Raw genomic sequence first — 226,630 nt, forward strand, 5'->3', positions numbered from 1 at the left:
GTGTCAGTGGAACTTTGGCAGCAGTGCGTGGAACTCCTGCGCGATGAGCTGCCTGCCCAGCAATTCAACACCTGGATCCGCCCGTTGCAGGTTGAAGCCGATGGAGACGAGCTGCGCGTCTATGCGCCTAACCGGTTCGTGCTTGATTGGGTCAACGAAAAGTACATGGGCCGACTCCTCGAGTTGCTCGGCGAACGTGGCAATGGCCTGGCGCCAGCCCTTTCCTTATTAATAGGCAGCAAGCGTAGCCCGGCTCCCCGGAAGGCGCCGCCTCCGCCTCCGCCGGTCATGGCACCGCCTCCACCCCCTGCTCCGGCGCCCTCGCAGATGCGCGTCGAGACCGTGGAAGAAACCCGCGACAATCTCGACCCGCTGGCGTCGGTGGTGCCTGCGCCGGCGATTCGTACCGAGCGCGCCGTTCAGGTCGAAGGTGCGCTGAAGCACACCAGTTATCTGAACCGTACCTTCACGTTCGAGAATTTCGTCGAGGGCAAGTCCAACCAGCTGGCCCGTGCTGCGGCATGGCAGGTGGCAGACAACCCCAAGCACGGGTACAACCCGCTGTTCCTCTATGGCGGCGTTGGTCTTGGCAAGACGCACTTGATGCACGCTGTGGGTAACCATCTGCTGAAGAAGAATCCGAATGCCAAGGTCGTGTACCTGCATTCCGAGCGTTTCGTCGCGGACATGGTCAAGGCTCTGCAGCTGAACGCTATCAATGAGTTCAAACGGTTCTACCGTTCGGTGGACGCGCTTCTCATCGACGACATTCAGTTCTTCGCCCGCAAGGAGCGTTCGCAGGAGGAGTTTTTCCATACCTTCAACGCCCTTCTGGAGGGTGGTCAGCAGGTGATCCTCACCAGTGATCGCTACCCGAAGGAAATCGAAGGCCTGGAAGAACGTCTTAAATCCCGCTTTGGATGGGGCCTGACCGTTGCGGTCGAGCCACCGGAGCTGGAAACCCGCGTCGCGATCCTGATGAAAAAGGCCGAACAGGCCAGAGTCGATCTGCCTCACGATGCGGCCTTCTTCATTGCCCAGCGAATCCGTTCGAACGTGCGTGAGCTCGAAGGTGCACTGAAGCGCGTGATCGCCCATGCCCACTTCATGGGGCGGGAGATCACGATCGAGCTGATCCGTGAGTCGCTCAAGGACCTGCTGGCCTTGCAGGACAAGCTGGTCAGCATCGACAACATCCAGCGCACTGTAGTCGAGTACTACAAGATCAAGATGTCCGACATGCTTTCCAAGCGTCGTTCGCGCTCGGTTGCCCGCCCGCGTCAGGTCGCCATGGCGTTGTCCAAGGAGCTGACCAACCACAGCCTGCCGGAAATCGGCGACGCGTTCGGTGGACGAGACCACACCACGGTGCTCCATGCCTGTCGTAAGATTGCGCAATTAAGGGAATCCGACGCGGACATCCGCGAGGATTACAAGAATCTGCTGCGTACACTGACCACCTGACCGCAGCCCAAGAGGCAAGGGACTAGACCATGCATTTTACAATTCAACGCGAAGCCCTGTTGAAACCCCTGCAACTGGTCGCCGGCGTCGTCGAGCGCCGCCAGACCTTGCCGGTCCTCTCCAACGTGCTGCTGGTAGTCGAAGGCCAACAGCTATCGTTGACCGGTACTGACCTCGAGGTCGAGCTGGTTGGGCGCGTCGCCCTGGAAGAACCGGCTGAGCCAGGTGAGATCACCGTACCGGCGCGCAAGCTGATGGATATCTGCAAAAGCCTGCCGAGCGATGCGCTGATCGACATCCGCGTTGACGAGCAAAAGCTGCTCATCAAGGCTGGCCGTAGCCGTTTCACGCTCTCCACTCTGCCGGCCAATGACTTCCCGACAGTGGAAGAAGGTCCCGGTTCGCTTAACTTCAGCCTGGTGCAGAGCAAGCTGCGTCGACTGATCGAGCGCACCAGCTTCGCCATGGCCCAGCAGGACGTTCGTTACTACCTCAATGGCATGCTGCTGGAAGTGAATGCCGGCATCCTGCGCGCTGTCGCCACTGACGGTCACCGCCTGGCAATGTGCGCCATGGAAGCCGGGATCGACGGCGTCGATCGCCATCAGGTCATCGTGCCGCGCAAAGGCATCCTGGAGCTGGCGCGCCTGCTTACTGAACAGGACGGCGAAGTTCGTATCGTTCTCGGCCAGCACCACATCCGTGCGACCACGGGCGAGTTCACCTTCACCTCCAAGCTGGTGGATGGCAAGTTCCCGGATTACGAGCGCGTGCTGCCCAGAGGCGGCGACAAGCTGGTTGTTGGCGACCGTCAGGCTTTGCGCGAAGCGTTCAGCCGCACTGCCATTCTCTCCAACGAGAAGTATCGCGGCATCCGTCTGACCCTGGCGTCCGGCCTGCTGAAGATTCAGGCCAACAACCCGGAGCAGGAAGAGGCGGAAGAGGAAGTGGCCGTGGACTACAACGGCAGCAACCTGGAGATCGGTTTCAATGTGAGCTACCTGCTGGATGTTCTGGGCGTCATGTCCACCGAACAGGTACGTCTGATTCTCTCAGACGCGAACAGTAGCGCCTTGGTCCAGGAAGCGGACAACGACGATTCCTCCTATGTCGTAATGCCGATGCGCCTGTAACGACTCAATGTCCCTCAGCCGTATCTCGGTCACCGGTGTGCGCAACCTGCAGCCGGTGACCCTCTCCCCCTCCCCCCGCATCAATATCCTCTACGGCGCCAATGGCAGCGGAAAGACCAGCCTGCTGGAAGCCATTCATCTGCTTGGTCTCGCTCGATCTTTTCGCAGCACGCGATTGCAGCCGGTCATTCAGTACGAGCAACCCGCCTGCACGGTGTTTGGCCAGGTCAGTCTTGCGGAAGGGAATCAGAGCAATCTCGGCATATCGCGAGATCGCCAGGGGGAATTTCAGATTCGTATCGATGGGCAGAATGCAAAGAGCGCTGCCCAGTTGGCCGAGACACTGCCGCTTCAACTGATCAACCCGGACAGCTTTCGGCTGCTGGAGGGGGCGCCGAAGATTCGCCGGCAGTTCCTGGATTGGGGAGTGTTCCACGTGGAACCTCGCTTCCTGCCAGCCTGGCAACGGCTCCAGAAGGCCCTGCGGCAGCGGAACTCGTGGCTCCGGCATGGTACACTGGACCCCGCGTCGCAGGCGGCCTGGGACCGCGAGTTATGCCTTGCAAGCGACGAAATAGATCAGTATCGACGGTCCTATATCCAGGCGTTGAAACCAGTATTTGAGCGGACGCTGGCTGATCTTGTTGAGCTCGATAGCCTCACACTGAGTTACTACCGAGGGTGGGATAAGGATCGCGAGTTGTCCGAAGTGTTGACCACTTCCCTCCTCCGCGACCAACAGATCGGGCACACCCAGGCCGGACCACAACGTGCGGATCTGCGGTTGCGTTCAGGTGCACATAATTCGGCCGACATACTTTCGCGCGGCCAACAAAAGCTGGTGGTTTGTGCACTGAGAATCGCGCAAGGCCACTTGGTAAGGCACGCGAAGCGTGGCCAGTGCATCTACCTAGTTGACGACTTACCGTCAGAGTTGGACGAACAGCATCGGCAGGCACTATGCCGATTGCTGGAAGATTTGGATTGCCAGGTGTTCATCACCTGCGTTGACCATGAATTTCTGAGGGACGGCTGGCGCAAGGATACGCCGGTCGCCATGTTCCACGTGGAACATGGCTGTATCAGCCCCACGATCATCGGGAGTGAAGCATGAGCGAGAACAACACGTACGACTCTTCCAGCATCAAAGTGCTGAAGGGACTGGATGCCGTACGCAAACGCCCCGGTATGTACATCGGCGACACCGATGATGGGACCGGTCTGCACCACATGGTATTCGAGGTCGTCGACAACTCTATCGACGAAGCGCTTGCCGGCTTCTGCTCGGAAATCAGCATCACTATCCATACCGACGAATCCATTACTGTCCGTGACAATGGTCGTGGCATTCCGGTGGATATCCATAAGGAAGAAGGGGTTTCTGCCGCCGAGGTCATCATGACCGTACTGCACGCCGGCGGTAAATTCGACGACAACACCTACAAGGTATCTGGCGGCCTCCACGGCGTAGGTGTCTCCGTGGTGAACGCCCTTTCCGAAGAGCTGCGCCTGACCATCCGCCGTGCCGGCCAGGTATGGGAGCAGATCTACCGCCATGGCGTCCCGCAGTTCGCGCTGCGCCCGGTCGGTGAGACCGAAGGCACCGGTACCGAGGTTCACTTCAAGGCTTCTGCAGAAACCTTCACCAATATTCACTTCAGCTGGGACATCCTGGCCAAGCGTCTGCGCGAACTGTCTTTCCTGAACTCGGGCGTGGGCATTGTTCTGCGCGACGAGCGCAGCGGTAAGGAAGAGTTGTTCAAGTACGAAGGCGGCCTCAAGGCCTTCGTCGAGTACCTGAACACCAACAAAACCATCGTCAACGAAGTGTTCCACTTCAATGTGCAGCGCGAAGAAGACGGCGTGGGTGTGGAAGTCGCCCTGCAGTGGAACGACAGCTTCAACGAGAACATCCTCTGCTTCACCAACAACATTCCCCAGCGCGACGGTGGTGCCCACCTGGCGGGCTTCCGCTCCGCCCTTACCCGTCACCTGAACAACTACATCGAGCAGGAAGGTCTGGCGAAGAAGTACAAGATCGCCACGACCGGTGATGACGCTCGTGAAGGTCTGACGGCCATCATCTCGGTGAAGGTTCCGGACCCCAAGTTCAGTTCGCAGACCAAGGACAAACTGGTGTCCTCCGAGGTGAAGACCGCGGTAGAACAGGAAATGGGCAAGTACTTCGCCGACTTCCTGCTCGAGAACCCCAACGAAGCCAAGGCAGTCGTCGGCAAGATGATCGACGCTGCCCGCGCCCGTGAAGCGGCTCGTAAGGCCCGTGAGATGACCCGCCGTAAAGGCGCCCTGGACATCGCCGGCCTTCCGGGCAAACTGGCGGACTGCCAGGAAAAGGACCCTGCCTTTTCCGAACTCTACATTGTGGAGGGTGACTCTGCGGGTGGTTCGGCCAAACAGGGGCGTAACCGCAAGACCCAGGCGATCCTGCCGCTCAAGGGCAAGATCCTCAACGTGGAGAAAGCCCGTTTCGACAAGATGTTGTCCTCCCAGGAAGTCGGCACTTTGATCACCGCGCTGGGCTGCGGTATCGGCCGCGAGGAATACAACATCGAGAAACTGCGTTACCACAACATCATTATCATGACCGACGCCGACGTCGACGGTTCGCACATTCGTACCCTGCTGCTGACCTTCTTCTTCCGGCAGATGCCTGAGCTGATCGAGCGTGGCTACGTCTACATCGCCCAGCCGCCCCTGTACAAGGTGAAGAAGGGCAAGCAGGAGCAGTACATCAAGGACGACGAGGCCATGGACGAATACATGACCCAGTCGGCCCTGGAAGATGCCAGTCTGCATGTTAACGAGAATGCTCCGGGTCTCTCCGGTGAAGCCCTCGAGCGTTTGGTGAACGTCTACCGCAATGTGATGCGGACCCTGAAGCGCCTGTCGCGCCTCTACCCGCAGGACCTGACCGAGCACATGATCTACCTGCCTCGCGTCAGCGTAGAGCAGCTGTCTGACCAGGCTGCCATGCAGTCCTGGCTTGAAGGCTTCCAGACTCGCCTGAAAGCTGCCGAGAAGTCCGGTCTGACCTACACCGCAAGCCTGCGCGAAGACCGCGAGCGCCACCTTTGGCTGCCGGAGGTGGAACAGACTGCCCACGGACTGTCCCACTACATCACCTTCAACCGCGACTTCTTTGCGAGCAATGACTACCGCCAGGTGACCGAACTGGGCGATCAGCTCAACAACCTGCTGGAGGACGGTGCCTACGTTCAACGTGGTGAGCGCAAGAAACCGGTGGCCAGCTTCAAGGAATCCCTGGCCTGGCTGATGACCGAAAGCACCAAGCGTCATACCATCCAGCGCTATAAGGGGCTGGGTGAGATGAACCCCGAGCAGCTGTGGGAAACCACCATGGACCCGAGCGTCCGTCGCATGCTCAAGGTCACCATCGAAGACGCTATCGCTGCGGACCAGATCTTCAACACCCTGATGGGGGATGCTGTGGAACCGCGTCGAGACTTCATCGAAAGCAATGCCTTGGCGGTTTCCAACCTCGACGTCTGACGGCGTCGAATGGAGCCCCAACAAAACCCCCGGCCTGTGCCGGGGGTTTTGTTTTTTGAGGTGGGAGGTTCTCGAGCGGAAACGGGGCTATACCCGATGGGCAGCGGCTCTTCCTGGAGTTGCCAGAATGCACGGAGCGCTGTTGAAAAACGCGAGAAAAGGGTAAGCGTACGCCGAACTCACCTTGCGTGATTCAGGCAGGTATCCACTGATGCGGCAGCAGTTGATCGATCTCACTTGCCCGCTGCGTCGGCAGTCGTGTCAGCACATCCTTGAGATAGGCATACGGATCATGTCCGTTCATGCGGGCCGACTGGATCAGGCTCATGATCGCCGCCGCTCGTTTTCCGCTGCGTAGCGATCCGGCAAACAACCAGTTCGAGCGGCCTAGCGCCCATGGCCGAATCTGGTTCTCGACCGGATTATTGTCGATGGGCACAGCACCATCCTCGACATAGCGAGTCAGTGCCAGCCAGCGTTTGAGGCTGTAATCCAAGGCTTTCGCCGTTGCTGATCCGTTGGGCACCCGATCACGCTGGGCCAGCATCCAGTCATGCAGCGCGTCGAGGATCGGCGAAGCTTTTTCCTGCCGTATTCGCCCGCGTTCTTCATCGCTCATGTCCCGTGCTTGCCGTTCGATTTCGTACAAGCCGCCAATCGCGTGCAGTGCCTGTTCGGCCAGTTGGCTTTTGTTCGCCGCGTGAAGATCGAAGAACTTGCGGCGGGCGTGGGCCATGCAGCCGATTTCGGTGATGCCTTGCTCGAAACCGGCCTTGTAGCCAGCGAAGTCGTCGCAGACCAGCTTGCCATTCCACTGGCCGAGGAAGTTGCGCGCATGCTCGCCGGCACGACTGGGGCTGAAGTCGTAGACCACGGCTTTCAGATCGGCGAAGGGCGTGGTGCTGTAGGCCCAGACGTAAGCCCGATGGGTTTTCTTCTCGCCCGGCGCGAGCATTTGCACCGGGGTTTCGTCAGCATGGATCACGCGTTGGCCCAGCACGGCTTCGCGCAGTGCATCGACCAGCGGCTGGAGCTGCACGCCGGTTTGCCCGACCCACTGCGCCAGCGTCGAACGAGCGATAGCCAGGCCGGCACGGCCGAAGATCTTTTCCTGCCGGTACAGCGGCAGGTGGTCGGCGAATTTGGCCACCATCACGTGAGCCAGGAGGCCGGCGGTGGGGATGCCCTTGTCGATCACCTGGGCCGGCACTGGTGCCTGGATCAGTGTTTCGCACTGGCGACAGGCCCATTTCCCACGTACGTGCTGTTCGACGGTGAACACGCCCGGCGTGTAATCCAGCTTTTCGCTGACGTCTTCACCGATGCGTTGCAGCTGGCAGCCGCAGGCGCACTGGGTGGTGTCCGGTTCGTGATGGATCACGGTGCGCGGGAATTGCGCTGGCAGCGGTGTGCGCTTGGGCTGTTGGCGTGGTTCGGCTGGGGCAACCGTAGGATTGACGGCTTTCAGCTCGGCTTCGATGGCCATGATGTCGGTGTCGAGCAGGTCTTCCAGCAGGCTGCCCTGGTCAGGGCTCAGTTGCTCGCTGCGCTTGGCGAACTTGTGCCGCTTGAGGATGGCGATTTCGTGGGTGAGGTTCTCGATAACCGTTTGGTCGCGGTGGATCTTCTTACCCATCATGTCGACCTGCGTGAGCAGCTGCGCGGCCAGTGCGCGCAGCTGTTCAGGTGTCAGTTGGTCGAGATTGGGCGAGGCAGTCATGCCGCTGATTGTGCCAGAGCAGGCGGTCAGCGGAGATAAACCGATGGGCTAATGGCAGGTGCTACAGCACTGTGATCGCGCCGGCTGCACCGACCCGCTGCCAGGGTAGACCCAGTACCAAAGCCTGAAGTTGCTCGGTGCCGAGTTCGACTTCCGAGCCGTGCCGGATGCCCGGCCAGTGAAACTTGCCCTGGTTCAAGCGCCGCGTAGCCAGCCAGATACCCACGCCGTCATGCACCAGGACTTTCATGCGGTTGGCGCGGCGGTTGGCGAAGAGATAGGCGCAGTGCGGCTTCGCCGCACCGAACACGGCCACCACACGCGCCAACGCGGTGTCGGTACCGGCGCGCATGTCCATCGGCTCGGTGGCGAGCCAGATGGTATCGATGCGGATCACGGGGTGAGCCCACGCACAAAGCAGGCGCAGCCTTCAGGATCGGAGGCTGGCCATTTCACTGTGACCGCTTGCTCGCCAAGGGACAACTCAATGATTGCGAACGCCTCAGTTGTTCGTTTAGGCATGGCCCTCAATGGAACGAACGCCGGCAACGCCGCTGGTGGCTGATCTCGGTAAAGCGGCAGCCACTTGCGAATGACGTTGGCGTTGATGCCGTGGCTGATGGCAACGCTGGAGACGGTCGCACCGGGTTGCAGGCACTCCTGAACAACCTGGGCCTTGAACGGTTTGGGGTAAGAGCTTCGTTGGCGCATGGAAATCCCGGCGATAAGGGCTATCGCGTCCGCTTAAAAATACGCGGACACCATCGCCCTTAATGCTGGAGTTCGGAAGGTGACTTGGCTGGACGCTTACAGAAAAGGGAAATAGATGCGGATCATCCTGAGTCGCAAGGGGTTTGATTCCTCTGCAGGTGGTTGCCCGAGTCCGATACTGCCGGACGGACGGCTGTGCTCTCTGCCGATCCCAGACGAGCATTCCTCTATCCGATACAGTGAAATCGACTACGAAGGCATCAACCTTGGTGAGCTGGTTGGGCATCTGACCGGTGATACTGCATGGCAACGAAAAGGTGCCCACCTGGACCCAGACCTTCGCGTCGACGCCTTGACTCGCGCACCCGGCTGGAAGCCATTGCTGGGACAGAGTGGCAGCGCACAGGGGCATTTACGAAATGAAGGTGTTTCAGTCGGCGACCTGTTTCTCTTCTTCGGCTCGTTTCGCGTTGTCGAGCATATTCACGATGCCTGGCGATTCCGGCCTGGCGAGCTGCCGCGTCACATTATCTGGGGCTGGATGCAGGTGGCAGAGATACACAAAGTCGACGAGATACCCGCTTCCGCCATGCCCTGGGCACGCTATCACCCTCACTTCGCCTATGAGCGGGACGCAAGCAACACCTTGTATGTAGCGACGGAAAATCTCCAGCTGGACGGCTTTGCAGAGGATTGCCCTGGTGCCGGCATCTTTCGCTATCTGCATGAGTACCTGGTGCTGACTGCACCTGATTCAACGTTGCAGACGCGATGGCAACTGCCGGCATGCCTTGCACCGCGAGAGGGTAGACCGGGGCTGAGTTTCCATCGAAATCCCCGGCGTTGGTCGAGCATGGGGGAACTCTGTTGGTTGAACAGCGCTTATCGAGGACAGGAATTCGTGTTCGATATGGCGTGCGATAGCGCACCGCTCGCGTGGCTGAGGTCCCTTCTGATGGCGCGCTGAGATCGTCGCGTATGGGAAGATTTTAATCGGTTAGAGAACAGAAACAGGGGGTAACACTATGGCTAGGAACTTGTGGGAGGAGTGTTACCCCCGGCGGGGACTTCGTATGCCCTGACGGGTCGTAAGGGAACATTTCAGCGCAGAAAGAGCGCGTACCTAAAAGTAAAATCTATATAAGTTATTGATTTATAATGATTTATAAAAAGCTGGCACGAGACATGCTCTATGTATGGGACAACAACAATAAAAAGCTTCAAAAAGAAAGTTTTCGACTCTGACAAAACAACAACAACAGCCCAGAGAAGAAGCAAACCGATTTTTTTGGACAGGGTGTGTCGTTCCATACCCGGTGACCCGAGCAACAGAACAATAAAACTACCTTGAGGTAGCGGCGCTCTGGTTGGTTCAGCAATGACGATGACATGATCAGCGTCCAAAAAAATCCGTTTGCCCTCGGTCCATGTTGGGACCAGCCAATTCTGGCTCATAGTAGCCAGTAGCGAAGAACAACAACGAATATTGAATAAAAACAACAACAAAAAAATGAAAAAACATTTGAGGGGAGCTTCGGCTCCCCTCAGTGCTTTCCGGCTTTTGCAAAATCCCTTTCTTTCCCCCGTTTCCAAAATCGCTCAGGAATCGCGCTTTAGCGCGTTTCTGCCTCAGCTCGGGCATCGCCGTGCCAGGCCGTGAAGCATAGTCTGGAAGCCCTAGCCGAGGCCCTGGAGGCCATAGAGGAGCAGCAGGATGGATGAGGTCGAGCGTGATGACCCGAGCATCACCGATGAACAGATCAGTGCCTACATGATGAGGCAGCTGCGCTCAGGCAGGGTCAAGCCGGGTGTGCTGGTCGTGTTGACCGAGAAGAACTTCCCGGGCGCCGCACGCGAGCGGATCATCCGCTGCTTCAACGCCCTGGATTCCAAGTATTTGAAGGGGTGACGCAGAGCCTTGGCGAGGAATCGTTATGCACTTTCTCGCTAAGCTTTATTGTGAAACACAAAGCCTTGTAAATCAGTGGCTTGAGCCGTGAATCTGGCGAATCGCCAATATTCTGTTCACAGCTTATCCACAAATCAGGCGGCGTGTTCGGCGGTAGCCGCTGTTTGCGGGCCTTCGATCTCGCGTTGGGTTGCTTCCACCCAGGCAAAAGCCCTCTCGTTCAGCTCGGCGATAGCCCTCGGACCCTCCCCTTCCGCGTGCATCACGGGGCCGATGACGACCTGGATGGTGCCCGGATGCTTGGCCCAACCTTCCTTCGGCCAGAAATGCCCGGCATTGAGAGCCACCGGCAGGACCGGCAGCCCCGCATTGACCGCCAGCGCCGCGCCTCCGCGTGAGAACTTGCCCATTTGCCCGAGCGGCACGCGGGTGCCCTCCGGGAAGATCAGCACCCAGGCGCCCTGCTTCAGGCGTTCATCACCCTGCGCGGCCAGCTGTTTGAGGGCCGCTTTGGGGTTGCTGCGGTCAATGGCGATGGGCTTCATCAGGGCCATCGCCCAGCCGAAGAAGGGCACTCGCAGGAGTTCCCGCTTGACCACCTGACTGAGGGGCTCGAAGGCGCCCGAAAGGTAGAAGGTTTCCCAGGTGCTCTGGTGCTTGGCCAGAATCACGCAGGGGCGCTCGGGCACATTCTCCAGCCCTTTCACCTCATAGCGGATGCCGACCACGACCTTCGCCAGCCAGACCGCGAAACGGCACCAGCGCCAGACGATGAAGCGATAGCGCATGCGGAACGGCATGAAGGGCGCGAAAAAGAGGCTAAGCGTGCCCCAGATGAAGGCGCTCAACGACAGCAACAGGTAGAAGAGGAAGGTTCTGATGGCCTGCACTGTCGTCATGGGAGTTCTTGACCTTACTGAAGGAGATGCGTGGCGACTGAGGCCAGATCGTCGAATACCAGGGTTCCCGCTGGCAAGGATTTGGCCAGCGTTCGTTCGCCTTTGCCGGTCTTCACCAGAACGGGCTGACAATCGACGGCCTGCGCGGCTTCCAGGTCACCACTGCTGTCGCCGACGAACCAGATTCCAGCAAGGTCCACGCCATAGTGCTCGGCGATGCGCTTGAGCATGCCGGGGCGTGGCTTGCGGCAGTCGCAGCCTTCGTCAGGGCCGTGGGGGCAGAATTCGATGATGCCGAGTTCCCCGCCCTGCTCCGCTACCAGCTCGCGCAGGCGAACATGCATGGAGTCGAGGGTGGCGAGGTCGTAATAGCCGCGGGCGATGCCCGACTGGTTGGTGGCCACGGCAACGGTCCAGCCGGCTTTGCTCAGGCAGGCGATGGCGGCGATGGCACTGGGAATGGGGATCCATTCCTCGAGGGATTTGATGTACGCGTCGGAGTCTTCGTTGATGACACCGTCGCGGTCGAGAATCAGTAGTTTCATGAACAACGCCTGAAACGCCGAGCCAGACCCGAAGCGCTCTGCCAGGGGCCCGGCTCGCGTTATCACTTAGCCCAGTACCGAGATGTCCGCCACGCCCAGGAACAGGCCGCGCAGCTTGGCCAGCAGTGCATAGCGGTTGCTGCGTACGGCGGCGTCTTCGGCGTTGACCAGTACGGTCTCGAAGAAGCTGTCCACCGGTTCGCGCAGACTCGCCAGGCGTTCCAGGGTTTCGCGGTAGCTGCCGGCGTTCGCCAGGGCCTGTTCGGCGTCGGCCACGGCCTTGGCCAGGGCCTGTTCGGCGGCTTCTTGGAGCAGGGCGCTGTCGACGCTGCCCGGAACGCTGCCTTCAGCCTTGCTCAGCAGGTTGGATACGCGCTTGTTGGCAGCTGCCAGGGCTGCGGCTTCTGGCAGTTTGCGGAAGGCCTGAACGGCCTGCACGCGCTGGTCGAAGTCCAGTGCGGAGGACGGTTGCAGGGCGCGCACGGAAAGGTACACGGCAACGTCCACACCTTCGTCCTCGTATCGCGCACGCAGGCGGTCAAAGACGAACTCCAGCACCTGCTCGGCGAGACCGTCGGCCTTTACCCTGGCGCCATAGAGGTCGATCGCGAAGGCGATAGCAGTGGCCAGATCGAGGTTCAGTTGCTTCTCGATCAGGATGCGCAGCACGCCCAGGGCCTGGCGGCGCAGGGCGAAGGGGTCCTTGCTGCCGGTGGGGAGCATGCCGATGCCGAAGATACCCACCAGGGTGTCCAGCTTGTCGGCCACGGCCACGGCGGCACCGGTGAGGGTCTGCGGCAGTTCGGCGCCGGCGCCACGCGGCATGTACTGCTCGTTCAGCGCCTTAGCGACGTCTTCCGGCTCGCCATCGTTGATGGCGTAGTAGTAGCCGGCGATGCCCTGCATCTCGGGGAATTCACCGACCATCTCGGTGGCCAGGTCGCACTTGGCGAGGATGCCGGCGCGAGCGGCACGGACCGTATCGGCGCCGATCTGCTCGGCCACGAAACCAGCGAGGCGGGACACGCGCTCGGCTTTATCAAAGACGGTACCGAGCTGGGCCTGGAACACCACGTTCTTCAGACGCTCGTTGAAGCCTTCCAGCTTCTGCTTTTTGTCCTGCTTGAAGAAGAACTCGGCGTCGGTGAGGCGTGGACGAACCACCTTCTCGTTACCGGAGATGATCTGCGCCGGGTCCTTGCTGACCACGTTGGCCACGGTGATGAAGCGCGGCAACAGCTTGCCGTTGGCATCCAGCAGGCAGAAGTACTTCTGGTTGTCCTGCATGGTGGAGATCAGGGCTTCCTGGGGTACGGCGAGGAAGCGCTCCTCGAAGGAGCACACCAGCGGCACCGGCCACTCGACTAGCGCGGTCACTTCGTCCAGCAGATCGGCGGGCACTACGGCAGTGCCGTTCTGTTCGGCGGCCAGTTCGGCCACGCGCTTGGCGATGATCTCGCGGCGTTCGGAGAAGTCGGCTAGCACGTGGGCGCTGCGCAGGTCTTCCAGGTAAGTGGAAGGCTTGCTGATGCGGATGTTGTCCGGGTTGTGGAAACGGTGGCCACGGGACTCACGACCGGCTTTCTGGGTGAGGATCTCGCAATCCACCACGTCGTCGCCGAACAGCATGACCAGCCATTGGGTCGGACGGACGAACTCTTCGCGGCGAGCAGCCCAGCGCATGCGCTTCGGGATCGGCAGGGCAGCCAGGGACGCTTCGACGATGCCAGGCAGCAGGCCAGCGGCGGGTTGGCCGGGAATGGACTGGCTGAACTTCAGCTTCGGACCACTCTTGTCGATCAGCTCCAGGTCGACACCGCACTTGCGGGCGAAGCCCAGTGCAGCCTGGGTAGGCTTGCCTTCGGCATCGAAGGCGGCCTGGATCGGCGGGCCGTCGAGATTGACGCTGCGGTCGGGTTGCTGGGTGGCCAACTGCTCCACCAGCACGGCCAGGCGGCGCGGGGCGGCGAACACCTGGGCCTTGGCGTAGCCCAGGCCGGCAGCCTTGAGGCCTTGCTCGATGCCGCCGAGGAAGGCGTCACCGAGAGATTTCAGGGCTTTGGGAGGCAGCTCTTCGGTGCCCAGCTCTACCAGAAAATCTTGTGCACTCATTCTTGAGCCTCCAGCTTGGCCAGTACTTCGTCACGCAGTTCGGGAGTGGCCATGGGGAAGCCGAGGCGCGCGCGCGCCTGCAGGTAGCTTTGTGCCACGGCGCGGGCCAGGGTGCGCACGCGCAGGATGTAGCGCTGGCGCTCGGTCACCGAGATGGCGCGGCGGGCATCCAGCAGGTTGAAGGTGTGGGAAGCCTTGAGGACCATCTCGTAGGTCGGCAGCGGCAGCTGCAGCTCGATCAAGCGATTGGCTTCGCTCTCGTAGAAGTCGAACAGCTCGAACAGCTTCTCGACGTTGGCGTGCTCGAAGTTGTAGGTCGACTGCTCCACCTCGTTCTGGTGGAACACGTCGCCGTAGGTGACCTTGCCGAAGGGGCCGTCGGCCCAGACCAGGTCGTACACCGAATCGACGCCCTGGATGTACATGGCCAGGCGCTCCAGGCCATAGGTGATCTCACCGGTCACCGGGTAGCACTCGATGCCACCGACCTGCTGGAAGTAGGTGAACTGGGTGACTTCCATGCCGTTCAGCCAGATTTCCCAGCCCAGGCCCCAGGCGCCGAGGGTTGGCGATTCCCAGTTGTCCTCGACGAAGCGGATGTCATGCACCAGCGGGTCGATGCCAATGGCTTTCAGCGAGCCGAGGTACAGCTCCTGGAAGTTCTCCGGGTTAGGCTTGAGGACCACCTGGAACTGGTAGTAGTGCTGCAGCCGGTTGGGGTTTTCGCCGTAGCGGCCGTCGGTCGGACGGCGGGACGGCTGCACGTAGGCGGCGTTCCAGGTCTCCGGGCCGATGGCGCGGAGGAAGGTGGCGGTGTGGAAAGTACCGGCGCCCACTTCCATGTCGTAGGGCTGGAGCACCACGCAGCCCTGCTCGGCCCAGTACTGCTGCAGGGCGAGGATCAGGTCTTGGAAGGTGCGCACGGCGGGCGTAGTCTGGCTCACGAATTTCACCTGTGCTGGGTCTTCAACGGAAAATGCCGGAGTATACCCGATCCGACCTCGCCGCAACCGCATGGAAAGCCTTATGCCACGCTGCTTCTGGTGCAATGACGACCCCCTCTACATCGCCTACCACGACACCGAATGGGGTGTTCCGCTGAAGGACCCGGCGGCGCTCTTCGAACTGCTCCTGCTGGAAGGTTTCCAGGCCGGCCTGTCGTGGATCACCGTGCTGAAGAAGCGCGAGCGTTACCGTGAGGTGCTGTTTGGCTTCGACCCCAAGCGCCTGGCGGTGATGAGTGATGAGGAAATCGAGAAGCTGATGCAGGACCCCGGCATCATCCGCAACTTCCTCAAACTCAAGGCCGCACGGCAGAACGCGCAGGCCTGGCTGCGCCTGGGCGACCCGGTGGCGCTGCTCTGGTCGTTCGTCGACGGTGAGCCGAAGGTCAATCACTTCAGCGAGCGCGGCCAGGTGCCTGCGGTCACCCCCGAGGCCGAGGCCATGAGCAAGGCATTGAAGAAAGCCGGCTTCACCTTTGTCGGCCCGACCATTTGCTACGCCTTCATGCAGGCCGCCGGCATGGTCATGGATCACACAGTTGATTGTGACCGTTACCGTGAACTGACCGCTTGAGGCGGCATCGTTCACACGGCGAGGTTAGAATGCGCGCTTTTCGATCTACTGGAGATGCCTGTGGATAAGCTGAAAGGCGCGTTGGTCGTCGGTTTCCTGCGCCTCTTTGCCCTGCTCCCCTGGCGCGCCGTGCAAGCGGTCGGCGCAGCCATCGGCTGGCTAATGTGGAAGCTGCCCAACCGCTCCCGCGATGTGGTGCGGATCAACCTGTCCAAGTGCTTCCCCGAATGGTCGCCGGCGGAACTGGAGCAGCGCGTGGGTCAGAGCCTGATGGACATCGGCAGGACTTTCACCGAAAGCGCCTGTGCCTGGATCTGGCCGGCGGAGAAATCCATCGGCCTGGTGCGCGAGGTGGAGGGTCTGGACGTGCTGCACGAGGCCCTGGCCAGCGGCAAGGGCGTGGTGGGGATCACCAGCCACCTGGGCAACTGGGAAGTGCTCAACCACTTCTACTGCGCGCAGTGCAAACCCATCATCTTCTACCGTCCGCCGAAGCTGAAAGCGGTGGATGAACTGCTGCAAAAGCAGCGCGTGCAACTGGGCAACCGCGTGGCGCCCTCCACCAAGGAAGGCATCCTCAGCGTCATCAAGGAGGTGCGCAAGGGTGGCGCCGTGGGCATTCCGGCGGACCCGGAACCGAGCCTTTCGGCTGGCGTCTTCGTGCCCTTCCTCGGCACCCAGGCGCTGACCAGCAAATTCGTTCCGGGCATGCTCGCCGGCGGCAAGGCACGTGGCGTGTTCCTGCATGCCCTGCGCCTGCCTGATGGGGCGGGCTTCAAGGTGATCCTGGAAGCCGCCCCCGAAGGCATGTACAGCGAGAATGTCGAAGAAGGCGTGGCTGCCATGAGCCAGGTGGTGGAAAAGTACGTGCGGGCCTACCCGACCCAGTACATGTGGAGCATGAAGCGCTTCAAGAAACGCCCCGAAGGCGAGAAGAAGTGGTACTGACGGGAGAAGGGCTTCTGGGCTTGTGCCAAACGGCAATACACCGTATTAACGACGGCAGAAAATCGGCTCAGGATGATGCGATCCCATGGCGAACCAGCGGCAATTTCCCCGAACTCCGATGAAGTGCAGGATCAAGATCAGTCACCCGAGTTTTGGTGAGCTGATTGCCCAGACCCGTGATCTGTCCGATGGCGGCGTCTACATCCGTCACCCCGAACTGGTCGCCCTGCCCGTCGGCAGTACCATCCGCGGCCAGGTGCAGGATTTGCCGATCGAGGCACCGATCCTGCAGATGGAAGTGATGCGGGTCGATGCCGAGGGCGCCGGTTTCCGTTTCCTCGACGGCGACTAGTCGACCGCAACGGTCAACCGCGCAGCCACTGTTCGTCAGGTGAGCTGGCGGTGCTCCACTTCAGCCCGTCAAGCGTCACGAGCGCTTGTCGAGGCGCTTGAGAAACACCGCCATCTCCTTCTCCGCCTGCTTGTCGCCGTGGGCGCGAGCGGCCTCCAGGCCCTGCGTCCAGGCCTCACGAGCGGCGGTGAAGTCGCCCTGGGCTTCCAGCGCCTTGCCCAGCAGCTTCCAGGCGGCGGAGTACTTCGGGTCCTGCTCTACGCAGCGGCGCAGGTGCTCAGCGGCCTTGGCCGCGTCACCCTGGTCGAGGTAGCCCTTGCCCAGGCCGAAGCGCAGCAGGGCGTTGTCCACGCCCTTGGCCAGCATCTTTTCCAGTCCTTCGAGCACGGCGGTGTGTCCCCTTTAGAAGAAGGTCAGGCCGACCTGGAATAGGCGCTCGGCATCACGGATGTACTTCTTGTCCACGAGGAACAGGATTACGTGGTCGCCCGATTCGATCACGGTGTCGTCGTGGGCGATCAGCACTTCCTCGTCGCGGATGATGGCGCCGATGGTGGTGCCTGGCGGCAGGGCGATGTCTTCGATCATCTTGCCGACCACCTTGCTCGACTTGGCGTCGCCGTGGGCGATGGCTTCGATGGCCTCCGCCGCACCCCGGCGCAGGGAGTGCACGCTGACGATGTCGCCGCGGCGCACGTGGGTCAGCAGGGTGCCGATGGTGGCGAGCTGCGGGCTGATGGCGATGTCGATGTCGCCGCCCTGCACCAGGTCCACGTAGGCGGGGTTGTTGATGATGGTCATCACCTTGCGCGCGCCCAGGCGCTTGGCCAGTAGCGAGGACATGATGTTGGCTTCGTCGTCGTTGGTCAGGGCGAGGAAGATGTCGGCATCGTTGATGTTTTCTTCCACCAGCAGGTCGCGGTCGGAGGCGCTGCCCTGGAGCACGATGGTGCTGTCCAGGACTTCCGAGAGGTGGCGGCAGCGCGCCGCGTTCATCTCGATGATCTTCACCTGGTAGCGGCTCTCGATGGCCTCGGCCAGACGCTCGCCGATGTGGCCGCCACCGGCGATCACCACACGTTTGTAGCTGTCTTCAAGGCGGCGCAACTCGCTCATCACCGCGCGGATGTGGGCCTTGGCGGCGATGAAGAAGACCTCGTCGTCCGCTTCTATCACGGTGTCGCCCTTGGGCAGGATCGGCCGGTTGCGGCGGAAGATGGCGGCCACGCGGGTGTCGACGTTGGGCATGTGCTCGCGGATCTGGCGCAGCTCCTGGCCTACCAGCGGGCCGCCGTAGTAGGCCTTGACCCCCACCAGCTGGGCCTTGCCTTCGGCGAAGTCGATCACCTGCAGCGCGCCGGGGTATTCGATCAGGCGCTTGATGTAGTTGGTGACCACCTGCTCCGGGCTGATCAGCACGTCCACCGGGATGGCTTCGTTGTCGAAGAGGCCGGCGCGGGTCAGGTAGGCTGCCTCACGTACGCGGGCGATCTTGGTGGGTGTGTGGAAGAGGGTGTAGGCCACCTGGCAGGCGACCATGTTCACTTCATCACTGTTGGTCACCGCCACCAGCATGTCGGCGTCATCGGCCCCGGCTTGGCGCAGCACGGTGGGGAAGGAGCCGCGTCCCTGCACGGTGCGGATGTCGAGCCGGTCGCCGAGGTCGCGCAGGCGGTCACCGTCGGTGTCGACCACGGTGATGTCGTTGGCTTCCCCTGAGAGGTGTTCCGCCAGGGTGCCGCCAACTTGGCCGGCGCCGAGAATGATGATCTTCACTGCAGGCTCCATTAGCCTCGAGGCGAGGCGGCAATCTTGATCAGCTTGGCATAGTAGAAACCGTCATGGCCGTTTTCCTGCGCCAGCAGTTGACGGCCGTGGGGTTGTTTCAGTCCGAAGGGGCCGGGGATGTCCAGCTCGCGGGCACCTGGGGTGCGGGCAAGGAAGGCGGCGATGTTGTCGCTGTTTTCCTGTGGCAGGGTGGAGCATGTGGCGTAGAGCAGCACGCCGCCTACCTCCAGGGTTGGCCAGAGGGTGTCCAGCAGTTCGCCCTGGAGCTGGGCCAGTGCGGCAATGTCTTCCGCCTGGCGGGTCAGCTTGATGTCCGGGTGGCGGCGGATCACGCCGGTGGCCGAACAGGGGGCGTCGAGGAGGATGCGCTGGAACGGTTTGCCGTCCCACCAACTGGCGGTATCCCGGCCGTCGGCGGCGATCAGGTGTGCCTGCAGGCCAAGTCGCGCGAGGTTCTCGCGTACGCGCACCAGGCGGCTTTCTTCCAGATCGACAGCCACCACTTCAGACAGGCCCGGCTCGGCCTCCAGTACATGGCAGGTCTTGCCGCCAGGGGCGCAGCAGGCATCCAGCAGCCGTTGGCCAGGGGCCAGCTCCAGCAGGTCGGCGGCCAGTTGTGCGGCTTCGTCCTGCACGCTGACGCGGCCCTCGGCGAAGCCCGGCAGGGTCTTCACGTCGCAGGCTTCGACAAGGCGGATGCCATCGTGGCTGAAGGTGCAGGGCTCGGCGGCGATGCCGGCCTGCTGCAGTTCGGCCAGATAAGCTTCGCGGCTGCCATGTCGGCGATTGACCCGCAGGATCAACGGCGGGTGAGCATTGTTCGCCGCGCAGACTGCTTCCCAGTGTTCCGGCCAGGCGGCTTTCAGCGCCTTCTGCAGCCAGCGTGGGTGGGCGGTGCGGGCGGCCGGGTCGCGCTCGAGTTCGGCGAAGATCGTTTCACCCTGGCGCTGAGCATTGCGCAGCACGGCATTGAGCAGTCCCTTGGCCCAGGGTTTCTTCAGTTTGTCCGAGCAGCCAACGGTTTCGCCAATGGCGGCATGGGCGGGAATGCGGGTGTAGAAGAGCTGGTAGAGGCCGACCAGCAGCAGGGCTTCCACATCCTTGTCGGCGGCCTTGAACGGCTTCTGCAGCAGGCGTTCGGCCAAGGCGCTGAGGCGCGGTTGCCAGCGGGCGGCGCCGAAGGCCAGGTCCTGGGCCAGGGCGCGATCGCGAGGGTCGACCTTGTCCAGCTGGGGCGGCAGGCTGCCGCCCAGGGAAGCCTTGCCGGAAAGTACTGTGGCCAGGGCGCGGGCGGCGGCGAGACGCGGGTTCATGCGCCGAGCACCTTACCCACGGCGAACTGCTCGCGGCGGCTGTTATAGAGGTCGGCGAAGTTCAGCGGCTTGCCGCCAGGCAGTTGCAGGCGGGTCAGACGCAGAGCGCCCTCGCCACAGGCTACGGTCAGGCCATCCTTGCTTGCGGCGAGGATCTCTCCGGGTTGCTGGCCCTTGCCTTCGCCGAGAGCGGCAGCCAGCACCTTCAACGGCGCGCTGTCGAGGCTGGTGTGGCAGATCGGCCAGGGGTTGAAGGCGCGCACCAAGCGCTCCAGCTCCACCGCCGGGTGGCTCCAGTCGAGGCGCGCCTCGTCCTTGTTCAGCTTGTGCGCGTAATTGGCCAGCGCATCGTCCTGGACTTCACCTCGCAGGGTCCCGGCGGCCAGGCCTTCGATGGCTTCCAGAACCGCCTCAGGGCCGAGCTGGGCGAGGCGGTCGTGCAGGCTGCCGCCGGTGTCGGAGGCCGAGATCGGCGTGGTGACCTTGAGCAGCATCGGGCCGGTGTCGAGGCCGGCTTCCATCTGCATCACGGTCACGCCGCTTTCCGCATCGCCCGCCTCTACCGCACGCTGGATCGGCGCAGCGCCGCGCCAGCGTGGCAGCAGCGAGGCGTGGCTGTTGATGCAGCCCAGGCGCGGCGTGTCGAGCACCGCCTGGGGCAGGATCAGACCGTAGGCCACCACCACCATCAGGTCGGCACCGAGGGCCTTGAGTTCAGCCTGGGCGGCCGGGTCGCGCAGGGTCGGCGGTTGCAGCACCGGGATGCCGTGTGCCACGGCGAGCTGCTTGACCGGGCTGGGCATCAGCTTCTGTCCGCGCCCGGCCGGGCGGTCCGGCTGGGTGTAGACGGCGATGACCTGGTGGCGGGAATCGAGCAGGGCTTTGAGGTGCTCCGCGGCGAACTCCGGGGTGCCGGCGAAGACGAGGCGCAGTGCTTGGCTCATTCAGGGCTCACTAAAAAGAAAAGGCTTGCCGGGGCAAGCCTTTGGGATCGGAGGAATCAAGCGTGGAGGCGGTGCTGTTTTTCCAGCTTCTTCTTGATGCGATCGCGTTTGAGGGACGACAGGTAGTCGACGAAGAGCTTGCCGTTCAAGTGGTCGCACTCGTGCTGGATGCACACGGCGAGCAGCCCTTCGGCGATCAGCTCGTAGGGTTGGCCGTCGCGGTCGAGGGCCTTGATCCTGACCCGCTGCGGGCGGTCGACGTTCTCATAGAAACCGGGTACCGAAAGGCAGCCTTCTTGATATTGGTCCATCTGGTCGGTCAGCGACTCGAACTCGGGGTTGATGAAAACCCTTGGTTCGGACTTGTCTTCCGACAGGTCCATCACGACCACGCGCTTGTGTACGTTCACCTGCGTGGCGGCCAGGCCGATACCCGGTGCGGCGTACATGGTTTCGAACATGTCATCGATCAGCGTGCGGATGGAGTCGTCCACCACGTCCACCGGTTTGGCAATGGTGCGCAACCGCGGATCGGGGAATTCGAGAATGTTCAGAATCGCCATATGCGTTTGTGATGCACTTGTGGAATAAGTTAAAAAACCGCTGCTAAGATGGTGAGCAGCATCGAAAAAACGGCTGAAGAGCCCGGTTGGGGCGGCTCTCGGGGCGTTGCAAGTGAATGAACATAATAAAGGGATTCACCGCATGAGGAAATCACTACTCGCCCTGCTGCTGCTGGCCGCCAGTGGCCTGACCCAGGCTGCGGTGGAACTCAGGGAAGGGCATCCGGAACGCTATACGGTGGTCAAGGGCGACACGCTCTGGGACATCTCTGGCAAATTCCTGCGCCAGCCCTGGAAGTGGCCGGAAATCTGGCACGCCAACCCGCAGATCGAAAACCCGCACCTTATCTATCCCGGCGACCTGCTCAGCCTGGTCTACGTCGATGGCCAGCCGCGCCTGATGCTGAACCGCGGTGCATCCCGCGGCACCATCAAGCTCTCGCCCCAGGTGCGTAGCACGCCGATGGCCGAAGCCATCCCGACCATTCCGCTGGAAGCCATCAACGCCTTCCTGCTGACCAACCGCATCATCGACGATCCCAAGGACTTCCAAGGCGCGCCTTATATCGTCGCCGGCAATGCCGAGCGTGTGGTCAGTGGCGCTGGCGACCGCGTCTACGCCCGTGGCGCGTTCAACCACGAGCAGCCTGTCTATGGCATCTTCCGCCAGGGCAAGACCTACCTCGACCCGGAAACCAAGGAATTCCTCGGCATCAATGCCGACGATATCGGCGGCGGCGAAATGGTCGCTGACGAGGGCGACATCGGTACCCTGCAGCTGACCCGTTCCACCCAGGAAGTGCGCCTGGGCGATCGCCTGTTCCCCACCGAGGAACGTGCCATCAACTCCACCTTCATGCCCAGCGCGCCGACCAACGATGTCAGCGGAGTGATCCTCGACGTGCCGCGCGGCGTGACCCAGATCGGCCAGTTCGATGTGGTCACCATCAACAAGGGCAAGCGGGACGGCCTGGTAGAAGGCAACGTGCTGGCGGTCTACAAGACCGGCGAAACCGTGCGTGACCGTGTCACCGACGAGTTCATCAAGATCCCGGACGAACGCGCCGGCCTGCTGATGGTGTTCCGCACCTACGACAAGCTCAGTTACGGCCTGATCCTCGCCGCCACCCGCCAGCTGGCGGTGCTGGACAAGGTACATAACCCGTAACACCTCCAAGCCCCCGTCCTGCGGGGGCTTGTTGTATTGATGGCGGTCCGGCCGCATCTGCGGCGCGATCAAGGACCGATCGAGATGCCATCAATATCCCCCGCCGAGCTGGAAGCTCGCCTGCGCCTGCACCACCTCCCCGAACTTGGCCCCGCCCGTTTTCGCCGCCTGATCGAAGCCTTTGGCTCTGCCTCTGCCGCCCTCAGTGCGCCGGCATCAGCGTGGCGTTCGCTGGGGCTGCCGGAGGCCTCCGCCGACCCGCGCCGCAGTCCGGAAATCCGTGACGCCGCCGGCCATGCCCTGGCCTGGCTGGAGCACCCCGGCCACCAGTTGCTGTGTTGGGACGACCCGGCCTACCCCGCGCTGCTTACCGAACTGGTCAATGCTCCGCCGCTGCTTTACGTCGCGGGTGACGCCACCTTGCTGGAGCGTCCGCAACTGGCGATGGTCGGCAGCCGCCGCGCCTCGGCTGCCGGCCTGGACACCGCCCGGGCCTTTGCCCGCAGCCTCGCCGGAGGCGGTTTCGTGATTACCAGTGGACTCGCCCTGGGCATCGATGGGGCTGCCCATTTGGGTGCCCTGGAAGCGGCTGGCCAGACGGTCGCGGTGCTCGGCACCGGTCTCGAGCGTCTCTATCCCAACCGTCACCGTGGGCTGGCTGCTCGCATAGTCGAAGAAGGCGGCGTCCTGGTGTCCGAGCTGCCCCTGGGCTGCCCGCCGCGGCCGGCCAACTTCCCTCAGCGCAACCGCATCATCAGCGGCCTCTCCCTGGGGGTGCTGGTGGTGGAAGCCAGCCCCTCCAGCGGCTCCCTGATCACCGCTCGCCTTGCGGCCGAACAGGGTCGCGAGGTCTATGCCATTCCCGGCTCGATCCACCATCCGGGTGCACGCGGATGCCATCAGCTGATCCGCGAAGGCGCCAGCCTGGTCGAGAAGGTGGAAGACATACTCGAAGCCTTGCGCGGCTGGCAGGCCATCGCGCCAGCGTGCCCTGCCGACCCGCCTGCGCTGGCCGCCCATCCCTTGCTCGACCTGCTGCGCGCTGCGCCCTACAGCAGCGAAGGCCTGGCCGCTGCCAGTGGCTGGGAGCTGCCGCGCCTGCTGGCCGAACTCACCGACCTGGAGCTGCAAGGGCGCGTCGCCCGCGAGGCCGGCTGCTGGGTGCATCGCCAAGGGTGAGCCCTGTACACTTTGCCGATCCAGTTATGCGGGAGTGGGTGATGGTCAGCAATTGGCGGGTGCAGCAAGTGGCGCGGGTCGTGCGTGAAGGCGGTGTGATCGCCTATCCCACCGAGGCGGTCTGGGGACTGGGCTGCGATCCCTGGAACGAAGATGCGGTGTACCGCCTGCTGGCGCTCAAGGAGCGCCCCGTGGAGAAAGGGCTGATCCTGGTGGCGGACAACATCCGCCAGTTCGACTTCCTCCTCGAAGGCCTGCCGGACGTCTGGATCGACCGGCTCGCCAGCAGCTGGCCGGGACCCAATACCTGGCTGGTGCCGCACCAGAACCTGCTCCCGGAGTGGATCACCGGCCAGCACGACAGCGTTGCCCTGCGTGTCAGTGACCACCCGCTGGTGCGCGATCTTTGCGCCCTCACCGGTCCTTTGGTCTCCACCTCCGCCAACCCATCCGGTCGCCCTGCCGCCTATTCGCGCCTGCGCGTGCAGCAGTACTTCGGCGACACGCTGGACGCGGTGCTGGGTGGCGCCCTGGGTGGACGCCGCAATCCCAGCATCATCCGCGACCTGGCCAGCGGCCGCGTACTCAGGGGATAAGCACGGTCGAGCCGGTAGTCTGGCGACTGGCCAGGGCGGTATGCGCTTTGGCGGCGTCGGCCAGGGCGAAGCGCTGGCTCACCTCCACCTTGATGCGCCCATCGGCGATCAGCCCGAACAGCTCGTCGGCCATCGCCTGCAGGCGATCCGGCGTGCTGGCGTAACCGAACAGCGTCGGCCGGGTAACGAAGAGCGAGCCCTTCTGCGCCAGGATGCCCAGGTTCACACCGGTCACCGGGCCCGAGGCATTGCCGAAGCTCACCATCAGGCCGCGCGGTGCCACGCAGTCCAGCGAGATTTCCCAGGTGTCTTTGCCCACTGAGTCATAGACCACCGGGCACTTGGCGCCGTGGGTGAGCTCCAGCACCCTTTGCACCACGTTCTCTTGGCTGTAGTCGATGGTCGCCCAGGCACCGTTGGCCTTCGCCAGCGCGGCTTTTTCCGCCGAGCTGACGGTACCGATCATATTCACGCCCAGGGCTCGCGCCCACTGGCAGGCGATCTGGCCAACCCCGCCGGCGGCGGCATGGAAGAGGATGGTCTCGCCGCCTTGGAGCGGAAAGGTCTGGCGCAGCAGGTATTGCACCGTCAGGCCCTTGAGCATCACCGCCGCAGCCTGCTCGAAGCTGATGCCATCAGGCAGGCGTACCAGCTTGTCCGCCGGCAGCACATGCAGTTCGCTGTAGGCGCCCAGCGGGCCGGTGGCGTAGGCCACGCGGTCGCCCACCTTGAAATGGGTCACCGCGCTGCCTATCGCTTCCACCTCGCCCGCGCCCTCGGTACCCAGGCTGGTCGGGAAGTTCGGGGCCGGATAGAGGCCGCTGCGGTAATAGGTATCGATGAAATTCAGGCCGATGGCGCGGTTGCGCACCCGTACTTCCTGCGGCCCCGGTTCTGCCGGCTGGTACTCCGCATATTCGAGGACCTCCGGTCCGCCGTAGGCGGAGAACTGGATACGTTTGGCCATGCTTGCAACCTCCTGGTCGGAAAAGCCCCCATCCAACGCCTCGCCTTGATTCCCGTCAAGCCACCAGTGGCCATTGGCGGTGGTATGCTTGCCTGCTCATTTTTCCGCCACCCTACCCGCTTCCAAGGTTGACGACGTGACTGACCGTACCGAGGCCGTGAAGGCCTACCTGCTCGATCTGCAAGACCGCATCTGCACCGCCCTGGCGGCTGAGGACGGCAAGACCGGCTTCTACGAGGATGCCTGGACGCGCCCCGCCGGTGGTGGTGGCCGCACCCGGGTGATCGAGAACGGCGGACTGATCGAGAAGGGCGGTGTGAACTTCTCCCACGTGTTCGGCGCCAACCTGCCGCCGTCGGCCAGCGCCCACCGCCCAGAACTGGCCGGGCGCGGCTTCCAGGCCCTTGGCGTGTCCCTGGTGATCCACCCGGAAAACCCCCACGTACCCACCTCCCACGCCAACGTGCGTTTCTTCTGCGCCGAGAAGGAAGGCGAGGAGCCGGTCTGGTGGTTCGGCGGCGGTTTCGACCTGACGCCCTACTACGCCAATGAGGAAGACTGCGTGTACTGGCACAAGGTGGCCCGCGACGCCTGCGCGCCCTTCGGCGCCGACGTCTACCCGCGCTACAAGGAGTGGTGCGACCGCTACTTCCACCTCAAGCATCGCAACGAGCCGCGCGGCATTGGCGGTCTGTTCTTCGACGACCTGAACCAGTGGGACTTCGACACCAGCTTCGCCTTCATGCGCGCCATCGGTGATGCCTACCTGGAGGCGTACCTGCCGATCCTGAAGAAGCGCAAGAACACCCCCTTTACCGAACAACAGCGTGAGTTCCAGGCCTTCCGCCGGGGCCGCTATGTGGAGTTCAACCTGGTGTTCGACCGCGGCACTCTGTTCGGCCTGCAGTCCGGTGGCCGTACCGAATCCATCCTCATGTCCCTGCCACCGCACGTGCGCTGGGGCTATGACTGGAAGCCGGAACCGGGCAGCGAAGAAGCGCGCCTGACCGAGTACTTTCTCAAGGACCGCGACTGGCTCGGGGAGGCAGGGCTGTGACCGACCGCTACTGCGTCTTCGGCAACCCCATCGGCCACAGCAAGTCGCCGCTGATCCACCGTCTGTTCGCCGAGCAGACCGGCGAGCAATTGACCTACGAAGCCGTGCTGGCGCCGCTGGACGACTTCACGGGCTGCGCCCGGCAGTTCTTCGAAACCGGCAAGGGCGGCAACGTCACTGTGCCCTTCAAGGAGCAGGCCTATCAGCTGGCCGGCAGCCTCAGCGCTCGAGCCCAGCGCGCGGGTGCGGTGAACACCCTGAAGAAGCTCGATGACGGCAGCCTGCTCGGCGACAACACCGACGGCGCCGGCCTGGTGCGCGACCTCACCCGCAACGCCGGCCTGATTCTCGCCGGCAAACGCATCCTGTTGCTGGGCGCCGGTGGCGCTGCGCGTGGCGTGATCGAACCGCTGCTGGCTTCGAGGCCGGCAGGCCTGGTGATTGCCAACCGCACCGTGGAGAAGGCTGAGGTGCTGGCCCAACTCTTCGCCGATCTCGGCCCGGTGTCTGCCAGTGGCTTCGACTGGCTGGAGGAGCCGGTTGACCTGATCATCAACGGTACGTCGGCGAGCCTCGCCGGTGACCTGCCGCCCATCTCGCCGAGCCTGATCCAGCCGGGTCACACCGTCTGCTACGACATGATGTACGGCAAGGAAATGACCGCCTTCAACCGCTGGGCCACCGAGCACGGTGCTGCTCGCACGCTCGATGGTCTGGGCATGCTGGTGGAGCAGGCCGCCGAAGCCTTCCTGCTCTGGCGCGGCGTGCTGCCGGACAGCGCGCCGGTGCTGGCCGAGCTGCGCCGCCAGCTGGCGCAAGGCTGACTGCAGGAGCGAAGGTTGGGCTGAGCCTTTGTAGGATGGGTGGAGCCTGCGATACCCATCAGGTTCTGCGCAGCAGCATGGGTATCGCTCCGCTCCACCCATCCTACAGGGCTGAACTTTCCCCTCCCACAGTAAACCCACGAGCCTGCTAGCCCTCGATCACCAGACCGCTGCTTTCGGTTTCCAGCTTTCGCAGCTCCCGCTCCACCTGCGGGCGGGCGCGGCGCAGCACCAGGCTGCGCCCTTCCCCGCCCAGGCGCCGCGCTTCCTCGTGAAGCATGCTCACCCCGGCGTAATCGATGAAGTTCACATGATGCGCATCCAGCACCAGGCGCCCGGCGCGGCTGCGCTGGATCAGCCGCTGCAGGTACGGGCAGGCGCCGAAGAAGATCGAACCCTCGATGCGCAGTACCTCGGCATCCCCCTCCTGCGCCTGCAGCACCCGTGGCTGCGAGGTGCGCTTGAGGTAGAAGAACAGCGACGCCAGCACGCCGGCGTAGATGGCGGTCTGCAGCTCCAGCAACAGGGTCGCGGCGCAAGTCAGCGCCATCACGGCGAATTCCGCGCGGCTGACGCGCCAGAGCTGGCGAATTCTACGAGCGTCGACCAGGCCCCAACAGATCAGCAGGATGCTCGCCGCCATCGCCGGCAACGGGATATGCGCGATCAACCGAGCGCCCAGCAGGGCGAACAGCGCCACCCAAAGCGCCGAGAACACTCCCGCTAGCGGCGAACGGGCGCCTGCCTGCAGGTTCAGCCCCGAGCGGGTGAAGGAACCGGCGGACAGGTAACCCGAGAACCAGGCGCCGATCAGGTTGGAGAGGCCCTGCCCGCGCGTCTCCTGGTTAGCGTCCAGCACCTGACCGGACTGACTGGCCAGGACGCGGGCGATGGACAGACTGGTGGCCAGCCCGAGCAGGCCGCAGGCGACCGCTGAGGGCAGCAGGCGCAGCATGTCCTCGGCGTCGAAGCGGATCGCGGCCAGCGGCGGCAGGCTACCGCTGAAGGGGTGCACCAGTTCTACGCTGGCGAAAGTAGCCGGCAGCCCCAGCACCAGCAGGCTGCCGCCGATGATGCCGATTAGCAGCGCCGGCAGGCGCGGCCACAGGCTGCGTACCAGGGCTGACAAGCCCAGTGTGAAGGTCGCTACCAGCAATGACGGCCAGTGCACCTCGCGCACATGCCCGGCCAGTTCGAGGGCGCTCTGCCAGGCTGTCGCGCGTCCTTCCAGACCGGTCAGCCCCAGCAGGTTGGGCACCTGGCCGAGGGCGATCACCAGGGCTGCGCCGAGGGTAAAACCGAGTATCACCGACTGGGACACGAAGTTCGCCAGGGAGCCGAAGCGCAGCGCCCCGACCAGCCATTGGAATGCCCCTGCGAGGAAGGTCAGCAGCAGCACCAGGCCGATGTAGTCCTGGCTGCCCGGCAAGGCCAGCGGGCTGACGCTGGCGAAGAGCACCACCGAAATGGCGGCGGTCGGTCCGCAGATCAGATGCCGGGAAGAACCCCACAGACAGGCGATGATCACCGGCACCACCGCTGCATAGAGCCCGTACTCCGCCGGCAGCCCGGCGATCAGCGCATAGGCGATGGACTGCGGCAGGGCCAGGATGGCGCCGGTCAGACCCACCAGCGCGTCGCGGCCCAGGCCGCGTGGGCGGACGGCTGGGAGCCAGGCGAGGAAGGGGAACACATCAGGCAGTTTCATCTCGGTGGCGAGGCTCTTGTAGGGGCGAATTCATTCGCCAAGGGCAGCGCAGCTGCCCCGGTCGGTCTCGAATGGCAGACCTACGGCCTGCTTGGCGAATGAATTCGCCCCTACAGGCCAGATCAACCCTCCCCCGGTTCAGAGCTTCGCCTTCACCGCTGCCAGGCCATCGCTGCCGTCGCGGGTGGTGACCCCCTGGAGCCAGCCGTCGATCACCGCCGGGTTGGCCTTGAGCCAGGTCTTGATGGCGGCGTCGTTGTTGGCGTTGCTGTTGAGCACCTGGTCCATGATGGCGTTCTCCATCTCCTGGGTGAACTGCAGGTTGGCCAGTAGCTTGCCCACGTTCGGACACTGCGCGGCGTAGCCCTTGCGCGCCAGGGTGTTCACGCTGCCGCTTTCACCGAAGTACTTCTCGCCGCCTTTGAGATAGACCATGTCGTACTGCACGTTCATCGGGTGCGGGGTCCAGCCGAGGAAGACCACGAACTGCTCGCGCTTCACCGCACGGCCTACCTGTACCAGCATCGCCTGCTCGCTGGACTCCACCAGCTTCCAGTCGCCCAGGCCGAACTCGTCGGACTTGATCATCTGCTGGATGGAGACGTTGGCCGGCGAGCCTGCGGCGATGCCGTAGAGCTTGTGCTCGAACTTGTCGGCGAACTTGTCCAGGTCGGCGAAGGTTTTCACCCCCGCGTCGTAGGCATAGCGCGGCACCGCCAGGGTGTATTCGGTGCCGCTGAGGTTCTGCGCCACCTTGTCGACGCTGCCGGCCGCGACGAACTTGTCGTAGTTGCTCTGCTGGGCCGGCATCCAGTTGCCGAGGAATGCATCGATCTGCCCCTTGTGCAGGCCGGCGAAGATGATGGGCACCGCCAGGGTCGGGGTTTCGGTCCGGTAGCCCAGCCCGTCCAGGAGGAAGCGGGCCACCCCATTGGTCACGGCGATATCGCTCCAGCCCGGATCGCCCAGCTTCACGGTGGCGCAACTGGCGTCCTCAGCCTGGGCGTTGAACGCCAAGCCGGTCAGCAGCACGCTACCGGCAAGCACTGCATTGATCGTCTTCATGCCTTGGTTCCTCGCAAGAGTGGGTCAGGGTTTGGGGAAGCGCGCGCGGCGTTCCAGGTCGTCCAGGTCAATGTGATTGCGCATGTACTGCTGGCTGGCGTCGACGAAGGGCTGGTGATCCCAACTTTTCAGCTTGCCATGGGTGAGGGCGGCTGCAACGAAGCGGCGGCGGCGCTGGCTGGCCAGGGCGGCTTCGGTGATCGCCGGGATATCCCAGCGAGCGCGGGCTTCGTCGATCAAGGCCGCAAGCAGGGTCTGGTGGTCCTTTGAAGTGGCAAGGTTTTCCAGTTCCTGCGGGTCGTTGGCCAGATCGAAGAGCAGGATGGGGTCTTGCTCCGAGTAGATGAACTTGTACGGACCACGGCGGATCATCATCAGCGGGCAGGTGGTGCCTTCGGCCATGTATTCGCCCAGCACCTCATCGTGCCCGCCCTGGCCCTGGAGGTGCGACACCAGCGAGCGGCCATCCAGCGGCAGGCTGTTGTCCAGTTCACCGCCGGCCAGCTCCACCAGGGTGGGCAGCAGGTCGACGGTTGAGACCGACTGGCTCACCCGGCGCGGCTGGAAGCGGCCAGGGGCGTGGACCAGCAGCGGCACGCGGGCGGCCATCTCGAACCAGTGCATCTTGTACCAGAGGCCGCGCTCTCCCAGCATGTCGCCGTGGTCGCCTGAGAATATGACGATTGTGTCGTCGGCCAGGCCGCAGTCGGCGAGTGTCTTCAGCAGCACGCCGATCTGGTCGTCGACATAGCTGCAGGCGCCGAAGTAGGCGCGGCGTGCGTCGCGGATCTTCGCCTCCGGCAGCGGCTTGCCCCAGAGGTCGATGACCTTGAGCAGGCGCTGGCTGTGGGGGTCCTGTTCGGCAACTTCGAAGTGAACGCGTGGCAGCGGGATCTCAGTGTCCTCGTAGCGATCCCAGTACTCCGCAGGAATGGTGTAGGGATCGTGTGGGTGGGTCAGCGACACCGTCAGGCAGAAGGGCTGCTGGGCGTGTTCGCGCACATGGTCGTAGAGGTACTGGCGCGCCTTGAACACCACTTCCTCGTCGAAATCCAGCTGGTTGGTGCGCACGCAGGGACCGGCCTGCAGCACCGAGGACATGTTGTGGTACCAGCTTGGGCGAGCGTCCGGCTCGTCCCAGTTCACCGCCCAGCCATAGTCCGCCGGGTAGATGTCGCTGGTCAGGCGCTCCTCGTAACCATGCAGCTGGTCCGGGCCACAGAAGTGCATCTTGCCCGATAGCGCCGTGCGGTAGCCCAGGCGCCGCAGGTAATGCGCGTAGGTGGGCACGTCTGCGGGGAAGTCGGCGGCGTTGTCGTAGGCGCCGATCTTCGACGGCAGCTGGCCGCTCACCAGGGTGAAGCGCGAGGGCGCGCAGAGTGGGCTGTTGCAGTAGGCCGAATCGAACACCACGCCTTCGCTGGCGAGACGCGACAGGTTCGGTAACTTGATCGGCGAAGACGCGTAGAAGGGCAATATTGGCGCGGCCATCTGGTCGGCCATGATGAAGAGGATGTTGGGGCGTTTCATCGTTCGCTTATCCATATCGTCGAATTATGCGAAAGTGCTGGCAACGATCATTGCGTCAGCAGATGTCCCGGTAAACCGCACGGCGGAACATGACTCGGATAAGCATTCGTTATGGCAGAACTACAGACTGAGCTGTCCCTGGACCTGCTGCGGGTATTCGAGTCCGCCGCTCGCCACTTGAGCTTCACCGCCGCCGCGGTGGAACTGGGCACGACCCAGCCCGCCGTGAGCCAGCAGATCCAGCGCCTGGAAAAGCAATTGGCGACGCGCCTGTTCGACCGCGTCTATCGGGGTATCGAACTGACCGACAGTGGCCGCCTGTTGTTTCTCCATGTGCAGGAAGGCCTGCAGGCGATCGGCGCGGGCCTCGAGGCTATCGGCTCGCGGTCGCAGCACGAGGTGCTGCAGGTGGCTACTGACTTCGCCTTCGCCGCCTATTGGCTGATGCCGCGCCTGCACCGCTTCCATGAAGCGAACCCGGAGATCGATGTCAGCATCGTCACCAGCGACCGCACCATGAACATGCTGCGCTCGGAGGTGGATATCGCGATTGCCTTCGGCGATGGCCGCTTCAAGCACGGCGAGGCCCTGCTGCTGTTTCGCGAGGAAGTCTTCCCCATCTGCAGTCCGCGATTGCTGGCTGGCCGTGAATGGCCGTTACCGGTCACCGCCCTGGCGGACCTGCCGCTGCTGCACCTAAAGCCTGAAGTGCGTACCCGCTGGTTCGACTGGAGCGCACTGTTCCGCGAACTGGGGATCGTCCAGCCGCCGACATCGGGGATGCTGCGCTTCGACAATTACACCCTGCTGATACAGGCGGCCATCGCCGGGCAGGGCGTGGCCATCGGCTGGCGCTACCTGGTGGACGACCTGATCGAGCAGGGCTTGCTGGCACCGCTGCTGGACACTCGCGTCAGTTCGGACTTCGGTTATTACCTGGTACAGCCGGAACGCAAACGCCGCGCGCGGCTGATGAAGTGTTTCGTCGACTGGCTGCAACAAGAGTTGGGTGACGAATCTCGCCAGGCCCAGCTCATCAAGCATCGGGAAGGAATCGCCATATGACCCAGACGCCCACCCCCCGGATCAAGGGCTTCCATGCCCACGTCTACTTCGACGCCGACAGCATCGACCAGGCCCGAGCGCTCTGCGAGGAGGCGGCACGCTGCTTTCCGCTGAAGATGGGTCGCGTCCATGAAAGGCCCGTTGGCCCACACCCGGACTGGAGCTGCCAACTGGCCTTCAAGCCCGAACTGTTCGGAGAACTCATCCCCTGGCTGGCGCTGCACCGCGACGGCCTCACCGTGCTGATTCACCCCATCACCGGCAGTGACCTGCGCGACCACCGCGATTACCCCATGTGGATGGGTACGATGCGACCGCTGGATTTGAGCGATCTGGAAGACGGCGAGATCGAATACGAGTTCTGAAGCGTCGATAAATCGACTGTGGGTTCGAATGAATTCGAACCCACAGGACGTAGGATGGGTAGAGCGGAGCGAAACCCATGCTGGAATGCCACGGAGTTCGATGGGTTTCGCAGGCTCTACCCATCCTACCGGAGGGAAATCGGTCATGAAAAAAGCCGCTGCACCCCTCTGGGAGCAGCGGCTGTTTCATTGCCGGCTGGACGTCAGGCGCGAGCGCCGCGCACGCCTGCGGCGAGGGTCTTGCAGAGGCTGAGGACGCCGTCCACGGCTTGTTCCGGGGTTTCGGCCTTGGCGATCTGGTCCACCAGGGCGGAACCCACCACCACGCCATCGGCCAGCCGGGCGATGTTGGCGGCGTGTTCAGCGGTACGGATACCGAAACCGATGGCCACCGGCAGGTCGGTGTGGCGGCGCAGGCGGGCGACCGCTTCCTGTACGTGCTCCAGGGTGGCGGAGCCTGCGCCGGTCACGCCGGCTACGGAGACGTAGTAGACGAAGCCGGAGCTGCCATCCAGCACGGTTGGCAGGCGTGCGTCGTCGGTGGTCGGGGTGGTCAGGCGGATGAAGTCGATGCCCGCGGCCTGGGCCGGGTGGCAGAGGTCTTCGTTATGTTCCGGCGGCAGGTCGACCACGATCAGGCCATCCACGCCGGCTTCCTTGGCGTCGCTGATGAAGCGGTCCACGCCGTAGTAGTGGATGGGGTTGAAGTAACCCATCAGCACCAGCGGGGTGGTCTGGTTGCCGGCGCGAAATTCGCGAACCATCTGCAGGGTTTTGGCCAGGTTCTGCCTGGCGCCCAGAGCGCGGATGTTGGCGAGCTGGATGGAGGGACCGTCGGCCATCGGGTCGGTGAAGGGCATGCCCAGTTCGATGACGTCGGCACCGGCGTCCGGCAGGCCCTTGAGGATGGCCAGGGAGGCGTCATAGCCCGGGTCGCCGGCGGTCACGAAAGTCACCAGGGCGGCGCGGTTCTGTTCTTTCAGTTCGACGAAGCGAGTTTGCAGGCGGTTCATGCTTTCTGCTCCTGTTGCATGTGGTGCATTACGGTCTGCATGTCCTTGTCGCCACGGCCGGAGAGGTTGACCACCATGATGTGATTCTTCGGCAGCGAGGGGGCGCGCTTGAACACTTCAGCCAGGGCGTGGGAGCTTTCCAGGGCCGGGATGATGCCTTCCAGGCGGCAGCAGGTGTGGAAGGCTGCCAGGGCTTCGTCATCGGTGATCGAGGTGTACTCGACGCGGCCGATGTCGTGCAGCCAGGCGTGTTCCGGGCCGATGCCGGGGTAGTCCAGGCCGGCGGAAATCGAGTGGGCGTCGATGATCTGGCCGTCCTCGTCCTGCAGCAGGAAGGTACGGTTGCCGTGCAGCACACCCGGTACGCCGCCGTTCAGGCTGGCCGCGTGCTTGCCGGTCTCGATGCCGTGGCCGGCGGCTTCGACGCCGACGATCGCCACGCTCTGGTCATCGAGGAAGGGGTGGAACAGGCCCATGGCATTGGAGCCGCCGCCGATGCAGGCGACCAGGCTGTCGGGCAGGCGGCCTTCCTTCTCGGCCAGTTGCTCACGGGTTTCCTTGCCGATCACGGCCTGGAAGTCGCGGACCATGGCCGGGTAGGGGTGCGGACCGGCGACGGTGCCGATCAGGTAGAAGGTGCTGTCGACGTTGGTCACCCAGTCACGCAGGGCTTCGTTCATCGCGTCCTTCAGGGTGCCGGTGCCGGCGGTGACCGGGATCACTTCGGCGCCCAGCAGTTTCATGCGGAAGACGTTGGCCTGCTGGCGGTCGATGTCGGTGGTGCCCATGTAGATCACGCACTGCAGGCCGAAGCGTGCGGCCACGGTGGCGGTGGCCACGCCGTGCATGCCGGCGCCGGTCTCGGCGATGATGCGCTGCTTGCCCATGCGCTTGGCCAGGAGGATCTGGCCGATGCAGTTGTTGATCTTGTGCGCGCCGGTGTGGTTCAGCTCTTCGCGCTTGAGGTAGATCTTCGCGCCGCCGCAGTGCTCGGTCAGGCGCTCGGCGAAATAGAGCGGGCTCGGGCGACCCACGTAGTCGCGCTGGAAGTAGGCCAGCTCTTTCTGGAATTCCGGATCATCCTTGGCCTTTTCGTATTCGCGGGCCAGGTCGTGGATCAGCGGCATCAGGGTTTCGGCGACATACTGGCCGCCGAAGGCGCCGAACAGGCCCTTGGCGTCCGGACCGTTGCGCAATGAAGTCATGGTGTGCTCCTGCTCTTGCTCCCCTCTCCCTCCGGGAGAGGGGCCGGGGGTGAGGGAGAAGTGGGTGATGTCGGCCATTCTACCGCTGGCCGGGCAGCGGAAAAGTGATTAGATTGCGTTAATCTGTCAGCAAAACTCACATGTCGCCATGAGCCGAGATCTGCCCCCGCTGAACGCCCTGCGCGCCTTCGAAGCGGCCGCCCGCTTGCAGAGCATCAGTCGCGCAGCCGAAGAACTGCATGTTACCCACGGTGCAGTGAGCCGCCAGGTGCGGATGCTTGAAGAGGAACTGGGTATTGCCCTGTTCAGCAAGGATGGCCGTGGCGTAAAACTCACGGATGCCGGCCAGCGCCTGCGTGACGCGACCGGCGACGCCTTCGAGCGCCTGCGCGGAGTTTGTGCCGACCTGCAGAAACGCAGTGAAGACGCACCTTTTGTCCTCGGCTGCCCGGGCAGCCTGTTGGCGCGATGGTTCATCCCACGCCTGGACCGGCTCAATCGCGCGCTCCCCGAGTTGCGGCTGCAATTGTCGGCCAGCGAAGGCGAGCTGGACCCGCGCCGTCCCGGTGTCGACGCCACCCTCTGCTTCGCCGAGCCACCCTGGCCGGCGGATATGCGGGTGTTCGAGTTGGCAGGTGAGTCCATCGGCCCGGTGCTGAGCCCCCGTTACGCCAGGCACGATGCGCTCGCCAGCACCACGCCGGGGGCATTGCTGGACGAAACGCTGCTGCACACGGTTTCGCGACCCCAGGCCTGGCCGCAGTGGGCCACGGCCCAGGGATTGGATGTCGGTCGGCTGCGGCTTGGCCAGGGCTTCGAGCACCTCTACTACCTGCTGGAAGCGGCCGTGGCCGGGCTCGGCGTGGCGATCGCGCCACAGCAACTGGTCGCCGACGAACTCGCTTCCGGTCGCCTGGTGGCGCCCTGGGGTTTCGTCGAAACGCCGGCACGGCTGGCGCTCTGGGTGCCGTCGCGCCAGTGGGATCGCCGTGCCGAGCGCCTGGCGCAGTGGCTGCGCGAGGAACTGGCAGGCCGATAGCGGCATTCTTGGCTAGCCTTGCTGGGGAGCCCACTCGCGCCTGCCACAGGAGATGCGCCATGTCTGATCACCACACCTACAAGAAGATCGAGATCATCGGTTCCTCCCGCACCAGCATTGATGAGGCAATCAACAACGCCCTCATCGAGGCGTCGAGGACGATTCGCAACATGGAATGGTTCGAGGTCGTGGAGACCCGTGGACATATCGAGAACGGCCGGGTCGGTCACTACCAGGTCACCCTGAAGCTCGGCTTCCGGATCAGCGACAGCTGACACTTTCGCCGGCTTCCACCCGCGAGAGCGAGGCGACGCACGCCCCGCTCGACGGAATTCGGTTAGGCTCTGACCGTCCGCCCCTGGCCTTTGGAACCCGGCGGGAGCGGATGGCTCGTGCGAGCCCATCATCCATCACGAGGGAGCGTTACCCATGAAGAAACTGCTGTTGGGCCTTGGCCTGTTCGCCCTGACCGGCTCGGCCTTCGCCGCCGTGAAACCCTGCGAGGAGCTCAAAGGCGAGATCGACGCCAAGCTCAAGGCCAAAGGCGTTGCCTCCTACAGCCTGGAAATCGTCGACAAGGGCAGCGCCGCCGGCAAGCAGGTGGTCGGTACCTGCGACGGGGGCAGCAAGGAGATCGTCTACCAGCGCAATTGATCGCGCTGCACCTTCGGGCCGGCGCCCCTGCCGGCCCAATCCTTACCTTCTGGTGCCCTGGTTACCGAAAAGTGCCTTCTAGCGGCCTTCGGCGCCAATCCCTAGAGTAAGACCTACTGATTCACTCGGATTAGGTTTCGTACCTGTCCCCTGCCAAGGTCTTGCCCATGTCTGCCCTTTCCACGCTCCCCCTTTCCGTCCTCGATCTGGCGCCGATCCGCGACCATGGCGGTGCGACCCAGGCCCTGCACAATTCCCTGGCGCTGGCCCGTCACGTCGAACGGCTGGGCTTTTCGCGCTTCTGGGTGGCCGAGCACCACAACATGGACGGCATCGCCAGTTCGGCCACCGCCGTCCTGCTCGGCTACCTCGCTGGCGGCACCGCCAACATTCGCCTGGGCTCGGGCGGCATAATGCTGCCCAACCACGCGCCGCTGGTGATCGCCGAGCAGTTCGGCACCCTGGCCAGCCTCTATCCGGGTCGCATCGAACTGGGGCTGGGGCGCGCGCCGGGTGCCGATCACCTCACTGCCCGTGCCCTGCGCCGTGACCGAATGGGCAGCGCCGACGATTTCCCGCAGGACGTCGAAGAGCTGGAAATGCTCCTCGGCCCGCGCCAGCCGGACCAGAAGGTGATTGCCATGCCGGGGGTGGACACCAACGTGCCCATCTGGCTGCTCGGGTCCAGCCTGTTCAGCGCCCAGCTCGCCGGCCAGAAAGGTCTGCCCTATGCCTTTGCTTCGCACTTCGCCCCGCGCTACATGCACGAGGCGATTCGCGTCTACCGCAACCATTTCCGCCCCTCGGCGGTGCTCGACAAACCCTACGTGATGCTCGGCGTGCCGCTGGTGGCCGCGCCTACCGACGAAGAGGCGGAATTCCTGGCCACCACCGTTTACCAGCGAGTGCTTGCGCTGATGCGTGGCGAAAGCCTGGTGCTGCGGCCGCCGGTGGAAAGCATGGCGGGCCGTTGGCTGCCCCATGAGAAGGAGGCGGTGGGGAGTTTCCTGGCGATGGCCATGGTCGGCGGACCGGAGAAGATCCGTGCGCGCCTGCAGGTGCTACTGGATCAGACCGACGCCGATGAACTGATCTTCACCTGCGACCTTTACCAGCATGAACATCGGCTGCGGGCGTTCGACATCCTGGCAAGCCTGCGGGATTGAGGTAAGTGGGCGATGCCGCTCTAAAACGCGGCATCGCCAAGGTGGATCGCACTTCTGCCTAGAAGGGACCGCAGCGTGGGAATATCTCGTGGCGCGCCAGCACATTGCGGTGTTCGTCGTACAGCCAGGCCATTGGCTGGTTGGCGGCGTTGCGGGCTTCCACCCGGTAGCGTTTACCGGCTTCGAACCTGTCGTAGTGCAGCTCCATGTAGCAGGTGATGCGAGAGGGTTCGGCATTCATGCCGAATCCGCCACCGGCGCCACCCACCTCGAATTGATAGCGCAACTCCAGCTCGTGCTTGCCGGGCATCACCTGGTAGTAGCGGCCGTCATCCCAGCGCTTGTCGTCCAGGCGGTTGGCCATGAGTGTATCGCTGGGCTCGGGGGCGATGTCGATCCAGGCCAACCGTGGATCGGGATCGGGTAATTTGCTGGCGCAGGCGGTGAGGCTGGCCAGCAGCATCAGGGCCAACGGCGTGCGCATGGTGGTGCTCCTCGGCAGACAAGTGCATCCAGCATACGCCGTAGTCGGAGTTTTCAGACATCACCGCAGCGGCTTTCCCGTGCCTTGGCTACCTCACGATCGCGCTCGTCGTACAGCCGCGCCCAGGGGCGGAAGCCAATGCCGCCGGCTTCCAGCCGGTAGCGCTCGCCAGCGGCGAAGTCCCCGTAAGCCAGTTTCAGCAGGCAGGTGCGACGGTAGCTGGACGTACCCTGGCCAATGTCCTGTCCATTCACCTCGAACTCCAGTCGTACCTCCAGCTCATGTCGGCCCGGGGGAACCTGGAGGTAGCGCAAGTTCGTCTGCGCCTTGTCGTCCACGCGGCTGGCGTGAAGGGCCTGACCATCCTGCTGCCTGAAGTCGATCCAGGCCTGGTTGGGATCAGGGCTGGGCATCAGCAGGGCGCAGCCACCGAGGGTCAGCAACGACAGGGAAAGCAGCAGAAGGCGCATGGAAGGCTCCGACAGGTCGATGGCAGCGGGTGGTTCCAATGCGCTAGTGTCGCGGCATGCCGACCACCCTTCTTATCGAACTGCTTGACCGCATCCGCCGCCCTTGGGTTCCCCTGCTGGGCGGCTTGCTGCTGAGCGGTTGTTCCAGCCTGGACTACTACGGACAGTTGGCCCGCGGGCAGTTTGACCTGCTGCGCGCCCGCCAGCCGGTCCAAGCCCTGATCGACGACGCGAACCAGCCGCAGCAACTGCGCCAGCGCCTGGCACTGAGCCAGCAGGCGCGGGCATTCGCCAGTGCCAGGCTTGGGCTGCCGGACAACGGCAGCTACCGGGTCTACGCCGATATCCAGCGGCCTTACGTGGTCTGGAACCTGTTCGCCACGGCGGAGTTTTCGCTGCAACCGCAGAACCATTGCTTTCCCATTGCCGGCTGCGTTGCCTACCGCGGCTACTACCAGCTGGGTCGGGCGCGGGGCGCGGCGGCATTGCTCAAGCAGCAGGGGCTGGATACCTGGGTGGGCGGCGTCGAGGCCTATTCTACGCTGGGCTGGTTCGATGATCCGCTGCTCAACACCATGTTGCGCTGGGACGACGACCGCCTTGCCGCGCTGATCTTCCATGAGCTGGCCCACCAGCAGCTGTACGTGCCGGGTGACACCGCGTTCAATGAATCCTTCGCCAGTTTCGTCGAGCGCGAAGGCTTGAACCAATGGCGTGCCGACCGGGGCCTGTCGACCCGGGGCGATAAGGCGTCCGAACGCCGCGACGCCCTCACCCTCCTGGTGCTGGATACCCGCGAACGGCTGGAGCGGCTCTATGCCAGCGGCTTGCCACCCGAGCGGATGCGCCAGGCCAAAGCTGAAACGTTCGAGGGCATGCGCCAGGACTACCGCGCGCTGCGTGATCGCGAGTGGGGTGGTTTCAGCCGTTATGACGCCTGGGTTGAAGGCCCCATGAACAACGCCAAGCTGCTGCCCTTTGGCCTCTACGATCAATGGGTACCGGCCTTCGCTGCGCTGTTCCGCGAGGCGGGTGGGGACTGGACGACGTTCTACCGGCGTGCGGGTGCGCTGGGTGAGCTGACGTTGGACGAACGCACGCGGGCACTGGAAAGCCTGATGGCGAACCGCTAGAACTTGCCTGGCTGGTCATCAGTCAAACGGGCAGGACACCAAGGAAATGGAGCAGGCGATGAATAGAGTTGCTGTAGTCCTGATGCTGAGCGTACTTGCGGGCACTGCCATGGCGGCACCCAAGCCCTGCGAGGAGTTGAAGCAGGAAATCGAAGTGAAGATCCAGGCCGCCGGGGTGACCAGCTACACCCTGGAGATAGTCCCCAACGCCGAAGTGAAGGACCAGAACATGGTGGTCGGGACTTGCGAAAACGGCACCAAGAAGATCATCTACCAGCGCAATGGGGATTGATCGCCCGGACGGCGTTCCTTTGTAGAAGCGAATTCATTCGCGAAAGGCGGCGCAGTGGCCCCTCCTGGGAACTCGGCTGGGCAGGTCTTCGACCTGCATCGCGATTGAAATCGCTCCCACAAACGAGACTCAGGCTCACCCAAACGCCCGGCTCAACTCGTCGAGGCTGGCGAAGTAGTAGGCCGGCGCCTCGCCCATCAATTCTTCCCTGCTGCCAAAACCGTAACCCACCCCCGCCCCGTGCAGGCCATTGCGGTTGGCGCCGATCAGGTCGTGCTTGCGGTCGCCGATCATCAGCGTCTCGGCGCGGTCCAGGCCTTCTTCCTGCAGCAGGTGGGCGATCAGCTCCACCTTATTGGTACGGGTGCCGTCGAGCTCGCTGCCGTAGATGTGCTTGAAGTGGCGGTCGAAGCCGAAATGCCGGGCGATCTCACGGGCGAACACCGTCGGCTTGCTGGTGGCGATGAACAGGGTGCGGCCCTGTTCGCGCAGGCGTCCAAGCAGCGTTTCGATACCGTCGAACAGATGGTTCTCATAGAGCCCGGTGACCTTGAAGCGGTCGCGGTAGTGGTTCACCGCCTCCCAGGCGCGTTCCTCGGAGAGGCTGTAGGTCTGCATGAAGCACTGCAGCAGCGGCGGGCCGATGAAATGCTCCAGCTTCGCCAGGTCCGGTTCGTGGATGTCGAGCTTGGCGAGCGCGTACTGCACCGAGCGGGTGATGCCCTCGCGCGGGTCGGTGAGGGTGCCGTCGAGGTCGAAGAGGAGGTTCTGGTAGTGCATCGAGTCAGATCCCGAAGCCTTCGGCGATATGCAGGTCCTTCAGCTTCACGTAGTTCGCCGCGCTGTAGGTGAAGAAGGCCTTTTCCTTCTCGGTCAGCGGCCGGGCCTGCTTCACCGGGCTGCCGACGTAGAGGTAACCGCTCTCCAGGCGCTTGCCGGGTGGCACCAGGCTGCCGGCGCCGAGCACCACGTCGTTCTCGATCACCGCGCCGTCCATGACGATGCTGCCCATGCCGATCAGCACCCGGCTACCCACGCTGCAGCCGTGCAGCAACGCCTTGTGGCCGATGGTCACGTCGTCGCCGATTTCCAGCGGGTAACCGTCCGGGTTGAAGGGGCCGGCGTGGGTGATGTGCAGCACGCTGCCGTCCTGCACGCTGGTACGCGCGCCGATGCGGATGCGGTGCATGTCGCCACGGATGGTCACCAGCGGCCAGACCGAGCTGTCGTCGCCCAGGCGTACGTCGCCGATGACCACGGCGGACGCGTCGACGAAGGCCCGCTCGCCAAGCTGCGGGGTGGTGCCCTGGTAGGTTCTGATCGGGTTCATAGTGATTCCTGAGGCTGCGTCAGGCGGCGATTGTAATTAAGATGGCCGTCATCCGGGCTGTGTCTTGTCTCCTCGTGCAGCCCGCGCCCCTTTCCGATACAGGTGAATGCCGTGACGCTGAGCAATCCTCTCCTGCAAGACTTCGACCTGCCGCCCTACTCCACCATTCGTCCGGAACATGTCGAACCGGCCGTCGACCAGATTCTCGAAGGCAACCGCGCTGCCATTGCCGAGCTGCTGGCTCGCCAGGACGGCACCCCGACCTGGCAGGGCCTGGTACTGGCACTGGATGAACTGGGCGATCGCCTGGGCCGCGCCTGGAGCCCGGTGAGCCACCTGAACGCCGTGTGCAACAACGCCGAACTGCGCAACGCCTACGAGGCCTGCCTGCCCAAGCTGTCCGAGTACTGGACCGAGATGGGCCAGAACCGCGCCCTGTTCCAGGCGTACGAGGCCCTGTCCGCCAGCCCCGAGGCCGCTGGTTACGACGTGGCGCAGAAGACCATTCTCGACCACGCGCTGCGCGACTTCCGCCTGTCCGGTATCGACCTTCCGGCTGATGAGCAGCAGCGCTATGGCGAAATCCAGATGAAGCTGTCCGAGCTGGGCAGCCGCTTCTCCAACCAACTGCTGGATGCCACCCAGGCCTGGACCAAGGAAATCCACGACGAAGCCGCGCTCGCCGGGCTCACCGACTCGGCCAAGGCGCAGATGAAGCAGGCCGCCGAGGCCAAGGGCCAGGACGGCTGGCTGATCACCCTGGAGTTCCCCAGCTACTACGCGGTGATGACTTACGCCGACGACCGCGCCCTGCGTGAAGAGGTCTACACGGCCTACAGCACCCGCGCGTCCGACCAGGGGCCCAACGCTGGGCAGAATGACAACGGTCCGGTGATGTCCGAGATCCTCGGCCTGCGCCAGGAACTGGCCCGGCTTCTGGGCTTCGCCCATTTCTCAGACCTGAGCCTCGCCACCAAGATGGCCGAGTCCACGCCGCAGGTGCTCGGCTTCCTCCGTGACCTGGCCCAGCGCAGCAAGCCCTTTGCCGCCAAGGACCTGGAAGAACTCAAGGCCTTCGCCGCCGAGCGCGGCGTGGCCGACCTGCAGAGCTGGGACGTGGGCTACTTCAGCGAGAAGCTGCGTGAGCAGCGCTACAGCATTTCCCAGGAAACCCTGCGCGCCTACTTCCCCATCGACAAGGTGCTGTCCGGCCTCTTTGCCATCGTGCAGAAGCTCTACGGCATCGAGATCAAGGAGCTGTCCGGCTTCGACACCTGGCACCCGGACGTGCGCCTGTTCGAGATCAGCGAGAACGGCCAGCACGTCGGCCGCTTCTTCTTCGACCTCTACGCCCGCGCCAACAAACGCGGCGGCGCCTGGATGGACGGCGCCCGTGACAAACGCCGCAATATCGGTGGCGATATGATCGCGCCGGTCGCCAACCTGGTCTGCAATTTCACCCCGGCGGTGGGTGACAAGCCGGCCCTGCTGACCCACGACGAAGTCACCACCCTCTTCCACGAGTTCGGCCATGGCCTGCACCACCTGCTGACCCGCGTCGAGCATGTCGGCGCGTCCGGTATCAACGGCGTGGCCTGGGACGCCGTGGAGCTGCCCAGCCAGTTCATGGAGAACTGGTGCTGGGAGCCGGAAGGCCTGGCGCTGATCTCCGGCCATTACCAGTCCGGCGAGCCGCTGCCCCAGGACTTGCTGGACAAGATGCTGGCCGCGAAGAACTTCCAGTCCGGCCTGATGATGGTCCGCCAGCTGGAGTTCTCCCTGTTCGACTTCGAGCTCCACGCCACCCACGGCGACGGCCGCAGCGTGCTCGATGTGCTGGAAGCGATCCGTTCCGAAGTGGCCGTGATGCGTCCGCCAGCGTTCAACCGCTTCGCCAACAGCTTCGCGCACATCTTTGCCGGCGGTTACGCGGCCGGTTATTACAGCTACAAGTGGGCGGAAGTCCTGTCCGCCGACGCCTTCTCCCGCTTCGAGGAAGAAGGTGTGCTCAACCCGGCCACCGGCCGCGCCTTCCGTGATGCGATCCTGGCCCGTGGCGGCTCCCAGGAGCCGATGGTGCTGTTCGTCGATTTCCGCGGCCGCGAGCCCTCCATCGACGCCCTGCTGCGTCACAGCGGCCTGTCGGAGCACGCAGCATGACGGCGACACCGAAACGCTTCATCGCCGGTGCCGTGTGCCCGGCGTGCAGCGAAATGGACAAGATCCAGATGTGGGACGAGGACGGCGTGCCGCACCGCCAGTGCGTGGCCTGCGGCTACGCCGACACCCTCAACGCCCAGGGCCAGTCGGTGCCCAGGGAGCTCGGCACGCGGGTCAACCAGGCCAAGCCCAAGGCGGCCGATCCCAAGGTGCAGGGGGTGCAGTTTTTCCCCAATCCGAAGCTGAAGAAACCCAACGAATGACGTGAAGCCAAGGAGCGCTCATTTGGCATCTGGTCTGTGGCGATGTGGCGGCGGGTGGCGTCCGCCTCGCCTGAGTCTCCACGTTGCACGCTTAGGTTGGTGCTGAGCGCAGCGAAGCCCAACGTTCACGGACTCGGCATCGCGCGTTGGGCCTCGCGGAACTCGGCCCAACCTACACAAGCACTCCGTTTGATCCGCCACCCGACAGAAACTGGCCAGGCGTAGGAAAAAGCTGCGTATACTGTATGAGTATCCAGTTAATGCGGAGCTCATCCCATGTCTGCGCCCCTTCCGCCCCGTGGCCGCGGAGCCGCCAGCAACCCGTTCAACCGTTTCGCACCCACCACCTCGGTGGCGCTGGATGACGGCTGGTTCCAGGAAGTCCCGCCCAGCCGTGCCACCGATGTGCGGTTGGAAACCGCCAAGAGCATCATCACCCGCAACCAGTCGCCGGACCTGCCCTTCGACCGCTCGGTGAACCCCTATCGTGGCTGCGAACACGGTTGCATCTACTGCTACGCGCGGCCCAGCCATGCCTACTGGGACCTGTCGCCCGGCCTGGATTTCGAGACGCGGCTGATCGCCAAGACCAATGCCGTGGCCTTGCTGGAGCAGCAGTTGTCGAAGCCCGGTTACCAGTGCGCACCGATCAACCTCGGTTCCAATACCGACCCCTATCAGCCCATCGAGCGTGAACACCGCCTCACTCGGCAAACCCTCGAAGTGCTGCTGCGCTATCGCCACCCAGTGACCATCGTCACCAAGGGCTCGCTGGTGCTGCGTGACCTCGACTTGCTCACCGAACTGGCGGAGCAGAACCTGGTGGCGGTGATGATCAGCCTCACTACCCTCGACGACGAGTTGAAGCGCACCCTCGAGCCCCGCGCCGCGGCCCCTTCGGCACGCTTGCGGGCCATCCGCGTATTGAGCGGAAACCGCATTCCTGTGGGGGTGCTCTGTTCACCGATGATCCCGATGATCAACGACATGGAGCTGGAGAGCCTGCTGGAAGCGGCGCGCGACGCCGGGGCGCGGCAGGCGAACTACATGCTGCTGCGTCTGCCCCGCGAAGTGGGGCCGCTGTTCGAGGAGTGGCTCCAGATGCACTACCCGCAGCGCGCCGCCCATGTGATGAGCATCATCCGTCAGTGCCGCGGCGGGGAAGTCTACGACAGCCGTTTCGGCCACCGTTTCAAGGGCGAGGGTCCTTTCGCCGAGCTGCTGGCCCAGCGTTTCGCCGTGGCCCTTCGCAGGCTGGGGCTCAACCGCAGGCGCGGTTACGAGCTGGACTGTTCACGCTTCTGTCCGCCCGGCGGACAAATGGCGTTACTTTAAGGTGTGACTCGGAGGCCTGTAACGACTGTCCTGTAGGAATCCACATGCCGGCAATCAGTGGATAATGGGCGGCATAAAAGACAATTCCTACGATGATCGAGGTTGGCAGCATGAGCAACGAGCACGACAAGCAGCGTGGTGAAAGTGCGGAAGAGGCCCTGCGGAACATAGTCGAGGGCTTCCAGCGGTTCCGCGACGAGGTGTTCCCGCAACAGGAAGAACTGTTCAAGAAGCTCGCCCATGAGCAGAAACCCCGCGCCATGTTCATCACCTGTGCCGATTCGCGGATCGTTCCCGAACTGATCACCCAGAGCTCCCCAGGCGACCTGTTCGTGACCCGTAACGTCGGCAATGTGGTGCCACCCTATGGACAGATGAACGGCGGTGTCTCCACCGCAATCGAGTTCGCGGTAATGGCTCTCGGCGTACACCACATCATCATCTGCGGCCACTCCGACTGCGGCGCCATGAAGGCGGTGATGGACCCGCAGACCCTGGAGCGCATGCCCACCGTCAAGGCCTGGCTGCGCCACGCCGAGGTGGCCAAGGTGGTGGTGCAGGAGAACTGCGGCTGCGCCAGTCACGAGTCCCTGGAAGTGCTAACCGAAGAGAACGTGGTAGCCCAGCTCGACCACCTGCGCACCCACCCCTCGGTGGCGGCGCGCCTGGCCAGCGGCCAGTTGTTCATCCATGGCTGGGTCTATGACATCGAGACCTCGGTAATCAAGGCCTACGACGCCGAACAGGGCCGCTTCCGCGTGATCGGCGACGGTCCGCTGCCGATGGCCACGCCACGGCCGCGCTACCTGTCGGAGTGATGAAAAAGGGGCTGCTGATGCAGCCCCTTTTCATTTGAATCTGGGAAACCACGCCTCGGGGGCGTGGTCGTGAGTCACTGCAATAGCAGGATGAAACCGATCCAGTAGGGTGCGCCGCGCGCACCGGGTGTTTGTCGAGGCTCCAGAGCTACCCCGGGAATCGGTGCACATGGCGCACCCTACAGCTGGGCCCGGTGAACTCAAGTCAGAATGGATCGTTACTTCGCAGCGCTCGCTCAGCTCGCCGCGCGCTCGTCCGGGTTGAGCTCCAGGCCGACGCCCAGTTGCTCGGACAGGCACGGCCAGCGTTTCCAGGCCTCTTCCACCTTGGGGTCGTGCAGTTGCTGGCGATAGGCCTGGGCTGAGGGCAGGCTGAATACCTCTTCGTCGAGCAGGCCGTCGACGGCGTGATGCACGGCTTCATCCAGCTGGTTGGCGAAGGGTTCGCCGATCAACTGGTGGGCGATCAGGTTGGCTACCGTGGTATCCAGCGGAATCAGCGGCTGGCCGAAATGCACGATGTAGCGGTCATTGACTTCCTCCACCAGGCGGTGGGCCAGATAGGCTTCGTCCAGCAGGCCTTCCAGGCCCTCGTGGCCGGCCATCAGCGCCGGCGGCTGCAGGAAGAACTGCTCGGCCACCTCCAGCACCGGCTTGATACGCGGTTCGATGCCGGCTTCGCGGGCGACATTGGCGGCGGCATCCAGCACGTCCGGCACTTGTTCGACATACGCGGCGATGAAGCGGGCGAGCACATGCTGGGCATCTTCTGCGGGCAGGCGAATCGCGGGGTGCAGGTTGGCGACCTGGGCTTCCAGTATCCCGGTCAGTTGGGTGGAGGCGGCTTCGTTCTGGAGGGCGCGCTGGATAACGTCGCGCAGTGCGGCGGTGTTCATGACTGCTCCTGAAAAGGACATGGCGGTGTGGGGGATTGCGAGGTGAAGAAGAGACCTTAGCTCGCCCTGAGAATCTGCTAAGACCGGATTGTCATAACCGCTTCACAGTTATTCGGGCACGCTATAAAAGCACTTTGCCACCTACTTCAAGTCCACACCAGCCGTGGCCTTTAGGACAGGGCTTGCGCGCTTTCAGCCATTTCTTCGGTTGCGTTGCGCGCCGGAAGTCCCTGTCTATACTCCGACTCGAAAGGCATTACCTGATGGAACCCGACTGTGCACCTGCGTGCCGAGGTCGGCGGTCTGAGTTTGGTAGTCCGGACAGCCGCCCCCAAGCCGTTGGCCCAGCCGGCGGGATAACAAGAACGAGAAGGGGAACCCGCAATGATGCGACATCCACGAGTCTGGATGGGACTCCTGCTGCTGTCTGTTCTCAGCCAGGCGGAGGCTGCCTGGACAGTCAACATGGCGCCCGGGGCCACCGAGGTCAGCCGCACCGTTTTCGATCTGCACATGACCATCTTCTGGATCTGCGTCGTCATCGGCGTACTGGTCTTTGGTGCCATGTTCTGGTCGATGATCATCCACCGCCGCTCCACCGGCCAGCAGCCGGCGCATTTCCACGAAAGCACCACAGTGGAAATTCTCTGGACCGTCGTGCCCTTCGTCATCCTCGTGCTGATGGCGGTGCCGGCGACCAAGACGCTGATCGACATCTACGACACCTCCGAATCCGGACTGGATGTGCAGGTCACCGGCTACCAGTGGAAATGGCACTACAAGTACCTGGGCCAGGACGTTGAGTTCTTCAGCAACCTGGCCACGCCTGCCGAGCAGATCCACAACAAGGCGCCGAAGGATGAGCACTACCTGCTCGAAGTCGACCAGCCGCTGGTGGTGCCGGTGGGCACCAAGGTGCGCTTCCTGATCACTGCCGCCGACGTGATCCACTCCTGGTGGGTGCCGGCGCTGGCGGTGAAGAAGGACGCCATTCCCGGCTTCGTCAACGAATCCTGGAGCCGCATCGAGAAGCCCGGTATCTACCGGGGCCAGTGCACCGAGCTGTGCGGCAAGGACCACGGCTTCATGCCCATCGTGGTCGAGGCCAAGTCCCAGGAGGACTTCGCCAAGTGGCTGGCCGCGCGCAAGGAAGAAACCGCCAAGCTCAAGGAGCTGACCGACAAGGAATGGACGCGCGAGGAGCTGATAGCGCGCGGCGACAAGGTCTACCACACCACCTGCGCCGCCTGTCACCAGCCTGAAGGCCAGGGTATGCCGCCCATGTTCCCGGCACTCAAGGGCTCGAAGATCGCCACCGGTCCGAAGGCGTCCCACCTCGACATCGTCTTCCATGGCAAGCCTGGCACCTCGATGGCGGCCTTCGGCAAGCAACTGTCCGAGGTCGATATCGCCGCGGTCATCACCTACGAGCGCAACGCCTGGGGCAATAACACCGGCGACATGGTGACGCCGAAGGAAGTGCTGGCGCTGAAACAGGCACAAAGCCAATGAAGAAGATACCGGCCTATATGGAGACTGACATGAGTGCAGTGATCGACCACGATCATGCCGGGCATGATCACCACCACGGTCCGGCCAAGGGCCTGATGCGCTGGGTGCTGACCACCAACCACAAGGACATCGGCACGATGTACCTGTGGTTCAGCTTCGCCGCGTTCCTGCTGGGCGGTTCGATGGCCATGGTGATCCGCGCCGAGCTGTTCCAGCCGGGCCTGCAGATCGTGCAGCCGGAGTTCTTCAACCAGATGACCACCATGCATGGCCTGATCATGGTCTTCGGCGCGGTGATGCCGGCGTTCGTCGGCCTTGCCAACTGGATGATCCCGCTGATGATCGGCGCGCCGGACATGGCGCTGCCGCGGATGAACAACTTCAGCTTCTGGCTGCTGCCAGCCGCCTTCGGCCTGCTGGTCAGCACCTTGTTCACCGCCAGCGGAGGGCCCAACTTCGGCTGGACCTTCTATGCGCCGCTGTCCACCACCTATGCACCGGAGAGCGTCACCTTCTTCATCTTCGCCATCCACCTGATGGGCATCAGTTCGATCATGGGCGCGATCAACGTGATCTCCACCATCCTCAACCTGCGTGCCCCGGGCATGACCCTGATGAAGATGCCGCTGTTCGTCTGGACCTGGCTGATCACCGCCTTCCTGCTGATCGCGGTGATGCCGGTGCTGGCCGGCTGCGTGACCATGATGCTGATGGACATTCACTTCGGCACCAGCTTCTTCAGTGCCGCCGGCGGTGGCGACCCGGTGCTGTTCCAGCATGTGTTCTGGTTCTTCGGCCACCCCGAGGTGTACATCATGATCCTGCCCGCCTTCGGTGCGGTCAGCTCGATCATCCCGGCCTTCTCGCGCAAGCCGCTGTTCGGCTACACCTCGATGGTCTACGCCACTGCATCCATCGCCTTCCTGTCCTTCATCGTCTGGGCGCACCACATGTTCACCGTGGGCATCCCGCTGACCGGTGAGCTGTTCTTCATGTTCGCCACCATGCTGATCGCCGTCCCTACCGGGGTGAAGGTGTTCAACTGGGTGAGCACCATGTGGGAAGGCTCGCTGACGTTCGAGACGCCGATGCTGTTCGCCGTGGCCTTCGTCATCCTCTTCACCATCGGCGGTTTCTCCGGGCTGATGCTGGCCATCGCCCCGGCGGACTTCCAGTACCACGACACCTACTTCGTGGTGGCGCACTTCCACTACGTACTGGTGCCTGGCGCCATCTTCGGCATCTTCGCCTCGGCCTACTACTGGCTGCCGAAGTGGACCGGCTACATGTACGACGAGACCCTTGGCAAACTGCACTTCTGGCTGAGCTTCGTCGGCATGAACATGGCTTTCTTCCCCATGCACTTCGTGGGGCTGGCGGGCATGCCACGGCGGATTCCGGACTACAACCTGCAGTTCGCCGACTTCAACATGATCTCGTCCATCGGTGCCTTCAGCTTCGGCGCCACGCAGTTCCTCTTCCTGTTCATCGTCATCAAGTGCATCCGCGGCGGCAAGAAAGCCCCGGCCAAGCCCTGGGACGGCGCCGAGGGCCTGGAGTGGACCGTGCCTTCGCCGGCGCCCTACCACACCTTCTCCACACCGCCGGACGTGAAGTGAAATGAGCGGAGAAATGAGCACTCGCCGTCTGATCTTGCGCCTGCTGGTGTTGGTGGTGGCGATGTTCGGCTTCGGTTTTGCCCTGGTGCCGATCTACGACGTGATGTGCCAGGCCTTCGGTATCAACGGCAAGACCACCGGGTCGGCCTACGAAGGCGCCCAGACCGAAGACCAGCAGCGCCAGGTGCGGGTGCAGTTCCTCGCCACCAACGCGGCAGGTATGAGCTGGGAGTTCCGCCCCAAGGCGGACGACCTGGTGGTGCACCCGGGGGCCAGCAACGAGATGCTGTTCGTTGCCTACAACCCCACCGACAAACCGATGACGGCGCAAGCCATTCCCAGCGTGGCGCCGTCCAAGGCGGCGGCCTTCTTCCACAAGACCGAATGCTTCTGCTTCACCCAACAGGTCCTGCAGCCCGGCCAGCGCATCGAAATGCCGGTGCGCTTCATCGTCGACCGTGACCTGCCGGCCGACGTGCATCACCTGACACTCGCTTACACGCTGTTCGATATCACCGCCCGCAAGCCACCCGTTGCCAGGAATGGCGGCTGACGGGCCGATAAGGAGAACAACAACAATGGCAAGTCACGAGCAGTATTACGTCCCCGCCCAGAGCAAGTGGCCGATCATCGCCACCCTCGGCCTGCTGACCACGGTCTATGGCGTGGGCACCTGGTTCAATGACCTCAAGGCGGCTCGTCCCGAGTCCAACGGGCCGATCATCTTCTTCGTCGGCGGCCTGATACTGGCCTACATGCTGTTCGGCTGGTTTGGCAACGTGATCCGCGAAAGCCGCGGCGGCCTCTACAGCCCGCAGATGGACCGCTCCTTCCGCTGGGGCATGAGCTGGTTCATCTTCTCCGAGGTGATGTTCTTCGCGGCCTTCTTCGGCGCCCTCTTCTATGTGCGCCACTTCGCCGGCCCCTGGCTCGGCGGCGAGGGTGACAAGGGCGTCGCCAACATGCTCTGGCCTGGCTTCGAGTACACCTGGCCGCTGCTGAACAACCCAGACTCCAAGCTGTTCCCGCCGCCCAAGGCGATCATCGATCCCTGGCACCTGCCCCTGATCAACACCATCCTGCTGGTGACGTCCAGCTTCACCGTGACCTTCGCCCACCATGCCCTGCGCAAGAACAAGCGCGGCCCGCTCAAGGCGTGGCTGGCGCTGACCATCCTGCTGGGTGCGACCTTCCTGGGTTTCCAGGCCGAGGAGTACATCCACGCCTATAAGGAACTCGGGCTGACGCTCGGCTCGGGCATCTACGGCGCCACCTTCTTCATGCTCACCGGCTTTCACGGGGCCCACGTGACCCTGGGGGCGCTGATCCTGACGGTGATGCTGGTGCGCATCCTGCGTGGCCACTTCGACAGCGAGCATCACTTCGGCTTCGAGGCGGCGGCTTGGTACTGGCACTTCGTGGACGTGGTCTGGATTGGCCTGTTCACCTTCGTCTACGTGCTGTGAGGGTGGTGGCCGAAACAGGCTCTGGAAGCGGGGGCTTCCGGGTTACCAAGTGACATGAGAAACGAATTGGCCGCTGTAGAACCCCCAGGCGATGAGCGCCAGGGTCAGGGCGGCCAGGATCACACGAACCGTTAGCGCATTGACCACGCGGGAGCTGCGACCTTCGTCCTTGACCAGGAAGAAAAGGCCGCTGAACAGGCTGACCACCGTGGCAAGCAACATGAGGACGATCGCGGCCTTGAGCATGCGTGACTCCGGGGGAAGGGGGATGTTGTGCAGTATAGCCAGCCCTGTTCAGCCTCACGGCCGGCGCCCATGAGCGCCTTCCGGCCCGGCCTGGCGCCCACTCTGGTGGTGCTCGCGCTATTGCCGGTGCTCATCGGCCTGGGCTTCTGGCAGCTGTCCCGTGCGGATGAAAAACGCCAGCTGCTGGCTGCCGCCGAGGCGCGCCGCATCTCCGCCCCGATCGCTATCGATAATCTTCTCGCCAGCGCCGACCCCGCCTACCTGCGCGTTCGCCTGCACGGCCATTTCGACGCCGCGCACAGCCTGCTGCTGGACAGTCGCATCCGTGACGGCAAGGCCGGAGTCGAGTTGCTGCAACCCTTCCAGAACAGTTCCAGCGGCCAGTGGCTGCTGGTCAATCGCGGCTGGCTGCCCTGGCCGGATCGCCGTGTGGCGCCCGCCTTCAACACCCCGGATGGCGAGCAGACGATCGTTGCCTGGGCCTATGTGCCGCCGGGTGCGGCCTTCGAACTCAAACACCTGGAAACGAGCGGCTGGCCGCAACTGATCAACCAGGTGGATGCCGCCGCCCTCTGGCAGCACCTGGGGCGCGATGGACTGCCGCTGGAGCTGCGCCTGGAGGAGGGCCCGGCGGCCTACCGCACCGACTGGCCGGTGGTCGCCATGGGACCGGAGAAACACCTCGGCTACGCCGTGCAGTGGTTCGCCCTGGCGGCAGCCCTGCTCGGCCTGTTCATTTATTTCGGATTGCACAAAGGACGGGAGAACAACCATGAACCCAGCACTCGCCATGCCTGAGAACGCGCCGCCGCGCCGCCGCGGACGCATCCAGCTGCTGCTGATCCTGATGGTGGTGATCGGCCCGATGATGCTCGCCACGGCCATGTACAAATTCAGCTTCTGGGTGCCGGAAGGGCGCAGCTACCACGGTGCCTTGCTGGGCAACGGACAAACCAGCGTCGACCTCGGCGTTCTGGGCGCAGCCCCGCAGGAAACCTGGCAATTGCTGGTCACCGCGCCGTCCGGCTGCAACGCCGATTGCCAGGAACTGGTCTACGTGGCACGGCAGATCCACACCGGCCTTGGCCGCGATGCTTCCCGCGCCAGCCACGCACTGGCCGTTACTGAGGTGCCGGCGGACTACGCCGACAAGCTCAAGCAGGAGTACCCGCAGCTCAAACGCTACGATCTGGATGCGGCTGCCTATGGCAAAGCCACCGAGAATCTCGGCGGGGCGCAGCTGTGGATCGTCGACCCCCACGGCAACCTCGTCCTGCGCTACGACGGCAGCACCCGTGGCAAGCAGATCCTCAATGATCTGCGTCATCTGCTGAAGCTTTCCAATATCGGTTGAACGACCCCTTTCTCCGGAAAGGTGAGGAGCGGCTGCTGTGGACACGTACAAGAACCGGCCTGGATTTCGCCTCGCGCTGTTCGCCACGCTGCTGGCGGTGGTGGTGGTGCTGCTGGGCGCCTATACCCGCCTTACCCATGCCGGCCTCGGTTGCCCGGACTGGCCCGGCTGCTACGGCTTCATCAGCGTGCCGCAGTCCGACGCCCAGCTGGCCCATGCCGAAGCCAATTTCCCCCATGCACCCGTGGAAGCCGAGAAAGGCTGGAACGAGATGGTCCACCGCTACTTCGCCGGGTCCCTCGGCCTGGTGATACTCGGCCTGGCCATCCATGCCGTGCGCCTGCGCGGACGTGACGGCCAACCGCTGAAGCTGCCGCTGCTGCTGGTGGGCGTCGTCATCGCCCAGGCGGCATTCGGCATGTGGACGGTGACCCTGCAGCTCTGGCCGCAGGTGGTCACCGCGCACCTGTTGGGAGGATTCACTACCCTGTCTCTGCTACTGCTGCTTTGCTTGCGCCTGTCCAATGCCTTCCCTGCCCTGGAGCTGCCCGCTCGGCTGCGACGCTGGGCCGCGCTGGGGCTGGCGCTGGTCATCGGGCAGATCGCTCTCGGCGGCTGGGTCAGCTCCAACTACGCCGCGGTGGCTTGCGTCGACCTGCCCACCTGCCACGGGCAGTGGTGGCCGGCGATGGACTTCGCCAACGGCTTCCATCTGACCCAGCACATCGGCCCCAACTACCTGGGTGGCCAGCTCGACAGCGATGCCCGCACCGCCATCCACATGACCCATCGCCTCGGCGCCCTGGCCGTAACCCTGGTGCTGCTGACCCTCGCCTGGCAGTTGCGCTCCGCCGGCCTGCCGCGTCTTGCCGGGTTGCTGCTGGCGGCCCTGTGCCTGCAAGTGGGGCTGGGCATCAGCAACGTGATCTTCCACCTGCCACTGCCGGTGGCGGTGGCCCACAACGGTGGCGGCGCCCTGCTGCTGCTGGTGCTGGTCACCACCAATTACCGGGTGCGCGCTTCAGCCCTTTCTGTAGAAGCGAGCTCTGCTCGCGAACGTGGGATTACCGGGGATTCGCGAGCAGAGCTCGCTCCTACGGCGATCGCTTCGCACAGCAAATAAGGAGTACACGCCATGGCCACTCTGCTCAGCCAAGGACACAGCCAGGTCCGCGCCAGCTGGCGCGATTACCTGGAGCTGACCAAACCCAAGGTAGTGGTGCTGATGCTCATCACTTCCCTGGTCGGCATGTTCCTCGCCACTCGCGCCGGGGTGCCCTGGACAGTACTGCTGTTCGGCAACCTCGGCATCGGCCTGTGTGCCGGTGCGGCGGCGGCGGTCAACCATGTGGTGGACCGGCGCATCGACTCGATCATGGCGCGCACCCTGAAGCGGCCAGTGGTCAACGGCCGTGTCTCGCCGGTGGCGGCGCTGGGCTTCGCCTTCGTCCTGGCGGTGCTCGGCCAAGCCCTGCTGCTGGCCTTCACCAACGAGCTGACCGCCTGGCTGACCCTGGCCTCGCTGGTGGGCTACGCGGTGCTCTACACGGGCTTTCTCAAGCGCGCCACGCCGCAGAACATCGTCATCGGCGGCCTGGCCGGCGCCGCGCCGCCGCTGCTGGGCTGGGTTGCCGTAACCGGGCATCTCTCTGCCGAGCCGTTGCTGCTGGTGCTGATCATCTTCGCCTGGACCCCGCCGCATTTCTGGGCCCTGGCCATCTACCGTAAGGAGGAGTACGCCAAGGCCGACATCCCCATGCTGCCGGTGACCCACGGCGAGCACTACACCAAGGTACACATCCTGCTCTACACCCTGGTGATGTTCGCCGTCAGCCTGCTGCCCTACGCTATCCACATGAGCGGCGTGCTCTACCTGGCCTGCGCCGTGGCGCTGGGCGCGCGCTTCCTGCAGTGGGCCTGGGTGCTGTACCGTGGCAGCAAACCGCACGCGGCGATCAAGACCTTCAAGTACTCTATCGCCTACCTCTTCTTGCTGTTCATCGCCCTGCTGGTGGACCACTACCTGTTGCTGAACCTATGACCAGAATCCAGAAAACCGTATTCGTTCTCGTCGCCGCCGTCGCCGTGGTGCTCGGCCTTACCGTGCACCGCGTGCTGATCAGCCAGGGGCAGGCCGACCCGACCAAACTGCTCGACGCAGGCATCGTGCTGCTGCCGCAGAGCCGTACCCTGCCGGCATTGGAAATGATCGACCAGAACGGCGAGAGGGTGGCGGTGGACCAGCTCAAGGACAAGTGGAGCCTGGTGTTCTTTGGCTACACCTTCTGCCCGGACATCTGTCCCACCACCCTGGCGCAGATGCGTGAGCTGAAAGGGCTGTTGCCGCAGCAGGCACAGGACAACCTGCGTTTCGTGTTCGTCAGCGTCGACCCGAACCGCGACACCCCGCAGCAGATCAAGCAGTATCTGGGCTACTTCGACCCGAGCTTCGTCGGTATCACCGGCGACCTGCCGACCCTGCAGAAGCTGGCCAACGCGGTGAGCATTCCGTTCATCCCGGCCGACACCAGCAAGGAAAACTACACCGTGGACCACAGCGGCAACCTGGTGGTCCTCGGCCCGGACGGCACCCAGCGTGGCTTCATCCGTTCGCCGCTGAACAACCAGAAACTCAAGGAACAATTGCCGGGGCTGGTGACGCCGAAGGGCTGATCCTGCGGAGGCCGTGCGTAGGGTGCGCTGCGCGCACCGAGACCCTGGCACGAGGCTCAAGGTGCGCACGGCGCACCCTATGACCGCCCACAAAAAAGCCCGCTCGATTGAGCGGGCTTTTTCATTGCATGGGAAGCGATCAGAACGCCGGAACCACGGCGCCCTTGTACTTCTCCTCGATGAATTTCTTCACTTCGGGGCTATTCAGGGCCTTGGCCAGTTTCTGCATGTCGGCGCTGGCCTTGTTGTCCTCGCGGGACACCAGGATGTTCACGTAGGGCGAGTCGGAACCCTCGATCACCAGGGCGTCCTTGGTGGGGTTCAGCTTGGCTTCCAGCGCGTAGTTGGTGTTGATCAGCGCCAGGTCCACCTGGTTCAGCACGCGCGGCAGGGTGGCGGCTTCCAGTTCGCGGACCTTGATGCCCTTCGGATTTTCGACGATGTCCTTCGGGGTGGCGGTGATGCTGGTGTTGTCCTTCAGCTTGATCACACCGGCCTTGTCCAGCAGCAGCAGGGCGCGGCCGCCGTTGGTGGCGTCGTTGGGGATGACCACCTGGGCGCCCTCGGGCAGCTCGGCCAGGGACTTCACCTTGCTGGAGTAGGCGCCGAAGGGCTCGACGTGCACGCCGACCACGGATACCAGCTTCACCTTGGTCTGACGGGCCTTGTTGAACTCGTCCAGGTAGGGCTGGTGCTGGAAGAAGTTAGCGTCGAGGCGGCCTTCGACAACCTGCACGTTGGGCTGCACGTAGTCGGTGAAGACTTTCACCTGCAGGTCCACACCTTCTTTGGCCAGTTGCGGCTTGATGAACTCGAGGATCTCCGCGTGGGGCACCGGGGTGGCGGCGACTTTCAGGGTGTCGGCCTGGGCGGAGAGGGCGGTCAGGGCGGCGAAGGCCACCAGCAGTTTTTTCATGAGCGGCTCCTTGAGGGAAGTCATCGGGCCGGCGCAACGGGTGCCGGCACCAGGTCATTTACGGGAAAAATGCACCACCAGCTTGTCGCCGACGGTTTGCAGGATTTGTACGAGCACCAGCAGCAGGAGCACGGTGACCACCATCACGTCGGTCTGGAAGCGCTGGTAGCCGAAGCGTATGGCCAGGTCGCCGAGGCCGCCCGCACCCACCACACCGGCCATGGCGGTGTAGGACACCAGCGTGATGGCGGTGACGGTGATGGCGGCGAAGATGCCCGGCCGCGCTTCCGGCAGCAGGGCGTTCCAGATGATCTGGCGGGTCGTTGCGCCCATGGCCTGGGTGGCTTCGAGGATGCCGCGATCCACTTCACGCAGGGCGGTTTCCACCAGGCGCGCGAAGAAGGGCGTGGCACCGATCACCAGCGGCGGGATGGCGCCGGCGACGCCCAGGGAGGTGCCGGTGATGAACACGGTGAAGGGGATCATCACGATCAACAGGATGATGAAGGGCAGCGAACGCAGGACGTTCACCAGCAGCGAAAGCAGGCTGTAGACGGCTTTCTGTTCGAACAGCTGGCGCGGGCCGGTGAGGAACAGCAGTACGCCCAGCGGCAGGCCCAGCAGCACGGTGAACAACAGCGAGCCACCCAGCATCAGGAAGGTGTCGAGGGTGGCGAGCCAGATTTCGTACCAGTCGATATTGGCGAGCAGGGCGTCCATCAGCGCAGGATCTCCAGGTGCACGTCCGCCTCGCGGAAGCAGGCAAGCGCGGCGTCCACGTCGCCGCCGGTCAGGGCCAGGGTCAGCTGGCCGTAGGGGGTGTCCTTGATGCGGTCGATGCGCCCGGCAAGGATGCTGTAGTCCACGCCGGTCTGGCGCGCGACGGTGCCCAGCAGCGGGGCGTAGGTCGCCTCGCCACGGAAGGTCAGGCGCAGGATGCGGCCGGCAACGTGGGCGAAGTCATCGCGCTGCTCGCCTTCATCCACCTGTTCGTCTTCGAGCACGAAGCGTTGCGTGGTGGAATGTTGCGGGTGCAGGAAGACATCGGCCACCGGGCCCTGCTCGACTATCACGCCGCCGTCCATCACAGCCACCCGGTCGCAGACCCGGCGGATCACGTCCATTTCGTGGGTGATGAGGACGATGGTGAGCTTCAGCTCGCGGTTGATCTCGGCCAGCAGTTGCAGCACCGAGGCCGTGGTTTGCGGGTCGAGTGCGCTGGTGGCCTCATCGCAGAGCAGGATCTTCGGCTGGGTAGCCAGGGCGCGGGCGATGCCGACGCGCTGTTTCTGGCCGCCGGAAAGCTGCGCGGGGTACTTGCGGGCGTGATCCTGGAGGCCGACGCGGGTCAGCAGTTCGGCGACGCGGCGGTCGATCTCGGCGCGGGACAGCTCGCCGGCCAGTTTCAGCGGCAAGCCGACGTTCTCGGCAACGGTCTTCGAGGCCAGCAGGTTGAAGTGCTGGAAGATCATCCCGACGCGCTGGCGGAAGCGGCGCAGGCCTTCGCTGTCGAGGGCGGTAACGTCTTCGCCTTCGATGACGATGCGACCGCCGGAGGGCTCTTCAAGGCGGTTGATCAGGCGCAGCAGGGTGCTCTTGCCGGCGCCCGAGTGGCCGATCAGGCCAAACACTTCGCCGCCCTGGATGGCGAGGTCGGTCGGCTGCAGGGCCGGGATTTCGCGGCCTTCGACGCGGTACGCCTTGTGGACGTTATGGAATTCGATCACTGCGGAAACCTTGTGGGTTCGTCGTTAGCCGGATCGGCTAAAAACCGGCAAGTTTACCCGCTGGCGCATAGGCGCAGAAAATCTTTCTGGACCTATGGCTATATCAGCGAGGAATAAGCGACAGACGGACTCCGTCCAGTCTAGACGTCGCCAGCCGGTGGCGTTCAGTGACGCGGGCTGAGTACCAGGCGCGGTATCTGGTCAGGCTTGAGGGCCTGGCTGTACTGCGCCTTGAAGTCGGGATCGAGCTTCTTCACCCGCGCCGACAGCAGGGCGGCGACCCAGGGGTAGTCCTTGGCCTCGCGCACCTGGATCTGCACGGCGCAGTCGTGGGCGACGATGTCGGCGGCCACGCTGTCCAGCAGGCGGCGCAGGTTCTCGTTGTCATCGCGGTCGAGCATGGGCATTTCCACCAGTGGCGTCAGGGCGCGCAGTGGTTTGCTGGCGGCGACGACAGGTTTCTCGCCCTGGGGGGCATTGGGGAGGGTGGCTTGCGCCTTGATGGCGGCAGCCTGGCGCTCGGCGGCCTTGCGCAGTTGGCGGGCCTGTTCCAGGCGCGCGGCGTTCTCCCTGGCGGCTGCCGCTTCGGCTGCGCGGCGGGCTTCGCGGGCTTCTGCAGCTTCGCGGGCCTTGTCGATGGCGCCGTCCAGGCCGGTGGTCAGGGCCGGGGCCTGGGGCATCAGGCTACGGGCGTGGCTGAGCGCCTTGGTGGCGTTGTCCAGGTCACCTTTCTGCAGGGCGTCCTGGCCGCGTTTCATCCAGGCATCGGCCAGTTGGCGCTGGTACTGCTCCAGGCGGGTGTCGCCGGCGGCCTTTTCTTCCAGGCTCTTGAGTTGGGCCTCGGCTTCAATGAGCTTGCTTTCGGCAAGGTTCTGGTCGAGCTGGCGGAAGCCGCTGACCAGGCCATCCGTTGGCACCTCGGCCACTTGCTGGGCGGTCTGGCAGGCAGCCAACAGCAGGGAAAAGGCGATAACAGGCAGGCAACGAGTAGCGAACAGCTTCATTCCAGCAGGTCTCTGATTGCTCAAAAAACGCGCGATTCTACACTGCAGCGTGGTTCAGGACAAAAAATAGGGGTAAATCGGCCGCAAGGATGGCATTTCTAGAGGCATCCTCAGGGCCTTCAGACCGTTCTTCGTACCGGTCGGGTTCGCAGTTGCTGCAAGATGGCCCGCTAACCAACAAGAACCCAGGCGAGGAACGCCATGTACCCAGTCCATCAGGATTTCGACTACGTGATTGTCGGCGCCGGGCCGGCCGGCTGCCTGTTGGCCAATCGGCTCTCGGCCGAGCGCGGCGTGCGCGTGTTGCTGCTGGAGGCCGGCGGACGCGATAGCTATCCCTGGATCCACGTTCCCGTCGGCTATCTCTACTGCATCGGCAACCCGCGCACCGACTGGTGCTACCGCACCGAGGCGGAGCCGGGTCTGCATGGCCGAAGCCTGGGCTATCCGCGCGGCCGGGTACTGGGCGGCAGCTCGTCGATCAACGGGATGATCTACATGCGTGGCCAGGCAGCGGACTATGACCGCTGGGCCGAGCTGGGCAATCCGGGCTGGAGCTGGAAGGAGGTGCTGCCGCTGTTCCTGCGCAGCGAAAGCCATTTCGGCGGGGCCAGCGAATTCCACAGCGATGCCGGCGAATGGCGGGTGGAGCGCCAACGCCTGTCCTGGGAAATCCTCGACGCCTTCCGCCAGGCCGCTGGGGAATGCGGCATCGCCCCGGTGGAGGATTTCAACACCGGCGACAACCAGGGCTGCGGCTATTTCCAGGTCAACCAGCGCAGCGGCGTGCGCTGGAACGCTTCCAAGGCGTTCCTCCGCCCGGTGCTGCAACGGCCGAACCTGACGGTACGCACGGGCGTTGAGGTGCAGCGTCTGCTGCTGGAACAGGGCCGCGCCGTCGGTGTGGCAGGCCGCTGGGCGGGCCTGCTACAGGAGTTTCGCGCCCGCAGGGAGGTGATTCTCTGCGCCGGCGCAGTGGGCTCGCCCATGCTGCTGCAACGTTCCGGCATCGGCCCGCGTCCGCTGCTGGAGCGCCTTGGCATTGGCGTGCGCCACGAGCTGGCCGGAGTGGGCGGCAACCTGCAGGACCACTTGCAGTTGCGGCTGATCTTCAAGGTGGCCGGCGTGCCGACGCTGAACCAGCTGGCGGGTAGCCTGTGGGGCAAGCTGGGCATGGGGCTGCGTTATCTCGCCAGTCGCAGCGGTCCGCTGGCCATGGCGCCGAGTCAGTTGGGCGCCTTCGTGCGTTCCGGCCCTGAGCAGACCAGGGCGAACCTCGAATACCACGTGCAGCCGTTGTCACTGGAGCGCTTCGGTGAGCCGCTGCACCCCTTCCCGGCCTTCACCGCGTCGGTGTGCAACCTGCGTCCGCAAAGCCGGGGACGGGTGGATATCCGTTCCATCGACGCCAAGGCGGCGCCGCTCATCCAGCCCAACTACCTGAGCGATGTCGAGGACTTGCGCGTGGCCGCCGACGCCATTCGCCTGACCCGGCGCATCGCAGCGGCGCCGGCCCTGGCGCGCTACCGGCCGAAGGAGTACCTGCCGGGGTCTGCGCTGCAGACAGATGAGGAGTTGCAGCAGGCGGCCGGCCATATCGGCACCACCATTTTCCACCCGGTGGGGACCTGCCGGATGGGCCAGGGCCGGGAGGCGGTGGTGGACGCCGAACTGAAGGTGCACGGGGTGCCCGGGCTGCGGATCGCTGATGCCTCGGTGATGCCGGAGATCGTGTCCGGCAACACGTGCTCACCGACCCTGATGATCGCGGAGAAGGCCGCGACCCTGGTCCTGGCCGACCTCAGGCGCGGCGCGGCAGGGCAAAGCTGAAGAGGAACAGGCTGGCGGCGGAGACGACGATGGACGGGCCCGCCGGGGTGTCCTTGAACCAGGACAGCGTGAGGCCGGCGCAGACCGCCATCAGGCCCAGCAGGCTGGCCCCCAGGGCCATCTGCTCCGGGCTGCGTGCGTGGCGCTGGGCGGCGGCGGCCGGAATGATCAGCAGCGACGTGATCAGCAGTACGCCGACGATCTTCATGGCGACGGCGATGACGATGGCGATCAACAGCATCAGGGCGAGGCGGATGGCCGCTACCGGCAGGCCTTCCACCCGCGCCAACTCCTCATGCACGGTGATCGCCAGCAGCGGGCGCCACATGGGGATCAGCACCAGCAGCACCAGCGCACTGCCGCCGAGAATCCAGGCGAGGTCCGTGCGGCTTACCGCCAGCAGGTCGCCGAACAGGTAGGCCATCAGGTCGATGCGCACTTCACTCATGAAGCTCAGTACCACCAGGCCCAGGGACAGGGTGCTGTGGGCGAGGATACCCAGCAGGGTGTCCGAGGCCAGCGGCTGGCGTTGCTGCAGGGTGACCAGCAGCACGGCCAGCAGCACGCAGCCGACGGTCACGGCCAGGGTCGGGCTGACATCCAGCATCAGGCCGAGGGCCACGCCAAGCAGCGCGGCGTGGGACAGGGTGTCGCCGAAATAGGCCATGCGCCGCCAGACTACGAAGGAGCCGAGAGGGCCGGCCACCAAGGCCAGGGCGAGGCCAGCGAGCAATGCGTTGAGCAGGAAGTCAGCCATGGTTGCAGTCGGGGCCGTGCTTGTGGACGGGAGTGAAACGGGTGCCGCTGGGGAAGGGCGTCTTCACCACCTCGCCATGCAGGTCGTGAGCGTGGTCGTGATGGTGGTGGTAAACGGCGAGGCTCTTGGCGTCCTGGCCGAACAGCTCGATGAAGGCCGGATCAAAACTGACCTGTTCCGGATGGCCGGAGCAGCAGACATGGCGGTTCAGGCACACCACTTGGTCGGTGGCGCTCATCACTAGATGCAGGTCGTGGGAGACCATCAGCACGCCACAGCCGTGGCGGTCTCGCAGTCGGGTGATCAGGCGGTAGAGTTCGGCCTGGCCGGCGACGTCGACGCCCTGCACCGGCTCGTCCAGCACCAGCAACTCAGGCTCGCGCAGCAGGGCGCGGGCCAGCAGCACGCGTTGCAGCTCGCCGCCGGAGATGTTCTGCAGCGGGCTGTCGATCACGTGGGTGGCACCCACTTCGTCCAGCGCGGCGAGGGCTGTCGTGCGATCTACTCGCGGCACCAGGCGCAGGAAGCGCAACACGGTGAGCGGCAGGGTGGCGTCGACCTGGAGCTTCTGCGGCATGTAGCCGATGTGCAGGCGCGGCTTGCGCCAGACGTCACCGCTGTCGGGCTTGAGCAGGCCGAGCACGCTGCGCACCAGGGTGGTCTTGCCGGCGCCGTTGGGGCCGATGAGGGTGACGATTTCCCCTGCCCTCACCGTGAGATGCACATCCTGCAGCACCGGCTGGCCGGCGAAGTCGACCCCGACCCGCTCCAGGCGAATCAGTGTATCGCTCATGCGGCCACCTGGCAGTTGGCGCAGAGGCCGACGATCTCCACGGTCTGGCCTTCGACAGCGAAGCCGACCGATTTCGCGCTCTCGACGATGGCCTGGCTGATGCTCGACTGCTCCAGCTCGATGGCGGTCTGGCAGTTGCGGCAAATGAGGAACTGGCCCTGGTGCGCTTCGCCCGGGTGGTTGCAGCCGACGAAGGCGTTGAGCGAGGCGATGCGGTGTACCAGGCCGTTTTCCAGAAGGAAATCCAGGGCGCGGTAGACGGTAGGAGGCGCGGCGCGGCGGCCGTCTTCCTCGGTCAGCACGCCGAGGATGTCGTAGGCGCCCAGCGGCTTGTGGCTCTGCCAGACCAACTCCAGCACGCGTTTGCGCAGGGCGGTCAGGCGCAGGCCTTCGCGGCTGCAGATGGCATCGGCCTCGGCCAGGGCGTTGGAGACGCAATGGGAGTGGTCGTGGGGGCGACAGGCCAGGGGGGCTTTTGCGCTGATCGGCTTGAGCATGGCGGCGACGTTTAGAGAAAGAGACGTTATTCTATAACTCTTTTCCTGCCGAGTCTGTGCCGTGTTCCGTCTATTCGTCTCCCTGTTTCTCAGTGCCTGCGCCCTGTCAGCCCAGGCCGACGTGCGCCTGCTGACCAGCATCAAGCCGCTGCAACTGATCGCCGCCGCCGTGCAGGATGGTGCCGGCCAACCCGACGTGCTGCTGCCCCCGGGCGCTTCGCCGCACCAGTACGCGCTGCGACCTTCCGACGTTCGGCGCGTGCGCGAGGCGGACCTGTTCTATTGGATCGGACCGGACCTGGAGGGTTTCCTGCCCCGCGTGCTGCAAGGCCGCGACAAGCCCAGCATCGCCGTGCAGGATGTGCCCGGCCTGACGCTGCGCCATTTCGAAGCGCTGCACGATGAGCATGAAGACGAGCACGACGAACACGAGCACGATCATGACCACCGCCCCGGCTCCTTCGACGCCCACCTCTGGCTGCTGCCGGCCAACGCTCGGGTGATTGCCGCGCGCATGGCCGCCGACCTCGCCACGGCCGACCCGGCCAATGCGGCGCGCTACCAGGCCAACCTGAAAGCTTTCGAGGGCCGCCTCGACCAACTCGACGCCCGTCTCAAGGCGCGTATGGCCAAGGTTGCCGGCAAGCCCTTCTTCGTCTTCCACGAAGCCTTCGACTACTTCGAGGCGGCTTACGGCCTGCGCCATGCCGGTGTGTTCAGCGTCGCCAGCGAAGTGCAGCCTGGCGCCCGCCATGTTGCCGCCATGCGTGAACGGCTGCAGAAGGCGGGTCCGAGTTGTGTGTTCAGTGAACCGCCGGTGCGCCCGCGCCTGGCCGAGACCCTGACCGCTGGCCTCTCGGTGCGTCTGGCCGAGCTGGACGCCCTGGGCGTGGACGCCCCCGTCGCCGCCAATGGCTACGAGACCTTGCTGCAGAACCTCGGCGACGGGCTGGCCGGCTGCCTGGAAGCGCTCTGACCTCGACTGTAGGGTGCGCTGCGCGCACCAACTCGCTATGCACGCCTGGGCTTCGCCCGGTGCGCATGGCGCACCCTACCGGGCGATCCCGCACGGACTGCTAATGTGAAAGAGGGGCCGCGGGCCGCATTGATGTGAGTCAGCGGCCGGCATTCGTGGCCAGACAAGTCTGGACTCTTCATCGAAGGAGGGCAGCGGATGGCCAGGACGGGGACACCCAGGCAGGCTCAGGGTAATCACGGCATCGCCTTGCAGGCGGCGTCGGAAGACATCTGGGACAGCAAGTACCGCCTAAAGCACAAAGACGGTACGCCGATTGACCTGACTCCGGATGCCACCTGGCAGCGCGTGGCTCGTGCCCTGTCCGAGGTGGAGGTCGATTCCGCCGCCCGTGAGCACTGGTACGAGCGCTTCCTCTGGGCCCTGCGCAACGGCGCCATCCCGGCCGGGCGGATTATCTCCAACGCCGGCGCCCAGGATTTCAAGCCCGCCACCTCGACCATCAATTGCACCGTCTCCGGCACCATCCGCGACTCCATGGACGACATCCTCGGCAAGGTCCATGAAGCCGGGCTCACCCTCAAGGCCGGCTGCGGCATCGGCTATGAATTCAGCACCCTGCGCCCGCACGGTGCCTACGTCTCCGGGGCCGGCGCGCAGACCAGCGGGCCGCTGTCCTTCATGGATATCTACGACAAGATGTGCTTCACCGTGAGCTCCGCCGGCGGTCGCCGTGGCGCGCAGATGGGCACCTTCGACGTCTGCCACCCGGACGTGCGCGAGTTCATCCGCGCCAAGCGCGAGGACGGCCGCTTGCGCCAGTTCAACCTCAGCCTGCTGGTCAGCGATGCCTTCATGCACGCGGTGGAGAACGACACCGAATGGCCGTTGCTCTACCCCGTGCACCCCAAGGAGCGGGATGAGCTGGACTTCGGTGACGCGAGCCAGGTGATCTGGCGCGACTGGCCGGTGCATGACGGCTACATCACCCGCGAGGATGGCCTGGTGGCCTGCAAGGTCTATGGCCGTGTCCAGGCCCGGCACCTGTGGGACATGATTATGGTGTCCACCTACGACTTCGCCGAGCCTGGCTTCATCCTCATCGACCGGGTCAACGAGCTGAACAACAACTGGTGGTGCGAGGCCATCCGCGCGACCAACCCCTGCGGCGAGCAGCCACTTCCACCCTATGGCTCGTGCCTGCTGGGCTCGATCAATCTCACGGCCTTCGTCGAGGAGCCCTTCACCAGCGAAGCGCACTTCGACTGGGAACGCTTTCGCGCTGTGGTGCGGGTATTCACCCGGATGCTCGACAACGTGGTGGAGATCAACGGCCTGCCGCTTCCGCGCCAGCGCGAGGAAATCCTCGGCAAGCGCCGTCACGGCATGGGCTTCCTGGGGCTTGGCTCAGCCCTTGCGTTGCTGGGGCTGCGTTATGGCAGCACCGAGGCCTGCGTATTTACCGAAGAAGTGGCGCGGGAGATGGCCCTGGCCGGCTGGCAGGTGGCGCTGGAACTGGCACGGGAGAAAGGCCCGGCCCCTGTCCTGATGCAGGACTACGAGGTGACCGCGGCCATGCTGCGCAAGCGCCCGGAGATGGTCGACGACGGCTACAAGGTTGGCGATCGGGTACCGGGCCGGGTCCTTCACGCCCGCTATTCCCGCTATATGCAGCGCATTGCCGAGCACGCGCCAGAGCTGGTGGTCGAACTGGCGGAGGTGGGGGCGCGCTTTACCCACCATAGCTCCATCGCGCCGACGGGCACCATCAGCCTGAGCCTGGCGAACAACGCATCCAATGGGATCGAACCGAGCTATGCCCACCAGTACTCGCGCAACCTGATCCGGCCCGGCCGCAAGACCAAGGAGAAGGTCGAGGTGTGCAGCTATGAACTGCTGGCCTATCGCGCGCTGGTCAACAGCCAGGCGCGGCCGTATGCCGAACAGGCGATGCAGCGCCTGCCGGACTACTTCGTCAGCGCCGACGACATCAGTCCGGCCGAGCATGTGGACATGCAGGCGGCGGCCCAGCGTTGGGTCGATTCGTCCATCTCCAAGACCGCCAACGTGCCCACCGACTTTCCCTTCGAGGACTTCAAGGACATCTATCTGCGCGCCTGGCACCAGGGGTTGAAGGGCTGCACCACCTTCCGCTTCAACCCGGCTGCCTTCCAAGGGGTGCTGGTGAAGGACTCGGACCTGGAAAAGACCGTCTACCGCTTCGAGCTGGAGGACGGCACCCTGGTGGAGCTGCGCGGGAACGAAGAGGTGGAGTACGACGGTGAGGTGCACACCGCCGCCAACCTCTTCGATGCCCTGAAAGAAGGCTACTACGGTAAGTACTGAACGATCGGAGGCCGTCATGACCATCAGGATCGAGAAGAAGATCAAGGGCTTCAGCCTGGTCGACCTGGACCAGGAAAAGGCCCGCAAGGCCGCCGAGGAAGCCGCCTCGGTGGTGCAGATGGACGAGACCCTGCAGCGCCCGGAGACCCTGGTCGGCGCCACCTACAAGATCAAGTCGCCTCTGTTCGAGCACGCGCTCTACGTGACCATCAACGACATCGTGCTCAACCCCGGCACCGCCTTCGAGCAGCGCCGGCCCTTCGAGATCTTCATCAACTCCAAGGGCATGGAGCACTTCCAGTGGATCGTCGCGCTCACCCGCATCATGTCGGCGGTGTTCCGCAAGGGCGGTGACTGCACCTTCCTGGTGGAAGAGCTGAAGGCGGTGTTCGACCCGCGCGGTGGCTATCTGAAACGCGGCGGGGTCTACATGCCGTCGCTGGTGGCCGAGATCGGTGCCGTGCTGGAGCGCCACCTGGTGGCCATCGGCCTGATGGAAGGCCAGAAGCTGGACGAGGAGCACAAGCTCTACCTGGCCGAAAAACGTGCCGCCTACGAAGCCAGCCTGGGCACGTCGACCGCTGAGCCCGGTGAAGGCTTCCCGCCCGGGGCGCAGCTCTGCGGCAAATGCAGCACTCAGGCGGTGGTGCAGATGGATGGCTGCGCAACCTGCCTCAACTGCGGTCACTCGAAATGTGGGTGAGCCGGATCGGGCTGCATATGGATCTGACCGGTGACAGGGATTGTCCGTAGGGTGCGCCGTGCGCACCGGGAACACCGCCAAGAGTATCGGTGCGCGCGGCGCACCCTACCCAGAAGCCTGGTTCAGAGGGCGAACGGCAGCGGCAGCTCGACCTTCTGCCGCTGCGCCAGCCGCAGTTGGAACACGCCTGGATCATGGATCAGCACGTCTTGCCCGGCGAAGGCATTGGCGGCGATCAGACGCGAGAGCCAGAAACGCACGCAGGCGATGCGCAGGGCGGTTGGCCAGAGTTCGGCCTCGGCGGCGGTGAAGGGGCGCAGCGCGGCATAGGCACCCAGAAGGGCGCGGGCGAGCGAGCTATCAAGGCGGCCTTTGGCATCCGAGCACCAGTCGTTCAGGCAGATGGCCAGGTCGTAGAGCATGGGACCGGCGCAGGCGTTGTAGAAGTCGATTACCCCGGACAAGTGGGTACCGTCGAACAGCGCGTTGTCCTTGAACAGGTCGGCGTGCAGGTTGGCGCGCGGCAGGGCGATGAAGCGCTCCTTCACCGCGCTGATCTCCTTCAGCGCATCGCGCAGCAGCGGCAGGGCCGTTTCATCCAGTTGCAGGGCCAGCGCCGGGCCTTCGTTGAGCATCCAGTCCAGGCCGCGATCGCTCTTGCGCTCCAGTACCCGCTCGCGCGTTGCCAGGTGCAGGCGTGCCAACAGAGCGCCGACTTCCACGCAGTGATGGGCATTGGGCTGGTGCACATGCTTGCCCGGCAGGCGCGGTTGCAGCAGCGCCGGCTTGCCGGCCAGTTCGCGCAGGGCTTCGCCAGTCTCAGTGCGCAGTGCGAACGGCACGGGTAGGTCGGCGTCGTGGAGGACGTCGAGCAGCTCGATGAAGAACGGCAAGTCGTGGCTCGGGCCGCGTTCCACCAGGGTCAGTACGTATTCACCCTGTTCCAGGCTGACAAAGAAGTTGCTGTTCTCGGAGCCTTCGGCAATGCCCTGGAAATCCTTCAGCCGGCCCAACCCGTAGGGGGCGAGGAAAGCTTCCAGTTCCGGACGTTCGAGCGGAGTGAATACGGACATTGGACTACCTTGTAACGGGGTTGCGTGTGGCGCTACCAGCTGAAGATTTCCCACGCGGGGATGAGCATGTCGGGGTTGTCCGAGCGGACATAGTTGCTTTCGCCATCGGCGCGGACCAGGAAGTACGGCTTGCCGTTCTTCGGCGTCACCTTGATGGCGTAGAGGAATCCGTTGACGCGGTATTCCTGGATGGTCTTGTCGCCTTCCTGGCGGATGGTGACGTCCGGTTCGGCGGACGGCTCATCAGCGGCGAACGTGGCGACTGGGGCGATGGCCAGCAGGCTGGCCAGCAAAAGGCGGTTCAGTGCGCGCATGGTAACCTTGTCCCTTCTCGTCAATGATCGGTCCATTCTACTTCGGGTCCGGTGAATAAAGGTTGAATTCACGCATGAGCCAAGCCCCTCTCGTCCTGGTGGACGGATCTTCCTACCTGTACCGCGCCTTCCATGCCCTGCCACCGCTGACGACGTCCGCCGGCTTGCCCACGGGTGCGGTCAAAGGCGTGCTGAACATGCTCAAGAGCCTGCGCCGGCAATACCCGGACAGCCCTTTCGCGGTGGTCTTCGACGCCAAGGGCGGTACCTTCCGCGATGAGATGTTCGCCGAGTACAAGGCCAATCGCCCCTCGATGCCGGACGAGCTGCGGGTGCAGGTGGAGCCGCTGCACGCCAGTGTGCGTGCCCTCGGCCTGCCGCTGCTCTGCGTGGAAGGTGTGGAGGCCGACGATGTGATCGGCACCCTGGCCCGGCAAAGCGCCGCGGGCGGGCGTCCGGTGGTGATTTCCACCGGCGACAAGGACATGGCGCAACTGGTCGACGGGCACATTACGCTGGTCAACACCATGACCGGTAGCACGCTGGACGTCGATGGCGTGAAGGAGAAATTCGGTGTCGGTCCTGAACTCATCATCGATTACCTGGCGCTGATGGGCGACAAGGTCGACAACATTCCAGGCGTGCCCGGCGTCGGCGAGAAGACGGCTCTCGGCCTGCTCACCGGTGTTGGCGGCGGCCTCGATGTGCTCTACAGCAGCCTGGAGAAAGTCCCCGAACTGCCGATCCGCGGCGCCAAGGGCCTGCCGGCCAAGCTCGAAGAGCACAAGGACATGGCCTATCTGTCCTACAAGCTGGCCACCATCAAGTGCGACGTCGAACTGAACGTCGAGATCGATTCCCTGCACCCCGGCGAGCCGGACCGCGAGGCTCTGGCCGAGCTGTACCGCACCCTGGAATTCAAGACTTGGCTGGACGACCTTCAGCGCCAGGCAGCCAAGTCCAGCGGCGAACAGCTGGCGCTGGAGGAAGCACCGGCCGCCGAGGCCGAGAAACGCTACGAGATCGTACTGGAACAGGCCAGGTTCGATGCCTGGCTGAAGAAGCTCGAGGCCGCCCCGCTGTTCGCCTTCGACACCGAGACCACCAGCATCGATGCCCAGCAGGCGCAGGTGGTGGGTGTGTCCTTTGCGGCCGAGGCCGGCGAAGCGGCCTATGTTCCGCTCGCCCATAGCTATATGGGCGTGCCGGCGCAGCTCGACCGTGATGCCGTGCTCAAGGCGCTCAAGCCGCTGCTGGAGGACCCGAAGAAGCTCAAGGTCGGCCAGCACGCCAAGTACGACATGAACGTCCTGGCCAATGCCACCACGCCCATTGCCGTGCAGGGCATCGCCTTCGACACCATGCTCGAGTCCTATGTATTGGACTCCACGGCGACCCGCCACGACATGGACAGCCTGGCCCTCAAGTACCTGGGCCACAGCACCATCCGTTTCGAAGACATCGCCGGCAAGGGCGCCAAGCAGCTGACCTTCGACCAGATCGCCCTCGAACAGGCCGGCCCCTATGCGGCCGAGGATGCCGACGTCACCCTGCGTCTGCACCAGACTCTCTGGCAGAAGCTGGAAGCTATCCCGTCCCTGGTCAAGGTGCTGAAGGAGATCGAGATGCCGCTGGTACCGGTGCTGGCGCGCATCGAGCGCAACGGCGCCTATGTCGACGCGAAGCTGCTGGGCCAGCAGAGCCTTGAGCTGGGCACGAAGATGGTGGAACTGGAGCGGCAGGCCTTTGAGCTGGCCGGGCAGGAGTTCAACCTCGGGTCGCCCAAGCAGCTCGGTGCCATCCTCTATGAAAAGCTCGGCCTGCCGGTGCTGGCCAAGACGGCTACCGGCCAGCCTTCCACTGCGGAAAACGTTCTGGCCGACCTCGCCGAGCAGGACTACGAACTGCCCAAGGTGATCATGCAGTACCGCTCCCTGAGCAAGCTCAAGAGCACCTACACCGACCGCCTGCCGGAGCAGATCAACCCGCGCACCGGGCGCATCCATACCTCCTACCACCAGGCAGTGGCGGCCACCGGGCGTCTATCGTCCACCGACCCGAACCTGCAGAACATCCCGATCCGCACCGCCGAGGGCCGGCGCATTCGCCAGGCTTTCGTCGCGCCCAAGGGTTACAAGCTGCTGGCGGCGGACTATTCGCAGATCGAGCTGCGCATCATGGCTCACCTGGCCAAGGACGAAGGCCTGCTGGACGCCTTCCGCCACGATCGCGACGTGCACCGCGCCACCGCCTCCGAGGTTTTCGGCGTGCCGCTGGACGAGGTCAGCAACAACCAGCGCCGTAGCGCCAAGGCGATCAACTTCGGACTGATCTATGGCATGAGCGCCTTCGGCCTGGCCAAGCAGATCGGTGTCGAGCGCAAGGAGGCCCAGGCCTACATCGACCGCTACTTCGCCCGTTATCCCGGCGTGCTCGCCTATATGGAACGCACCCGCGAGCAGGCCGCGCAGCAGGGCTTCGTCGAAACGCTGTTTGGCCGCCGCCTGTACCTGCCGGAAATCCATTCTAAGAACCAGGCCATGCGCAAGGGAGCCGAGCGCACCGCGATCAACGCGCCAATGCAGGGCACCGCGGCGGACATCATGAAACGCGCCATGGTGGCGGTGGATGACTGGTTGCAGGAAAGTGGGCCGGACGCCCGTGTCATCCTCCAGGTGCACGACGAACTGGTGCTGGAAGTGCGCGAGGACCTGCTGGAGCAGGTCAGCGAACAGATTCGCCCGCTCATGAGTGGCGCCGCCGAGCTGGACGTGCCGCTGGTGGTGGAAGTGGGCGTGGGCGATAACTGGGATGAGGCGCACTGAGTGCACTTTTGAGGTGGCATCTGTTTCATGGCTGAAACAGATGCTTAGTCCCTGATCGAATAAACAAATTTGTTCTGATAGCAAACTGTTTTGATAATCAGTCTGAACTTTCTACAAGGCGGGGGAGTCACACAACTGAATGGCTGGTGAAGCCTTTCGATGCTCCTTTTGCTGTGTTTAGTGTTGGCAGATATCTGAACCCCGCCCTAGCGGTTCAGACTTAAACCCCGAACTTCCCCCTCCCCATACGAAGTCCGGGGTTTTTTTTGCCTGGAATTCAGGCCTCGGCTTCGCCTTCTTCCAGGTCCAGCTGCAGCCAGTGCGCGAGTACCGCGTGCGCTTCTTCGATGCCCTGGCGCTTGGGGGCGGAGAACAGCTGGATGCTCACGCCGTCGCCCCAACCCTTACGAATCTCCTGACGCACCTTGAGCAATGCGTTCTTCGCGGCGCCGAATGCCAGCTTGTCGGCTTTGGTCAGCAGGATGTGCATCGGCATGTTGCCGGCGCTGGACCAGTCCAGCATCAGACGGTCGAAGTCGGTCAGCGGATGGCGGATGTCCATCAGCAGGATCAGGCCGGCCAGGCTCTCGCGGCTGCTGAGATAGGCCTCCAGGTGATGCTGCCAGTGCTGCTTGAGCGGGATCGGCACCTTGGCGTAGCCATAGCCGGGCAGGTCCACCAGGCGGCGTTCTTCGTCCAGGGAGAAGAAGTTCAGCAGCTGCGTACGACCCGGCGTCTTGGAGGTACGCGCCAGGCTGGCGTGGGTCAGGGTGTTGAGCGCGCTCGACTTGCCTGCGTTGGAACGCCCGGCAAAAGCCACTTCCAGGCCGGCATCCGGCGGGCACTGGTCGACCTTGGCGGCACTGATGAGGAAGCGGGCCTGTTGGCACAGGCCGAGGATCGGGTTCTTGATTGACATGCGGTGTCCAAGGGTGCGACTCGGTGTCGCAGGGGGCGGTTTCGTTTCCGTTTAAGCAGCGCCAGTATATAATGCCGCAGATTTAGTGTGCGCTTTATCCCCCAGGGTCTAGTGTTCACGGCTGAGACCGACGCACAGAAGAATGCGTGGCGATGCCCACCGATGAGGTTGATCATGAACAAAATACTGCTCGTCGCGAGCCTTGCGGCGATGTCCTTCGTTGCGCAAGCAGCCCAGGATCCGGAAGCGGTTTTCAACCGGGCTTGCGGCGCCTGTCACACGGGTCAGCTGCCGATGGCGCCGAAAAAAGGCGACAAAGCCGCCTGGGAACCGCGCCTGGCCAAGGGCATGGACACTCTGGTGCAGAGCGTCACCAATGGTTTGAACGCCATGCCGCCGAAAGGTCTGTGCATGGATTGCAGTGCCGAGGACTACAAGGCCGTCATCCAGTGGATGAGCCAATAAAAGTAGCCCGGTGCATAACACCTTTACCCTTTAGCCGTAGTTGGATTAGCTGATGAACAAAGTAATCGTGAGTCTGCTGTTGACCCTGGGCATCACCGGCATGGCCCACGCCGCTGGCGACGCCAAGGCTGGACAGGCCAAAGCCGCTGTTTGCGGTGCCTGCCATGGCCCGGATGGCAACAGTGCCGCCCCGAACTTCCCGAAACTGGCTGGCCAGGGCGAGCGTTACCTGCTCAAGCAGATGAAGGACATCAAGGCCGGTAACCGTACCGTGCTGGAAATGACCGGCCTGCTGAACAACCTCAGCGATCAGGACCTGGCCGACATCGCCGCCTACTTCTCCAGCCAGAAAGGCAGCGTTGGCGCCGCCGACCCGAAAGTGGTCGCCCGTGGCGAGGCGCTGTTCCGTGGTGGCAAGCTGGATCAGGGCATGCCTGCCTGCACCGGCTGCCATGCCCCCGACGGTTCCGGCAACGCCGCTGCCGGTTTCCCGCACCTGGGTGGCCAGCATGCCCAGTACGTGGCCAAGCAGCTGACCGATTTCCGCGAAGGCAACCGCACCAACGATGGCGACAGCATGATCATGCGCGGCATCGCGGCCAAGCTGAGCAACAAGGACATCGAAGCAGTATCCAGCTACATCCAGGGCCTACACTAAGGGTCGATGTCTGGAACTGGAACAAGGGTGGCTCAGGCCACCCTTTTTCGTTCCCGGGCCCGTTACAATGGCCGGAACCCGCCGCATTGCCGCTGGTCGAATCCTCGCCCTCGCGGCCCTATTACCCGTCAAGGAGTGAAGCATGCGTAACCTGATCCTTTCCGCCATTCTTGCTGGTGCCAGCCTGCTGGGCATGAGCGCCGTCCAGGCTGAAGACATCCAAGCCGGCAAGCAGTACGTCGAGTTGAGCAGCCCTGTTCCGGTGTCCGTTCCCGGCAAGATTGAGGTGGTGGAGTTGTTCTGGTACGGCTGCCCGCACTGCTACCAGTTCGAACCGACCCTCAATCCCTGGGCCGAGAAACTGCCGGCAGACGTCAACTTCGTTCGCATTCCCGCCATGTTCGGCGGCCTGTGGAACGTCCACGGCCAGCTGTTCATCACCCTCGAGAGCATGAAGGTCGAGCACCAGGTGCATAAGGCTGTGTTCGATGCGATCAACAAGGAAGGCAAGAAGCTGGCTACCCCCGAAGAAATGGCCGAATTCCTCGCCGGCCAGGGCGTAGACAAGGACGCCTTCCTCAAGGCCTACAACTCCTTCGCCGTGAAGGGCCAGATGGAAAAGGCCAAGAAGCTCGCCATGGCCTACCAGATCACCGGCGTTCCGACCCTGGTGGTCAATGGCAAGTACCGCTTCGACATCAGCTCCTCGGGTGGCCCGGAGCAGACCCTCAAGGTCGCCGAGCACCTGATCGAGAAGGAGCGCGCCGCGAAATAAGCGGCGCATTCGCCCGATGCTTAAACGCTGGGTGGGTGAACGGGAGGCGAGCCCTTGCGATGCACGGGTGAACCCCCATTCCGAGAAGGGCGGGCTGCCCGCCGACGGTCGCCTGCGCCTGCTCAGCTTCAACATCCAGGTCGGCATCAGTACCGAGCGTTACCACCACTACCTGACCCGTGGCTGGCAGCACCTGCTGCCGCATACGGGCCGCGCCGGAAACCTCCAGCGTATCGGCGACCTGCTCGGCGACTACGACCTGGTCGCCCTGCAGGAGGCTGACGGCGGCAGCCTTCGCTCCGGCTACATCAACCAGGTCGAGCACCTCGCCCAGCTCGGCGACTTCCCCTACTGGTACCAGCAGCTCAACCGCAACCTCGGGCGCATCGCCCAGCACAGCAATGGCCTGCTCAGCCGACTGCAGCCCAGCCTTCTGGAAGACCATCCCCTGCCCGGCCCGCCTGGTCGCGGCGCGATCCTGATGCGCTTTGGCAAGGGCAATGACGCCCTGGCCGTGGTGATGATGCACCTGTCCCTCGGCGCCCGTACCCGCACCCGTCAGCTGGCCTATATCCGGGAGCGAGTGAGTGGTTTCCGCCACCTGGTGCTGATGGGCGACATGAACACCCATGCCAACGACCTGCTGCAGCACTCGCCGCTGCGCGACCTCGGCCTCGTTGCGCCCCAGGTCGAGGCGACTTTCCCCAGCTGGCGGCCACAGCGCTGCCTCGACCACATCCTGCTCAGCTCCAGTCTGACCCTGGAGCGTGTTGCCGTGCTCAGCCAGCCCATTTCCGATCACCTGCCAGTGGCTGTGGACATCCGCCTGCCGGATGCCTTGCAGGCCAACCTGCCCCTGGCCATCAGCGAACCCAAGCGCGGAATCCCTGCATGAGCGACGACGCCCAGCGTTGGAAAGCCAAGTACCTGGAAAGCCTTGAACAGCAGGAGACGCTGGAAAAGCGCTGGGATGCCCGCCTCGACCTGTTGCGTCGCGGCCTGGTGCGCAGCTCGCTGGCCGCCGAAGGTTCCGACAAGGCGGTGGACCAGTGCATGCAAGAGCTGCGCGAGATCATCCGCGGCGAACAGATGGATGCCGGCCTCTCCGCCCTGATCCCGCGGCTGGAAAGGGCCGTGCTGGACTCCGAGCAGCGTCGCCAGCAGCGGCTGGAACAGAACGTCAATGCCTTGACCGGCATCGCTGGCCGCCTGCTTGACCTCGACCTGCCACGGGACGTGCGCAAGGGCCTCAAGCGCTTTGCCAAACAGATCGACGAGCGCGCTCGCCAGCCACGCGATATGCCGGCGATGCTGGCCGAGTTGGGCGTTCTCCAGGGCCAGGCCCTGCAGGCCCTGTCCGAGGCCGACGACTTGGTGGCCCGGCCGGGCCTGCTGCAGCGTTTGTTCGGCAGCGGCCGGGATGACGCGTTGGACGACACGCCTGCAGCGTTCACGTCAGCCGAACCGGTCAAGGAATCGCCTGCCGCGATCGAACCGCCTGCGCGTGAAGCCGAACGGCTGGTGCCCGCAGACGCCCTGCCGGCTGCAGCACCCGAACCGGTACCCGCCGCGATCGAAACCGGGCCGTTAGAGCCGGCAGTTCCAAGCGCTACGCCTGCCGCCCGGTCGCGCAGCAATATCCTCGACAGCCTGCCCCTGGCGGCCTCCATCATTACTGGAGAGGGCAATCCTGAGTACGCCCTGCCGGACCCGCCGGAGCCGGGTTACAGCGCTATTGCGCCCCATGTGGCCGACAGCCTGCGCGGGCTACTCGACGAGCTGGACCTGCCCGCGCACCACCAGCCCCAGGCGCAATCGCTGCGTAAGCGGCTGGAAGGCGGGCTCAACTGGTATGAACTGGTACCCGTGCTGGACGACCTTGGTGTCCTGGTGCTGGCGGTGACTGACAGCGACCACCGCGAATTTGCCGGTTACCTGAAGCAGCTCAATCAGCGCCTGGCGTTGTTCCTCGAATATCTCAGCTCGGCCCAGGAAGGCTATGCCGAGTCACTGGACACTGTCCGAGTCCTGGACGACCAACTGCGCGAGCACGTCAGCGGCTTGCAGGCCAGCGTGCAGGACGCGACCGACCTCGCCCATCTGAAGCAGAGCCTGGAGCAACGCCTCGACGGCCTGCTCAACACCATGAACCGCTACCAGCAGCAACGCGCAACCCGCGAGCAGGAGGTGGGCGAGCGCCTGCGAGTGCTGATGACGCGAGTGGCGACCATGGAGGAAGAGGCCAAGGGCTTCCAGGACAACCTCGAAGCCCAGCGGCAGAAGGCCCTGCAGGACCCGCTGACCGGCCTGCCCAACCGCGCGGCCTGGAACGAGCGCCTGGAAATCGAACTGGCCCGGCAGCAACGCTATGGCGGTGACCTGCTGCTCGCGGTGATCGACATCGACCACTTCAAGCGCATCAACGACGGTTTCGGCCACCTGGCCGGAGACAAGGTGTTGAAGATAATCGCCGGCGAGCTCGGCAAGCGCCTGCGCAAGACCGACTTCATCGCGCGCTTTGGTGGCGAGGAGTTCGTTCTGCTGCTGCCCTCGACGCCCCTGGACGGCGGTCAGCAACTCATGGAGAACCTGCGCTCGGCCATCGAGGCCTGCCCGTTCCACTTCAAGGGTGAGCGTGTCTCCGTCACCCTGTCCGCCGGCCTCACCGGGATGGTCGCCGGGGAACCCAGTGATGCCGCCTTCCAACGTGCCGATCAGGCGCTCTACCGGGCCAAGCACGAGGGCCGCAATCGGGTCGAGCTGGCGGCGGCGCGGGCGTCGGCCGGCCGCAGTGAACCCGACGCACACGGCTTGCCGCAGCCCGGCTGAACCCGTCGGGGCCGTCAGGCGGCGCTGGAGATATAGGGCTTCCAGTTATCCGGAATGTGTTCCAGGCGCGGATAGTCCAGCCCGGCGAATTGCAGTTCGCTGAGCATGAATGGCGTGTGCCGCTGTTCCACCGGCAAGGCGCGCAGCTCGGGGAGCCAAAGGCTCACGTAGGCGGCCTCCGGGTCGTACTGGCGGGCCTGGCGCAGGGCATTGAAGGCCCGCGCGCGGCGCGGATCGCTGGCGACACCGGCAAGGTAGGCCCAATTACCCCAGTTGCTCGCCGGGTCGTAGTCGAGCAGGTGTTCCTCGAACCAGGCGGCGCCGTAGCGCCAGTCCTGTTGCAGGTCATTGACCAGGTAGCTGGCCACTACCTGCCGGCCGCGGCTGGACATCCAGCCGGTCATCACCAGCTCACGCATGTTGGCATCCACCAGGGGCATCCCCGTGCGCCCGTTGCACCAGTGCAGGTAGCGCTCGTCGTGGTTGCGCGGTGCTTGCGCCGTGGCTTTCAGCCCGTCCGAGCGGAACAGCGCGCTGCCATAGCGAAGCAGAGTCCAGCGGAAGAACTCGCGCCAGAGCAGTTCCAGCCATAGTTGCTGGGTGGAATCGCTGCGGCCGCGCTGCGCTTCCAGCCGATGCAGCTCGGCGGCCACCCGGCGTGGTGACAGGCTGCCATTGGCCAGCCAGGGCGACAGCTTTGACGAATACTCGCTGCCGATCATGCCGTTGCGGGTTTCCTGGTACTGGCGCACGCCCTGGGTGTCCCACAAGTAGTCGCGCAGCCGCGCAAGTGCCGCGGGCTCGCCACCGGCGAAGGGAAAGGCGGTGGCCGGCACGCCCAGTGGCTCGCCCAGGCCCAGCCGGGACAGCGTAGGCAAGGGTTCCATCAGGCTCGCCGCTCCACTGGGCAGGGGTGGCAGGGTCTGGGGGACGGGACGTGGCTGGAACACGTGGAGGCGCTCTTCCATCAGGTCACGGAAATGGTTGAACACCGAGGGCAGCTCGTGCAGCGGCCGGGGCAGTTCATCCTCTCGCAGCAGGTTGTTGCCCGGCAGCTCGGTCAGCGGGACGCCCAGCGCACGGCGAACGCCGCGCATCTCGGCGCGCTCGTAGGGGGCCATCTCATCAAGGGTCAGGACCTCATCCAGGTCCAGGTGGTTCACCAGCGTCGGAATCACCTGTTCGGCATGGCCCTGTACCACCAGCAGCCGCGAGCCATGCTGACGCAAGCCCGCATCCAGGGCTGCGAGGCTCTCCAGCAGAAAACGCGCGCGGTGCACGCCCAGCCGACGTGGGCCGAGTGAAGACGAGCGCAGCAGCGCGGGGTCGAAGACATACAGGGGCAGCAGTCGATCGGCCTGGAGGGTTGCCTGCAGCGCCGGGTGGTCGTCGAGTCTGAGATCCTGCTTCAACCAGAGCAGCGCGCGGCGCATAGCGGTCTTCCTCGGTCGGGGTGGTCCCTAACCTACAACATTACATGCAGCTGACATTTCCACCTCGCCGTTCATCCCGGCCGGTAGGCCCCATGTCCGATCGCCCTGCTGGCCACGCGCTATAATCCGCGCCTTTCTTCGCCCGGGCGGCTGCCTGGGGGAAGATTTCGCAACAGGTTCGGCGCCCGACGCCGGGTCCTGCGCGCAGACGCCAGCGCAGCCGGCCATTACACTTCTGCCCATTGGTTGAGGGGAGCTCCCATGGAAATCCTAGGCACTGCCGTCCTGATCTTTCTGGTCACCGACCCCTTCGGCAACATTGCCATCTTCATCGCGGCCCTCAAGGGCGTCGCTCCCGAACGGCGTCTCAAGGTAGCCCTGCGCGAGTTGCTGTTCGCACTCGGCCTGCTGCTGCTGTTCCTTACCTTCGGCGACAAGATCCTCAGCGGGCTTGGACTGTCCCGCGAGTCCATCGCCATTGCCGGCGGCATCATTCTGTTCATCATCGCCCTGCGACTGATCTTCCCGCGTCCGGAAGGCGTGCTCGGTGACCTGCCCGGTGGCGAACCCATGCTGGTGCCGCTGGCCACGCCAGCGGTGGCCGGCCCCTCGGCCCTGGCAGTGCTGATGACCCTGCGCAACACCCACGAGGGTGCGCTGTGGGAACTCTATGTCGCAGTTCTGCTTGCCTGGGCCTGCACCGCCCTGATTCTGCTGCAGGCGGCCTTCCTGCAGCGCTTCCTCGGCGACCGTGGCCTGATGGCCGTGGAGCGGCTGACCGGCATGCTGCTGATCATGCTCAGTGTCGACATGTTGCTCGATAACCTGCAAAGCATCCTTCACCTGAACCCATGAAGACCCTTGCCCTCAGCCTCGCCCTGCTCCTGCTCGGGGGTTGCGCCGGCGGCCTGCGCATCGACGACAGCCACCGTTCGGTCAGCCAGAGCAGCCGCGTACAGTACGTGGTGCTGCACTACACCTCCACCAACATGGAAAGCTCCCTGCGCCTGCTGACCCGTGATGGCGTCAGCAGCCATTACCTGATAGGCGATCACCCGGCGAAGGTCTATCGCCTGGTGGACGAGAACCGCCGCGCCTGGCATGCCGGGGTGAGCGAATGGCAGGGCCGTACCTGGTTGAACGCCAGCACCCTGGGCATCGAGCTGGTCAATGACGGCTACCGGGAGACACCCGCCGGGCGGGTTTACCAGCCGTTCAGCGACGAGCAGATTGAGGCCCTGGTCCTGCTGCTCAAGGACATCGTCCAGCGCCACAACCTGCCGCTGGGCAGCATCATCGGCCATGGCGATATCGCGCCCCAGCGCAAGGTCGACCCGGGCCCGCTGTTCCCCTGGAAGCGCCTCGCCGACGCCGGCCTTGTGCCCTGGCCGGACGCCGGCGCGGTGGCCCGTGAGCAGGCGCGCTTCGCCGTGGCCCTGCCCACCGTCGGCTGGTTCCAGCAGCAGCTCAGCCGCCAGGGCTACACCACGCCGCAGACGGGTGTGCTGGACAAGGAAACCCGCAACGTCATCGCCGCCTTCCAGATGAAATACCGCCAGCGCCTCTATGACGGCCAGCCCGACGCCGAGACCGCCGCCCTGCTGCTGGTGTTGAACGGGATGCCGCACTAGGGGCGAGCCGCTGTCTTACCCGTTGCGCGGACTTCTTTTCTGTGGGGGCGAATTCATTCGCCCCCACAAGGAAGCACAGGGTCGCTCCTACACCGGCAACGTCATATAGAACTGCGCACCCTGCCCTGGCCGCGAATAGAGGCCGATACGCCCGCCGTGCAGTTGCACGATCTCCTTGCACAACGCCAGGCCCAGGCCGGCGCCGCCCTTGCGGTGGCCCACCTGTACGAAAGGCTCGAAGATCCTCGCCTGCTGGCTGTAGGGCACGCCTTCGCCTTCGTCGACAACGCTGAGCAATACACGTTCACCGTGGCGCCGGGCCTGCAGGCGGATATGCCCGCCGTTCGGGCTGTGGCGGATGGCGTTGCCCACCAGGTTGTCCAGCACCCGCTCGATCTGCAGGCGGTCCAGCTTCACCCGTGGCAGCGGTGGGTGCAGTTCCAGCTCGATCTCGATGCCGTGCTCGCTGGCGTGGGCGGTATAGCGTTGGCGCAGCGTGGCCAGCAGCTCCTCCAGGTCGCAGGGTTCGCGCTCCAGTGCCTGCACACCGCTCTGGTAGCGGGAGAAGTCCAGCAGGTCGTTGATGAGCCGCACCAGCCGCTGCATTTCCTCGTCCACGGTCTTCAGCAGGTCGCCTTCCCGGCTCTTGGGGTCGAAGTGCAGGCGCTCGTTGAGCAGCCCGAAGGCCATCTGCATGCCGGTCACCGGCGTCCTCAGCTCGTGGGAGGCGCGCAGCACGAATTCATTGCGCACCCGTTCGAATGCGCGCTCTTCAGTGACATCCCGCAGCACCATCACACCGCCTACCAATCGGCCGCCTTCCAGGCTCACCGGAACCAGCCGCCAGGCCAACAGGCGCTGCTCGCCATCGGCTTCTATCACCAGGTCCTCGGGTTCTTCTTCCAGGGTTTCGCCGCGCAACGCCCGCTGGGCCAGCTCGTCCAGCTCCGGGCGTACCAGCGCCCGCGACAGCGATTGGCCGCCTGGCTGTTCCTCCCAGGACAACTGCCGCTGGGCCACCGGGTTGGCGTGCTGAATGCGGCCCTGGCGATCGAGGATCAGGAGGCCGTCGTCGATGCTGTCCAGTACCGCTTTCAAGCGCTGCTGCTCGGCCAGCAGCTGCTCGATATTGGTTTCCTTGAGTAGCCGCAGGGCCTCGGCCATCCGGCCAAAGCGGCGGATCAGCGCGGCTATCTCGTTCACCGGCGACAGCGGCAGGGTGACCTGGAAATCCCCTTTGCTCACCTGGTCGGCCGCCTTGGCCAGGGCATCGATGGGCTCGCCGAAGCGCCGGGCGATGCCCTGGGCGGTGACGAAACCGATCAGCAGCACCGCCACGCCCAGCAGTCCCAGCAGGCTGGCGATCAGCAGGGCACGGTCGCGCGCGGCGCCTTCGGCGTCTCCCACCACGGTCAGCGAGTGGCGCTGCAACGCGACCATGCTGGTGCGCAGGGTATCCAGGGCGTGGGCGAAGTCGTTGTCGTCGAGCAGACCCCAGCGCAGGCTGGCGGGGTGGCGCACCACGTCGAGATACACCTTGTAGGACGCGGCGATCTGCAGGAAATACTCGCGGGTCTCGGCGTCTGTCGTCGAATCCAGGCCCTCTTCCAGGGCCGTGAGGAATTTCTGCTGTGAGGCCTGCAAGGCCGGCGCGTCGAGTTCCTTGCCCATCAGGTTGACCATCTGGTCGCCCAGGTGCTGGCGCATCTGCAGGCTGATGTCGATGGTGGCGAAGGCACGGTTGATCAGGCGTTCCTGGGAGCCGGCCATCTGCATCACGCTGATAAGCCCCAGCAACAGGCCCACCAGGGCGACGGTGATCAGCGCAGAGATGCTCAGGAACAGTCGCGTACGCAGGCGCATGGCGGCCGACTGTTCAGAGGCCGTAGAGCTTGCGTTTGCGGTACAGGGTCGACGCATCGATGCCGAGGGTGCGGGCGGCCTGGTCCAGGGTCTCGCTGCCGGCCAGCACGCCGGCGATGTGCGCGCGCTCCAGGTCTTCCAGGCTCAGTGGGCCGCCCACCCGCGGTGCATTGGCGGCCGGCGTGTCGCCCAGCCCGAGGTGGCTGACATCCACCCGCTCCTGATTGCAGATGATGCTCGCCCGCTCGACCACGTTACGCAGTTCGCGCACGTTACCTGGCCAGCGGTAGCCCAGCATGGCCTCCGTTGCCTCTTCGCTGAAGGCCCTCGCCGGGCGCCCATAGTCGCTGACGAAGCGCGCCAGGAAACGATCAGCGAGGTCGAGGATATCCTCGTGGCGCTCGCGCAGCGGTGGCAGGCTCAGGGCGATCACATTGATGCGGTAAAGCAGGTCCTCGCGGAAGCGGCCATCGCGGACCATCTCGTCCAGGTCGAGGTTGGTGGCGGCGAGGATGCGCACGTCGGCGCGGCGGGTCACCGGGTCGCCCACCCGTTCGTACTCCTTGTCCTGGATGAAACGCAGTAGCTTGGGCTGCAGGCTCAGGGGGAAGTCGCCGATCTCGTCGAGGAACAGGGTGCCGCCATCGGCCTGGCTCACGCGGCCTAGGGTGCTTTCGCTGGCACCGGTGAAGGCGCCGCGGTTGTGTCCGAACAGCTCGCTTTCCATCAGCTCGGCGGACAGCGAGGGGCAGTTGATGGTGACGACGGATTTTTTCGCGCGCTTGCTCCAGCCGTGGATGGCGCGGGCCAACTCGCCCTTGCCGGTTCCGGATTCGCCAAGAATGAGGATATTGGCGTCGGTGCCGGCTACCTGCCGGGCGGTTTCCAGCACCGCCATCATGGCCGGACTCTGGGAGTCCAGGCCGTCGCCGCCGCGACGCACCTGGCCTTCGAGGGCTTCCAGGCGCGCGGTGAGCTGACGTACCTCCAGTTGCTTGGCCGCCGCCATGCGCAGTTGATCGGGGCTGCAGGGCTTGACCAGGTAATCGGTGGCACCGGCCTGCATGGCATCAACCGCGGTATCCACCGCCGAATGCGCGGTGACGATCACTACGCGCATCCAGGGTGCCTGCACCCGCATCTGCGCCAGTACTTCGAGGCCGTTGTCTTCGCCCAGACGCAGGTCGAGGAAGCACAGGTCGAACACTTGCCGCTGCAGGATCGCCTCGGCCTGCGCCGCGCTGCCCGCCGTGGCCACACTGTAGCCTTCGTCCTCCAGGCAGTAGCGGAATGTCCGCAGGATGGCGGCTTCGTCGTCCACCAGCAGTATTCGTCCCTGGTTCTCGGTTGCCTGTTCCATGCTCTCACTCCATTTCCGAGTCATAGAAAGTTAGTCCAAGAAAAATCGTGCAAGTTGCACTCGCTTTTCCTACGCGCCTTGCAGCTTGCAAGTGTAGGAGACTCGAAGTGGAAGTCTAAGATTTTGATTTTTTCAGATATTTATTCGAATCCAGGGTGGCACAGGCCTTGCGACACTCCACCTACCCGAGCGCCAAAGGGTCTTTCCACCTCTTGTGACCCTTGCGCAACCCAGGGGCGCTCCGCCTGGAACAGGGAGGTTCCGGTTTTTTTCAAACGCGCAAAACCTGCTGGCCCGGCACCGTCGGCCGTGCCGGTGGTCCAGGTGAGGCCGTGCCACCGGCCGGTTCGCGGACCTGTCAAAAGCAGAAGGAGAAACGCCATGTTGAGCTGGGCACTTACTTTCCTGGTCATTGCCATAGTTGCCGCCGTGCTGGGTTTTGGCGGTATCGCCGGGACTGCTGCGGGCATCGCGAAGATCCTCTTCGTCATCTTCCTGGTGCTGTTCGTGGTGTCTTTCATCATGGGACGCCGAGCGCCCTGAGGGTGAGCGGCGGTGGACCGAAGGGCCGGGTTGTTCCGCGTCGGTAGCAGAAACATTTCCGGGGCAACAACCTTTGCTCGCAAGGGCGAATAAGAAGCCCGACCTGGTCAAGGCTTTTTGCTTTTATCTCCCCTCTCCCCTTGGGACAGAACGATTGCCCCCCCGCTAGAATTCGCCTCACTGATTTCTGGGGGACTGCAAATGCTCAACGGCCTGTGGCTGAGCTTCTTCCTGGTGGCGGCGGTGGCCGCGCTTGGGCGCTGGATCGGGGGGGACCCGGGGGTCTGGGCGGCGATGGTGGAAAGCCTGTTCGCCATGGCCAAGCTCTCGGTGGATGTGATGGTCCTGCTGTTCGGGACCCTGACCTTGTGGCTGGGTTTCCTGCGCATCGCCGAGAAGGCCGGCCTGGTGGATATCCTCGCGCGCCTGCTCGGCCCGCTGTTTGCCCGTTTGATGCCGGAGGTTCCGCGTGGTCATCCGGCGCTCGGCCTGGTTACCCTGAGCTTCACCGCCAACGGTCTGGGCCTGGACAACGCCGCCACGCCCATCGGACTCAAGGCGATGAAGGCGCTGCAGGAGCTGAATCCCAGCAATACCTCGGCGAGCAACGCCCAGGTGCTGTTCATGGTCATGAACGCGTCTTCCTTCGTGCTGCTGCCGGTGACCATTTTCATGTACCGCGCCCAGGCGGGGGCCAGCGATCCGGCTCTGGTGTTCCTGCCGATCCTCCTGGCCAATGCGATCTCCACCATGACGGCGCTGCTGTCGGTGGCCTTCATGCAGCGCATCAGGCTGACGGACCCGGTGCTGCTCGCCTGGTTCGGCGGCGCCGCGCTGCTGCTCGGCGGCTTCATGGCAGTGCTGGCCGGTCTTTCGGCGACCGCGCTGACGGCGCTGTCCTCCCTGCTCGGCAACCTCACCCTGTTCGCGCTGATCCTCTGCTTCCTGGTGATGGGGGCGCTGAAGAAGGTGCCGATCTACGAGGCCTTCGTGGAAGGCGCCAAGGAAGGCTTCGAGGTGGCGAAGAACCTCCTGCCCTATCTGGTCGCCATGCTTTGCGCCGTGGGCGTACTGCGGGCCTCAGGCGCGCTGGATCAGCTGCTCGACGTCATCCGCTGGGTGGTCGAAGGCCTGGGGCTGGACAGCCGCTTCGTCGAAGCACTGCCCACCGGCCTGGTGAAACCTTTCTCCGGCAGTGCCGCACGCGCCATGTTGCTCGAGACGATCCAGAGCCAGGGCGTCGACAGCTTCCCCGCGCTAGTGGCCGCCACCATGCAGGGCAGCACCGAAACCACCTTCTACGTGCTGGCCGTGTACTTCGGCTCGGTGGGTATCCAGCGCGCGCGCCATGCCGTGGGCTGCGCCCTGCTGGCGGACCTGGCCGGCGTGTTCGCGTCCATCGGCGTCTGCTACTGGTTCTTCGGCTGATCCGTGGGAGCGAATGAGTTCACCCCCGCAGCGCTCAATGGGGCTTGGGTGGCAGCTCGGACGGGGTGACGCGGAAGCGCAGGGTGCCGATCATCTGCCCGGCCTCGGTCAGTACCTGCACCTGCCAGCGTCCGGCCGGGTTGCCGGGGAAGTTCTGCTTGTGGGTCCAGGCGCGGTAGCCGGCTTCGCGGCCGCCGTGGATATCCAGGGCAATGCGGTCCACTTCGCGGCCGTTGAAGCGCCACACGTGGTAGATGCGTTCGTTCAGTCCGCGCGGGGCGTTGATCGCGGTAAAGGCATAGAGCCCCTTGCTGCGCAGCTCGGCGGCACTGACTTCTTCCACGCCATTGCCCGGCGTGCGCTGGTGGTTGTCGAAGTCGGGTGTTACCGCCACTTCGGTGAGCCAGAGCGTCGCTGGCGGCACCCAGACCCGCGTGACCCAGCCCAGCCCGCCGAGGGCCAGGGTCAGTACCCCCAAACCCAGGACGCGCCACCAGCGCTGTCCACGGAAGACTCCGAGCAGGCTGACGAAGGACAGCGCCACGGCGATGCCCAGCGCCCAGCGGTAGCTCTGCGCGGTGGTTTGCTGGAGGATCAGTGGCAGCGACGCCAGCAGCACAGCGAACAGCGTCAGCGTGTGATAGGCGAGGAACAGCCAGCGGCGTGGCGCCAGGTGACGGTTGTAAACCGGGTCGGTGATCGAGCAGAGCGCCGCCACCCCCAGCAGCCCGGTGAACAAGGCCTGGCCGCTGTTCCAGCTGGTGGTGATGGCGAAGAACGGCAGCACGAAGAACAGGCTTTCCTGGTGGATCAACTGGGTCAGGAAACGCATCAAGGGCGGCGGCAGTTCGATACCGAAGAGTCGCTCTGCGCTGCGCCGGAAGAGGTTTTCCAGCATGAGCCAGAGCCAGCTCACCAGCAGCAGGATGGCGATCACCTTGGCCACCCGCGCGCCCCGCTCCACCAGGAAGAAGCTGGCCATACCCGAGCAGAAGCCGTAAAGCGCGATCAGCCGTGGATGGCGCCGTAGCAGCTCGATCAGCTTGAGGATCCAGGGTTTGAAAAAGGACAGCGGCATCGGTTGCGACAGCGATGAAGGCGAAGGCGCGCAGGATACTGCCGGTCAAAGGTCCTGAGAAGGCAAACGGTGGTCAGCCTGACGGCCTGCTGCTCAGCCCAGCATCGCCGGACTCTGCCCAAGCGGCCTGTGCGCTGTGAAGAGCGTGACTCAGCGGTGTGAGCCGATCTCCGGCTCGAAATAGCGCTGCGGCTCTTGCGGCGCGCGGTCATCCTCCACGGCCTCGGGCGCATCCGGGTTGTCGAGGATGGCGTAGGCGATGGCGCAGAACAGCGAGTTGAGGCGCTTCATGTCGCTGATCAGGCCCAGGTGCAGGGCGCTGGTCTCGATGCTCTGCACCACCTGCTGGTGCAGCCGGGAGACGTGCGTATGCGCGTAGCGCCGTTCGAGGATGCGGAAGCGCTGCTTGGCCCGACGCAGGCGCTTGGCGTTCTCCTGGTCGCCATTGAGGAATACCGAGAGTGACAGGCGCAGGTTTTCCACCAGTTGGTCGTAGAGGCTGACGATTTCCGCCAGCCCTTCCTCGGAGAAGGCACGACCCTGGGCTTTGTTCTTGCTCTGCACGTCGTCGAGCATGCGCTCGATGATGTCGCCGGCCTGCTCCAGGTTGATGGTCAGCTCGATGATTTCGGCCCAGCGCCGACTGTCACGTTCACCCAGGTCTTCGCGGGGCATGCGCGCCAGGTAGAGCTTGATGGCGGTGTAGAGGGCGTCGATGTCGTCGTCCAGGCGATGGATATCCTTGCCCAGCAGCGGGTCGCCGCCACGTAGCAGATGCAGCAGGTTGTTCAGCATCTGCTCGACGATGTCACCCATGCGCAGGGTTTCACGCACGGCGTTGGCCAGGGCCAGGCTAGGGGTATCCAGGGCAGCGGGGTCGAGGTGGCGCGGCTTGGCCACGTCGTCCGGTTGCGGGCGGTCCGGCAGCAGCCAGTCGCAGAATCGCGCCATGGGCACCGTCAGCGGCAGGCAGAGGGTGCAGCGCACGCTGTTGTAGAGCAGGTGAAAGGCAATCACCAGTTCGGCGTTGGAGATCGGCCAGCCGTCGATCCAGTTCGCCAGCGGGCCTACCAGCGGCAGGACAAGGATGCAGCCGGCCAGCTTGAACAACAGACTGCCCAAGGCCACCCGACGCCCGGCGGCACTCTGCAGGCTACTGCTAAGCAGGGCGAGGATACCGCTGCCGAGGTTGGCGCCGATCACCAGGCAGAGCGCTACCTTGAGAGAAATCACCTTGGATGCGGCCAGCGTTGCGGTGAGCAGCACCGCCGCCAGGCTGGAGTAGGAAATCATCGCGAACAGGGCACCGGTCAGGGCGTCCAGCAGCACGTCGCCAGTCAACGACGAGAACAGCACCTTCACCCCCTTGGCGGTGGTGATGGGTTCGGCGGCGGCGATGATCAGTTGCAGGGCGAGGATGATCAGCCCGAGACCGATGCCGACGCGCCCGAGCTGGCCCAGGCGCGTCTGTTTGCGGGAGAGGAAGAAGATCACCCCGAAAAAGATCAGCAGCGGCGACAGCCACGACAGGTCCAGGGTCAGCACCCGCGCCATCAGCGCCGTGCCGACATCCGCGCCGAGCATGATGGCCAGCGCCGGGGCCAGGAGCATGAGACCCTGGGCGACGAACGAACTGACCAGCAAGGCGGTGGCGTTGCTGCTCTGCACCAGCGCGGTGACGCCGATGCCGGCGGCGAACGCCAGGGGCGGACGGCGTACGCTGCGACTGAGCAGGCGGCGCAGGTTGGCGCCGTACACGCGGAGAATGCCCGTTCGCACGATGTGCGTGCCCCAGATGAGCAACGCGACGGCCGAGAGGAGATTGAGCAGCGTCAGCATGGTAGCCCTCCTGGCATTTCTTGGAGGCCGCTGTATCCGTGCGCGGGGAACAGCGGCGCAGTCAGGCGAGGTGTAACGTGAATGTCATCTTTGGACCTTCATGTTCCTGGCTGATTTCAGCTCATCGCCTGATTTTTATGGCACCTGCTGACAAGTAAAGACCGTCGGCGAAGTTTTTGCTCATTACCGATCAATGGCTTGGCGCTGGAAGCTGAGGTGGTTTCCGCAAGCTGGTCCGGGGGCGACTGCCGGCCGGCTCGGCTGCTAACCTGTGCCGACCTTTCGCAAGCGGCGCTCCCATGCTCAACCTCTACCACGCCAATGACCTGGAAAGCCTCGGCGAGCTGGCCTGCATGCTGCTCGCGCAACCCCAACAGGACCCGCTGGCGCCCGCCCGGGTCGTGGTGCCGAGCCAGGGCATGGGGCGTTGGCTGACCCTGCAGCTGGCGCGCAAGCAAGGAATCGCCATGCAACTGGATATCCAACTGCCGGCGCGCTTCGTCTGGGACATTACCCGCCTCGTGCTCGGCGAGCTGCCGCCGCAGTCCGCGTTCAATCCGGTCACCCTCGGCTGGCGTCTCTACGACTGGCTCTGCGAGCCCGACAACCTCGTTCGCGCGCCGCGCCTGGCGCAGTACATGGCGGGTGGCGACGAGCGTCGCCGGCTGACCCTGGCCACGCGCATCGCCGACGTCTTCGACCAATACCTGCTTTACCGTGATGACTGGCTGGCTGCCTGGGAGCGTGGCGAGCTGCTCGATCTCGGCACTGACGAGGAATGGCAGGCGCTGCTCTGGCGCGAACTGACTGCCGATGGCCACCCGCACCGCGCCCGCTTGCTGGACGACCTGCTGACCGGGCTGCACGGCGCAGCCCCCATCGGCGGATTGCCCGAGCGCCTGGTGGTGTTCGGCGTCAGCAGCCTGCCGCCACACCACATGCGCGTGCTGGAAGGCCTGGCGCGCCATTGCGAGGTGATTCTCTTCGCCCTCAACCCGTGCCGCGATGCCTGGGGCGATATCCGTGATATCCGCGAGCTGGCCAGGTTGCCGGAGCCCGCTATCGATGACTGGTATCTCGACGTCGGTCATCCGCTGCTGGCCAGCCTCGGCAAGCAGGGGCGCGATTTCTTCGACGCCCTCTTCACCCTCGGCGGCCAGGAAATCGGCGTGTATGCCGAGGATGAGGACCTGCACGACAGCAGCCTGCTGCGTGCCGTGCAGAACGACATCCTGCGCCTGCGCACCCGCCGTCCCGAGGAGCGCATGGCCCTGCGTGACGAGGACCGCTCCCTGGAAGTGCACCTCTGCCACTCACCCCTGCGCGAAGTCGAGGTGCTGCACGACCAGTTGCTGGCGCGCTTCAAGGCCGACCCCGGCCTGACGCCTGACCAGGTGGTGGTGCTGACCCCCGACATCGAACGTTACGCGCCCTATATCGAAGCCGTGTTCGCCCCCCGCGAGGGCGTGCCGCGCATCCCCTTCAGCCTGGCCGACCGCAGCCTGCGCGCCGAACTGCCGCTGGTGGAAGCCTTCCTGGCGCTGCTGGAGTTGCCGCAGAGCCGCTTCGCCGCCGAGGAACTGCTGGCCTGGCTGGAACAACCAGCGCTGGCCGCCCGTGCCGGCATCGAGAACGACGACTTGCCCCTACTGCGCGACTGGCTGCGCAATGCCGGCGTGCGCTGGGGCCGCGATGGCGCCCATCGTGCACGCCTGGGCCTGCCGGAGGAAGGCGCCTTCAGTTGGCGCCAGGGGCTCGACCGCCTGTTGTTGGGCTTCGCCGCGCCGCCGCAACTGGCCGGCGACGCCCCGCCGCTGCTCGGCGACAGTTGGCCGCTGGACGCCCTGGAAGGCGCGCGCGCGCAACTGCTTGGCCGCCTCGCCGGGTTCGTCCAGCGCCTCGGTGCCCTGGCCGACGACATGGCGCGGCCACGCCCACTGGCCGAGTGGGCGGAAACCCTGCAAGGGCTCATCGACCAACTGTTCGACGAACGCGAGGCCGGCGACACCCTGCTGCTGCTGTCCCAGGTCTGTGGCGCCTTGCGTGAACAGGCCGAGGCTGCCGGCATCACGCGCCCGCTGGAACTGGCGCTGGTGCGTCAGCACCTGGTGGCGGCGCTTGACCAGGGCAGCGGCGCCTCGGGCTTCCTCACCGGTGCCGTGACCTTCTGCACCATGGTGCCCATGCGCAGCCTGCCATTCCGCCAGGTCTGCCTGCTCGGCCTGGACGATGGCGCCTTCCCGCGCCGCACGCCGGCTGCCGGCTTCGACCTGATCGCGCGCAAACCCCGACGCGGTGACCGCGCGCGCCGCCTGGACGACCGCTACCTGCTGCTCGAAACGCTGCAATCGGCGCGCGATGGCCTTTACCTCAGCTTCGTCGGCCGCGACCCACGGGATAACGCCCACCTGCCGCCCTCCGTGCTGGTCAGCGAACTGCTGGAAACCATCGACCTCACCGCTACCGCTGGCGAGCACAAGGCCAGCGAGCGGGTCCTGGTGGCCCATCCGCTGCAGCCCTTCGCGTCGACCAACTTCTCCGGCGGCCAACTGGCCGGCTTCGCTGCGCCCTGGTTCCGCGCGGCCCGGCGTTTGGCGGAAACACCGCAAGCGGCCGCCGCGCCGTTTGCGTTGCCGCTGCCTGAACCCGATGCCGACTGGCTGACCCTGGAACCGTCCCAGTTGATCCAGTGCTTCCGCCATCCGGCGCGCTTCCTCCTCGAACAGCGCCTGGGCCTGCGCCTGGCGAAAGCCGAGGAAGCCCTGGCCAGCGATGAGCCTTTCAGCCTCGAAGGCCCTGCCTTGCGCGGCTTGCGCCAGTTGGCGCTGGATGCCGTGGAACGTGGCTGGTCCGAGGAGGACGAACGGCGTATCGCCCGTGCCGCCGGCTGGCTGCCGGTCGGTGAGGTAGGTCACGCGCTCTGGGGCCAGTTGCGCGGCCCGGTGCACGCCTTCGCCCCGCGCCTGCTCGAAGCCCGGCCCGAGGCGGTGCCGCAGCCGCTGCTGGTGGATATCGAACTGGCCGGTGTACGCATCCACGGCTGGCTGGATGGCGTCACCCCGGAAGGCCTGTTCGGCTGGCGTCTTTACCGCCTCGGCGAATGGGAGCTGGCGCCCTTCTGGCTGCGGCATCTGCTGCTCAATCTGTCCGCCACGCCCGGCATCGCCCGCGACAGCCGCCTGCTCTCCCCGGACGGCGACTGGCAGGCCGGCCCCCTGGCCAACGCCCGCGAACTGCTGGAGCCCTGGCTGCAGGCCTATCGCAAAGCCCTGCTCAGCCCCCTGCCCCTGCTGACCAAGGCCAGCTACGGCTTCGCCCAGGCCTTTCGCAAACCCGGCCGCAAGGAACCGATCGACGCGGCCCGTTCCAAGGCCCGGGTGGCCTGGGAAGGCATCGACTTCGGCCCGGTCGGCGAATCCCAGGACCCCTGGTACGCCCTTGCCTTCCGCGACCGCGAGCCCCTGGACGAGCGCTTCGAGCAACTGGCCGAAACCCTGCTGGGCCCGGCGCTGGATGCGCTGGCGGGAGATGATGATGAGGAGTGACGCCGTGCGCTCTTGTGGGGACGAATCCTTCTGTAGGGGCGAATTCATTCGCCAAGCAGGCCGCAGGTCTGCTCCTCGAAACCCGGCAGTGGCGTTGACTTCCCTCACGCCAACCCTCTCCCACTTTGTCCGATGCAGTCCGGAACTCCCTGTGGGAGCGAATTCATTCGCGAAGCAGGCCGAAGGCCTGCCCGGCCAAGAGCTGACTGACAAGGAGCGCCCATGAGCCTCGACCTGCTCAAGGACCCTTTCACCGGCCGCAGCCTGATCGAGGCCAGCGCCGGCACCGGCAAGACCTGGACCCTTACCGCCCTTTATGCGCGCCTGCTGCTGGAGCGCCAGCTCGGCGTCGGGCAGATCCTGGTGGTGACCTACACCACGGCGGCTACCGCCGAACTCCGTGAACGTATCCGCGCGCGACTGGCGGCGCTGCTGGCCATGTACGAAGGCGCGCCTGCTCCGGACCCGGTGCTGGCCGGGCTCTATGCGCAGTATCCGGGTGAAAACGCCCACCGCCGGCTGCTGCTGGCGGTGCACGGTTTCGACGAGGCGGCCATCTTCACCATCCACGGTTTCTGCCAACGCGCCCTGCAGGATGCCGCCTTCGAGGCCGGAGGCGACTTCGACAGCGAACTGGCCACCGACGACCGCGAAGTGCTCGATGCCCTGCTCGCCGATCTTTGGCGGCGCGAACTGGCCGAAGCCGAACCGGCTTGGGCGCGCTTTCTGGCGCAGAAGCGCATCACCCCCGCTTCGCTGCGCCAGCGCCTGCGTTCGCACCTGGGCAAGCCTTATCTGCGCGTCGAGCCGCGTGAGCTGAAGGCCGGCGATCTGTCCGCTGCCAGCGAGGCCTGGACCCACGCCCAGGGTTTCTGGCAACGCCAGGGAGCCGAGTGCGTGGCCCAGCTTACCCAGCTCGACGGCCTCAACAAGCGCAGCTATGACGCCGCCAAATTCGCGCTGTGGCAGACCGAACTGGATGCCTATTTCGCCGACCCGGCCGCCCTCTTCGCTCCGCCAACGGGCCTGGAAAAGCTCGGCGCCGAGGCGCTGGCCAAGGCCACCAAGAAGGGCTTCGATGCTCCGGACCATGCCGTCTGCGCCGCGTTGCAGGGGCTCTTCGATGCCCTGGCGGAAGCCGCTCCCGCCGGTGAGGCACGCCTGATCGACCTGCAGGTGCGCCTGCTGGACACCCTCAACCGCGAGCTGCCGGCACGCAAGGCGGCCCAGCGCCTGCTGGCTTTCGACGACTTGCTCAACCGCCTGGACGAGGCCTTGCGTGGCCCCGCTGGCGATGCGCTGGGCCAGTCCCTGCGTGAGCGCTACCCAGTGGCGCTGATCGACGAGTTCCAGGACACCGACCCGGTGCAGTACGCGATTTTCCACAGGGTGTATGAAAGCCAGGGCGACCTCTGTTTCGTCGGTGATCCCAAGCAGGCCATCTACGCGTTCCGTGGCGCTGACCTGGCCACCTACCTGAAGGCACGTGAGGAAGCTGCGCGGCAGTACAGCCTGAACACCAACCACCGCTCCACGCCGCAACTGATCGCCGCCCTCAACCGGGTGTTCGACCGCCCGTTGCCCTTCGCCGAACCGGGCCTGGACTACCCGCCGGTGGGCGCCAGCAGCAAGGCCCGCGCGCAGCTGGTGCTGCCCGAAGCAGGGGCTCCGCTGGAGCTGGTCTGGCTCGGCGACGAGCCTTTGGGCAAGGGTGAGGCCGGCAGCGCGGTGGCCAGCGACAGCGCCCGGCGCATTGCCGGCCTGCTGGCCGCCAGTGCGCGTGGAGAAGCCTATTTTGACGAAGATGGCGTTCGTTCGCCTCTCAAGGGTGGTGATATCGCCGTGCTGGTGGCCAGCCACCGGCAGGCCGGCGACGTTGCCGCCGAACTGTCCGCCCGTGGCGTGCCGAGCGTGCGCCGGGGACGCGACAGCGTCTGGCACAGCGAAGAGGCCGAGGAGCTGGCGGCGGTGCTGGCGGCCTATGCCGAGCCCGGCCGCGAAGGCGTACTGCGCTACGCCCTGTCCACCCGCCTGCTGGGCCGCGATGCCCAGCAACTGGCGCGCTGCCAGGACGACGAGCATGCCTGGGACGAAGAGCGCGAGAACGCCGAACGCTATCACCAGCTCTGGCAGCAGCAAGGTTTCATGCGGGCCTTCCGCGCCTGGCTCGACGAACAGGGCGTGGCCGAACGCCTGATCGCCCTGCCCGATGGCGAGCGGCGCCTGACCAACCTCCTCCACCTGGCCGAACTGCTGCAGTCCGAAAGCCTCCAGCGCCCTGGCCTGGAGCCGCTGCTGGCCTGGTTCAACGCCCAGCGTGCCGCCGAAAGCCATGGCGAGGACGCCCTGCTACGCCTGGAAAGCGATGCCGAGCGGGTGCAGATCGTCACGGTGCACACCAGCAAGGGTCTGGAATACCCGTTGGTGTTCTGCCCCTACCTGTGGGACGGCGCCCTGTTGCGTCGGGATGAAGACATCACCTGCCATGCTGAGGACGGCACGCCCTTGCTCGACCTGGGCGGGGAGCATTTCGACGAACACCGCGCCAGCGCCCGCCGCGAGCGTTTCGCCGAGCGCCTGCGCCTGGCCTATGTCGCGCTGACCCGCGCCCGTGATCGCCTCTGGCTGCACTGGGGGCCGGTGGCCCTGCCCAAGGCGAAGAAGGACGGCGAGCTGCCTGAAGACGGCCTGCACAGCTGCGCCCTTGCCTGGCTGCTGCATGGTCGCGAACTGGACGAGGCCGATGTGCTCGGCGCCCTCGCCCACCACTTGGCCGCCCGTGATGGCGCCGCCCTGCGGGCCGAACTGGAAAACCTGGCCGGCGCCAGCGCTGGCCAGATCGCCGTGGTGCCGCTCCAGGCCGAGGAGGCCAGTGCCCAGGGTGAGTCCCGCGCGATGCCTCCGGCGGGCCTGGCCACCCTGGAGCGGACCCTGGCCAGTGCCTGGCGCGTGGGCAGCTTCTCGGGCCTGGCCGCCGGGCTGCACATGGAGGCGCCGGACCGCGACACCCTCGCCATGCCGTCGGCCAGCGAGCCGGGCAGCGGCTTCTTTGCCTTCCCCCGTGGCGCGCGCGCCGGTACCTGCCTGCATGCGGTGCTGGAGGACTGGATGCGCGGCGAAGGCGAGCTGCCGGCGCTGGTGCAGAAGCATCTGCAAGGCCACGGCCTGCCCGACAGCTGGACCGAGATCGCCAGCGCGCACCTGCAACGCGTGCTGGATTCCGACCTGGACGGCCAGGGCCTGCGGCTGTCCGGCCTTGCGGCGAACCGCCGGTTGCCGGAGCTGGGCTTCACCTTCCCGGTGGCCGAACTGGAGGTCGGTCGACTGCGGGCGATCCTCGCCGATCCTGCCTTTGGGCTGCCGGAGCCGATGCGCGTCGCTGCCGAACGCCTGGAGTTCGACACCCTCAAAGGCTTCATGAAGGGCTTCATCGACCTCACTTTCGAGCACGACGGGCGCTGGTACATCGCCGATTACAAGTCCAACTGGCTTGGCCCGGACGCCAGCTTCTACGGCGGTGAGCGCCTGGAGCAGGCCATCGCCGCCGAGCACTACCACCTGCAATACCTGATCTATCTCGTGGCCCTTCGACGCTTCCTGCGCCAGCGCCTGGACGGCTTTTCCAGCGAGCAGTTGGGTGGCGCCTGGTACCTCTTCCTGCGCGGCATGCCGGAGGCCGGGGTGTTCTTCCATCGTCCCGCCGACAGCCTGCTGGATGCGCTGGACCTGCTGTTCGAGGAGGGCCGCTGATGAGCCTGGCCGATTGGTCCCTGGGGCCGCTGGAGCGCCATTTCACCGAGAGCCTGCAGCGCCTCGACCCGCAGGCGCCGGACGCCGTGCTGGCTGCGGCCGCGCTGTGCTGCCGGGCTCTGGGCGAGGGCGACGTTTGCCTGCCCCTGGTGCGGGTGGCCGGGCAGATGCTGTTTGCGGAAGAGGGTTCCGGCCTGCTGGCCCCCGCCCTGCCCGCCTGGCTGGCCGCGCTACAGGCATCGTCGTTGGTGGCGGCGCCGGGCGGCTATGCGCCGCTGACCCTCGACGGCGCCCGCCTCTATCTCAGCCGCTATCACGCCTACGAGGCGCGGTTGGCGAAAACCCTGCTGCAACGCGCGGCGGCGCGGCCGGACGTGGATGAAGCGCAACTGGGGGAGTCCCTGGCCCGGCTGTTCGCCCGTAACACCCAGCAACCGGATTGGCAGCGCCTGGCGGCGGCCCAGGCGGTGCGGCGCAACCTGGCGGTGATCTCCGGCGGCCCCGGCACCGGCAAGACCACCACTGTGGTGCGTCTGCTGGCGTCGCTGCTGGAGCAGCCCAGCGGCCAGCGCCTGGCCATTGGCCTGGCCGCGCCCACCGGCAAGGCCGCCGCGCGCATGGCCGAGGCCATCCGCAACGCCAAGGCCGAGCTGCCGGTCAGCGACGCCGTCAAGGCTGCACTGCCCGAGGAGGCGCGTACCCTGCACCGCCTGCTGAGGAGCCGTGGCGACAGCCCGCAGGTCCGCCACCACGCCGACAATCCGCTGCCGCTGGATGTGTTGGTGGTGGACGAAGCCTCGATGGTGGACCTGGCGCTGATGGCCAAGCTGCTCGACGCCCTGCCGCCCAACGCGCGGCTGATCCTGCTGGGCGACAAGGACCAACTGGCGGCGGTGGAGGCCGGCGCGGTGTTTGCCGAACTCTGCGAAGGGCGTGGCCTGGATGCCACGGCGGCAGCCGACCTGATCCGCATCACCGGGCAGCCAGTGCCGGTGGAACAACCGCGCTCGCGCCTGGGCGATGCCGTGGTGCTGCTGACCCACAGCCACCGTTTTGCCGGCGACAGCGGCATCGGCGAACTGGCGCGTCGCATCAACGGTGGCAATGTGCGCGGCACCCTCGATTTGTTGCGTGGCGGCCATCCTGACCTGGCCTGGAATGCCGCCCCGACCCCGGCAGCCCTGCTGGAGCGGCTGGAGGCGGGCTACGCGCCCTACTTCGCTGCCGTGCGCGCGGCGGACCCGGCCACGGCGTTCGCCGCCTTCAGCGGCTTTCGCGCCCTGACCGCGCAACGCGAGGGGCCCTGGGGCGTCGGCGGAATCAACGAGGCCCTGGAGGCACGCCTCAAGCGTCGCCTGAGCATCCCCTCCCGCGAGCGCTGGTATCCCGGCCGAGCGGTCATGGTGCGGCAGAACGACTACGCCCTCGGCCTGTTCAATGGCGATATCGGTCTCTGCCTGAGCACGCCTCACGGGCTGCGGGTGTTCTTCGAGGGCGACGAGGGCTACCGTCCCTTCGCCCCGGCGCGCCTGCCGAGCCACGACAGTGCCTTCGCCATGACGGTGCACAAGAGCCAGGGGTCGGAGTTCACCGAGGTGCTGCTGGCCCTGCCGGAACAGCCAAGCCCCCTGCTCAGCCGCGCGCTGTTCTACACCGGTATTACCCGCGCGAAGAAGAAGGTGGAAATCTGGGGCTTGCCGGCTCGGCTGAGCGAAGCCGTATCGACCAAGGCCGAACGCGCCGCCGGATTGGCGGAGCGGCTGGGTGTGACGGTCGAAATGGCCAACCCTTCGCTGTCAGCGCCGACGCAGGAGCAGGATCAGTTGAGCCTGTTCTGACCGAGCTGAAGCCGTTGCCCCCACGAGTCATTCGCCCAAACGAAAAACGGGGCCATGGGCCCCGTTCTTCATTCTTGTGTCGGCTTATTGGCCAGGAATGTCCTTGCGCAGTTTCACCGGGTCTTCCTTGCGACCGCGCGCGATGCGCATGCGGATGTTCAGCGCCTCCACGGCCAGGGAGAAGGCCATGGCGAAGTAGACGTAGCCCTTCGGCACGTGGACTTCGAAGGATTCGGCGATCAGCACGGTGCCGACCACCACCAGGAAGGCCAGGGCCAGCATCTTCAAGCTCGGGTGCTTGTCGATGAAGGCGCTGATGGTGCCGGCGGCCAGCATCATCACCAGCACGGCGACGATGATCGCGGCGACCATCACCGGCACGTGGGACACCATGCCGACGGCGGTGATCACCGAGTCCAGGGAGAACACGATGTCGATGATGGCGATCTGGATGATGGTGCCGATGAAGTTGCGGGCCGCGCCCGAGGGCTGCTCGCCGGTTTCATCTTCGCCTTCCAGGCTGTGGTACATCTCGGTGGTGCTCTTCCACAGCAGGAACAGGCCGCCGAAGAAGAGGATCAGGTCACGACCGGAGATGCCCTGGTCGAAGACGTGAAACAGGTCAGCGGTGAGCCGCATGATCCAGGTGATCGAGAGCAGCAGCAGGATGCGGGTGATCATCGCCAGCGCCAGGCCGAAGAAGCGGGTGCGTGCCTGCAGGTGCGGCGGCATGCGGCCCACGAGGATGGCGATCATGATGATGTTGTCGATGCCGAGGACGATCTCCAGGGCGGTCAGGGTGAAGAAGGCGACCCAGATTTCCGGGCTGGTCAGCCATTCCATGATGCGTTGATCCTCGTGAGTTGCTTGGGCTAGGGATGGAACACGAACAAGCCGGAAAGGGCTTACGCAGTTTCCGGCTTGTTCGGGGTGTCATACAGCAGCTGTCAATGCGACCCGAAGAGCGGGAACACACCCAGCAGCAAGGCGGCGAGGAGGATACACAGACAAATCATCACCGCCCACTTCAATGTGAAGCGCTGATGGTCGCCGAATTCCACCTTGGCCAGGCCTACCAGCAGGTAAGTGGAGGGTACCAGCGGACTGAGCAAATGCACCGGCTGGCCTACGATAGACGCTCGCGCCATCTCCACCGGACTGATGCCGTAATGGCTGGCAGCCTCGGCCAGAACCGGTAACACGCCGTAATAAAAAGCGTCGTTGGACATGAAGAAAGTGAAGGGCATGCTCACCAGTGCCGTGATCACCGCCATGTAGGGCCCCATGGACGGGGGGATGACCGCCAGCAGGCTCTTGGACATGGCTTCCACCATGCCGGTGCCTGACAGGATGCCGGTGAAGATGCCGGCAGCGAAGATCAGGCCGACCACCGCCAGCACGTTGCCGGCATGGGCCGCGACTCGTTCCTTCTGCTGCTGCAGGCAGGGGTAGTTGATGATCATGGCCAGGCTGAAGGCGATCATGAACAGCACCGGCAGCGGCAGCAGGCCGGCGATCAGGGTCACCATCAGGGCCGCGGTCAGCGCGCCGTTCACCCACAGCAACTTGGGTCGACGGGCTTCCGGGTACTGCGAAACGCTGATTTCGTCATGGTTGAGGTGATCGTCCGGCAGGTGCAGCACGCCGAGGCGGGCGCGTTCGCGCTTACCGTAGGCCCAGGCGAGGCCGAACAGGGCGATGGCGCCCGCGGCCATGGCCGGGATCATCGGCACGAAGATGTCCGACGGGTCCACGTGCAGGGCGCTGGCCGCGCGGGCGGTGGGGCCGCCCCAGGGGGTCATGTTCATGATGCCGCCGGCGAGGATGATCAGGCCGGCCATGATCAGCGGGCTCATGCCCAGCCGGCTGTACAGCGGCAGCAGGGCGGCGACGCAGATCATGTAGGTGGTGGCGCCGTCGCCGTCCATGGAGACGATCAGGGCCAGGGCGGCGGTGCCCATCGAAACCTTGAGCGGGTCGCCTTTGACCAGCTTGAGGATCTTGCGCACGGCCGGGTCGAACAGGCCGGAGTCGATCATCAGGGCGAAGTAGAGGATGGCGAACATCAGCATCACGCCGGTGGGGGCGAGCTTGCTGATGCCTTCGAGCATCATCGGGCCGATGCCTGCGGCGAAGCCGCCGATCAGGGCGAATGCGATAGGAACGATGATCAGGGCGATCAGGGCGGACAGGCGCTTGGTCATGATCAGGTACATGAAGCAGATGACCATGGCGAAGCCGAGCAGAGTCAGCATGGCAGTTCTCCGGACGTGATTCGGGCGGGGCGAGGGAAAATCAGCGCTGGGCCGAAAGCGTGCAGAGAGCGGGAGGAAGGGGGCCGGGGCGGCAGCAGGAACGGGGCATGTCGATCACCAATCTTGTTGTTGTCGGGTTGCTGGTCTGGTGCCAGCAGTGGGAGCGGATGCTAAGCGCGCAACCTTTCAGCCAGCTTTCGGCGGTGATCGCTGCCGATTGCAGGGGGATTTGTCGATGAACGGCGGTCAGGCCACCGTGGTGACTCAGGATACGACGCGCAGCACCAACAGCAGGCTGGCGCCGGCAAGCAGCGTTTGCAGCGTGATGATGCCGGCCATCAGGTGACTGTCGCCGCCGAGCTGACGGGTCAGCACATAGGCCGTGGGAGCAGTGGGCAGGGCGAAGAACAGCACCAGGATGCTGCTTTCCATGGCAGGCAAGCCGAGCACGCGGGCCACCGCGAAGGCCAGGGCCGGCATGGCCAGCAAACGCAGGGCGCAGTTCCAGGCCAGGGCGGGAACTTCGCCGGCCAGCTCCTGCGGACGCAGCGCAGCGCCGACACAGAGCAGGCCCAGCGGCAGGCTGGCCACCGCCAGCAGGTTGAGCAGCCGGTCGGTGCCGCCGGGCAGGCCGAATCCGGCGAGGTTGACCAGGGCGCCCGCCAGGCAGGCGAGGATCAGCGGATTCTTCGCCACCGGCAGCAGCAGGCCGCGCAGGCTCACGCCGCCCTCGGCGGTCAGCGCCCAGACCGACATCAGGTTCACCGTTGGCACCATCAGCGCCAGCATCAGCGCGGCCATGGCCAGGCCGTCCTTGCCGTACAGGCTGCCGATGGCGGCCAGGCCCAGGTAGGTGTTGAAACGCAGGATACCCTGGGTAATCGCGCCGAAACGCGCCGCCGACCAGCCCAGCCGCCGCCGGGCCAGGAGCAGGGCCGTCCAGCCGACACCGAGGCCGAGAAACACTGCCAGGGCCAGTCGCGGCAGTGCCGGGTTTTCCAGCGGCGCAGTGGCCAGGCTGCTGAACAGCAGGGCGGGGAAGAGGATGAAGTAATTCAGGCGTTCGGCGGCGGGCCAGAAGGCTTCACCGGGGAAGTCCCAGCGGTGCAGCAGGTAACCGCCGACAATCAGCGCGAAGAGCGGCCAGAGGGCTTGGAGGAGGGTGAGCACGGTGACATCCAGTCAACAGGGGCTGCCCATCTTGGGTATACCCGTGGCCTTGCGCAACCGCCTGCTAGGGTAAAAGACAGCCCTGAATCGGGAGACCACCATGGCTGAACTCCATACCGGCGGCTGCCACTGTGGGCAGCTGCGCTATACCGTCGAGGCGCCCCTGACTGATGTCGCCCACTGCCATTGTTCGATCTGCCGGCGCACCACCGGCGGCATCGTCACCACCTGGGCCACGGTGCCGCTGACGAGCTTTCGCTGGACGACCGGCACGCCTGCCGAGTACGCCTCGTCCGCCAGCTGTATCCGCTACTTCTGCGCGAACTGCGGCAGCCAGCTGGCGTTGTTCACCCAGCTCGCGCCGGACACGCTGGACCTCACCATCGCTACCCTGGACCACCCGGAAAAAAACCCGGCCGACCGACATATCTGGGTGAGCAGCCGCTTGCCCTGGCTGAGCCTGGACCCGCAATTGCCGGAGGAGGATGAGGAACAGTTGTGAATCGGGTCTGCGCGCGTAGGGTGCGCTGCGCGCACCGGGACTCTTGTACGGCCGCTGCGGTGCGCACGGCGCACCCTACGACCAGATCGTAGGATGGGTCGGGCGGCGTTCCGCGAGCGGAGCGATACCTATCAACAATGGGTCAGGGAAGCACGAGTCCGCCCGCGTCCTTGTGCAACTGGCGCAGGTGCGCGCCGATGGCCTTGAGGTTGGCCTCGGTGGCGTTCAGCTCGGCCATGCGTTGCGGTTCCAGCAGGCTGCGGACTTCGCGGTCGAGGTCATCGCTGAGCTTGCGCATGGTCTGCTGTCGGCTACTGCTTTCCGCTTCCAGGCGCTGCCATTCGGCACGCTGGGGCAGGCCGTAGCCGCCTTGCAGCATTTCCGCCGGCCGGCTGAGGAAGCCGCTGTTGGCGAGCATCTGTTCCAGGGTGCCGCCGGCCTTGGCGAAGCGCGTTTGTCCGGCTTGCTCGCGAGAGCTCAGGTAATTGCGCTTGAGCTCGTCCTGGGCCAGCAGGAGCTGGCGGCGCTGGGCAGCCTGTTCCAGCAGGAGCAGGGCGGCGCTGGCGCGCTGGTCGGCTTTGTCGAACCAGGGGCGGCGCTGTTCGGCGGAAAGCTCCAACCAGTCTTCCACGTTCTCCTGGGGCACTTTCAGGCGTTCGCGGAGGATGGTGAACATGGCTTGGTAACGGTCACGGAACGAATCGAAGCGGTAGCCCAGGCGCAGGGCTTCCTTGGGGTCGTCCAGCGGTGTGCGATCGGCCACGCCACGGCCTTCCAGCAGTTTGAGCAGGCCATTGGGCATGATGCTGTCGAGGTCGCGCAGCGCCGGGTGATCGGTGCCGCTGCGCAGCAGCTTGAGGGTTTCCACCGCGCAGTTGTTGGAGAGGAACCAGTAATCGCCGTCGTAGCTCCAGTGCATTTCGGCGGCATGCTCGACCAGGGCTTCGAGTTCGTCCCGGCTGAGTTTGAGCGGCACCGAAGCCAGGCTGCGCAGCTCCACCTTGGTGTATTCCTCGATCACCTGATGCAGCGGCAGCACGAACAGGCGCGAGGGGTAGGCGCCGGTGAGACCGTCCCAGCTCGAGAGCTGCACATCCCCGACGAAGGCGCGGTAAGACAGCACCAGGTGTTGGTCTAGGTCGAGGCGGCAGTCCGGCCCGCGTGGTCGTCCCGGCGCGCAGATCACCAGGCGCAACATGCTGTGACCCCAGCGGCTGACCCAGTTCTGGTTGGCTTCAGCGAACAGGTAATCGACTTCGTAGACGCGCTCGGAGTCGAGCTTGCCCAGCGGTTGCTTGCCGAAGTCACGGCCCGCGTTGAGGTAGGCGTAACCGTCGTTGCACGCAGCCTGTCGCTCCGGGGCCCAGCCGAAGTGTTCGCGGTAGTAGCGATAGAGCGCCGGTCGACGGCAGGCGTAAGCGGGATCGAGGAGGAAGTACTCCATGTTCACCGCGACGAACTCTCGGGGGTTCGTCAGTTCGTAGACATCCGGGCTGCGGGCCACCTGGTGATTTTCCTGCTCACGCAAGCCGCGCTTGCCGACGTACTGCGGCCAGCCGGCGAGGTCGAGCAGGCGCGGGTCATCGCTGAGGGTGAAGCGGCGTTCGGTCTGGCCCCGGCAGTCGCCGGGCAGGCCGATCGGACCGTTGCTGCCGGCCTGGCTGCGGCAGCGGAACTGCTGTGTCTTCTCGGCGGCGGACCAGAGGCGCGCGCGGTCGTAGAGGTGGGTCAGTTCGTGGAGCACGGTGGCGAGCATTTCGCGACGCACCGTACCGTGGATGCGGTCGGTCTTCCGGGTCGCCGCGCTGCCGTCGGTGAGGCTGGCCAGCAGGTTGCGGTTGAGCACCAGCGCATCGAACCGCGTGGCGCGGCCGTAGCCGTTTTCCGGCAGCTCAAAGCTCCAGCTGACTTCCACGTCGCGGTCCAGGCGCTGGACGAAGGTCGGCGGCAGGGCTGCGCGGGCCTCCATCAGCAGCTGCTGGCTGGTCTGGCGCTGGTCTGGGGTCAGGCCCTCGTCGTCCAGCACGAGGCGCAACTCAGCCTGGGCCGTGCCTGCCAGTAGCAGGCCACCCAGGCAAAGACGGTGCAGCCAGACGTTCAGGATTCAGTGCTCGTTGGGGTCAGAGGGCGAGGATGGTTTCCGCCAGCGCCAGGTCACTGGCCTCGCGGGCTTGCGGGAACTGTTCGCGCAGCGCGCCGAATGCGGCCTCCAGCTGCGCGCCGCGAATCTCGCCAGCGCTGGCGACGAAGCTGGCGGCGTCGTCGCGAGCAGCCACAACGACTTTCATGTCGCGGATCGAGGTGGTGGTGTCGGAGGTGAAGTCGAGGGTGCGGTCCAGCGCGCGGACGATGATGTTGCTGGTGGCCACCAGGGTTTGTGCCTGGGCAGTTCCGGCAACGAGGGACAGGGCAATGGCTGCGGCAGACAGCAAGCAACGCATGGAGGCTCTCCGTAGGAAATTTCTAAGGTATTGGACGGAAATACCCGTTGGCAGTTCTCAGCCTCGGGTACAGGGCGCGAAGGTTAACGGAACGGGCAAGCGAGAGCCAGGCGGCGCGTGGCGTGCAGCCCGATTGGGCCGCGCTGGGTGCGCGGCCCGGAAGGTGCTGTCAGAGGGCCAGGATGGCCTGTGCCAGTTGCAGGTCACTGGCCGCGAGCTGCGGCTGTGCGCTGCGGATGTGCTTGAACGCGGCTTCCAGCTGGGCGCCACGGATGTCGCCGGCGCTGGCAACGAAGCTGGCCGCGTCGTCACGGGCGGCGAGAATGATCTTGTCGTCCTTGAAGGACGAAGTGACATCGGAGGTGGCTTCGGAGGTGGCTGCAACGGCGCCGACCACAGCGTCGGTGGTAACCACGAAGCTGGTGGCCGAGGCACTGGTGGCAAGCGCCAGAAGGATGGCGGCGCTGAGCAGGCGAAGAGAGGTCATGGGTGGCTCCTTTTACTGACCGGAGCGGCGACACGAGGAGCGTCTCCGCTGGGTGGAGAGCCTAGTCAAAGTGGGCCTTCCGGGCCAGTGCTGGCTCAGCGCCAGAAGGGTTTGTCCAGTTCCTGGTAGCGCTCACTCGGGCTGATGCCGACATCCGCCAGGGCGCGGGCGTCCAGCTTGGCGAGCTGGTGCCGGGTGCGGGCGTTGCGCTGCCACTGGGCGATGGCAGCGAACAGGCGCAGGTACCCATGGGTGTGTGGCTGGCTGGCGTGGTGTTGGGCAGAGGCAGTGAGTGTGCGGTCCATGGCGCTTTTCCTTCCCGCTGCGGCGCGGGGATTGGTTATGGAAGGCCATGATCCTGTTCCGTGGCGAGACTGTGCAGTCACAGTCAGATTGAATTGTGCTGCATCAGATTTATCTTGTTGTGAACTGTATTGGTCTGATCCGCGTCAGCTGTGTCGGAATCACTGAAGGCCTGAGCGTAAGGTGCGATGCGCGCACCGAAATTCCTGCGCTGCCCGGTGCGCACGGCGCACCCTACGACATCGGGAATTTCCAGAGTCCAGAAACGACGAAACCCGTCGCGGGTGGCGACGGGTTCTGTCTGGGGTGTTGCTAGCGGGCCGCTTGGCCCGGCGAACTGCTTAGCGCCAGAAAGGCTTGTTCAGTTCGGCTTCGCGCTGGGCTTCGCTGATGCCGGCGTCGGCCAGCAGGCGGTGGTCCAGCATGGCCAGTTGATGACGGCTGGCGATGCGGCGCTGCCAGAGCAGCAGGGTGGAAACGGTGCGCAGGGCCCAGGAGGATTTCGGGGATTGTTCGGCGCTTTCGAAGATCAGGTCGGAACTGAGGGTACGTTCCATGGCGGCAGGTCCTTCCCGCTTGTGACGGGGCTTGGTTATCAACTGGTGCCTATGATCTACCCGGAACAGCCGCAACTGTAGTCACAGTTCCTCTAAATTGTGTTGGCCTTTATTAGCATGCTTATCAACTGTTTTGCTGAAATAACACGCAGCTGTATGGGTGGCCCGTTGAATAACTCGTGATCTAACGGGAAACCGCAGTTTTTCCTGTGTAAATAACGAACTGCAGGGCTTTTGAACGGTACAGTTCTGGATTTTCAGAAACTGTTTTATGGTCCTCCCATCATGATCAATGGTTACAAGCCCATAACTGTTTTACTCCGACCAGATCAGTTGGCCAGCATCCGACCGGTTTCTTCCAGATTGATATGCCAGGACATGGCGTCGCGCAGCAGGTGCGGAGTGTGTCCGCCCTTGGCGCAGGCGGCGCAGAAGTAGTCCTGTAGCGCCTGGCGGTAGTCCGGGTGCACACAGTTGTCGATGATTACCCGTGCCCGCTCGCGCGGCGCCAGGCCGCGCAGGTCGGCCAGGCCCTGTTCGGTGACCAGGATGTCCACGTCATGCTCGGTGTGGTCCACGTGGCTGACCATGGGCACCACGCTGGAAATGGCGCCGCCCTTGGCGATGGACTTGGTGACGAAAATGGCGAGGTGTGCGTTGCGGGCGAAATCGCCGGAGCCGCCGATGCCGTTCATCATCCGGGTGCCGCCCACGTGGGTGGAGTTGACGTTGCCGTAGAGGTCGAACTCCAGCGCGGTGTTGATGCCGATGATGCCGAGGCGGCGCACCACTTCGGGGTGGTTGGAGATTTCCTGCGGGCGCAGTACCAGCTTGTCCTTGTAGCGCTCCAGGTTGCCGAAGACGTCGCTGTTGCGGCGCTCGGACAGGGTGATCGAGCTGCCGGAGGCGAAGCGCAGCTTGCCGGCATCGATCAGGTCGAAGGTGGAGTCCTGCAGCACCTCGGAGTACATGCTGAGGTCCTGGAAGGGAGACTCGATCAGGCCACACATCACGGCGTTGGCGATGCTGCCGATACCGGCCTGCAGCGGCGCTAGGTTGTTGCTCATGCGCCCGGCTTCCACTTCACGCTTGAAGAAGTCGATCAGGTGGTCGGCGATGGCCTGGGTTTCGTTGTCTGGCGGCAGCACGGTGGACAGCGAATCAGGCTGCTCGGTGATGACGATGGCGGCGATTTTCGCCGGGTCGATCGGAATGGCGGTGCCGCCGATACGGTCATCGACCTGGGTCAGCGGAATCGGCGTACGGGTTGGCCGGTAGGTCGGGATATAGATGTCGTGCAGGCCTTCCAGGTTGGGGTTGTGCGCCAGGTTGATCTCGACGATCACGCGTTTGGCGAAGATCGCGAAGCTGGCGGAGTTGCCCACGGAAGTGGTCGGCACGATGTGGCCCTGCTCGGTGATGGCGACGGCTTCGATCACGGCGATGTCCGGCAGCTTGAGCTGGTGGTTGCGCAGTTGCTCGACGGTTTCCGACAGGTGCTGGTCGATGAACATCACCTCGCCCGCGTTGATTGCCTTGCGCAGGGTGCTGTCCACCTGAAAAGGCATGCGCCGGGCCAGCACGCCGGCCTCGGTGAGCTGCTTGTCGAGGTCGTTGCCCAGGCTGGCGCCGGTCATCAGGCTGATCTGCAGCGGCTGCTCCCTGGCGCGCGCGGCCAGTGCCTGGGGCACCGCCTTGGCTTCGCCGGCGCGGGTGAAACCGCTCATGCCGACGGTCATGCCGTCTTCGATCAGGGCAGCGGCGTCGGCCGCACTCATCACCTTGCCCAGCAGGGAGGGCAGGCGCACGCGATCAGCGTACATGGGGAATACCTCGGACAACGGGTAGGAGCCGCGCAGTCTAGGGGCTGGCGGGGTGCCCGGCTTCTATACCAAGGTCGAAGAAATGGCTCTATTCAGGGCCTTTTGTCGGTTCGCTTGCCAAGCCGTGGGAATCCTTGTGGGAGCGAATTCATTCGCGAAAGGGCAGCGTAGCTGCCCCAGATGGTCCGAAGGGCAGGCCGGCGGCCTGCATTCGCGAATGAATTCGCTCCTACAAATAAGGTATGCGCAGGTAAACAAAAACCCCGGCACGAGGCCGGGGTCTTCGCTGGATCAGGACAGGGCTCAGTCGACAGCCTTGACCATGTCCTCGATCACCTTCTTGGCGTCGCCGAACACCATCATGGTCTTGTCCATGTAGAACAGTTCGTTGTCCAGACCGGCGTAGCCGCTGGCCATGGAGCGCTTGTTCACGATGATGGTCTTGGCCTTGAAGGCTTCCAGGATCGGCATGCCGGCGATGGGCGACTTCGGATCGTTCTTCGCGGCCGGGTTGACCACGTCGTTGGCGCCGAGCACCAGCACCACGTCGGCCTGGCCGAACTCGGAGTTGATGTCTTCCATCTCGAACACCTGCTCGTAAGGCACTTCGGCCTCGGCCAGCAGGACGTTCATGTGGCCCGGCATACGGCCGGCAACCGGGTGGATCGCGTACTTCACGTTCACGCCGCGGTGGGACAGTTTCTCGGACAGCTCCATCAGCGCGTGCTGGGCACGGGCCACCGCCAGGCCGTAGCCGGGAACGATGATCACGCTGTCGGCGTTGGTCAGCAGGAAGGCGGCATCGTCGGAGGAGCCGGACTTCACCGGACGCTGCTCAGTGCTACCGGCTGCGGCACCGGCGTCGGCTTCGGCGCCGAAGCCACCGAGGATGACGTTGAAGAAGGAGCGGTTCATCGCCTTGCACATGATGTAGGAGAGGATCGCACCCGAGGAGCCCACCAGCGAGCCGGCGATGATCAGCATCGAGTTGTTCAGCGAGAAGCCGATACCGGCTGCCGCCCAGCCCGAGTAGCTGTTCAGCATGGACACCACCACCGGCATGTCGGCGCCGCCAATCGGGATGATGATCAGCACGCCGATGACGAAGGCCAGGGCCACCAGCAGCGCGAAGGCTTGGAGGTTCCCGGTGAAGCTGAAGTACAGGCCCAGGGCGATGATTGCGAGGCCCACCAGCAGGTTCAGCTTGTGCTGGCCGGCGAACTGCACCGGGGCGCCCTGGAACAGGCGGAACTTGTACTTGCCCGACAGCTTGCCGAAGGCGATCACCGAACCGGAGAAGGTGATGGCACCGATGGCCGCGCCGAGGAACAGTTCCAGGCGGTTACCCGCTGGAATGGCGTCGCCGAGGGCGGCAACGATACCCAGGGACTGCGGCTCGACGACGGCGGCGATGGCGATGAACACCGCGGCCAGACCGATCATGCTGTGCATGAAGGCGACCAGCTCCGGCATCTTGGTCATTTCGACGCGCTTGGCCATGATCGAACCGGCGGTGCCGCCGACCAGCAGGCCGACGATCACGTAGCCGATGCCTTGGGTGGCCAGCTCGGCGCCGAGCTTATAGATGAGGCCGACGGTGGTGACGATGGCGATGGCCATGCCGACCATGCCGAACAGGTTGCCGCGACGCGACGAAGTCGGGTGCGACAGGCCCTTGAGCGCCTGGATGAAGCACACCGAGGCGACGAGGTAGAGAACAGTGATCAGGTTCATGCTCATGGTCAGTGTTTCTCCGCAGCCGCTTTCGGCGCTTTCTTCTTGAACATTTCCAGCATGCGACGGGTGACCAGGAAGCCACCGAAGACGTTCACCGCGGCCAGCGCCACGGCCAGGGTGCCCATCGTCTTGCCCAGCGGGGTGACGGTGAGCGCAGCGGCCAGCATGGCGCCGACGATCACGATGGCCGAGATGGCGTTGGTCACGGCCATCAGCGGGGTGTGCAGGGCCGGGGTGACGTTCCACACCACGTGGTAGCCGACGTAGATGGCCAGCACGAAGATGATCAGGTTGTAGATGCCGTCTGAAATCAGATCCATGTCCGCTTCCCCTTAGCCGTTGTTACGGACGACCTGGCCGTCGCGGCACATCAGGCACGCGGCGACGATGTCGTCTTCGAGGTTGAGATGGAACTGGCCGTCCTTGTCGATGACCAGCTTGAGGAAGTCCAGCAGGTTGCGCGCATAGAGGGCGGACGCGTCCGCCGGCACCATGGCCGCCAGGTTGCTGTGGCCGACGATGGTCACGCCGTGCTTGACCACCACCTGTTCGGCTTCGGTCAGCGGACAGTTGCCGCCCTGGGCTGCGGCCAGGTCGATGACCACGGAGCCCGGCTTCATTTCGGCGACGGTGGCCTCGTGCAGCAGGGTCGGCGCCTTGCGGCCCGGGATCAGCGCGGTGGTGATGACGATATCGGCCTGCTTGGCGCGTTCGTGCACGGCCTTGGCCTGGCGCTCCATCCAGGAGGCCGGCATCGGGCGGGCGTAACCGCCGACGCCCTGGGCGCATTCGCGCTCTTCATCGGTCTCGAAGGGCACGTCGACGAACTTGGCGCCGAGGGATTCGATCTGCTCCTTCACCGCCGGACGCACGTCGGAAGCCTCGATCACCGCACCCAGGCGCTTGGCCGTGGCGATGGCCTGCAGGCCGGCCACGCCGGCACCGAGGATGAGGATGCGCGCGGCCTTTACGGTACCGGCGGCGGTCATCAGCATCGGCATGAAGCGCGGATAGTGGTGCGATGCCAGCAGCACGGCCTTGTAGCCGGCGATGTTGGCCTGGGAAGACAGGACGTCGAGGCTCTGGGCGCGGGACGTACGCGGCGCCGCTTCGAGGGCGAAGGCGGTGATGCCACGGGCGTTCATGCGCGCGATGGTCTCGTTGCTGAAGGGGTTGAGCATGCCAACCAGCACGGCGCCGGTGCGCATGTGGGCCAGCTCGGCGTCGGTCGGGGCAACCACTTTCAGCACCAGGTCGGCGCCGAAGGCAGCGGCGTCGTTGCCAATGGCGGCGCCAACGGCTTCGAAGGCGCTGTCCGGGATGCTGGCGCTGACGCCGGCACCGCTTTGCACCGTCACCTGATGGCCTTGGCCCACCAGCTTCTTGATGGTCTCGGGTGTCGCGGCAACCCGCGTCTCCCCGGCGTGGGTTTCGAGAGGAACACCGATGTGCACTTCAAATCTCCTGCGTGATCGATCTGGTGAACCAGTGCACTGCGGATGGTGCTCTGGCGAGGCGGATCCGCCTTTCAACAGCCTGGTATCGCAACGGCCGAAACCTTTGAGGCGCGGCATTCTGCAATCGGAGCCGCAACGGCTTCAAGCAGTTCTGGAGTAAAACGCTGAAATAACTACAAGTCACATTCCGACCCTCGATCCCTGGGTTCCTTTCCAGACCCCGCCACCACTGGCGAGGAGGCTGTTTGGCCGGTCGGGACGGCGTCGGGTCGCATCCCGGTCCTGAATGACTTTTCATCAAGCCAGCGCCAGTACAAGCTTTCAGCCTGCAACATCCTGCCGTTAATGGCTGGAGCACCGTTAATCAGACTTTTTAATAGTTGCCATAAGGCTGCGGAAAATGGGCGTTCTGTAGTTTTTGAGAATGTTTGACTACAGGGTCAGGAATTGGTTTTTGCCGTTTGTTGGGGAGAAGCGTAGTCCGCGCGCAGGCCAGTCGCCTTGCGGGCTGCGCCATATTGTCGCGGGTCGTCAGCTCAGGCTCCGGGCCTGGCCGTAGGGTGCGCTATGTGTTCAGCCGGGGGACATAGGTAACGGGTGTCGGGAGACATGGGTAACGCATTTAGGCTTACGGAATCCTTCGACTCTGGAGTTCGAGCGATGCCGTGGCAGGAGTGCACCACCATGTCGATTCGACGCGAGTTTGTGCGGTTGGCCGAACAACCGCAGAGCAACGTGCGGGAGCTGTGTCGGCGCTACGGCATCAGCCCGAAAACCGCCTACAAATGGTTACAGCGCCACCGCGAGCACGGCGATGCGGGGTTGCAGGAGCGCTCACGCCGGCCGTTGCACAGCCCTGGGCGCAGCGACCCGGACTTGGAACAGGCGGTGGTGCAGTTGCACCACCGTTTCCCGTATTGGGGCGCCCGCAAGCTGCGCGGCCTGCTGCCGGCCGCGTTCGAGCGTCCCCACCACAGCACCCTCGACGCCATCCTCCGCCGCCATGGTTGCCGGGTGCGCTACCACGCCGAGGAGGCCGAAGCTCCGGCCACGCAGCGCTTCGAGCACTGCCAGCCGAACGAGCTCTGGCAGATGGACTTCAAGGGCCACTTCCCGCTCGCCGACGGCCGCTCGTCGCGCTGCCACCCGTTGACGCTGTTGGATGATCACTCACGCTTTGCCCTCTGCCTGGAGGCCTGCGAGGGCGAGCGCCTCGAACTGGTTCGACCGCACCTGATCCAGGTCTTTCGCCGCTATGGCCTACCGCGCCGGATCACCGCCGACAACGGTCCGCCCTGGGGCTCGAACATCGCGGGCGGCCTGTCCGCCCTGGAGGTCTGGCTGATGCGGCTCGGCATCGAGGTCAGCCACAGCCGCCCTCATCATCCGCAGACCCAGGGCAAGCTGGAACGCTTCCACCAGACACTCAAGCGCGAGTTACTGCAGCGCTCGTTTCGCGACTTGGCGCACTGCCAGCAGGCGATGGCGCACTGGCGGGAGCAGTACAACCACGACCGCCCGCATGAGGCGCTGGGCCAACTGCCACCGATCACGCGCTACCAGCCAAGCCGGCGCAGCTACCCGGAGCAATTGCCTGAGCTGGACTACGAACCGGGCGACCGGGTGCTCAAGGTCGGCCGCGTCGGCCAGGTCAGTTTCCAGGGACGCAGCCTGTTCGTCGGCGGGGGGCTGTACGGGGAACGCGTCGCTCTCCGCCCCACCGCCGTCGATGGCGTCTACGATGTGGTGTTCATCCACAAGACCCTGCGCCAAGTCGACTTGAGACCGGGCAAGACATGATCATCAACCCGTTACCCATGTCTCCCGACAAGCGTTACCCATCTATCCCGGCTGAACACTATGCGCACCAGCGGGGTTCCGGTGCGCGCGGCGCACCTACCGGAGCTCACACCAGCAAGCCGAGGGTCTTGGCGCGCATCACCGCTTGGGTGCGGCGCTTCACACCAAGCTTGCTGTTGATCTTCTTGGTATGCGTTTTCACCGTGTTCACCGAGATGAACAGGTAGCCGCCGATCTCCTGGTTGGAGAAACCTTCGGCCAGAAGTTGCAGCACGGCCCGTTCTCGCTGGCTGAGCAGGCTCGCCTGATCGCTGTCGACGGTCACGTTGCTGTCGCCGCATGCGTGACCGCGCAGCAGGCCGTGCATGCCCAGTCGCTCCGCCTGTGCCAGGGCCTGGCGTTCCAGTTGCGCGGCGTCGGCCCTGCCGAGGGCGCGCCAGGCGGCGGACAGGGCCAGGCGTACCTCGCAGCCGAGCGGCACGAACTGCTGGGTCTGGCAGTGCTCGAGCAGGTCCTGGAGCAGCGCTTCGGCCTGTTCGGCCAGGCCGGTTTCCAACTGCGCGCGTGCCAGGAGCAATTGATTGCGCAGCGGCAGGGTGGGGTAGTCCAGCGGTGCCATCCAGGCGCGCTCGCCCACGAAGTAGCGTTGGATACGCAGTGCCACGGGCTCGATACGGTCCCAGCGCCCCTGGCGAGCGAGCACGCGCATGCCCTGCAGGTTCAATACGCCGCTGTAGACGTAGCGCCAGACCTGGCGGCAATGCATCTGCCGCTCGGCTTCGCGCAGCTCCTGGAAGGCCTGGTCGAACTGGTCGCGGCGGGCGCGCAGTTCCGCCAGGCCCAGGAAGCCGTGCAGGGCGAAGGGGTCCTGGCAGCCCTGGGCCTGCTCCAGGCCGGCCTTGAGGGCGCGTTCAGCGTCGTCCAAGCGATCACCGATCAGGTACAGCTCGGCCTGGACCAGATGCAGGCGCCCAAGCACCAGGCTGTCGACCTGCTTGCGCTGGCCGATCAGGGCGAAGCTTTGTTCCAGTAAGGTCTGGGCGCGGCCGAATTCGCCACGCAGCAGGAGCAGGCGGATGCGGTCAAGGTTGATCAGCACCTCGAACAGCAGGCTGCCCTGGCGACGCGCGGTCTCCAGCGCCTTGTGCAGATAGGGTTGCGCCTCTTCCGGGGCGCCGCTGGCCATGGCCATTCGTGCCAGGGTGGAGTAGCAGAACAGGATGGGCATCCAGTCGTGCTCGGGCAGATGTTGCAGGGCTTCCTGGCAATGCTGCCGTGCGCTGGCCACGGCCTGGCTGCGCATCGCGGCGAGCACACCGTTCAGCGCCTGCCAGTTGGCTATCAACTTGCGGTTTCGCTGGGCAGTGGGTTGCGGCAGGAAGTGGCCGAGCTTGGCGATGCAGGCTTCCGCTTCGTCCAGGCGCCAGGAGATCAGCAGGCCCCAGGCATTCAGGCTGAGCAGGCGCGGGGTGCTTTCCAGCAGCGGGGCGGGAAGGCGGGCCCGCCAGGCGAGCAGGTGGGCCAGATGCTGTTCACCGGTCAGCCACTCCTGCCCAAGGCGCTCCAGGTAATTGGCGGCTGCTTCCTGCTGGCCCGCGCAAAGGGCCTGTTCGATGGCGTCTTCCACCTGGCCGGCGGCAATGAACATGCGGCAGGCGCTGAGGTGCAGGCGGGTCGCGGCCGCCTCGCTGATGCGGTGGCGCAGGGCGCGTGCCACGGCAGGCAGTACCCGGTACCAGGTGCCGTGTTCGTCCAGTGGCATGCAGAAGGCCTGGCGCGCCAGCAGCCGTTCGAAGAGCTCGGCGCCGTCGCTGTCCTCCCAGAGGTGCTGGCAGAGGCCGGCGGACACCTTCGGCAGGTGGGCCAAGGCGAACAGGCAGTTGGCTTCTTCGGGGCTCAGGCGATTGAGCAGCTCGTGGTCGAGGTATTCCTTGAGCCAGCAATGGTTACCGCTGGCGCTGGTCGGTGCTTTGCCGGAGAGGTGCAGGCGCACGCCAGCGCACCAGCCTTCGGTTTCCTGCCAAAGCTCTTCGCGCAAGGCTGCGCCGGAGTGCGGGGCCAACTGGTTCACCAGGCGTTCGTGCTGCTGGCGGTCGAGTGCCAGCTGGGTGGCGTCCAGTTCCAGCAGTTCGCCCGCCAGCAGCAGGCGTGGCAGGTTCCAGGCCGGGCGCTGTCGTACGCTGACCAGCAGGCGCAGGTCCGGAAGTGCGCGGGCGAGCAGTTGGTCGATGCAGTCGTCGAGGCCGGCGAGCGGGTGGCCGGGGTAGTCGTCCAGGACCAGCCAGACCGGCGCGCCGCGATGGCTCAGCAGCAACTGCAGGGCCTGTGCGGCCGGGAGCGGCGGGGAATCCTGGCCCAGCTCGGCGGCAAGTTGCGCGACCAGTTGCTCGGGGGCCAGGGCGTGGCCGGCGAGATTGAGCCAGATGACCAGGCCGGGGTCGGCCTGGGCGCGCAGGAATTCGTTGAGCAGCACGCTCTTGCCGAAACCGGCTGGGGCGCAGAGCAATCGTAGTTGGGCATCCTGGGTGGCGAGGCGCTCGACCAGCCGCGGGCGAGGAACGTGGGCCGGCGGAAGGCGCGGCAGGCGAGACGGAATGGCGTGCGGAGTCTGGCCGAGGCAGGGCATGGGGCGGTTCTCGCAGCGTTGTTGTTATGGATGAACCGGACCCTCGCAGACTAGATGGCCCCTGAGTGGGCTTGAAGCAGCATGGATAGCGCTGATAGCGCGCCATAAGGGCGCTGGGAGCAGGTGAGAAGGGCGCCCCTGGCAGGGCGCCCTTTAGGGTCAGCGAATGCCCGCGTTGCGCAGGGCGGCCGGGGTGTAGTCGGCGCCGCTGGCGGCGAAGCCGAACTCGATGCCGTGCTTTTCTTCGTTCTTCAGGCCGAGGGCGATGTAGCGCCCGGCGATGATGTCGTAGAGGGCTTCCACCGCGTAGGTGCTGACCTGACGCTGGTAGTGGTAGCTGGCGTGGCCTTCGCCCACGCGCCAGAGCTGGCCGCGACCGTCGTAGTGATCCGCATAGGCGATCTGCCAGCTGTCTTCGTCGATGAAGTAGTGGCGCTTGGCATAGATGTGGCGCTCATTGGGTTTGAGGGTGGCGACCACTTCCCAGACGCGGTGCAGCTCGTAGCGGGTGAGATCCTGGTTCAGGTGGCCCGGCTGGAGGATTTCCTTGTACTTGAGCTTGGGCGACTCGAGCTTGTAGCTGTTGTAGGGGATGTACATCTCCTTCTTGCCCACCAGCTTCCAGTCGTAGCGATCCGGCGCGCCGGAGAACATGTCGAAGTTGTCGGCGGTGCGCATGCCATCGGCGGCGGTACCAGGGCCGTCGTAGGCCACCTGCGGGGCGCGGCGTACGCGACGTTGGCCCGCGTTGTAGAGCCAGGCCAGGCGCGGCTCTTTTACCTGGTCGATGGTTTCGTGCACCAGCAGAACGTTACCCGCCAGGCGCGAGGGGGCCAGTACTCGCTGCTTGAAGTAGAGCAGCACATTGGCTGCCTTTTCCTTTTCCAGTTGGGCCATGTCCGCCGGGAAGGCCACTTCGTCCTGGAACTGCACGGGGGTGAAGGAGCCGTTGGTCTGCGGCGTAGCCTGGACGACCAAGCGGCGGGCGTTGCCGCCGCGGTAGCGGGTGATGTGGTTCCACAGCGCCTGGACGCCGTCCTTGGGAATGGGGAAGGCGTAGTAGTGGCTGTCGGCGAAGTTGGACAAGCCGTTGCCGCCATCCACCGGCTGGGTGTTGAGGGCGCTCTGCCTGGCCGCGTCATAGACCGCCTGCGGCACGGCTGCGCTGCGGTGGCTGGGGTAGACCGGAATCTTGTAGGTGCTGGCGTAGCGCTTGAACATCGCCATCTGCCCGGGGGACAGCTTGTCCTTGTACTGCTCGGCGTTGGCGGCGGTGATGGTGAACAGTGGCTGCTCGCTGGCGTAGGGGTCAGCGAGGAAACCGTTGGAATCGACCACGGAGGCATTGGTCGGCAGCCCGCCGGTCCAGGCCGGGATGCTGCCGTCGGCGTTGCCGACCTTTTCCGCGCCCAACGGGGTGAGGCTGGCGCCGAGCTGCGCCGCTTCATCCGGGGTGACGGCGGCCATGACATGGGCAGCGAGCAGGCTGAGGGCCAGGACGCCACTTTGCAGGATGCTTCTCTTGTTCATTCTGGGAATCCTTGCAATTAGAAGTTGAGGCCGAAGCTGAGGGCGACGAAGTCGCGGTCGGTGGTGACGTTGTAGTGGCCGCCGAAGAAGTCGGTGTAGCTGAGGCTCGCGGTGTAGGTGTTCTGGTACTCGGCGTTGAGGCCGAGGCTGATGGCCTTGGAACCTTCGTTGAAGTTCGGGCCGTAGCCGTCGACGTCGTGGGACCAGGCGACGCTCGGAGTCAGGTTGATGCCGGCAAAGACGTTGCTGTACTCCAGACTGGCGCGGGCGCGGTAGCCCCAGGAACTACTGGTGTAGAAGCCCTTGTCGTTGCATTCGCGCTGCTGCGGGCTGCTGGCGGTGAGTGCCAGGCACACGGCCTGGCTGGACAGTCGGCCGGGGCCATAGATCGGGTCGCGGCCGTAGCGCAACTCGCCGATGTCGTCGTTCAGGCCGCCGATGTGGTTGTAGCCCACCTCGCCGACCAGGGTCAGGCGGCTGGCGCCCAGGACCTGGTCGATGAACTGGGTAGCGGTGACCTGGGCCTGGGTGACCGGCTTGCGCACGTAGCCGTGCAGGTCTTCGCCGGCGCGGTTGCGTGCATGACCGCTCTCGAAGACCGGCGAGTTGGGCACGCCGAGGGCGGCGAAGGACAGGTCGGTGCTGTTGATCTGCAGCGGCATGTTCGGACGGAAGCTGACTTCGCCCGCCACCGAGGTGCCTTCGATGTTGGTCTGGAAGCTCAGGCCGTAGAGGCGGATATCCTCGGGGTACTCGATAAAGTAGCGTGCCGCCGGGGCGCCAGGAATGACCCGAGGGTCCGGCCGGGTGGTGCGGATGGTGCTGAAGATCGGGCCGCGGCTGTGGTAGTTCATCGCGTAGGCGCCGAACTCGGTGTCGTTGAACTCGGGCACGAACCAGCGGATGGCCACGCCGAACTGGCCGCTGTCACGGGCGTCCCGATCCCCGGCGCGGGGGATATACAGGGTGGCGCCCCTGTTGGGGGACACACCGGGCGGCAGGTCCGGCCCGTTGACCACCAGGCGGTCGACGCAGCCATCGGCCACCACGTCTGACGTGGAGAAGAAAGTGCCGCAGTTGTCCGCCACCGTCTGGTCCCACTCGAGCTGGTAGAAGGCTTCGGCGGAGAGGTTGTCGGTCAGGCTCTGGGACAGGTAGATCATGTTCACCGGGATCAGGCCTTCCTTGATCTCGGCACCCGGGCGGCGGAAGGCTGCAGCGTCGATGGGGTTGATCGAGTTGATGCTGTTGCCGATGAAGGTGCTTTCGCCCCAGCTCACCACCTGCTTGCCGATACGGAAGCTGCCCGGCAGGTCGCCCAGGTTGTAGTTGTGATAGAGGAAGGCGTCGAGCAGTTGCGCGCCAGAGGAGCGGGCGCCTTCCTTGCGGTTGTGGTCGTCGATGTCATAGAAGAGCCGATGCTCGTCCTTCAGCTCGAAGTCGTACCAGTACTTGCCGCGAAGGAACACGCCGGTATCGCCGTACTTCAATTCCAGGTCGTGGATGCCCTTGAAGATCTTCGAGAACGTCTCCCCTTTCTTGAAGTTCAAGCGGCCGTCGTCAGAGGTCCGCGAGAGCGCCTCGCCACCACTGGCGGTGGAGATGAATTCGGGATCGGGTGAGCGCACGGCCCAACTGGCGCCGACCGAGAGGGAGGAGTCGAACTGTGCTTCGATTTCGCCAATGTTGAACGTGATGGCAGAGGCCTGGGCGCTGCAACCCAGGGCGACGGCGGCGGCCAGCGTGTGCGGCCGGAAGATTCCGCGCATTGTTCTTGTTGTCATGCGGCTCTCCAGAGCGGGTCTTGGGAGGCTTCATGCTAATCAGCCGCTTCCTGCGCCATAACTGCCTGAACGGGCGATTTCACCCATCACCCGAGTGGGTGATCGGGGCGCTGCACGGGGGCTCGGAATGGGCATTACCTCTTTCGGCGTATGGGCGCGGGAGAAAAGGTGCTACCGGGGGTTACAGCGGCCCGTCAGTCCAGGCCGGCTTCGTTGCGGTACTGGCGGGCGGCTTCTACCAGCCAGTCACGGAAGGCGCCGAGGGCGGCGGACTCCAGCTTGCGCTCCGGGATGATCAGATAATAGGCCTTGTCACTACGGAAACTGTGGGGGTGAGCGATCACCAGGCGACGGTCCGCCAGTTCGCGCTGGATCAGGAAAGGCGGAATCAGCGCCACGCCCATTTCGTGCATGGCGGCCTGGGCCAGCATCGAGAACAGCTCATGGCGCGGGCCGCTGAGATCACGGGCCACATTCATGCCCAGGGAGTTGAACCACTGGCGCCAGGCGTAGGGGCGGGTGGTCTGCTGCAGCAGGGGCAGGCGGGCGATGGCCTCGGCGTCCAGGCCGTCGCTACCCTGCAGCAGGGTCGGGCTGCACACCGGCACCGAGTACTCGTGCATCAGGAAGTCGGCGCGGGTACCGGACCATTCGGCATCGCCGAAATAAAGTGCGGCATCGAAGTCGGTGTCGGCGAAGAGGAAGGGACGGGTGCGGTTGGTCAGGTTGACCGTGACTTCCGGGTGAAGGCGCTGGAAGTCCTTCAGTCGCGGCAGCAGCCACTGGGTACCGAAGGTCGGAACGATGGCCAGCTCGACCGTCATCGCACCTTGCTGGCCCATCACGGCCAGGGTGTCGCGCTCCACGGCATCGAGTTGGGTGGCGATACGCCGGGAATAGGCCAGTCCGGCTTCGGTCAGCTTCACCCCGCGCCGCGAACGGCGAAACAACTCCAGGCCGAGGAATTCTTCCAGCCCGGCAATCTGCCGGCAGATTGCGCTCTGGGTCAGGGCCAGCTCATCGGCTGCCTTGGTGAAACTCTGGTGGCGAGCGGCCGACTCGAAGGCGATCAAGGCGGCGGTACTGGGAATCTTCCGGCGCATGCTGTACCTCTGCGTCACAAGTAGCGGCTTAAAATGGGGCTTTGTGGTTCTTCGGAGTGAGAAATTAGCACAACAGCATGCGAAATCCTCGTTTGTCCGATCCGGCCTAGGCTGTCTAGGATGCGCCGACACTAATAAGGCAGGGCCGCGCGATGGCTCAGCCCCTGAACCCCGCTTACCGAGGACACTCCCATGGCCGCCAAAGCAAGCTTCAACTGGATCGACCCGCTGCTGCTGGATCAGCAACTCACCGAAGAAGAGCGCATGGTGCGTGACAGTGCCCAGCAGTTCGCCGCCGACAAACTGGCCCCGCGCGTGCTGGAAGCCTTCCGCCATGAGCAGACCGACCCGGCGATCTTCCGCGAGATGGGCGAGACTGGCCTGCTCGGCGCGACCATCCCGGAAGCCTACGGCGGCAGCGGCCTGAACTACGTGTGCTACGGCCTGATCGCCCGTGAAGTCGAACGCGTTGATTCCGGCTATCGCTCGATGATGAGCGTGCAGTCCTCGCTTGTGATGGTGCCGATCAACGAGTTCGGTAACGAAGCCACCAAGCAGAAGTACCTGCCGAAACTGGCCAGCGGCGAATACATCGGCTGCTTCGGCCTGACCGAGCCGAACCACGGCTCCGATCCGGGCTCGATGATCACCCGCGCCAAGAAGGTCGACGGCGGCTACCGCCTGACCGGCAGCAAGATGTGGATCACCAACAGCCCGATCGCCGACGTCTTCGTGGTCTGGGCCAAGGACGATGCCGGCGAGATCCGTGGCTTCGTCCTCGAGAAGGGCTGGCAGGGCCTGTCCGCCCCGGCGATCCATGGCAAGGTTGGCCTGCGCGCCTCCATCACTGGCGAGATCGTGATGGACAATGTCTTTGTGCCGGAAGAAAACGCGTTCCCGGACGTCCGTGGTCTGCGTGGCCCGTTCACCTGCCTCAACTCGGCTCGCTACGGTATCTCCTGGGGCGCCCTGGGTGCCGCTGAAGCCTGCTGGCACACCGCGCGCCAGTACGTGCTGGACCGCAATCAGTTCGGTCGTCCGCTGGCCGCCAACCAGCTGATCCAGAAGAAGCTGGCCGACATGCAGACCGAGATCACCCTGGCCCTGCAAGGCTGTCTGCGTCTGGGCCGGATGAAGGACGAGGGCACTGCCGCGGTGGAAATCACTTCGATTATGAAGCGCAACTCGTGCGGCAAGGCGCTGGATATCGCGCGCATGGCCCGTGACATGCTGGGTGGTAACGGCATTTCCGACGAGTTCGGCGTGGCTCGCCATCTGGTCAACCTGGAAGTGGTGAACACCTACGAGGGTACTCACGACGTCCACGCGCTGATCCTCGGTCGCGCACAGACTGGCATCCAGGCGTTCTTCTGACCCTTCAACGGGCCTCTCTTCTATATAGAAGAGAGGCCGGTTCACTTTGCGAACCCAGGTGATCCCATGGCTGGTGCGCTCTCCCATATCCGTGTGCTCGACCTCTCCCGTGTACTGGCCGGCCCCTGGTCCGGCCAGATCCTCGCGGACCTGGGGGCCGAGGTAATCAAGGTCGAACGTCCCGGCTCCGGCGACGACACCCGTGCCTGGGGACCACCGTTCCTCAAGGGCGCCGATGGCCGGGATACCAGCGAGGCGGCGTACTTCCTCGCGGCCAACCGCAACAAGCAGTCGGTGACAATCGATTTCACTCGCCCCGAAGGCCAGCAACTGGTCCGTGATCTGGCGGCAAAGTCCGACATCCTCATCGAGAACTTCAAGGTGGGGGGGCTGGCGGCATACGGGTTGGACTACGAGTCGCTGAAGGCCATCAACCCGCGTCTTATCTATTGCTCGATCACCGGCTTCGGCCAGTTCGGTCCCTACGCCAAGCGCGCGGGCTACGACTTCATGATCCAGGGCCTAGGTGGGCTGATGAGCATCACCGGGCGCTCGGATCAGGAAGAGGGCGCCGGGCCGGTCAAGGTAGGTGTAGCGCTCACCGACATCCTCACCGGGCTTTATTCCTCCGTGGCCATGCTGGCCGCGCTGGCTTCGCGGGAGATCACCGGGAAGGGGCAACACATCGACATGGCCCTGCTCGACGTGCAGGTGGCCTGCCTGGCTAACCAGGCCATGAACTACCTGACCACGGGTAATCCGCCGCGTCGCCTGGGCAACGCCCATCCGAACATAGTGCCTTATCAGGATTTTCCGACTGCGGATGGGGATTTCATCCTCACCGTTGGCAATGACAGCCAGTTCCGCAAGTTTTGCGAGGTCGCCGGTCATCGGGAGTGGGCGGACGACCCGCGTTTTTCAACCAACAAGGCCCGCGTTGCCCATCGAGCCGAGCTGATTCCCCTGATTCGCCAGGCGACGGTCTTCAAGACCACGGCCGAGTGGGTCAGTGCACTGGAAGAAGTCAGTGTGCCCTGCGGGCCGATCAACGACCTGGCGGCAGTCTTCGCCGACCCTCAGGTGCAGGCCAGGGGTCTGCGTGTCGACCTCGACCACCCTCTGGCGGGTGTGGTGCCCCAGGTGGCGAGTCCGCTGCGCCTTTCCGAAACGCCAGTGGAGTACCGCATGCCGCCGCCGCTTCTCGGCGAACATACTCAGGAAGTGCTGCAGCGCCTACTGGGCCTGGCTGCGGAGCAGGTGGAAGGCTTGCGCAAGGCGGAAGTCATCTAGCCCTTCTTATGAAGTCATCTAGCCCTTCTTATATAGGTGCGAAAGGCGTGCTGAAGATACTTTCAAAAAGGTGTTGACGGCAGATTCTGCATCCCTATAATGCGCACCTCTTCCGGCACAGTTGCCAAGCAAAACTCCTTGTAAATCAATGAGTTGAATGATTGGTGAGGGTGGCGGGAGGTTCCGCTTCGCAAGATTCGCCGCAGGCGAATGAAGTGGGAACGGAGGCGTTGACAGCGGGTTTGAACGCTGTAGAATGCGCCTCCCGCTGACGAGAAGAGTGATTCGGATCGGCAGCGCAAGCGGTTGAGTAGAAAAGAAATTTTCGAAAAACAGCTTGACAGGAAGAAGGGCTGCGGTAGAATGCGCGGCCTCGGTTGAGACGAAAGACTTGATCGAAACGCTCTTTAACAACTGAATCAAGCAATTCGTGTGGGTGCTTGTGAGGTAAGCCTGATAGTCAACTGATTATCAGCATCACAAGTAACACTCGTGAATTCGAGAGTTTATTTGCGATTGCTGAGCCAAGTTTAGGGTTTTCTCAAAACCCAAGCAGTATTGAACTGAAGAGTTTGATCATGGCTCAGATTGAACGCTGGCGGCAGGCCTAACACATGCAAGTCGAGCGGCAGCGGGTCCTTCGGGATGCCGGCGAGCGGCGGACGGGTGAGTAATGCCTAGGAATCTGCCTGGTAGTGGGGGATAACGTTCGGAAACGGACGCTAATACCGCATACGTCCTACGGGAGAAAGTGGGGGATCTTCGGACCTCACGCTATCAGATGAGCCTAGGTCGGATTAGCTAGTTGGTGGGGTAATGGCTCACCAAGGCGACGATCCGTAACTGGTCTGAGAGGATGATCAGTCACACTGGAACTGAGACACGGTCCAGACTCCTACGGGAGGCAGCAGTGGGGAATATTGGACAATGGGCGAAAGCCTGATCCAGCCATGCCGCGTGTGTGAAGAAGGTCTTCGGATTGTAAAGCACTTTAAGTTGGGAGGAAGGGCAGTCAGTTAATACCTGGTTGTTTTGACGTTACCAACAGAATAAGCACCGGCTAACTTCGTGCCAGCAGCCGCGGTAATACGAAGGGTGCAAGCGTTAATCGGAATTACTGGGCGTAAAGCGCGCGTAGGTGGTTCAGCAAGTTGGAGGTGAAATCCCCGGGCTCAACCTGGGAACTGCCTCCAAAACTACTGAGCTAGAGTACGGTAGAGGGTAGTGGAATTTCCTGTGTAGCGGTGAAATGCGTAGATATAGGAAGGAACACCAGTGGCGAAGGCGACTACCTGGACTGATACTGACACTGAGGTGCGAAAGCGTGGGGAGCAAACAGGATTAGATACCCTGGTAGTCCACGCCGTAAACGATGTCGACTAGCCGTTGGGATCCTTGAGATCTTAGTGGCGCAGCTAACGCGATAAGTCGACCGCCTGGGGAGTACGGCCGCAAGGTTAAAACTCAAATGAATTGACGGGGGCCCGCACAAGCGGTGGAGCATGTGGTTTAATTCGAAGCAACGCGAAGAACCTTACCTGGCCTTGACATGCTGAGAACTTTCCAGAGATGGATTGGTGCCTTCGGGAACTCAGACACAGGTGCTGCATGGCTGTCGTCAGCTCGTGTCGTGAGATGTTGGGTTAAGTCCCGTAACGAGCGCAACCCTTGTCCTTAGTTACCAGCACGTTATGGTGGGCACTCTAAGGAGACTGCCGGTGACAAACCGGAGGAAGGTGGGGATGACGTCAAGTCATCATGGCCCTTACGGCCAGGGCTACACACGTGCTACAATGGTCGGTACAAAGGGTTGCCAAGCCGCGAGGTGGAGCTAATCCCATAAAACCGATCGTAGTCCGGATCGCAGTCTGCAACTCGACTGCGTGAAGTCGGAATCGCTAGTAATCGTGAATCAGAATGTCACGGTGAATACGTTCCCGGGCCTTGTACACACCGCCCGTCACACCATGGGAGTGGGTTGCTCCAGAAGTAGCTAGTCTAACCGCAAGGGGGACGGTTACCACGGAGTGATTCATGACTGGGGTGAAGTCGTAACAAGGTAGCCGTAGGGGAACCTGCGGCTGGATCACCTCCTTAATCGAAGACATCAGCTTCTTCATAAGTTCCCACACGAATTGCTTGATTCAATTGCGAAGGCGATTGGGTCTGTAGCTCAGTTGGTTAGAGCGCACCCCTGATAAGGGTGAGGTCGGCAGTTCGAATCTGCCCAGACCCACCAATTGTCGCGGGGTCGACTGACCGCTGGACATTGGGGCCATAGCTCAGCTGGGAGAGCGCCTGCTTTGCACGCAGGAGGTCAGGAGTTCGATCCTCCTTGGCTCCACCATCTCCAGGCTGACCAAGAGCTCAGAATTGAATATCCGTTGTGGGATATTGAATTCTGGACTTTGTTTCAGAATCGTTCTTTAAAAATTCGGGTATGTGATAGAAGTGACTTGTTGAGTGTTTCACTGCACTCAATGATTCAAGGTAAAATTTGCGAGTTCAAGCGCGAATTTTCGGCGAATGTCGTCTTCACCGCCATGCTCACAGGCAGATTGCTTGGGGTTATATGGTCAAGTGAAGAAGCGCATACGGTGGATGCCTTGGCAGTCAGAGGCGATGAAAGACGTGGTAGCCTGCGATAAGCTTCGGGGAGTCGGCAAACAGACTTTGATCCGGAGATCTCTGAATGGGGGAACCCACCTAGGATAACCTAGGTATCTTGTACTGAATCCATAGGTGCAAGAGGCGAACCAGGGGAACTGAAACATCTAAGTACCCTGAGGAATAGAAATCAACCGAGATTCCCTTAGTAGTGGCGAGCGAACGGGGATTAGCCCTTAAGCTTCTTGGATTTTAGCGGAACGCTCTGGAAAGTGCGGCCATAGTGGGTGATAGCCCCGTACGCGAAAGGGTCCAGGAAGTGAAATCGAGTAGGACGGAGCACGTGAAACTTTGTCTGAATATGGGGGGACCATCCTCCAAGGCTAAATACTACTGACTGACCGATAGTGAACCAGTACCGTGAGGGAAAGGCGAAAAGAACCCCGGAGAGGGGAGTGAAATAGAACCTGAAACCGTATGCGTACAAGCAGTGGGAGCCTACATTGTTAGGTGACTGCGTACCTTTTGTATAATGGGTCAGCGACTTATATTCAGTGGCGAGCTTAACCGAATAGGGGAGGCGTAGCGAAAGCGAGTCTTAATAGGGCGTTTAGTCGCTGGGTATAGACCCGAAACCGGGCGATCTATCCATGGGCAGGTTGAAGGTTAGGTAACACTGACTGGAGGACCGAACCGACTACCGTTGAAAAGTTAGCGGATGACCTGTGGATCGGAGTGAAAGGCTAATCAAGCTCGGAGATAGCTGGTTCTCCTCGAAAGCTATTTAGGTAGCGCCTCACGTATCACTCCAGGGGGTAGAGCACTGTTTCGGCTAGGGGGTCATCCCGACTTACCAAACCGATGCAAACTCCGAATACCTGGAAGTGTCAGCGTGGGAGACACACGGCGGGTGCTAACGTCCGTCGTGAAAAGGGAAACAACCCAGACCGTCAGCTAAGGTCCCAAAGTTCTAGTTAAGTGGGAAACGATGTGGGAAGGCTTAGACAGCTAGGAGGTTGGCTTAGAAGCAGCCACCCTTTAAAGAAAGCGTAATAGCTCACTAGTCGAGTCGGCCTGCGCGGAAGATGTAACGGGGCTCAAACTAGACACCGAAGCTACGGGTTCGTCGTAAGACGAGCGGTAGAGGAGCGTTCTGTAAGCCTGTGAAGGTGAGTTGAGAAGCTTGCTGGAGGTATCAGAAGTGCGAATGCTGACATGAGTAACGACAATGCGAGTGAAAAACTCGCACGCCGAAAGACCAAGGGTTCCTGCGCAACGTTAATCGACGCAGGGTGAGTCGGCCCCTAAGGCGAGGCAGAAATGCGTAGTCGATGGGAAGCGGGTTAATATTCCCGCACTTCTAGTTACTGCGATGGAGGGACGGAGAAGGCTAGGCCAGCTTGGCGTTGGTTGTCCAAGTTTAAGGTGGTAGGCCGAACACTTAGGCAAATCCGGGTGTTCAAGGCCGAGAGCTGATGACGAGTGTTCTTTTAGAACACGAAGTGGTTGATGCCATGCTTCCAGGAAAAGCTTCTAAGCTTCAGGTAACTAGGAACCGTACCCCAAACCGACACAGGTGGTTGGGTAGAGAATACCAAGGCGCTTGAGAGAACTCGGGTGAAGGAACTAGGCAAAATGGCACCGTAACTTCGGGAGAAGGTGCGCCGGTGAGGGTGAAGCATTTACTGCGTAAGCCCATGCCGGTCGAAGATACCAGGCCGCTGCGACTGTTTATTAAAAACACAGCACTCTGCAAACACGAAAGTGGACGTATAGGGTGTGACGCCTGCCCGGTGCCGGAAGGTTAATTGATGGGGTTAGCGCAAGCGAAGCTCTTGATCGAAGCCCCGGTAAACGGCGGCCGTAACTATAACGGTCCTAAGGTAGCGAAATTCCTTGTCGGGTAAGTTCCGACCTGCACGAATGGCGTAACGATGGCGGCGCTGTCTCCACCCGAGACTCAGTGAAATTGAAATCGCTGTGAAGATGCAGTGTATCCGCGGCTAGACGGAAAGACCCCGTGAACCTTTACTGTAGCTTTGCACTGGACTTTGAGCCTGCTTGTGTAGGATAGGTGGGAGGCTGTGAAGCGAGGACGCCAGTTCTCGTGGAGCCATCCTTGAAATACCACCCTGGCATGCTTGAGGTTCTAACTCTGGTCCGTCATCCGGATCGAGGACAGTGTATGGTGGGCAGTTTGACTGGGGCGGTCTCCTCCTAAAGAGTAACGGAGGAGTACGAAGGTGCGCTCAGACCGGTCGGAAATCGGTCGTAGAGTATAAAGGCAAAAGCGCGCTTGACTGCGAGACAGACACGTCGAGCAGGTACGAAAGTAGGTCTTAGTGATCCGGTGGTTCTGTATGGAAGGGCCATCGCTCAACGGATAAAAGGTACTCCGGGGATAACAGGCTGATACCGCCCAAGAGTTCATATCGACGGCGGTGTTTGGCACCTCGATGTCGGCTCATCACATCCTGGGGCTGAAGCCGGTCCCAAGGGTATGGCTGTTCGCCATTTAAAGTGGTACGCGAGCTGGGTTTAGAACGTCGTGAGACAGTTCGGTCCCTATCTGCCGTGGACGTTTGAGATTTGAGAGGGGCTGCTCCTAGTACGAGAGGACCGGAGTGGACGAACCTCTGGTGTTCCGGTTGTCACGCCAGTGGCATTGCCGGGTAGCTATGTTCGGAAGAGATAACCGCTGAAAGCATCTAAGCGGGAAACTCGCCTCAAGATGAGATCTCACTGGGATCTTGAATCCCCTGAAGGGCCGTCGAAGACTACGACGTTGATAGGTGGGGTGTGTAAGCGCTGTGAGGCGTTGAGCTAACCCATACTAATTGCCCGTGAGGCTTGACCATATAACACCCAAACAATCTGGTGATTGTGGGTGCGATGGGTGAAGTCGACAGACCGAAAATTGGCCTGAACCGCAAAACCAGACTGTCACATACCTGATTCGGGATCGCGTCTCGCGACGAGATCCCTACCGAATTGCTTGACGACCATAGAGCGTTGGAACCACCTGATCCCATCCCGAACTCAGCAGTGAAACGACGCATCGCCGATGGTAGTGTGGAGCTTCTCCATGTGAGAGTAGGTCATCGTCAAGCTTCTATCCCAAACCCCCGATCCGCTCACGCGGTTCGGGGGTTTGTCTTTGTGCGCGGAAAATATTGGCTCACGAAATCACCCTGCAGTAGCGATAGGACGACGCACTGTGCGGGATTAGGATGGCGGGACTGCAGTAGAACAAGAACGGAGATACCATGTCCCCCTCCCGCAAGCTCCTGGTGCTCTACACCGGCGGCACTATCGGCATGCAAATGACCGACGCCGGCCTCGCCCCAGCTTCCGGCTTTGAAGCACACCTGCGGGCCGAGCAATCTGCTCACCCGCAACGTCAGGTTCCTGACTGGATATTCCGCGAGCTGTCGCCACCCCTGGATAGCGCCAACATGACCCAGGCCAACTGGCTGGCGATGCGTGATGCCATTATCGAAGGTGTCGAGCAGGACAGCTGCGATGCTGTCCTGCTGCTGCACGGAACCGATACCCTGGCCTATAGCGCTTCCGCGCTGTCCTTCCTGTTGCTCGGTTTGCCAGTGCCGGTCATCCTCACAGGGTCGATGCAACCGGCCGGTGTTGAAGGCGGTGACGCCTGGCCCAACCTGTTCGGCGCCTTGGCCCTGCTCGCTAGTGGAGTCGCTCCCGGCGTGTATCTTTACTTCAACGGCTCGCTGTTGAACGGCGTTCGTGCGAGTAAGCTGAAAAGCGAAGCCTTCGATGCTTTCATCGAGTCCCATCGTCCTCTGTACGGCCATCGGGTTACTGACCTACCGCCTGAGCTTGGTTATCAAGCCCGTCGCCGAGTGGTCTCTCTCGCCGTACAACCACTGTTCCCAGGTCTATCGGCCACTCAATTGCACGCGGTGCTGGAAAGCGGTGTACAGGCGCTGCTGCTGGAATGCTACGGCAGTGGTACAGGCCCTTCGGATAACGCCGAACTGCTCCGAACCCTGAAGGAAGCCCACTCGCGTGGAGTAGTGCTGGCAGCCATCAGCCAGTGCCAGGAGGGGGCGATCGAGTTCGGTGTCTACGCTGCGGGCAGCCAGTTTGCTGCCAGCGGCTTGGTGTCATGCCGGGGGATGACCCGTGAGGCTGCGTTGGCAAAGCTCTTCAGCCTGCTTGGTGCGGGTCTGCCACAAGCGGAAGTGGAGCACTGGCTGACGCAGGATCTTTGCGGCGAAATGGCCAATTGAGGACGCTCCAACGTCAGGGGACCGGCATTGCGCCGGAGTCTTATCAATATCAGGCGTCACAGCATGATTGGCGAGATCAGCAGGCTTTCTCGAGTTCGTTCAGCAAGGCCTGGAGGAACCGCTCTAGTGATTCGACCTGGGGCGATTGGCCCAACTCTGGAAACTCCACCAGGGTCGCGTTGGGAATGCGCTCTGCAGTAGCGCGACCAAGAGCAGGATAGTCACCGAGAATATTGGCCAGGTTGGCAGATGCTCGACTTGCTCTAGGCGCAGTGCAGTCTTTTCCGCCAATAGCGTATGGGTGTTCTGTGCCAACTGGTTGAAGCTGAACTGGTAGCCTCTGGGTTTGCTCAAGGAGTGGAAGCTGATCTCGTCAGGCGTGATTACACGGTAACCGACGTTGCTCAATTCCTCGATGGTCTGCTCCCAGGTCGCGCCGTTGCTGTGCGACCGTTGGCCTGACCCTTTAGCGCGATGTCCATGTTGCCCGTGGTCAGCGCCTGACTCTGCTACTCAAATTTAAATCGTTGCAACGGGTAGGGATAGTCGAGGCCTTCGAGTTGCGGGCCGTAGCTGGGCATTTCGGCCAGGGCAAGGCTGCCGAGCAGCGCTGCAGCGAAGCGGATCATGCTGGGTTCGGATAAGGGCCAAGTGTGGCCAATCGGGGTGGGGCTTTGCGCGGGGATTGTTTTTTCGGATGTCTCGGAGGTGCGAAAGACAAAGGCCCCAGGATTTCTCCTGGGGCCTTGTCGTATTTGGCGCATCCGGCGGGATTCGAACCCACGACCCCTGCCTTCGGAGGGCAGTACTCTATCCAGCTGAGCTACGGATGCGTTGCGGGGCGCCATGATACCTGCGTCAGGCCAAATGTACAGCCTTGGTGGGGCTGGTGGATGGCGCACTGACGATAACGGCGAACCCACGACAAGCAATGTAGAAGGAGACTCTAGGCCCTGACAATTCTGTTGGTCATAGGGGCGTCCGGTCTTCAGTTCGTCGGCAAGTGGGAGAGGATTAGGAATGCCCTTCTGGGCAACTGGGTTGGCGCGGTGCTTCGGCCAGCAATTCTCGCCAGGCGGTGGCCATGCCATGTAGTTGTAGGGTCTTGGGTTGTGCGGCGCGATCAATGGACATACTGGCTGCTCCGCAGCTGCTCATAGCGTTGCACGCTGTCGTAGGCGCCGCGATACCCCTCGACCTGCAAGTCGTCATAAAGCCAGCGCGCCGTGCGCCGCTGCGCCTTGGGTAAGTGTTGCTCGGTGTTGAGCCAGGCTTGGAGCGTGACTTGAAACTCCCTCAGCTAGGGCGAGGGCTGTTGCTGACGTGAATACAGCGGCTCAGCATTGCTTGCGCACGGTAGGTCGCGAAAGCTTGAGGCTGCGGGCGATGGCGCTACTGGTTTCGCCACTGACCAGATGCCGCCGCCGGATTCCGGCAATGATGTCCATCGATAACACCCCAGATTCTCCGGCCAAAAGGCCGGATGGTTACACCCCCCGGGTGGAAACTATTGGACGCTATTTACCCCGGATATCTGGAAAGTTTTGCAGGCTGTTCTAGAATTCAAGATTACCACTTGAAAATCTTCGTACCGCTCGTACTGCGCTGTCGCGGCGTGGAGGGGGTGGCCGACAGTACGCTTCGAGCGGTTCGGCTAACATCCCATCAGCGCCGTCGAGGTCCTTGTTCTCTCCAATCAGGAGAAACGCCATGACGCATATCTGCAGTCCCTCGCCAGCACAACGGAGTGGAATCGCGGTCCGGAAGGTGCTGTTTGCAAGCTTGGGTTTGGTCCTGCTGGCACTTACAGAAAGGCCGGCGCACGGGCAGGTCTTGCTCACCGAGACGACATGGGGTGGGACTGGAGCCGAGGTCGCAACCGCTGTCGCCACGGCCGCCGACGGCAGCGCGTACCTCGTCGGCTCGACGGATAGCTTTGCCGTCGACCAGTTCAACCAGCCCGCGACGCGGATGTTCATCGTCAAGCTCTCGAATGGAGCGGTCGTCTGGCAGCGGATCTGGAACGGCCCAACCATCGTCGGGGTGACGGATGCGTCAGTGGCTGTCGCTGCCGACGGTTCAGTTTACGTGGCCGGCATCACCGCAGACGGTGGCGGAGACGCCGTGTTGCTGAAATTCGATCCGAACGGCACCCTGCTCTGGGTGCGGGCCTGGGGCGGTACCGCGTCCGATAGCGCCGGCGCGGTGGCGACGCACAGCGACGGCTCCGTCTACGTCGCGGGCCGGACAACCAGCTTCGGCCCGAGCTCCGCCGGGGTGTTCGTCCTGAAGTTCGATCCAGCGGGCGGTCTTGTCTGGCAACGTTACTGGGACGATGCCGCCGGTTTCGAGGCGATGGCCGTCTCGCCGGACGGCAGTGTCTACGCGGCCAGCTCGAAACTGCGGGGAAGCAATCTTTCCCAGTTCGACGTTATGGTGCTGAAGCTGACGCCAACGGGCGACCTGGTCTGGGCACGGACGTACGGGGCAGGCGAGGTCGTAGATGCGCGCGGCGGAATGGCCGCTGCCGCGGATGGGTCCATATACACGGCTGGCGCCATCCAGGCGGCTAAGGGCGGCATCATCGGCATCGCCGCACTGGTCCTGAAGATCGGGTCCGATGGCAGCTTGTTGTTCGGCAAGGAATGCTGCACCAGGGGCGGCGATACCGGTGAAGGCATCGCTGTGGCGCCCGACGGCTCGGTTCTTCTCGCCGGAACGACGACGGTGTTGGGCGTCGGCTCCCAGGATGCATTCGTCGCGCGCCTGGAATCGACCGGCAAGAAGGTGACGGCCGCGGCAACCTGGGGTGGCACCGGCTTCGAGACCGGCGGCGGGGTCGCGGCTGCGGCCGACAACACGGTGCGGCTTGCGGCGACAACGAACCAGGGCCCGCCGTATTCGCTGCTGGCGGCATCGCTGAAACTGTCCGCGCCGAAATTCACCGTCTCGACCCCTGCGGGAGGGCTCGTGGATCCGTCAGGAGCCACAGTTTCGACTCCGTCACACGGGGCGTCCGAACCGGCCGGCAGCACGACCTACAGCGGAAACTTCGAGTCGGCACTCATCTGGCTCACGCTGCCGTAATGGGTCAGCGTCGCCAGAACCGTGCGGGCGGATGGAGCGCGCACCAGTCAATCGCTCGGCCCATGCCGACGAGACGCCCGGCACCGCCTTGACGGCCGATTCGATGCGTGTGGTCAACTTGTCGATGCTGACGAGGTCGGAGCCGGCCACCTTGATGCCCGTCGCGAGATGTCGATGCGGTTGCGGATCGGCGGTACCCAGACGTCGGAAAGCCCCGGCACCCTGACGACGCGGTCGAGTTCCTCGACCAGCTCGTGCGGGGTCATGCTGGCGCAAACGCGGCCGTGAAAGCCATAGCGTCGATCGACCGTTCAGCCGACGATGCGGCGATCGCCAAGGCTCTCCGGGTGCTGGAGCGCCGGGAAGTTGTCCTGCACGCCGCGATTGCGCAACTCGGTCACCACCTGCAACCAGAACTTGGCGCCTTCGCTCTGCGCGATCCACAGGCCGAGGATTTCCTTCTCGCCAGCCAGGTTGATGCCGAGCGCCAGGTACACCACCTTCACCCGCACCGCGCCGTCGCGCACCTTGGTGTGGATGTAGTCCAGATAGACGATCGGGTAGACCGCATCGAGTGGCCGCGATTGCCAGGCCTTCACCTCGTCAGCCACCGCATCGGTCACCGAGGAAATCAGGCTGGGCGACACCTCGGCCTCGTACATCTCCTGCAAATGGGCCTGGATTTCGCGCACTGTCATGCCCCGGGCATACAGCGAGAGAATCTTGTCGTCGAAACCCGCCCAGCGGGTCTGGTGCTTCTCGACGATCTGCGGGTCGAAGGTGCCGTGGCGATCACGCGGCACCTCGATGGGCAGTTCACCGAACTCGCCCTTGAGCTTCTTGCGGCTGAAACCGTTGCGGGTATTGCCGGCAGGGTTGTTCATCGGCTGATGCTTGTCGTGCCCGAGGTGATGGGGCAGTTCGGCATCCAGCGCCCGCTCGACCAGCTTCTTGGTCAGCTGCTTGAGGATGCCGTCGGCACCGATCAGGTCTTTAGTTTTGGGTAGTTGCTCATGAGCCGGTTACACAAAAAATCGGCCCCCCTCCCTTGGGGTCAGTGGCAGCGTTCGTGGAAAGCCGTTCTTGGCGGCAGGTAGATGAGCTGTCCGCTGCTCCAGGCTGACATGCTTCCAGCGCAGCTCGAATAGCTCGCCTCGGCGCATGGCTGTCTCTAATGCGAGTTGTACGATGGGGCGAATCCAGGGATTGTGCGAACCGTCCGCATAGGTGCCGTCTTCTCGCCGTTCGTAGTATTCGAGTGCGCCCAGCAGATAGGTCTCTTCATCCGGTGCCAGGCGGCGGGAGCGCTCGTCGTTGTAGTTTGGCCGGCTGACCATTCGTACGGGATTGTCGGCTAGGTGAATGCCCCATTCGCGGCGGGCTACTTCCAGCACGTATTGGAACAGCGCGAGCTCGCGTTTGACGGTGTTTCCCTTGCGAACCGTTAGGCGCTCGTCACGATAGCGGGCGAAATCGGAAGAGGTGAGGGTAGCGACGATACGGCCGGCCAGTGGATGCCGTTTGAGGGCTTCGAGGCGTTTGATTTCCGAATAGGCGCCCTTGCGCTTGGGGGCGACTTCGGCAATGTAGCGGTTGATGAGTTCGCTGAACGGTGTGCGCTCCGCTTCGGCTCGGGAGACGAAGATGCCACGGTCCATTTCGCTTTCGATCATGCGCGCCCAGGCTTGAGCATCGGCTTTGGTTTCGAAGGTCTTGCGCTGGGCTGGATAGCCGTTGCGGCGGATCTGCACTTCCCACTGATACTCGCCACGGTTCCTGATCGTTGCCATTCCTACCATCCACGCCACATCAGCTGTGGCAAATTTGTGGCAAAAACGACTTTCAGGCCTAGGACAGGTTTTTGTCAGAAGCACATCCCTTTGATTTCAAAGGGAAGAAGATGGCGCTCCGGCGGGATTCGAACCCACGACCCCTCCTTCGGAGGGCAGTACTCTATCCCGCTGAGCTACGGATGCGTATGGGGGGCGCCATGGTGCCGATCTAAGGCCCTCGCGTCCACGCAAGATACCTTGTTCGCAATGTTGAACGATGGTCCCTTGTCTGGTCATCTTTGATCAGGATTTCGACAAACTGCACTGACTTTTTGTTGATTTTATCGAACGCGCTATTGCCCTTAAGTTCCCCGCACCCTAGGATTCGTTTGAGATTTCAAACGCCCCTTCGCCCTTCCATAAGCCGGACCGTTCCAATCGGCTTCGTCGTGGCCAAACGCGAATTGGCTGAAGCACAACAACTTGCCCCGGCGCCCCGTATCGTGCCGGAGTGAAGGAGACAGAGATGCAATTGAAAGACGCCACGCTGTTCCGCCAGCAAGCCTATATCGACGGCACCTGGCTGGACGCCGACAGCGGCCAGACCATCAAGGTCAACAACCCGGCCACTGGCGAAATCATCGGCACTGTGCCGAAGATGGGCACTGCCGAGACCCGTCGCGCCATCGAGGCCGCCGAACGTGCTCTGCCGGCCTGGCGTGCGCTGACTGCTAAGGAACGCGCCAACAAGCTGCGCCGCTGGTTCGAACTGCTGATGGAAAACCAGGACGACCTGGGCCGCCTGATGACCATCGAGCAGGGCAAGCCGCTGGCCGAAGCCAAGGGCGAGATTGCTTACGCTGCGTCTTTCATCGAGTGGTTCGCTGAAGAAGCCAAGCGCGTCTACGGCGACGTGATCCCCGGCCACCAGCCCGACAAGCGCCTGATCGTGATCAAGCAGCCCATCGGCGTGACCGCTGCCATCACCCCATGGAACTTCCCAGCCGCCATGATCACCCGCAAAGCCGGCCCGGCCCTGGCCGCTGGCTGCACCATGGTGATCAAGCCCGCTTCCCAGACTCCATACTCCGCCCTGGCCCTGGTCGATCTGGCCGAGCGTGCCGGTATTCCGAAAGGCGTCCTGAGCGTGGTGACCGGCAGCGCCGGCGAAGTCGGCGGCGAGCTGACCAGCAATCCGATCGTTCGCAAGCTGTCCTTCACCGGTTCTACTGAAATCGGTCGCCAGCTGATGGCCGAGTGCGCCAAGGACATCAAGAAAGTGTCCCTGGAGCTGGGTGGCAACGCGCCCTTCATCGTCTTTGACGACGCTGATCTGGACGCGGCCGTAGAAGGCGCCCTGATTTCCAAGTACCGCAACAACGGCCAGACCTGCGTCTGTGCCAACCGCCTGTACGTGCAGGACGGCATCTACGACGCCTTCGCCGAAAAGCTGAAGGCCGCCGTGGCCAAGCTGAAGATCGGCAACGGTCTGGAAGACGGCACCACTACCGGTCCGCTGATCGACGAGAAAGCCGTGGCCAAGGTCCAGGAACATATCGCCGACGCGGTTTCCAAAGGTGCCAAGCTGCTCGCCGGCGGCAAGCCCCACGCGCTGGGCGGCACCTTCTTCGAGCCGACCATTCTGGTCGACGTGCCGAAGAATGCTGCCGTGGCCAAGGAAGAGACTTTCGGTCCGCTGGCCCCGCTGTTCCGCTTCAAGGACGAGGCTGATGTCATCGCCATGGCCAACGACACCGAGTTCGGCCTGGCTTCCTATTTCTACGCCCGTGACCTGGGCCGCGTGTTCCGCGTGGCCGAGGCGCTGGAGTACGGCATGGTGGGTATCAACACCGGCCTGATCTCCAACGAAGTGGCGCCCTTCGGCGGCGTGAAGGCCTCGGGCCTGGGTCGCGAAGGTTCCAAATACGGCATCGAGGACTACCTGGAGATCAAGTATCTCTGCCTCGGCGGTATCTGATCCAAAGACGGGGCAAGGCGCGAAAGAGCGCGCGGCGCCCCAGCTCCACCCCAAAGCAAACAAGCCTCCGGCAAGTCCTCGCAGTCGATCATCGAATGCTGCGACGACCCCTACCGGGGGCATTCATCCTTGAGATTGCGCCGCCCGATGAGCGGCCGTGAGGAACTTATGAGCAAGAACGAAGCCCTGCTGAAACGCCGTGCCGCTGCTGTTGCCCGCGGCGTTAGCCAGATCCACCCGATCGTCGCCGAGCGCGCCGAGAATGCCACCGTGTGGGACGTCGACGGTCGCGAATACATCGACTTCGCCGGCGGTATCGCTGTACTGAACACCGGCCATCTGCATCCGAAAGTGGTTGCCGCCGTCCAGGAGCAGCTGACCAAACTGTCCCACACCTGTTTCCAGGTACTGGCCTACGAACCCTACATCGCTCTCTGCGAAGAAATCGCCAAGCGCGTTCCGGGTGACTTCGCCAAGAAGACCCTGCTGGTGACTTCCGGCTCCGAAGCCGTCGAAAACGCCGTGAAGATCGCCCGTGCCGCCACTGGCCGCGCTGGTGTGATCGCCTTCACCGGCGCTTACCACGGTCGCACCATGATGACTCTGTCCCTGACCGGCAAGGTGGTTCCGTACTCCGCTGGCATGGGCCTGATGCCGGGCGGCGTGTTCCGTGCCCTGGCTCCGTGCGAACTGCACGGTGTGAGCGAAGACGACTCCATCGCCAGCATCGAGCGCATCTTCAAGAACGATGCCCAGCCCCAGGACATCGCCGCCATCATCATCGAGCCGGTTCAGGGCGAGGGTGGCTTCTACGTCAACTCCAAGGCCTTCATGCAGCGCCTGCGCGCCCTGTGCGACCAGCACGGCATCCTGCTGATCGCGGACGAAGTGCAGACCGGCGCTGGCCGTACCGGCACCTTCTTCGCCACCGAGCAGCTGGGCGTTGTGCCTGACCTGACCACCTTCGCCAAATCCGTGGGTGGCGGCTTCCCGATCTCCGGCGTCTGCGGCAAGGCTGAAGTCATGGACAGCGTCGCTCCCGGCGGCCTGGGTGGCACCTATGCCGGCAGCCCGATCGCGTGCGCTGCGGCCCTGGCCGTACTGGAAGTGTTCGACGAAGAGAAACTGCTGGAGCGCAGCCAAGCTGTGGGCGAGCGCCTGAAGGCCGGCCTGCGTGACATCCAGGCCAAGCACAAGGTCATCGGCGACGTCCGTGGTCTGGGTTCGATGGTTGCCATCGAGCTGTTCGAAGGCGGCGACCATGACAAACCGGCCGCCGAACTGGTTGGCAAGATCGTTGCCAAGGCACGCGAGAAGGGCCTGATCCTGCTGTCGTGCGGCACCTACTACAACGTAATCCGCTTCCTGATGCCGGTCACCATTCCCGACGCACAACTGGACAAGGGCCTGGCCATTGTCGCCGAGTGCTTCGACGAACTGGCCTGATCCCTCAGCTAGTGAAAGAGACCCGCTTCGGCGGGTCTCTTTTTGCCTGGATTACAGGGCGTGATCCGGACGGCCCCCTCTCCCTTTGGCCGCCCTGGCGAACAAGATCCCCTGATACGACAGGGAGCTCATGAGGGGGCCTTTCGCCACCTACCTTGGTCTACACCACTATCCACCGCCCAAGCCCCGGTTTAGACTGCTTGCTCTAAATTCTGACGACGAATCTGACCCTTCCTTCAGCCATTTCTCCGGCTTGCGCGGGGTTCGTCAGGGACGACCCTTCCGCCAGTCGAGGTAGACATGCCCGCCGCCGCCCAGGTCCCGGAAATCCTGATTGCCGAGGCCGACCCGTGGACGTCCGACCTGCTCGCCCAGTTGGTGCTGGATGTGCGTGGTGACGTCAAGGTGGTGCAAGTGGCCGATGGCCGGGAGGCCCTGGCGCGCTGTAAGCGGCGCCTGCCGGAGCTGGTGATCGCCGATGGCGAACTGGCCGGGATCGATGGCGTTGAACTGCTGCGCCAGCTGCGCCGCCACCCACGCACTCCGGCGCTGCCGTTCGTGCTCATCAGCGCGCGGGTGGACGCCGCCAGCGTGCGAGCCGTGCGCCCCCTGGCGCCATCCGCCTACCTGGGTAAACCCTTCAACGCGGCCAAGCTGCGCAAGCGTCTGAGCACGCTGCTGCCGGCCAGCGAGGCCACCGTCGGCCGCCAGTCGCCGGCACTGCTGGTGAGCAGCCTGAAGGAATACCTCGACAGCGTTCGCGAGGAAGGCCAGGGCGCGCCCCTGCTGGACGACGTGCGCGAAGCCGTGAGCCAGTGCCTGCAGGCAGACCAGGTCGACCTGCGCGACCTCGACGAAATTTTCTCCCGCGACCCGCAGATCACCGCGCGGCTGATCGCCGCCGCCAACAGCGCTGCCCAGCACCTCGGTATGCCCTGTCAGACCTTGGGCCAGGCCATGCAGCGTCTGGGTGTGACCCGTGCGCTCAACCTCGTGCTCGGCATGTCCCTGGAACGCAACGCCCGCTTGCATGACCCGCGTCTGGCCGAGTTGGCCGAGCTGGTCTGGCAGGCTGCCCAGCGTAGCGCCGAACTGGGGTACTGGGTGGCCAGCGAGCTGGAGCTGGATGCCGAGCTCTGCTACACCGCCGGGCTGCTGCACAACATGGGCGAGCTGGCGCTATTGCGCAGCCTGCAGGATTGGCAGGATGCCGGCGGCAGCCTGAGCAACGAGGAGCTGGGGGACGTGATGCAGCGTCGCTCCGCCGGTTTTGGCTCGGCGCTGCGCATTCGCTGGCGCTTGCCGTTCGGTCTGCGGGAGCTGGTGGCGGCTTTCCACGGTTTGGGGGCCGGTGTGTTTTCCCGTGAAGCCCTGGTGCTCAATCTCTGTGCCGCCCTGCTGCGCCTGCCCAGTGGCGAGTCGCCCAGCGGTCTGATCGAGGAACGTGCCGCCCGCCTGCTGCGGCTCGACCCGGCATTGTTGGAGCGCTTGCCGCAGCGCCTCTTGCCCTGAGGGGAAATGGGCTGGCGTCCGGGTCCCGGCATTGTCTAGTCTGCTGAAGTGCTCGCGACTTGCACGAGCCGTACAGGATTTTCTTCCGGGAGTTGCTGCGGAACTGGATCGCCACGCATGGCTGATATGGAACGGGCACCCAAGGTGCTGATTGCCGACCCTGATCGCTGGAGTGCCGAGCTGCTCACCGAACTGGTGCGCAAGGCGCGCTGCGACGCCCATCTTGAGGTGCTGCCGGACAGTCAGAGCGTGCTCGAGCATTGCCGCGCGGGCTGGCCTGACCTGCTGATCGTCGACTATGGCCTGCCCGGTATCGGTGGCCTTGAGCTGCTGCGTGAAGTCCGGCGTCAGCGCCGCTATCCTCCGGTCCCCTTCTTCCTGATCACCGAGCGCGTGGACGCTGCCAGCGTGCGCGCCGCCCTGCCCCTGGCGCCCACCGCTTACCTGGCCAAGCCGTTCAATGCCGAGGACCTGCTTCAGCGCTTGCGTAACCTGCTGCTGGAGCCGGGCGAGGAGGTAGCCTGCCCGGTGCCGTCCAGCCCACCCATGCAGAGCCTGGATGTCTACCTGGCGCAAGCGCGTGAAACATCATCTGGCGCACCGCTGTTGAAGGTGGTGCGCGAGGCGCTCGACCACGCCATGCGGGCCCACAAGCGCGACCTGTCCGAACTGGAGCCGCTGTTCCACCAGGACCCGCAACTCACCGGCCAACTCATTGCCGCGGCCAACAGCGCCGCCCAGCACCTTGGCAATGGCTGCCAGACCCTGGAACAGGCACTGGCAAGGCTGGGTTCGCAACACAGCCTCAACTTGGCGCTGGGCCTGGCGCTGCAACGCAGCGTCGAGCTGATCGACCCCTTGCTGCTGCCCCACGGCGAACGCATCTGGCAGCAGTGCCAGCGCACCGCCGAGCTGGCACGTTGGCTGGCCCAATGCCTGGAGGGGGATGGTGAACGTTGCTACACCGCTGGCCTGCTGCACCTGCTGGGCGACCTGGCGGTGCTGCGCAGCATCCAGAGCTGGCGTGACCTGGGCGGTGAGGAGCTGACCGCGGAACAGGTGGACGACGCGCTGCACAAGCACGCCGCGCCTTACGGCTCGGCCCTGCGCACACGCTGGCGCTTGCCGCTTGAACTGCGCCAACTGATCGCCGCCGCCTACCAGTTGGGCGGCGGCGTCTACTCCAAGGATGCCCTCATCCTACACATCGCCAAACTCGCCGCTGAACTGCCTGAGGGCGAAGACACCAGTCAGTTGGCCGGGCACAAGGCCGCGCGGATGCTCGGCCTCGACGCCGCGCTGCTGGCGTCAAGGCCGAAGCTGGTATCCACGGGCTAGGCCAGCGCTTCCTCGACGAAATCCAGACGATCCTGGCCGAAGAACATCTCCTCGCCGACGAAGCAGGTGGGTGCACCGAACACGCCCCGCTTCACCGCCTCCTCGGTGGCGGCCTTCAGCGCGTCTTTCACCTCCTGATCGCCCACCAGGGCCAGCAGCGCTGCGGGGTCGAAGCCGGCGGCCTGAAGGGTCGTGCCAAGTACAGAAGGGTCACCAAGGTTGCGCTTGTCCTGCCAAAGGGCGCGGAACATGGCCTCCAGATAAGCCTCGAAGCGCTCCGGCTGGCGCATCTGCACGCCGATGGCGCCGCGCATCAGCATCAGGGTGTTGATGGGGAAGTACGGGTTGAAGTGCATCGGCACGCCATAGCGGCGGGCGAAGCGCTGCATGTCGATCATGGTGTGCCGCGCCTTGGCCGGCACCGCAGCGGGCGAGGCGTTGCCGGTAGCCTGGAACACCCCGCCCAGCAACATCGGGCGATAGCGCAGCGTGGCGCCGGCCTTGGTGCAAATCCCCGGCAACTGGGTCCAGGCCAGGTAGCTGGCCGGGCTGCCGAGGTCGAAGAAGAATTCAACGGTCTTGGTCATTCTCTTGTTCTTCCTTTTCAGAGGTCATGTGGTTTCGCGCGGCTGGTCAGGACGCGGCTACCACTTCTCCATCCAGGGACGCAGATCCAACTCGAACGTCCAGGCATCCCGCGGCTGGCTGTGCAGATACCAGTAGTTCTCGGCGATATGGTCGGGGTCGAGGATGCCGTCCTGATCCTTCAGCGCGTAGCGCTCGGGGAAGCTGTCGCGGATGAATTCGGTATCGATGGCGCCATCCACCACCACATGGGCGACGTGGATGTTCCGCGGCCCCAGTTCGCGCGCCATGCTCTGGGCCAGGGCGCGGATGCCGTGCTTGGCACCGGCGAAGGCGGCGAATCCGGCGGCGCCGCGCAGACCCGCGGTGGCGCCGGTGAACAGGATGGTGCCGCGCTCGCGGGTGACCATGCGCCGTGCCACCGCCTGGCTGGTCAGGAAACCGGAGAAGCAGGCCATTTCCCAGATCTTGAAGTACTTGCGCGCGGTTTCTTCAAGGATGCTGCAAGGCACGTTGGCGCCAATGTTGAAGACGAAGGCTTCGATCAGGCCGATGTCGCGCTCGATGGTCTCCACCAGTTCGGCGACCTCTTCTTCCTTGCGCGCATCGGAAGCGAAACCATGGGCCTCACCCCCTTCGGCGCGAATGGCATCCACCAGAGGCTGCAGCTTGTCGGCGCTGCGCCGGGTCACGCAGGCCACATAACCCTCGCGGGCGAAACGCCGGGCGATGGCGCCACCCGTGGCGTCACCGGCACCAATCACCAATACGACTTTCTTGTTGCTCGACTCGGACTTCATGGTGGCTCCTTTGCGTGAAATGAGCGGCTAACGGGTGATCAGACCCTAGATGTGTTTTGGCACAGTTCTTCGGCCAGGAAGTCCAGACGATCCTGACCAAAAAACATCTGTTCCCCGACAAAGCAGGTGGGTACTCCGAACGCTCCTTTTTCGACTGCTTCATCAAGGTTGTCTTGAAGGATGGCTTCGAGTTCGAGGCTTGGTTGAGCCGTTATCGGATCGATGTCGTTTTCGCACAGCACCTCAACCAGTACCTCTGGATCATTCAGATTTCGCCCTTCTACCCATATGGCCTGAAACATGGCCTCCAGGTACTGCGTGAAGCGCGATGTGTCCTGTCGTTGCAGGGCCACCGCAGCTCGGAGCAGAGGCCATGTGTCGATCGGGAAATAGGGATTCGGTTGCAGCGAAACGCCATAACGCTTGGCGAAGCGTTGGAAATCGATAAGCAGATAGCGCCCTTTAGCCATAACCCGGACGGGCGATCTGTTCCCTGTGGCTTCGAAAAGTGAGCGCAGCTGGATAGGGCGATAGATCAGTGATGCGCCGGCACGGGCGCAAATCGTGGGCAGTTGGGTGCTTGCCAGATAGCTGGTTGGGCTTCCGAAATCGAAAAAGAACTCTACAACCCTGTTCACAGTGCTCTCCTTGCAGTGCTGGCGGAAGTTTCGATGAGTTGTCGCCCTCATTGAGATGCGCTCCGTAGTGCGCCAATCAGGGCAGCAACTTTTGATAAACGATCGTTAGGTAAACGGACGTTATGCTATGCTCACCAAGGCGTCAAGCCAGTCCACCGGAGGTCGTCGTGCGTTACTCAGCCACCCACAAGGAAGAAACCCGGCAGAAGCTGCTGGAAAGCAGCGGCGCCATTGCCAAGCGCGGCGGCTTCTCAAGTACCGGCGTCGACGGCCTGATGAAGGCTATCGGCCTCACTGGCGGCGCCTTCTACAGCCACTTCCCGTCGAAGAACGACCTCTTCACCGCCGTCGTGCAGCGCGAGCTGTCCCAGAGCTTGATCGGCCATATCGCCCTAGGCGAAGGCTTCTGCCGCGACAAGCTGGAGCGCTGCCTCGATCGTTACCTGAGCATGGCCCATCTGCAGAATCCTGATACGGGCTGCGCCATCCCGACGCTCGGTGCGGAAATCGCCCGTGCCGATCGTTCGGTGCGCGAGGAGGCTGAGCACTGGATGCTGCAGTTGCAGCGCGCCTGGGCGGAAATCCTCGGAGATGGCGACCTGGCCTGGGCGCTGATTTCCCAATGCGTTGGCGCCCTGGTGGTAGCGCGCATGCTGGCTCGTGAGGAAACCCAGGCCGAAGTGCTGGAAGCCAGCCGCGGCTTTCTCGGTCGGGCAGTGGATCAGCTTGAGCAGTGACTGCCCCGCACCGGGCTAGAGTTATCCACATGTCTTGTCTGGAGGGACCTGCCATGGGTCATTGCCAATCGCCGTGTGCCACTCTCGTCGGTCTTTGCGCCCTGCTGCTGGCCGTCCCGGCGCTTGGCGATTCCCTCTCCGCTTCCAGTCGCGCGACCCTGCTGGAAGACAGTCACTTCCTTCGCGATGCCGCCTCTGAACGTATTCAGCAGATCCGTTTCTCCTTCCGCGAGCCGCCCCTGGATGAAGGCCAAACACCCGCCTGGGGCCGCGCCTTCGGTAGCCACGGCTCGGCAGATGCCGACCACCGTGCGCCGCGTCGGGAGCGCGATATCGGCGGGCTGTTGCTGGGTAGCGAGCGCAAGCTGGGCAACTGGCTCGCCGGTGTGATGGGCGGCTATTCGGCCACCTCGATGGAGGTACAGGGCGCTGATGCGGATATCCACAGCCTGCACTTGGGGGCCTACGCCGGCACCAAGATCTACAACCAGATCGGCGTGAAACTGGGCGCTGCCTTGAGTGGCCATGACGGCGACAGCCGTGCTGCTGATGCGGACAGCGGTCAGGTGTTCGGCGAACTCAGCTACTCGCTGGATTTCCGCGACTTCAGCGCCGAGGGTTTCGGCGAGCTGGCCTACGTGCGAGCGGACAGCGATTCCCTCGGCGCCCTAGGCCGCCAGCGCGACGAGATCGGCTACAGCACCTTCGGCCTGCGTGGCACCACGCGCATCGACCTAGCGTCGGGCCGGCGCCTGACCGCACGCATCAGTCCGAGCTGGAGGCATGCGTTCAGCGACAGCCGATTGGAAGACGAGAGCGGTGCCGCCGTGGCGTTGACCCGGGATGCCTTCCGGCTGGATGCGGGGCTCGACTACCAGATCACCGAACAGGCCTATGCGGGGCTGTTCTACAACGGCACTTACGCCGAGGATGCGCGGGACAATGGGCTTACGGCGCGGGTGAGTCTGAGGTTCTGACCTATGTAGGATGGGTTGAGCCTGCGAAACCCATCAATCCTGCGATGGGTTTCGCTCCGCTCGCGGAACGCTGCCCGACCCATCCTATGAGAGAGCCCTGAATCGCGTCGTACTCAGATTTCCTGCATGTCGAAGTCGTTCTTGCCGACTCCGCAGTCCGGGCAGATCCAGTCATCCGGCACGTCGGTCCAGGGCGTGCCGGCGGGGATACCCTCGTCGGGCCAGCCCTTGGCTTCGTCGTAGATCAGGCCGCAGACCACACAAATCCAGGTTTTCATGCCGCTACCTCATGCTTGCAGCTGTGCTCGGGGAAGGCGCGCGCCCAGGGGCGCACGTTGTCGCGATCATAGAGGGGGCGGGGCGCTGCCCGTGCCCTAACCAAGGGTGGGTTGGGCCGGTTGGGTGGCTGGTTGTTCCTTGGGGTTCCAGCGGTTGGCTCGGGCGAAGGTGCCAAAGTCGTTGAAGCGCACGCCCATCTCGCGCATTACCTTGTGTGCCACCGGCGCGGTCAGTTGGCGGATGTAGAAGGGCTCCTTGACCACGAAGTGGTGGATGGCGTGGGTGCTGCCGAAGTTGAAGCAGAACGCCTGCAGCGGCCACATCCACCATGGGTTTAGCACCTGGGTCTGCTGAATGACATTGCCCGGTTCGACATCACCGTAGTAGTGCATGTTGGAGCTGACGAAGTGCAGGCAGAAGGTGCGCAGCACGTTCGGTCCCACCAGTACCACCACCGCGATGTTGACGAGGTGCATCGCCTCCAGGGTGCCGGTGGACCAGGCGACAGGCGTACCAATGGACGAGGACAGCGCGTCGACGGCATGGAAGCCGAGGAAGACGTACCAGGTGCCCCAGTTCAGCAGCGCCAGCGGCGCGTACACCTTCAGGGTGCGCCAGAGGATGCTGCGCTTGTGCGCCCAGCTCTTCGCCCGGCCCATGCGGATCAGCGACGACATCACGTTGTCTCCCACCATCAGCAGGCGCGCCAGGCCCCAGGGTTCGCCGTTGGTGATGGCGCGCTCTTCCATGTCGGTCTCGGTGCCGGACGCCTTGTGGTGGTTGAGGTGCAGGTGACGGCGAATCCAGGGGTTGATGGTGCTCGGTCGCGCCATCCAGACCAGTGCCATCATCAGGTTGTGCGGCACCTTGCGCTTGCGGAAGTACATGCTGTGGATCAGGTCGTGCTCCAGCTCGTGGGTCAACGACGCGAAGAACGCATTGAGCAGCAGGCAGGCCCACCAGGCGATCTGTCCGCCCAGGTAGAGCGCGGCCGAGCCGACCATGCCGGCCAGGGCGAAGGCGAGGATGCCGGCGCCGATGGTGTCCTGATGATTCAACACGGGGTAGCGCTGGCGCAGCGCGTTTCCGCGGGCCATCACCACTTCACGAATATGCGCTGATCGCTGCTGGTCATTCAGCGTGCGGGGGCTTGCAGGCTTGGCAGACATGCTTCCATCCTCTTGTTGGAGATGGCTCTACTTTGCCGCCGCAGAATGCCGCCTCGCCCGACCGAGCACGCCAACCTGTTGACCGGAAACGCCAACCTGCATGAGCGAACCTACTACCCTCGCCAGTTGGACCCGAGCGCTGCGCAAGCAGCTGGATGCGCTTGGCCTCGACAGCGCCGCGTTGTGCCGCCACGCCCAGCTCGACCCAGCGTTGATGGACGACCCCAACGCGCGCTACCCGCTGTCCGCCACCACGCGCCTCTGGCAGTTGGCGGTAGAGGCCAGCGGCGACCCGGCCCTGGGGCTGAAGATTTCCACCTACGTCAGCCCCACCACCTTCCACGCACTGGGCTACGCCCTGGTGGCCAGCGGCAGCCTGCGGGAAGTCTTCGAGCGCATCGTGCGTTATCACCAGGTGGTCAGCGACGCGCTGGAGCTGGAGCTGTCCCGCGAGGGCGAGCGCTACCTGTTCCGCTTGCGGGTGCGCGACGATGGCTTCGAACCTGCCCCGGAAGCGGTGGATGCCTTCGCCGCCATCTACGTGCGCACCTGCCGTAACCGCATTGGCCGCGACTATGCGCCGCTCGCTGTGCACCTGCGCCGGCCGCCGCCAGCGAACCCGCAACCTTGGCACGACGTGTTCCGCGCGCCATTGGCCTTTGGTGCCGATGAGAACCTGCTGGAGTTCGCGGTGGAGGATTTCGAGCGGCCGCTGGACGACGCCAACTCCGAGCTGGCCGAACACAACGAAGCGGTGCTCAAGCGCACCCTGGAGCAGCTCCAGCAACCGACCTGGTCGCGCAAGGTGCGCGCGTGCCTGGAGGCCCAACTGCCCAATGGCGAGCCATCCGCCGAGCGCATCGCCCAGTCCCTGCACCTGAGCCTGCGCAGCCTGCAGCGGCATCTGGCAGAGGAGGGCTGCAGCTACGAGCAACTGCTGGGCGACACTCGCCAGGCGCTGGCGCTGGCCTATATGCGTGACCCGCGATGCTCCATCAGCGAGATTGCCTATCTGCTCGGTTTTTCCGACACCAGCAGCTTCAGCCGCGCCTTCAAGCGCTGGACCGGACAGAGCCCGAGCCAGTATCGGGATGGCCTGCCGCGCTAAATCCGGGTTCGAACATCCCGCGTAGGGTGCGCCGCGCGCACCGGACCTACGGAGTCATTGGTGCACACACAGCGCACCCTACAGCTTGCCCTGCGCCGCACGGCGCAGCAGGTCCGGGGAGAGGATTTCGATCTCCCCGTAGTTCAGGTGCAGGGCGTCCTGGGCTTCCAGGTCCTTGAGGATCTGGTTGGTGGTCTGCCGCGATAGCGCCAGCATCATTGCCAGCTGTTCCTGGGCCAGGTGAATGATTCGCCGCTGGCGGGTGCCTGCGCCGTAGCCTTCGGCAATCATCAGCAGCCGTCGCGCCAGGCGCTGGGGCGCCGGCAGCAGGCTCATTTCCTCCAGGGCAATGAAAGCCAGGCGCAACTTCTGGCTCATCAGCAGGGCGAAATCGCGCCAGTGCTCCGGTCGCCGTTGCAGCAAGGCCAGCAGCGGCGCCTGGGGAACGTTGAGCAGGGACACCCGGCCTTCGGCGAACGCATCGTGGGTGCGTGGCTGGCCGTCGAACAGGGAGATCTCGCCGAACCAGTGCGGCGGCTCCACCAGCACCAGCAAGGCCTCCTTGCCGCTCTCGCTGATGCTCCCGACCCGGATCGCGCCTTCCAGCACCGCGTAGAGCCCGCAGGGCGGATCGCCACGGCGGAAAAGCCGCTGGCCGGGCTCCAGCCGCCGCAGCTGGGCCATGGCCAGGAGTTCGTCCTGCAGGCTGGCCGGCAACTGGCTAAACCATTGGCCGGTGAGCAGGAGATCGTGGTGATGATTGAGTTCGGTCATGGGCTTTGTCGGCTAGCTGACAGAGGTTGTCCGGGGCATGACGCCATTATCGGCGCAATTGCCCGCAAACCTGAGGACACAATAATGAAAACCCTCATCGACCAACTCGGCCAGTACGCCGAGTACCACCGTGACCGCCGCAACATCGCCACCCACTTCGTCGGCATTCCGCTGATCGTGGTCGCCGTCGCCGTGCTGCTGTCGCGTCCGGGCACGGAGGCCTTCGGCCTCTGGCTGTCACCCGCGGCGCTGGCCAGCCTGGTGTCGGCCCTCTACTACGTCCGCCTCGACCGGCGTTACGGCCTGGTGATGACCGCGCTGCTGGTCGTCAGCCTGTGGATCGGCGCCACCCTCGCGGTCCAAGGCACCGCTACCTGGCTCGGTGCCGGGCTGGGGATGTTCGTCGTGGGCTGGGTGATCCAGTTCATCGGCCACTACTACGAGGGCCGCAAACCGGCATTTGTCGATGACCTGACCGGGCTGATCATCGGGCCGCTGTTCGTGGTCGCCGAACTGGGCTTCCTTCTGGGGCTGCGCAAGGACGTCGAGCACGCGGTGGAGGAGCATGCAGGGCCGACCTGCATTCGGGAGAAGAAGGCGGCGGTTTGAGCTGACGACGACACCCTCTCCCCCAACCCCCGCCCTGCGCCCCAGCCTGATCGCTTCGCGCTCAGTCGTTCATCGGCACAGGAAGCGGTGCTTCCAAAAGCGTGCCTCTTCACCCCTGAAGGGCGAGGGGAGCCAGTTCGTGCAGCGATGCAGCCTGTGCTTCGCTCCACTCCGAGTTGCCGGCTGCATTCATGGCTTCAGCCGCGAGTCACCCCTCTCCTCTTCAGGGAGGGGGGCGGGGGAGAGGGCGCTCTGCGCCAGAAACTGCCCACTCATCGACCGCGCATGGCGGTCCACCACCATCGGCGCGTACGGCCGGCCGGAGGCGCTGACCAGCGCGTTGCTCTGGCTGTTCATGTCGCTCAGGGCCGATTTCAGGAAGCTCCAGCGAGTCTTCAGCCTGGCGACCGCCGGGTCGCTCTTGTCGTCCAGCAGCGCCAGTTGCTGGTCAATGCTTGGCAGCAGGCGGCGCTCGTCCTGGCCGATGTAGGTATCGCCGTTCTCGCGGGCAATCTCGAAGGTGCCGATGTAGGCGCGGCTGAGGTACTGGACGTTGAGGTATTCCACCTTGGCCGGCAGATCCTCGGTGCCGGCCCGGGTGCGCGCGGCGATCAGGAAATCGCGCAGTGCCTTGGCCAGCTCCTGGGGATAGCGCCAGGGCACGTCTTCTTCGTTGTGACCGAAGGAAACGCCGCGCTCGAGCTGGGTAACAAGGATGTCACGGGCATTCACCAGATCGGCACCTGGCTCGCCGATGCGCTGGAAGGATGCCCCGAGCGCATCGAGGTCCGCGCGCATGCGCGCCGAGTGAGTGTCCTGGAAACCCTCGCCACGGAACAGCAGCAGGCTGGCGGTGGCTCGGCTGGCGTGGACCTGCACCCGCTCCAGGGATGCCAGATCGGCGGCGGGGGCTGGCATGGACAGTGCCAGGAGAAGGCTGAATAGCGGGTACAGCAGAACCTTGCGGATCATGGTGGGTGCTCCTGTTTTTGTTGTTCTGAGGAGTCGTTCAAGTGTCCGCACAGCCTACTGCGCCGCGCTTTCCACGCCACTACCCGAAAGAGTGATTTGCTGTGGGTGAATCAATGTTTTCAGGCGTCGGCAATCAGCGGCAAGTGACTGATCAGGGAATCGGCCACGCAGCATCCGTAGGCCGAGCGAGCTCAGCCTACGGATGTATTCAGCGAGGATCAGAACCCCGCCGCTTTCTGCCAGACCTTGGGCTTGAAGAACAGCGTCTCGCCGCGCACCAGGCCCACCAGGCTGTCGTGGTCCTTCACCACTTCGGCCTCGATCAGCTCGTCCTGGCCGTCCACCTTCAGGGTCACCCGCGTGATGGCGCCCAGCGGGCGGATGTCGCGGACTTCGGCGGCGCGGTGGTCGGCCACTTCAGAGCGCGACAGCGAGACTTCGTGCGGGCGGAACAGCAGGTGCTGGTCGTCGCCCAGGTGCAGGCGGTTGGAGTCGCCGAGGAAGTGGTACACGAAGTCGCTCGCGGGGTTCTCGTAGACCTCGCCCGGCGCACCGATCTGCTCGATCACGCCCTTGTTCATCACCACGATGCGGTCGGCCACTTCCATGGCTTCTTCCTGGTCGTGGGTGACGAACACGGAGGTCAGGTTGATCTCCTCGTGCAGGCGCGCCAGCCAGCGGCGCAGCTCCTTGCGCACCTTGGCGTCGAGGGCGCCGAAGGGTTCGTCCAGCAGCAGGATCTTCGGCTCCACTGCCAGGGCGCGGGCCAGGGCGATACGCTGGCGCTGGCCACCGGAGAGCTGCTCCGGGTAGCGGTCGGCGAGCCAGTCCAGCTGCACCATGTTCAGCAGCTCATGGACCTTGGCCTTGATCGCCGACTCGCTCGGGCGCTCGCGCTTGGGTTTCATGCGCAGGCCGAAGGCGACGTTGTCGAACACCGTCATGTGGCGGAAAAGGGCGTAGTGCTGGAACACGAAGCCGACATTGCGATCGCGCACGTCGTGCTGCGATACGTCCTCGCCGTGGAACACGATGCTGCCCACGTCCGGGGTTTCCAGGCCGGCGATGATCCGCAGCAGGGTGGTCTTGCCGCAGCCGGACGGGCCGAGCAGGGCCACCAGTTCGCCGCTGTGGATATCCAGGTTGATCTCGTTAAGCGCCTTGAAGGCGTTGAAGTTCTTGCTGACGTTGCGGATTTCAATGCTCACGGTGGTTATTCCTCATCAGCATTCGACTTGAGACGGGACAGACGCGACTCGCTCCACTGCTTGAGCAGAAGGATGCACAGGGCGAGCACCAGCAGCAGGCTGGCGACACTGAAGGCGGCGACGTGGTTGTACTCGTTGTAGAGAATCTCGACATGCAGCGGCAGGGTGTTGGTGACGCCGCGGATATGGCCGGACACCACCGATACCGCGCCGAACTCACCCATGGCCCGCGCGGTGCAGAGCACCACGCCGTAGATCAGGCCCCACTTGATGTTCGGCAGGGTCACGTGCCAGAACATCTGCCAGCCGTTGGCGCCCAGCAGGCGTGCGGCTTCTTCCTCCTGGGTGCCCTGCTCCTGCATCAGCGGGATCAGCTCGCGGGCGACGAAAGGGAAGGTCACGAAGATCGTGGCCAGGACGATGCCGGGTACGGCAAAGACGATCTGGATGTCGCGGTCCTGCAGCCACTCGCCGAAGTAACCCTGGGCGCCGAACAGCAGCACGTAGATCAGGCCGGCGATCACTGGCGAAACCGAGAACGGCAGGTCGATCAGGGTGACCAGCAGGCTTTTGCCGCGGAACTCGTACTTGCTCACGCACCAGGCGGCGGCCACGCCGAACACCAGGTTGAGCGGTACCGAGATGAACACGGCGATCAGGGTCAGCTTCAGCGCGGAGAGGGCGTCCGGCTCGAAGATGGCGGTAAAGAAGGTGCCCAGGCCTTCCTTCAGGGCCTCGCTCAACACCACCAGCAGCGGCAGCAGGAGGAACAGGGAGAAGGCCAGCCAGGCAGAAACGATCAGGATGCGGCGACCCAGTGCGCTGCCCCGGCGGGCGGCGTTGGCGGAGGACGCGGCGGTCAGGCTTGCGGAACTCATGGCGCTCTCCTCACGGGGTCTCGATGCGACGTTGCAGCAGGTTGATGAGCAGCAGCAGGACGAAGGCGACGACCAGCATCAGCACGCCGATGGCGGTGGCGCCGGTGTAGTCGTACTGGTCCAGCTTGACCATGATCAGCAGCGGCAGGATTTCGGTCTTCATCGGCATGTTGCCGGCGATGAAAATCACCGAGCCGTACTCGCCCACGCCACGGGCGAACGCCAGGGCGAAACCGGTCAGCCAGGCCGGCAGCAGGGCCGGCAGCAATACGTGGCGGCAGATCTGCAGCGGCCTGGCGCCCAGGCACGCGGCGGCTTCTTCCACCTCGCGGGGGATATCGGCCAGCACCGGCTGCACCGTCCGTACCACGAACGGCAGGGTGACGAAGGTCAGCGCGAGGGTGATGCCGAGCGGCGTGTAGGCGATCTTGAAACCGAGGTCGGTGGCGAACTGGCCCACCAGGCCGGCGGGCGCATAGAGGGCGGTGAGGGCAATGCCGGCAACCGCGGTGGGCAGCGCGAAGGGCAGGTCGACCATGGCGTCGATAACCTTGCGGCCGAAGAAGTCGTAGCGCACCAGTACCCAGGCCAGCAGTGTGCCAATGATGCCGTTGATCACGGCGGCGACCAGGGCGGTGCCGAAACTGAGTTTGAGCGCGGCGAGCACGCGGGGGGCGCTGATGATGGTCCAGAACTGAACCCAGGTCAGCTCGGTGGTCTTGAGGAACAGGGCACCCAGGGGGATCAGGACCAGCAGGCTGAGATACACCAGGGTGTATCCCAGGGTCAGCCCGAAGCCGGGTATGACCGGGGAGATGCGTCGTGACATGTTCTGTCCTTACTCTGCGTTGGAACGCTTGGATTCTCCGGAACCGGCCCCGTCGAGCCGCTTCCAGCAAACAGGCCCGATCCGTGGATCAGGCCTGGTTTTCGCTCCTTCCCTGGAGCGCTTTCGATGGGTTTCGCTCCGCTCTACCCATCCTACGGAACTGGTCTCGTAGGATGGGTAGAGCTTGCGAAACCCATCATCGTTATTGCGCCTGGTAGATCTGGTCGAAGATGCCGCCGTCGTTGAAGAACTTCGGTTGCGCTTCCTTCCAGCCGTTGAAGTCCTTGTCCACGGTCACGAGGTCGAGTTTCGGGAATTGTTTGGCGAACTCGGCCGCGACCTTCTCGTTACGAGGGCGGTAGAAGTTCTTCGCCGCGATGCGCTGGCCTTCCTCGCTGTACAGGTACTGCAGGTAGGCTTCGGCGACCTTGCGGGTGCCTTTCTTGTCGACGTTCTTGTCGACCACCGATACCGGCGGCTCGGCCAGGATCGACAGGCTCGGCGCGATGATCTCGAAGTTCTCGCCGCCTTGTTCCTTCAGCGCCAGGAAGGCTTCGTTTTCCCAGGCCAGCAGCACGTCGCCGATCTGGTTGTTGACGAAGGTGATGGTCGAGCCACGGGCGCCGGTGTCCAGCACCGGTACGTGCTTGTACAACTCCTTCACGTATTCCTGTGCCTTGGCGTCACTGCCGTACTGCTTCTTGGCCCAGGCCCAGGCGGCCAGGAAGTTCCAGCGGGCGCCGCCGGAGGTCTTCGGGTTCGGGGTGATGACTTCGACGCCTGCCTTGGTCAGGTCGCCCCAGTCCTTGATGCCCTTGGGGTTGCCCTTGCGGACCAGGAACACGATGGTCGAGGTGTAGGGGGTGCTGTTCTGCGGCAGGCGTGCCTGCCAGTTTTCCGGGATCAGCTTGCCGAGCTTCGAGAGCTCGTCGATGTCGCCGGCCAGGGCGAGGGTCACCACGTCGGCCTTCAGGCCGTCGATCACGGCGCGGGCCTGCTTGCCGGAGCCGCCGTGGGATTGCTGGACTTTCACGTTGTCGCCACCTTCGGCCTTCCAGTGCTTGGCGAAGGCAGCGTTGTATTCCTGGTAGAGCTCACGGGTCGGGTCGTAGGACACGTTGAGCAGCTCGGTGGCGGCGGCAGCCGGGCCGGCGATCAGGGCGCTGGCGAGGGCGGCGAGGGCGAAACGGCGAATCGACATTATCAAGCTCCTGGAAACTGGAATTCTTTTTGATGTTGGCTAAGGGCTGGCTTTCGTTCTTGTCGATGCGCCCTCCGGTTTTCCGGTCGGGCCGTCGGGAATCAGTTGTTACGTGGGTTCGGTTGCTGCAGGCGGAACTTTTCCTTGCGCTCGATCTGCACCACCTGGCCGTTGTGCACGGTGATTTCCACCGAGCCGAAACGCAGGCCATGCAGGGCGCTCTGGATTTCGCGCAGGATGCTGGCGTCGTCCTGGCCTTCCACGCTACGAAGGGTTGCGCTCATGCTCGTGCTCCTTGAATGGGGCCCGCGGCGTTGGTCAGGAAGAGGTTCCGCGTGGCGTGGAGCGAATCTTAAGCAGGCTCGTAATATTCTTAAAAATACTATTTAAGAATTTTTATATAACAAAAATAATGGTTGCGCAGGTTCGGCCTTCAGGCGGGCGCAGCAGGCCGCGTAGCTATCTGCACTGCGTCCAGAAACGCTCGACGTCCTCGGCGGGCAGCGGACGGCTGAACAGGTAGCCCTGGCCGTAGTCGCAGCCCAGTTCGCGGAGGAATCCGGCCTGGGCTTCCACCTCGATGCCCTCGGCCAGCACACTGAGGCCCAGGCTGTGGCCCAGCGCGGTGACGGCGCGGGCGATGGCGATATCGTTCGGGTCGTTCGGCAGGCCGCGAATGAAGCTCTGGTCGATCTTCAATTTGTGCACCGGCAGGCGCTTGAGGCGCTGGAGCGAGGAGTAGCCGGTGCCGAAGTCGTCGATGGCCAGGCGCACGCCAAGACTGCGCAAGCGTGTCAGCAAGGCCTCGGCGGTATCCGGGTCCTCCATCACGGCGCTTTCGGTGATCTCCAGCTCCAGGTGCTGCGCGGCCAGGCCGGTGCTGGCCAGTATTCGCGCTACATCGCTATCCAGCTCGGCGCGGCGGAACAGCCGGCTCGACAGATTGACGGCGACGAAGACCAGTTCATGACCTTGCACCAGCCACTGCCGCATCTGCCGGCACGCCTGCTCCAGCACCCAGGCATCGATGTTGCCGATCAGCCCGCTTTCCTCGGCTATCGGCAGGAATTCCCCGGGTGGAACCAGGCCGCGCTCCGGATGCTGCCAGCGCACCAGGGCCTCGAAGCCCACCAGCCGACCGTCAGTGAGACGCTGGATGGGTTGGTAATGCACCCGTAACTGGTTCAATTCCTGGGCCCGGCGCAGCGCGCTGACCAGTTCGACGCGCTGGCGTGCCTGTTCAGTCAGCTCCTGGCTGTAGAAGGCATAGGAATCCCGGCCCGCACTCTTGGCCTTGAACAGTGCCGAGTCGGTATTGCGCATCACCTGCTCGACATTGGCGTCGTCGTCCGGGAACAGGCTGATCCCCAGGCTGGTGCTGATGAACAGGTCGTGCCCGCCCAGGCGGAATGGCGTGGCCATATTGGTGCGGATGCGCTCGGCCAGCGCCGCTGCCTGGTCGGCCTGGGGGCAGTTGTCCCAGAGCAGGCCGAATTCGTCACCTCCCAGTCGGGCCAGAGTCATGCCGCCTTCCAGCAGGCCCTGCAGGCGGGCGCCAACCATTTTCAGCAGCAGGTCGCCCTGGGAGTGGCCAAGGCTTTCGTTGATGTGCTTGAAGTGGTCCAGGTCGAGCAACAGCACGGCACCGCGCTGCTTCTCGCGTCGCGTGCGCTCCAGCACCTGCTCGACGCGTTCGGTGAACAGCAGGCGGTTGGGCAGATTGGTCAGTGGGTCGTGGTGGGCGAGGAAGTCCAGTTCATGCTGGGAGCGCTTGATCGCGCTGATGTCCGAGAAAACCGCCACGTAGTGGGTCAGCAGGCCCTCTTCATCGTGGATCGCGCGGATGTTCTGCCAGAGCGGGTAGATCTCGCCATTCTTGCGCCGGTTCCACACTTCACCACTCCATTCGCGGCGGTTCTGCAGGGCATTCCACATGGCCATGTAGAACGTCGGCGTGTGGCGTCCGGAACTGAAGATGCGCGGGTTTTCACCTAGCACCTCGGCCTCTTCGAAACCGGTGATGCGGGCGAAGGCGCGGTTGACGTGGACGATGCGGCTTTCGGCATCGGTGACCAGTACGCCTTCCTGGGTGCTATCGAATACCGCGGCGGCCTGGCGCAGGCTGCTCTCGTGGGCGCGGCGGGCATCCAGGTAGTCCTTCAGGCGGCGCAGGTGCAGGCAGGCCAGGGCGAACAGCAGGAGACTGGTGACCAGCACGAAGAGCAGGCCCTTGGCGGTCTGCAGCTCGGCCAGCAGTTCGGGGTCGCCGACCAGACCGACGAGCAGCCGATCGCTGAACAGCACCCAGAGGCTGGCAAGGATGAAATAGGGCAGCACCAGCCGGAGCGTGCTGAGCTTGGAACGCATGGGTGCGGCCTTCCTGGCTTGGTCAAAATCGCAGGTGCGCATTATAAGGGGCAACCGACGATCGGGGGGCCTCTATCTAAAAGACGGGATGGTTTTCTCCGGGCGCTTTGTGATAATCCAGGCTTGGATTGTCCTTCTAGCCCTGCTCACTTCCCCGAGGCAACACCATCCATGTGGTACAACGGCTTTCTCGACCTGTCGCTGTGGCAACTGGTGGCAGTCACCCTGGTGATGACCCATGTCACCATCGTCAGCGTCACCGTCTATCTGCACCGCTACTCAGCGCACCGCTCGCTGGAGCTGCATCCGGCGCTCAAGCATTTCTTCCGCTTCTGGCTGTGGCTGACCACCGCCATGAACACCCGCGAATGGACCGCCATCCACCGCAAGCACCACGCCAAGTGCGAAACCGCCGACGATCCGCACAGCCCGGTGGTCAAGGGCGTCTGGACTGTCCTGCGCAAGGGCGCCGAGCTCTACCAGATCGAGGCGAAGAACGAGGAAACCCTGCGCATCTATGGCAAGAACTGCCCGGATGACTGGATGGAGCGCAACGTCTACAGCCGCTATCCCATTGGCGGTGTGACCCTGATGGCGCTGATCGACCTGGCGCTGTTCGGTGCCGGCGGCATCACCATCTGGGCCATCCAGATGATGTGGATTCCGGTCTGGGCCGCGGGCGTGATCAACGGTCTAGGCCATGCCATCGGCTACCGCAATTTCGAATGCCGCGATGCCGCGACCAACCTGGTGCCCTGGGGCATCCTCATCGGCGGCGAAGAGCTGCACAACAACCACCACACCTACCCCAACTCCGCCAAGCTCTCGGTGAAGAAGTGGGAGTTCGACATGGGCTGGGCCTGGATCAAGCTGTTCAGCATGCTCGGCATGGCCAAGGTGCAGCGCGTGGCGCCCATCGCCCACCGCGTGGAAGGCAAGGGCAACCTGGACATGGATACCGCCATGGCCATCCTCAACAACCGTTTCCAGATCATGGCCCAGTACCGCAAGCTGGTGATCGGTCCGCTGGTGAAGCAGGAGCTGGCCAAGGCCGACGAGTCCGTCCGCCACCTTTTCCGCCGCGCCAAGCGCCTGCTCTCCCGCGAGACCAGCCTGCTCGACGAAGGTCACCAGGCGCGCATCGCCGCCATGCTGGAGCAGAGCCAGGCCCTGAAGGTTATCTACGAGAAGCGCCTGGCTCTGCAGCAGATCTGGGTCAAGACCAGCGCCAACGGCCACGAGATGCTTGAGGCCATGAAGCAGTGGGTGCATGACGCCGAAGCCAGCGGTATCCAGTCGCTGCGCGACTTCGCCGAACAGCTGAAGACCTATTCCCTGCGTCCGGCCGCTGCGGCCTGACCACGGAAACGCCCAAGAAGAAGGCCGGCAGAAATGCCGGCCTTTTTGCTTTCTGCCTTTTTCTGGAGGCAGCGCAGTTGCCCCTCAGGGGCCCCACCCGTACTCAAGACATTCCCCGCAGACAAAAAAAGGCCGCTCATCGTGAGCGGCCTGAACAGGACGTCGATTAAGGAGCTGTCACGCATCAACGTCAGGAGGTGGAGAACGGGGAGGGGGCGGGATCAGCTGTCCTGACGGGTATCGGACTGCTTCTGCGGCTCGGCGCCCTGTTTGGCGATGGCTTCCTGCTGGGCAGCGTCGGCCCGCTGCTCGGCCAGCGCTGCATTGTGTGCAACAAAGGTGTTGGATTCTTCAGCCAGGGTAAGTTGCGAGAAAAACAGGGAAAATACGGCGATAAAGGCAGTAAAAATCAGGTTACGCTGCATATCTTGAACCTCTTTGATGGTTTCTTGCGAAACATGGCGCCATCTTAGGGAGGTCAAGGCAGGGGAAAAATAGCGAAATCAGTGAAGAACTATTTCTGTTTGCGCAACAATTTGGAGTTGATTGCCCAGTGCTTCGGGTCCTCCAGCAGGGCCTCGTCCTGGGCCAGCAGCGGCGGCAGTTCGGCCTTGAGGAACTCCACCCAGGTCTTGATCTTTGCGTCGAGGAAGCGCCGCGACGGATAAATCGCATAGATGTTGCGCTCTCGCAGGCGGTATTCCGGAAGCAACCGCAGCAGCTTGCCTTCGCGCATGGGCGGGCAGGCGACGAAGGAGGGCAGCAGGCAGATGCCCATGCCGGCCTGGGCGGCCTTGGCGAGGGATTCGGCCACATTCACCTGGAAGCTTTCGGCCGGCAGCACGTTGAATTCGCCCTGCTCGCCGTTGAACACCCAGCTGTCCTCATAGAGCGGGTCAAGCAGGCGCAGATAGCGGTGCTGCTGCAGGTCCGCCGGGCCGATGGGCACGCCGTGCTGCTTCAGGTAACCGGGAGCGGCACAGAGCACGCTGAACATCGGTCCCAGCACCTGGGCCACCATCTGCGAATCGGGCAGCTCGCGGGCGAAGGTGATGATCACGTCATGGCCGTCTTCCAGCAGATCGGGGGTGCGCTGCGAAAGGGTCAGCTCCACCACCACCTCGGGGTAGAGCTCGCTGTAACGCGCCACCAGGGGAGTGAGGTGCTGCAAGCCGAGGCCGGTCATGGTGTGTACGCGCAGGCGGCCGTGGGGCTTGAGGTGGGCGCCGCGGGCTTCGGCTGCAGCCTCGTCCACTTCGCCGAGGATCTGCCGGCAACGCTGCAGGTAGCGTTCGCCCACTTCGGTCAGTGCCAGGCGGCGGGTGGTGCGGTGCAACAGCCGCGCCTGGAGCTGCTGCTCCAGTTCCGAGACCAGTCGCGACACCTGGGCGGTGGACAGGTCCATGGCCTGGGCGGCGGCGGTGAAGCTGCCGGTGTCTATCACGCGCACGAAAACCCGCATGCTGTGGAGCGTGTCCATTGTTACTCCTCGTGTAAGGCTGCTTCTCGCAATCGCCAGATTATCCACGATTCCCCGGTAAATATACTTCGTCCCCATGAGCGGCAATGGTCGAGGTCTTGCCGTTCCCGTCTTCCCCACCCGCGCCCGATGCGGGTCCCTTCGAGGTACGCATGACTCCGGATCAAAGCTTCGCCCGTCGGGTCCAGGCGGCCATCGTCCTGTTCGTCCTGCTGTTCGCCTACTTCCTGGCGGCGGACCTGTGGATGCCAATCACCCCCCAGGCGCAATTGACCCGCCCGGTGCTGCGCATCGCCCCGCGAGTAGACGGCCAGGTCCTCGACGTCGCCGTGAGCAACAACCAGCACGTCGAGGCCGGCCAACTGCTGTTCCGGCTGGACCCTGAACCCTTTCACCTGGCCGTGCGCTCCGCCGAGCTGGCGCTGGAGCAGGCCGGGCAGGACAACCGCCAGCTCGACGCCGCCATCGCCGCCGCCCAGGCCGACCAGGTTGCCGCCCAGGCTGCGGCCAGCGAGTTGCAGCGGGAGGCCGCGCGGCTCGGCCGCCTGGTGCAGAGCCAGCACGTGTCGCGCCAGCTCTTCGAGCAGACCGAAGCCCAGCGCCAGGCCGCCCAGGCCAAGCTGGTGGCTGCTGGTGCGCGTATCCGCGAACTCGCTGCCCAGCGTGGCGCGGCGGGTGAAGACAACCTGCGCCTGCGCCAGGCCCGCAACGCCCTGGAGCAGGCCCGCCTGCAACTGCAATACAGCGAAGTGCGCGCCGAACGGGCCGGCGTGCTGAGCAACCTGCAGTTGTCCCCCGGTGCCTTCCTGCATGCCGGTAATCCAGTGGCCGCGCTGGTCGCGGACGAGGCCGACATCAGCGCCGACTTCCGCGAAAAAGCCCTGCGCTATGTGCGCCTGGATGACGCTGCCTCGGTCGTGTTCGACGCTTTGCCCGGACACATTTTCGAAGCCAGGGTCAGCGCCATCGATGCTGGCGTGAAGGAAGGCCAGCTCGACGCCAACGGCGACCTGGCCGCACCGGCGGTGTCCGACCGCTGGGTGCGCGATGCTCAGCGCCAGCGCCTGCACGTCAGCCTCACCGAAGCCCTGCCCCTCGTGCTGCCCAGCGGCGCCAAGGCCACCGTCCAGCTCTACCCGCACGACTCGCACCTGACCGACCTGTTCGGCCGCCTGCAGATCGTCGTGATCAGCGTCCTGCACTACGTGTACTGATGAGCCGCAGGACCGCTCTCACGGAAAACGATCTCCGGCAATGCCTCCGCCTTGCCGGCGGCGGCACCCTGGGGCTGTTCATCTGCAAGCTGATGGGCTGGGACAACGGCTCGTTCTTCTGCGTCTACCCCATGCTCCTGCTTGGTCTCACGCCGAGCATCAACGCCCACGTTGTCCGCCAGTTCCTGCTCCAGGCGGTGGTGGTGAGCATCGAGGTGCTGGTGATCTACGGCCTGTTCGGCGACCGGCCACAACTGATGGTGCCGCTGGCGTTCCTCGCCTTCTTCTGGCGCTTCCGCCTGATGGCCCAGGGGCCGCTGTTCATGTTCGGCGCGTTGGGCAGCGTGTTCCTTTCCATCCAGCTGCACTTCGCCAGCTACCCGGATACGCACCTCTACGACCAGGTGACCAGCAACCTGGTGGCCGCCGGCCTGACGGTGCTGATCGCCTGGCTGATGTTCTTCCTCTTCCCCGACGCCGAGCCGCGTCCGCCCCGGCAGATGCCCGCCAAGGACCTGCCCAGCCAACGCCACGAGGCGGTGCTTGGGGCGAGTATCGCCACCCTGTCCTTCATGCTGTTCCAGAGCGTCGACCTGCATGACTCGCTGTCGGCCCAAGTAGCGTCCATCCTCGTGCTGTTCCCCATGCACTGGAACGGTATCCACTTCGCCGGGCGCATCCGCGCCCTGGGAACGTTGCTGGGTTGCGCCATCGGGCTGGTGCTGCAACTGGTGCTCTACAGCCACTACGACGTGCTGCCCCTAGTGACCCTGATGTACTGGACGGCCGCGTTCTGCTGCGCCCGCCTGCATGTGTTGGAGGGCTCCCAGGGCGTCGGCTTCGGCGCGCTGACCACCCTGGCCATCGTCTTCGGCCAGTACCTCACGCCGCAGCATGACGTGGTTTACTCCATCGCCTACCGCCTCAGCTCGGTGTGCGTGGCGGTGTTCGTGACCCTGGTGGCGGTGTTTGCCTTGCATCGGGTGCTCAACCGCTTCGCTGCCTTCCGTCATGCCAGTCACGCCTGACCGTCGGCTGGTTTACCGGCCGCACTTTTGCCTGCCTAATCTGTCGAAGGCAGGTCCTTCGAAGGTAGTGGTCGAATGGAAACGTCCGTCGAATCCCCGAGCGAACTGGAAAAACTCACCCTTGCCCTGCTTCACAGCCGTGGTGAGGTGGAACGGCTGCGCGAGCGCGAAGCCATCTTCAGCAGCCTGCTGGGCAGCGTGAATGCAGTGCTCTGGGCTTTCGACTGGGAGGCCCAGCGGGTCATCTACGTCAGCCCTGCCTACGAGCGCCTGTTCGGTCGCTCCGCCGCCCTGCTGCTGGCGGACTACAACGAGTGGCGCAATTGCATCTACCCCGATGACCTCGACTACGCCGCCAAGAGCTTCGCCGACGTGCTGGAGAAGGGCGCCATCGAGGCCCGCGAGTACCGCATCCTGCGCGCCGATGGCCAGCTTCGCTGGGTCAGCGACAAGTGTTTCGTCAGCCAGCAGGGCGGGGAAGGGCAGCCGACCATCGTGGTCGGCATCGCCGAAGACATCACCGAGAAGAAACAGCTGGAAGGCGAACTGCACCGCCTGGCCACCACCGATGTGCTGACCAAGAGCAGCAACCGCCGGCACTTCTTCGAATGCGCCCAGCGCGAGTTCGACCATTCCCTACAGTTCGGCAGCCCCCTGGCGTTCATCCTGCTGGACGTCGATGACTTCAAGAAGATCAACGATACCCATGGCCACCAGGTGGGTGACCAGGTGTTGCAACGCATCGCGCAGTGCGGCGCCAATGCCCTGCGCCGGGGCGACCTGTTCGGCCGCATCGGGGGTGAAGAGTTCGCCGCCCTGCTGCCCGGTTGTCCGCCGGACCTGGCTTGGCAGATCGCCGAGCGCCTGCAGCGGGAAGTGCAGCGTCTGGGCTTCACCGTCGACGGCAGCAGCTTCGGCGTCACCGTCAGCCAGGGCCTGGCCAGCCTGCGCGACGACGGTAGCCTCGATAGCCTTTACGCCCGCGCCGACGCAGCCATGTACCAGGCCAAGCGCGGCGGGAAGAACCAGATCGTGCTTGCGGACTGAGTTCCGGCGCCCGCTATCTGGGCCAGCGTGCCGGCGACGCGGAGAACAGCTTTGACCTGGACAGCTACACCGTGGCCGACGCCTTCGCAGCGACGAAACGCCCCAGGGCGAGAGCCGCCTCAAGGTGCAGTTCAACGTGAAGAACCTCTTCGGCAAGACCTACTACAGCTCCTCGGTGAACACGCTCTTCGTGTCCATTGGCGCCCCACGGCAGGTGCAGCTGTCGACCACGCTGGAGTTCTGACTGCGCGGGGGCGCTTGTTTTTCGGGTGGATACCACCCTTCATATTCACCAGCGGCGTAATGCTGGGCCCCGATGGATGATCGGTGGAGCGTGATCCCCCTACATGCTGGGCGTTTGTTTTCAAGGGTGGATGTCGATTTTCACATCCACCAACGGCGTCCTCCGACACTCCGAAAGGTGGACCGATGGAGCGTGGTCCACCCGCGAAGCCCATGGCTACCCTGCCAGCACCTCGGCGAATAGCTGGCGCAGGTGGTCGCGCTCTTCGTCGTTGGCCGCCAGCCGGCGCAGCTGCACGGCGAGCTGGGCATAGCCCGGCAGGGGCGGCAGGTTCAGGTGCTGCGGCAGGATCTCGTCGCCTTCGCTGACCAGCAGGGCGAAATGCACGCTGTTCTCCAGTTCACGGGTATTGCCCGGCCAGGGATAAGCCTCCAGCGCAGCCTGTGCGGTGGGACTGATCAGGGGCAACGGCAGGTCCAGGCGTTGGGCGTAGATACCGAGGAAGTACTCGGCCAGCGGCAGGATATCGGCCGGCCGTTCGCGCAGCGGCGGCAGCTCCACTCGCCCCTCGTCCAGGTACTGGTAGAGCCGTTCGTTGAACTTGCCGGCGCGCACCGCCTGGACCAGGTCAATGCTGGTGGCAGCCACCAGGCGCACATCCACCGGTGTCGGCTGATGGGCACCGACACGGATCACCTCGCGACTTTCCAGTGCTGCCAGCAGCTTGGCCTGCAGAGGCAATGGCAGGTCGCCGATCTCATCCAGGTAGAGCGTTCCGCCATTGGCCGAACCGAACCAGCCGGCACGGCTGCTGGCCGAGCCGCTGTGGGCGCCGGCAGCGTGACCGAACAGCTCCGCCTCGGCGTAAGCCTTGCTGATGGCGCTGCAACTCACCGCCACGAACAGGCCAGGGCGGTCGCTGGAACGATGGATTTGCCGCGCCAGCAGCTCCTTGCCGGTGCCTGTCTCGCCCTGGATCAGTACAGGCAGCGTGCTCGGGGCGAGCTGATCGACCTCCTCGCGCAGCTGGCGCGAACGTTCGTCGACGAACACCAGCGCACGGGCACGGATGCTCAGGGGGCTGCGATCGGCGTCGGCGAAGGTCAGCAGCGGTTGACCGGGGTTTTCCTTGCTCATGGCGAAATCTCCCGCCGGGCCCAGGCTGCGAAGCAGCGGACCCTGGCGTGTTGCGTTAAAAAACCAGAAACCGTTCAGGTTCGCGCGAGCTAGAGAAGAACAAGGCGAGAATGGCTGCGGGCGCGGAGTTTACGAGCTGTAAATGAGCAAGCCCGAAGCCATTCTCAACGTAGTTATTCCGACGCGCAGCCGATCCTGAACAGTTTCTCAGGCGCGTTTACGGGCGGACTCCTCGACGCGACCCTGCAGGCGATAGAGGTGGGCGAAGCCCTGCTCCCAGCGGTGATGCCCGGACTTCACGTTGATGTGTCCGGCGCCGGTGAGGATGGCCGCTTCCGAACCCCAGTCGCGGGCCATTTCCATGGCCCGCGCGGGGCTCGCGGCGTGGTCGTTGTCCGAGCCCACCAGCAGGCTGGGGAAGGGCAACTGGTCACGCGGAATCGGCGCGAAGCCCTTGAGCGGCTCCGGACAACCGGGACGCTGGACATCCGCCGGGGCCACCAGCAGCGCGCCACGTACGCGGCGCAGGACATCCGGGTCGGACTGGGCGGCCCAGTGGGCCACCGTCACGCAACCCAGGCTGTGGGCGATAAGGATGGCCGGGGTGCGCTCGGCATCGATGGCGCGCTCCAGCGCCGCCACCCAGGACGCACGGTCCGGGGTGTCCCAGTCGGCCTGCTCGACCCGGCTGGCATTGGGCAGCGAGCGCTGCCAATGGCTTTGCCAATGCTCCTCCGGCGAGCCCTGCCATCCCGGCAGGATCAGGTAACGAATGGCCTGGCTGCGCATGGCGAGCCCTCCTTGCTGAATTTCAATGCTGGGCAGTCTAGGCGCTCAACATATATCTGTTAAGGAATAAGAATTCATTTGCTTATGCATTATTAGCTTATTCACTAAAGGTCGCCTCCGCAGCGCAACGGCCCCCCTGTAGGATGGGCCGGGCGGCGTTCCGCGAGCGGAGCGATACCCATCCCACAAACGCGATGAAGGCAGTCAGCCGCCCATGCAGATCGACGAAGAACTGACCCTGAAGAAGCTGGAGACCTTTCTCGCTTTCATGCGCAGCGGCAACCTGTCGCGCGCGGCGGCCGAACTGAACACCAGCAACGTCAGCGTGCACCGCGCCATCCACTCCCTGGAGAGCGCCCTGCGCTGCCCGCTGTTCAAGCACGAGGGGCGCAACCTCACGCCGCTGGAAAGCGCCTACGTGCTGGAAGAGAAGGCGCAGAAGCTGATCCAGGACGCCGTCGAGATGGTCCGCCTGACCCGCGAGGCGGCCGGTTTCTCCGCCGAGCGCTTCAAGCTCGGCGCGCTCTATTCGCTGACGGTGAAGACCGTGCCGCAACTGGTGATGGGCCTGAAGCTGCGACGCAGCGAGCTGAACATCGACCTCACCCTCGGTTCCAACGTCGACCTGCTCTATCGCCTGAAGAACCTGGAGCTGGACGCGATCCTCGTCTCCCTCGACGAGAGCGTGACTGATCCGGATTGCGAGCAACTGCCGCTGTTCTCCGACGATATCTTCCTCGCCGTGCCTACCGATTCGCCTTTCGCCGACCAGCAGGAAGTCGACCTTGCGGACCTGGCCGACTCCACCTTCATCACCCTCACCCAGGGCTTCGCCACCCACCGCGACGGCGCGCGGGTGTTCCAGCAGGCCGGCTTCGAGCCCAAGGTGGCGATGCAGGTGAACGACATCTTCACCCTGCTCAGCATGGTCAGTTCCGGCGTGGGTTATGCGCTGCTGCCCGGGCGCATCGCGGCAGTCTATGAAAACCGGGTCAAGCTGATCCGCCTGCGCGAACGCTATCGCCTGCAACAGCACATAGGCGTGGTGTTCCTGAAGGCCCGCGAGCGCGACCCGAACCTGCTGGCGCTGGTCGCCGAATGCCGGATGTACAGCCTGCGCAACGAAGGCTGAAGCAAAAACGCCCCGGCCTTTCAGCCGGGGCGTCTGGTGCGAAGGGGCGATTCAGCCCACCAGGCCGCGCACGCAGAAGTAGAGAATCGATGGCCCCATCAGGCAACCCAGGCCAGTGTGGAAGGTCGCGGTCAGCGCACCGTAGGGCACCAGGCGCCGGTCAGTCGCGGCAAGCCCCGCAGTCACGCCGGAAACGGTACCGGCCAGGCCGCCGAAGACCATCGCCGAACGCGGGTTGTCGAGGCCGAGCAAGCGCGCCGACACCGGGGTGAAGACCATCACGATGATCGCCTTGATCAGGCCCGTGGCGATGGACAGCGCCATCACCTCCGAGCTGGCACCGATCGCCGCACCGGTCACCGGCCCGACGATGTAGGTCACCGCACCGGCGCCAATGGTGGTCATGCTCACCGCATCGCGATAGCCGAACGCCCAGGCCACCGATGCCCCGACGATGAAGGGCAGTACCGTACCCAACAGCAGCGACACGGCGCCGATCATCCCGGCCTTGCGGGCTTCGGTGGCCTGTACCTCGAAGGCGGTGGCGACGATGGCGAAGTCACGCAACATGGCCCCGCCCATCAGGCCGATGCCGGAGAACAGCGCCATGTCCGCCAGCCCCTTCTGCCCGCCGGTGATGGTGCCACCGACCCAGGCCAGCACCAGGCCGATGACGATGGCAATGGCCGAGCCATGCACGCGGCCGAAGGTGAGGTACTTCGACAGCAGGACCGACACCCACATGATGACGCCGACTGCGGCGAAGGCCGTGATCAGACCGTTGTGTTCGAGAGCTTTCTCAATGATCTGCCACATCTCAGCGTCCTCCCGCCGGGGCGGCGCTCACGCCGGGTTCAAGGGACTCCTTTTCCAGCGGTTCACCCTTGTTGGTCCGACTGATCAGGGCGATGGTCGCGCCGCAGAGGAGCACCGAGCCCACCGCCGCGATCAGCGCCACAGGGCCGCCGTGTAGCGCGGTGACGACGTTCTGTTGCGCGGCCATGGCGACCACCACGGGGATGTACATCGCCCCCCAGAAGCCGACACCAAATTCGCATTCCTTGGTCATGCCACCGTGACGATGCATGTAGAGACGCGCGCAGATCAGCAGGATCATGGCGATACCGACGCCGCCAACGTTGGATTTGACGCCCAGCAGGACGCCGAGGAAGTCGCCGATGACGACACCGGCAAGTGTGCAGATGGCCAGCAAGGCCACACCGTAGACGATCATTGTTGTTGCCCTCGTATTGGGGTCGAAGTTGATTGTTCTTGTCCTTCGAAGCGCACGGCGTTATCGGGTCCGGCTTACCTCCTCACGCAGCAGGGCGTCCAGCGTATCCAGACGGGCGCCCTGGAAGGCGATCACCGTACCTTGGTCGAATACCCGCCGCGCCAGGCCGCTGAGCACAGCGCCGGGCGGCAGTTCGATATGCAGGCGCACCCCGCGCTCGTAGGCGGTGCGCAGGGTGCCGTGCCAGTCGATGACGCGGCACATGTTGAAGGCGAGGTCGTCGCGTAGGCGTTCCGGGTCGAAGACCGGCCGTGCCGAGCTGCCGCTGAGGTAGCGGATGGCCGGACGGCGCAGCTCGACCCTGGCGAAGGCGGCGGCCAGTTCGCGTGCCGGGTGTTCCAGCAGTTCGCAATGGGACGGCACGCTGACGGCCAGCCGCTTCGCCGCACCGGCACCCAGGACCCGCGCACGCTCGGCGACGACAGCCATGGCGGCATCGCTGCCGGCGATCACCAGTTGGTTGTCGGCGTTGATGTTGGCCAGATACACCGGGCCTCCGGCTTCGCTCAGCAGGCGCTCCACGGTGCCCTGATCGAGACCGAGGATGGCCGTCATGCCATAGCCCTGTGGATAAGCCCGCTGCATCAGCTCACCCCGAAGCGCCACCAGGCGCACGGCATCGGCGAAATCCAGCGAACCGGCGACCACGGCAGCCGCATAGGCACCGATGGAGAGCCCGGCCACGTAGTCCGGCCCCGGGCTGCGCGCCATCAGCAGCCGGGCGCAGGCCACACCCGCCACCAGCAGGCAGAGTTGCACGGCGTGGGTGGATTGCAGCGCTTCGACGGTATCCAGCGCCAGCACATCCTCGCCCAGCGCATCACTGGCCTCGATCAGGCAGGCAGCAGCCTCGGTCGGCAACTGGTGGAGCATGCCCACCTGCTGCGCGCCCTGGCCGGGGAAGGCGAACAGGCTGCTCACGCGGCGCGCTCCAGGACGAGCCAGGGGTTATCCACAAGGCGGGCCCCCTCGGCGCATTTCAGCAGCACGCGGCGCGCTTCGCCGGCCCACTCACGCAGGGCCACGGCGCCGTTGGGCGTTTCCAGTTGCAGGTCGATGCGGCAGGGCGCGTCGGCCAGCGCCGCCAGCAGGGCACGGGCGTGCTGGCGGTCGAAAAAGTCGGGAGTGCGCAGGATCAGGTCGAGGTCGCTGGCCTGATGCAGCACGGCAATACCGGTGGCGAGCTGGAAGCCGACGCTGCCGGTGGGGCCCCAGGGCAAGCCGGTAGCTGCCAGTATCGGAGCAACCGTTTCCAGAGCGCGCAGAGCGGGGAAGTCGGCGGCCGCACGAGGCCGCAGTTGTTCAGGGCTGAGCGCGCGCTGGATGGAATGGATCGGCATCGTCGCGGCGAAGCGTTGGTCACGGCGGGTACCACGGATACCAACGGCGACCCGGCCGGGTTCGCAGAGCGCACGACGCACCACCACGGGGTGGCCGGCGGCCAGGGCCTGCTGCGCCCAGGCGGGGACATCGGCGGGCAGTTGGTCGGTGGTCATGCCCCAGAGCAGGTCGTGGGGTTTTGGATTGGCGCTCATGATTGGCTCCTGTGCATGGGGTTTCACCCTCTCCCCCAACCCCTCTCCCTGAAGGGAGAGGGGAGCGATTGGTGCGAGGCTCGATAGCGATGCCTAGCCTGGCTCAGAGTCTCCGGCTACCACGGCGGCAATCGGCGCGAGTCACCCCTCTCCTCTTCAGGGAGAGGGGCCGGGGGAGAGGGCCGGACTACCACTGCGCGCGAAGCATCTCCCGCACCTTCGAAGACGCCACGCGGTTCTCAGCACCCAGTCGTCCAGAGAGGTCGGTACTCGCACCGATGTCCTCCACCGCCCGCAGCAGGCACTCACGCACCCGGCCGATATCGGCTTCGCTCGGCTGCTCCGCATCGCCCACGGCAACCCGCTCCCAGAGCAATCCGAGTGAGGCGTAGTTCTCCAGGTCGTACGCCATCGGCGGCACCTTGGCCGCCAGCGCTTCCAGCTCTTCCACGCTGCGCAGGGTGATGCGTGCGGCGGCGGCCTTGCCCATGGCGTGGACCATCACGCCGCCGTCATCCAGGGCGATCAGGCGCTGGGCCTGGTAGCCGTGGGCGAGAAAGGCGCCGGACATGGCCTTGCCCACCAGCAGGCCGATCACCGGGTGTCCGGCGAGACGGGCGCGGGCGTAGGCGTCCACCGCACCGGCCAGGGCCTGGTGAATACCCAGCGCTTCCTCACGGCGGCCATAGGCCTGGCTGGGGACATCCACCAGCGCCACGAGGACGCGCTTGGCGCCGTCACGGTCGGCCTCGATGGCCTCATCCACGGCCTTGGCCAGGGCCCAGCCTTCCAGCAGGCCGACCTCGCCATTGCGAGCGCGGGGGAAGGGGTTCTGCGAATCGGGCACGACGGCGATGAAGCGCGCGGTGCGGTTGCCCAGCTCGCCATCCACCACCTTTACCGAGGCCGGGAAGCCTTGCAGGGTTTCGCCACCGGCAAGGCCTTGCAGCCAGTTCAATCCACGGCTCATGTCCGGTCTCCTTGGTAGAGGGCGAGCACAGCGGCGCCATCCAGTTGTTCGCAATCGTCACCCAGCCTTGCCAGGCGTTCGAGGAACCAGGCGTGCCGGCGGCTGCGCGGCAGGCCCTGTTCCGGTTGCGCGAGCAACGCTTGCAGAGTTTCGCGGATGGCCTCGATATCGTCGGCCACATAGGCGTCCACCAGGCCGCTGGCCATGCGCTGCTCGCCACCGGTGAGGCTCCAGATGAAGGGACGGTCGCGGGAGTCGTATTCCGAGAGTCCGGCTTCCTGTTCGATCACCTGCGGGCCATTGAGGCCCAGTCGCGCTTCGCGGGTGACGATCAGGTGGCTGCACAGCCCGGCGGCGATGGACATGCCGCCGAAGCAGCCCACCGGACCGGCGACCAGGCCGATCACCGGCTGAAATTCCCGCAACTCGACGATGGCCGCCTGGATTTCCGCAATCGCGGCGAGCCCCAGGTTGGCTTCCTGCAGGCGCACGCCGCCGGTTTCCAGGAGCAGCACGGCGCAGGTGGGAATGCCTTGGCGGTTGTCTTCGGCGGCCAGCTCCAGCGCGCCGGCGATCTTGGCGCCGCCGACCTCGCCCATGCTGCCGCCCTGGAAGGCGCCTTCGATGGCGGCAATCACAATGGACCGGCCCGAGAGGCTGCCCTTGGCCACCACGACGCCGTCGTCTGACTGGGGCACGATGCCCTGCTGCGGCAGCCAGGGGGAAATGACCCGGTCGAAGGGATGGATGAGTTCGCGGAAGCTGCCGGCGTCCAGCAGCTCGCGGGCGCGCTGGCGGGCGCCGAGTTCGACGAAGCTGCGCGCTTCGAGCAGGCGTGCGATATCAGTCATGTGCAAGCTCCTCCAGCCCCTGCTCCAGGCGCAGGCGCACCACGCCGGGCGTGGCGCCGAAGTCGTGGATATCGATATTCAGGGCTGGCAGCGACTGGCCGTCGAACAGGCGCTGGAACAGTTGCTGCCAACGCGGGCCGCTGCCATTCACCGAGGTCACCACCTGGATCGACAGGGTGCCGGCGCTGCCGGGTTCCAGTAGCACTTCGAGGTCGCCGGAACCGACGCAGCCGACCAGGGCGCGGCCGCGGGCCGGCTGCCCGGCGGGGAATTGGAAGGACAGGGTTTCCATGGTCACAGGCTCCCGGCTTTATCGAGGAACAGGCAGGCGGCCAGCAGATCGGCGGCACCGCCCGGCGAAGCGTTGAGTTGCAGCAGGCGGGCATCCAGCGCGCGCAGTTGGCGGCGGCCGGCGAGGCTGGCGCTGCCGCCGGCGTCGAGCACGGCGCGGGCGCCCTGCTGCATGGCGGCGAGGCCTTCCTGGCCGGCGCGCCAGAGCACGCAGGTGTCAGCCAGGGTGGCCATGATCGCCAGCAGCGCATCGAGCCGGGCGTTCTGTTCACCCGCGCCGGCCGCGCGGCTGCGGGCCAGTTGCGGCAGGCCCTGCTCGATCACGGCAGGGAAGCCGAGCTGGGCTTCTTCCCGCGCGCCACGGGCACCGTAGCGACGGGCGACCTGGGCGCCGTGGCTGTCGTTGTGGGGCGCTGAGCGGTCGTCGATCAGCGCGATGCGGGCCGCGCGTAGGGCGATGGCGTGGGCATCGCGGCTCTCGGGTTTCAGCGCCATGGCCGCCACCAGCAGGCCGAGGGCCCAGATGGCACCGCGATGGGTATTCACCCCGCCGGTAATAACGAGCATTGCCGCCTCACCTTCGCGGCCGATGCGGCCAAGCGCTTCGCGCAGCGGTTGGCCGACTTCGCCATGCTCCAGCGCCGCCTCGGCCATCTGCTTGAAGCAGGGCCAGAGGGACAACGCCGAGGCGTGCATCAGGCCCAGGTGCAGGTCGCTGTGGGCGCCGCTGCCGCGACGGTCCACCAGGGCCGGCTTGGGCGAGAGGTCGGCTTCGTCGATCAGGGCGTCCACCGCCAGGTCCGCCAGCCAGTCGGCCAGCGGCAGGTCGGCATTGCGTGCAATCAGTGCGCTCATCACCAGCTCCTGAACTTGGCCGGGGGGTTGTAAAGGCCGCCGGACCACTCCACCAGATCGGCGATGCTTTTCGCCGCCAGCAGTTCCCGCGTGGCTTGTGTGCGGCGGATGCCGAGATCTTCCGGCAATGCGATCAACCCTTCGCGACGCATGCGCAGGGTCTCTTTCGGGTCGTGGCGCAGGCCGATGGCGGTGACACCGGCGACCGCGGCGATCATCGCGCGGCGCTCTTCGAGGCTGCGCGCCTTGTAGAGGTAGGCGATGCCTTCTTCGGTGAGCAGGTGGGTGACGTCGTCGCCGTAGATCATCACCGGCGCCAGGGGCATGCCGGCCTTCTTCGCCACGTCGACGGCATCGAGGGTCTCGACGAAGGTAGGTTTGCCGCCTTCCTGGTAGGTCTCGACCATCTGCACCACCAGCTTCTTGCCGCGTTCGAGCAGGGTCACCGGCTCGGTCATGTCGAGCCACGCGGGCGTGGCGTGGCGGCGGCCGCGCGGGTCGTGACCCATGTTGGGCGCACCGCCGAAACCGGCCAGGCGGCCACGGGTGACGGTGGAGGAATGGCCGTCACCGTCGACCTGCAGGGTGGCGCCGATGAACAGGTCCACTGCGTATTGCCCGGCGAGCTGGCACATCATCCGGTTGGAGCGCAGCGAGCCGTCGCGGCCGGTGAAGAACACATCCGGGCGCTGGGCGATGTAGTCCTCCATGCCCAGTTCGGTACCGAAGCAGTGCACGCTTTCCACCCAGCCCGTCTCGATGGCGGGGATCAGCGTCGGGTGCGGATTCAGCGTCCAGTTGCGGCAGATCTTGCCCTTCAATCCGAGGGATTCGCCGTAGGTGGGCAGGATCAGTTCGATGGCCGCGGTGTTGAAGCCGATGCCGTGGTTGAGCGACTGGACCTTGTGTTTCTCGTAGATGCCACGGATCGCCATCATCGCCATCAGCACGTGCACCGGCTTGATGTGGCGCGGGTCGCGGGTGAACAGCGGCTCGATGTAGAAGGGCTTGTCGGCGACCACCACGAAGTCGACCCAGGAGGCGGGAATGTCCACGCGCGGCAGGTCGCGCACATCGTCCACCAGCTCGTTGACCTGAACGATGACGATGCCGTCGCTGAACGCGGTGGGCTCCACCAGCGCTGGCGTGTCTTCGGTGCTGGGGCCGGTGTAGATGTTGCCTTCGCGGTCGGCCATGAAGCCGGCCACGAGGGCGACGTTGGGGATCAGGTCCACCAGCAGGCGCGAATAGAGTTCGATATAGGTGTGGATGGCGCCGACTTCCAGGAGGCCGTCTTCCAGCAACTGGCCGATGCGCAGGCTCTGCGGGCCGGCGAAGGAGAAATCGAGCTTGCGGGCGATGCCGCGCTCGTAGAGATCGAGGTGCTCGGCGCGGCTGACGCTGGGCATGATCATGTGCAGGTCGTGCAGGCGTCCTGGATCGGCCTTGGCCAGGGAGCGGGAAAGGAAATCCGCCTGCTTCTGGTTGTTGCCTTCGAGCACCACGCGGTCGCCGGGGGCGATCAGTGCTTCGAGGGCTTCGACGATCCGTTCGCTGGGTAGCACGACGCCATCGGCGAGGTTGCGTACCTGGTCGAGGCGGCGCTGCTTTTCGGCACGCCGACGCGACCATTGCGGCGGGGGAGAGGGTCTTGTTGTCATGGTGGCTCCACGAGGTCCGCTGTCGTGGAACGCACATTAGGAGCGCGACCGGTGGGTCATCAATCAAGCCCGCGGAGCTATCATTACGGTAAAGTTAACGATTCCGTCTGGGGGCCTGCCGCCCTCTCCCCCGGCCCTTCTCCCTGAAGGGCGAGGGAGGTTGTTCGCACGTAGGTGGATCACGCTCCATCAATCCACCACCAGGGCCCGGCATTACGCCGCTGATGGATATGGAGGGCGATATCCACCCTTGCGCGCTAATCGTGCAGGTAGTAGAGCTTGTTGATGATGCTCCAGCGGCCGCCGATCTTCAGCAACGAGAGGTAGTCGGTGAAGCGCATGTCGGCGTAGTCGTCGACCACCTTCAGCGAGGCGGCGTCGCCGGTGATATCCAGTGCCTGGATTGCCCAGACGGGTTTCTCACCTTCCGCCAGCACCGGGCCAGCGTCGCGGATGGCGCCGGCGAAATCATCCACCGAGAGCCATTCGAGCTCGCCCTGGAAGTGACCGATGATGCGGCACTGCGGGTGGAAGGCGCTGCGCAGGCGGTGCTCATCGGCGAAGACCATGCCTTCGACATAGTCGCGCACGACGCGTTGGATGACATCTTGGTCAGTCTCGTGGGCAGTCATTTCATGCACTCCTCTGGTGCCGGCAAGTCAGGCAAGTCGAAAGGTTAGCTGCCCCGGTGCGCAGCGAGCGATCCGTTCGGCATAAGGGCTAGTCAGGCCCGGAAGCACACGGCTCCACCCATCCTGCCAGGCGCCTGTCAGTGGAGCTGTCCCGTGGATTTCAGGTGATCCTTCACCGAACGCAGGCGGGGCAGGGGCAGGCAGACGAGGAAGGTCAATGCCAGCACGCCCACGCCCATCAGTGGCAGGTTGGACAGTCCCATATTGGTGCTCAGCCAGAGCCCACCCACGAAGGCGCCGCTGGCGTTGCCCAGATTGAAGGCCGCATGGCTGAGGGTGGCGGCGAGGCTCGCCGATTCACCGGCCTGTTCCACCAGCAGCAATTGCAGCGGCGAGGAAATGGCGAAGCTCGCCACGCCCCAGAGGAACAGGCAGCCCAGTGCCAGTGCCGGGATCTGCGCGAAGGCGTATAGGCCCAGCAGACACAAGGTGCTCATCCCGAAGGCCAGCGGCAGGGCGTAGCGGAAGCCCTTGTCGGCCAGCCGACCGCCGAGCAGGTTGCCCACGGTCAGGCCAATGCCGAACAGCAGCAGGGCGAAGTTGGTGTGGTCCGGGCTGAAGCCGGATACGTCGCGCAGCAGCGGGCTGATATAGGTGAAGACGCCGAACAGGGCCACCGACGACAGGCTGCAAACGAACAGTGCGTGCAGCACCGGACGCCGCAGGATGCCGTCCCAGGCACCGGCCGCATTGGCTTGCGGCTTCGGCGTGGCGGGCAGCCAGAGGGCTTGGGCGAGCAGGGTGAGGAAGCCGAGCGCTGCCACTACCATGAAGGTCACCCGCCAGCTGGTGGCCTGCCCCAGCCAAGCGCCGGCCGGCACGCCGAGCACGTTGGCGATGGTCAGGCCGCTGAGCACCAGGGCCATGGCCGATGCGCGGCGATGGGGTGGGGCCAGTTCGGCAGCCAGCAGGGTGGCGCAACCGAAGAAGCCGGCATGGCTGAAGGCGGTGAACATGCGCATGGCCAGCAGCCACTCGTAATTCGGTGCCAGGGCGCAGCCGAGGTTGCCAAGCGCGTAGGCACCCATCAGCCAGAGCAGCGCCTGGCGACGCGGCAGGCGACCGAGCAGCGGACCCAGCAATGGCGCACCGATCACCACGCCTATGGCGTAGGCGCTGACCAGCAGGCCGGCGTCGGACAGGCTGACCTGGAGGTCTTTGGCGACCTCGGGCAGCAGGCCCATGATGATGAATTCGCTGCTGCCGACGACGAAGCCGCCCAGGGCGAGGGCCAGCAGCGGCAGAGAGAGGAGGGTGCTCGGGTTCATGCGGGTTCCGATGGCGGGGCTGTATTGCGAGGGGCGCGGATTCTACGCGCATTTCCTTGCAGGGGGCTTACCGCTGGGGCAGGTGGTGGTCTCCACCTGTAGGGGCTGGACGGAGCGTACAAGGGTGGACCACGCTCCATCGGTCCACCATTCGTGGTCCGGCCTGGCTGCGATGGTGGATGGAAAAGCGCCATCCACCCTTGTCGAGCCGCATCAGCCGCCGAGGAACTTGCTCAGGAACTGCTTGGTGCGTTCTTCCTTCGGCGCACTGAACAGGGCCTTAGCATCGCCCTGTTCGACTATCGAGCCTTTGTCGATGAAAATCGCCCGGTTGGCCACGTCGCGGGCGAAGCTCATCTCGTGGGTGACGATCACCATGGTGCGCTTCTCTTCGGCCAGGCCGCGAATGGTGGCGAGCACTTCGCCCACCAGCTCCGGGTCGAGCGCGGAGGTGGGCTCGTCGAAGAGGATCACGTCGGGCTCCATGGCCAGGGCGCGGGCGATGGCCACGCGCTGTTGCTGGCCGCCGGAGAGGCGCTTCGGGTAGGCGTCTTCCTTGCCTGCCAGCCCCACCTTGGCCAGCAGCTTGCGGGCTTTCTCGATGGCGCGTTCGCGGGGTTCCTTCTTCACCACCACCGGGCCTTCGATGACGTTCTCCAGCGCGGTGCGATGGGGGAAGAGGTTGAAGTTCTGGAAGACGAAACCGACGTGCTGGCGCAGCTTGCGGATCAGCCCTTGCTGATGATTCAGCGGCTTGCCCGCGTCGATCTCGATCTCGCCCACCTTAATCAGGCCGCCGCTGGGTACTTCCAGCAGGTTGAGGCAGCGCAGCAGGGTGGTCTTGCCCGAGCCGCTGGGGCCGATGATGGCCACCACTTCGCCCGGTTCGATGGTCAGGTCGATGCCCTTGAGCACCTCCTGGCCCTTGAAGGATTTGCTCAGGTTACGGACGGTGATCATCAGCTGTCCTGCTCATGCTGGTTGACCCGTGCCTCGAGGCGACCCTGGAAGTGCGAGAGCACGGTGGCCAGCACCCAGTAGATCAGCGCGGCGGCCAGGTACATGGTGAAGATCTCGAAGGTGCGCGCGGTGATCAGCTGCGCCTGGCGGAACAGTTCCGGCACCTGGATGGTGGCGGCCAGGGCGGTGTCCTTGACCAGCGAGATGAAACTGTTGCCCAGCGGTGGCAGCGCGGTGCGCGCAGCCTGCGGGAGGATTGCGCGGACCAGTGTCTGGGTGCGGCTCATGCCGATGCTGGCGGCGGCTTCCCATTGGCCCCGGTCGATGGAGGCGATCGCGGCGCGGAGGATTTCCGAGGTGTAGGCGGCCATGTTCAGCGAGAAGCCGATCAGCGCCGCGGGCAGCGGTTCGAGCTGGATGCCCAGCTGCGGCAGGCCGTAATAGATCATGAACAACTGCACCAGCAGTGGCGTGCCGCGGAAGAAGGACACGTAGATTCGCGAAATCCACTGCAGGGCGGTGAAACCGTAGAGGCGCATCAGGGCCAGGACGAACCCCAGCAGCAGTCCGAAGAACATGCCGCCGAGGCTCAGTACCACCGTAAAAACCGCGCCCTTCAACAGGAAGGGCGCGGAATCCAGCGCAAGTTGAAGGCTTGCGTCGATCATTGGGTCACGTCAGCCTTGAACCATTTCTCGGAGAGTTTTTTCAGGGTGCCGTCGGCCTTCAGCTTGGCCAGGGCCTTGTCGAGGGCGGCCAGCAGTTCCGGGTTACCCTTGCGCAGGGCGATGCCGGCTTCCTGGCGGGAGAAGGCTTCGCCGGTCACGGCCAGCTTGCCGCCGGTTTTCTCGACCATCTCGAAGGCGGCCAGGCGATCCACCAGGATGGCGTCGATTCGGCCGACGTTCAGGTCCTGGAACTTGGTGGGGTCGTCGTCGTAGGTGCGAATGTCGGCCTGCGGGACGTTTTCCTTCAACCACTGCTCGTAGTTGGTACCCAGGCCCACGCCGACTTTCTTGCCGGCCAGGTCAGCGGCGGCCTTGATGTTGCCTTCGGTGCCCTTGCGCACCAGCGCCTGGATGCCGGAGACGGTGTAGGGGGTGGAGAAGTCGTACTTCTTCTTGCGCTCGTCGGAGATGGTCACTTGGTTGATCACCACGTCCAGGCGCTTGGATTCCAGCGCGGCGAGGATGCCGTCCCACTTGGTCGGCTGGAACTCGGCCTTCACGCCCAGTTCCTTGGCCAGGGCCTCGGCCAGTTCCACTTCGAAGCCGGTCAGCTTGCCGCTCTCGTCCTGGTAGTTGAAGGGCGGGTAGGTGCCTTCCAGGCCGACCTTGATGGCGCCTTTCTGCTGGATGTCCTGCAGCAGGTCGGCGGCGGAGCTGGTGCCGACGAAGCTGGCGCCGAGCACCAGGCTCAGGCTGCCGAGGATGAACTGGCGACGCAGGGTTGCGAATGTCATAGGGGCCTCACGGGGCAGGTGTCTAAAGGTGGGGCAACTCTAGGGATTTGGTTATATGCAATAAAATAATTAAAAATTATCTCATGCTTTAAATAAAGCATAAGAAGGTGTCACGGGGTACCCGCAGGATGATAGGCGAACAACGCGGGAGAGCCACCGGTGTGCAGGAACAGCACCGGACCCTCGCCTGCGAAGGCGCCCTTGGCGATGCCATCGAGCAGGCCGGCGAACGCCTTGCCGGTGTACACCGGGTCCAGCAGCAGGCCTTCGAGGCTGGCGGCCTGGCGCACGGCGTCCAGGGTGCCGGCGTTGGGCTCGCCGTAGCGCGGGAAAAAGTACTGGTCCCACAACTCCACCTTGAGCCCGGCCGGCACCGGCACGCCGAGCAGGTCGGCGGTGCGCTGCAGCAGGCCTTCCACCTTGGGTCGCTGGGTGGCGTCCGGACGCGAAACGGTGACGCCAACCACGCGGGTGCCGGGCAGGGCGTATTCCAGCGCCAGGGCGAGGCCCGCGTGGGTACCGGCGCTGCCGGAGGCCAGGACCACGGCGGAGAAGTGCTCGCCGCTGGCCTTGATCTGCTCGGCCAGCTCCAGGCCGGCGCGCACATAACCCAGAGCCCCCAGGGCGTTGGAACCGCCGATGGGCACCAGGTACGGCTTCTTGCCGGCGGCGCGCAGACGCTCGGCCGCAGCGGCCAGCAACTCGTCGGCGTTGTCCAGGTTGGCTACCAGCTCGCACTCGGTGCCGAACAGGTCCAGCAGCAGGCGGTTGCCATTGCCGAGGTAGTTGCTGTCGGAGGTGCCGATGGGGTTTTCCAGCAGCGCTACGCAACCCAGGCCGAGGCGCGCGGCGAGGGCGGCAGTCTGGCGGACGTGGTTGGACTGGATGGCGCCGGCGGTGACCAGAGTATCCGCCCCTTGGGCCAGAGCTTCGGCGGCGAGGAACTCCAGCTTGCGCACCTTGTTGCCGCCGAGGGCGAAGGGCGTGAGGTCATCGCGCTTCACGTAGACGCCACGGCCGAGCTTCTGCGACAGGTGCGCAAGCTGCTCCAGCGGGGTGGGCGAGGGAACCAGTTCCAGGCGGGCAAAGCGGGCGAGGGCTGCATCGAGCATGGCGTGGTTCCGGTAGGCGGTTGCGAAGGCTGCCACTCTAGTGAGCCGGGGCCTCGCAGGCAATTCGCAGACGCGACATCGAAGTACCGATCAGCCAGGGAGCGGACGTTATCAGGTGGCTCTTTTATATATTAAAAATGGAATATAAGAAGAATTAAAAGGTATTTGTTGGTTATAAAAAATGACCGTAGTGTCGCTCTCAACCCGGCACACCCAGACCGGGCATCCCCACACTTGCTCGCGGCTGAAGATCCAGCCGGAGCCGCAGAATCGAAAGGATCATCATGAAGAAGACCCTGCTGTTGACCGCTCTGGCTGCCGCCCTGTCCGCCACCTTCGCCCAGGCTGGCGAGAAGCTCGTAGTAGCCGCCACCCCGGTACCACACGCAGAAATCCTCGAGCTGGTCAAACCCCAGCTGGCCAAGGAAGGCGTGGACCTGGAAGTGAAAGTCTTCACCGACTACGTGCAGCCCAACCTGCAAGTCGACCAGAAGCGCCTGGACGCCAACTACTTCCAGACCAAGCCCTACCTGGACAACTTCAACAGCGGCAAAGGCACCCATCTGGTGATCGTCAAGGGCGTGCACGTCGAGCCCTTCGGCGGCTACTCCAGCAAGTACAAATCCCTGAAAGAGCTGCCGGACGGTGCCACCCTCGCCATCCCCAACGACGGCAGCAACGGCGGCCGCGCCCTGCTCCTGCTGCAGAAGTCCGGCCTGCTCAAACTGAAGGACCCGAAGAACGCCCTGGCCACGCCGAAGGACATCGCCGAGAACCCGCACAACTTCAAGTTCAAGGAACTGGAAGCGGCGCTCCTGCCACGTGTGCTGGACCAGGTCGACCTGGCCCTGATCAACACCAACTATGCGCTGGAAGCCAAGCTGAACCCGTCCAAGGACGCGCTGGTGCTGGAAGACCACACCTCGCCCTACGTGAACTACCTGGTGGCCCGTCCGGACAACAAGGACAGCGACGCCATCAAGAAACTCTCCGCCGCGCTGACCAGCCCGGAAGTGAAAACCTTCATCGAGAAGAAGTACTCCGGCGCGGTCGTGCCGGCGTTCTGATCACCTGCTAGCCACGGTGGCGCACTGGCCAGTGCGCCCTCCTCACGCCGACGAGTCTCGACTATTGTCGGCGTTTTTTTTTCGGGGCGAATCGTTCTTCCGCGGCCTCCCCCGGCTGAGCGCCATATCCTTATTCAATAAAAGTATTTGCACGTACGTTTTTATATTCGGCAATCTTACGCTATAACTTGTTATGACAAGTCAGGATCGCGAGCGAACAACGACATGGCCGAACTGCTTCCCCTCTCCCCGGTACCGCTCTACAGCCAGCTCAAGGAGCTGCTGCGCGGGCGCATCCTCGACGGCACCTACCCACCCCACAGCCGCATGCCCTCGGAAAGCGAACTGGGCAAGGCCTTCAACGTCAGCCGCATCACCGTGCGCCAGGCGCTGGGCGACCTGCAGAAGGAAGGCCTGATCTTCAAGATCCACGGCAAGGGCACCTTCGTCGCCAAGCCCAAGGCTTTCCAGAACGTCAGCACGCTCCAGGGCCTGGCCGAGTCCATGACTCAGATGGGCTACGAAGTGCTCAACCGCCTGCGCAGTTTCCGCCACGTGCCGGCCAGCGCCCTGGTGGCTGCGCGCTTGCAGGTAGAGGAAGGCAGCCCGGTGACCGAAATCCGCCGCGTGCGCCTGATCAACCGTGAGCCGGTATCCCTGGAAATCACCTGGTTGCCGAAGGCGGTGGGCGAGAAGCTGGAAAAGGCCGACCTCGCCACCCGCGACATCTTCCTCATCCTCGAGAACGACTGCGGCATTCCCCTCGGCCACGCCGACCTGGCCATCGATGCAGTGCTCGCCGACGGCGACCTGACCCAGGCGCTGGAGGTGGAAGAGGGCTCACCGATCATGCGCATCGAGCGCCTGACCCACGCTGCCGACGGCACGCCGCTGGACTTCGAACACCTCTATTACCGCGGCGATGCCTTCCAGTACCGCCTGCGCATCGACCGTCAGAAGGGGCCCCAGGCATGAGCACCCGAGAACAGGAATACGACATCGTCGTCATCGGCGGTGGCACCGCCGGCCCCATGGCCGCGATCAAGGCCAAGGAGCAGAACCGCGAGCTGCGCGTACTGTTGCTGGACAAGGCCAACGTCAAGCGCAGCGGCGCCATCAGCATGGGCATGGACGGCCTGAACAACGCCATCATTCCCGGCCATGCGACGCCCGAGCAGTACACCAAGGAAATCACCATCGCCAATGACGGCATCGTCAATCAGGCGACCGTGCACGCCTACGCCACCCACAGCTTCGAGACCCTCCAGCAGCTCGACCGCTGGGGCGTGAAGTTCGAGAAGGACGAGACCGGCGACTACGCGGTGAAGAAGGTCCACCACATGGGCGCCTACGTGCTGCCCATGCCCGAGGGCCACGACATCAAGAAGGTGCTCTACCGCCAGCTCAAGCGCGCACGGGTGGAGATCAGCAATCGCATCGTCTGCACCCGCCTGCTGCTGGATGGCGAGGGCGCGGCGAGCGGGGTGATGGGCTTCGACTGCCGCAGTGGCGAGTTCCGGGTGATCCGCGCCAAGGCGGTGATCCTTGGCTGCGGCGCCGCTGGCCGCCTCGGCCTGCCGTCTTCCGGCTACCTGATGGGCACCTACGAGAACCCCACCAATGCGGGCGATGGTTACGCCATGGCCTATCACGCCGGGGCGGAGCTTTCCAACCTGGAGTGCTTCCAGATCAACCCGCTGATCAAGGACTACAACGGCCCGGCCTGCGCCTACGTCACCGGCCCGCTGGGCGGCTACACCGCCAACAGCAAGGGCGAGCGCTTCATCGAGTGCGACTACTGGAGCGGCCAGATGATGTGGGAGTTCCATCAGGAACTCGAAGGCGGCAACGGTCCGGTGTTCCTCAAGCTCGATCACCTGGCCGAGGAAACCATCCAGACCATCGAAGAAATCCTCCACAGCAACGAGCGCCCCAGCCGTGGGCAGTTCCACGCCAACCGGGGCACCGATTACCGCTCGCAGATGGTCGAGATGCACATCTCCGAGATCGGCTTCTGCTCCGGCCATTCGGCCTCGGGCGTGTGGGTCAACGAGAAGGCTGAAACCTCAGTGAAAGGGCTGTACGCGGCGGGCGACATGGCTGCCGTGCCCCACAACTACATGCTCGGTGCCTTCACCTACGGTTGGTTCGCCGGAGTCAACGCGGCGGACTACGTGGCCGGTCGCGAATTCGCCGAAGTCGATGCCGGGCAGGTGGAGCGCGAGCGGGCGCGGGTCTTCGCGCCGCTGGAGCGAGAGCACGGCCTGCCGCCGGCCCAGGTGGAATACAAGCTGCGGCGCATGGTCAATGACTACCTGCAGCCGCCCAAGGTGACGAAGAAGATGGAGATCGGCCTCGCGCGCTTCGCCGAGATCGAACGGGACCTGGCGCAGATGAAGGCCAGCAATCCCCACGAACTGATGCGCGCGATGGAAGTGGCGGTGATCCGCGACTGCGCCGAGATGGCCGCCCGCGCCTCGCTGTTCCGCGCCGAGAGCCGCTGGGGCCTGTACCACCACCGGGTGGACTTCCCCGAACGCAACGATGCCGAGTGGTTCTGCCACTGCCATCTGAAGAAGGGCGAGGATGGCCGCATGACCAGCTTCAAGAAAGCGGTGGAGCCTTACCTGATCCCGCTGGATGCCGAGGAGCAGCAGGCCTATGACCGCCTGCGCGTGAAGACCGAGGCAGCCTGACCCTTGTTGGGCTTCGCTTCGCTCTACACCAACCTACGGAGAGCACGCGGGGTAGGTTGGCGCTGAGCCTGCGAAGCCCAACACGGAGCGCAACGCGCTCCTCGCAATACCCATAACGAGAGCCCCAGGCTCCAAGGAAATCGTGAAATGGCCCATCAACCCCAGGAAATCTTCTTCCGCAGCAGCGCGCCGGTGACCATCGACGAAGACAAGTGCATCGCCGAGAAGGGCTGCACCGTTTGCGTCGAGGTCTGCCCGATGGACCTCCTGGCCATCAATCCGGCCACCCAGAAGGCCTACATGGCTTTCGACGAGTGCTGGTACTGCATGCCCTGCGAGAAGGACTGCCCGACCGGCGCGGTGAAGGTGGAGATTCCTTACCTGCTGCGTTGAGCCGACTTCCCTTCTCCCTCTGGGAGAAGGTGCCCCGAAGGGGCGGATGAGGGAGACACCGAGCCGCTCGGACCACCCTCACCCCAACCCTCTCCCAGAGGGAGAGGGCGCGAAAAATGCTATCCGGCCAACCCCCGGACGCCTCACCTGAAAGCCCCTCGTTTCCCACCACCCAGCCCTGTGGCGGAGACGATTCCAACACTCATGATTCGAGGGGAAAAACCCATGCGTCTTCGTGCAACCGTCGCAGGCCTCGCGTTGGCCATCTCCAGCCTGTCCGCTTCCGCGGAAACCATCCGCATCGCCATCGGCACCCAGGACACCACCATCAACTGCGCCACCGGCGGCCTGCTCATCAGCGTGCTCTCGGGCAGCACCCGGCGCAGCGACCAGGATGAGCTGAGTGCCTTCCTGCTCAAGTCCCAGGCCGAGCAGTACGCCCAGCAGCACGGCGGCACCGCGCTCCATTTCGTCAGCGCCAATCAGAAGCTGGTGGCCCAGCGCTGACGCCAACGTAGGGTGCGCTGCGCGCACCGGAACCCCGCTGCGGGCTTCCCGGTGCGCATGGCGCACCCTACGGGAATCGGAGGAATTCCCATGACGAATCTCTACCGCTGGCCCCAGCGCCTCGCCTCGCTGGCCGCCCTGCTGGGTGTGCTGCTGGGGCTGATCATCGGCCGCTCGAAATGGGCCGAGGACAGCCTGTTGCCGCCGCTGGAAGTCCTGCGGCCGATTCCTGCGGTGGCCTGGATTCCCCTGGCCATCCTGATGTTCCCCTCGTCCGAACTGTCGATGGTGTTCATCACTTTCACCGGCGCGCTGTTCCCGATCCTGCTCAACACCGTGCACGGCGTGGAAGCGGTGGACCCGCGCCTGATCGCCTCGGCGCGCAGCCTGGGTGCCGGGCGACTGGCGATCCTGCGCGAGGTGATCCTGCCCGGCGCGGCGCCAAGTATCGTCACCGGCCTGGCCATCGGCATGGGCAGCAGCGCCCTGGTGAAGCGCCTGGGCGCGCTCGCCACGCCCTGGTATTACGCGCGGAGGAACGCCTGATGAGCAGCTTCGAACGCGCAGGGGAACCCGGCCGCATCGAGGCCAGGGGCGTCTCCATCCGCCTGGGGCAGGGCCGCGATGCCTTCGAGGCGGTGCAGGCCCTGGACTTCGCCATCGCGCCCGGTGAGTTCGTTTGCATCCTCGGCCCATCCGGTTGTGGCAAGCCCACCTTGCTCGGCGCCCTGGCCGGCCACCTCAAGCCCAGCGCCGGCAGCCTGGATGTGGATGGCCAGCCGGTGGAGGGACCTTCGCCCGAACGCGGCATGGTGTTCCAGCACCACACACTTCTGCCCTGGCGCAGTGTGCTCGACAACGTCGCCTTCGGCCTGAAGAAGAAGGCCGCGAGCTGCCACGCCTGACTCCGCTGGGGCTGCCCACCGACCATCCGCCACTGCGAATCGCCCTATGACCAACCGTGAAAGCGACAACCCCGACATCCTCGAACTGCTGCCGCGCCTCGCCGATGACGATGCCAGTGTGCGCCGCATTGCCCTCATCGAACTGGCCGACCTGGAAGACCCGGAAGGCCTGCCCTGGCTCACCGATGCCCTGGTGGTGGACCCGGCCGCCGAAGTGCGCGCCGAGGCCGCGCGCCTGCTGGAAGCCTGGGAAGAACCCGAAGTCGTGCAAGCCCTGTGCGCTGCCCTGGCGGACGCCACCGAACCCGTGCGCCTGGCCGCCGCCCAGAGCCTCAGCGAGCTGAAGAGCCTGGAAGCGGGACAGTTGATTCTGCCCTGGGTGAGCCACGCCGATGCCTTCGTCCGCAGCAGCGCCCTGCGTGCCCTACGCGAACTGCGCCTGGAGGATGCAGCCGGTCCGGCGCTGCTTGCGCTGAGTGATGGCGACGCGTCGGTGCGCCGCGAGGCGGTGGGCATCCTGGGTTGGCTCAAGCACGGCGAGGCCCTGCCGGCGCTGGCGCGTCTGGCCAGCGATGATGCCGATACCGAAGTACGTCGCGCTGCCACCGGCGCCCTTGGCCTGGCGCGCGACGCCGGCGTGTTGCCGGCCCTGTATGCGGCCCTGAGCGATGCCACCTGGCAGGTCCGCGAGGAAGCCGCCACCACCCTCGGCAAGGTCGGGCTGGCCGAGGCCGGCCCCGCGCTGGTGCAGGCCCTGCAGGACGACTACTGGCAGGTCCGCCTGCGCGCAGCCCGCACCTTGGGGCGCCTGCGTTATCGGCAAGCCCTGGCCGAGTTGGCAACCCTGCTCGGCCATGGCATCGCCAACCTGCGCAAGGAAGCGGCGCTGGCCCTGGGTGAACTGGGCGACGCCGCTGGACTGCCTGCCCTGCGTGCCGCGGAAGCCGATGGCGATCCGGAAGTGCGCAAGGCGGTGCGCATTGCCCTGGCGCAACTGCACGGGGCGGCCTGATGGACGCCCCCAGCGCCCTGCGCAACTCCCGTAGCCGGGCGCTTCTGAGTCTGGAGTGGGCCGATGGTGAGCATCAGCAGATCAGCCACGCCCGCCTGCGTGGTGCTTGCCCCTGCTCGCAATGCAAGGCGGCACGGCTGCGTGGGGCGATTGCACTGGTCGATGACGGGGTGAGGCTGGAGCGCATCGCGCTACAGGGGTATGGCGTACAGCTGGTGTTCAGCGATGGGCACGAGCGGGGGATATATCCCTGGGAGTATTTGCGGGAGTTGGGCCGCGCAAGATTCGTCCGGTAGGGTGCGCCGCGCGCACCAGAACCACCGCGCGGAATTCCCGGTGCGCAGGGCGCACCCTACAGAAGACGAGAGATGGCAGTGGCGATTCAGAAAGGCCTGTCGCCCAGGATGGTTGCGCGGTGCATCACGCGGCGCTGCGGGCGGTAGTCGTCCACGGCGAAGTGCTGGGTGATGCGGTTGTCCCAGAAGGCCACGTCGTTGGCCTGCCAGCGCCAGCGAATGGTGAACTCCGGGCGGGTGGCATGGGCGAAAAGCAGGCGCAGTAGCGCATCGCTTTCCGTCGCCGACAGCTCGTTGACGCGGGCGGTGAAGCCTTCGTTGACGAACAGTCCCTTGCGTCCGGTGACCGGGTGGGTGCGCACCACCGGATGGCTGCGCGGCGGGTGCTTGCGCTTGGCGTCTTCCAGGCGCTCGTGTTCATCAAAGGTGAGGCTGAAGCGTTCCTCGGGGAAGGAGCGGGACAGGTCGTGGGTGGCGGTGAGGCCTTCGAGCAATTGCTGGATGGGTTTAGACAATGCCTCATAGGCCGCGCTGCTGCTGGCCCAGAGCGTGTCGCCGCCGTAGGGCGGGAGCTGCTTGGCGGCGAGCACCGCGCCGAGCGCCGGGGTTTCCAGGAAGGTCACGTCGGTGTGCCAGAGGGCGTTGTCGCGCACGTCGGTCACGGCGGTATCCAGGACGAGCACTTCCGGCTGGTCGGGGATGTTCGGGTAGATCGGGTGGATATGCAGGTCGCCGAAATTGCGGGCGAAGGCAGCCTGCTGCTGCGGGTTCAGTGGCTGGTCGCGGAAGAACAGTACCTGGTGTGCGAGCAGGGCTTGCTCCACCGCTTCTCGCAGCGAGGCGTCGAGGGGCTTACCGAGGTCGAGGCCTTCGACCACGGCGCCGAGGGCGGGGGAGAGTGGGATGATGTGGAGGGGCATGGCTGTATCTCCTGAAACCGTGGGGCGGGGGATGGTCCTAGTGCCCCTGCCCATGCCAGGGCACGAGCTTGCGTTGCAGGGCGCGCAGGCCGAGTTCGAGGGCGAAGGCGATCAGGGCGATGACGAGGATGCCGAGGATCACCACGTCGGTGACCAGGAACTGCGCCGCCGACTGCACCATGAAGCCCAGGCCTCGGGTGGCGGCGACCAGTTCGGCGGCCACCAGGGTGGACCAGCCGACGCCGAGGCTGATGCGTACGCCGGTGAGGATGTCCGGCAGGGCGCTGGGCAGGATCACATGGCGGATCAGCTGGGCCTGGCTGGCACCCAGCGACTGCGCCGCGCGCAGCCGTGCCGGGTCGACATTGCGCACGCCGGTGGCGGTGGCGATGGCGATAGGGGCGAAGATCGCGAGGAAGATCAGCAGCACCTTGGACAGCTCGCCGATGCCGCACCAGATGACGATCAGGGGCAGGTAGGCCAGTGGCGGAATGGGCCGGTAGAACTCGATCAGCGGGTCGAAGATGCCACGGGCGATGCGGTTGCGGCCGATGGCGATGCCCAGCGGAACGGCGGTGAGCACCGCTGCCAGCAGGGCCAGGCCGATGCGACCGAGGCTCGCGCTCAGGTGCTGCCAGAGGCTGGCGTCCATATAGCCCTGGGTCAGAAGCACCCAGCCCTTTCGAGCGATGGCCTGCGGGCTGGGCAGGAACAGGGGCTCGATCAGGCCTGCGGTGGTCACCGCCCACCAGGCCAGCAGCAGGCTGCCGAGGGTCAGCAGGCTGATGGACAGAGTGCTCAGGGGGCGGCGCTGGCGCGGTCTCACGGTCGGGGCGGCCTTGCTGGCCAGGGGTAGGTCGAGGCTACTCATGCGCTTCTCCTATTGCGTTCGGCGAAGACCTGGGCGAGCACGTGCTCGCGCGTCTCGATGAACTGCGGGTCGGACTTGATCGCCCGTGCGCTTTCGCCGGCGGCATAGCGCTGGCCGAAGTCCAGGCGCAGGCGTTCGGTGATGCGGCCCGGATTGGGCGACAGCAGGATGAGTTCGGTGGCGAGGAAGACCGCTTCCTCGATGTCGTGGGTGATCAGGAACACCGGCTTCGCCGCGCGTCGCCAGACCTGCAGCAGCAACTCCTGCATCTGTTCGCGGGTGAAGGCGTCGAGGGCGCCGAAGGGCTCGTCCATCAGCAGTACGCGCGGATCAGCGGCCAGGGCGCGAGCGATACCAACGCGTTGTTTCTGTCCGCCGGAAAGCTCCCAGATGCGGCGCTTGCCGAAGCCGCCCAGGTCCACCAGGGCGAGCATGTCGCGGGCTCGCACCTCACGCTCGGCGCGGGGCACACCGGCCAGTTCCAGGCCAAAGGCGACGTTGCCGAGTACGTCCTGCCAGGGCAGCAGGGCATCGTCCTGGAACACCACGCCGCGTTCGGCGCTGGGGCCGCTGACAGGTACGCCGTCGAGGCTGATGCGCCCTGCGCTGGGGCCGACGAAGCCGGCGATGAGGTTGAGCAGGGTGGTCTTGCCGCTGCCGGAGGGGCCGAGGGCCACCAGCAGCTCGCCGGGGCCGAGGTCAAAGGAAATGTCGGTCAGTACCGGCACGGCCGCGCCTGGGTACTGTGCGCTGATGCGCTCCAGCTGGAGTAGGGCCATTTTTCTAACGCTCTGGATAAGCAGAAGTTGACGATCCAGCGAGCTAGAGCGGGGCTAGGCGAAAACGACCGAAGGAGCGGAGCTTACTTTTGTAAGTGAGCAGCCTGAGGTCGTTTTCAACAACGCCCCGCCGACGCGCAGCGGATCGTGGGGTGGAGATCAGTTGGTGACGTATTTCGCGCTGACATAGGGCGCATAGTCCGGCAGCACCGCGTCGACCTTGCCTTGCTCCTTGAGGAAGGCAGCACTCTCGCTGATGGCCTGGGTGGTGGGTGCGCCCAGAGCGGTTGCCTGGTCGGCGGCCAGCGGGAAGACGTTGCCCTGCAGCAGCAGCGGGATGTCTTCGGCCTTGGCGCCGGAGAGCTTCACCAATTTGTCGACGTTGGACTTGTTGGCCAGCCAGGCTTGCGGGTCCTTGCGGTAGTCGGCGTAGGCGTCGAGGGTCACCTTGGCGAAGGCGCGGACGACTTCAGGGTGTTTCTCGGCGAAATCCTTGCGCACGATCCAGGCGTCGAAGGTGGGGGCGCCCAGCTTGCCCAGTTCGGCGGAGCTGATGAGTACCTTGCCATTGGACTTGGCGACACCCAGGGCCGGGTCCCAGATGTAGGTGGCGTCGATATCGCCGCGCTGCCAGGCGGCGACGATGGCCGGCGGCGCGAGGTTGAGGATCGTGACCTTGGTGGGGTCGATCTGCCAGTGCTTGAGCGCCGCCAGCAGGCTGTAGTGGCCGGTTGAAACGAAGGGCACGGCGATCTTCTTGCCAATCAGGTCTTCGGGCTTGGTGATGCCGGCGCCGTTGCGCGCCACCAGGGCTTCGGCATCGCCGATCTGGGTGGCGATGAGGAATGTCTGGATCGGCAGCTGGCGAGTGGCCGCGGCAGCCAGGGGGCTGGAGCCGACATAGCCGATCTGCACGTCACCGGAAGCTACGGCGGTGATGACTTCAGCGCCGCTGTCGAACTTGCGCCAGTCGATTTCGGATTTGCTCGCCTTTTCATAGGCGCCATCGGCCTGGGCCACCTTGGCCGGGTCGACGGTGGTCTGGTAGGCGACGGTGAAGTCCGCGGCCTGGGCGCTCAGTGCCAGGCCGCCAAGGGTCAGGGCCGCCAGCAGGCGACGGGGGAACAGGGACGGAATCATGGGGTGCTCCTCAACGGGCTGGGGCCGGTCTTGGAGGCCGGTCCACGGGACAGGGTGTAGTGCGCTCAGGGTGTCCGGTGGTCCGGTGGAGACAATCTAATTGATCTAAAAAACAAGAAATAAATAATTTTTTTGCATTAGCTTAGGTCGGACGACTCCTCGGGCTCCGTAGAATTGCTTATTGCTGAAAGTTATTTGAATCTAAAAAATAATTCTTTTTAGAAATTAGCTTTCGTCTTCTAGAGTGGCGGCCTGCCGAAAGCGGACCGCCGCATCGCATTTGCACCGGAGCCTGTGAAAACGACAGTGGCTTCGAAGGTCACGCAGCGGCGCGTCGCGTCTGCTCCTGCTCCGGGCACCCCAACACCCTTACAAGATCGCAATGGAGCATCGAGCATGAACAAGTCGTCCCTCGCCCTGGCCGTCGCCCTCGGCGTGCTGGCCCAGCAAGCCGCCGCCGGCGGTTTCATCGAAGACAGCAAGGCCAGCCTGACCCTGCGTAACTTCTACATCAACTCGGACAACCGCCAGTTCGCCGCCGCGCCGTCCAAGCAGGAGGAGTGGGGCCAGGGCTTCCTCTTCAACTACGCCTCGGGCTACACCGAAGGCACCGTCGGCGTCGGCGTCGATGCCCTCGGCCTGTTGGGCATGAAGCTGGATTCCGGCAAGGGCCGCCACTACAACCCGACCAGCGCCAGCTATGGCGGCACCGTGTTCCCGACCGACAACGATGGCCGCGCCAAGGATGATTTCGGCAGCCTGGGCGTGACAGGCAAGGTGCGCATCTCCAAGACCGAAGCGCGCATCGGCACCCTGCTGCCGAAGCTGCCGGTGGTGACCTACAACGACGGCCGCCTGCTGCCGCAGACCTTCGAGGGCGGGCAGATCACCTCCAGCGAAATCGCCGGCCTGACCCTGGTCGGTGGCCAGCTGGAACACGCCAAGGGGCGTAACTCCAGCGACGCCCGTGGTCTGTCCATCGCCGGCGCGAACAACGCCCGCAGCGGCCAGTTCGTCAACACGTTCTACTTCGCCGGCGGTGACTACAAGGTCAGCGACAACCTGCTCGCGCAGTACTACTACGGCAACCTGGAAGACTTCTACCAACAGCATTTCGTCGGCCTGACCCACAACTGGGCGCTGCCGGTGGGCGCGCTGAAGTCTGACCTGCGCTACTTCTACAGCGACTCCGACGGCAAGAACGCCAGTGTTGAGGGCCGTCGCGAAGGCTTCCGCAGCTCGGGCAACTGGGCGGCCAACGACCCGGACCGCTTCGAAGTGGACAACCGCACATGGAGCGCCCTGTTCACCTACACCCTCGGCGGCCACGCGGCCAGCCTGGGCTACCAGCAGGTCTCCGGCGACAGCGCCTTCCCCTTCCTCAACCAGGGTGATGGTGCCACCGCCTACCTGATCACCGACCGCCAGATCGGCAAGTTCCTCAGCGCCGGCGAGCGCACCTGGGTGGCCGAATACGGCTACGACTTCGCCAAGCTCGGCGCGCCGGGGCTGAAGGCGGTGGCTACCTACCTGAAGGGCAGCAACATCGAAACCCAGGGTAGCGACCAGGGCGAGTGGGAGCGTGACTTCCGCCTCGACTACGTGCTGCAGGACGGCCCGCTGAAAGGCCTGGGTGTGTCCTGGCGTAACGCCGCGCTGCGCAGCGACGCTGCCCGCGACCAGGACGAGAACCGCCTGATCCTGAGCTACACCCTGACGCTGCTGTAAGACGCACGGACTGCCCCCTCTCCCTCTGGGAGAGGGTTGGGGTGAGGGAAGTGAGGTCCTGCTCGGTGGCTTGGTCGTGTTGGGCTTCGCTGCGCTCTGCACCAACCTACGGGGCCCTTGCGCGGTCCTTGGCGAATGAATTAGCCCCCATAGAAACCGCCGGGAGCCTCATTCCAGAGGCCTTTCCGGCTTTTTCACGTCTGCAACTAAATATTCCCTAATGGCATAAATAAATTGTTATTTATTCTTTTTAATTTTCAATGCGACTACGCATAGTGAGCCCCACGGAACGACACCCAGACACAGGAGCAGCACCATGAGTATCCGCCTCGGCGACATCGCCCCCGACTTCGAACAGGATTCCAGCGAAGGCCGCATCCGCTTCCACGAATGGCTGGGCAGCAACTGGGGCGTGCTGTTCTCGCACCCTGCCGACTTCACCCCGGTGTGCACCACCGAGCTCGGCTTCACCGCCAAGCTGAAGGATGAGTTCGCCGCTCGCGGGGTCAAGGCAATCGCCCTTTCCGTCGACCCGGTGGATTCCCACCACCGCTGGATCGAGGACATCAACGACACCCAGGGCACCCTGGTGAATTTCCCGATCATCGCCGACGCCGACCGCCAGGTGTCCGACCTGTACGACCTGATCCACCCGAACGCCAACGACACCCTTACCGTGCGTTCGCTGTTCATCATTGACCCGAACAAGAAGGTGCGCCTGACCATCACCTACCCGGCCAGCACCGGGCGCAACTTCAACGAAATCCTGCGGGTGATCGATTCCCTGCAGCTGACCGACCATCACAAGGTCGCCACCCCGGCCAACTGGCAGGACGGCGACGATGTGGTGATCGTGCCCTCGCTCAAGGATGAAGACGAGATTCGCCAGCGCTTCCCGCGCGGCTACAAGGCGGTCCGGCCGTACCTGCGCCTGACACCGCAACCCAACCGCTGATCTACCCGGCGCATTCCGCGCACTGAACGACCCCGCCTTACTCACCCGCTAACGGGCCAGCAGGCAACGACACCACAAGCAAAGTCATGAGGAGAGCGCCATGCGCACTATCACTTTGCGTCGGAGCCTGGCTGCCCTGTTTGCGGCTGCCCTGGCTTTCGGCGCCATCACTCAAGCACAGGCCGAAACCCTGCGGATCGGCTACCAGAAGTACGGCACCCTGGTGCTGCTCAAGGCCAAGGGCACGCTGGAGAAACGCCTGGCTGACCAGGGCATCGAGGTGAAATGGACCGAGTTCCCCGGCGGCCCGCAGCTGCTGGAAGGCCTCAATGTGGGTTCCATCGACTTCGGCGTAACCGGCGAGACGCCTCCGGTGTTCGCCCAGGCCGCTGGCGCCGACCTGCTCTACGTGGCCTTTGAACCGCCGGCTCCGCAGAGCGAAGCGATCCTGGTGCCCAAGGGTTCGCCCATCCAGTCGGTGAAGGAACTGGCCGGCAAGAAGGTCGCGCTGAACAAGGGCTCCAACGTGCACTACCTGCTGGTGCGTGCGCTGGAGGATGCCGGCCTGAAGTACAGCGACATCCAGCCCGTCTATCTGCCCCCGGCCGACGCCCGTGCCGCCTTCGAGCGTGGCAGCGTGGATGCCTGGGTGATCTGGGACCCCTTCCAGGCCGCCGCCGAGAAGCAACTGGAAGCCCGCACCCTGCGCAATGGCGAAGGGCTTGTGGATAACCATCAGTTCTACCTGGCCACTCGCACCTATGCGCAGAAGCATCCGCAGGTGATCAACACGCTGATCGAGGAAGTGCGCGCCGTGGGCGAGGACTCCAAGGCCGATCCGGACAAGGTCACCGAACAGGTTGCGCCGCTGCTGGGCCTGCCCAAGGACATCACCTCCATCGCGGTGAAGCGCCAGGGCTACGGTGCCCAGCCGCTGAGCCCAGAGGTCGTCACCGCGCAGCAGAAAATCGCCGACACCTTCACTGCGCTGAAGCTGATCCCGAAAAAACTCAGCATTGCCGACGTGATCTGGACGCCGCCCGCGAAGGTCGCGCAGCAGTAATTCCGAAGCAATGGGCGAGATCGAGCCCGGCCGGCGCTTCCCTCACCCCCGGCCCCTCTCCCGCAAGCGGGAGAGGGGAGGTTTTTTAAGGAGACCACTCCATGAGCTTGAACATCTTCTGGTTCCTGCCGACCCACGGCGACGGCCACTACCTCGGCACATCCGAAGGTGCCCGCGCCGTTGACCACGGCTACCTGCAACAGATCGCCCAGGCGGCCGACCGCCTCGGTTTCGGCGGCGTACTGATCCCCACCGGGCGTTCCTGCGAGGATTCCTGGCTGGTGGCAGCTTCGCTGATCCCCGTGACCCAGCGCCTGAAGTTCCTCGTGGCCCTGCGCCCCGGGATCATTTCGCCGACCGTGGCGGCGCGTCAGGCGGCGACCCTGGATCGCCTGTCCGGTGGCCGCGCGCTGTTCAACCTGGTGACCGGCGGCGACCCGGACGAACTGGCCGCCGACGGCCTGCACCTGAACCATGAGGAACGTTACGAAGCCTCGGTGGAGTTCACCCGCATCTGGCGCCGCGTGCTGGAGGGCGAAACCGTCGACTACGACGGCAAGCACATCCAGGTGAAGGGCGCCAAATTGTTCTACCCCCCGCTGCAGCAACCGCGTCCGCCGCTGTACTTCGGGGGCTCCTCCGAAGCGGCCCAGGACCTCGCGGCCGAGCAGGTGGAGCTCTACCTGACCTGGGGCGAGCCGCCGGCAGCGGTGAAGGAGAAAATCGAACAGGTACGCGTCAAGGCCGCCAAACAGGGCCGCACCGTGCGCTTCGGCATCCGCCTGCATGTGATCGTGCGCGAAACCAATGAAGCCGCCTGGGCGGCTGCCGACCGCCTCATCGAGAACCTAGATGACGCGACCATCGCCAAGGCCCAGGCTGCCTTCGCCCGCTTCGATTCGGTGGGCCAGCAGCGCATGGCCGCCCTGCACAATGGTCGCCGCGACAAGCTGGAAGTCAGCCCCAACCTTTGGGCCGGCGTCGGCCTGGTACGTGGCGGTGCTGGCACCGCGCTGGTGGGAGACGGCCCGACCGTGGCCGCGCGGGTGAAGGAATACGCCGACCTCGGCATCGACACCTTCATCTTCTCCGGCTACCCGCACCTGGAAGAGTCCTACCGCGTCGCCGAACTGCTGTTCCCCCACCTCGACGTGGCCCGTCCGCGCACCAACGATGGCCTGGGCTTCGTCAGCCCCTTCGGCGAGATGGTGGCCAATGAGGCCCTGCCCGAGGCCAAGCTGCACACGCTGGCATCGCAGAGCTGAGGGCGCGGGGATGAAACTCGAATCCATACTTCTGCGCCTGGCGCCCTGTGCCTTGCCCGTGGTGCTGCTGGCGATCTGGCAGGTCGCGGTGGAAACCGGCCTGCTGTCTACCCGAATCCTGCCGGCGCCGAGCGCGGTGCTGGCGGCGGGCTGGGACCTGCTGTCCAGCGGTGAGATCTGGACTCACCTGGCCATCAGTGGCTGGCGTGCCGGGATTGGCTTCGCCATCGGCGGCGGCCTCGGCCTGCTGCTGGGCTTCACCACCGGCCTGTCGAAGTGGGGCGAGCGCCTGCTGGACAGCTCGGTGCAGATGATCCGCAACGTGCCGCACCTGGCGCTGATCCCGCTGGTGATCCTGTGGTTCGGCATCGATGAGTCGGCGAAGATTTTCCTGGTTGCCCTCGGCACCCTGTTCCCCATCTACCTCAACACCTACCACGGCATCCGTAACGTCGACCCGGCGTTGGTGGAAATGGCGCGCAGCTATGGGTTGTCCGGCTTCGCACTGTTCCACCAGGTCATCCTGCCCGGCGCGCTGCCCTCGATCCTGGTGGGCGTGCGTTTCGCCCTCGGCTTCATGTGGCTGACGCTGATCGTCGCCGAGACGATTTCCGCCAGCTCCGGCATCGGCTATCTGGCGATGAACGCCCGCGAGTTCCTGCAGACCGATGTGGTGGTACTGGCGATCCTGCTCTACGCGGTGCTCGGCAAGCTGGCCGACGTGGCGGCCCGTGGCCTCGAACGTATCTGGCTGCGCTGGCACCCGGCCTACCAGACCAAGGGAGGTGCCGCATGAACGCCGCATTGCAGACTCCACAACGCCTCAAGCGCGGCATTCCGCTGGCGCTGCGTGGCATCGGCAAAGCCTTTGGCGAGCGCGAGGTGCTCAAGGGCATCGACCTGCTGATTCCCGCCGGCCAGTTCGTTGCCGTGGTCGGTCGCAGCGGTTGCGGCAAGAGCACTCTGCTGCGTCTGCTGGCAGGGTTGGACAGGCCTTCCCGTGGCGAGTTGCTGGCCGGCTCGGCGCCGCTGGAAGACGCCCGCGAAGACACCCGGCTGATGTTCCAGGACGCACGTTTGCTGCCCTGGAAACGGGTGATCGATAACGTCGGTCTGGGCTTGTCCGGCGACTGGCGCCCGCGTGCCCTGGAAGCCCTCGAAGCAGTGGGCCTGGCCGACCGTGCGCATGAGTGGCCGGCGGCGCTGTCCGGTGGCCAGAAACAGCGCGTGGCCCTGGCCCGCGCGTTGATTCACCAGCCGCGCTTGCTATTGCTGGATGAACCGCTCGGCGCCTTGGATGCGCTGACCCGTATCGAGATGCAGCAGCTCATCGAGCGCCTCTGGCAGCAACATGGCTTCACCGTGCTGCTGGTCACCCATGACGTCAGTGAGGCTGTGGCCGTTGCCGACCGGGTGATCCTGATCGAAGAGGGCGCCATCGGCCTGGACCTCGCCGTCGAACTGCATCGCCCACGAGCCCGTGGCTCGGCACGCCTGGCCGCGCTGGAAGCCGAAGTGCTGGACCGGGTGCTGGCGCTGCCGCCGGCCCCTCCGGAACCCGAACCCGTTTCCCCCCTGTCCACGCAGTTGCGCTGGGCGCTTTGAACCAAACCCCAATACCCCGAGCAAAGGAATAACCGCCATGACCATCAAAGCCATCAACGTCCGCAACCAGTTCAAGGGCACCATCAAGGAAATCATCGAAGGCCCGGTGCTCTCCGAGATCGACGTGCAGACCGCCGCCGGCATCGTCACCTCCGTGATCACCACCCGCTCCGTGCGCGAGTTGGAGCTGGGCATCGGCTCCGAGGTGATCGCCTTCGTGAAATCCACCGAGGTGTCTATCGCCAAGCTGTAAAGCGGGTAATGGGGGCTCTGTTGTAGGGGCGAATTCATTCGCCAAGGGCAGCGCAGCTGCCCTGCGATGCCAAGCAGGGCAGACCTTCTGTCTGCTTGGCGAATAAATTCGCCCCTACAGGATGTCGCTTCCGACAGACCCGAAAAAACGAACCCCCGCATTTGCGGGGGTTCGTTCATCCCGGCTTCGCTCAGCGCTTTTGCGGCGCCGGCTGCTGCTGGGTGATGCAGTGGATGTTGCCGCCGCCGAGGAGGATCTCGCGGCCGGGCACCATCACCACTTCGTGCTGCGGGAAGAGGCGCTTGAGGATGGCTTCGGCCGTGGCGTCCTTCGCATCATCGAACTTCGGCGCAACGATGCCGCCGTTGACGATCAGGAAGTTCACGTAGGAGCCGGCCAGGCGGATCGACGGATCGCGTTCCTGGGTGCCTTCCACCAGGTCCACGCCCGCGCATTCTTCCTCGGTGGCGTAGATCGGGCCGGGGATCGGCATCTTGTGCACCACCAGCTGGCGGCCCTTGGCGTCACGAGCGTGCTCCAGCACCTTCATGGCGGCTTGGCAGCGCGGGAAGTTCGGGTCGTGCGGGTCATCGGTCCAGGCCAGCAGGACTTCGCCCGGGCGCACGTAGCAGCAGAAGTTGTCCACGTGGCCGTCGGTCTCGTCGTTGTAGAGGCCGTCCGGCAGCCAGATCACGGTTTGCACCGCCAGCTGCTCGCGCAGCACCGCCTCGATTTGCTCGCGGGAGAGGTGCGGGTTGCGGTTCTTGTTCAACAGGCATTCTTCGGTGGTGATCAGGGTGCCTTCGCCGTCCACGTGGATGGAGCCGCCTTCCAGCACGAAGCCGTCGGTGCGGTAGCGCTTGCAGCCTTCGATCTCGAGGATCTTGCGCGCTACCTGGTCGTCGCGGTTCCAGGGGAAGTAGAGGCCGCCATCGAAGCCGCCCCAGGCGTTGAAGGTCCAGTCCACGCCGCGAACGTCGCCATTGTGGTTGACCACGAAGGTCGGGCCGGTATCACGGACCCAGGCGTCGTCGGTGCTGATTTCCACCACGCGGATGTTCGGCTTGTCGAGGCGCGCGCGGGCGTTCTCGTACTGGGTGGCGGAGACGCAGACGGTCACCGGCTCGAAGCGGGCGATGGCCTTGGCCACGGCGGTGAAAGCCGCTTGGGCGGGCTTGCCGCCAAGGCGCCAGTTGTCGGGGCGCTCCGGCCAGACCATCCAGGTGCGGGTATGGGGTTCCCACTCGGCGGGCATGCGGAAGCCGTCGTCGCGGGGGAGGCTGTTAAGTGTGTTCATCGACAATTCACCGTCAGTCTGTTCAGGATCTTCTGCGCGTCGGAATAACTGCGTTGAGAATGGCTTCGGGCTTGCTCATTTACAGCTCGTAAACTCCGCGCCCTCAGCCATTCTCGCCTTGTTCTTCTCTAGCTCGCGAGATCCCGAGCAGCTTTTGAAAGAGCAGGGGCCAACCCGCTGGCGAACAGTGCATCGCCATCGGGCTGGCCCCTGGATTCGGGCATTACGACTCGAGGGAGCCGTCCAGGGTCTTGATCGGGGAGTATAGGTTCGGGCGGCGGTCGCGGAACACACCCCAGGCGCTGCGCACGTGCTCGAGTTTGTCCAGGTCGAAGCTGTGCACCAGGATGCCTTCTTCGGTCTCGTTCAGTTCCTCGACCTTGGCGCCGAACTGGTCAGCGATGAAGGAGGAGCCGTAGAAGGTGATGTCGTAGCCGTCCTGCTCTTCCTTGCCAATGCGGTTGGAGGCCACCAGCGGCATCAGGTTGGCGCCGGCATGGCCCTGCTGGACGCGTTGCCAGTGGTCGCGGGAGGTGATGTTGGTGTCATGCGGCTCGCTGCCGATGGCGGTCGGGTAGAAGAGGATTTCGGCACCCAGCAGGGCCATGCTGCGCGCGGCTTCCGGGAACCACTGGTCCCAGCAGATGCCCACGCCGATCTTGGCGTAGCGGGTGTTCCAAACCTTGAAGCCGGTGTCGCCGGGGTTGAAGTAGTACTTCTCGTGGTAGCCGGGGCCGTCCGGGATGTGGCTCTTGCGGTAGACGCCCAGGTTGGCACCGTCGGCATCGATGATGGCGATGCTGTTGAAGCGCGCGCGGCCGGCCTGCTCGAAGTAGCTGATGGGCAGCACGACTTGCAGCTCGCGGGCGACGTTCTGGAAGTGCGCGATGGCCTCGTTGGTCTCGGTCGGTGTCGCCAGCTGCAGGTAGTCCGGATTCGGCTTCTGGCAGAAGTAGGGGGTCTCGAAGAGTTCCTGGATCAGGATGATCTGGGCGCCCTTGGCAGCGGCCTGGCGGACTAGCTTCTCGGCGTTGGCGATGTTCGCGGCGCGATTCCAGGAACAGGCCATCTGGGTGGCGGCGACGGTAACGATGCGGGACATGGAGACACCTCGTCAGGACGAATCAGGATCGATTTCCGGATATCTATCGGTAATCGGGACATTTCCTCGCTGGCGGGGGAGAGCCGCCGTGTGGATGGCGACTTTATATCCGATAAAAATCCGTATTTAAAGCGCGTTTTTTCTATCAGGAAAGGAATTCTGATTTATTTGCAGATAAATATCGGCTTTTGGTCGGCTCAGTCGCCCTTGGGCGAGGCGCGCTTCGGCAGGTAGGGCGGCAGGTACAAACCCAGGTAGGCATCGAACACACGCATGCCTTCCTCGGCCAGGCGCGGGGTGATCTCGCCGTGCAGCTGGACCGAGCGGGCGTAGACGCGGTCGCCCAGTTCCATGGCCAAGGCGAAAACGTCCACATCCTCGGGCAGCACTGGCAGCTCGAAGTGGCGCTCGAAGAGCGCATGCATCAGCCGGCCCAGTTCGATGTCGTGCTGGCGGTCTGCCTGGGTGACTTCGGTGAGGCCGTGCTGGGCGAGGATCAGTTGGCGCGCCGCGGCGTCGCCGGCATAGATCGACAGCATGCGTTCTTCCACCACTCGCGAAAGGTCGTGCCATTGGCGCAGGCCGCCGTGCGCGATGGGCTGCTGCAGGCAGGCGCGGAAGTCTGCGTGGATATCCGCGGTGAGGGCTTCGAGGATGGCCGGCACGCTGGAGAAGAAGTGGTAGACGGAGGAGGGCGGCATCTCCGCGCGTTCTGCAACGCTGTAGATCGACAGGTTGGCCACGCCCTGCTCGGCCAGGAGGGCGCGGGCGGCGTCGAGAATCGCTGCGATGCGCAGCTGGCTGCTGGCGCGCGGCTTGCGGGCGGTGGCGGTACGCGACATGGGGGGCTCCTTTCCGTAGAGCCGCTATTGGAATCCAGTCGGTGGCTCCTGGGCAATAGAGCGCGCAGCGATGCGCGTCAATCGCGATTGGATTTCGTCGTAGGGTGCGCCGTGCGCACCGGGGTGTTGCGCGGGCGTTTTGGTGCACGCGGCGCACCCTACCGGCTACTTGCCTTCGCGGAACGCCGTCCACACCTCGTCGCGGGTCGTGCTGAGCTTCTCCGGTACGGGCTCTACGGGGAACAGGCGGCGCTTGGTTTCCTTGTCCGGGTAGAGGCCAGGCTGGTTGCGCAGGGATTCGTCCAGGTACTGGCGGGCGTCGGCGTTACCGCTCGGATAGAGCGTGGCGCTGGTGACCTTTGCCGCTACCTGCGGACGCAGCATGAAGTCGATGAACTGGTGTGCGAGGTCGGCGCGGTTGGCGCTGGTGGGGATCACCATGTTGTCGATGAAGACCACCGAGCCTTCGTCCGGAACCATGAAGGTCACTGGCTGGCCGGCCGCGGCGGCGTTCAGGGCGTCACCGACCCAGGCCATGGCGACGCAGAGGTTGCCGGCGTTGAGGTCGGCGATATAGCGCTCACCGTCGATATAGCGCAGGTGTGGGCGCAGGGCGGTGAGGGTTTCGGCACTGCGCTTGAGCCGGCTCGGCGCGCTGCGAGCCAGGTTGCGACCCTGGTAGTTGAGCAGCACGGCGAGGGTTTCGTCAGGGGCGTCCAGCAGGCTGATGCCGCACTGGCCAAGGCGCGCGCTCTGTCCGGCGTCGAACAGCAGGCTCCAGCTATGGGGCAGCGGGCCGCCGAAGGCTTTCTCCGCTAGCGGCATGTTCACCGCGAGGCCCACCGCGCCCCAGAGGTAGGGCACGGCATGCTGGTTGTTCGGGTCCATGGCTGCCAGCTTGCTCAGGAGCTGTTTGTCCAGGTGCTGGCGATTGGGTAGCCGGGAGAAATCCAGGGGCTGCAGACGACCTTCCTTGATCAGCCGGGGTAGGTCGTTGTGCGAGGGGACCGCGATGTCGATCGGCTCGCCGCTGGCCAGTGCCTTGTCCAGTTCATCGGCGCTGCTGAAGGTGTGGTACTCGACCTTGATACCGGTCTCTTTCTGGAACTCTTCCAGCACCTCGGGGGCGATGTAGTCGTTCCAGTTGTAAACGTGAATCTGGTCTTCGGCCTGGGCCAGTGCGGGGAGCAATGCGAGCAACAGCGGGGCGAGCAAGCGGGGCATGACGTCCTCCCTGGTATGAGCATGCGGGTTCTGGTTGCTGGGTCTTTCGTGTGCTGCACGGCGCCGGCAGCCGGAACGGCCCGCTACGCCGGGGTGTTGCAAAGGGTGCAGATACAACAACGCCGGCCCAGGGGGCCGGCGTTGTGGACTCGCTTACACGGTATGCAGGTACCAGTTGTACTCGAGGTCGGAGATGGAGTGCTCGAACTCCTCCAGCTCGCTTTCCTTACAGGCGACGAAGATGTCGATGTAATCCGGGCTGATGTACTTGGCCAGGATTTCGCTGTCGTCCAACTCGCGCAGCGCGTCGCGCAGGTTGTTCGGCAGGCTCTGTTCCAGCTGCTCGTAGGAGTTGCCTTCGATGGGCGCACCCGGCTCGATCTTGTTGGTCAGGCCGTGGTGAATACCCGCCAGGATGGCCGACATCATCAGGTAGGGGTTGGCGTCGGCACCGGCCACGCGGTGTTCGATGCGCACGGCATCCGCACTGCCAGTAGGTACGCGGACGGCCACGGTGCGGTTGTCCAGGCCCCAGCTCGGCGCATTCGGCACATAGAACTGTGCGCCGAAGCGGCGGTAGGAGTTCACGTTCGGGCACAGGAAGCCCATGGACGCGGGCATGGTCTCGAGCACACCGCCGACTGCATGGCGCAAAGCGGCGTTCTGCTCGGGATCATCGGCAGCGAAGATGTTCTTGCCAGTCTTCTTGTCGATCAGCGAAATGTGCACGTGCAGACCGTTGCCTGCCTGCCCCGGATAGGGCTTGGCCATGAAGGTGGTATCCATCTCATGGTCGTAGGCGATGTTTTTGATCAGGCGCTTGAGCAGTACGGCATAGTCGCAGGCCTTGAGGGCGTCTTCGACATGGTGCAGGTTGACTTCGAACTGGGCCGGGGCGCTTTCCTTGACGATCGCGTCGGCCGGGATGCCCTGGACCTTGGCGCCTTCGAGGATGTCCTGCAGGCAGTCGGCGTACTCGTCGAGGTCGTCGATCAGGTAAACCTGGGTGGACTGCGGACGCTTGCCGGAAATAGGGGAACGCGGCGGCTGCGGGCGGCCGTTGATGTTCTCCTGGTCGATCAGGTAGAACTCCAGTTCGAACGCGGCGCAGATGGTCAGGCCAAGCTCGTCGAATTTCCCCACCATACGGCGCAGGACTTCACGCGGGTCGGCAAAGAAGGGGTCACCTTCGCCTTCGACCTCGTGCATGGTCATCAGCAGCTGCGCGGTCGGGCGCTTCTGCCAGGGCTCGTCACTGAGGGTGTCGGGGATGGGATAGCAGATGCGGTCTGCGTCGCCGATGTCCAGGCCAAGGCCGGTGCTTTCGACGGTGGAACCATTGATATCGAGAGCGAAGATCGAAGCGGGGAGGTTGATGCCTTTCTCGTAGACTTTGGTCAGGCTGGCGCGTTCGATTCGCTTGCCTCGTACCACTCCATTCATATCTGCAATCAACAGGTCGACGAACTGGACCTCAGGATGCTCCTTAAGGAACTCGTTCGCTTCTTGAAGCTGAACGGCACGCGGGGGTACCGACATGATGCAACACCTTTTTTGTTAAAAATATCAATCACGCTCTATCTAAGGTATGAGTCAATCCGAATCACCCTTCGATGTCAAGCGAGCCCTATTTTGCCCTAAAAACGGGCTCGATGGCCAGTTTTGGGGCGTTCTGGGGCATACGAACCTCTCTTGGAGCCATGCTGGACGGGGTGCTCAGTGGGGCGTGTTCAATTTTTTACAGCCCTATTGTGTAAAAAAATGAACAACGCTAAGCTCGGTCGAAACCCATAACAGACAAATAAAACGGGTGTCTCATGCCTCGCCTGCCGCTGATCGGCGTAACCGCTTGCACCAGAGAAATCGGTCCTCAGACCTATCATATAGCTGGTGACAAGTATGTTCGTGCGGTAGCGGTCGGAGCTGGCGGTGTGCCGCTGGTTATTCCGGCCCTGGCTGAACTAATGAACCAATCGACCCTTCTGGCCAGCCTGGACGGTCTTCTCTTTACCGGCTCCCCGTCCAATGTGGAGCCCCATCATTATGAAGGCCCCGCGTCCGCGCCAGGCACCCGACACGATCCCGCCCGGGATCGCACTACTCTGCCGCTGGTCCGAGCCGCTGTTGCCGCCGGCATTCCCGTCCTGGGCATTTGCCGGGGATTCCAGGAAATGAACGTGGCCTTCGGCGGCACCCTGCATCAGCGCGTGCATGAAGTAGAAGGATACATGGATCACCGCGAGCCGGCCGACGAGCCGCTCGACGTGCAATACGCTCCCCGTCACCGGTTGCAGGTGCAGCCAGGTGGCATGCTCGACGGCATCGGCTTGCCGTCCGAGATTCAAGTCAACTCCATTCATGGCCAGGGCGTTGAACGTCTGGCGCCGGGCCTGCGTGTAGAGGCTCTGGCGCCCGATGGGTTGGTCGAGGCCTTTTCGGTCGAAGGCGCCAGGCGCTTTGCCTTAGGTGTGCAATGGCACCCCGAGTGGCAAGTACGGACCAACCCAAACTATCTCGCCATCTTCCAGGCCTTTGGTGAGGCTTGCAGGGAGAAGGCGGGGCAACGCTGAGCGGGAGAACTCTTCAGGAAACCGGCGAAGTTGCCGTGTCGCGCAGTTCGGACTGTACTGATCGCGGCCGGCCGCCTCGTGCGGCGTGATCGGCAAGAACCTGTAGATGCCTCCTAGTGAAGCTCTCAACCCTGAGGTCTTTATGACTACCAAGCTCGACCAGCTGACCAGCTGGCTGAAAGAACGCAAAATCACCGAAGTTGAATGCATGATCAGCGACCTTACCGGCATTGCTCGCGGTAAGATCTCGCCGACCAACAAGTTCCTGGACGAAAAGGGCATGCGCCTCCCCGAGAGTGTGCTGCTGCAGACCGTGACCGGCGACTATGTTGAAGACGACATCTATTACGAGCTGCTCGACCCGGCGGACATTGACATGTTCTGCCGTCCCGACGAGAGCGCCGTCTATCTCGTGCCCTGGGCCATCGAGCCCACCGCGATGGTGATTCATGACACCTTCGACAAGCAGGGCAACCCCATCGAACTGTCTCCGCGCAACCTTCTGAAGAAGGTGCTCAAGCTTTACGCCGACAAGGGCTGGAAGCCGATCGTGGCGCCGGAGATGGAGTTCTACCTGACCAAGCGCTGCGATGACCCGGACTTCCCGCTGCAGGCCCCGCTGGGCCGTTCTGGCCGCCCGGAAACCGGCCGCCAGTCCTTCTCCATTGATGCGGCGAACGAGTTCGACCCGCTGTTCGAGGACATGTACGACTGGTGCGAAACGCAGGACCTGGACCTCGATACCCTGATCCACGAGGAAGGTCCGGCGCAGATGGAGATCAACTTCCGTCACGGCGACGCCCTGGACCTGGCCGACCAGATCCTGGTGTTCAAGCGGACCATGCGCGAGGCCGCCCTCAAGCACAACGTAGCGGCGACCTTCATGGCCAAGCCGATCACCGATGAGCCGGGCAGCGCCATGCACCTGCACCAGAGCGTGATCGACATCAAAACCGGGAAGAACATCTTCTCCAACGATGACGGCTCCATGAGCGAGCTGTTCCTCAACCACATTGGCGGCCTGCAGAAGTACATCCCCGAAGTGCTTCCGCTGTTCGCGCCGAACGTGAACTCCTTCCGTCGTTTCCTGCCGGATACCTCCGCGCCGGTGAACGTGGAATGGGGTGAGGAAAACCGCACTGTGGGCCTGCGCGTACCGGATGCCGGTCCGCAGAACCGCCGCGTGGAAAACCGCCTGGCCGGCGCTGACGCCAACCCTTACCTGGCCATCGCCGCGAGTCTGCTGTGCGGCTACATCGGCATGGTGGAAGGCGTTAACCCCAGCGCGCCGGTCAAAGGTCGTGGCTATGAGCGCCGCAACCTGCGCCTGCCGCTGACCCTGGAGGCCGCGCTGGAGCGCATGGAGTCCTGTCGGGACATCGAGAAATACCTGAGCGGCAAGTTCGTGACGGCCTATGTGGCGGTCAAGCGTGCCGAGCATGAGAACTTCAAACGGGTGATCAGCTCCTGGGAACGTGAATTCCTTCTGCTCTCCGTCTGATCTGGAACGGAGGCCGGCCGCCTCGGCCGGCCCTCCTGATGTGTGTTTACTGAGGTAGTGAAATGAATAGCCAAGTGACCAACCCCAAGACCCTTGAATGGCAAGCGCTAGGTCGTGACCACCACCTGCCACCGTTCACCGACTACAAGGCGCTGAACGCCAAGGGCGCGCGGATCATCACCAAGGCCGAAGGCGTGTACATCTGGGACAGCGAAGGCAACAAGATCCTCGATGGCATGGCCGGCCTGTGGTGCGTCAACGTCGGCTACGGCCGTGAGGAACTGGTCCAGGCCGCGACCCGGCAGATGCGTGAACTGCCCTTCTACAACCTGTTCTTCCAGACCGCGCACCCGCCGGCAGTGGAGCTCTCCAAGGCGATTGCCGATATCGCGCCGGAAGGCATGAACCACGTGTTCTTCACCGGTTCGGGTTCGGAAGCCAACGACACCGTGCTGCGCATGGTCCGCCACTACTGGGCGATCAAGGGCCAGCCACAGAAGAAAGTCATCATCGGCCGCTGGAACGGCTACCACGGCTCCACCGTGGCGGGTGTCAGCCTTGGCGGTATGAAGGCGCTGCACGGGCAGGGCGACCTGCCGATCCCGGGCATCGAACACATCGCCCAGCCGTACTGGTTCGGCGAGGGTGGCGACATGGCACCGGCGGAGTTTGGCGTCTGGGCGGCCGAACAGCTGGAGAAGAAGATTCTCGAAGTGGGCGAGGACAAGATTGCCGCCTTCATCGCCGAGCCCATCCAGGGCGCGGGTGGCGTGATCGTCCCGCCGGAAACCTACTGGCCGAAGATCCGCGAGATCCTCGCCAAGTACGACATCCTGTTCATCGCCGATGAAGTGATCTGCGGCTTCGGCCGTACCGGCGAATGGTTCGGCAGCCAGTACTACGGCAACGCCCCGGACCTGATGCCGATCGCCAAGGGCCTGACCTCCGGCTACATCCCCATGGGCGGCGTGATTGTCCGCGACGAGATCGTCCATACCCTGAATGAGGGAGGGGAGTTCTACCACGGCTTCACCTACTCTGGTCATCCGGTAGCAGCCGCTGTGGCGCTGGAAAACATCCGCATCCTGCGTGAAGAGAAGATCGTCGAGAAAGTGAAGGCCGAGACGGCACCGTATTTGCAGCAACGCTGGCAAGAGCTGGCCGATCACCCGTTGGTTGGCGAAGCGCGCGGTGTCGGCATGGTCGCGGCCCTGGAACTGGTCAAGAACAAGCAGACCCGTGAGCGTTTTGCCAGTGGTATCGGAATGCTGTGCCGTGAGCACTGCTTCCGTAACGGCCTGATCATGCGCGCGGTGGGTGACACCATGATCATCTCGCCGCCTTTGGTGATCAGCAAAGATGAAGTCGACGAACTGGTGACCAAGGCACGCAAGTGCCTGGACCTCACCTTGGCTGAAGTAAAAGGCTAAGAAAAAGAGGGCTTGATGGTGGCATTTGGAGATGCCGCCTGTTGTAAGCAGGCCCTCTACCTTGCCAGACTTCGCCGGTGCGTTGGCCAGGCTCACCGAGTGGTGGCGTATTCGGTACGACGCCACTCGGACACTTCAACAACAATGGAGCTACCCGCATGATCAAAACCTTCGGCAAGACCCTGCTCGCCATGACCCTGGCGGGTGCCGTGGCCGGTATGGCCCAGGCTGACGACAAGGTGCTGCACGTCTACAACTGGTCGGACTACATCGCGCCGGATACCGTCGAGAAGTTCACCAAGGAAACCGGTATCAAGGTCGTCTACGACGTCTTCGACTCCAACGAGACTCTGGAAGCCAAGCTCCTGGCCGGCAAGTCCGGTTACGACATCGTGGTGCCGTCCAACAACTTCCTGGCCAAGCAGATCAAGGCCAAGGTTTATCAGCCGCTGGACAAGTCCAAACTGCCGAACTGGAAGAACCTGGACCCGAACCTGCTGAAAACCGTCGAAGTTTCCGACCCGGGCAACCAGTACGCCTTCCCCTACATGTGGGGCTCCATCGGCATCGGCTACAACCCGGAGAAGGTCAAGGCCGTTCTGGGCGACAACGCCCCGGTCGATTCCTGGGACCTGTTGTTCAAGCCCGAGAACATCGAGAAGCTGAAGGCCTGCGGTGTGTCCTTCCTCGACTCGCCGACCGAGATCCTGCCGATCGCTCTGCACTACCTGGGCTACAGCCCGGTCAGCCAGGACCCCAAGCAGTTGAAGGAAGCCGAAGCGCTGTTCCTGAAGATCCGTCCGTACGTGACCTACTTCCACTCCTCCAAGTACATCTCTGACCTGGCCAACGGCAACCTCTGCGTGGCAGTGGGCTACTCGGGTGACGTGTACCAGGCCAAGTCCCGCGCCGAAGAAGCCAAAGGTGGCGTAACCGTTGCCTACAAGATTCCCAAGGAAGGCGCCGGCACCTTCTTCGACATGGTCGCCATCCCGGCTGACGCCGCGAACCCGGATGCCGCCTACGCCTTCATGAACTTCCTGATGAAGCCGGAAATCATGGCTGAGATTACGAACGAGGTGCAGTTCCCGAACGGCAACGCCGCTGCCACCCCGCTGGTAGACGAGGCGATCCGCAACGACCCAGGCATCTACCCGAGCCAGGAGACCATGGCCAAGCTCTACGCCTTCCCTGACCTGCCGGCCAAGGTGCAACGCGCCATGACCCGTACCTGGACCACCATCAAGTCGGGCAAGTAAGCACGACTGCCGTGCCCGGCGGGGTTTCCCCCGCCGGTGCCCGGACCGGGCTGCGAAACGCTGCAAGTTCATTGACCCGGGTTACCGGATTGACCCGAGCTACCTCCGGCCCAGCCGGAACGACAAGAGGACGAAGCTGTGCACTCTCCCATCCGCAAGCTGATGATCACTGCCGCGGCCACCCTGTCCCTGGTTTCCCAGGCCCAGGCGGATCAGACGGTGCATATCTACAACTGGTCGGACTATATCGGCGAGACCACCCTGGCGGATTTCCAGAAGGAAACCGGCATCAAGCCGGTGTATGACGTTTTCGACTCCAACGAGACCCTGGAAGGCAAGCTGCTGGCGGGCCACACCGGCTATGACGTCGTCGTACCCTCGAACCACTTCCTCGGCAAGCAGATCAAGGCAGGCGCGTTCCAGAAACTCGACCGCAGCCAACTGTCCAACTGGCAGAACCTGGACCCCAACCTGCTCAAGCAACTCGAGCGCAACGACGCGGGCAACCTGTACGCAGTCCCCTACCTGTGGGGCACCAACGGCATCGGCTACAACGTCGAGAAGGTCAAGGCCGTGCTTGGTGTCGACCAGATCGACTCCTGGGCGATGATCTTCGAGCCGGAAAACATCAAGAAGCTCAGCCAGTGCGGCGTGGCCTTCCTCGACTCGGCGGACGAAATGATTCCCGCCGTGCTCAATTACATGGGCCTGGACCCCAACAGCACCAACCCGGACGACTACAAGAAGGCCGAGGCGAAGCTGCTGGCGGTACGCCCTTACGTCACCTATTTCCACTCTTCCAAGTACATCGGCGACCTGGCCAACGGCGACATCTGCGTCGCGGCCGGCTTCTCCGGTGACATCTTCCAGGCGGCCTCGCGCGCCGAAGAAGCCGGCAAGGGTATCCAGATCGCCTACGCGATCCCGAAAGAAGGCGGCAACCTCTGGTTCGACATGCTGGCCATCCCCGCCGACGCGGCGAACGCCCAAGAGGCCCATGCCTTCATCAACTATCTGCTCAAGCCCGAGGTGATCGCCAAGGTCAGCGATTACGTCGGCTACGCAAACCCCAACCTCAAGGCTGGGGAGTTCATGGATCAGGAAGTACGCACCGACGAGTCCGTCTACCCGCCACAAGCGGTGCTGGACAAACTCTATGTTTCGGCGGAGTTGCCGCCGAAAGTCCAGCGGCTGATGACCCGCAGCTGGACCAAGGTCAAGTCGGGCAAATGATGCAAGGCCGGTGACGCCCGTCGTGTGGCGGGACCATCGGCTCAACCGTGGCGGTGTCGGGCAGGAAGCCTGGTTCACGCCCATGCTGTGTAAACGCGCCCGGCCGCGGTGGTCGGGTAGCAAATTCTGGGAGTTGTGGTAATGGCAATAGCCTCCGGTGCCTACAAGAAAGCCCTTGAGGGCAACCAGCAACCCAAAGAGGTGTTGGTAAAGATCGACCGGGTAACCAAGAAGTTCGACGAGACGGTGGCCGTGGACAGCGTGTCCCTGGACATCAAGAAGGGCGAGATCTTTGCCCTGCTCGGCGGCTCCGGTTCGGGTAAATCAACCTTGCTGCGTATGCTTGCGGGTTTCGAGCGTCCGTCCGAAGGGCGCATCATGCTCGATGGCGTCGACATCACCGACATGCCGCCCTATGAGCGCCCGATCAACATGATGTTCCAGTCCTATGCGCTCTTCCCGCATATGACTGTTGCGCAGAACATCGCCTTCGGACTTAAACAGGACCGGCTCCCGGCTGCGGAGGTCGACGCGCGCGTCAACGAGATGCTCAAGCTCGTGCAGATGACCCAGTACGCCAAGCGCAAGCCGCATCAGCTGTCCGGCGGCCAGCGTCAGCGTGTGGCCCTGGCCCGCTCGCTGGCCAAGCGTCCCAAGCTGCTGCTGCTCGACGAGCCCATGGGCGCCCTGGACAAGAAGCTGCGCTCGCAGATGCAGTTGGAACTGGTTGAGATCATCGAACGCGTGGGCGTGACCTGCGTGATGGTGACCCACGACCAGGAAGAGGCCATGACCATGGCCCAGCGCATCGCCATCATGCACCTGGGTTGCATCGAGCAGATCGGCAGCCCGGTAGACATCTACGAGACCCCCATCAGCCGCCAGGTGTGCGAGTTCATCGGCAACGTCAACCTCTTCGACGGCGAAGTGGTGGAAGACGCCGAGGCCCATGCGCTGATCGCCTGTCCGCAGCTGGAGCGCCCGATCTACGTCGGCCACGGCGTGACCACCTCGGTACAGGACAAGCGCATCACCTACGCCCTGCGTCCGGAGAAGCTGCTGGTGACCACCGAGCAGCCCACCTGCGAGTACAACTGGTCGCGTGGCCGGGTCCACGACATCGCCTACCTGGGCGGTCATTCGGTGTTCTACGTCAAGCTGCCCAACGGCACGGTCGTCCAGTCCTTCGTCGCCAACGCCGAGCGCCGTGGCGCCCGTCCGACCTGGGATGACGAAGTGTTCGTATGGTGGGAAGACGACAGCGGCGTGGTACTGCGGTCATGAAAATTCCCAAACTGAAAAACCTGCTGCCGACCGGCCGGCACCTCGTCATCGGGGTTCCGTTCTTCTGGCTGTTCCTGTTCTTCCTGCTGCCTTTCGCCATCGTGCTGAAGATCAGCTTCGCCGAAGCCGACGTGGCCATCCCGCCGTATACGGATATCTACACCTGGGCGGACAACCAGCTGCAACTCATCCTCAACCTGGGCAACTATCTGCTGCTCAACGAGGACGAGCTGTACCTGGCGGCCTATCTGGGCTCGCTGAAGGTCGCCTTCTTCAGCACCCTGATGTGCCTGCTGATCGGCTACCCGATGGCGTATGCCATCGCACGCGCCAGCAAGGAAGCCCAGACCGTGCTGTTGCTGCTGATCATGATGCCGACCTGGACTGCGATCCTGATCCGGGTCTACGCCTGGATGGGCATCCTCAGCAACAACGGCCTGCTCAACGGCGTCCTGATGGGCATGGGGCTGATCGACGAGCCGCTGCAGATCCTCAACACCAACGTTGCGGTGTACATCGGCGTCGTCTACTCGTACCTGCCGTTCATGATCCTGCCGCTCTACGCCAACCTGGTGAAGCATGATGCCAGCCTGCTGGAGGCCGCGTCGGACCTCGGGTCGAGCACCTTCAACAGCTTCTGGAAAATCACCGTGCCGTTGTCGAAGAACGGCATCATCGCCGGCTCCATGCTGGTGTTCATCCCGGTGGTGGGCGAGTTCGTGATTCCGGAACTGCTCGGCGGCCCGGAGACCCTGATGATCGGCAAGGTGCTGTGGCAGGAGTTCTTCAACAACCGCGACTGGCCGGTGGCGTCCGCCCTGGCGGTGGTGATGCTGGCGGTCCTGATCGTGCCCATCATTCTGTTCAACAAGAACCAGGCCAAAGAACTGGAGGGCAAGGTATGAGGCGCTTCAGTTTCTCCACCCTGATGCTGTGGGCAGGCCTGCTGTTCATCTACCTGCCGATGATCATCCTGGTCATCTACTCCTTCAACGCCTCCAAGCTGGTGACCGTCTGGGGTGGCTGGTCGGTGAAGTGGTACGTGGGCCTCCTGGACAACACCCAGCTGATGAACTCAGTGGGCCGTTCCCTGGAGATTGCGCTCTACACCGCAGTCGCCGCCGTGGCCCTGGGTACCCTGGCTGCCTTCGTGCTGACCCGCATCCCGCGTTTCCGTGGCCGCACCATGTTCGGCGGCATGGTCACCGCGCCGCTGGTCATGCCCGAGGTCATCACCGGTCTGTCGCTACTGCTGCTCTTCGTGGCCATGGCGCAACTGATCGGCTGGCCCCAGGAGCGCGGCATCGTCACCATCTGGATCGCGCACACCACCTTCTGCTCGGCCTACGTGGCCATCGTGGTGTCGGCGCGCCTGCGTGAGCTGGACCTGTCCATCGAGGAGGCGGCCATGGACCTGGGCGCGCGTCCGTGGAAGGTGTTCATCCTGATCACCATCCCGATGATCGCGCCGTCCCTGGCGGCGGGCGGCATGATGTCCTTCGCCCTGTCCCTGGACGACCTGGTACTGGCCAGCTTCGTGTCCGGCCCCGGTTCCACCACCCTGCCGATGGAGGTCTTCTCCGCCGTGCGCCTGGGCGTGAAGCCGGAGATCAACGCCGTGGCCAGCCTGATCCTGCTGACTGTCTCGCTGTTCACCTTCTTTGCCTGGTTCTTCACCCGTCAGGCCGAGGAGCGTCGCAAGCGCGCGATCCAGCAGGCGATGGAAACCATGGCCGAGGAAGCTACCGCCTCCAGCTGGAAGCCGGCTTCCACCCAGACCGCCTGATCCAGCGCTGCAAAACACAAAGGCCACCTTCGGGTGGCCTTTGTGTTTTCTGGATGATCCTGGAACAGCTCTTGTGGGAGCGATTTCAATCGCGAATAAATTCGCTCCCACAAGTGTGGTGTCTCGGGCAGTAGTCAGTCCTGCAATGCCATCCGCACATCCCCCAGCTTGGCGCCGTAAGGGCCGTAGCTGCGCTCCACCAGTTCGCGGCTACCGTCAGCGCGGACGATCAACGCCGAGCTGGCCCGGGTGCCGTAGGTGCGGGTGGCGATGAACACGCTGGAGAGCATGCGCTCGGTGTTCAGCCCCACGCCGGTGTCCGGCAGGATGTGGTCCGGCGCCACTTCCGGGTCGTGCAGCAGGTTCAGCAGGGAGTCGGTGGACGGCGGCGCCAGGCATTCGGCAATCGCCGCCTTGCCGCGCTCGACCTTCGGCCAGGGCGTGTCCAGGTCGGCGTTGGAGACGCCATAGACACCAGCCTTGAGGTTGATCGGTCCGCCACTGCGCGGGTTGAGGAACCACAACTCGCGGTCGTCCCCCACTACCAGGTTGAAGCCTGAATAGTCGTTGGCACGGCGCAAGGCGTCTTCGAGGAACTCGCCCGGCCCCATGCTCCCACGCAGGTACTGCACGCAGAGTTCGCCGCGGGTTCGGCCAACCGGGGGCGTTCGCGGGTCGCGGATATTGGTGAGGGCGGCGAAGCGGCCTTTGGGCCCGGCACCGAGCCAGGTACCTCCGGCTTCCAGGTCGCGACCGGCAATCACGCCGGGTGCGTCTTCCCATTTCGCCATGGGAAGGGTGGGACGTGCGTAGAATTCATCGCGGTTTGCAGCGAGCACCAGCGGGACTTCGTGTCCGGGGCGCCATGCGAATACGATCAGGCACATGGAGTCGTCTCCTTTTTATGAGCCGGAGTGTAGCAGCCTGTAGGAAAACTACCTGAGCTGCGTGAGGTTTCCTTCAGGGTTATCGGCAGGTTTCGGCTGGCGTCCATCGCCCCAGGTGGAGCGCAAAACAGCCTTCCGTTAACATGCCGCTTTGTTTTTGGGGGTGTCCATGGAATTCGTGCTCTACCTGGTGCTCGGCGCCTGTGCGGGAGTGCTGGCCGGGTTGTTCGGCGTCGGTGGCGGCATGATCATCGTGCCGGTGCTGGTGTTCAGCTTCACCGCTCACGGATTCGATCCTGGCATCCTCACCCACCTGGCCGTGGGCACCTCCCTGGCCACGATCATTTTCACTTCGGTCAACTCGGTGCGCGAGCACCATCGCAAAGGCGCGGTGCGTTGGCCGGTCTTCGCCTGGATGGCGGCTGGCATCCTACTCGGCGCCGGTCTCGGTTCGCTCACGGCAGCGGCCATCCAGGGTCCGATGTTGCAGAAGATCATCGGTGTATTCGCCATACTTGTGGCGATTCAGCTGGGCCTTGATCTGAAACCCAAGGCCAGCCGCGGTGTCCCAGGCAAGTCGGGGCTGACCCTGGCGGGCGTGGTGATTGGCTGGGCATCGGCGATTTTCGGCATCGGCGGCGGTTCGCTGACGGTCCCCTTCCTGACCTGGCGCAGCGTGCCAATCCAGCAGGCGGTGGCCACGTCCGCCGCCTGCGGGCTGCCCATCGCAGCGGCGAGCGCGCTGTCCTTCATGGTGCTGGGCTGGAACAACGCCAACCTGCCACCCTACAGCTTTGGCTTTGTCTATCTTCCGGCGCTGGTCGGCATTGCCGTCACCAGCATGTTCTTCGCCCGCTTCGGCGCGCGGCTGGCCCATCGCCTGTCGCCGCGCCTGCTGAAGCGCCTGTTCGCCCTGCTGCTGCTGGCAGTGGGCCTGAACTTCCTGATCTAAGGAGCTGTGATGCTGGCTTATCCCCAGATCGACCCGGTGGCCATTGCCCTCGGGCCGCTGAAAATCCACTGGTACGGCCTGATGTACCTCATCGGTATCGGTGGCGCCTGGTGGCTGGCTTCGCGCCGGCTGAATGCGTTCGACCCGACCTGGACCCGCGAGAAACTCTCCGACCTGGTGTTCTGGGTCGCCCTTGGCGTGATCGCCGGTGGTCGTCTCGGTTATGTGCTGTTCTATGACCTGTCGGCCTACATCGCCAACCCGCTGCTGATCTTCGAGGTCTGGAAAGGCGGCATGTCGTTCCACGGCGGCCTGATCGGCGTGATGCTGGCGACCCTCTGGTTCGGCAAGCGCAACAACAAGAGCTTCTTCCAGCTGATGGACTTCATCGCGCCGCTGGTGCCCATTGGCCTTGGCGCCGGCCGCATCGGCAACTTCATCAACGCCGAACTGTGGGGCAAGGCGACCGACCTGCCCTGGGCGATGATCTTCCCCACTGATCCGGCCCAGCTGCCGCGCCATCCGTCGCAGCTGTACCAGTTCGCCCTTGAGGGTGTGGCACTGTTCGCCATCCTCTGGTTCTACTCGCGCAAGCCGCGGCCGACCATGGCGGTCTCCGGCATGTTTGCGCTGTTCTACGGCATCTTCCGCTTCGTGGTGGAATTCGTCCGTGTCCCTGATGCCCAGCTCGGCTACCTGGCATTCGGCTGGCTGACCATGGGCCAGATCCTCTGTCTGCCGATGATCGTCGGTGGCATCGTCCTGATCGTCTGGGCCTACCGCCGCCAGGCCGCCCAAGGAGTCGTTCGATGAAACAGTATCTCGACCTGATGCGCCGCGTGCGCGAGACCGGCACCTTCAAGAGCGACCGCACCGGTACCGGCACCTACAGTGTGTTCGGCCACCAGATGCGCTTCGACCTGGCCGACGGTTTCCCGATGGTGACCACCAAGAAGTGCCACCTGAAATCCATCATTCATGAGCTGCTGTGGTTCCTCCAGGGCGACACCAACATCAAGTACCTGAAGGACAACGGCGTCTCCATCTGGGACGAGTGGGCCGACGAAGAGGGCAACCTGGGGCCGGTCTACGGCTACCAGTGGCGCTCCTGGCCGGCGCCCAATGGCGAATCCATCGACCAGATCGCCAAGGTCGTGGAGATGATCAAGAAGACTCCGGACTCGCGCCGGCTGATCGTTTCCGCCTGGAACCCGGCCCTGGTCGACGAGATGGCCTTGCCACCCTGCCATGCGTTGTTCCAGTTCTATGTGGCGGACGGCAGGCTGAGCTGCCAGCTCTACCAGCGCTCGGCCGATATCTTTCTCGGTGTGCCCTTCAACATCGCCAGCTACGCGCTGCTGACCCTGATGGTGGCCCAGGTCTGCGACCTGCAGCCGGGCGAGTTCATCTGGACCGGCGGTGACTGCCACCTGTATGCCAACCACATCGAGCAGACCGACCTGCAGCTCAGCCGCGAGCCGCTGCCGCTGCCGACCATGAAGCTCAACCCGGCCGTGAAGGACCTGTTCGCCTTCAAGTTCGAGGATTTCGAACTGGTGGGCTACCAGTCTCATCCGCACATCAAGGCCCCGGTCGCCGTCTGACCCGCCGGGACGGCAACGTCCCGGCCCTCCACTGACAGGAGTCACCATGAAAGCCCCGCTTGCAGCCCTGCTCACGGGGCTTTTCGGCCTCTGGCTGTCCTTCACCGCCTGGGCCGAACCTGCCCAGGGCAACTTCGTCGCCAACCAGCGCTGCGATGCTTTCCAGTCCATCCGCAAACAGACCAACCCGGACGACCTCAAGGTGCAGCCGGGCCAGCGTTACGAGGTGGTGGAGGTGAACAGGCGCGAGTACGACTGGCTGCGTATCCGCGTTCCGGGCAGTGACACGCCGCTGCGCTGGGTTTCGGCCGGCTGCGGGTCCGTTGAAGGGCTGGTGTTCAACACCCGCAAGCCCGCCAGGACCGAAAGTGGCGGCGAAATCTGCAGCGTGCCGGACCAGCATGACGGCTATGTGCTGGCGGCCACCTGGCAGCCGGGCTTCTGCGAGCACGCCCGCTACAACGGCAAGAAGCCGGAGTGCGAGAGCCTGGATTCGGGCGAGCTGCAGATTTCCCACCTGACCCTGCACGGCCTCTGGCCCAATCGCCAGTCCTGCGGCAAGGACTACGGCCACTGCGCCGGGCCGGCAATGCAGCTCAGCGCCGACACCCTGGCCTATGTGCGCCCGTGGATGCCGAACTTCCGCTACGGCACGAGCTTCGGTCGCTACCAGTGGGACAAGCACGGCGTCTGCCAGACCCAGATGGACGATGACCGCTATTTCCGCCGTGCCGCCGACCTGGTGCGGCAGCTGGACCAGTCGGCGGCGGGGCAGTACATCGTCGCCAACATCGGTGGCGCCATTTCGAAACGCGCTTTCTACGAACAGGTGGACGCGGATTTCGGCAGCGGCAAGGCGCAAAACAACTTCCTGCTCATCTGCAGCGGCCAGTACCTTCAGGAAGTCCGCGTTGCCCTGCCGCGTGAACTGAAACAGGCCGACAGCCTGGTGGGTGTGGTGGACGGCCAGTTTGCCGCGAGCCGCGCGCGTGACCGCAACGAATGCCGCGCCGACCGCATCCTGATCGAGGCCGGCGGTCGTTAGCGTTTCGGCGGTAGCACTTTGGAGCCGCTAGTGTTTGGTAGCGAATTCAAATGTGGTTTCCAGGCGATGCTTGCTCAAGGTCTGGTTCTTCGCCGTAGAGTGGGCCGCTTTACATAGAGTTTTCCTTATGTAAAAAAAAATAGTTTTCGTTACATAAGGTTTTTTCTGTGTAAGCCGACGCCCGCATCTATTTCATAAAAAGCTCGAAGTAGCGCTTGAACATATACAAGCGATTGCGGCCATAGCCGGTGGTTTCCACCAGTATTTTCATCTGTTCCAGCTTCTTGATCAGAGTATTGGCGCTCTGATGAGTCACTCCCAGGTGCTCGGCAGCCTCGTTCACGCTGAGCATTGGGCGCTGGTAGAGGTACAGCAGCAGTTTCTTGGCGTTCTCCGCGCGGCCGCCAAGGCCGAGGATGTGGTGCTCAACATCCTGGCGCAGGGCCATGATCGCCAGAAAGGTGTTCTTGCTGCTGTCGGCTGTTTCCACCACTGCGGTGAGGAAAAAACGCAGCCAGTGCACCAGGTCGTTGGAGCTGCGCACTACGGTCAGCGCATCGTAGTAGGCGCCCCGGTTGCGCTCGAAAAAGTCCGATAGATACAGCGCAGGCTTGTGCAGAAGCCCCTTGTCTACCAAGTACAGGGTGATCAGCAGGCGTCCGATCCGGCCGTTGCCATCGAGAAAGGGGTGAATAGTCTCGAACTGGTAGTGGCTCAGGGCAATACGGATCAGGTCGGGTACCTGCACCTGCTCGTTGTGCCAGAACTTCTCCAGGTCGCTCATCAGCTCCGGAACTTCGTCTGGATGCGGCGGCACGAACACCGCGTTGTTCAGGTTGCTGCCGCCTATCCAGTTCTGCGAGGTGCGGAATTCACCGGGCAGCTTGTGGTCGCCGCGCACACCTTGCATCAGTAGCGCATGGGTCTGCTTGAGCAGGCGAATGGACAGTGGCAGGTGCTTGAGATCCTCGATGGCGGTATTGATCGCCTCGATGTAGTTCTGTACCTCCTGCCAGTCGTCACGCTTCTCCGGGGCGACCTGTTCCTTGCGCATGATGGCCTCGTCCATCTGTGTCTGGGTTCCCTCAATGCGGCTGGAAGTATTGGCCTCCTTGGCGATATGCATGCGGATGAACAGATCTACATCCGGCACCATCAACGACAGCGCATTCAACTCTGCCAGTGCCCGCGAGGCGCGCTCCAGAAGGGTATTGAGCTGCGGATCGAGCCATTGCCATTCGCGGTTTACCGGCGTTGGCGAAAAGCTCTTGTACTGGTACTGCTGCAGCCAGCGACCGGAAACGAACTGTTCAACTTGCATAAGACGGAATCCTTTTCGTGCTTCTATTTCTCGATGGTGGAGACGGGGCAGTCATCCTGGTTCACCAATTTTCGTGGCCAGCAGCGACACTTGACCCTGGCGCTCAGCCTGTTCCAGTTCTGCGCCCGGATTCAGCGACGACCATTCCGGATGGGCGCGTGCCTTGCCCAGCGCGGCGGGCAGTTTGCCTTCGCGCCACTGTTTTTCTTCCGGCGTATCGATGCGCACCGCCTCGAAGGCGGCGTGGCCACGGGCGTCCAGTGCTGCCAACAGTTGGCGCTGACGCAGGGCCAGCAGGCGCAGGATGGCGTCGTCCACAGTCAGCTCGCGCTGCCCCTTGAGCTTGCCCAGCAGGCGCTCGCCGTAGTGGCCGAAGGTCTGCCAGGCGCCGCCGGCGATGGCGCCGAGGGCTGCCGCGGCGCCCAGGGTGAGGCCGCCCACCAGCAGGTCGACACCGGCGCCGGCAGCAGCTCCGGCCGCCATGCCGCCGCCCAGGCGCACACCCAGTTGCTTGAGGGTTTCCGGATTGAACAAGTCGTCACCCCAGCGTCCGCCGAGCAAGGGCAGGTCGCTGGTCGCGGCGTCCTGCTGGCCAAAGGCATAGAGCCGCAGCAGGGCCTCGACGCAACGCTGCTCGCGCTGGCGCACCTGCTGGCGCAACGCCTGGGTGGCCGCCTGCAGGGCGGCCTCCTGGGTCGGCACACTGCGGCGGCAGGCTGCCACATCCAGTAGCAGCTCCGCGATCAGGCGGCTGCCCGATTCGAGGCGCAGGCGTCGTTGTGCCTGGTGGTCCTCGACCAGCCGCTGCAATTGCGGACGGGCCCGTTCAAGCAGCAGGGCGAGGCTGTCATAGAGGCGTTGCTCGCCATCCAGCGGCGGGGCCACGCTGTCGAAACGTACCAGGGCATGCAGGCCGAGGCGGGCCATGGCCTCGCGCCAATCGCGTTCCCGGTGGCCTTTGCTGGCGATGAAGTTGAGAACCGGCAGTAGCGGCCGCCCGCACATGGCCAGTACCGCGAGCTCGTCGCGGTACTTGGCCAGTACCGGCTCGCGGGCGTCGATGACGTAGAGCCCGGCATCCGAGGCTATCAACTGGCGCAGCACCTTGGCTTCCTGCTCGAAGCGCTGACGCGCCTCGCTGCTTTCGAGGAAGCGGGCGAGGCAGGCGGGGCCGTCGAGGCGCTCGCCGGGACGGTCCAGGCGTTCGAGGTGGTCGAGCAGGGCGATGGCGTCTTCCAGGCCGGGGGTGTCGTAGAGCTCCAGCAAGGGCTGGCCCTCCACCGACATTCGTGCGCCCTCGACATGGCGGGTGGTGCTGGGGCGGTGGGACACCTCGCCGAAGTCGCGATCCCGCAGCAAGGTACGCAGCAGCGAGGTCTTGCCCACGTTGGTATGGCCGACCACGGCGAGCTTCAGCGGTTTAGTCATGGCCCGTCTCCAACCAGTTCATCGGCGCGCCCTGGGCGTGGGGCAGGGCCAGGCGATCGAGCGCCTGGTGCCAGTCTTCCAGGCGCTGGCTGTCCAGCGATTCACCCGTGGGCGGGGGCAGCAGCCAAATGCGGGTTTGCGTGGCGCTGCGTGCCAGCTCACCGATCAGCGCCAGGGTGCCGCGGTCGGGTGAGCGGCGTGGATCGCAGGCCACCGCCAGGCGCTCCGGAGGGAAACGGCTGAGCTGGTCCAGCAGGCGCTGGCGTTGTTCGCGGCTGTCCAGCACGCCGGCATCGCCCACGCCCTTGGGCAGGGCGGGCGGCCAGGGGCGGCGGTCATCCAGTTCGATGGCTACCAGCAATGCGCCCTGGCTGGTGCCATTCAGGTTGCCGGCACGGGGCTCGGGCAGTTCCACAGGCGCCGTATCGCAGACACCCAGGCGTTCGCTGGCCGGTTGCAGACGCTCGCGCAGCAGGCTGTAGCCGGGCAGGCTGAGGTCGAGGCCCAGACTCGCGCGGCCCCGTAGCCAGCGCCCGAGGCAGAACAGGCCCAGCAGCAGGCGCGGCAGCAGGCCGTAGGTGAAGGTGACACCCAGCAGCCAGCCCGACCAGGCCTGGCGCGCGGACTCTGCGCCGACCACGCTGCTGCTCGCGCGGATGATGTCTGCGTCCGGCAGGCTGAAGCCGATCAGGCCCGGCAGCGCGCCCAGGATCTGGGTGAGTACGACGAAGGTGTCGCTGCCGAGGATGGTGGTTTCCCAGACGAAGCCGTAACGGCGGGTGGCCAGCAGTAACAGGAGAACCAGCAGGGCGCTGCCCATTGCCAGCAACCAGGCGCCGTGGACCAGGGCGCCGAGGCCCCAGCGCGTCATTCCGTGGCGCTGCAACAGCAGGAGCAGGGCCGGTGCCAGGTGTGCGGCCTGGGCATCGCGGGCTAGCTTTGCGCTGAGCCAGAGCCAGATTCGGCCGAGCGCGCTGGCGCTGCCGCCAAGGCAGAGCGACAGGGCCCAGCCCAGCAGCATCAGCAGGTTCAGTCCAAGCAGGCTGCCCAGCGCCCAGGACAGATTGACCGGGCGCTGGCCGTCGCCCAGGGCGGCTACGGCCAGGCCGGCGCCGGTCATCAGGGCCATTACTACCAGCAGCAGGCCGGCCAGTCGCGCGCCCTGGTGCCAGTGCTGCAGGGCCTGTGCCTGACCGTCGCGCCGGGCCAGCCAAAGGGCGCGGGCCTGGATGCGTTGCTCGAGGTCGCCACCGTCGGCATTGGCGCAGCGGTTGGCTTCGGCGTCTTCCAGCGGGCCTGCATGTTCTTCGCGCAGGCGGATGGCCTCGGTCAGCCAGAGCTGGTCGAGGCGGGAAAGGGGGGAGGAGGGGGTGGCTTCGCTCACGAAGGGCCTCTTGGCCAAGGGTGAGCCCAGAGAATAACCGCTGTGGCGAAGCCCATCATCAGCAGAAGGCCGGCGCAGTGCGCCGGCCTTGCCGATTCAACCAGTGGTGGAGGTTTCCGCCACCTTGTTTGCGCGGGGTGGTGCCGGGGGCGCCCCGTGGTGGTCATCGTGGCCGGTGACCTTCACTTCGTTGCCATCGCAGTCATACAACTTGCCGTCGCGGAAGTAGTCGCCCTCGTGCAGGGCGGCGATGTCCTGATAGCGCAGGGTGCGCTCGCTGGCTGCAACGAACACCGACTGCTGGTCAGAGTTGCCGGCTTTCAGGTGGTTGAAGATGAGGTTCAGCAGGATGGCCATGATGGCTGCCGAGCTGATGCCGGAGTGGAAGATGGTTTCGAACCAGGCCGGGAAGTTGTGATAGAAGGTCGGCGCCGCGATCGGGATCATGCCGAAGCCGATCGAGGTGGCGACGATGATCAGGTTCATGTTGTTGCGGTAGTCGACCTGCGCCAGGGTGCGGATGCCCGAGGCGGCCACGGTGCCGAACAGCACCACACCCGCGCCACCCAGTACCGAGGTGGGCACGGCGGCGATCAGGCGGCCCATCACCGGCAGCAGGCCGAGGGTCACCAGGATCAGGCCGGCAGTTGCCACCACATAGCGGCTCTTCACGCCGGTTACAGCGACCAGGCCGACGTTCTGGGCGAAGGCGCTCTGGGTGAAGGAGCCGAACAGCGGGGCCAGGGAGCTGGAGATCATGTCCGCACGCAGGCCGTTGCCGAGTCGCTTGGAGTCGACCTTGGTGCCGATGATCTCGCCAACGGCAAGGATGTCGGCCGAGGTTTCCACCAGGGTCACGATGATCACGATCAGCATCGACAGGATGGCCGCGATGTGGAACTCGGGCATGCCGAAGTGCAGCGGCGTGGGCAGGGCGACCAGCGAGCCCTCGAGCACCTTGGAAAAGTCGGCCATGCCGAAGAACACCGCGACTACGGTGCCGATGACCATGGCCAGCAGGATCGACAGGCGCGAGATGCTGGCGCTGCCCAGCTTGCTCAGCAGCAGCACGGTTGCGAGGGTGAAGGCGGCCAGGCTGACGTTGGCCATGCTGCCGAATTCCGGCGACTGGCTGTTGCCTCCCATGGCCCAGCGGGCGGCCACCGGCATGAGAGTCAGGCCGATGGTCGTGATGACGATACCGGTGACCAGTGGCGGGAAGAACTTGGTGATGCGTGAGAACACTGGAGTGATCAGCAGGCCGATCAGCGAGGCGGCGATCACCGCACCCAGCACCGCCGGGATGCCACCGGCGCCGTTACTGCCGATGATGGCGATCATGGTTGCAACGCCGGCGAAGGACACGCCCTGCACCAGCGGCAACTGGCAGCCGAATAACGGCAGGCCGATGGTTTGCAGCAAGGTGGCCAGACCGCCGGCGAACAGCGAGGCTGCGATCAGCAGGCCGATGTCCGCGGGCGATAGCCCGGCGGCCTGGCCGATGATCAGGGGTACCGCGACAATGCCGCCATACATGGTCAGCACATGCTGCAGACCGTAGGCGAGGTTGGCTCCAATGCCGAGGTTTTCGTCTTCCGGGCGTTGCACCGGGGACGGACTTGCGGATGGGACTGTCATGGTGGGCTCTCGGTTTTGTTATTGTGCCGGCAACTGTAGACAATTAACTGGGCTATTGACTAGTGCTTTGTATACAATTTTTCAGGTCTTATTTTTCATCTGTTCTTCGGCTATCTCCAGTAAATTTCTGTTATTTCAGCATTATAGTTAGTTGACCTATTGGTCAGGAAAATGCCGGGCGACGAATGGCGCCCCTCGCAGATGTGGTCCCGCTCCGCGATACAGGGGCATACCACCGCCCGCGCCCATCCTCCGTTGGCTTTCTCTCCCAGGCGGCAGCCGGTATTCTCGCCGCCATGAACAAGACCCTGCCCCTCTGTCTGATCGCCGCCCTCGCGCAGAATCGCGTGATCGGTCGCGACAACCAATTGCCCTGGCACCTGCCGGCGGATCTCAAGCACTTCAAAGCGATGACCCTCGGCAAGCCGATCATCATGGGACGCAAGACCTGGGATTCCCTCGGCCGTCCGCTGCCTGGCCGGCTCAATCTGGTGGTCAGCCGCCAGAGCGGTCTGGTGCTGGAGGGGGCGGAAGTCCTCCCCAGCCTGGAAGCTGCTGTCCAACGCGCCGAAGCTTGGGCGCGCGAGGAAGATGCCGAGGAGCTGATGCTGATCGGCGGCGCCCAGCTCTATGCCGAGGGCCTGACAGCAGCCGATCGCCTCTACCTGACCCGTGTGGAATTGGCTCCGGAAGGCGATGCTTACTTCCCTGAAGTGTCGCAGCAGGAATGGCGCCTGGCCTCCAGCATCGAGCATGAGGCGACGACGGACACGCCGGCCTATGCCTTCGAGGTGTGGGAGAAGCGCTGAGGCAACGCTGTTGAAGGCTGCCTCAGTCCGTTTCACCGCGCAGTAAGCGCAACAAGGCGGCTGCATCCAGACGGGCGCTCAGTTCACCGCCCTCCAGCAGGCTGTCCGCCAGGTCACGCTTCTTCTGGTGCAGGGCGACGATCTGTTCCTCGATGGTGTTCTCGGTCACCAGGCGGTAAATGGTGACCGGGCGCTGCTGGCCCATGCGGTGCGCGCGGTCGCTGGCCTGATCCTCCACGGCCGGGTTCCACCAGGGATCGAGGTGGATCACGTAGTCGGCGGCTGTCAGGTTGAGCCCGCTGCCCCCGGCCTTGAGGCTGATCAGGAAGAGATCGCCGCTGCCGGCCTGGAAGGCCTCGACGCGCTTCTGGCGCTCCCGGGTGGGCGTCGAACCGTCCAGGTACTGGTGCTCGATGCCCTTGCGCGCCAGCCAGGCACGGACGATCTGCAGGTGGTCGACGAACTGGCTGAACACCAGGGCCCGGTGTCCGTTGGCCAGCAACTCCTCGATGATTTCTGCGAACGCCTGCAATTTGCTTCCCGTCAGCGGGCTGCCGGGCACCGACAGCGACGGGTGACAGCAGAAGCGGCGCAGTCGGGTGATCTCGGCGAGCACCTGCAGCGGTCGGCCTGCGTCCGGGGCGAGCTGGTCGATGGCCTCCAGCGCCTGCTGGCGCAGCGCCTCGTACAGATGGGCCTCCTCGCTCGAGAGGGGGAACCGGTGAGTGATCTCGGTGCGCGCGGGCAGTTCGTCCAGCACCTGGCTCTTGAGGCGGCGGAGGATGAACGGCTGGATCAGTTTCCTGAGGGTGCGGCGCGCCGCCGCATCACCTTGCTCGATTGGGCTGGCGAAGCGAGCGGTGAAGCTGTCCTGGCTGCCGAGCAGCCCGGGGTTGATGAAGCGGAACAGGTTCCACAGTTCGCCCAGATGGTTCTCCAGCGGCGTGCCAGTGGCCACCATGCGGAAGTCCGCCTGCAGCGTCATGGCTGCCTGGGAGCGCTTGGTCTGGGCGTTCTTGATCGCCTGCGCCTCATCGAGCACCGCGCTGGTCCAGCGGCGGGCGGCGAAGGCCTCGCTGTCCTGCTGTAGCAGGCCGTAGCTGACGATCACCAGGTCCAGGGGGCCCAGATCCTCCAGGCTGCGCGCTTCGTGGTAAAGGCGTGGCCTGAGGCTGGGCGCGAAGCGGGCACACTCGGCTAGCCAGTTGAGGGTTACCGAGGTGGGCGCGACGACCAGTTGCGGCCCTTGCGCCGCCCGTTCGAGCAGCAGCGCCAGGATCTGGATCGTCTTGCCCAGGCCCATGTCGTCGGCCAGGCAGGCGCCGACGCCCCAGTGCGCCAGACGAGATAGCCAGCAGAAGCCTTCCTGCTGGTAGTCGCGCAGTTGGGCCAGCAACGTCCTTGGCACCTGTGGTTGATGACGGCGCATCGAGGTCAGCCGATCCAGGTGCGTCTGCCAATGCCGATCCGCCTCGAAGGCACCGGCCTCGCCAGCCAGAGCTTCCAGCAGCGGGGTGTTCAAGGGGCTCAGCTGCAGGCCCCGGTCGGTCACGCGCTCGGCCAGGCCGCCGAGCTCTTCCAGTTGCCTGCGCAGGCGGTCGTCCAAGGCTAGCCAGTCGCGGTCGCCCAGGTTGATGAAGCGCCCCGGAGAGGCCTTGAGCAGTTCCAGCAATTGGCGCAGTTGCAGGATCTTGCCGTCGTCCAGGTCGATCCCTCCTTGCAGGACGAACCAATCACCCCGCTGCTTCAGCCCCAGGCGCAGTTGGCCCAGGCCGGTGTGGGCCTTGATGCGCATGCGTTCGCCCTCCGGCCAGACGCATTGCAGCGCCTCGCCCTCCAGGGTCTTCAGCTCGCTGAGCGCCTGCAAGGCGTCCTGGGGATGCTGCAGCTGCCATTCCCGACCGTCGCTTTCGGCACGGGCCAGCCCGGGGCAGGTGTCCAGCACACGCTGGAGTGACTGGCGTTCGGCCGCCAGGTCGCGGCATACCTGTACGGCCTTGCCTTCGCGCTCGCCGAGCAGGTTGCGGCTGCCCTGGCCGGGAACGAACCAGCCACCCTCGGTCAGCGGTCGCACCAGCAATTGCAGGCGCAGCCCCGCCTCCAGAGGTAGCAGGTGGGCATAGAGCCGCGTATCCGCTGGAAGTGTCTCGAGGTGGGCGGTCAGTTCCGGGATCTCGGAATGGATCGGCAGCAGGGGAGCAATCGCGCCCATGGCTTCGATCAACTGCGCTTTGGCTGACAGCGGCATGCTCAGACCGTTGCCGATGATCGCAGCAATCTGCCTCAGCTCATGGTTGATCGGGTAGACGACCACACGGGTCGGGGTTTCTTTCTCGATCACCAGATTGCTGTTGCCAGCGAGGTTGTCGGGCGCGAGTCGCAGGTGGATACGCTCGCCCTCGGCCAGCAGGTGCAATCCGTGTTGTCCGGCGACCAGTTCGAGGCGAATGTCAGGCCTATCCATCCAGAACAGCGCGGGATGGCCCACCAGTGCCGGCAGGGCCAGGTCTGTAGGCAGTTCGTAGCGGTCGTTGTAGTAGCTTGCGGAGACCTGGATCTTGCGGATGGCCTGGCGGTCCTGCTCATTGAGGAAGTCCATGCCATCGCCTTCCGCGACCAGGCGCTGCAGCGCAACGACCCGTCCCTTGCTCCACTGGCCCTTGGCGCCGAGCTTCTGCTCTCTGGGTTCGACGCGCGTCATGTAGCGGTCCAGATTGATGAACCAGGCCAGGCGCGCACTCTTCGCCGGGGTCGCCTTGTCGCTGGATCTGGGTTTGAGCTGGCTCAGAGCCTGCAGCGCCTGCTGCCAGGATTCCTGCCGCTGCTGGAGCTCCAGCAGCGGACGCAGCCCGGCTTCCCGGTGGACATCCGCGAGCCGGCGCGGCTCGCTGAACTGCGCAGCCAGCAGCGCGTCGAACTCCGCCGCGAGCCAGGCAAGATGGTCGTCCTCCAGTACCTGGCGATAGTCCTTGAGGGCGTTGCGCCATTCCTTTGTTCTTGAGGGTTCTGCGTCCTGCCAGTACAGCACGAGTGCCAGCATCAGGCCGTCAAGGCCGTTGAGTCGGGTCGGAATATGCAGGCTCCGCTGCTGGGGTGCGAGGCCCTGGAGCCGCTCGAAGTAGCCTTCCAGAATGGGGTAGGCGGGACCGTAGCCCGCCTTGATGCCCGTCGACAGGACTTGCTTGAGTGCCGTGCGATGCGTGGGCTGGTAGCCGCCGATCAGGGCCAGGGCATACACCGCATTGAGGATGGGCGGCAGGTCGATCTTGCGCTTGCCGGTTTGCTTGCGCAGGCCGCTCATCCAGCTCTGGATCAGCTCCAGGGTGCGGGCGACATCGCCTTTCAGCAAGCTGGTGAGAATATCCCGGAGCTGGCTGTAACCATGCCGGCCAAGGGTTTCCAGGCTGTGCCAGTCTCCGCGCCAGAGCGCCTGGAGCAGGAGCTGGAAGTGCAACTCGCCTTCTTCATTCGGAGGTACGGATCGAGCGTGCTCCAGGCCCAGTTCGTAGGCTGCGCGACAGGGCATCAGGTACTGGTTGCACAGGTCCAGGTAGTCCTCGAGCAGCAGCAACCGCATCTCATCGTCGAGACGGGAGAATAGCTCCAGTCCCTGTGCATCGCCCGCCATCTGATACATGGGGTGAATGGCGTGGAGGCGCGTAAGCGGCACATGGCGACTCAGAACCTGGAGTGAATCGACGACCCCCGGGAGCCGTCCCGCCAGCAACTCCAGCCATAGGGCCTCCTGGGCGGCATCCGGGGAAATCCCTTGCCAGGAATTCGCCGGCTGAAGGTGTTTCCTCGATGCCTCAAGCCAGGACCTGGCGTCACGCCGCTGATGCAGATGGAGCAGGACGCGATGGCGTTGCCCTTCCACCAGTTGGTTGCTGTACCCCTTAGTCGTAACTGTCCGTGTGACCCAGCCTGCGCGTTCCAGTAGATCGAGCAAGGTGGAGAGGCTCTCGTTACTGGCGGCTCTGCCGTCGGGCATAGTGACTCGCTGAACCTGCAGCAGCTTGAGCAGACTGTTCTTGCCTCTGCCGGCATGGCTCGTTGCCAGTGCGTAGAGGACGGCACGGCCAGCATCCGGCAGGGCTGCGATAGCCAGGGAGGGGACGCTCATTGGGACGATCCGGGACGAAAATGGGGAATGGTCCGTGAGGGCCGTTCAATGGTCAATGGCCAGTGTGATCAGGTCTGCTTCCACCCGGCGTTCACCGATTCGCAGCAGCCCCACCGAGACCGGCAGCCTGAACCGTCGCGGCCCGGCGCTGCCCGGGTTGACGTGCAGGAGCCCGGCGCGCTCGGTGATCAGCGGCTTGTGGGAGTGGCCGGTGACCACCACAGCAACACCGCGCGCGGCGAGATCGTCGGGGATGTCGGCCTGATCGTGCACCAGATAGAGGGATACGCCGCCCAACTGTAGCGACGCGTCATGGGGGATTTTCGTCGCCCAGTCTTGCGTGTCATTGTTGCCGCGCACGGCCGTCAGCGGCGCCAGTTGGCGCAGGGCTTCGAGTATTTCAGGCTTGCCGATGTCGCCGGCATGGAGGATGTGGTCGCAGCCCGCAAGCGCCGCGAGAGCCTGGGGGCGGAGGAGGCCGTGGGTATCGGAAATCAGGCCAATGCGAAGGGGGAGCATGGAGTGGGCCTCACCAGGAGATGAGGCCCATTCTGCCACTTAGCGGGATTGTGCCGGGGTTTCCGGCAGGAACCAGTTCAGCAGCAGGGCGCAGAGGCCACCGGTGGCCACACCGGATTCGAGGATGTTGCGTAGGGCTGCCGGCATGTGGGCGAGGAATTCCGGCACCTGGGACACGCCCAGGCCGAGGGCCAGCGACACGGCGATGATCAGCAGCGCACGGCGATCCAGGGTGGTTCCGGCGAGGATGTTGATGCCGGAGGCGGCCACTGCGCCGAACATCACCATGGCGCCACCACCCAGCACTGGC

Annotated in this window: 203 protein-coding genes, 4 tRNA genes, 3 rRNA genes and 6 pseudogenes (1 of these 216 cut by a window edge); 107 read left to right on the top strand and 109 right to left on the bottom strand. The window is 64.3% G+C overall.

The genetic code is table 11. The features are described from left to right. Genes dnaA through gyrB form a run of 4 tightly spaced genes read left to right on the top strand, consistent with a single transcriptional unit; the run spans position 1 to position 6,128 of the window. Complete coding sequence (gene dnaA, locus THL1_RS00005) at positions 1-1,464, top strand: chromosomal replication initiator protein DnaA (protein WP_069081351.1); 1,464 nt, start codon at positions 1-3, stop codon at positions 1,462-1,464. 29 nt (positions 1,465-1,493) lie between these two features. Next, positions 1,494-2,597 (top strand): DNA polymerase III subunit beta, encoded by a 1,104-nt coding sequence (dnaN, locus tag THL1_RS00010; protein WP_069081352.1) that lies wholly within the window; start codon positions 1,494-1,496, stop codon positions 2,595-2,597. Between the two features lie 7 nt (positions 2,598-2,604). Further along, the gene (recF, locus tag THL1_RS00015; protein ID WP_069081353.1) at positions 2,605-3,711 is read left to right on the top strand and encodes a DNA replication/repair protein RecF; all 1,107 of its coding nucleotides are present in this window, start codon (positions 2,605-2,607) and stop codon (positions 3,709-3,711) included. Next, positions 3,708-6,128, top strand: a complete 2,421-nt coding sequence (gene gyrB / locus THL1_RS00020) for a DNA topoisomerase (ATP-hydrolyzing) subunit B (protein WP_069081354.1) — start codon at positions 3,708-3,710, stop codon at positions 6,126-6,128. The genes recF and gyrB overlap by 4 nt, the downstream gene beginning before the upstream one ends. Positions 6,129-6,321: 193 nt before the next feature. Here the strand turns inward: gyrB and tnpC are convergent, their stop codons facing one another. The 3 genes from tnpC to tnpA all read right to left on the bottom strand — a co-directional run bounded on the left by tnpC (position 6,322) and on the right by tnpA (position 8,559). Next, positions 6,322-7,848: an IS66 family transposase gene (gene tnpC / locus THL1_RS00025; RefSeq protein ID WP_069081355.1), complete on the bottom strand. Its 1,527-nt coding sequence runs from the start codon at positions 7,846-7,848 to the stop codon at positions 6,322-6,324. A 61-nt stretch (positions 7,849-7,909) separates the two neighbouring features. Continuing rightward, positions 7,910-8,245 carry an IS66 family insertion sequence element accessory protein TnpB gene (tnpB, locus tag THL1_RS30430; protein WP_069081356.1) on the bottom strand — a complete coding sequence of 112 codons (336 nt, stop codon included), beginning with the start codon at positions 8,243-8,245 and terminating at the stop codon, positions 7,910-7,912. Then, positions 8,242-8,559: an IS66-like element accessory protein TnpA gene (tnpA, locus tag THL1_RS00035; protein ID WP_069081357.1), complete on the bottom strand. Its 318-nt coding sequence runs from the start codon at positions 8,557-8,559 to the stop codon at positions 8,242-8,244. Before tnpA ends, tnpB begins: the two co-directional genes overlap by 4 nt. 115 nt (positions 8,560-8,674) lie before the next feature. On the opposite strand from tnpA, the gene THL1_RS00040 reads away from it, so the two are divergent. Continuing rightward, the gene (locus tag THL1_RS00040) at positions 8,675-9,526 is read left to right on the top strand and encodes a hypothetical protein (protein WP_069081358.1); all 852 of its coding nucleotides are present in this window, start codon (positions 8,675-8,677) and stop codon (positions 9,524-9,526) included. Between the two features lie 747 nt (positions 9,527-10,273). Further along, positions 10,274-10,468, top strand: a complete 195-nt coding sequence (locus tag THL1_RS00045; protein WP_069081359.1) for a hypothetical protein — start codon at positions 10,274-10,276, stop codon at positions 10,466-10,468. A gap of 134 nt (positions 10,469-10,602) precedes the next feature. On the opposite strand, the gene THL1_RS00050 is transcribed toward THL1_RS00045, so the two are convergent. Genes THL1_RS00050 through glyQ form a run of 4 tightly spaced genes read right to left on the bottom strand, consistent with a single transcriptional unit; the run spans position 10,603 to position 14,968 of the window. Next, positions 10,603-11,367 carry a lysophospholipid acyltransferase family protein gene (locus tag THL1_RS00050; protein WP_069081360.1) on the bottom strand — a complete coding sequence of 255 codons (765 nt, stop codon included), beginning with the start codon at positions 11,365-11,367 and terminating at the stop codon, positions 10,603-10,605. A 14-nt stretch (positions 11,368-11,381) separates the two neighbouring features. Next, a complete protein-coding gene (gmhB, locus tag THL1_RS00055) occupies positions 11,382-11,918 on the bottom strand; it encodes a D-glycero-beta-D-manno-heptose 1,7-bisphosphate 7-phosphatase (protein WP_177343813.1) in 537 nt (178 codons plus the stop codon). A 60-nt stretch (positions 11,919-11,978) separates the two neighbouring features. Further along, the gene (gene glyS / locus THL1_RS00060; RefSeq protein ID WP_069081362.1) at positions 11,979-14,024 is read right to left on the bottom strand and encodes a glycine--tRNA ligase subunit beta; all 2,046 of its coding nucleotides are present in this window, start codon (positions 14,022-14,024) and stop codon (positions 11,979-11,981) included. Further along, on the bottom strand, positions 14,021-14,968 hold the full coding sequence (gene glyQ / locus THL1_RS00065; RefSeq protein ID WP_028627021.1) for a glycine--tRNA ligase subunit alpha: 948 nt from the start codon (positions 14,966-14,968) through the stop codon (positions 14,021-14,023). The genes glyS and glyQ overlap by 4 nt, the downstream gene beginning before the upstream one ends. A gap of 82 nt (positions 14,969-15,050) precedes the next feature. Between glyQ and THL1_RS00070 the strand changes: the two genes are divergently transcribed. From THL1_RS00070 to THL1_RS00080, 3 genes are all read left to right on the top strand, one after another. Continuing rightward, positions 15,051-15,602 carry a DNA-3-methyladenine glycosylase I gene (locus THL1_RS00070; protein ID WP_069081363.1) on the top strand — a complete coding sequence of 184 codons (552 nt, stop codon included), beginning with the start codon at positions 15,051-15,053 and terminating at the stop codon, positions 15,600-15,602. Between the two features lie 60 nt (positions 15,603-15,662). Beyond that, on the top strand, positions 15,663-16,550 hold the full coding sequence (locus THL1_RS00075; RefSeq protein WP_069081364.1) for a lysophospholipid acyltransferase: 888 nt from the start codon (positions 15,663-15,665) through the stop codon (positions 16,548-16,550). Between the two features lie 85 nt (positions 16,551-16,635). Continuing rightward, positions 16,636-16,902: a PilZ domain-containing protein gene (locus THL1_RS00080; RefSeq protein ID WP_069081365.1), complete on the top strand. Its 267-nt coding sequence runs from the start codon at positions 16,636-16,638 to the stop codon at positions 16,900-16,902. 75 nt (positions 16,903-16,977) lie between these two features. On the opposite strand, the gene THL1_RS00085 is transcribed toward THL1_RS00080, so the two are convergent. The 5 genes from THL1_RS00085 to def are packed head-to-tail and all read right to left on the bottom strand — an operon-like array spanning position 16,978 to position 21,510. Further along, on the bottom strand, positions 16,978-17,268 hold the full coding sequence (locus tag THL1_RS00085; protein ID WP_145928408.1) for a tetratricopeptide repeat protein: 291 nt from the start codon (positions 17,266-17,268) through the stop codon (positions 16,978-16,980). Positions 17,269-17,304: 36 nt separating this feature from the next. Then, complete coding sequence (trkA, locus tag THL1_RS00090) at positions 17,305-18,678, bottom strand: Trk system potassium transporter TrkA (RefSeq protein ID WP_069081367.1); 1,374 nt, start codon at positions 18,676-18,678, stop codon at positions 17,305-17,307. A gap of 11 nt (positions 18,679-18,689) precedes the next feature. Next, positions 18,690-20,003 (bottom strand): 16S rRNA (cytosine(967)-C(5))-methyltransferase RsmB, encoded by a 1,314-nt coding sequence (gene rsmB / locus THL1_RS00095; RefSeq protein ID WP_069081368.1) that lies wholly within the window; start codon positions 20,001-20,003, stop codon positions 18,690-18,692. Continuing rightward, positions 20,000-20,947, bottom strand: coding sequence for a methionyl-tRNA formyltransferase (gene fmt / locus THL1_RS00100; protein WP_069081369.1), 948 nt, complete (start codon positions 20,945-20,947; stop codon positions 20,000-20,002). The genes rsmB and fmt overlap by 4 nt, the downstream gene beginning before the upstream one ends. A 56-nt stretch (positions 20,948-21,003) precedes the next feature. Continuing rightward, a complete protein-coding gene (gene def / locus THL1_RS00105) occupies positions 21,004-21,510 on the bottom strand; it encodes a peptide deformylase (protein WP_069081370.1) in 507 nt (168 codons plus the stop codon). Positions 21,511-21,652: 142 nt separating this feature from the next. Between def and THL1_RS00110 the strand changes: the two genes are divergently transcribed. The 3 genes from THL1_RS00110 (at position 21,653) to THL1_RS00120 (ending at position 24,453) form a co-directional block, all read left to right on the top strand. Beyond that, positions 21,653-22,678: a LysM peptidoglycan-binding domain-containing protein gene (locus tag THL1_RS00110; RefSeq protein WP_069081371.1), complete on the top strand. Its 1,026-nt coding sequence runs from the start codon at positions 21,653-21,655 to the stop codon at positions 22,676-22,678. A gap of 84 nt (positions 22,679-22,762) precedes the next feature. Next, positions 22,763-23,857 (top strand): DNA-processing protein DprA, encoded by a 1,095-nt coding sequence (gene dprA / locus THL1_RS00115; protein WP_069081372.1) that lies wholly within the window; start codon positions 22,763-22,765, stop codon positions 23,855-23,857. Between the two features lie 41 nt (positions 23,858-23,898). Beyond that, the gene (locus THL1_RS00120; protein ID WP_069081373.1) at positions 23,899-24,453 is read left to right on the top strand and encodes an L-threonylcarbamoyladenylate synthase; all 555 of its coding nucleotides are present in this window, start codon (positions 23,899-23,901) and stop codon (positions 24,451-24,453) included. Here THL1_RS00120 and THL1_RS00125 read toward each other — a convergent pair. Then, positions 24,443-25,420 carry an NADPH:quinone reductase gene (locus tag THL1_RS00125; RefSeq protein ID WP_069081374.1) on the bottom strand — a complete coding sequence of 326 codons (978 nt, stop codon included), beginning with the start codon at positions 25,418-25,420 and terminating at the stop codon, positions 24,443-24,445. The two genes, THL1_RS00120 and THL1_RS00125, sit on opposite strands and share 11 nt — an antisense overlap. Before the next feature lie 136 nt (positions 25,421-25,556). Between THL1_RS00125 and hemF the strand changes: the two genes are divergently transcribed. Together hemF and aroE are read left to right on the top strand one after the other, a co-directional pair. After that, positions 25,557-26,477: an oxygen-dependent coproporphyrinogen oxidase gene (gene hemF, locus THL1_RS00130; protein ID WP_069081375.1), complete on the top strand. Its 921-nt coding sequence runs from the start codon at positions 25,557-25,559 to the stop codon at positions 26,475-26,477. Continuing rightward, positions 26,474-27,301, top strand: coding sequence for a shikimate dehydrogenase (gene aroE, locus THL1_RS00135; RefSeq protein ID WP_069081376.1), 828 nt, complete (start codon positions 26,474-26,476; stop codon positions 27,299-27,301). Before hemF ends, aroE begins: the two co-directional genes overlap by 4 nt. A 148-nt stretch (positions 27,302-27,449) precedes the next feature. On the opposite strand, the gene THL1_RS00140 is transcribed toward aroE, so the two are convergent. The 3 genes from THL1_RS00140 to betC form a co-directional block, all read right to left on the bottom strand. Then, complete coding sequence (locus THL1_RS00140) at positions 27,450-29,009, bottom strand: SulP family inorganic anion transporter (RefSeq protein ID WP_069081377.1); 1,560 nt, start codon at positions 29,007-29,009, stop codon at positions 27,450-27,452. Positions 29,010-29,147: 138 nt separating this feature from the next. Next, positions 29,148-30,074: a choline ABC transporter substrate-binding protein gene (gene choX, locus THL1_RS00145; protein ID WP_069081378.1), complete on the bottom strand. Its 927-nt coding sequence runs from the start codon at positions 30,072-30,074 to the stop codon at positions 29,148-29,150. 24 nt (positions 30,075-30,098) lie between these two features. Next, positions 30,099-31,604, bottom strand: coding sequence for a choline-sulfatase (gene betC / locus THL1_RS00150; RefSeq protein WP_069081379.1), 1,506 nt, complete (start codon positions 31,602-31,604; stop codon positions 30,099-30,101). Between the two features lie 111 nt (positions 31,605-31,715). Here betC and THL1_RS00155 point away from each other — a divergent pair, with 111 nt between their 5' ends. Beyond that, positions 31,716-32,669 carry a choline sulfate utilization transcriptional regulator gene (locus tag THL1_RS00155; RefSeq protein ID WP_069081380.1) on the top strand — a complete coding sequence of 318 codons (954 nt, stop codon included), beginning with the start codon at positions 31,716-31,718 and terminating at the stop codon, positions 32,667-32,669. Further along, positions 32,666-33,034, top strand: coding sequence for a DOPA 4,5-dioxygenase family protein (locus tag THL1_RS00160; protein ID WP_069081381.1), 369 nt, complete (start codon positions 32,666-32,668; stop codon positions 33,032-33,034). Before THL1_RS00155 ends, THL1_RS00160 begins: the two co-directional genes overlap by 4 nt. 203 nt (positions 33,035-33,237) lie before the next feature. Here the strand turns inward: THL1_RS00160 and trpA are convergent, their stop codons facing one another. Together trpA and trpB are read right to left on the bottom strand one after the other, a co-directional pair. After that, positions 33,238-34,047 carry a tryptophan synthase subunit alpha gene (gene trpA, locus THL1_RS00165; RefSeq protein ID WP_069081382.1) on the bottom strand — a complete coding sequence of 270 codons (810 nt, stop codon included), beginning with the start codon at positions 34,045-34,047 and terminating at the stop codon, positions 33,238-33,240. Then, entirely contained in the window at positions 34,044-35,252 is a 1,209-nt protein-coding gene (trpB, locus tag THL1_RS00170; RefSeq protein ID WP_069081383.1) for a tryptophan synthase subunit beta, read from the bottom strand. Before trpB ends, trpA begins: the two co-directional genes overlap by 4 nt. A gap of 148 nt (positions 35,253-35,400) precedes the next feature. Between trpB and THL1_RS00175 the strand changes: the two genes are divergently transcribed. From THL1_RS00175 to THL1_RS00190, 4 genes are all read left to right on the top strand, one after another. Then, the gene (locus tag THL1_RS00175) at positions 35,401-36,291 is read left to right on the top strand and encodes a LysR family transcriptional regulator (RefSeq protein WP_069081384.1); all 891 of its coding nucleotides are present in this window, start codon (positions 35,401-35,403) and stop codon (positions 36,289-36,291) included. A gap of 59 nt (positions 36,292-36,350) precedes the next feature. Next, complete coding sequence (locus THL1_RS00180) at positions 36,351-36,566, top strand: dodecin (RefSeq protein WP_069081385.1); 216 nt, start codon at positions 36,351-36,353, stop codon at positions 36,564-36,566. Positions 36,567-36,720: 154 nt separating this feature from the next. Beyond that, the gene (locus THL1_RS00185) at positions 36,721-36,945 is read left to right on the top strand and encodes a DUF1161 domain-containing protein (protein WP_069081386.1); all 225 of its coding nucleotides are present in this window, start codon (positions 36,721-36,723) and stop codon (positions 36,943-36,945) included. Between the two features lie 167 nt (positions 36,946-37,112). Continuing rightward, entirely contained in the window at positions 37,113-38,111 is a 999-nt protein-coding gene (locus THL1_RS00190) for an LLM class flavin-dependent oxidoreductase (protein ID WP_069081387.1), read from the top strand. Positions 38,112-38,169: 58 nt separating this feature from the next. Here THL1_RS00190 and THL1_RS00195 read toward each other — a convergent pair whose 3' ends face one another. Beyond that, positions 38,170-38,595, bottom strand: a complete 426-nt coding sequence (locus THL1_RS00195) for a hypothetical protein (protein ID WP_069081388.1) — start codon at positions 38,593-38,595, stop codon at positions 38,170-38,172. A gap of 53 nt (positions 38,596-38,648) precedes the next feature. Then, on the bottom strand, positions 38,649-39,065 hold the full coding sequence (locus THL1_RS00200) for a hypothetical protein (protein WP_069081389.1): 417 nt from the start codon (positions 39,063-39,065) through the stop codon (positions 38,649-38,651). A gap of 56 nt (positions 39,066-39,121) precedes the next feature. Here THL1_RS00200 and THL1_RS00205 point away from each other — a divergent pair, with 56 nt between their 5' ends. Further along, positions 39,122-40,198: an aminopeptidase gene (locus tag THL1_RS00205; RefSeq protein ID WP_069081390.1), complete on the top strand. Its 1,077-nt coding sequence runs from the start codon at positions 39,122-39,124 to the stop codon at positions 40,196-40,198. Positions 40,199-40,256: 58 nt separating this feature from the next. Beyond that, entirely contained in the window at positions 40,257-40,490 is a 234-nt protein-coding gene (locus THL1_RS00210) for a DUF1161 domain-containing protein (protein ID WP_069081391.1), read from the top strand. Between the two features lie 135 nt (positions 40,491-40,625). Here the strand turns inward: THL1_RS00210 and THL1_RS00215 are convergent, their stop codons facing one another. Together THL1_RS00215 and THL1_RS00220 are read right to left on the bottom strand one after the other, a co-directional pair. Continuing rightward, positions 40,626-41,270, bottom strand: a complete 645-nt coding sequence (locus THL1_RS00215) for an HAD family hydrolase (RefSeq protein ID WP_069081392.1) — start codon at positions 41,268-41,270, stop codon at positions 40,626-40,628. A 4-nt stretch (positions 41,271-41,274) separates the two neighbouring features. Then, complete coding sequence (locus THL1_RS00220) at positions 41,275-41,820, bottom strand: gamma carbonic anhydrase family protein (RefSeq protein ID WP_069081393.1); 546 nt, start codon at positions 41,818-41,820, stop codon at positions 41,275-41,277. 111 nt (positions 41,821-41,931) lie between these two features. On the opposite strand from THL1_RS00220, the gene prlC reads away from it, so the two are divergent. The 4 genes from prlC to THL1_RS00240 all read left to right on the top strand — a co-directional run bounded on the left by prlC (position 41,932) and on the right by THL1_RS00240 (position 46,396). Then, the gene (gene prlC, locus THL1_RS00225) at positions 41,932-43,980 is read left to right on the top strand and encodes an oligopeptidase A (RefSeq protein ID WP_069081394.1); all 2,049 of its coding nucleotides are present in this window, start codon (positions 41,932-41,934) and stop codon (positions 43,978-43,980) included. After that, positions 43,977-44,243, top strand: a complete 267-nt coding sequence (locus THL1_RS00230; RefSeq protein ID WP_069081395.1) for a YheV family putative zinc ribbon protein — start codon at positions 43,977-43,979, stop codon at positions 44,241-44,243. The genes prlC and THL1_RS00230 overlap by 4 nt, the downstream gene beginning before the upstream one ends. A 276-nt stretch (positions 44,244-44,519) precedes the next feature. Then, entirely contained in the window at positions 44,520-45,578 is a 1,059-nt protein-coding gene (locus tag THL1_RS00235; RefSeq protein ID WP_069081396.1) for a PA0069 family radical SAM protein, read from the top strand. Between the two features lie 110 nt (positions 45,579-45,688). After that, positions 45,689-46,396, top strand: coding sequence for a carbonic anhydrase (locus tag THL1_RS00240; protein ID WP_069086369.1), 708 nt, complete (start codon positions 45,689-45,691; stop codon positions 46,394-46,396). Between the two features lie 236 nt (positions 46,397-46,632). On the opposite strand, the gene THL1_RS00245 is transcribed toward THL1_RS00240, so the two are convergent. Then, complete coding sequence (locus THL1_RS00245; protein ID WP_069081397.1) at positions 46,633-47,292, bottom strand: hypothetical protein; 660 nt, start codon at positions 47,290-47,292, stop codon at positions 46,633-46,635. 384 nt (positions 47,293-47,676) lie between these two features. Between THL1_RS00245 and coxB the strand changes: the two genes are divergently transcribed. Genes coxB through THL1_RS00265 form a run of 4 tightly spaced genes read left to right on the top strand, consistent with a single transcriptional unit; the run spans position 47,677 to position 51,889 of the window. Further along, a complete protein-coding gene (coxB, locus tag THL1_RS00250; protein WP_145928240.1) occupies positions 47,677-48,804 on the top strand; it encodes a cytochrome c oxidase subunit II in 1,128 nt (375 codons plus the stop codon). Between the two features lie 29 nt (positions 48,805-48,833). After that, entirely contained in the window at positions 48,834-50,423 is a 1,590-nt protein-coding gene (gene ctaD, locus THL1_RS00255; protein ID WP_069086370.1) for a cytochrome c oxidase subunit I, read from the top strand. Position 50,424: 1 nt separating this feature from the next. After that, a complete protein-coding gene (locus THL1_RS00260) occupies positions 50,425-50,976 on the top strand; it encodes a cytochrome c oxidase assembly protein (protein ID WP_069081399.1) in 552 nt (183 codons plus the stop codon). A 25-nt stretch (positions 50,977-51,001) separates the two neighbouring features. Then, positions 51,002-51,889: a cytochrome c oxidase subunit 3 gene (locus THL1_RS00265; RefSeq protein WP_069081400.1), complete on the top strand. Its 888-nt coding sequence runs from the start codon at positions 51,002-51,004 to the stop codon at positions 51,887-51,889. 42 nt (positions 51,890-51,931) lie between these two features. Here the strand turns inward: THL1_RS00265 and THL1_RS00270 are convergent, their stop codons facing one another. Next, positions 51,932-52,135 carry a twin transmembrane helix small protein gene (locus THL1_RS00270; RefSeq protein WP_069081401.1) on the bottom strand — a complete coding sequence of 68 codons (204 nt, stop codon included), beginning with the start codon at positions 52,133-52,135 and terminating at the stop codon, positions 51,932-51,934. 69 nt (positions 52,136-52,204) lie between these two features. Here THL1_RS00270 and THL1_RS00275 point away from each other — a divergent pair, with 69 nt between their 5' ends. The 5 genes from THL1_RS00275 to THL1_RS00295 are packed head-to-tail and all read left to right on the top strand — an operon-like array spanning position 52,205 to position 56,162. Further along, a complete protein-coding gene (locus tag THL1_RS00275) occupies positions 52,205-52,933 on the top strand; it encodes an SURF1 family protein (RefSeq protein WP_069081402.1) in 729 nt (242 codons plus the stop codon). Next, a complete protein-coding gene (locus THL1_RS00280) occupies positions 52,908-53,489 on the top strand; it encodes a hypothetical protein (protein WP_069081403.1) in 582 nt (193 codons plus the stop codon). Before THL1_RS00275 ends, THL1_RS00280 begins: the two co-directional genes overlap by 26 nt. 37 nt (positions 53,490-53,526) lie before the next feature. Continuing rightward, a complete protein-coding gene (locus THL1_RS00285; RefSeq protein WP_069081404.1) occupies positions 53,527-54,612 on the top strand; it encodes a COX15/CtaA family protein in 1,086 nt (361 codons plus the stop codon). 12 nt (positions 54,613-54,624) lie between these two features. After that, a complete protein-coding gene (cyoE, locus tag THL1_RS00290; protein WP_069081405.1) occupies positions 54,625-55,530 on the top strand; it encodes a heme o synthase in 906 nt (301 codons plus the stop codon). Continuing rightward, positions 55,527-56,162 carry an SCO family protein gene (locus tag THL1_RS00295; RefSeq protein ID WP_069081406.1) on the top strand — a complete coding sequence of 212 codons (636 nt, stop codon included), beginning with the start codon at positions 55,527-55,529 and terminating at the stop codon, positions 56,160-56,162. Before cyoE ends, THL1_RS00295 begins: the two co-directional genes overlap by 4 nt. A gap of 139 nt (positions 56,163-56,301) precedes the next feature. Here THL1_RS00295 and THL1_RS00300 read toward each other — a convergent pair whose 3' ends face one another. The 4 genes from THL1_RS00300 to THL1_RS00315 form a co-directional block, all read right to left on the bottom strand. Next, positions 56,302-57,078: a MetQ/NlpA family ABC transporter substrate-binding protein gene (locus tag THL1_RS00300; protein ID WP_069081407.1), complete on the bottom strand. Its 777-nt coding sequence runs from the start codon at positions 57,076-57,078 to the stop codon at positions 56,302-56,304. Positions 57,079-57,132: 54 nt separating this feature from the next. Continuing rightward, positions 57,133-57,798 (bottom strand): methionine ABC transporter permease, encoded by a 666-nt coding sequence (locus THL1_RS00305; protein WP_069081408.1) that lies wholly within the window; start codon positions 57,796-57,798, stop codon positions 57,133-57,135. Beyond that, positions 57,798-58,805, bottom strand: coding sequence for a methionine ABC transporter ATP-binding protein (locus THL1_RS00310; RefSeq protein ID WP_069081409.1), 1,008 nt, complete (start codon positions 58,803-58,805; stop codon positions 57,798-57,800). Before THL1_RS00310 ends, THL1_RS00305 begins: the two co-directional genes overlap by 1 nt. Positions 58,806-58,969: 164 nt before the next feature. Beyond that, complete coding sequence (locus tag THL1_RS00315; RefSeq protein WP_069081410.1) at positions 58,970-59,809, bottom strand: PA5502 family lipoprotein; 840 nt, start codon at positions 59,807-59,809, stop codon at positions 58,970-58,972. A 201-nt stretch (positions 59,810-60,010) separates the two neighbouring features. On the opposite strand from THL1_RS00315, the gene THL1_RS00320 reads away from it, so the two are divergent. Beyond that, positions 60,011-61,639 (top strand): GMC family oxidoreductase, encoded by a 1,629-nt coding sequence (locus THL1_RS00320; protein WP_069081411.1) that lies wholly within the window; start codon positions 60,011-60,013, stop codon positions 61,637-61,639. On the opposite strand, the gene znuB is transcribed toward THL1_RS00320, so the two are convergent. From znuB to THL1_RS00335, 3 genes are read right to left on the bottom strand one after another with little or no spacing between them, the layout of a single operon-like run. Next, positions 61,611-62,396: a zinc ABC transporter permease subunit ZnuB gene (gene znuB / locus THL1_RS00325; protein ID WP_069081412.1), complete on the bottom strand. Its 786-nt coding sequence runs from the start codon at positions 62,394-62,396 to the stop codon at positions 61,611-61,613. The genes THL1_RS00320 and znuB overlap by 29 nt on opposite strands. Beyond that, positions 62,389-63,189, bottom strand: a complete 801-nt coding sequence (znuC, locus tag THL1_RS00330; RefSeq protein WP_069081413.1) for a zinc ABC transporter ATP-binding protein ZnuC — start codon at positions 63,187-63,189, stop codon at positions 62,389-62,391. The genes znuB and znuC overlap by 8 nt, the downstream gene beginning before the upstream one ends. Further along, entirely contained in the window at positions 63,186-63,686 is a 501-nt protein-coding gene (locus tag THL1_RS00335) for a Fur family transcriptional regulator (RefSeq protein WP_069081414.1), read from the bottom strand. Before THL1_RS00335 ends, znuC begins: the two co-directional genes overlap by 4 nt. Before the next feature lie 61 nt (positions 63,687-63,747). Between THL1_RS00335 and THL1_RS00340 the strand changes: the two genes are divergently transcribed. From THL1_RS00340 to THL1_RS00350, 3 genes are all read left to right on the top strand, one after another. Further along, on the top strand, positions 63,748-64,662 hold the full coding sequence (locus tag THL1_RS00340; RefSeq protein WP_069081415.1) for a zinc ABC transporter substrate-binding protein ZnuA: 915 nt from the start codon (positions 63,748-63,750) through the stop codon (positions 64,660-64,662). 198 nt (positions 64,663-64,860) lie between these two features. Continuing rightward, positions 64,861-67,008: an adenosylcobalamin-dependent ribonucleoside-diphosphate reductase gene (locus THL1_RS00345; protein WP_069081416.1), complete on the top strand. Its 2,148-nt coding sequence runs from the start codon at positions 64,861-64,863 to the stop codon at positions 67,006-67,008. Positions 67,009-67,024: 16 nt separating this feature from the next. Continuing rightward, positions 67,025-67,711, top strand: a complete 687-nt coding sequence (locus THL1_RS00350) for an NrdJb (protein ID WP_069081417.1) — start codon at positions 67,025-67,027, stop codon at positions 67,709-67,711. A 122-nt stretch (positions 67,712-67,833) separates the two neighbouring features. On the opposite strand, the gene THL1_RS00355 is transcribed toward THL1_RS00350, so the two are convergent. Both THL1_RS00355 and THL1_RS00360 read right to left on the bottom strand, forming a co-directional pair. Further along, positions 67,834-68,784, bottom strand: coding sequence for a homoserine kinase (locus tag THL1_RS00355; protein WP_069081418.1), 951 nt, complete (start codon positions 68,782-68,784; stop codon positions 67,834-67,836). Positions 68,785-68,816: 32 nt separating this feature from the next. After that, entirely contained in the window at positions 68,817-69,098 is a 282-nt protein-coding gene (locus THL1_RS00360) for a DUF2782 domain-containing protein (RefSeq protein WP_069081419.1), read from the bottom strand. A gap of 74 nt (positions 69,099-69,172) precedes the next feature. Between THL1_RS00360 and polA the strand changes: the two genes are divergently transcribed. After that, a complete protein-coding gene (polA, locus tag THL1_RS00365; RefSeq protein WP_069081420.1) occupies positions 69,173-71,923 on the top strand; it encodes a DNA polymerase I in 2,751 nt (916 codons plus the stop codon). 277 nt (positions 71,924-72,200) lie between these two features. Here the strand turns inward: polA and yihA are convergent, their stop codons facing one another. After that, complete coding sequence (yihA, locus tag THL1_RS00370; protein WP_069081421.1) at positions 72,201-72,842, bottom strand: ribosome biogenesis GTP-binding protein YihA/YsxC; 642 nt, start codon at positions 72,840-72,842, stop codon at positions 72,201-72,203. Between the two features lie 174 nt (positions 72,843-73,016). Here yihA and THL1_RS00375 point away from each other — a divergent pair, with 174 nt between their 5' ends. The 5 genes from THL1_RS00375 to THL1_RS00395 all read left to right on the top strand — a co-directional run bounded on the left by THL1_RS00375 (position 73,017) and on the right by THL1_RS00395 (position 77,569). After that, positions 73,017-73,307: a c-type cytochrome gene (locus tag THL1_RS00375; RefSeq protein ID WP_069081422.1), complete on the top strand. Its 291-nt coding sequence runs from the start codon at positions 73,017-73,019 to the stop codon at positions 73,305-73,307. 52 nt (positions 73,308-73,359) lie between these two features. Then, on the top strand, positions 73,360-73,965 hold the full coding sequence (locus THL1_RS00380; RefSeq protein ID WP_069081423.1) for a c-type cytochrome: 606 nt from the start codon (positions 73,360-73,362) through the stop codon (positions 73,963-73,965). Between the two features lie 142 nt (positions 73,966-74,107). Beyond that, positions 74,108-74,740, top strand: a complete 633-nt coding sequence (locus THL1_RS00385; protein WP_069081424.1) for a thiol:disulfide interchange protein DsbA/DsbL — start codon at positions 74,108-74,110, stop codon at positions 74,738-74,740. A 16-nt stretch (positions 74,741-74,756) separates the two neighbouring features. Continuing rightward, positions 74,757-75,635, top strand: a complete 879-nt coding sequence (locus THL1_RS00390; RefSeq protein ID WP_069081425.1) for an endonuclease/exonuclease/phosphatase family protein — start codon at positions 74,757-74,759, stop codon at positions 75,633-75,635. Next, positions 75,632-77,569 carry a GGDEF domain-containing protein gene (locus THL1_RS00395; protein WP_069081426.1) on the top strand — a complete coding sequence of 646 codons (1,938 nt, stop codon included), beginning with the start codon at positions 75,632-75,634 and terminating at the stop codon, positions 77,567-77,569. The genes THL1_RS00390 and THL1_RS00395 overlap by 4 nt, the downstream gene beginning before the upstream one ends. 14 nt (positions 77,570-77,583) lie before the next feature. Here THL1_RS00395 and THL1_RS00400 read toward each other — a convergent pair whose 3' ends face one another. Beyond that, complete coding sequence (locus THL1_RS00400; protein WP_069081427.1) at positions 77,584-79,002, bottom strand: DASH family cryptochrome; 1,419 nt, start codon at positions 79,000-79,002, stop codon at positions 77,584-77,586. Between the two features lie 261 nt (positions 79,003-79,263). Here THL1_RS00400 and THL1_RS00405 point away from each other — a divergent pair, with 261 nt between their 5' ends. Together THL1_RS00405 and THL1_RS00410 are read left to right on the top strand one after the other, a co-directional pair. After that, positions 79,264-79,857, top strand: a complete 594-nt coding sequence (locus THL1_RS00405; protein ID WP_069081428.1) for a MarC family protein — start codon at positions 79,264-79,266, stop codon at positions 79,855-79,857. Continuing rightward, complete coding sequence (locus THL1_RS00410; RefSeq protein ID WP_069081429.1) at positions 79,854-80,633, top strand: N-acetylmuramoyl-L-alanine amidase; 780 nt, start codon at positions 79,854-79,856, stop codon at positions 80,631-80,633. Before THL1_RS00405 ends, THL1_RS00410 begins: the two co-directional genes overlap by 4 nt. Positions 80,634-80,720: 87 nt before the next feature. On the opposite strand, the gene THL1_RS00415 is transcribed toward THL1_RS00410, so the two are convergent. Together THL1_RS00415 and algB are read right to left on the bottom strand one after the other, a co-directional pair. Then, the gene (locus tag THL1_RS00415) at positions 80,721-82,496 is read right to left on the bottom strand and encodes a KinB sensor domain-containing domain (protein WP_069081430.1); all 1,776 of its coding nucleotides are present in this window, start codon (positions 82,494-82,496) and stop codon (positions 80,721-80,723) included. A 13-nt stretch (positions 82,497-82,509) separates the two neighbouring features. Next, positions 82,510-83,856, bottom strand: a complete 1,347-nt coding sequence (gene algB / locus THL1_RS00420; RefSeq protein WP_069081431.1) for a sigma-54-dependent response regulator transcription factor AlgB — start codon at positions 83,854-83,856, stop codon at positions 82,510-82,512. Between the two features lie 381 nt (positions 83,857-84,237). On the opposite strand from algB, the gene THL1_RS00425 reads away from it, so the two are divergent. Together THL1_RS00425 and THL1_RS00430 are read left to right on the top strand one after the other, a co-directional pair. Beyond that, complete coding sequence (locus THL1_RS00425) at positions 84,238-84,399, top strand: DUF1328 domain-containing protein (RefSeq protein WP_069081432.1); 162 nt, start codon at positions 84,238-84,240, stop codon at positions 84,397-84,399. A gap of 201 nt (positions 84,400-84,600) precedes the next feature. Beyond that, positions 84,601-85,827, top strand: a complete 1,227-nt coding sequence (locus tag THL1_RS00430) for a nucleoside recognition domain-containing protein (RefSeq protein WP_069081433.1) — start codon at positions 84,601-84,603, stop codon at positions 85,825-85,827. A 34-nt stretch (positions 85,828-85,861) separates the two neighbouring features. Here the strand turns inward: THL1_RS00430 and THL1_RS00435 are convergent, their stop codons facing one another. Together THL1_RS00435 and THL1_RS00440 are read right to left on the bottom strand one after the other, a co-directional pair. After that, a complete protein-coding gene (locus tag THL1_RS00435; protein WP_069081434.1) occupies positions 85,862-86,905 on the bottom strand; it encodes a DUF5924 family protein in 1,044 nt (347 codons plus the stop codon). 150 nt (positions 86,906-87,055) lie between these two features. After that, positions 87,056-88,744 carry a Na/Pi cotransporter family protein gene (locus tag THL1_RS00440; protein ID WP_069081435.1) on the bottom strand — a complete coding sequence of 563 codons (1,689 nt, stop codon included), beginning with the start codon at positions 88,742-88,744 and terminating at the stop codon, positions 87,056-87,058. 299 nt (positions 88,745-89,043) lie between these two features. On the opposite strand from THL1_RS00440, the gene recC reads away from it, so the two are divergent. The 3 genes from recC (at position 89,044) to recD (ending at position 97,877) form a co-directional block, all read left to right on the top strand. Beyond that, entirely contained in the window at positions 89,044-92,289 is a 3,246-nt protein-coding gene (recC, locus tag THL1_RS00445; protein ID WP_069081436.1) for an exodeoxyribonuclease V subunit gamma, read from the top strand. A 222-nt stretch (positions 92,290-92,511) separates the two neighbouring features. Then, positions 92,512-96,039 (top strand): exodeoxyribonuclease V subunit beta, encoded by a 3,528-nt coding sequence (gene recB, locus THL1_RS00450; RefSeq protein WP_069081437.1) that lies wholly within the window; start codon positions 92,512-92,514, stop codon positions 96,037-96,039. Then, positions 96,039-97,877 carry an exodeoxyribonuclease V subunit alpha gene (gene recD, locus THL1_RS00455; RefSeq protein WP_069081438.1) on the top strand — a complete coding sequence of 613 codons (1,839 nt, stop codon included), beginning with the start codon at positions 96,039-96,041 and terminating at the stop codon, positions 97,875-97,877. Before recB ends, recD begins: the two co-directional genes overlap by 1 nt. An 84-nt stretch (positions 97,878-97,961) precedes the next feature. Here the strand turns inward: recD and THL1_RS00460 are convergent, their stop codons facing one another. Further along, positions 97,962-98,720: a TerC family protein gene (locus THL1_RS00460; protein ID WP_069081439.1), complete on the bottom strand. Its 759-nt coding sequence runs from the start codon at positions 98,718-98,720 to the stop codon at positions 97,962-97,964. A 104-nt stretch (positions 98,721-98,824) separates the two neighbouring features. Beyond that, positions 98,825-100,132, bottom strand: coding sequence for a CitMHS family transporter (locus tag THL1_RS00465; protein ID WP_069081440.1), 1,308 nt, complete (start codon positions 100,130-100,132; stop codon positions 98,825-98,827). Between the two features lie 107 nt (positions 100,133-100,239). On the opposite strand from THL1_RS00465, the gene THL1_RS30950 reads away from it, so the two are divergent. After that, positions 100,240-100,371, top strand: a complete 132-nt coding sequence (locus tag THL1_RS30950) for a hypothetical protein (protein ID WP_257785004.1) — start codon at positions 100,240-100,242, stop codon at positions 100,369-100,371. Positions 100,372-100,396: 25 nt separating this feature from the next. Here the strand turns inward: THL1_RS30950 and THL1_RS00470 are convergent, their stop codons facing one another. Next, positions 100,397-101,314, bottom strand: a complete 918-nt coding sequence (locus THL1_RS00470; protein WP_177343852.1) for an AEC family transporter — start codon at positions 101,312-101,314, stop codon at positions 100,397-100,399. Between the two features lie 88 nt (positions 101,315-101,402). On the opposite strand from THL1_RS00470, the gene THL1_RS00475 reads away from it, so the two are divergent. Next, positions 101,403-101,804 (top strand): GFA family protein, encoded by a 402-nt coding sequence (locus THL1_RS00475; RefSeq protein WP_069081442.1) that lies wholly within the window; start codon positions 101,403-101,405, stop codon positions 101,802-101,804. Positions 101,805-101,946: 142 nt separating this feature from the next. Here THL1_RS00475 and THL1_RS00480 read toward each other — a convergent pair whose 3' ends face one another. The 9 genes from THL1_RS00480 to THL1_RS00520 all read right to left on the bottom strand — a co-directional run bounded on the left by THL1_RS00480 (position 101,947) and on the right by THL1_RS00520 (position 110,606). Next, complete coding sequence (locus THL1_RS00480; RefSeq protein WP_237234752.1) at positions 101,947-103,830, bottom strand: DUF4105 domain-containing protein; 1,884 nt, start codon at positions 103,828-103,830, stop codon at positions 101,947-101,949. Between the two features lie 94 nt (positions 103,831-103,924). Continuing rightward, a complete protein-coding gene (locus tag THL1_RS00485; RefSeq protein WP_069081444.1) occupies positions 103,925-104,245 on the bottom strand; it encodes a DUF2388 domain-containing protein in 321 nt (106 codons plus the stop codon). Positions 104,246-104,414: 169 nt separating this feature from the next. Beyond that, positions 104,415-104,732 carry a DUF2388 domain-containing protein gene (locus tag THL1_RS00490; protein WP_069081445.1) on the bottom strand — a complete coding sequence of 106 codons (318 nt, stop codon included), beginning with the start codon at positions 104,730-104,732 and terminating at the stop codon, positions 104,415-104,417. A gap of 95 nt (positions 104,733-104,827) precedes the next feature. Further along, a complete protein-coding gene (locus tag THL1_RS00495; RefSeq protein WP_069081446.1) occupies positions 104,828-105,037 on the bottom strand; it encodes a DUF1127 domain-containing protein in 210 nt (69 codons plus the stop codon). Between the two features lie 339 nt (positions 105,038-105,376). Next, a complete protein-coding gene (locus THL1_RS00500; protein WP_069081447.1) occupies positions 105,377-105,592 on the bottom strand; it encodes a DUF1127 domain-containing protein in 216 nt (71 codons plus the stop codon). A 329-nt stretch (positions 105,593-105,921) separates the two neighbouring features. Further along, complete coding sequence (locus THL1_RS00505) at positions 105,922-107,415, bottom strand: acetyl-CoA hydrolase/transferase family protein (protein ID WP_069081448.1); 1,494 nt, start codon at positions 107,413-107,415, stop codon at positions 105,922-105,924. A 303-nt stretch (positions 107,416-107,718) separates the two neighbouring features. Continuing rightward, positions 107,719-109,155 (bottom strand): NAD(P)(+) transhydrogenase (Re/Si-specific) subunit beta, encoded by a 1,437-nt coding sequence (locus THL1_RS00510; RefSeq protein WP_069081449.1) that lies wholly within the window; start codon positions 109,153-109,155, stop codon positions 107,719-107,721. A gap of 2 nt (positions 109,156-109,157) precedes the next feature. Continuing rightward, complete coding sequence (locus tag THL1_RS00515) at positions 109,158-109,472, bottom strand: NAD(P) transhydrogenase subunit alpha (RefSeq protein ID WP_003458205.1); 315 nt, start codon at positions 109,470-109,472, stop codon at positions 109,158-109,160. A 12-nt stretch (positions 109,473-109,484) separates the two neighbouring features. Continuing rightward, entirely contained in the window at positions 109,485-110,606 is a 1,122-nt protein-coding gene (locus tag THL1_RS00520; protein ID WP_069081450.1) for a Re/Si-specific NAD(P)(+) transhydrogenase subunit alpha, read from the bottom strand. A gap of 663 nt (positions 110,607-111,269) precedes the next feature. Between THL1_RS00520 and THL1_RS00525 the strand changes: the two genes are divergently transcribed. After that, on the top strand, positions 111,270-112,409 hold the full coding sequence (locus THL1_RS00525) for an IS481 family transposase (RefSeq protein ID WP_069081451.1): 1,140 nt from the start codon (positions 111,270-111,272) through the stop codon (positions 112,407-112,409). A gap of 106 nt (positions 112,410-112,515) precedes the next feature. Here THL1_RS00525 and THL1_RS00530 read toward each other — a convergent pair whose 3' ends face one another. The 4 genes from THL1_RS00530 to THL1_RS00545 form a co-directional block, all read right to left on the bottom strand. Next, positions 112,516-115,035 (bottom strand): LuxR C-terminal-related transcriptional regulator, encoded by a 2,520-nt coding sequence (locus tag THL1_RS00530; protein WP_069081452.1) that lies wholly within the window; start codon positions 115,033-115,035, stop codon positions 112,516-112,518. Positions 115,036-115,194: 159 nt separating this feature from the next. Next, a complete protein-coding gene (locus THL1_RS00535) occupies positions 115,195-116,565 on the bottom strand; it encodes a DUF1329 domain-containing protein (RefSeq protein WP_069081453.1) in 1,371 nt (456 codons plus the stop codon). 17 nt (positions 116,566-116,582) lie between these two features. Continuing rightward, positions 116,583-118,349, bottom strand: coding sequence for a DUF1302 domain-containing protein (locus tag THL1_RS00540; protein ID WP_069081454.1), 1,767 nt, complete (start codon positions 118,347-118,349; stop codon positions 116,583-116,585). A 194-nt stretch (positions 118,350-118,543) separates the two neighbouring features. Next, entirely contained in the window at positions 118,544-119,452 is a 909-nt protein-coding gene (locus THL1_RS00545) for a LysR family transcriptional regulator (RefSeq protein WP_069081455.1), read from the bottom strand. Between the two features lie 192 nt (positions 119,453-119,644). Between THL1_RS00545 and THL1_RS00550 the strand changes: the two genes are divergently transcribed. From THL1_RS00550 to THL1_RS00585, 8 genes are all read left to right on the top strand, one after another. Beyond that, positions 119,645-120,826 (top strand): acyl-CoA dehydrogenase, encoded by a 1,182-nt coding sequence (locus tag THL1_RS00550; RefSeq protein ID WP_069081456.1) that lies wholly within the window; start codon positions 119,645-119,647, stop codon positions 120,824-120,826. 66 nt (positions 120,827-120,892) lie between these two features. Further along, a complete protein-coding gene (locus tag THL1_RS00555; protein WP_069081457.1) occupies positions 120,893-122,116 on the top strand; it encodes a CaiB/BaiF CoA transferase family protein in 1,224 nt (407 codons plus the stop codon). A 560-nt stretch (positions 122,117-122,676) separates the two neighbouring features. Continuing rightward, positions 122,677-124,213, top strand: a 16S ribosomal RNA gene (locus THL1_RS00560). A gap of 65 nt (positions 124,214-124,278) precedes the next feature. After that, positions 124,279-124,355, top strand: a tRNA-Ile gene (locus tag THL1_RS00565). 32 nt (positions 124,356-124,387) lie between these two features. Continuing rightward, positions 124,388-124,463, top strand: a tRNA-Ala gene (locus tag THL1_RS00570). 227 nt (positions 124,464-124,690) lie between these two features. Further along, positions 124,691-127,581, top strand: a 23S ribosomal RNA gene (locus THL1_RS00575). A 136-nt stretch (positions 127,582-127,717) separates the two neighbouring features. Then, positions 127,718-127,833, top strand: a 5S ribosomal RNA gene (rrf, locus tag THL1_RS00580). Together the 16S, 23S and 5S rRNA genes with 2 tRNA genes alongside form the textbook arrangement of a ribosomal RNA operon. Before the next feature lie 156 nt (positions 127,834-127,989). Further along, the gene (locus tag THL1_RS00585) at positions 127,990-128,982 is read left to right on the top strand and encodes an asparaginase (RefSeq protein ID WP_069081458.1); all 993 of its coding nucleotides are present in this window, start codon (positions 127,990-127,992) and stop codon (positions 128,980-128,982) included. A 756-nt stretch (positions 128,983-129,738) separates the two neighbouring features. Here THL1_RS00585 and THL1_RS00590 read toward each other — a convergent pair. After that, positions 129,739-129,815: transfer RNA gene (locus THL1_RS00590), tRNA-Arg, on the bottom strand. An 877-nt stretch (positions 129,816-130,692) separates the two neighbouring features. Here THL1_RS00590 and THL1_RS00595 point away from each other — a divergent pair. After that, positions 130,693-132,069 (top strand): hypothetical protein, encoded by a 1,377-nt coding sequence (locus THL1_RS00595; protein WP_069081459.1) that lies wholly within the window; start codon positions 130,693-130,695, stop codon positions 132,067-132,069. Between the two features lie 30 nt (positions 132,070-132,099). Here the strand turns inward: THL1_RS00595 and THL1_RS30435 are convergent. The 4 genes and pseudogenes from THL1_RS30435 to THL1_RS00610 all read right to left on the bottom strand — a co-directional run. Next, positions 132,100-132,341: pseudogene (locus THL1_RS30435) on the bottom strand (hypothetical protein); the annotation flags it as partial. Positions 132,342-132,425: 84 nt separating this feature from the next. Continuing rightward, positions 132,426-133,084, bottom strand: a pseudogene (locus THL1_RS00600) (IS256 family transposase); the annotation flags it as partial. 7 nt (positions 133,085-133,091) lie between these two features. Further along, positions 133,092-133,859 (bottom strand): tyrosine-type recombinase/integrase, encoded by a 768-nt coding sequence (locus THL1_RS00605; protein WP_083245785.1) that lies wholly within the window; start codon positions 133,857-133,859, stop codon positions 133,092-133,094. A gap of 111 nt (positions 133,860-133,970) precedes the next feature. After that, positions 133,971-134,045 (bottom strand) — tRNA-Arg (locus THL1_RS00610). A gap of 322 nt (positions 134,046-134,367) precedes the next feature. Here THL1_RS00610 and gabD point away from each other — a divergent pair. The 4 genes from gabD to THL1_RS00630 all read left to right on the top strand — a co-directional run bounded on the left by gabD (position 134,368) and on the right by THL1_RS00630 (position 140,115). Next, positions 134,368-135,819 (top strand): NADP-dependent succinate-semialdehyde dehydrogenase, encoded by a 1,452-nt coding sequence (gene gabD / locus THL1_RS00615; protein ID WP_069081460.1) that lies wholly within the window; start codon positions 134,368-134,370, stop codon positions 135,817-135,819. A 168-nt stretch (positions 135,820-135,987) separates the two neighbouring features. After that, positions 135,988-137,265 carry a 4-aminobutyrate--2-oxoglutarate transaminase gene (gene gabT / locus THL1_RS00620; protein WP_069081461.1) on the top strand — a complete coding sequence of 426 codons (1,278 nt, stop codon included), beginning with the start codon at positions 135,988-135,990 and terminating at the stop codon, positions 137,263-137,265. Between the two features lie 300 nt (positions 137,266-137,565). After that, positions 137,566-138,777, top strand: a complete 1,212-nt coding sequence (locus THL1_RS00625; RefSeq protein WP_069081462.1) for an HDOD domain-containing protein — start codon at positions 137,566-137,568, stop codon at positions 138,775-138,777. A 117-nt stretch (positions 138,778-138,894) separates the two neighbouring features. Beyond that, positions 138,895-140,115 carry an HDOD domain-containing protein gene (locus THL1_RS00630; protein WP_069081463.1) on the top strand — a complete coding sequence of 407 codons (1,221 nt, stop codon included), beginning with the start codon at positions 138,895-138,897 and terminating at the stop codon, positions 140,113-140,115. Here the strand turns inward: THL1_RS00630 and THL1_RS00635 are convergent. From THL1_RS00635 to THL1_RS28620, 3 genes are read right to left on the bottom strand one after another with little or no spacing between them, the layout of a single operon-like run. Next, complete coding sequence (locus THL1_RS00635) at positions 140,112-140,702, bottom strand: 2-hydroxychromene-2-carboxylate isomerase (protein WP_069081464.1); 591 nt, start codon at positions 140,700-140,702, stop codon at positions 140,112-140,114. The genes THL1_RS00630 and THL1_RS00635 overlap by 4 nt on opposite strands. 57 nt (positions 140,703-140,759) lie before the next feature. Beyond that, on the bottom strand, positions 140,760-141,500 hold the full coding sequence (locus THL1_RS00640) for an SDR family oxidoreductase (protein ID WP_069081465.1): 741 nt from the start codon (positions 141,498-141,500) through the stop codon (positions 140,760-140,762). 38 nt (positions 141,501-141,538) lie between these two features. Continuing rightward, positions 141,539-142,138, bottom strand: coding sequence for a 2-hydroxychromene-2-carboxylate isomerase (locus THL1_RS28620; RefSeq protein WP_083246034.1), 600 nt, complete (start codon positions 142,136-142,138; stop codon positions 141,539-141,541). Positions 142,139-142,305: 167 nt separating this feature from the next. On the opposite strand from THL1_RS28620, the gene THL1_RS00650 reads away from it, so the two are divergent. Further along, the gene (locus THL1_RS00650; protein ID WP_069081467.1) at positions 142,306-142,875 is read left to right on the top strand and encodes a TetR/AcrR family transcriptional regulator; all 570 of its coding nucleotides are present in this window, start codon (positions 142,306-142,308) and stop codon (positions 142,873-142,875) included. Between the two features lie 53 nt (positions 142,876-142,928). Further along, positions 142,929-143,852: an autotransporter outer membrane beta-barrel domain-containing protein gene (locus THL1_RS00655; protein ID WP_069081468.1), complete on the top strand. Its 924-nt coding sequence runs from the start codon at positions 142,929-142,931 to the stop codon at positions 143,850-143,852. A 113-nt stretch (positions 143,853-143,965) separates the two neighbouring features. Here THL1_RS00655 and THL1_RS00660 read toward each other — a convergent pair whose 3' ends face one another. Together THL1_RS00660 and THL1_RS00665 are read right to left on the bottom strand one after the other, a co-directional pair. Next, complete coding sequence (locus THL1_RS00660) at positions 143,966-144,130, bottom strand: rubredoxin (RefSeq protein WP_069081469.1); 165 nt, start codon at positions 144,128-144,130, stop codon at positions 143,966-143,968. A 96-nt stretch (positions 144,131-144,226) separates the two neighbouring features. Beyond that, a complete protein-coding gene (locus THL1_RS00665; protein WP_069081470.1) occupies positions 144,227-145,300 on the bottom strand; it encodes a fatty acid desaturase in 1,074 nt (357 codons plus the stop codon). Positions 145,301-145,400: 100 nt separating this feature from the next. Between THL1_RS00665 and THL1_RS00670 the strand changes: the two genes are divergently transcribed. Then, complete coding sequence (locus THL1_RS00670) at positions 145,401-146,408, top strand: AraC family transcriptional regulator (RefSeq protein WP_069081471.1); 1,008 nt, start codon at positions 145,401-145,403, stop codon at positions 146,406-146,408. Positions 146,409-146,486: 78 nt separating this feature from the next. Here the strand turns inward: THL1_RS00670 and THL1_RS00675 are convergent, their stop codons facing one another. Further along, positions 146,487-147,182: a Crp/Fnr family transcriptional regulator gene (locus THL1_RS00675; RefSeq protein ID WP_069081472.1), complete on the bottom strand. Its 696-nt coding sequence runs from the start codon at positions 147,180-147,182 to the stop codon at positions 146,487-146,489. Positions 147,183-147,266: 84 nt separating this feature from the next. Here THL1_RS00675 and THL1_RS00680 point away from each other — a divergent pair, with 84 nt between their 5' ends. Next, on the top strand, positions 147,267-147,791 hold the full coding sequence (locus THL1_RS00680) for a DUF962 domain-containing protein (protein ID WP_069081473.1): 525 nt from the start codon (positions 147,267-147,269) through the stop codon (positions 147,789-147,791). A 189-nt stretch (positions 147,792-147,980) separates the two neighbouring features. Here the strand turns inward: THL1_RS00680 and THL1_RS00685 are convergent, their stop codons facing one another. The 7 genes from THL1_RS00685 to dibA form a co-directional block, all read right to left on the bottom strand. Continuing rightward, the gene (locus THL1_RS00685; RefSeq protein WP_069081474.1) at positions 147,981-148,763 is read right to left on the bottom strand and encodes a hypothetical protein; all 783 of its coding nucleotides are present in this window, start codon (positions 148,761-148,763) and stop codon (positions 147,981-147,983) included. A gap of 218 nt (positions 148,764-148,981) precedes the next feature. Next, positions 148,982-149,971, bottom strand: coding sequence for a sulfate/molybdate ABC transporter ATP-binding protein (locus THL1_RS00690; RefSeq protein WP_069081475.1), 990 nt, complete (start codon positions 149,969-149,971; stop codon positions 148,982-148,984). A 5-nt stretch (positions 149,972-149,976) separates the two neighbouring features. Then, positions 149,977-150,849 (bottom strand): sulfate ABC transporter permease subunit CysW, encoded by an 873-nt coding sequence (gene cysW / locus THL1_RS00695; protein WP_069081476.1) that lies wholly within the window; start codon positions 150,847-150,849, stop codon positions 149,977-149,979. A 10-nt stretch (positions 150,850-150,859) separates the two neighbouring features. Further along, positions 150,860-151,678, bottom strand: coding sequence for a sulfate ABC transporter permease subunit CysT (gene cysT, locus THL1_RS00700; RefSeq protein ID WP_069081477.1), 819 nt, complete (start codon positions 151,676-151,678; stop codon positions 150,860-150,862). Between the two features lie 202 nt (positions 151,679-151,880). Continuing rightward, on the bottom strand, positions 151,881-152,879 hold the full coding sequence (locus tag THL1_RS00705) for a sulfate ABC transporter substrate-binding protein (protein ID WP_069081478.1): 999 nt from the start codon (positions 152,877-152,879) through the stop codon (positions 151,881-151,883). Between the two features lie 101 nt (positions 152,880-152,980). Then, on the bottom strand, positions 152,981-153,163 hold the full coding sequence (gene oscA / locus THL1_RS00710; RefSeq protein WP_069081479.1) for a sulfur starvation response protein OscA: 183 nt from the start codon (positions 153,161-153,163) through the stop codon (positions 152,981-152,983). A gap of 175 nt (positions 153,164-153,338) precedes the next feature. After that, positions 153,339-155,246 carry a phosphodiesterase DibA gene (gene dibA / locus THL1_RS00715; protein ID WP_069081480.1) on the bottom strand — a complete coding sequence of 636 codons (1,908 nt, stop codon included), beginning with the start codon at positions 155,244-155,246 and terminating at the stop codon, positions 153,339-153,341. A 171-nt stretch (positions 155,247-155,417) separates the two neighbouring features. Between dibA and desA the strand changes: the two genes are divergently transcribed. After that, positions 155,418-156,605, top strand: coding sequence for a delta-9 fatty acid desaturase DesA (gene desA, locus THL1_RS00720; protein ID WP_069081481.1), 1,188 nt, complete (start codon positions 155,418-155,420; stop codon positions 156,603-156,605). 221 nt (positions 156,606-156,826) lie between these two features. Here desA and THL1_RS00725 read toward each other — a convergent pair whose 3' ends face one another. Together THL1_RS00725 and THL1_RS00730 are read right to left on the bottom strand one after the other, a co-directional pair. Next, entirely contained in the window at positions 156,827-157,030 is a 204-nt protein-coding gene (locus THL1_RS00725; RefSeq protein WP_069081482.1) for a hypothetical protein, read from the bottom strand. 89 nt (positions 157,031-157,119) lie between these two features. Next, entirely contained in the window at positions 157,120-158,085 is a 966-nt protein-coding gene (locus tag THL1_RS00730) for a LysR family transcriptional regulator (RefSeq protein ID WP_069081483.1), read from the bottom strand. A 152-nt stretch (positions 158,086-158,237) separates the two neighbouring features. Here THL1_RS00730 and THL1_RS00735 point away from each other — a divergent pair, with 152 nt between their 5' ends. The 4 genes and pseudogenes from THL1_RS00735 to THL1_RS28625 all read left to right on the top strand — a co-directional run. Beyond that, positions 158,238-159,299, top strand: coding sequence for an HlyD family secretion protein (locus THL1_RS00735; protein ID WP_069086371.1), 1,062 nt, complete (start codon positions 158,238-158,240; stop codon positions 159,297-159,299). Continuing rightward, the gene (locus tag THL1_RS00740) at positions 159,299-160,327 is read left to right on the top strand and encodes a DUF2955 domain-containing protein (RefSeq protein WP_069081484.1); all 1,029 of its coding nucleotides are present in this window, start codon (positions 159,299-159,301) and stop codon (positions 160,325-160,327) included. The genes THL1_RS00735 and THL1_RS00740 overlap by 1 nt, the downstream gene beginning before the upstream one ends. A 75-nt stretch (positions 160,328-160,402) precedes the next feature. Beyond that, complete coding sequence (locus THL1_RS00745; protein WP_069081485.1) at positions 160,403-161,374, top strand: GGDEF domain-containing protein; 972 nt, start codon at positions 160,403-160,405, stop codon at positions 161,372-161,374. Then, positions 161,371-161,618 (top strand): annotated as a pseudogene (locus THL1_RS28625) (TonB-dependent siderophore receptor); the annotation flags it as partial. The gene THL1_RS00745 and the pseudogene THL1_RS28625, both read left to right, overlap by 4 nt. A 216-nt stretch (positions 161,619-161,834) precedes the next feature. On the opposite strand, the gene THL1_RS00750 reads toward THL1_RS28625, so the two are convergent. Both THL1_RS00750 and THL1_RS00755 read right to left on the bottom strand, forming a co-directional pair. Next, a complete protein-coding gene (locus THL1_RS00750) occupies positions 161,835-162,755 on the bottom strand; it encodes a sigma 54-interacting transcriptional regulator (protein ID WP_069081486.1) in 921 nt (306 codons plus the stop codon). A gap of 207 nt (positions 162,756-162,962) precedes the next feature. Next, entirely contained in the window at positions 162,963-163,544 is a 582-nt protein-coding gene (locus tag THL1_RS00755; protein ID WP_069081487.1) for an RBBP9/YdeN family alpha/beta hydrolase, read from the bottom strand. A 214-nt stretch (positions 163,545-163,758) separates the two neighbouring features. Here THL1_RS00755 and THL1_RS00760 point away from each other — a divergent pair, with 214 nt between their 5' ends. Continuing rightward, complete coding sequence (locus THL1_RS00760) at positions 163,759-164,676, top strand: LysR family transcriptional regulator (RefSeq protein ID WP_069081488.1); 918 nt, start codon at positions 163,759-163,761, stop codon at positions 164,674-164,676. Between the two features lie 51 nt (positions 164,677-164,727). Here the strand turns inward: THL1_RS00760 and madM are convergent, their stop codons facing one another. The 15 genes from madM to THL1_RS00835 all read right to left on the bottom strand — a co-directional run bounded on the left by madM (position 164,728) and on the right by THL1_RS00835 (position 177,627). Further along, positions 164,728-165,492 (bottom strand): malonate transporter subunit MadM, encoded by a 765-nt coding sequence (madM, locus tag THL1_RS00765; RefSeq protein WP_069081489.1) that lies wholly within the window; start codon positions 165,490-165,492, stop codon positions 164,728-164,730. A gap of 1 nt (position 165,493) precedes the next feature. Then, positions 165,494-165,910: a malonate transporter subunit MadL gene (gene madL, locus THL1_RS00770; protein ID WP_069081490.1), complete on the bottom strand. Its 417-nt coding sequence runs from the start codon at positions 165,908-165,910 to the stop codon at positions 165,494-165,496. A 60-nt stretch (positions 165,911-165,970) separates the two neighbouring features. Next, a complete protein-coding gene (gene mdcH / locus THL1_RS00775) occupies positions 165,971-166,891 on the bottom strand; it encodes a malonate decarboxylase subunit epsilon (RefSeq protein WP_069081491.1) in 921 nt (306 codons plus the stop codon). Next, on the bottom strand, positions 166,888-167,505 hold the full coding sequence (locus THL1_RS00780) for a malonate decarboxylase holo-ACP synthase (RefSeq protein ID WP_069081492.1): 618 nt from the start codon (positions 167,503-167,505) through the stop codon (positions 166,888-166,890). Before THL1_RS00780 ends, mdcH begins: the two co-directional genes overlap by 4 nt. A 187-nt stretch (positions 167,506-167,692) precedes the next feature. After that, entirely contained in the window at positions 167,693-168,475 is a 783-nt protein-coding gene (gene mdcE, locus THL1_RS00785; protein WP_069081493.1) for a biotin-independent malonate decarboxylase subunit gamma, read from the bottom strand. Beyond that, positions 168,472-169,326, bottom strand: a complete 855-nt coding sequence (locus THL1_RS00790) for a biotin-independent malonate decarboxylase subunit beta (RefSeq protein WP_069081494.1) — start codon at positions 169,324-169,326, stop codon at positions 168,472-168,474. The genes mdcE and THL1_RS00790 overlap by 4 nt, the downstream gene beginning before the upstream one ends. After that, complete coding sequence (locus THL1_RS00795; RefSeq protein ID WP_069081495.1) at positions 169,319-169,618, bottom strand: malonate decarboxylase subunit delta; 300 nt, start codon at positions 169,616-169,618, stop codon at positions 169,319-169,321. The genes THL1_RS00790 and THL1_RS00795 overlap by 8 nt, the downstream gene beginning before the upstream one ends. A 2-nt stretch (positions 169,619-169,620) precedes the next feature. Next, entirely contained in the window at positions 169,621-170,472 is an 852-nt protein-coding gene (locus THL1_RS00800; RefSeq protein ID WP_069081496.1) for a triphosphoribosyl-dephospho-CoA synthase, read from the bottom strand. Next, positions 170,472-172,133 carry a malonate decarboxylase subunit alpha gene (gene mdcA, locus THL1_RS00805; RefSeq protein WP_069081497.1) on the bottom strand — a complete coding sequence of 554 codons (1,662 nt, stop codon included), beginning with the start codon at positions 172,131-172,133 and terminating at the stop codon, positions 170,472-170,474. Before mdcA ends, THL1_RS00800 begins: the two co-directional genes overlap by 1 nt. Positions 172,134-172,390: 257 nt before the next feature. Continuing rightward, the gene (locus tag THL1_RS00810; RefSeq protein WP_069081498.1) at positions 172,391-172,765 is read right to left on the bottom strand and encodes a nuclear transport factor 2 family protein; all 375 of its coding nucleotides are present in this window, start codon (positions 172,763-172,765) and stop codon (positions 172,391-172,393) included. A 137-nt stretch (positions 172,766-172,902) separates the two neighbouring features. Next, complete coding sequence (locus THL1_RS00815; protein ID WP_069081499.1) at positions 172,903-174,093, bottom strand: MFS transporter; 1,191 nt, start codon at positions 174,091-174,093, stop codon at positions 172,903-172,905. A gap of 213 nt (positions 174,094-174,306) precedes the next feature. After that, positions 174,307-175,053, bottom strand: coding sequence for an L-cystine ABC transporter ATP-binding protein TcyN (gene tcyN / locus THL1_RS00820; protein ID WP_069081500.1), 747 nt, complete (start codon positions 175,051-175,053; stop codon positions 174,307-174,309). Next, positions 175,053-175,721 (bottom strand): cystine ABC transporter permease, encoded by a 669-nt coding sequence (tcyL, locus tag THL1_RS00825; RefSeq protein WP_069081501.1) that lies wholly within the window; start codon positions 175,719-175,721, stop codon positions 175,053-175,055. Before tcyL ends, tcyN begins: the two co-directional genes overlap by 1 nt. Beyond that, positions 175,718-176,515, bottom strand: a complete 798-nt coding sequence (gene tcyJ / locus THL1_RS00830; protein ID WP_069081502.1) for a cystine ABC transporter substrate-binding protein — start codon at positions 176,513-176,515, stop codon at positions 175,718-175,720. Before tcyJ ends, tcyL begins: the two co-directional genes overlap by 4 nt. 110 nt (positions 176,516-176,625) lie before the next feature. Further along, positions 176,626-177,627: a D-cysteine desulfhydrase gene (locus THL1_RS00835; RefSeq protein ID WP_069081503.1), complete on the bottom strand. Its 1,002-nt coding sequence runs from the start codon at positions 177,625-177,627 to the stop codon at positions 176,626-176,628. 284 nt (positions 177,628-177,911) lie between these two features. Between THL1_RS00835 and THL1_RS00840 the strand changes: the two genes are divergently transcribed. The 9 genes and pseudogenes from THL1_RS00840 (at position 177,912) to THL1_RS00880 (ending at position 184,503) form a co-directional block, all read left to right on the top strand. Next, positions 177,912-178,694, top strand: coding sequence for a MetQ/NlpA family ABC transporter substrate-binding protein (locus THL1_RS00840; protein ID WP_069081504.1), 783 nt, complete (start codon positions 177,912-177,914; stop codon positions 178,692-178,694). Positions 178,695-178,919: 225 nt separating this feature from the next. Continuing rightward, complete coding sequence (locus THL1_RS00845; RefSeq protein ID WP_069081505.1) at positions 178,920-179,669, top strand: GntR family transcriptional regulator; 750 nt, start codon at positions 178,920-178,922, stop codon at positions 179,667-179,669. Then, positions 179,666-181,390, top strand: coding sequence for a fumarate reductase/succinate dehydrogenase flavoprotein subunit (locus tag THL1_RS00850; protein ID WP_069081506.1), 1,725 nt, complete (start codon positions 179,666-179,668; stop codon positions 181,388-181,390). The genes THL1_RS00845 and THL1_RS00850 overlap by 4 nt, the downstream gene beginning before the upstream one ends. Before the next feature lie 147 nt (positions 181,391-181,537). Further along, positions 181,538-181,783 carry a 4Fe-4S dicluster domain-containing protein gene (locus tag THL1_RS00855; RefSeq protein WP_028629110.1) on the top strand — a complete coding sequence of 82 codons (246 nt, stop codon included), beginning with the start codon at positions 181,538-181,540 and terminating at the stop codon, positions 181,781-181,783. 225 nt (positions 181,784-182,008) lie between these two features. Then, positions 182,009-182,149, top strand: a pseudogene (locus THL1_RS30440) (nitrate ABC transporter substrate-binding protein); the annotation flags it as partial. 270 nt (positions 182,150-182,419) lie between these two features. Continuing rightward, a pseudogene (locus THL1_RS00865) lies at positions 182,420-182,836 on the top strand (ABC transporter permease); the annotation flags it as partial. After that, positions 182,836-183,168, top strand: a pseudogene (locus THL1_RS00870) (ATP-binding cassette domain-containing protein); the annotation flags it as partial. The pseudogenes THL1_RS00865 and THL1_RS00870, both read left to right, overlap by 1 nt. 73 nt (positions 183,169-183,241) lie before the next feature. Next, a complete protein-coding gene (locus tag THL1_RS00875) occupies positions 183,242-184,207 on the top strand; it encodes a HEAT repeat domain-containing protein (RefSeq protein WP_069081508.1) in 966 nt (321 codons plus the stop codon). Further along, positions 184,207-184,503, top strand: a complete 297-nt coding sequence (locus tag THL1_RS00880; protein WP_069081509.1) for a DUF971 domain-containing protein — start codon at positions 184,207-184,209, stop codon at positions 184,501-184,503. The genes THL1_RS00875 and THL1_RS00880 overlap by 1 nt, the downstream gene beginning before the upstream one ends. 86 nt (positions 184,504-184,589) lie before the next feature. On the opposite strand, the gene tauD is transcribed toward THL1_RS00880, so the two are convergent. The 4 genes from tauD to tauA form a co-directional block, all read right to left on the bottom strand. Beyond that, positions 184,590-185,423, bottom strand: a complete 834-nt coding sequence (tauD, locus tag THL1_RS00885; RefSeq protein WP_069081510.1) for a taurine dioxygenase — start codon at positions 185,421-185,423, stop codon at positions 184,590-184,592. A gap of 37 nt (positions 185,424-185,460) precedes the next feature. Further along, a complete protein-coding gene (gene tauC, locus THL1_RS00890) occupies positions 185,461-186,294 on the bottom strand; it encodes a taurine ABC transporter permease TauC (RefSeq protein WP_069081511.1) in 834 nt (277 codons plus the stop codon). After that, entirely contained in the window at positions 186,291-187,073 is a 783-nt protein-coding gene (gene tauB / locus THL1_RS00895; RefSeq protein ID WP_069081512.1) for a taurine ABC transporter ATP-binding subunit, read from the bottom strand. The genes tauC and tauB overlap by 4 nt, the downstream gene beginning before the upstream one ends. Before the next feature lie 159 nt (positions 187,074-187,232). Next, complete coding sequence (gene tauA / locus THL1_RS00900) at positions 187,233-188,213, bottom strand: taurine ABC transporter substrate-binding protein (RefSeq protein WP_069081513.1); 981 nt, start codon at positions 188,211-188,213, stop codon at positions 187,233-187,235. Positions 188,214-188,609: 396 nt separating this feature from the next. On the opposite strand from tauA, the gene THL1_RS00905 reads away from it, so the two are divergent. The 7 genes from THL1_RS00905 (at position 188,610) to THL1_RS00935 (ending at position 195,082) form a co-directional block, all read left to right on the top strand. Next, positions 188,610-189,941 carry an OprD family porin gene (locus THL1_RS00905; protein ID WP_069081514.1) on the top strand — a complete coding sequence of 444 codons (1,332 nt, stop codon included), beginning with the start codon at positions 188,610-188,612 and terminating at the stop codon, positions 189,939-189,941. Positions 189,942-190,257: 316 nt separating this feature from the next. Then, positions 190,258-190,896, top strand: a complete 639-nt coding sequence (locus THL1_RS00910) for a peroxiredoxin (protein WP_069081515.1) — start codon at positions 190,258-190,260, stop codon at positions 190,894-190,896. Positions 190,897-190,996: 100 nt separating this feature from the next. Beyond that, entirely contained in the window at positions 190,997-191,959 is a 963-nt protein-coding gene (locus THL1_RS00915; protein WP_069081516.1) for a sulfonate ABC transporter substrate-binding protein, read from the top strand. Between the two features lie 101 nt (positions 191,960-192,060). Then, positions 192,061-193,224, top strand: coding sequence for an FMNH2-dependent alkanesulfonate monooxygenase (ssuD, locus tag THL1_RS00920; RefSeq protein ID WP_069081517.1), 1,164 nt, complete (start codon positions 192,061-192,063; stop codon positions 193,222-193,224). A gap of 10 nt (positions 193,225-193,234) precedes the next feature. After that, positions 193,235-194,020, top strand: coding sequence for an aliphatic sulfonate ABC transporter permease SsuC (gene ssuC / locus THL1_RS00925; RefSeq protein ID WP_069081518.1), 786 nt, complete (start codon positions 193,235-193,237; stop codon positions 194,018-194,020). Further along, a complete protein-coding gene (gene ssuB / locus THL1_RS00930; protein WP_069081519.1) occupies positions 194,017-194,829 on the top strand; it encodes an aliphatic sulfonates ABC transporter ATP-binding protein in 813 nt (270 codons plus the stop codon). The genes ssuC and ssuB overlap by 4 nt, the downstream gene beginning before the upstream one ends. A 37-nt stretch (positions 194,830-194,866) precedes the next feature. Then, positions 194,867-195,082, top strand: coding sequence for a TOBE domain-containing protein (locus THL1_RS00935; protein ID WP_003455791.1), 216 nt, complete (start codon positions 194,867-194,869; stop codon positions 195,080-195,082). A gap of 190 nt (positions 195,083-195,272) precedes the next feature. Here the strand turns inward: THL1_RS00935 and aguA are convergent, their stop codons facing one another. From aguA to THL1_RS00960, 5 genes are all read right to left on the bottom strand, one after another. Then, positions 195,273-196,379 carry an agmatine deiminase gene (gene aguA / locus THL1_RS00940; protein ID WP_069081520.1) on the bottom strand — a complete coding sequence of 369 codons (1,107 nt, stop codon included), beginning with the start codon at positions 196,377-196,379 and terminating at the stop codon, positions 195,273-195,275. A gap of 223 nt (positions 196,380-196,602) precedes the next feature. After that, positions 196,603-197,481 carry an N-carbamoylputrescine amidase gene (aguB, locus tag THL1_RS00945; RefSeq protein ID WP_069081521.1) on the bottom strand — a complete coding sequence of 293 codons (879 nt, stop codon included), beginning with the start codon at positions 197,479-197,481 and terminating at the stop codon, positions 196,603-196,605. Positions 197,482-197,678: 197 nt separating this feature from the next. Then, positions 197,679-198,323 (bottom strand): TetR/AcrR family transcriptional regulator, encoded by a 645-nt coding sequence (locus THL1_RS00950; RefSeq protein WP_069081522.1) that lies wholly within the window; start codon positions 198,321-198,323, stop codon positions 197,679-197,681. A 165-nt stretch (positions 198,324-198,488) separates the two neighbouring features. After that, complete coding sequence (locus THL1_RS00955) at positions 198,489-199,547, bottom strand: polyamine ABC transporter substrate-binding protein (protein ID WP_069081523.1); 1,059 nt, start codon at positions 199,545-199,547, stop codon at positions 198,489-198,491. A 153-nt stretch (positions 199,548-199,700) separates the two neighbouring features. Further along, complete coding sequence (locus THL1_RS00960; protein WP_069081524.1) at positions 199,701-201,086, bottom strand: glutamine synthetase family protein; 1,386 nt, start codon at positions 201,084-201,086, stop codon at positions 199,701-199,703. Positions 201,087-201,364: 278 nt separating this feature from the next. Between THL1_RS00960 and THL1_RS00965 the strand changes: the two genes are divergently transcribed. From THL1_RS00965 to THL1_RS01000, 8 genes are all read left to right on the top strand, one after another. Then, complete coding sequence (locus THL1_RS00965) at positions 201,365-202,117, top strand: gamma-glutamyl-gamma-aminobutyrate hydrolase family protein (protein WP_069081525.1); 753 nt, start codon at positions 201,365-201,367, stop codon at positions 202,115-202,117. A gap of 142 nt (positions 202,118-202,259) precedes the next feature. Next, entirely contained in the window at positions 202,260-203,618 is a 1,359-nt protein-coding gene (locus tag THL1_RS00970; protein WP_069081526.1) for a glutamine synthetase family protein, read from the top strand. A gap of 62 nt (positions 203,619-203,680) precedes the next feature. Next, the gene (locus tag THL1_RS00975) at positions 203,681-205,048 is read left to right on the top strand and encodes an aspartate aminotransferase family protein (RefSeq protein WP_145928241.1); all 1,368 of its coding nucleotides are present in this window, start codon (positions 203,681-203,683) and stop codon (positions 205,046-205,048) included. A gap of 158 nt (positions 205,049-205,206) precedes the next feature. Then, entirely contained in the window at positions 205,207-206,307 is a 1,101-nt protein-coding gene (locus THL1_RS00980) for a polyamine ABC transporter substrate-binding protein (protein WP_069081527.1), read from the top strand. 162 nt (positions 206,308-206,469) lie between these two features. Beyond that, entirely contained in the window at positions 206,470-207,540 is a 1,071-nt protein-coding gene (locus THL1_RS00985; RefSeq protein WP_069086373.1) for a polyamine ABC transporter substrate-binding protein, read from the top strand. A 141-nt stretch (positions 207,541-207,681) separates the two neighbouring features. Next, the gene (locus tag THL1_RS00990) at positions 207,682-208,824 is read left to right on the top strand and encodes an ABC transporter ATP-binding protein (protein WP_069081528.1); all 1,143 of its coding nucleotides are present in this window, start codon (positions 207,682-207,684) and stop codon (positions 208,822-208,824) included. Positions 208,825-208,847: 23 nt separating this feature from the next. Further along, on the top strand, positions 208,848-209,729 hold the full coding sequence (locus THL1_RS00995) for an ABC transporter permease subunit (RefSeq protein WP_162493742.1): 882 nt from the start codon (positions 208,848-208,850) through the stop codon (positions 209,727-209,729). Then, complete coding sequence (locus THL1_RS01000; RefSeq protein ID WP_069081530.1) at positions 209,726-210,610, top strand: ABC transporter permease subunit; 885 nt, start codon at positions 209,726-209,728, stop codon at positions 210,608-210,610. Before THL1_RS00995 ends, THL1_RS01000 begins: the two co-directional genes overlap by 4 nt. Positions 210,611-210,744: 134 nt before the next feature. On the opposite strand, the gene THL1_RS01005 is transcribed toward THL1_RS01000, so the two are convergent. Then, positions 210,745-211,497, bottom strand: a complete 753-nt coding sequence (locus THL1_RS01005) for an NRDE family protein (RefSeq protein WP_069081531.1) — start codon at positions 211,495-211,497, stop codon at positions 210,745-210,747. A gap of 169 nt (positions 211,498-211,666) precedes the next feature. On the opposite strand from THL1_RS01005, the gene THL1_RS01010 reads away from it, so the two are divergent. Genes THL1_RS01010 through THL1_RS01025 form a run of 4 tightly spaced genes read left to right on the top strand, consistent with a single transcriptional unit; the run spans position 211,667 to position 215,098 of the window. Next, positions 211,667-212,449: a sulfite exporter TauE/SafE family protein gene (locus tag THL1_RS01010; protein WP_069081532.1), complete on the top strand. Its 783-nt coding sequence runs from the start codon at positions 211,667-211,669 to the stop codon at positions 212,447-212,449. Positions 212,450-212,458: 9 nt separating this feature from the next. Beyond that, positions 212,459-213,262 carry a prolipoprotein diacylglyceryl transferase gene (lgt, locus tag THL1_RS01015; protein ID WP_069081533.1) on the top strand — a complete coding sequence of 268 codons (804 nt, stop codon included), beginning with the start codon at positions 212,459-212,461 and terminating at the stop codon, positions 213,260-213,262. Next, positions 213,259-214,053 (top strand): thymidylate synthase, encoded by a 795-nt coding sequence (locus tag THL1_RS01020; protein WP_069081534.1) that lies wholly within the window; start codon positions 213,259-213,261, stop codon positions 214,051-214,053. Before lgt ends, THL1_RS01020 begins: the two co-directional genes overlap by 4 nt. A gap of 46 nt (positions 214,054-214,099) precedes the next feature. Next, positions 214,100-215,098 (top strand): ribonuclease T2 family protein, encoded by a 999-nt coding sequence (locus THL1_RS01025; protein WP_069081535.1) that lies wholly within the window; start codon positions 214,100-214,102, stop codon positions 215,096-215,098. A 187-nt stretch (positions 215,099-215,285) separates the two neighbouring features. On the opposite strand, the gene THL1_RS01030 is transcribed toward THL1_RS01025, so the two are convergent. The 4 genes from THL1_RS01030 to THL1_RS01045 all read right to left on the bottom strand — a co-directional run bounded on the left by THL1_RS01030 (position 215,286) and on the right by THL1_RS01045 (position 220,869). After that, the gene (locus THL1_RS01030) at positions 215,286-216,419 is read right to left on the bottom strand and encodes a Fic family protein (RefSeq protein ID WP_069081536.1); all 1,134 of its coding nucleotides are present in this window, start codon (positions 216,417-216,419) and stop codon (positions 215,286-215,288) included. 51 nt (positions 216,420-216,470) lie between these two features. Then, positions 216,471-217,847, bottom strand: coding sequence for a GTPase/DUF3482 domain-containing protein (locus tag THL1_RS01035; protein ID WP_069081537.1), 1,377 nt, complete (start codon positions 217,845-217,847; stop codon positions 216,471-216,473). Next, complete coding sequence (locus tag THL1_RS01040; RefSeq protein WP_069081538.1) at positions 217,840-219,231, bottom strand: DUF2868 domain-containing protein; 1,392 nt, start codon at positions 219,229-219,231, stop codon at positions 217,840-217,842. The genes THL1_RS01035 and THL1_RS01040 overlap by 8 nt, the downstream gene beginning before the upstream one ends. A gap of 96 nt (positions 219,232-219,327) precedes the next feature. Next, the gene (locus THL1_RS01045) at positions 219,328-220,869 is read right to left on the bottom strand and encodes a nucleobase:cation symporter-2 family protein (RefSeq protein ID WP_069081539.1); all 1,542 of its coding nucleotides are present in this window, start codon (positions 220,867-220,869) and stop codon (positions 219,328-219,330) included. A 296-nt stretch (positions 220,870-221,165) separates the two neighbouring features. On the opposite strand from THL1_RS01045, the gene THL1_RS01050 reads away from it, so the two are divergent. After that, positions 221,166-221,678, top strand: coding sequence for a dihydrofolate reductase (locus THL1_RS01050; RefSeq protein ID WP_069081540.1), 513 nt, complete (start codon positions 221,166-221,168; stop codon positions 221,676-221,678). Between the two features lie 22 nt (positions 221,679-221,700). On the opposite strand, the gene THL1_RS01055 is transcribed toward THL1_RS01050, so the two are convergent. The 3 genes in view from THL1_RS01055 to THL1_RS01065 are tightly spaced (at most 45 nt apart) and all read right to left on the bottom strand, a layout consistent with a single transcriptional unit that may run on beyond the window. Next, positions 221,701-225,801: a DEAD/DEAH box helicase gene (locus THL1_RS01055; RefSeq protein ID WP_069081541.1), complete on the bottom strand. Its 4,101-nt coding sequence runs from the start codon at positions 225,799-225,801 to the stop codon at positions 221,701-221,703. 45 nt (positions 225,802-225,846) lie between these two features. Beyond that, the gene (locus THL1_RS01060) at positions 225,847-226,320 is read right to left on the bottom strand and encodes a metallophosphoesterase family protein (protein ID WP_069081542.1); all 474 of its coding nucleotides are present in this window, start codon (positions 226,318-226,320) and stop codon (positions 225,847-225,849) included. Between the two features lie 39 nt (positions 226,321-226,359). Continuing rightward, a protein-coding gene (locus tag THL1_RS01065; RefSeq protein ID WP_069081543.1) for a nucleobase:cation symporter-2 family protein crosses the window boundary here: on the bottom strand, positions 226,360-226,630 show its 3' end. It continues 1,109 nt past the right edge of the window; 271 of the gene's 1,380 nt are visible here — the last part of the coding sequence; its start codon lies beyond the right edge, outside the window; the stop codon is at positions 226,360-226,362.

Source organism: Pseudomonas sp. TCU-HL1, from assembly GCF_001708505.1.
Classification (GTDB): domain Bacteria; phylum Pseudomonadota; class Gammaproteobacteria; order Pseudomonadales; family Pseudomonadaceae; genus Metapseudomonas.

Excerpts from the sequence above, each read along its gene's own strand:
- THL1_RS00265 (WP_069081400.1), top strand. The coding sequence starts at position 51,002 with ATGGCAAGTCACGAGCAGTATTACGTCCCCGCCCAGAGCAAGTGGCCG.
- THL1_RS00595 (WP_069081459.1), top strand. The coding sequence starts at position 130,693 with ATGACGCATATCTGCAGTCCCTCGCCAGCACAACGGAGTGGAATCGCG.
- THL1_RS00740 (WP_069081484.1), top strand. The coding sequence starts at position 159,299 with ATGAGCCGCAGGACCGCTCTCACGGAAAACGATCTCCGGCAATGCCTC.
- THL1_RS00975 (WP_145928241.1), top strand. The coding sequence starts at position 203,681 with ATGAATAGCCAAGTGACCAACCCCAAGACCCTTGAATGGCAAGCGCTA.
- gyrB (WP_069081354.1), top strand. The coding sequence starts at position 3,708 with ATGAGCGAGAACAACACGTACGACTCTTCCAGCATCAAAGTGCTGAAG.
- THL1_RS00795 (WP_069081495.1), bottom strand. The coding sequence starts at position 169,618 with ATGGAAACCCTGTCCTTCCAATTCCCCGCCGGGCAGCCGGCCCGCGGC.
- THL1_RS00980 (WP_069081527.1), top strand. The coding sequence starts at position 205,207 with ATGATCAAAACCTTCGGCAAGACCCTGCTCGCCATGACCCTGGCGGGT.
- THL1_RS00915 (WP_069081516.1), top strand. The coding sequence starts at position 190,997 with ATGCGCACTATCACTTTGCGTCGGAGCCTGGCTGCCCTGTTTGCGGCT.
- tcyL (WP_069081501.1), bottom strand. The coding sequence starts at position 175,721 with ATGATCGACGCAAGCCTTCAACTTGCGCTGGATTCCGCGCCCTTCCTG.
- THL1_RS00755 (WP_069081487.1), bottom strand. The coding sequence starts at position 163,544 with ATGCGCAGCCAGGCCATTCGTTACCTGATCCTGCCGGGATGGCAGGGC.
- THL1_RS00125 (WP_069081374.1), bottom strand. The coding sequence starts at position 25,420 with ATGGCCAAACGTATCCAGTTCTCCGCCTACGGCGGACCGGAGGTCCTC.
- mdcA (WP_069081497.1), bottom strand. The coding sequence starts at position 172,133 with ATGACAACAAGACCCTCTCCCCCGCCGCAATGGTCGCGTCGGCGTGCC.
- THL1_RS00335 (WP_069081414.1), bottom strand. The coding sequence starts at position 63,686 with ATGCTCAAGCCGATCAGCGCAAAAGCCCCCCTGGCCTGTCGCCCCCAC.
- THL1_RS00260 (WP_069081399.1), top strand. The coding sequence starts at position 50,425 with ATGAGCGGAGAAATGAGCACTCGCCGTCTGATCTTGCGCCTGCTGGTG.
- tauB (WP_069081512.1), bottom strand. The coding sequence starts at position 187,073 with ATGGCCCTACTCCAGCTGGAGCGCATCAGCGCACAGTACCCAGGCGCG.
- THL1_RS00435 (WP_069081434.1), bottom strand. The coding sequence starts at position 86,905 with ATGCCGCTGTCCTTTTTCAAACCCTGGATCCTCAAGCTGATCGAGCTG.
- ctaD (WP_069086370.1), top strand. The coding sequence starts at position 48,834 with ATGAGTGCAGTGATCGACCACGATCATGCCGGGCATGATCACCACCAC.
- THL1_RS00630 (WP_069081463.1), top strand. The coding sequence starts at position 138,895 with ATGGCTGATATGGAACGGGCACCCAAGGTGCTGATTGCCGACCCTGAT.
- THL1_RS01050 (WP_069081540.1), top strand. The coding sequence starts at position 221,166 with ATGAACAAGACCCTGCCCCTCTGTCTGATCGCCGCCCTCGCGCAGAAT.
- THL1_RS01045 (WP_069081539.1), bottom strand. The coding sequence starts at position 220,869 with ATGACAGTCCCATCCGCAAGTCCGTCCCCGGTGCAACGCCCGGAAGAC.
- THL1_RS00280 (WP_069081403.1), top strand. The coding sequence starts at position 52,908 with ATGAACCCAGCACTCGCCATGCCTGAGAACGCGCCGCCGCGCCGCCGC.
- tnpA (WP_069081357.1), bottom strand. The coding sequence starts at position 8,559 with ATGCGCCAACGAAGCTCTTACCCCAAACCGTTCAAGGCCCAGGTTGTT.
- THL1_RS00655 (WP_069081468.1), top strand. The coding sequence starts at position 142,929 with ATGGGTCATTGCCAATCGCCGTGTGCCACTCTCGTCGGTCTTTGCGCC.
- ssuD (WP_069081517.1), top strand. The coding sequence starts at position 192,061 with ATGAGCTTGAACATCTTCTGGTTCCTGCCGACCCACGGCGACGGCCAC.
- THL1_RS00300 (WP_069081407.1), bottom strand. The coding sequence starts at position 57,078 with ATGAAAAAACTGCTGGTGGCCTTCGCCGCCCTGACCGCCCTCTCCGCC.
- THL1_RS00855 (WP_028629110.1), top strand. The coding sequence starts at position 181,538 with ATGGCCCATCAACCCCAGGAAATCTTCTTCCGCAGCAGCGCGCCGGTG.
- THL1_RS00810 (WP_069081498.1), bottom strand. The coding sequence starts at position 172,765 with ATGACTGCCCACGAGACTGACCAAGATGTCATCCAACGCGTCGTGCGC.
- THL1_RS00350 (WP_069081417.1), top strand. The coding sequence starts at position 67,025 with ATGACCATCAGGATCGAGAAGAAGATCAAGGGCTTCAGCCTGGTCGAC.
- THL1_RS00540 (WP_069081454.1), bottom strand. The coding sequence starts at position 118,349 with ATGACAACAAGAACAATGCGCGGAATCTTCCGGCCGCACACGCTGGCC.
- THL1_RS00965 (WP_069081525.1), top strand. The coding sequence starts at position 201,365 with ATGCCTCGCCTGCCGCTGATCGGCGTAACCGCTTGCACCAGAGAAATC.
- THL1_RS01035 (WP_069081537.1), bottom strand. The coding sequence starts at position 217,847 with ATGACTAAACCGCTGAAGCTCGCCGTGGTCGGCCATACCAACGTGGGC.
- THL1_RS00990 (WP_069081528.1), top strand. The coding sequence starts at position 207,682 with ATGGCAATAGCCTCCGGTGCCTACAAGAAAGCCCTTGAGGGCAACCAG.
- ssuC (WP_069081518.1), top strand. The coding sequence starts at position 193,235 with ATGAAACTCGAATCCATACTTCTGCGCCTGGCGCCCTGTGCCTTGCCC.
- THL1_RS00730 (WP_069081483.1), bottom strand. The coding sequence starts at position 158,085 with ATGGACACGCTCCACAGCATGCGGGTTTTCGTGCGCGTGATAGACACC.
- THL1_RS00390 (WP_069081425.1), top strand. The coding sequence starts at position 74,757 with ATGCTTAAACGCTGGGTGGGTGAACGGGAGGCGAGCCCTTGCGATGCA.
- def (WP_069081370.1), bottom strand. The coding sequence starts at position 21,510 with ATGGCGATTCTGAACATTCTCGAATTCCCCGATCCGCGGTTGCGCACC.
- madM (WP_069081489.1), bottom strand. The coding sequence starts at position 165,492 with ATGTGGCAGATCATTGAGAAAGCTCTCGAACACAACGGTCTGATCACG.
- tcyJ (WP_069081502.1), bottom strand. The coding sequence starts at position 176,515 with ATGACATTCGCAACCCTGCGTCGCCAGTTCATCCTCGGCAGCCTGAGC.
- THL1_RS00215 (WP_069081392.1), bottom strand. The coding sequence starts at position 41,270 with ATGCACTACCAGAACCTCCTCTTCGACCTCGACGGCACCCTCACCGAC.
- recF (WP_069081353.1), top strand. The coding sequence starts at position 2,605 with ATGTCCCTCAGCCGTATCTCGGTCACCGGTGTGCGCAACCTGCAGCCG.
- THL1_RS00725 (WP_069081482.1), bottom strand. The coding sequence starts at position 157,030 with ATGCAGCGTAACCTGATTTTTACTGCCTTTATCGCCGTATTTTCCCTG.
- THL1_RS01055 (WP_069081541.1), bottom strand. The coding sequence starts at position 225,801 with ATGAGCGTCCCCTCCCTGGCTATCGCAGCCCTGCCGGATGCTGGCCGT.
- THL1_RS01000 (WP_069081530.1), top strand. The coding sequence starts at position 209,726 with ATGAGGCGCTTCAGTTTCTCCACCCTGATGCTGTGGGCAGGCCTGCTG.
- THL1_RS01060 (WP_069081542.1), bottom strand. The coding sequence starts at position 226,320 with ATGCTCCCCCTTCGCATTGGCCTGATTTCCGATACCCACGGCCTCCTC.
- THL1_RS00635 (WP_069081464.1), bottom strand. The coding sequence starts at position 140,702 with ATGACCAAGACCGTTGAATTCTTCTTCGACCTCGGCAGCCCGGCCAGC.
- THL1_RS00440 (WP_069081435.1), bottom strand. The coding sequence starts at position 88,744 with ATGCTGACGCTGCTCAATCTCCTCTCGGCCGTCGCGTTGCTCATCTGG.
- THL1_RS00510 (WP_069081449.1), bottom strand. The coding sequence starts at position 109,155 with ATGAGCATGAACCTGATCACTGTTCTCTACCTCGTCGCCTCGGTGTGC.
- THL1_RS00465 (WP_069081440.1), bottom strand. The coding sequence starts at position 100,132 with ATGCTGACTCTGCTCGGCTTCGCCATGGTCATCTGCTTCATGTACCTG.
- THL1_RS00970 (WP_069081526.1), top strand. The coding sequence starts at position 202,260 with ATGACTACCAAGCTCGACCAGCTGACCAGCTGGCTGAAAGAACGCAAA.
- THL1_RS00950 (WP_069081522.1), bottom strand. The coding sequence starts at position 198,323 with ATGTCGCGTACCGCCACCGCCCGCAAGCCGCGCGCCAGCAGCCAGCTG.
- THL1_RS00240 (WP_069086369.1), top strand. The coding sequence starts at position 45,689 with ATGAGCAACGAGCACGACAAGCAGCGTGGTGAAAGTGCGGAAGAGGCC.
- tauA (WP_069081513.1), bottom strand. The coding sequence starts at position 188,213 with ATGATTCCGTCCCTGTTCCCCCGTCGCCTGCTGGCGGCCCTGACCCTT.
- THL1_RS00045 (WP_069081359.1), top strand. The coding sequence starts at position 10,274 with ATGGATGAGGTCGAGCGTGATGACCCGAGCATCACCGATGAACAGATC.
- THL1_RS00935 (WP_003455791.1), top strand. The coding sequence starts at position 194,867 with ATGACCATCAAAGCCATCAACGTCCGCAACCAGTTCAAGGGCACCATC.
- THL1_RS00175 (WP_069081384.1), top strand. The coding sequence starts at position 35,401 with ATGAGCCGAGATCTGCCCCCGCTGAACGCCCTGCGCGCCTTCGAAGCG.
- THL1_RS00780 (WP_069081492.1), bottom strand. The coding sequence starts at position 167,505 with ATGAGCGCCAATCCAAAACCCCACGACCTGCTCTGGGGCATGACCACC.
- THL1_RS00685 (WP_069081474.1), bottom strand. The coding sequence starts at position 148,763 with ATGATCCGCAAGGTTCTGCTGTACCCGCTATTCAGCCTTCTCCTGGCA.
- THL1_RS00180 (WP_069081385.1), top strand. The coding sequence starts at position 36,351 with ATGTCTGATCACCACACCTACAAGAAGATCGAGATCATCGGTTCCTCC.
- THL1_RS00345 (WP_069081416.1), top strand. The coding sequence starts at position 64,861 with ATGGCCAGGACGGGGACACCCAGGCAGGCTCAGGGTAATCACGGCATC.
- THL1_RS00625 (WP_069081462.1), top strand. The coding sequence starts at position 137,566 with ATGCCCGCCGCCGCCCAGGTCCCGGAAATCCTGATTGCCGAGGCCGAC.
- THL1_RS00670 (WP_069081471.1), top strand. The coding sequence starts at position 145,401 with ATGAGCGAACCTACTACCCTCGCCAGTTGGACCCGAGCGCTGCGCAAG.
- THL1_RS00220 (WP_069081393.1), bottom strand. The coding sequence starts at position 41,820 with ATGAACCCGATCAGAACCTACCAGGGCACCACCCCGCAGCTTGGCGAG.
- THL1_RS00210 (WP_069081391.1), top strand. The coding sequence starts at position 40,257 with ATGAATAGAGTTGCTGTAGTCCTGATGCTGAGCGTACTTGCGGGCACT.
- THL1_RS00140 (WP_069081377.1), bottom strand. The coding sequence starts at position 29,009 with ATGAAACTGCCTGATGTGTTCCCCTTCCTCGCCTGGCTCCCAGCCGTC.
- THL1_RS00845 (WP_069081505.1), top strand. The coding sequence starts at position 178,920 with ATGGCCGAACTGCTTCCCCTCTCCCCGGTACCGCTCTACAGCCAGCTC.
- THL1_RS00535 (WP_069081453.1), bottom strand. The coding sequence starts at position 116,565 with ATGAACAAGAGAAGCATCCTGCAAAGTGGCGTCCTGGCCCTCAGCCTG.
- coxB (WP_145928240.1), top strand. The coding sequence starts at position 47,677 with ATGATGCGACATCCACGAGTCTGGATGGGACTCCTGCTGCTGTCTGTT.
- recD (WP_069081438.1), top strand. The coding sequence starts at position 96,039 with ATGAGCCTGGCCGATTGGTCCCTGGGGCCGCTGGAGCGCCATTTCACC.
- THL1_RS00735 (WP_069086371.1), top strand. The coding sequence starts at position 158,238 with ATGACTCCGGATCAAAGCTTCGCCCGTCGGGTCCAGGCGGCCATCGTC.
- THL1_RS30950 (WP_257785004.1), top strand. The coding sequence starts at position 100,240 with ATGTCGATCACCAATCTTGTTGTTGTCGGGTTGCTGGTCTGGTGCCAG.
- gabT (WP_069081461.1), top strand. The coding sequence starts at position 135,988 with ATGAGCAAGAACGAAGCCCTGCTGAAACGCCGTGCCGCTGCTGTTGCC.
- recC (WP_069081436.1), top strand. The coding sequence starts at position 89,044 with ATGCTCAACCTCTACCACGCCAATGACCTGGAAAGCCTCGGCGAGCTG.
- THL1_RS00160 (WP_069081381.1), top strand. The coding sequence starts at position 32,666 with ATGACCCAGACGCCCACCCCCCGGATCAAGGGCTTCCATGCCCACGTC.
- cysW (WP_069081476.1), bottom strand. The coding sequence starts at position 150,849 with ATGAGTTCCGCAAGCCTGACCGCCGCGTCCTCCGCCAACGCCGCCCGC.
- THL1_RS01010 (WP_069081532.1), top strand. The coding sequence starts at position 211,667 with ATGGAATTCGTGCTCTACCTGGTGCTCGGCGCCTGTGCGGGAGTGCTG.
- THL1_RS00185 (WP_069081386.1), top strand. The coding sequence starts at position 36,721 with ATGAAGAAACTGCTGTTGGGCCTTGGCCTGTTCGCCCTGACCGGCTCG.
- THL1_RS00460 (WP_069081439.1), bottom strand. The coding sequence starts at position 98,720 with ATGGAATGGCTGACCAGCCCGGAAATCTGGGTCGCCTTCTTCACCCTG.
- glyS (WP_069081362.1), bottom strand. The coding sequence starts at position 14,024 with ATGAGTGCACAAGATTTTCTGGTAGAGCTGGGCACCGAAGAGCTGCCT.
- tauD (WP_069081510.1), bottom strand. The coding sequence starts at position 185,423 with ATGCCCCTCCACATCATCCCACTCTCCCCCGCCCTCGGCGCCGTGGTC.
- THL1_RS00410 (WP_069081429.1), top strand. The coding sequence starts at position 79,854 with ATGAAGACCCTTGCCCTCAGCCTCGCCCTGCTCCTGCTCGGGGGTTGC.
- THL1_RS00550 (WP_069081456.1), top strand. The coding sequence starts at position 119,645 with ATGGCCGCCAAAGCAAGCTTCAACTGGATCGACCCGCTGCTGCTGGAT.
- THL1_RS00270 (WP_069081401.1), bottom strand. The coding sequence starts at position 52,135 with ATGCTCAAGGCCGCGATCGTCCTCATGTTGCTTGCCACGGTGGTCAGC.
- znuC (WP_069081413.1), bottom strand. The coding sequence starts at position 63,189 with ATGAGCGATACACTGATTCGCCTGGAGCGGGTCGGGGTCGACTTCGCC.
- oscA (WP_069081479.1), bottom strand. The coding sequence starts at position 153,163 with ATGAGCGCAACCCTTCGTAGCGTGGAAGGCCAGGACGACGCCAGCATC.
- THL1_RS00400 (WP_069081427.1), bottom strand. The coding sequence starts at position 79,002 with ATGCGCCGCGCGCTGCTCTGGTTGAAGCAGGATCTCAGACTCGACGAC.
- THL1_RS00525 (WP_069081451.1), top strand. The coding sequence starts at position 111,270 with ATGCCGTGGCAGGAGTGCACCACCATGTCGATTCGACGCGAGTTTGTG.
- THL1_RS00245 (WP_069081397.1), bottom strand. The coding sequence starts at position 47,292 with ATGAACACCGCCGCACTGCGCGACGTTATCCAGCGCGCCCTCCAGAAC.
- dibA (WP_069081480.1), bottom strand. The coding sequence starts at position 155,246 with ATGCGTTCCAAGCTCAGCACGCTCCGGCTGGTGCTGCCCTATTTCATC.
- trpA (WP_069081382.1), bottom strand. The coding sequence starts at position 34,047 with ATGAACCGCCTGCAAACTCGCTTCGTCGAACTGAAAGAACAGAACCGC.
- THL1_RS00070 (WP_069081363.1), top strand. The coding sequence starts at position 15,051 with ATGCCACGCTGCTTCTGGTGCAATGACGACCCCCTCTACATCGCCTAC.
- THL1_RS00190 (WP_069081387.1), top strand. The coding sequence starts at position 37,113 with ATGTCTGCCCTTTCCACGCTCCCCCTTTCCGTCCTCGATCTGGCGCCG.
- THL1_RS00910 (WP_069081515.1), top strand. The coding sequence starts at position 190,258 with ATGAGTATCCGCCTCGGCGACATCGCCCCCGACTTCGAACAGGATTCC.
- THL1_RS01005 (WP_069081531.1), bottom strand. The coding sequence starts at position 211,497 with ATGTGCCTGATCGTATTCGCATGGCGCCCCGGACACGAAGTCCCGCTG.
- THL1_RS00040 (WP_069081358.1), top strand. The coding sequence starts at position 8,675 with ATGCGGATCATCCTGAGTCGCAAGGGGTTTGATTCCTCTGCAGGTGGT.
- THL1_RS00235 (WP_069081396.1), top strand. The coding sequence starts at position 44,520 with ATGTCTGCGCCCCTTCCGCCCCGTGGCCGCGGAGCCGCCAGCAACCCG.
- THL1_RS00120 (WP_069081373.1), top strand. The coding sequence starts at position 23,899 with ATGGTCAGCAATTGGCGGGTGCAGCAAGTGGCGCGGGTCGTGCGTGAA.
- THL1_RS00430 (WP_069081433.1), top strand. The coding sequence starts at position 84,601 with ATGCTCAACGGCCTGTGGCTGAGCTTCTTCCTGGTGGCGGCGGTGGCC.
- THL1_RS00415 (WP_069081430.1), bottom strand. The coding sequence starts at position 82,496 with ATGCGCCTGCGTACGCGACTGTTCCTGAGCATCTCTGCGCTGATCACC.
- algB (WP_069081431.1), bottom strand. The coding sequence starts at position 83,856 with ATGGAACAGGCAACCGAGAACCAGGGACGAATACTGCTGGTGGACGAC.
- betC (WP_069081379.1), bottom strand. The coding sequence starts at position 31,604 with ATGAAACGCCCCAACATCCTCTTCATCATGGCCGACCAGATGGCCGCG.
- THL1_RS00640 (WP_069081465.1), bottom strand. The coding sequence starts at position 141,500 with ATGAAGTCCGAGTCGAGCAACAAGAAAGTCGTATTGGTGATTGGTGCC.
- polA (WP_069081420.1), top strand. The coding sequence starts at position 69,173 with ATGAGCCAAGCCCCTCTCGTCCTGGTGGACGGATCTTCCTACCTGTAC.
- tnpC (WP_069081355.1), bottom strand. The coding sequence starts at position 7,848 with ATGACTGCCTCGCCCAATCTCGACCAACTGACACCTGAACAGCTGCGC.
- THL1_RS00500 (WP_069081447.1), bottom strand. The coding sequence starts at position 105,592 with ATGGAACGTACCCTCAGTTCCGACCTGATCTTCGAAAGCGCCGAACAA.
- THL1_RS00200 (WP_069081389.1), bottom strand. The coding sequence starts at position 39,065 with ATGCGCCTTCTGCTGCTTTCCCTGTCGTTGCTGACCCTCGGTGGCTGC.
- tauC (WP_069081511.1), bottom strand. The coding sequence starts at position 186,294 with ATGAGTAGCCTCGACCTACCCCTGGCCAGCAAGGCCGCCCCGACCGTG.
- desA (WP_069081481.1), top strand. The coding sequence starts at position 155,418 with ATGTGGTACAACGGCTTTCTCGACCTGTCGCTGTGGCAACTGGTGGCA.
- THL1_RS00835 (WP_069081503.1), bottom strand. The coding sequence starts at position 177,627 with ATGCTCGATGCAGCCCTCGCCCGCTTTGCCCGCCTGGAACTGGTTCCC.
- THL1_RS00605 (WP_083245785.1), bottom strand. The coding sequence starts at position 133,859 with ATGGCAACGATCAGGAACCGTGGCGAGTATCAGTGGGAAGTGCAGATC.
- THL1_RS00050 (WP_069081360.1), bottom strand. The coding sequence starts at position 11,367 with ATGACGACAGTGCAGGCCATCAGAACCTTCCTCTTCTACCTGTTGCTG.
- THL1_RS00275 (WP_069081402.1), top strand. The coding sequence starts at position 52,205 with ATGAGCGCCTTCCGGCCCGGCCTGGCGCCCACTCTGGTGGTGCTCGCG.
- THL1_RS00360 (WP_069081419.1), bottom strand. The coding sequence starts at position 69,098 with ATGCGCGCACTGAACCGCCTTTTGCTGGCCAGCCTGCTGGCCATCGCC.
- aguB (WP_069081521.1), bottom strand. The coding sequence starts at position 197,481 with ATGTCCCGCATCGTTACCGTCGCCGCCACCCAGATGGCCTGTTCCTGG.
- THL1_RS00960 (WP_069081524.1), bottom strand. The coding sequence starts at position 201,086 with ATGTCGGTACCCCCGCGTGCCGTTCAGCTTCAAGAAGCGAACGAGTTC.
- THL1_RS00080 (WP_069081365.1), top strand. The coding sequence starts at position 16,636 with ATGGCGAACCAGCGGCAATTTCCCCGAACTCCGATGAAGTGCAGGATC.
- THL1_RS00475 (WP_069081442.1), top strand. The coding sequence starts at position 101,403 with ATGGCTGAACTCCATACCGGCGGCTGCCACTGTGGGCAGCTGCGCTAT.
- THL1_RS00110 (WP_069081371.1), top strand. The coding sequence starts at position 21,653 with ATGAGGAAATCACTACTCGCCCTGCTGCTGCTGGCCGCCAGTGGCCTG.
- THL1_RS00375 (WP_069081422.1), top strand. The coding sequence starts at position 73,017 with ATGAACAAAATACTGCTCGTCGCGAGCCTTGCGGCGATGTCCTTCGTT.
- THL1_RS00425 (WP_069081432.1), top strand. The coding sequence starts at position 84,238 with ATGTTGAGCTGGGCACTTACTTTCCTGGTCATTGCCATAGTTGCCGCC.
- THL1_RS00355 (WP_069081418.1), bottom strand. The coding sequence starts at position 68,784 with ATGTCCGTATTCACTCCGCTCGAACGTCCGGAACTGGAAGCTTTCCTC.
- THL1_RS01025 (WP_069081535.1), top strand. The coding sequence starts at position 214,100 with ATGAAAGCCCCGCTTGCAGCCCTGCTCACGGGGCTTTTCGGCCTCTGG.
- THL1_RS00705 (WP_069081478.1), bottom strand. The coding sequence starts at position 152,879 with ATGTCGATTCGCCGTTTCGCCCTCGCCGCCCTCGCCAGCGCCCTGATC.
- THL1_RS00750 (WP_069081486.1), bottom strand. The coding sequence starts at position 162,755 with ATGAGCAAGGAAAACCCCGGTCAACCGCTGCTGACCTTCGCCGACGCC.
- fmt (WP_069081369.1), bottom strand. The coding sequence starts at position 20,947 with ATGAGCCAAGCACTGCGCCTCGTCTTCGCCGGCACCCCGGAGTTCGCC.
- ssuB (WP_069081519.1), top strand. The coding sequence starts at position 194,017 with ATGAACGCCGCATTGCAGACTCCACAACGCCTCAAGCGCGGCATTCCG.
- znuB (WP_069081412.1), bottom strand. The coding sequence starts at position 62,396 with ATGGCTGACTTCCTGCTCAACGCATTGCTCGCTGGCCTCGCCCTGGCC.
- lgt (WP_069081533.1), top strand. The coding sequence starts at position 212,459 with ATGCTGGCTTATCCCCAGATCGACCCGGTGGCCATTGCCCTCGGGCCG.
- THL1_RS00665 (WP_069081470.1), bottom strand. The coding sequence starts at position 145,300 with ATGTCTGCCAAGCCTGCAAGCCCCCGCACGCTGAATGACCAGCAGCGA.
- THL1_RS00680 (WP_069081473.1), top strand. The coding sequence starts at position 147,267 with ATGAAAACCCTCATCGACCAACTCGGCCAGTACGCCGAGTACCACCGT.
- THL1_RS00315 (WP_069081410.1), bottom strand. The coding sequence starts at position 59,809 with ATGAAGCTGTTCGCTACTCGTTGCCTGCCTGTTATCGCCTTTTCCCTG.
- cyoE (WP_069081405.1), top strand. The coding sequence starts at position 54,625 with ATGGCCACTCTGCTCAGCCAAGGACACAGCCAGGTCCGCGCCAGCTGG.
- THL1_RS00485 (WP_069081444.1), bottom strand. The coding sequence starts at position 104,245 with ATGCGTTGCTTGCTGTCTGCCGCAGCCATTGCCCTGTCCCTCGTTGCC.
- dnaN (WP_069081352.1), top strand. The coding sequence starts at position 1,494 with ATGCATTTTACAATTCAACGCGAAGCCCTGTTGAAACCCCTGCAACTG.
- THL1_RS00295 (WP_069081406.1), top strand. The coding sequence starts at position 55,527 with ATGACCAGAATCCAGAAAACCGTATTCGTTCTCGTCGCCGCCGTCGCC.
- tcyN (WP_069081500.1), bottom strand. The coding sequence starts at position 175,053 with ATGATCACCGTCCGTAACCTGAGCAAATCCTTCAAGGGCCAGGAGGTG.
- THL1_RS00205 (WP_069081390.1), top strand. The coding sequence starts at position 39,122 with ATGCCGACCACCCTTCTTATCGAACTGCTTGACCGCATCCGCCGCCCT.
- THL1_RS00530 (WP_069081452.1), bottom strand. The coding sequence starts at position 115,035 with ATGCCCTGCCTCGGCCAGACTCCGCACGCCATTCCGTCTCGCCTGCCG.
- recB (WP_069081437.1), top strand. The coding sequence starts at position 92,512 with ATGAGCCTCGACCTGCTCAAGGACCCTTTCACCGGCCGCAGCCTGATC.
- THL1_RS00195 (WP_069081388.1), bottom strand. The coding sequence starts at position 38,595 with ATGCGCACGCCGTTGGCCCTGATGCTGCTGGCCAGCCTCACCGCCTGC.
- THL1_RS00760 (WP_069081488.1), top strand. The coding sequence starts at position 163,759 with ATGCAGATCGACGAAGAACTGACCCTGAAGAAGCTGGAGACCTTTCTC.
- rsmB (WP_069081368.1), bottom strand. The coding sequence starts at position 20,003 with ATGAACCCGCGTCTCGCCGCCGCCCGCGCCCTGGCCACAGTACTTTCC.
- THL1_RS01020 (WP_069081534.1), top strand. The coding sequence starts at position 213,259 with ATGAAACAGTATCTCGACCTGATGCGCCGCGTGCGCGAGACCGGCACC.
- THL1_RS00515 (WP_003458205.1), bottom strand. The coding sequence starts at position 109,472 with ATGGATCTGATTTCAGACGGCATCTACAACCTGATCATCTTCGTGCTG.
- THL1_RS00555 (WP_069081457.1), top strand. The coding sequence starts at position 120,893 with ATGGCTGGTGCGCTCTCCCATATCCGTGTGCTCGACCTCTCCCGTGTA.
- THL1_RS00320 (WP_069081411.1), top strand. The coding sequence starts at position 60,011 with ATGTACCCAGTCCATCAGGATTTCGACTACGTGATTGTCGGCGCCGGG.
- THL1_RS00405 (WP_069081428.1), top strand. The coding sequence starts at position 79,264 with ATGGAAATCCTAGGCACTGCCGTCCTGATCTTTCTGGTCACCGACCCC.
- THL1_RS00495 (WP_069081446.1), bottom strand. The coding sequence starts at position 105,037 with ATGGACCGCACACTCACTGCCTCTGCCCAACACCACGCCAGCCAGCCA.
- cysT (WP_069081477.1), bottom strand. The coding sequence starts at position 151,678 with ATGTCACGACGCATCTCCCCGGTCATACCCGGCTTCGGGCTGACCCTG.
- THL1_RS00880 (WP_069081509.1), top strand. The coding sequence starts at position 184,207 with ATGGACGCCCCCAGCGCCCTGCGCAACTCCCGTAGCCGGGCGCTTCTG.
- THL1_RS00545 (WP_069081455.1), bottom strand. The coding sequence starts at position 119,452 with ATGCGCCGGAAGATTCCCAGTACCGCCGCCTTGATCGCCTTCGAGTCG.
- THL1_RS00155 (WP_069081380.1), top strand. The coding sequence starts at position 31,716 with ATGGCAGAACTACAGACTGAGCTGTCCCTGGACCTGCTGCGGGTATTC.
- yihA (WP_069081421.1), bottom strand. The coding sequence starts at position 72,842 with ATGTCAATCAAGAACCCGATCCTCGGCCTGTGCCAACAGGCCCGCTTC.
- dprA (WP_069081372.1), top strand. The coding sequence starts at position 22,763 with ATGCCATCAATATCCCCCGCCGAGCTGGAAGCTCGCCTGCGCCTGCAC.
- choX (WP_069081378.1), bottom strand. The coding sequence starts at position 30,074 with ATGAAGACGATCAATGCAGTGCTTGCCGGTAGCGTGCTGCTGACCGGC.
- THL1_RS00800 (WP_069081496.1), bottom strand. The coding sequence starts at position 170,472 with ATGAGCGCACTGATTGCACGCAATGCCGACCTGCCGCTGGCCGACTGG.
- THL1_RS00675 (WP_069081472.1), bottom strand. The coding sequence starts at position 147,182 with ATGACCGAACTCAATCATCACCACGATCTCCTGCTCACCGGCCAATGG.
- THL1_RS00395 (WP_069081426.1), top strand. The coding sequence starts at position 75,632 with ATGAGCGACGACGCCCAGCGTTGGAAAGCCAAGTACCTGGAAAGCCTT.
- THL1_RS00380 (WP_069081423.1), top strand. The coding sequence starts at position 73,360 with ATGAACAAAGTAATCGTGAGTCTGCTGTTGACCCTGGGCATCACCGGC.
- THL1_RS00840 (WP_069081504.1), top strand. The coding sequence starts at position 177,912 with ATGAAGAAGACCCTGCTGTTGACCGCTCTGGCTGCCGCCCTGTCCGCC.
- THL1_RS00230 (WP_069081395.1), top strand. The coding sequence starts at position 43,977 with ATGACGGCGACACCGAAACGCTTCATCGCCGGTGCCGTGTGCCCGGCG.
- THL1_RS00985 (WP_069086373.1), top strand. The coding sequence starts at position 206,470 with ATGATCACTGCCGCGGCCACCCTGTCCCTGGTTTCCCAGGCCCAGGCG.
- THL1_RS00815 (WP_069081499.1), bottom strand. The coding sequence starts at position 174,093 with ATGAACCCGAGCACCCTCCTCTCTCTGCCGCTGCTGGCCCTCGCCCTG.
- THL1_RS00305 (WP_069081408.1), bottom strand. The coding sequence starts at position 57,798 with ATGGACGCCCTGCTCGCCAATATCGACTGGTACGAAATCTGGCTCGCC.
- THL1_RS01030 (WP_069081536.1), bottom strand. The coding sequence starts at position 216,419 with ATGCAAGTTGAACAGTTCGTTTCCGGTCGCTGGCTGCAGCAGTACCAG.
- madL (WP_069081490.1), bottom strand. The coding sequence starts at position 165,910 with ATGATCGTCTACGGTGTGGCCTTGCTGGCCATCTGCACACTTGCCGGT.
- THL1_RS00905 (WP_069081514.1), top strand. The coding sequence starts at position 188,610 with ATGAACAAGTCGTCCCTCGCCCTGGCCGTCGCCCTCGGCGTGCTGGCC.
- aguA (WP_069081520.1), bottom strand. The coding sequence starts at position 196,379 with ATGAACACACTTAACAGCCTCCCCCGCGACGACGGCTTCCGCATGCCC.
- THL1_RS00490 (WP_069081445.1), bottom strand. The coding sequence starts at position 104,732 with ATGACCTCTCTTCGCCTGCTCAGCGCCGCCATCCTTCTGGCGCTTGCC.
- mdcE (WP_069081493.1), bottom strand. The coding sequence starts at position 168,475 with ATGAGCCGTGGATTGAACTGGCTGCAAGGCCTTGCCGGTGGCGAAACC.
- THL1_RS00505 (WP_069081448.1), bottom strand. The coding sequence starts at position 107,415 with ATGTACGCTGATCGCGTGCGCCTGCCCTCCCTGCTGGGCAAGGTGATG.
- gabD (WP_069081460.1), top strand. The coding sequence starts at position 134,368 with ATGCAATTGAAAGACGCCACGCTGTTCCGCCAGCAAGCCTATATCGAC.
- THL1_RS00085 (WP_145928408.1), bottom strand. The coding sequence starts at position 17,268 with ATGCTGGCCAAGGGCGTGGACAACGCCCTGCTGCGCTTCGGCCTGGGC.
- THL1_RS00745 (WP_069081485.1), top strand. The coding sequence starts at position 160,403 with ATGGAAACGTCCGTCGAATCCCCGAGCGAACTGGAAAAACTCACCCTT.
- THL1_RS00585 (WP_069081458.1), top strand. The coding sequence starts at position 127,990 with ATGTCCCCCTCCCGCAAGCTCCTGGTGCTCTACACCGGCGGCACTATC.
- THL1_RS00660 (WP_069081469.1), bottom strand. The coding sequence starts at position 144,130 with ATGAAAACCTGGATTTGTGTGGTCTGCGGCCTGATCTACGACGAAGCC.
- THL1_RS00850 (WP_069081506.1), top strand. The coding sequence starts at position 179,666 with ATGAGCACCCGAGAACAGGAATACGACATCGTCGTCATCGGCGGTGGC.
- trpB (WP_069081383.1), bottom strand. The coding sequence starts at position 35,252 with ATGACTTCATTGCGCAACGGTCCGGACGCCAAGGGCCTGTTCGGCGCC.
- THL1_RS00875 (WP_069081508.1), top strand. The coding sequence starts at position 183,242 with ATGACCAACCGTGAAAGCGACAACCCCGACATCCTCGAACTGCTGCCG.
- THL1_RS00385 (WP_069081424.1), top strand. The coding sequence starts at position 74,108 with ATGCGTAACCTGATCCTTTCCGCCATTCTTGCTGGTGCCAGCCTGCTG.
- THL1_RS00955 (WP_069081523.1), bottom strand. The coding sequence starts at position 199,547 with ATGCCCCGCTTGCTCGCCCCGCTGTTGCTCGCATTGCTCCCCGCACTG.
- THL1_RS00790 (WP_069081494.1), bottom strand. The coding sequence starts at position 169,326 with ATGACTGATATCGCACGCCTGCTCGAAGCGCGCAGCTTCGTCGAACTC.